Here is a 167,654-nt window from a genome sequence, read left to right as displayed (position 1 = left end):
CAGACAGGTTGTGAACGGCGTGGTGAGCGGAAGTAGGTGAGGACCTCCGGTATCGGTGTGGTTACCAAACACGCACATCCGATTACCGAGAGGTCCTCATGGTCCACGCTAATGCTTCGTTGACTCCTCGTGGGCGGTTGCGGCTTGCGCAGGCGGTTGTTGATCAGGGCTGGAGTTTGCGGCGCGCGGCTGAGCGGTTCCAATGTTCGGTGGCCACAGCCAAGAAATGGGCCGACCGTTATCGCGACGGTGGCGAAGCAGCGATGGTAGACCGGCCCAGCCGGCCGCATCGCAGTCCGTTGCGGTTGCCGAAACGACGTGAGCGGCGCATCGTCAACCTGCGCTTCACCCGGCGCTGGGGCCCACATCGCATCGCCGCTTACCTGCACCTGCCACGCTCGACCGTTGAGGCGGTGCTGCGCCGCTACCGGATGCCATTGCTGCGGCACCTGGACCAAAACACCGGGTTACCGGTACGCCGGCCCAAACCCCGCCGCTATGAGCACCCGGCTCCCGGCGACTTGGTCCATGTCGACGTCAAGAAACTGGGCCGCATCCCCGACGGGGGCGGCCATCGCAAGCTGGGTCGCCAAGCCGGCCGGCGCAACCGCTGCGGCATGGGATACACGTTCTTGCACCACGCCGTTGATGACCACTCCCGGCTGGCCTACTCCGAGGACCTCACCGACGAACGCAAAGAAACCGCCGCGGGATTCTGGAAACGCGCCAACGCGTTCTTCGCCGACCACGGCATCACCGTCAAACGAGTGTTGACCGACAATGGATCCTGTTACCGGTCAAAGAATTTCGCTGAAGCGCTCGGCCCCGACATCACCCACAAGAGGACCCGGCCCTACCGGCCACAGACCAACGGCAAAGTCGAGCGATTCAACCGCACCCTGACCACCGAATGGGCCTATGCGCAGACCTACCGCTCTGAGGCCGAACGCGCCGGAACCTACCAGCACTGGCTGCATCACTACAATCACCACCGACCCCACACCGGCATCGGCGGAATGACACCAATCGAGCGCCTACGCGTTCACAACCTACCCGTGAAGAACAACTAGCCGGTGTACGTCTCCGGGTCCGGGCGGTACCGGGTGCCGTCGTCCAGGCCGTTGAGCGCGGCCATCTGGTCGTCGGTGAGCTCGAAGTCGAACACCTCGAGGTTGGCCGCCAGGTGCTCCGGCGACCTCGACCGGGTGATGACCGAGTTGCCCAGCTGCAGGCTCCACTTGATCAGCACCTGCGCCGGGGTCTTGCCGTGCGCCTGGGCCACCGAGACGACGGTCTCGTTGTCCAGCAGCCGGCCCACGCCCAGCGGGCTGTACGCCTGGGTGACGATCCCGTAGCCCTTGTTCACCTCGCGCAGGTGCGCCTGGTTGAGCAGCGGGTGCAGCTCGATCTGGTTGACCGCGGGGGTGAAGAACGACAGGTCGATGACGTTCGACAGGTGCTCCTCGTGGAAGTTGGACACCCCGATGGACTTGGCGTCGCCGAGCTCCTTGTTCTTCATCAGCCCGCCCCAGCTGTCGATGTACTTGCCCTGCTCACCGGCGGGCCAGTGGATCAGGTACAGGTCGACGTAGCCGAGACCGAGTTCCTCGACACTCTTGCGGCAGGCGTCCTGCGCACTCTTGAAACCCTGGTCGCGGACGTCGAGCTTGCTGGTGACGAAGATCTCCTCGCGGGGCACCCCGGACTTGCGTACCGCGCGGCCGACGGCGGCCTCGTTGCCGTACGCGGCGGCGGTGTCGATCAGTCGGTAACCGGCCGACAGCGCCGCCAGCACCGCCTGCTCGGCGTCGGCCTCGGACAGCTCGCCGACGCCGATGCCGAGCACCGGCATGGTGTTGTCGTCGTTGAGCGTGACCGTCGGAATGGACGAGGAGGTCATGTCACCTACCCTGTGAACTCGAAATTTCTCGGGTCGGGACCCAGGCGAGTGCCATCGCCGAGCGACGAGATCGACGCCATGTCCTGCTCGCTCAACTCGAAGTCGAACACGTCGAAGTTGCTCACAATCCGCTCGGGGGTCACCGATTTCGGGATGACTATATTGCCGAGTTGGATATGCCACCTAATCAGTACCTGCGCCGGGGTGCGTCCGTGCGCCTCCGCGACTGAGGTGACGGTCGGATTCGCCAGCAGCGATCCCTGCCCCAGCGGGCTCCACGCCTCGGTGGCGATGCCCAGTTCGGCGTGTACCTCACGCAGCTCCTGCTGCTGAAGCAGCGGGTGCAGCTCGATCTGGTTGACGGCGGGCACGACGCCGGTGGCGTCGATCAGCGTGCGCAGGTGTTCGGGCTCGAAGTTGCTCACCCCGATCGAGCGGATCCGGCCCTGGTCACGCAGGTAGGCGAACGCCTTGAAGGTGTCGACGTACTTGTTGGTCTTCGGCATCGGCCAGTGCACCAGATACAGATCGAGATACTCCAGGCCCAGCCGCTCCATGCTCTTGTCGAACGCGGCCAGCGTGCTATCATAACCCTGGTCGGCGTTCCACAGCTTGGTCGTGATGTAGACGTCCTCGCGGCGCAGACCCGACTTGGCCAGCGCCTGCCCGACCTCGCGTTCGTTCTGGTAGGCGGCGGCGGTGTCGATGTGCCGGTAGCCCGCCTCCAGCGCCGTGGCAACCGCGCGCTCGGTGGCCTCCGGCGGCGTCTGCCAAACTCCGAGTCCAACCTGGGGGATCGCATTACCGTCATTCAGCGTGATCAAGGGAGATGCCATGACTGCGAGTCTGCCAGCTGACGGCGCGTACAGCCCGGGACGCAAGGAGGCGCTCGTCACCGCGATGGCGGGTGTCACCCTGCGCGCGTTGCCGCGCATCCCCGACCCGGTGAAACGCCTGCTGCTGGCGGGCCGCACGGTGACGGTGGACGGCAACACCCTCGACACCACGGTGCAGCTGATGCTCGCCGGGCAGAAGCTGGTCGGGATCGACGGTGGCACCAACAACGTGGCGGCGGCGCGGGCGCAGCTGCGCGACCTGTCCGGCGGGTTCCGGCAGGCGATCCCGGTGGCCGCGGTCGAAGATCTCACCGTGACCGGCGGGGACGGTGAGATCCCGGCCCGCCACTACGTTCCGCCCACATCCACCGCCGACACGGCCGCCCCGCTGCTGGTGTTCTTCCACGGCGGCGGCTTCGTGATCGGCGACCTCGACAGCCACGACGACCTGTGCCGGCTGATCTGCCGCGACGCCGGGGTGCACGTGCTGTCGGTCGACTACCGGCTGGCCCCCGAGCACAAGGCGCCCGCCGCCGCCGACGACGGGTTCGCCGCCTACCGCTGGGCGCGCGAGCACGCCGCCGAACTCGGTGCCGACCCGGACCGCGTCGCGGTCGGCGGGGACAGCGCCGGCGGCAACATCGCCGCCGTCGTCGCCCAGCGCGCCCGCGCCGAAGGAGTGCCGCAACCGGCGCTGCAACTGCTCATCTACCCGTGGACCAACCCCAGCGGCGAGACCCGGTCGCAGACCCTGTTCGCCTCCGGCTACTTCCTGACGAAGGCCGACATCGAGTGGTTCGCCGACAAGTACGTCACCGGTGCGTCGGTGCAGATCACCGATCCGGTCGTGTCACCGCTGCTGGCCGACGACCTGTCCGGGCTCGCGCCTGCACTGGTGCTGACCGGCGGCTTCGACCCACTGCGCGACGAGGGCGTGGCCTACGCCGAGGCACTGCGCGCCGCCGGGGTGGCCGTCGACCTGCGGCAGGCCGGTGCGCTGATCCACGGCTTCGCCAACATGTTCCCGATCGGGGGCGGTTGCGCGGCCGCGGTCGCCGACATGATCAGCGCGCTGCGCACCCGTCTGCGCGGCGTCTGACGGGCCGCGAAAACGCCGCCGGTACGCTTGTCCCCGTGGCCTCGAAACCGAAGAAGACCCCGAAGTACGACCTGAAGGCGGCCGACAAGAAACGCAATCTGGCCGTACAGATCGGGTTGACCGCGATCGTCGTGATCTTCGCCGTCGCGCTGGTGCTCTACATCGTCATGACCAAGGAGGACAAGCCCGGCGAGGGTGAGGCCAAGCCGATCCGGGTGGCGTCCAGCGACGTCATCACCGGTGACGACGGCGAGCCCAAGGCCGTGCTGTCGCTCTACGAGGACTTCCTGTGCCCGGCGTGCGGCAACTTCGAGAAGGCCTTCGGCCCGACGATCAACCGGCTGATCGACAGCGGCGCCGTGGCGGCCGACTACTACATGGTCTCGATCCTGGACCGGGCCGGCCAGGGGTACTCGACCCGCGCCGCGAACGCCGCCTACTGCGTGGCCGAAGCCGACACCGAGGCGTTCCGCCGCTTCCACGCCGCGCTGTACGCCCAGCAGCCGCCCGAGGGCGTCGGCCCGTTCCCGGACGAGGCCCGGCTGACCGAGGTGGCGCGCCAGGCCGGCGTCGTCGGCGACGTCCCGAACTGCATCGAGAAGGGCCGCTACGACGACATGGTCAAGGGCATGGCCAAGGCGACCGAGGTCAAGGCCACCCCGACCATCCGCATCAACGGCAAGGACTACAAGCCGACGACCCCCGACGCGCTGATCGACGAGATCAGGAGCATCGTCGGTGACCTGCCCGTGCTCGACGCCGGTGCGCCGCCGCCGAATCCGGATCCGACGACCCCGGCGCCCGCTCCCGCTCCCGCTCCATGAGCGTGAGCGCGCCAGGGGAGGTGTCCCCGGCCGAGCCGGACAGCCCCGAGCACGGTGGGGTGCACGTCGGGAGGCTGAGCGCGCTGTGGGTCCTGATCGCCGGCGTGGTGGGCCTCTCGTCGGCGCTGGCGCTGACCATCGAGAAGGTCGAGCTGCTCAAGAACCCGGCCTACGTGCCGACGTGCAGCCTCAACCCGGTGCTGTCCTGCGGTTCGGTGATGGTCACCCCGCAGGCCGCCGTGTTCGGTTTCCCGAACTCGCTGATCGGCATCGTGTCGTTCACCGTCGTGCTGGTGACCGGGGTGCTCGCGGTGGCCCGGGTTCAGCTGCCCCGCTGGTACTGGGCCGGGCTGGCGGTCGGCACGCTGCTGGGCACGGTGTTCGTGCACTGGCTGATCTACCAGAGCGTGTTCACCATCGGCGCGCTGTGCCTGTACTGCATGGTGGTGTGGTCGATGACCATCCCGCTGCTGGTCGTGGTGACGACGATCGCGGTGCAGCCGCAGCGCGGCAACGCCGTGCTGCGCGGGCTGCACACCTGGCGCTGGTCGATCGTGGCGCTGTGGTTCACCGCGGTGATCCTGTTGTGCCTGGTGCGGTTCTGGAGTTACTGGTCCACTCTGCTCTGAGGATCTAGGTGTAACTCCCAGACAGGTTGTGAACGGCGTGGTGAGCGGAAGTAGGTGAGGACCTCCGGTATCGGTGTGGTTACCAAACACGCACATCCGATTACCGAGAGGTCCTCATGGTCCACGCTAATGCTTCGTTGACTCCTCGTGGGCGGTTGCGGCTTGCGCAGGCGGTTGTTGATCAGGGCTGGAGTTTGCGGCGCGCGGCTGAGCGGTTCCAATGTTCGGTGGCCACAGCCAAGAAATGGGCCGACCGTTATCGCGACGGTGGCGAAGCAGCGATGGTAGACCGGCCCAGCCGGCCGCATCGCAGTCCGTTGCGGTTGCCGAAACGACGTGAGCGGCGCATCGTCAACCTGCGCTTCACCCGGCGCTGGGGCCCACATCGCATCGCCGCTTACCTGCACCTGCCACGCTCGACCGTTGAGGCGGTGCTGCGCCGCTACCGGATGCCATTGCTGCGGCACCTGGACCAAAACACCGGGTTACCGGTACGCCGGCCCAAACCCCGCCGCTATGAGCACCCGGCTCCCGGCGACTTGGTCCATGTCGACGTCAAGAAACTGGGCCGCATCCCCGACGGGGGCGGCCATCGCAAGCTGGGTCGCCAAGCCGGCCGGCGCAACCGCTGCGGCATGGGATACACGTTCTTGCACCACGCCGTTGATGACCACTCCCGGCTGGCCTACTCCGAGGACCTCACCGACGAACGCAAAGAAACCGCCGCGGGATTCTGGAAACGCGCCAACGCGTTCTTCGCCGACCACGGCATCACCGTCAAACGAGTGTTGACCGACAATGGATCCTGTTACCGGTCAAAGAATTTCGCTGAAGCGCTCGGCCCCGACATCACCCACAAGAGGACCCGGCCCTACCGGCCACAGACCAACGGCAAAGTCGAGCGATTCAACCGCACCCTGACCACCGAATGGGCCTATGCGCAGACCTACCGCTCTGAGGCCGAACGCGCCGGAACCTACCAGCACTGGCTGCATCACTACAATCACCACCGACCCCACACCGGCATCGGCGGAATGACACCAATCGAGCGCCTACGCGTTCACAACCTACCCGTGAAGAACAACTAGCCGGTGTACGTCTCCGGGTCCGGGCGGTACCGGGTGCCGTCGTCCAGGCCGTTGAGCGCGGCCATCTGGTCGTCGGTGAGCTCGAAGTCGAACACCTCGAGGTTGGCCGCCAGGTGCTCCGGCGACCTCGACCGGGTGATGACCGAGTTGCCCAGCTGCAGGCTCCACTTGATCAGCACCTGCGCCGGGGTCTTGCCGTGCGCCTGGGCCACCGAGACGACGGTCTCGTTGTCCAGCAGCCGGCCCACGCCCAGCGGGCTGTACGCCTGGGTGACGATCCCGTAGCCCTTGTTCACCTCGCGCAGGTGCGCCTGGTTGAGCAGCGGGTGCAGCTCGATCTGGTTGACCGCGGGGGTGAAGAACGACAGGTCGATGACGTTCGACAGGTGCTCCTCGTGGAAGTTGGACACCCCGATGGACTTGGCGTCGCCGAGCTCCTTGTTCTTCATCAGCCCGCCCCAGCTGTCGATGTACTTGCCCTGCTCACCGGCGGGCCAGTGGATCAGGTACAGGTCGACGTAGCCGAGACCGAGTTCCTCGACACTCTTGCGGCAGGCGTCCTGCGCACTCTTGAAACCCTGGTCGCGGACGTCGAGCTTGCTGGTGACGAAGATCTCCTCGCGGGGCACCCCGGACTTGCGTACCGCGCGGCCGACGGCGGCCTCGTTGCCGTACGCGGCGGCGGTGTCGATCAGTCGGTAACCGGCCGACAGCGCCGCCAGCACCGCCTGCTCGGCGTCGGCCTCGGACAGCTCGCCGACGCCGATGCCGAGCACCGGCATGGTGTTGTCGTCGTTGAGCGTGACCGTCGGAATGGACGAGGAGGTCATGTCACCTACCCTGTGAACTCGAAATTTCTCGGGTCGGGACCCAGGCGAGTGCCATCGCCGAGCGACGAGATCGACGCCATGTCCTGCTCGCTCAACTCGAAGTCGAACACGTCGAAGTTGCTCACAATCCGCTCGGGGGTCACCGATTTCGGGATGACTATATTGCCGAGTTGGATATGCCACCTAATCAGTACCTGCGCCGGGGTGCGTCCGTGCGCCTCCGCGACTGAGGTGACGGTCGGATTCGCCAGCAGCGATCCCTGCCCCAGCGGGCTCCACGCCTCGGTGGCGATGCCCAGTTCGGCGTGTACCTCACGCAGCTCCTGCTGCTGAAGCAGCGGGTGCAGCTCGATCTGGTTGACGGCGGGCACGACGCCGGTGGCGTCGATCAGCGTGCGCAGGTGTTCGGGCTCGAAGTTGCTCACCCCGATCGAGCGGATCCGGCCCTGGTCACGCAGGTAGGCGAACGCCTTGAAGGTGTCGACGTACTTGTTGGTCTTCGGCATCGGCCAGTGCACCAGATACAGATCGAGATACTCCAGGCCCAGCCGCTCCATGCTCTTGTCGAACGCGGCCAGCGTGCTATCATAACCCTGGTCGGCGTTCCACAGCTTGGTCGTGATGTAGACGTCCTCGCGGCGCAGACCCGACTTGGCCAGCGCCTGCCCGACCTCGCGTTCGTTCTGGTAGGCGGCGGCGGTGTCGATGTGCCGGTAGCCCGCCTCCAGCGCCGTGGCAACCGCGCGCTCGGTGGCCTCCGGCGGCGTCTGCCAAACTCCGAGTCCAACCTGGGGGATCGCATTACCGTCATTCAGCGTGATCAAGGGAGATGCCATGACTGCGAGTCTGCCAGCTGACGGCGCGTACAGCCCGGGACGCAAGGAGGCGCTCGTCACCGCGATGGCGGGTGTCACCCTGCGCGCGTTGCCGCGCATCCCCGACCCGGTGAAACGCCTGCTGCTGGCGGGCCGCACGGTGACGGTGGACGGCAACACCCTCGACACCACGGTGCAGCTGATGCTCGCCGGGCAGAAGCTGGTCGGGATCGACGGTGGCACCAACAACGTGGCGGCGGCGCGGGCGCAGCTGCGCGACCTGTCCGGCGGGTTCCGGCAGGCGATCCCGGTGGCCGCGGTGAGAGATCTCACCGTGACCGGCGGGGACGGTGAGATCCCGGCCCGCCACTACGTTCCGCCCACATCCACCGCCGACACGGCCGCCCCGCTGCTGGTGTTCTTCCACGGCGGCGGCTTCGTGATCGGCGACCTCGACAGCCACGACGACCTGTGCCGGCTGATCTGCCGCGACGCCGGGGTGCACGTGCTGTCGGTCGACTACCGGCTGGCCCCCGAGCACAAGGCGCCCGCCGCCGCCGACGACGGGTTCGCCGCCTACCGCTGGGCGCGCGAGCACGCCGCCGAACTCGGTGCCGACCCGGACCGCGTCGCGGTCGGCGGGGACAGCGCCGGCGGCAACATCGCCGCCGTCGTCGCCCAGCGCGCCCGCGCCGAAGGAGTGCCGCAACCGGCGCTGCAACTGCTCATCTACCCGTGGACCAACCCCAGCGGCGAGACCCGGTCGCAGACCCTGTTCGCCTCCGGCTACTTCCTGACGAAGGCCGACATCGAGTGGTTCGCCGACAAGTACGTCACCGGTGCGTCGGTGCAGATCACCGATCCGGTCGTGTCACCGCTGCTGGCCGACGACCTGTCCGGGCTCGCGCCTGCACTGGTGCTGACCGGCGGCTTCGACCCACTGCGCGACGAGGGCGTGGCCTACGCCGAGGCACTGCGCGCCGCCGGGGTGGCCGTCGACCTGCGGCAGGCCGGTGCGCTGATCCACGGCTTCGCCAACATGTTCCCGATCGGGGGCGGTTGCGCGGCCGCGGTCGCCGACATGATCAGCGCGCTGCGCACCCGTCTGCGCGGCGTCTGACGGGCCGCGAAAACGCCGCCGGTACGCTTGTCCCCGTGGCCTCGAAACCGAAGAAGACCCCGAAGTACGACCTGAAGGCGGCCGACAAGAAACGCAATCTGGCCGTACAGATCGGGTTGACCGCGATCGTCGTGATCTTCGCCGTCGCGCTGGTGCTCTACATCGTCATGACCAAGGAGGACAAGCCCGGCGAGGGTGAGGCCAAGCCGATCCGGGTGGCGTCCAGCGACGTCATCACCGGTGACGACGGCGAGCCCAAGGCCGTGCTGTCGCTCTACGAGGACTTCCTGTGCCCGGCGTGCGGCAACTTCGAGAAGGCCTTCGGCCCGACGATCAACCGGCTGATCGACAGCGGCGCCGTGGCGGCCGACTACTACATGGTCTCGATCCTGGACCGGGCCGGCCAGGGGTACTCGACCCGCGCCGCGAACGCCGCCTACTGCGTGGCCGAAGCCGACACCGAGGCGTTCCGCCGCTTCCACGCCGCGCTGTACGCCCAGCAGCCGCCCGAGGGCGTCGGCCCGTTCCCGGACGAGGCCCGGCTGACCGAGGTGGCGCGCCAGGCCGGCGTCGTCGGCGACGTCCCGAACTGCATCGAGAAGGGCCGCTACGACGACATGGTCAAGGGCATGGCCAAGGCGACCGAGGTCAAGGCCACCCCGACCATCCGCATCAACGGCAAGGACTACAAGCCGACGACCCCCGACGCGCTGATCGACGAGATCAGGAGCATCGTCGGTGACCTGCCCGTGCTCGACGCCGGTGCGCCGCCGCCGAATCCGGATCCGACGACCCCGGCGCCCGCTCCCGCTCCCGCTCCATGAGCGTGAGCGCGCCAGGGGAGGTGTCCCCGGCCGAGCCGGACAGCCCCGAGCACGGTGGGGTGCACGTCGGGAGGCTGAGCGCGCTGTGGGTCCTGATCGCCGGCGTGGTGGGCCTCTCGTCGGCGCTGGCGCTGACCATCGAGAAGGTCGAGCTGCTCAAGAACCCGGCCTACGTGCCGACGTGCAGCCTCAACCCGGTGCTGTCCTGCGGTTCGGTGATGGTCACCCCGCAGGCCGCCGTGTTCGGTTTCCCGAACTCGCTGATCGGCATCGTGTCGTTCACCGTCGTGCTGGTGACCGGGGTGCTCGCGGTGGCCCGGGTTCAGCTGCCCCGCTGGTACTGGGCCGGGCTGGCGGTCGGCACGCTGCTGGGCACGGTGTTCGTGCACTGGCTGATCTACCAGAGCGTGTTCACCATCGGCGCGCTGTGCCTGTACTGCATGGTGGTGTGGTCGATGACCATCCCGCTGCTGGTCGTGGTGACGACGATCGCGGTGCAGCCGCAGCGCGGCAACGCCGTGCTGCGCGGGCTGCACACCTGGCGCTGGTCGATCGTGGCGCTGTGGTTCACCGCGGTGATCCTGTTGTGCCTGGTGCGGTTCTGGAGTTACTGGTCCACTCTGCTCTGAGGATCTAGGTGTAACTCCCAGACAGGTTGTGAACGGCGTGGTGAGCGGAAGTAGGTGAGGACCTCCGGTATCGGTGTGGTTACCAAACACGCACATCCGATTACCGAGAGGTCCTCATGGTCCACGCTAATGCTTCGTTGACTCCTCGTGGGCGGTTGCGGCTTGCGCAGGCGGTTGTTGATCAGGGCTGGAGTTTGCGGCGCGCGGCTGAGCGGTTCCAATGTTCGGTGGCCACAGCCAAGAAATGGGCCGACCGTTATCGCGACGGTGGCGAAGCAGCGATGGTAGACCGGCCCAGCCGGCCGCATCGCAGTCCGTTGCGGTTGCCGAAACGACGTGAGCGGCGCATCGTCAACCTGCGCTTCACCCGGCGCTGGGGCCCACATCGCATCGCCGCTTACCTGCACCTGCCACGCTCGACCGTTGAGGCGGTGCTGCGCCGCTACCGGATGCCATTGCTGCGGCACCTGGACCAAAACACCGGGTTACCGGTACGCCGGCCCAAACCCCGCCGCTATGAGCACCCGGCTCCCGGCGACTTGGTCCATGTCGACGTCAAGAAACTGGGCCGCATCCCCGACGGGGGCGGCCATCGCAAGCTGGGTCGCCAAGCCGGCCGGCGCAACCGCTGCGGCATGGGATACACGTTCTTGCACCACGCCGTTGATGACCACTCCCGGCTGGCCTACTCCGAGGACCTCACCGACGAACGCAAAGAAACCGCCGCGGGATTCTGGAAACGCGCCAACGCGTTCTTCGCCGACCACGGCATCACCGTCAAACGAGTGTTGACCGACAATGGATCCTGTTACCGGTCAAAGAATTTCGCTGAAGCGCTCGGCCCCGACATCACCCACAAGAGGACCCGGCCCTACCGGCCACAGACCAACGGCAAAGTCGAGCGATTCAACCGCACCCTGACCACCGAATGGGCCTATGCGCAGACCTACCGCTCTGAGGCCGAACGCGCCGGAACCTACCAGCACTGGCTGCATCACTACAATCACCACCGACCCCACACCGGCATCGGCGGAATGACACCAATCGAGCGCCTACGCGTTCACAACCTACCCGTGAAGAACAACTAGCCGGTGTACGTCTCCGGGTCCGGGCGGTACCGGGTGCCGTCGTCCAGGCCGTTGAGCGCGGCCATCTGGTCGTCGGTGAGCTCGAAGTCGAACACCTCGAGGTTGGCCGCCAGGTGCTCCGGCGACCTCGACCGGGTGATGACCGAGTTGCCCAGCTGCAGGCTCCACTTGATCAGCACCTGCGCCGGGGTCTTGCCGTGCGCCTGGGCCACCGAGACGACGGTCTCGTTGTCCAGCAGCCGGCCCACGCCCAGCGGGCTGTACGCCTGGGTGACGATCCCGTAGCCCTTGTTCACCTCGCGCAGGTGCGCCTGGTTGAGCAGCGGGTGCAGCTCGATCTGGTTGACCGCGGGGGTGAAGAACGACAGGTCGATGACGTTCGACAGGTGCTCCTCGTGGAAGTTGGACACCCCGATGGACTTGGCGTCGCCGAGCTCCTTGTTCTTCATCAGCCCGCCCCAGCTGTCGATGTACTTGCCCTGCTCACCGGCGGGCCAGTGGATCAGGTACAGGTCGACGTAGCCGAGACCGAGTTCCTCGACACTCTTGCGGCAGGCGTCCTGCGCACTCTTGAAACCCTGGTCGCGGACGTCGAGCTTGCTGGTGACGAAGATCTCCTCGCGGGGCACCCCGGACTTGCGTACCGCGCGGCCGACGGCGGCCTCGTTGCCGTACGCGGCGGCGGTGTCGATCAGTCGGTAACCGGCCGACAGCGCCGCCAGCACCGCCTGCTCGGCGTCGGCCTCGGACAGCTCGCCGACGCCGATGCCGAGCACCGGCATGGTGTTGTCGTCGTTGAGCGTGACCGTCGGAATGGACGAGGAGGTCATGTCACCTACCCTGTGAACTCGAAATTTCTCGGGTCGGGACCCAGGCGAGTGCCATCGCCGAGCGACGAGATCGACGCCATGTCCTGCTCGCTCAACTCGAAGTCGAACACGTCGAAGTTGCTCACAATCCGCTCGGGGGTCACCGATTTCGGGATGACTATATTGCCGAGTTGGATATGCCACCTAATCAGTACCTGCGCCGGGGTGCGTCCGTGCGCCTCCGCGACTGAGGTGACGGTCGGATTCGCCAGCAGCGATCCCTGCCCCAGCGGGCTCCACGCCTCGGTGGCGATGCCCAGTTCGGCGTGTACCTCACGCAGCTCCTGCTGCTGAAGCAGCGGGTGCAGCTCGATCTGGTTGACGGCGGGCACGACGCCGGTGGCGTCGATCAGCGTGCGCAGGTGTTCGGGCTCGAAGTTGCTCACCCCGATCGAGCGGATCCGGCCCTGGTCACGCAGGTAGGCGAACGCCTTGAAGGTGTCGACGTACTTGTTGGTCTTCGGCATCGGCCAGTGCACCAGATACAGATCGAGATACTCCAGGCCCAGCCGCTCCATGCTCTTGTCGAACGCGGCCAGCGTGCTATCATAACCCTGGTCGGCGTTCCACAGCTTGGTCGTGATGTAGACGTCCTCGCGGCGCAGACCCGACTTGGCCAGCGCCTGCCCGACCTCGCGTTCGTTCTGGTAGGCGGCGGCGGTGTCGATGTGCCGGTAGCCCGCCTCCAGCGCCGTGGCAACCGCGCGCTCGGTGGCCTCCGGCGGCGTCTGCCAAACTCCGAGTCCAACCTGGGGGATCGCATTACCGTCATTCAGCGTGATCAAGGGAGATGCCATGACTGCGAGTCTGCCAGCTGACGGCGCGTACAGCCCGGGACGCAAGGAGGCGCTCGTCACCGCGATGGCGGGTGTCACCCTGCGCGCGTTGCCGCGCATCCCCGACCCGGTGAAACGCCTGCTGCTGGCGGGCCGCACGGTGACGGTGGACGGCAACACCCTCGACACCACGGTGCAGCTGATGCTCGCCGGGCAGAAGCTGGTCGGGATCGACGGTGGCACCAACAACGTGGCGGCGGCGCGGGCGCAGCTGCGCGACCTGTCCGGCGGGTTCCGGCAGGCGATCCCGGTGGCCGCGGTGAGAGATCTCACCGTGACCGGCGGGGACGGTGAGATCCCGGCCCGCCACTACGTTCCGCCCACATCCACCGCCGACACGGCCGCCCCGCTGCTGGTGTTCTTCCACGGCGGCGGCTTCGTGATCGGCGACCTCGACAGCCACGACGACCTGTGCCGGCTGATCTGCCGCGACGCCGGGGTGCACGTGCTGTCGGTCGACTACCGGCTGGCCCCCGAGCACAAGGCGCCCGCCGCCGCCGACGACGGGTTCGCCGCCTACCGCTGGGCGCGCGAGCACGCCGCCGAACTCGGTGCCGACCCGGACCGCGTCGCGGTCGGCGGGGACAGCGCCGGCGGCAACATCGCCGCCGTCGTCGCCCAGCGCGCCCGCGCCGAAGGAGTGCCGCAACCGGCGCTGCAACTGCTCATCTACCCGTGGACCAACCCCAGCGGCGAGACCCGGTCGCAGACCCTGTTCGCCTCCGGCTACTTCCTGACGAAGGCCGACATCGAGTGGTTCGCCGACAAGTACGTCACCGGTGCGTCGGTGCAGATCACCGATCCGGTCGTGTCACCGCTGCTGGCCGACGACCTGTCCGGGCTCGCGCCTGCACTGGTGCTGACCGGCGGCTTCGACCCACTGCGCGACGAGGGCGTGGCCTACGCCGAGGCACTGCGCGCCGCCGGGGTGGCCGTCGACCTGCGGCAGGCCGGTGCGCTGATCCACGGCTTCGCCAACATGTTCCCGATCGGGGGCGGTTGCGCGGCCGCGGTCGCCGACATGATCAGCGCGCTGCGCACCCGTCTGCGCGGCGTCTGACGGGCCGCGAAAACGCCGCCGGTACGCTTGTCCCCGTGGCCTCGAAACCGAAGAAGACCCCGAAGTACGACCTGAAGGCGGCCGACAAGAAACGCAATCTGGCCGTACAGATCGGGTTGACCGCGATCGTCGTGATCTTCGCCGTCGCGCTGGTGCTCTACATCGTCATGACCAAGGAGGACAAGCCCGGCGAGGGTGAGGCCAAGCCGATCCGGGTGGCGTCCAGCGACGTCATCACCGGTGACGACGGCGAGCCCAAGGCCGTGCTGTCGCTCTACGAGGACTTCCTGTGCCCGGCGTGCGGCAACTTCGAGAAGGCCTTCGGCCCGACGATCAACCGGCTGATCGACAGCGGCGCCGTGGCGGCCGACTACTACATGGTCTCGATCCTGGACCGGGCCGGCCAGGGGTACTCGACCCGCGCCGCGAACGCCGCCTACTGCGTGGCCGAAGCCGACACCGAGGCGTTCCGCCGCTTCCACGCCGCGCTGTACGCCCAGCAGCCGCCCGAGGGCGTCGGCCCGTTCCCGGACGAGGCCCGGCTGACCGAGGTGGCGCGCCAGGCCGGCGTCGTCGGCGACGTCCCGAACTGCATCGAGAAGGGCCGCTACGACGACATGGTCAAGGGCATGGCCAAGGCGACCGAGGTCAAGGCCACCCCGACCATCCGCATCAACGGCAAGGACTACAAGCCGACGACCCCCGACGCGCTGATCGACGAGATCAGGAGCATCGTCGGTGACCTGCCCGTGCTCGACGCCGGTGCGCCGCCGCCGAATCCGGATCCGACGACCCCGGCGCCCGCTCCCGCTCCCGCTCCATGAGCGTGAGCGCGCCAGGGGAGGTGTCCCCGGCCGAGCCGGACAGCCCCGAGCACGGTGGGGTGCACGTCGGGAGGCTGAGCGCGCTGTGGGTCCTGATCGCCGGCGTGGTGGGCCTCTCGTCGGCGCTGGCGCTGACCATCGAGAAGGTCGAGCTGCTCAAGAACCCGGCCTACGTGCCGACGTGCAGCCTCAACCCGGTGCTGTCCTGCGGTTCGGTGATGGTCACCCCGCAGGCCGCCGTGTTCGGTTTCCCGAACTCGCTGATCGGCATCGTGTCGTTCACCGTCGTGCTGGTGACCGGGGTGCTCGCGGTGGCCCGGGTTCAGCTGCCCCGCTGGTACTGGGCCGGGCTGGCGGTCGGCACGCTGCTGGGCACGGTGTTCGTGCACTGGCTGATCTACCAGAGCGTGTTCACCATCGGCGCGCTGTGCCTGTACTGCATGGTGGTGTGGTCGATGACCATCCCGCTGCTGGTCGTGGTGACGACGATCGCGGTGCAGCCGCAGCGCGGCAACGCCGTGCTGCGCGGGCTGCACACCTGGCGCTGGTCGATCGTGGCGCTGTGGTTCACCGCGGTGATCCTGTTGTGCCTGGTGCGGTTCTGGAGTTACTGGTCCACTCTGCTCTGAGGATCTAGGTGTAACTCCCAGACAGGTTGTGAACGGCGTGGTGAGCGGAAGTAGGTGAGGACCTCCGGTATCGGTGTGGTTACCAAACACGCACATCCGATTACCGAGAGGTCCTCATGGTCCACGCTAATGCTTCGTTGACTCCTCGTGGGCGGTTGCGGCTTGCGCAGGCGGTTGTTGATCAGGGCTGGAGTTTGCGGCGCGCGGCTGAGCGGTTCCAATGTTCGGTGGCCACAGCCAAGAAATGGGCCGACCGTTATCGCGACGGTGGCGAAGCAGCGATGGTAGACCGGCCCAGCCGGCCGCATCGCAGTCCGTTGCGGTTGCCGAAACGACGTGAGCGGCGCATCGTCAACCTGCGCTTCACCCGGCGCTGGGGCCCACATCGCATCGCCGCTTACCTGCACCTGCCACGCTCGACCGTTGAGGCGGTGCTGCGCCGCTACCGGATGCCATTGCTGCGGCACCTGGACCAAAACACCGGGTTACCGGTACGCCGGCCCAAACCCCGCCGCTATGAGCACCCGGCTCCCGGCGACTTGGTCCATGTCGACGTCAAGAAACTGGGCCGCATCCCCGACGGGGGCGGCCATCGCAAGCTGGGTCGCCAAGCCGGCCGGCGCAACCGCTGCGGCATGGGATACACGTTCTTGCACCACGCCGTTGATGACCACTCCCGGCTGGCCTACTCCGAGGACCTCACCGACGAACGCAAAGAAACCGCCGCGGGATTCTGGAAACGCGCCAACGCGTTCTTCGCCGACCACGGCATCACCGTCAAACGAGTGTTGACCGACAATGGATCCTGTTACCGGTCAAAGAATTTCGCTGAAGCGCTCGGCCCCGACATCACCCACAAGAGGACCCGGCCCTACCGGCCACAGACCAACGGCAAAGTCGAGCGATTCAACCGCACCCTGACCACCGAATGGGCCTATGCGCAGACCTACCGCTCTGAGGCCGAACGCGCCGGAACCTACCAGCACTGGCTGCATCACTACAATCACCACCGACCCCACACCGGCATCGGCGGAATGACACCAATCGAGCGCCTACGCGTTCACAACCTACCCGTGAAGAACAACTAGCCGGTGTACGTCTCCGGGTCCGGGCGGTACCGGGTGCCGTCGTCCAGGCCGTTGAGCGCGGCCATCTGGTCGTCGGTGAGCTCGAAGTCGAACACCTCGAGGTTGGCCGCCAGGTGCTCCGGCGACCTCGACCGGGTGATGACCGAGTTGCCCAGCTGCAGGCTCCACTTGATCAGCACCTGCGCCGGGGTCTTGCCGTGCGCCTGGGCCACCGAGACGACGGTCTCGTTGTCCAGCAGCCGGCCCACGCCCAGCGGGCTGTACGCCTGGGTGACGATCCCGTAGCCCTTGTTCACCTCGCGCAGGTGCGCCTGGTTGAGCAGCGGGTGCAGCTCGATCTGGTTGACCGCGGGGGTGAAGAACGACAGGTCGATGACGTTCGACAGGTGCTCCTCGTGGAAGTTGGACACCCCGATGGACTTGGCGTCGCCGAGCTCCTTGTTCTTCATCAGCCCGCCCCAGCTGTCGATGTACTTGCCCTGCTCACCGGCGGGCCAGTGGATCAGGTACAGGTCGACGTAGCCGAGACCGAGTTCCTCGACACTCTTGCGGCAGGCGTCCTGCGCACTCTTGAAACCCTGGTCGCGGACGTCGAGCTTGCTGGTGACGAAGATCTCCTCGCGGGGCACCCCGGACTTGCGTACCGCGCGGCCGACGGCGGCCTCGTTGCCGTACGCGGCGGCGGTGTCGATCAGTCGGTAACCGGCCGACAGCGCCGCCAGCACCGCCTGCTCGGCGTCGGCCTCGGACAGCTCGCCGACGCCGATGCCGAGCACCGGCATGGTGTTGTCGTCGTTGAGCGTGACCGTCGGAATGGACGAGGAGGTCATGTCACCTACCCTGTGAACTCGAAATTTCTCGGGTCGGGACCCAGGCGAGTGCCATCGCCGAGCGACGAGATCGACGCCATGTCCTGCTCGCTCAACTCGAAGTCGAACACGTCGAAGTTGCTCACAATCCGCTCGGGGGTCACCGATTTCGGGATGACTATATTGCCGAGTTGGATATGCCACCTAATCAGTACCTGCGCCGGGGTGCGTCCGTGCGCCTCCGCGACTGAGGTGACGGTCGGATTCGCCAGCAGCGATCCCTGCCCCAGCGGGCTCCACGCCTCGGTGGCGATGCCCAGTTCGGCGTGTACCTCACGCAGCTCCTGCTGCTGAAGCAGCGGGTGCAGCTCGATCTGGTTGACGGCGGGCACGACGCCGGTGGCGTCGATCAGCGTGCGCAGGTGTTCGGGCTCGAAGTTGCTCACCCCGATCGAGCGGATCCGGCCCTGGTCACGCAGGTAGGCGAACGCCTTGAAGGTGTCGACGTACTTGTTGGTCTTCGGCATCGGCCAGTGCACCAGATACAGATCGAGATACTCCAGGCCCAGCCGCTCCATGCTCTTGTCGAACGCGGCCAGCGTGCTATCATAACCCTGGTCGGCGTTCCACAGCTTGGTCGTGATGTAGACGTCCTCGCGGCGCAGACCCGACTTGGCCAGCGCCTGCCCGACCTCGCGTTCGTTCTGGTAGGCGGCGGCGGTGTCGATGTGCCGGTAGCCCGCCTCCAGCGCCGTGGCAACCGCGCGCTCGGTGGCCTCCGGCGGCGTCTGCCAAACTCCGAGTCCAACCTGGGGGATCGCATTACCGTCATTCAGCGTGATCAAGGGAGATGCCATGACTGCGAGTCTGCCAGCTGACGGCGCGTACAGCCCGGGACGCAAGGAGGCGCTCGTCACCGCGATGGCGGGTGTCACCCTGCGCGCGTTGCCGCGCATCCCCGACCCGGTGAAACGCCTGCTGCTGGCGGGCCGCACGGTGACGGTGGACGGCAACACCCTCGACACCACGGTGCAGCTGATGCTCGCCGGGCAGAAGCTGGTCGGGATCGACGGTGGCACCAACAACGTGGCGGCGGCGCGGGCGCAGCTGCGCGACCTGTCCGGCGGGTTCCGGCAGGCGATCCCGGTGGCCGCGGTGAGAGATCTCACCGTGACCGGCGGGGACGGTGAGATCCCGGCCCGCCACTACGTTCCGCCCACATCCACCGCCGACACGGCCGCCCCGCTGCTGGTGTTCTTCCACGGCGGCGGCTTCGTGATCGGCGACCTCGACAGCCACGACGACCTGTGCCGGCTGATCTGCCGCGACGCCGGGGTGCACGTGCTGTCGGTCGACTACCGGCTGGCCCCCGAGCACAAGGCGCCCGCCGCCGCCGACGACGGGTTCGCCGCCTACCGCTGGGCGCGCGAGCACGCCGCCGAACTCGGTGCCGACCCGGACCGCGTCGCGGTCGGCGGGGACAGCGCCGGCGGCAACATCGCCGCCGTCGTCGCCCAGCGCGCCCGCGCCGAAGGAGTGCCGCAACCGGCGCTGCAACTGCTCATCTACCCGTGGACCAACCCCAGCGGCGAGACCCGGTCGCAGACCCTGTTCGCCTCCGGCTACTTCCTGACGAAGGCCGACATCGAGTGGTTCGCCGACAAGTACGTCACCGGTGCGTCGGTGCAGATCACCGATCCGGTCGTGTCACCGCTGCTGGCCGACGACCTGTCCGGGCTCGCGCCTGCACTGGTGCTGACCGGCGGCTTCGACCCACTGCGCGACGAGGGCGTGGCCTACGCCGAGGCACTGCGCGCCGCCGGGGTGGCCGTCGACCTGCGGCAGGCCGGTGCGCTGATCCACGGCTTCGCCAACATGTTCCCGATCGGGGGCGGTTGCGCGGCCGCGGTCGCCGACATGATCAGCGCGCTGCGCACCCGTCTGCGCGGCGTCTGACGGGCCGCGAAAACGCCGCCGGTACGCTTGTCCCCGTGGCCTCGAAACCGAAGAAGACCCCGAAGTACGACCTGAAGGCGGCCGACAAGAAACGCAATCTGGCCGTACAGATCGGGTTGACCGCGATCGTCGTGATCTTCGCCGTCGCGCTGGTGCTCTACATCGTCATGACCAAGGAGGACAAGCCCGGCGAGGGTGAGGCCAAGCCGATCCGGGTGGCGTCCAGCGACGTCATCACCGGTGACGACGGCGAGCCCAAGGCCGTGCTGTCGCTCTACGAGGACTTCCTGTGCCCGGCGTGCGGCAACTTCGAGAAGGCCTTCGGCCCGACGATCAACCGGCTGATCGACAGCGGCGCCGTGGCGGCCGACTACTACATGGTCTCGATCCTGGACCGGGCCGGCCAGGGGTACTCGACCCGCGCCGCGAACGCCGCCTACTGCGTGGCCGAAGCCGACACCGAGGCGTTCCGCCGCTTCCACGCCGCGCTGTACGCCCAGCAGCCGCCCGAGGGCGTCGGCCCGTTCCCGGACGAGGCCCGGCTGACCGAGGTGGCGCGCCAGGCCGGCGTCGTCGGCGACGTCCCGAACTGCATCGAGAAGGGCCGCTACGACGACATGGTCAAGGGCATGGCCAAGGCGACCGAGGTCAAGGCCACCCCGACCATCCGCATCAACGGCAAGGACTACAAGCCGACGACCCCCGACGCGCTGATCGACGAGATCAGGAGCATCGTCGGTGACCTGCCCGTGCTCGACGCCGGTGCGCCGCCGCCGAATCCGGATCCGACGACCCCGGCGCCCGCTCCCGCTCCCGCTCCATGAGCGTGAGCGCGCCAGGGGAGGTGTCCCCGGCCGAGCCGGACAGCCCCGAGCACGGTGGGGTGCACGTCGGGAGGCTGAGCGCGCTGTGGGTCCTGATCGCCGGCGTGGTGGGCCTCTCGTCGGCGCTGGCGCTGACCATCGAGAAGGTCGAGCTGCTCAAGAACCCGGCCTACGTGCCGACGTGCAGCCTCAACCCGGTGCTGTCCTGCGGTTCGGTGATGGTCACCCCGCAGGCCGCCGTGTTCGGTTTCCCGAACTCGCTGATCGGCATCGTGTCGTTCACCGTCGTGCTGGTGACCGGGGTGCTCGCGGTGGCCCGGGTTCAGCTGCCCCGCTGGTACTGGGCCGGGCTGGCGGTCGGCACGCTGCTGGGCACGGTGTTCGTGCACTGGCTGATCTACCAGAGCGTGTTCACCATCGGCGCGCTGTGCCTGTACTGCATGGTGGTGTGGTCGATGACCATCCCGCTGCTGGTCGTGGTGACGACGATCGCGGTGCAGCCGCAGCGCGGCAACGCCGTGCTGCGCGGGCTGCACACCTGGCGCTGGTCGATCGTGGCGCTGTGGTTCACCGCGGTGATCCTGTTGTGCCTGGTGCGGTTCTGGAGTTACTGGTCCACTCTGCTCTGAGGATCTAGGTGTAACTCCCAGACAGGTTGTGAACGGCGTGGTGAGCGGAAGTAGGTGAGGACCTCCGGTATCGGTGTGGTTACCAAACACGCACATCCGATTACCGAGAGGTCCTCATGGTCCACGCTAATGCTTCGTTGACTCCTCGTGGGCGGTTGCGGCTTGCGCAGGCGGTTGTTGATCAGGGCTGGAGTTTGCGGCGCGCGGCTGAGCGGTTCCAATGTTCGGTGGCCACAGCCAAGAAATGGGCCGACCGTTATCGCGACGGTGGCGAAGCAGCGATGGTAGACCGGCCCAGCCGGCCGCATCGCAGTCCGTTGCGGTTGCCGAAACGACGTGAGCGGCGCATCGTCAACCTGCGCTTCACCCGGCGCTGGGGCCCACATCGCATCGCCGCTTACCTGCACCTGCCACGCTCGACCGTTGAGGCGGTGCTGCGCCGCTACCGGATGCCATTGCTGCGGCACCTGGACCAAAACACCGGGTTACCGGTACGCCGGCCCAAACCCCGCCGCTATGAGCACCCGGCTCCCGGCGACTTGGTCCATGTCGACGTCAAGAAACTGGGCCGCATCCCCGACGGGGGCGGCCATCGCAAGCTGGGTTGCCAAGCCGGCCGGCGCAACCGCTGCGGCATGGGATACACGTTCTTGCACCACGCCGTTGATGACCACTCCCGGCTGGCCTACTCCGAGGACCTCACCGACGAACGCAAAGAAACCGCCGCGGGATTCTGGAAACGCGCCAACGCGTTCTTCGCCGACCACGGCATCACCGTCAAACGAGTGTTGACCGACAATGGATCCTGTTACCGGTCAAAGAATTTCGCTGAAGCGCTCGGCCCCGACATCACCCACAAGAGGACCCGGCCCTACCGGCCACAGACCAACGGCAAAGTCGAGCGATTCAACCGCACCCTGACCACCGAATGGGCCTATGCGCAGACCTACCGCTCTGAGGCCGAACGCGCCGGAACCTACCAGCACTGGCTGCATCACTACAATCACCACCGACCCCACACCGGCATCGGCGGAATGACACCAATCGAGCGCCTACGCGTTCACAACCTACCCGTGAAGAACATCTAGGGCCGCGAGCTGCGCGTGGATGGCCTCGGTGAGCCGGGCCGCGTACTCGGTGTATTCGCGTTTCTGCTGCTCATTGAGCGCGTCGACCAAGGCAGCGATCGACTGCATGGCCTGCTCATAGGCGATCCCGCCGGGGGTTGGATCGCGGGAGGCCTCGGCCTCCGCTGAGAGCTCGGAGAGCAGAGCCACGTCGTCAGCATCGCCGGTCCAGCCATCGTGGGTGATGACCAGGTAGCCGTTGTCGTCCACGTCCACCCAGTCCGCGGCTGCGATGCGAGGGTCGTTGGGGGAGAAGGGGCCCGGCGGCAGGTCGGCGGGCTCAGGAATGGCGTCGGCGCGGGCATCGAGTTCGAGTTGTGCGTCGGCATAGGCGTCGTCGCTGCCGTCGTCGATCTGGGCAAGAATGCTTTCCACCCAGAGATCGACCACGACCGGCTCGGTGCGATGGCGCAGTAAGTCTTTGTCGTCAAAGACCGTGGCTTGGAGTGTGCGCCGCACCATTTCGGCCTCCCACGAGCCTGGCCGGCCTGCCAAAGCTTCCTCGATACTCCCAACGTTGGCCGCCGCGCCCGCCAGGGCCAGCGTTACGAAGGCGGCCCAGTCGATGCGCAGCGCGGCGCGTGGATCGGGATCGATCTCCCATTGGCCTGACGGCCCTTGTCGCATCGGTTGATTGGTCAGCCGGGTTGCCTCGGTAAGCACGCTGATCGCGTCGTGGAGGACCTCATCGTGAGGCCGCGGTGTGGACGCCTGGTCGTCGGTGAGGTACCCGGTGTCGAAGAGAGCCGCAGAAACGACCTCGCGATAGGGCTTGCCGATCACGCGGGCGACGGCCGCCAGATTCTCGCGGTCCGGGAGGCGGCTGACGCCGTTAATCCGCCACTTGCGCAGATTCTCACGAGACATGCCAATCCGGCGGGCCACCTCGGATTCGCTAACGCCGTGGGCGGCCCGATACCTGTCGATCAACTCGACGAGGCGGGGGATTGCCATACCGCCAAGTATTCTGCGACAGTATGCCTACGTCAAGTGTCGGTGTGCACATATGCCAACTGTTACTGGTAACCCTCAGTATTCGATTCAGCCGTAATCCGGTGATTGTTGATATCGATAGGGTCGGCAGTTTCGGGATGGGCGGCTGGCAGCAGCTGTGATGGACTCACACTTGGCAAGCCCTTTGGGCTCTTGGTTAACCGTCCACGGAATGTTTGCTGGCGACTGTTTCGCGCCGCGCCCGTACATCCCATCTCGTCAAAAATCGATATGCGTGCAGCAGGGAACTTCTGCCACAATCTGCCGATGGCACAGTCCAGAGTGCGACTCCGCTCGGCGACCGCTGACGATCACGCTTTCGTCGTCGAGATGGCCCGCCATGCCTGCATTATCGAAGACTGGCCACTTCCTGACCCCGGTGACGGCGAAGTGCTCGAATTGCTCCCACCTGTTGGCATCGTGCCGATCCTTGCCGAGGATCACAGCGCGATCGCTATCGGTGCGGTGTGGAGAGTAATTGTCAATACCTGTGGATTGGTGTTTTTCAGGCGACCTCCGTTCCGGTCGGGGTGGCCGGGTTGTCGGCCGGTTCGGGTGGGGTGATGTCGACGGGTCGTTCGAGCAGTTTGCCTTTGTGGAACACCGCTCCGGCCCGGACCAGGGCGACCAGGTGCGGGGCGTTCACCGCCCGCCAGCGGGCTTGTGCGGCGTCAATGAGCTTGTAGGCCATGGCGATACCCGCCGCGCGGGAACCCGGCCCCTTGGTGACCTTGGTGCGCAACCGGACCGTGGCGAAGGTCGACTCGATCGGATTGGTGGTGCGCAGATGTACCCAGTGCTCGGCGGGATAGTGGTAGAACTCCAGCAGCACATCGAGGTCGTCAACGATCTTGGCCACGGCCTTGGGGAACTTGGCGCCGTAGTCCAGTTCGAAGGCTTTGACCGCGACCTGCGCGTGGTCGATGTCCTCGGCGCCCGCGATTTCCCGCATCGCCGCGATCGCCCCCGGATGCGCCGACTTCGGTAGTGCGGCAAGGACATTGGCCTGCTTGTGAAACCAGCACCGCTGCTCACGGGTATCGGGGAACACCTCACGGACCGCTTTCCAGAACCCCAGAGCACCGTCCCCGACCGCGAGCACCGGGGCGCGCATGCCACGGCGCCGGCAGTCCCGCAGCAGATCCGCCCACGAGTCCGCTGATTCGCGGTACCCGTCGGTCAGCGCGACCAGTTCCTTGCGGCCGTCGGCGCGCACCCCCAGCATCACCAGCAGGCACAGTTTGTCCTGCTCCAGGCGGACCTTGAGATGGATGCCGTCCACCCACAGGTACACATAATCGGTGCCCGACAGGTCCCGGCGGCCGAACGCGGCGGCCTCGTCCTGCCACTGCGCGGTCAGTCGGGTGATCGCCGGAGCCGAGAGCCCCGCCCCCGAGCCGAGGAACTGCTCCAACGCCGGACCGAAGTCGCTGCTGGACAGGCCATGCAGGTACAGCAACGGCAGCACCTCGGCCATCTGCGGGGACTTACGCGCCCACGCCGGCAGTATCTTCGACGAGAATCGTTGCCGCTCACCGGTTTCCGGATCGACCCGTTTGTCGTTGACCCGCGGCGCCTTCACCTCGATCGCCCCAGCGCCGGTGAGCACCTCCCGGACGTTGTGGTGGCCGTTGCGGACCACCAGCCGGTGCCCATTCTCGTCGACCTGATCGACGAACTGGTCGACATAGGCGGCGACCTCGGCCTGCAAAGCGGCGGCCAGCATCTGCCGGGCACCGTCGCGGACAATCTCATCCAACAACGACCGACCGGCACCGCTGCGGGTGTCGTTGGCCTGCGCGACATCGTGAACTACGGTGAGCACGGGCGTGCCTTCCCAACCAGCGCGCCAACGCCGGTCTTGATCAGAAACGAACTGGACTTGTGATCATCCCCGGGAAGGCGCGCCCACATTCACGCCGCCCTACCAAGGCTCATCCACAGGTTCTGATCATTGCTCCGGTGTGGACGTACCATAGCAATCCGCCATTGCGCACTGATGCGGCCGGGTCGCCATTGCCGGAACTCTGCATCGCTGTCGCACCAGGCTCGCGGGGAGCCGGCATCGGCGGCTTGCTTCTGGATGCACTGTTCGCCGAGCTTTCGCCACATGCAGAAGCAATGTGCACTAATGTCCATGTTCGCAATCCGGCCAAACATCTGTACGAGCGCAAGGGATTTCGCGTGGTGGGCCAAGGCAATGGACCCCTCGGCATCGCTATGATCAAAGATTTGCGATGAAGGGCCTACGCGTGGATGCCGCGTTCTCGTTGGTCTAGGTTCGGATTTTGCGCGATGATGCCATGTGTGCCGACTTTGATCCCGCCGGCGATATCCGCTGTCTCCTCATCCGTCGTTGTCGGTGGGCTCTATTGCGTTGCTCCGACCGTGGCGACTGTCTGACGCTCGCGCGGTCGTGGACGCCTTCAATGACCCCGAGATCCAACGCTGGCATGTGCGGCGCGCCGATTCTGAGGACGAAGCGCGCCAGTGGATTAGCGAGTGGCGTGACGGGTGGACTGCAGAGGCTCAGTTGAATTGGGCGCTGGTTGACCGCACCAGCGATTCATTGACCGGCCGTATTTCGCTCAAATGCGTGGATTTGCACGATGGTTCAGCTGAAGCGGCGTACTGGATGGCGCCAGCGTGGCGTGGACGAGGACTCTGTTCTCAAGCCCTTACTACTTTGTGTCAGTGGGCATTCCGTGAAGTCGGTTTCCAGCGGATTGGGTTGGAGCATTCGGTCGCCAACCTCGCCTCTTGTCGGGTTGCGGAGAAGGCCGGGTTTCGCGTGGAGGGCATCCGGCGGAGTGCTGCGTTGCACGCTGACGGCTGGCACGACATGCACGTGCATGCGCTTCTGGCCGGTGATACGCAGGACCGCCGGTGATGAGCGCTGCTTTCGGTCGAGTGGATGCGTTGGACTTCGTCGCGGCGCGGATTCCTGTCTTCGACGGTCAGCGTTGCCCGAGGATCGCGATCGACGGGCCCGACGGTGCCGGCAAGACCCATTTCGCGGACGCACTAGCCGAACTTCTACGAGACCGACAACGACCAGTCGTCCGAGTATCACTCGACGACTTTCACAACACCCGCGAGGTTCGGTACCGGAGCAATGATCAGAACCTGTGGATGAGCCTTGGTAGGGCGGCGTGAATGTGGGCGCGCCTTCCCGGGGATGATCACAAGTCCAGTTCGTTTCTGATCAAGACCGGCGTTGGCGCGCTGGTTGGGAAGGCACGCCCGTGCTCACCGTAGTTCACGATGTCGCGCAGGCCAACGACACCCGCAGCGGTGCCGGTCGGTCGTTGTTGGATGAGATTGTCCGCGACGGTGCCCGGCAGATGCTGGCCGCCGCTTTGCAGGCCGAGGTCGCCGCCTATGTCGACCAGTTCGTCGATCAGGTCGACGAGAATGGGCACCGGCTGGTGGTCCGCAACGGCCACCACAACGTCCGGGAGGTGCTCACCGGCGCTGGGGCGATCGAGGTGAAGGCGCCGCGGGTCAACGACAAACGGGTCGATCCGGAAACCGGTGAGCGGCAACGATTCTCGTCGAAGATACTGCCGGCGTGGGCGCGTAAGTCCCCGCAGATGGCCGAGGTGCTGCCGTTGCTGTACCTGCATGGCCTGTCCAGCAGCGACTTCGGTCCGGCGTTGGAGCAGTTCCTCGGCTCGGGGGCGGGGCTCTCGGCTCCGGCGATCACCCGACTGACCGCGCAGTGGCAGGACGAGGCCGCCGCGTTCGGCCGCCGGGACCTGTCGGGCACCGATTATGTGTACCTGTGGGTGGACGGCATCCATCTCAAGGTCCGCCTGGAGCAGGACAAACTGTGCCTGCTGGTGATGCTGGGGGTGCGCGCCGACGGCCGCAAGGAACTGGTCGCGCTGACCGACGGGTACCGCGAATCAGCGGACTCGTGGGCGGATCTGCTGCGGGACTGCCGGCGCCGTGGCATGCGCGCCCCGGTGCTCGCGGTCGGGGACGGTGCTCTGGGGTTCTGGAAAGCGGTCCGTGAGGTGTTCCCCGATACCCGTGAGCAGCGGTGCTGGTTTCACAAGCAGGCCAATGTCCTTGCCGCACTACCGAAGTCGGCGCATCCGGGGGCGATCGCGGCGATGCGGGAAATCGCGGGCGCCGAGGACATCGACCACGCGCAGGTCGCGGTCAAAGCCTTCGAACTGGACTACGGCGCCAAGTTCCCCAAGGCCGTGGCCAAGATCGTTGACGACCTCGATGTGCTGCTGGAGTTCTACCACTATCCCGCCGAGCACTGGGTACATCTGCGCACCACCAATCCGATCGAGTCGACCTTCGCCACGGTCCGGTTGCGCACCAAGGTCACCAAGGGGCCGGGTTCCCGCGCGGCGGGTATCGCCATGGCCTACAAGCTCATTGACGCCGCACAAGCCCGCTGGCGGGCGGTGAACGCCCCGCACCTGGTCGCCCTGGTCCGGGCCGGAGCGGTGTTCCACAAAGGCAAACTGCTCGAACGACCCGTCGACATCACCCCACCCGAACCGGCCGACAACCCGGCCACCCCGACCGGAACGGAGGTCGCCTGAAAAACACCAATCCACAGGTATTGACAATTACTCTCGGTACCGGCTGGGCCGTAGTTCGCCTGAGGGGTTCTGGTCAGACTCCTACAACTATCGCCAGTTCTATACCGATGTCCTTGTCCCGTTTCGGCCCGGCGGATCTCGGCGATACCGCACCGCCTGCCATGACGTCACCACTGACACGATTCTCATGCCGGAGCCGCAGCTGGCCGCCCCGGGCACAGTGCTCGTGGTGGACGGAATCTTCCTGCACCGCAACGAGCTTGCCACTAGCTGGGACCTATCCGTGTTCCTCGATGTTCCCTTCATCGAAACCGCACGAAGGATGGCCTTGCGAGATGGAAGTAACCCAGACCCGGACCATCCCACCATGCGGCGCTATGTTGAAGCGCAGCGCCGCTACTTCCGAGAATGCAAGCCTCAGGATCGAGCGACGATCCTGATCGCAAACAGCAACCACGAATCGCCAGTAGTACTCCGCGGGTAACCAAACGAACTGCGAGCACGCGCACCCCCCGCTGCCTTCAGAGGTGATCGGGGCCCAGTGGCTTGTCCACAGAACGGGCAAGGTGTTAGCAGTGTCGGCTCTCGACCAGATATCGAGTCCTACCGATCGAAAGGTATTTTAGACTGGTCTCGAGCTGCCTGTTCGCCGTGAGACAGTGGTGTCGTGGGGGATAGTGCGGGTGAAGGTACTCGCTCGGCTTTTGTTCGTTTTTGGGTGGCTGCGGCACTCAGTTCCATCGGGTCGGCGATCTCTGCGGTCGCGATGCCCGTCTTGGTCGTCCAGTTGCTCGGTGCCAGCCCATTCGAGGTTGGCGTGGTCAACGCCGCACAGTTTGTTCCGTACGCGGCCCTTGGACTTGTCGCCGGGGTGTATGTCGACCACTGGCGCCGCAAACCTGTGCTGGTGTGGGCCAGCGTGGGGCGTGCTCTGAGCCTGGGGCTGGTTCCAGTTCTGTGGTTGGCCGGCAGTCTGCAGATGTGGATGCTGGTCGTCGCGTTGCTGGCGTTCGGGGCGTTCTCGGTATTCGGGTTCGCCGCCACGCAATCATTGCTTCCCCGACTGGTACCGACGGGACAATTGGTTGCGGCGAACGCGCGTCTCGATCAGGCCGACGCTGCCGCCCAAACCCTCGGCCCGGCGATGGGCGGTGGACTCGTGGGCCTCTTGGGCGCTCCCGCGGCCATCGTCGTCGACGCGATCAGTTACCTCGTCGAGGCTGTGCTGATTGCGAGCGTCCATGCCCCCGAACCCCAACCAGAACCACGCTCGCGCCACCTCCGTCACGAGATCGGCGAAGGCCTGAAATGGACTTACCGCCACCGGACTCTCGGTCCGCTGGCAGTGTCGACACACATATGGTTCCTCGCCAACGGGGCAGCGATGACAGCGCTTTCCCTGCTGGCCCTGCGCTCCATGGGGTTCACCCCCTACGCATTCGGAATGCTATTGACGGTCTTCGGTGTCGCGAGTCTGATCGGGGCCTCGTTGGCACCGTCGACCGGTGACCGAATAGGGGTGGGACGGGTGATCATTCTGGCGCGCACCGCATACCCGATCACGTGGCTGCTCGTGGCCTGCGCCCCTGAATCCAGTTTGGGCGATGCAGTGATTTTCGTTGCGTTGGGATTCCAAGGGATCGCAGCCGGCATCGAGAATGCCAACGAGATGGGCTACTGGCAGACGCTTACACCGGACCGGCTGCTCGGGCGCGTGAACGCCACGAGGCGCTCCATTAATCAGACGATGGGCGCTTTGGGAGCGGTCCTGGGCGGCTTGTGCATCGGCGCCTTCGGTGAGCAATTCACGCTCGCTACCGCTGTCGCTGGTTTCGCGGTCGCAGCGGCCATTGCCGCGTCATCAGCGCTTCGAAGACACGGCAGCTAGGTGGAATACGTCTCACACCAATGCAAGTCGCGCCTCGGTGGGGTGATTCCGCTGTATTCGGTGCGATCGGTCTGTCTGCTGGATCGGCGCTCAGAGATGGGGTCGTGGAAGGCTCGTGGAGTCATCGATGGGTATCGGCGGCTTGGGTGCGGCTTGAGGTCGTTTACGGTGTCAGCTAGGAGATCGGGATTTCGGATTCATCGCCGTCCTCGACATCGTGAATTGTCGCGTTATCGTCCTCGCGTAAACGTCGAGCCCAGCGTTGATAGGCCGATTGCTGCGAGATACCCAGGGCCTCACCTATTTTCGCCCAAGATACGCCGGCCAGATGCGCCTGGAGCACTACGTCGGTGAGCTGCGTTTTGGCTGCTTTAGCTGTCGCGCGCGCCTGACCGAGGGCGTTCGTGGCCACCTGGACCGCGCCGCGGGCGTCGTCGAATGCGGCCGCCGCGGCTCCTAGTGACTCAATGTGGACGTCGTAGGGCCGAACCGGGGGATCGAGGTCGAACAACGTGGGCTCGGAGGTATCCGTGTCCGGTTCGTCTTTGTCGTCGGTGGGGCAAACCTGCGGAGAGTCGGTCGTCATGGTTCGTCCAGGTGGTGTTGTCGGAGTGTGCTTCCGATCGGTGGCGGATGCGTACTGCGCCCAGGTGTTGCCGGCTTCGGCGGCGTGTTTTTGGGTGACTTGGTCGCTGTAGCCGAGCATTTCGGCGACGACCGGTGGCGGTATTTGCGATACGAGTTCGCGAAGGGCTCTGTTGCGTGAGCCCAGCAACTCGATGCCGAGCCATCGAAGCCGATGCATGATTGATTGCGGGTCGAGGTGACGGCCAGCCCGGCTGCTGGGAAACAGCCAGGGCGTGGCGATGGCTCCGCCGGTGGTGCGTTGATTGGGCCGGTTGTAGAGGTGATGGTGCAGCTGGGAGGCGAACGGCTCGGGCACCGGGGTGGGTTCTTTGCCCAGCGCGATACGGGTCTCGGCGCCTACCCGGATGACAGCGGTGGTCTGCAGGCCGGCGATCTTCGTCAACGGCTGCGCGTAGAGCAGCAGCAGGATTCCAGCGATCCGGTAGGGAAGACTCTCGGAGTCGCCGGTGAGGAGTTCTTTGAGCCACGCGAGGCGCTGGTCTTGGGTGATGGTCGGGGATGTTCTGGCTTGTCGGTGCTCGATGGTGATTGAGGTGTTGATCTTGCTGCGTTTGGCCCAGACGAAGAACGTCCGGATCGAATGGCGGGTGGTCGGACCTGAGGCCAGGTATTCATCGACGTCCTGCTGGCTGCAGGTTGAAGCGGTGCGGTCGTGGGTCTGCTCGAGCCAGGTCAGGAATTTGATGGTTTCGGTGATCTCTTGTTGTGCTGCGCGTTTGGGTCCGTCGGTTCCTTGGCCGGGCTTGGACTCGCTGCGCAGGCGGCGCAGGTGGTGCCAGGTGGCGAACTGCTCCACGGGTCCTCGCACTGTCGGGGAGTCGATGGCGTCGAGTTTGGTGGCGAGCCAGCGTTCGAATCGTGCGAGGTGTTCGTCGCGTGGTGGGAGGAGGTGGTGGTGCACCAGCATGCTGCGTAGGTGTTCGATGTGTCGGCCCGGGCCGGCGGTGTCGAGGCCGTCGTGGGTGAGGGGTATTGCGCCGGAGGTGATTCCGCCGAGGAGCTGCAGTACCTGGATGTTGCGCTTCCAGGTGAGGATGCTTTCGGGCCGGTCGACGCCGCAGAGCACTTCGAGGAGGGTTTCCATGGCGGCCGGGTCGGCGGGATGGTGCAGCAGGATTTTGCACAGGTCGTCGCGTAGAGCGCATCGTGCGCATTCGCCGCGGCGGTGGATTTCGCCTTCGTGGCCGCAGGTGCGGCAGGCGTAATCGCCGGGGATGGCGGCGCAGGTCAGGCAGACCGGCCGTGGGTCGGTGCGGTTGAGGCGGCCGGGAAGGACGCCGTCGTGCCCGCAGTTGGGGCAGATGCCGTGGGTGCGCATCGCAGTGTAGAAGCAGCTGTGGCACAGCTGATCGCCGGGCCAGTAGACGCGCAGTGTGTTGGCCTTGCGATGGCAGCGGCTGCATTCGTAGTGACCGGTGGTGACGGGTGGGCGTCCGCGGCGCCTGGATCGTGGCTTGGGATTAATCGGGGCCATCGGTGATGACCCGCGCCCGCCGTGGCCGGACCGACTTGTTGAGTTCGACCACGTTCGGCGGCGGGGTAGCGGCTGCCCCGGATGCGGTCTTCCGGCGTCGGACGTCGGTGGCAGTGACGGTCACCAGGTCCTCCACGCCACAGCCGAGGATGTCGCATAGCGCGGCCATCAGTTGCAGCGAAACACGTTCGGGCCGTTGGTGGACAACACGGTAGACCTGGGGTCGGGAGAGCTGAATGCCACGTTCGGCCAGGCGGGGGATCAGGTCAGTGCTGTTGTGCATGCCATGCGCGGCCATGAGCTCGGCGAGGCGCCAGGTGTAGTCGACTTCGCGTTTCATGATGATTCTTCCCCGAAGGAGAGCGCATCTTTGACGGTCTGATCGAGCATGCGGCGCAGTGTGCGGGTGCGGTAGTCGCTGGATACACCGGTGTAGAGGGATGTGGTGCTGGCGACATCGTGGCCGGCCTGGTCTTGGACGAATTTGGCGTCCCAGCCGTCCTCTATGAGGTGGGTGATGTGCGAGCGGCGAAACGAATGCAGATCCAGTCCGGCCGGCAGATCCAGTTCGTCGCAGTAGCGCCGGAAGCGGCGCAGCAGGGTGGTCTCAGCGATCAGGCTGCCGCGCTCGCTGGGGAACAGGTCAATGCTGTCGTCGATATACGGTTGGCCGTGGGTGAGCCAGTCGGCGATGACTTCGGGTGTCCAGTCGAACACCGTGAACACGGTGCGCCGCTTCGGCGGTGAGCCTTTTTTGGCCTTGCCGTACCGGATCAGAACCGCGCCATAGCGCCCGAATTCGGCGGCGTGCGGATTGCGCGAGAAGTCGACGGTCTGCAGGTGTCGCAGTTCATTGAAGCGCAGCCCGTAGGAGTAGGCCACCTTGAACATCACCGAGTCGCGGTAAGCCGGCAGCCAGCCCTTCTTACGGGCATTGGCAATCAGGGACACTTGCTCGTCGGCATGATCGAAGAAGTCCTGCAGCTCCTTTTTGGTGAAGGGCCGCTTGAGCGGATTCTGCTCGTTGTCTTGGACGTGGGCAGCGGTGTTCCACTCGAAGAACACTTGCGCAGGGTGAGTGCCGAAGCGCTGCTCGCATACCCGATCCCAGCCGTAGTCCGGATCAGCGATGTACGAGCAGAACAACCGTAGGCCGTTCTGGTAGCCGCGCACGGTCGATTGCGCCCGGCCTTTGATGCCGCGCAGATCGGCGAAGAACTCTTCAACCATCGCCGGTGTCCAGGCCCAGGGGTACTCGTTGCAGTGGTCGATGAAGCGGCGCACCAGGGCGATGCGCTTGCTGATGGTCTCGTGGTCGAGGTTGCGGCACAGTTGCTGGTTGCGCCAGCCGTCGAGCATGTCCTCGACGGTTTGGGCCTCCGGATGCAGCAGCGGAACTGACCCGACCAGAACCACGCGACCGCTCTTGTCGACGGGCAATTCAGCCTCCCAGGACGTCTCATCTGATGCATCATTGAATCATCTAATGAATCATTACCACATCGCCGCAGGTAGGTCCATCGCAAAACGAACGTTCGCCGATGCGTGTCGCGGCGGCCAGCCGGAGAGGGGGTCATGCATACTCGTTCGCATCCACCGAAAACCCCTGGTGTCCAGGCTGTTTCATCCATGGGTACCGGGTCGGTAGGCGAGAGTCACACGATTGCTGCGTGATTCGCCGCGGTGTGCCGGGCCTCCGCGGCGGCCAGCAGCGCCTTCGACGGCACGCAGCCCACGTTCACGCAGGTGCCGCCGATCGCGGCGCGCTCGACCATCACCACCCGTTTGCCGAGGTTGACCGCGGCGATGGCGGCGGCGAACGCCGCCGAACCGGAACCGATGATCGCCAGATCGGCGCGCGGGGATGTCGTGGTCACGGCGGGTTCTCCTTGCTGGGGGACTCCGGTCACGGAACAGGTTGCTATTCGCGTTGACGAATATCTCCGGACATCATACTATGCGCTTATCCGAATAGTTCAACTTTCTTCTTGTGGAGGCGATCCCCTTGCCCCGGTCCACGACCGCCGCCGTCACCGCGCCCGGTGGCGAGACGGCCTGCACGCACCTGGATGCGACGGCGAAGTTCTTTCGCGCGCTGTCGGATCCGACGCGGTTGAAGCTGCTGGAGTTCATCTTGGCCGCCGAGCGCACCTCCGCGGAGTGTGTCGAGCATGCCGGGATCTCCCAGCCGCGGGTGTCGGTGCACCTGTCCTGCCTGGCCGACTGCGGTTATGTGACCGCGCGCCGTGACGGCAAGAAGCTGCGCTACTCCGTCGGCGACCCACGCGTCGCGGACCTGGTGATGCTGGCCCGCTCCCTCGCCGCCGACAACGCCGCCGCGCTGACCTGCTGCACCCGCATCGACACCGCTCGTGTGAACGGAGCAGGACATTGATGAACGTACGCAACAACTCCACGGGGATCGGCGGCCCGCTCGCGGTGGTGGGTGCCGCCGTGGCCATGATCGTGTGCTGCGCCGGACCGGCCTTGATCGCGGCCGGTGCGCTCACCGCCCTCGGCGGTGCGCTGCGCAGTTGGGGACCGATCGTGGCCGCCGCGGTGATGGTCCTCGCCGCCGTCGGCTACACCGCGCGCCGTCGTAAGCCGCCGCAGCGAGGGACAGTCCGCGGACTGCTGGGCACCCGCCGATCGCATCAGCCCAACGCGTCGACCGATCGGAGTTCCCAGCCGTGACCACGCCGATCACCCGACGCACGGTGAGCGCGGCGCTCGCCGCCCTGGCGGTCACGGTGCTGGCTGCCTGCGGCACCGACACCGCCTCGCCCCGCGCCGCCACCGACCCCGTCACGGTCACCGCGCTGTCCGGGGCGCCGGTGACCGTGCCCAGCGGCAAGCCGACGGCGATGTTCTTCTTTTCGGTCGGCTGCGGTGAATGCGTGGGCGGCGCGAAGTCGCTGTCGCAGGCTGCGCGACAACTCGGTGACACCGCCGCTTTCGTCCTGGTCGACATGGATCCGGCCGAACCTGCCCAGGTCGTCACCGACTTCCAGCAGCAAACCGGGACCGACACCGTGCCCGCGGTCATCGACACCGATGCGACCCTGACCAAGCGGTACTCCGTGGCCGCCCTGTCGACCCTGCTCGTCGTCGACCCCGGCGGTGCGGTCGCCTACCGGGCCGCCGACCCGTCCGCCGATCAGATCACCGCCGCGCTGGCGAAGGCCGGGGACCGGTGAACGGGCTGCTGGCCTTGGCGTTCACCGCGGGCATGCTCGCCCCGGTCAATCCGTGCGGTTTCGCGCTGCTGCCGGCCTGGATCACCCACACCCTCGGCGACACCGCCACCGAACCGCTCGGGGTACGCACGGCGCGGGCGCTGCGAACCGGCGTCGCTTTTACCCTCGGGTTCGCGGGCACCCTGGCCGTGGCGGGGCTGGCCATCAGCGCCGGTGCCCGCGCGCTGATCAGCGCCGCGCCGTGGCTCGGTCTGGTCGTCGGTGTCGCCCTGGTATTGCTCGGTGTCGTCATGTTCACCGGCCGCGTGCTCGGTCTGCGACTGCCCACCCGAGCGCTGCGCCCGGCCACCGGGCCGGGCGGCACAACCGGGATCGTCCTCGCCGGGATCGGCTACGCCGCGGCGTCGCTGTCGTGCACGTTCGGGGTGCTGCTGGCCGTCATCGCCCAGGCCCAGGCCACCGCGGGCTGGGGTGCGCTGCTCGCGGTGTTCGTCGCCTACACCCTCGGCGCCGCGACGATCCTGCTGCTGGTCAGCCTCGCCGCCGCGGCCGCCGGTACCGCGCTCACCCACCATCTCGCCGCCCTCGCCCGGCACGGCACCCGCATCACCGCGACCGTGCTCATCCTCACCGGCGCCTACCTGGCCTGGTACTGGCTGCCCGCCGTCACCGGCGACACCACCGGCACCAACGGATTCGCGGCCCTGTCCACCACCGCCAGCACCTGGCTGCAGAACCACACACCACTGATGGCGACGATCGCGGCACTGACCGTGCTCACCGCCGCCGTCACCGTCCTCGCTCACCGCATGATCCGGCGCCGCGTTACCGATGCCGCACCCGTCGACTGCTGCACCCCGACGACCGTCATCGAGGAAGGGCGCCCGCAATGACCGAACGCTACGACACCCTCGTGCTCGGCGGCGGAATGTCCGGGCTGCCACTGGCGCTGCGCGCCGCCCGCCACGGCCGGGTCGCCTTCGTCGAGAAGGAACTGCTCGGCGGGACCTGCCTGAACCGGGGCTGCATCCCCACCAAGACGATGATCGCCTCCGCCGCCGTCGCCCATCAGGCCCGCCGCGCCGCCGAGTTCGGCGTCCGCGTCGGCGGTCCGGTCACCGTCGACCTGGCCGCCGTGGTGGAGCGTAAGAACACCCTCGTCGATTCCATCCGGGCCGGATCGTATCGGGCCGTCGAAAAATCCGCCGACCTCGACTTCTACCACGCCGCAGGACAATTCACCGGTAACCGGCGCCTCACCGTCGACGGCACCACCCTGACCGCGGACCGGATCATCCTCGCGACCGGCACCCGCACCACCCTCCCGGCCATCGACGGCTTGGATGCCGTGCCCTACTACACCTCCCGCACGCTGCTCGACCTCACCGAACTACCCGCCCACCTGCTCGTCGTCGGCGGCGGCTACGTCGGCTGCGAATTCGCGCAGATGTTCCGGCGATTCGGCGCCGAGGTCACCATCGTCCAGCGCGCCGACCGGCTGCTGCCCGGGGAAGACCCCGACATCAGCGCCGCCGTCGCCGACGGCATGACTGCCGACGGCATCACTGTCGCGACCGCCACCACCTGTACTCACGCCGCCGGGACGGCCGGCAACATCCGGATCGGCTGCACCGGCACCGAGACCGCCGAGATCACCGGCAGCCACCTGCTGCTCGCCACCGGGCGCACCCCCAACACCGACGCCCTGGGCCTGGAACACCTCGACCTGCAACCCGACCCGCACGGCTTCCTCACCGTCGGCGACACCCTGAACACCTCCGCCGACAACGTGTGGGCGATCGGCGACCTGCGGGGCGGGCCGATGTTCACCCACACCGCCCGCGACGACGCCGACATCGTCTACCGCACCGTCTACCGCGACCAGGACCGCACCACCACCGGACGTGTCGTGCCGCACGCGGTGTTCACCGACCCCGAAGTCGGAGCCGTCGGCCTGACCGAACCCGCCGCCCGCGCAGCCGGCTACGACGTGATCATCGGCCGCCAGAACTTCACCGGCGTTGCCAAAGCACGCGCCATCGGCAACACCCGCGGCCTGGTCAAATTCGTCGCCGACGCCGCCACCGACCGGATCCTCGGCTGCCACATCGCCGGACCCGACGGCGGCGACCTCGTCCACGAAGCCGTCATCGCCATGACCTGCGGCGCCACCTACGGCCAACTCGCCGCCGCCATCCACATCCACCCCACCCTCGCCGAAGCCGTCAACGCCGCCGCCGGCGGCGTCCACCGACCCGCCGCCGACTGATCCCACAGATAACACCCTGTTATCTGTGGCACCATGAAACCCGGCCTGCGACGACTCCGCTCCGGCGGTGCGCGAAGCGGCCCTGTTATCTGTGGCAAGCAGGCCAGGGAGGTCACAATGTTGTCGTCCGGGATCACCGTCCGCGCCGCCGGCGACGGCTTCCTCGACTCGATCCGCTCCCCGAACACCCGCCGCTCCTACGCCATCGCCGTCGATAAGACCACCGCCAGGCTCGGCGAGGCCCGGCCGCTGGCCAATGTCGCCGACGACGAGATCGGCGAAACCCTGGAAACTTTGTGGGGCGAGGCGGCGGTCAACACCTGGAACGCCCGCCGCGCCGCGGTCGCGTCTTGGCTGGCGTGGTGCCGCGAGCACGGACACCTCGCCCCGGCGGTCCCCGCGTGGGTGAAACGCTCCACCCCGCCGGACTCGGCCACCCCGGTGCGCTCGCGCACCGCGATCGACCGGCTCATCACCCGCCGCGACATCGACCTGCGGGATAAGACGCTGTGGCGGATGCTCTACGAAACATGCGCCCGCACCGAGGAACTGCTCCAGGTCAACATCGAAGACCTCGACCTGGCCGGGCGGTGCTGCCCGGTGAAGTCCAAGGGCGCCAAGCCCCGCACCCGCCGCCGCGGCGCCGCCCATCACGAGTACGCGCACGAGCTCGTGTACTGGGACGCGGGTACCGCCCGGCTCCTGCCACGCCTCACCAAGGGCCGCACCCGCGGACCGCTGTTCGTCACCCACCGCCGACCCGGACCCCGCAAAGCCGTCGCCGACCGCGACATCTGCCCCGACACCGGCCTGGCCAGGTTGTCCTACGGCCAGGCCCGCGCCCTGCTCGATGCCGCCACCGCCACCAACGGACCCGGCACCGGCTGGGACCTGCACGAACTCCGGCATTCTGGCCTGACGCATCTCGGCGAGGCCGGAGCCAGCCTGCTCGAGCTAATGGCCAAGTCCCGCCACCGCAAACCCGACAACCTGCGCCGCTACTTCAAACCCTCACCGGCGGCCATGCGCGGCATCACCAGCCTCCTCGGTCCCGACCGCGGCCACCGATAGCGGCCACCAACAACGACTCGTCCGTCTACCCGGACCAGGCGCTACGCGAACCTCGTTGTTTTTTGCGCCATTACTGCCGGGACCCCGGCGTCACCGGGCAGATCATCGTGCGCGGTGACAGCGCCTATGGATCGCGGGCGGTGATCCGGGTATGCCGCCGCTACGGGGCGGTGTTCTCGCTGGTGCTGACCCGCAACGCCGCGGTGCAACGCGCCATCGACAGCATTCCCGAGAACGCCTGGACCCCGGTGAAATACCCGGGTGCGGTGCTCGATCGCGAGACCGGGGCCTGGATCTCTGATGCCGAAGTCGCTGAAGCCGTCTACACCATGGCCAAAACCGGCACCTATGAGGCGGTCACCGCCCGGCTGATCGTGCGCCGGGTCAAAGACGCCAACCAACCCCAAGACGGGCTGTTCCCGATCTGGCGGTATCACCCGTTTTTCACCAACACCACCGAGTCGGCCACCGACGCCGACATCACCCACCGCCGCCACGCCATCATCGAAACCACCTTCGCCGACCTCATCGACGGCCCCTTGGCCCACATTCCCTCCGGGCGCTTCGGCGCCAACAGTGCCTGGGCCGTCTGCGCCGCGATCGCCCACAATCTGCTGCGCGCCACCGCGACCCTGGCCGGGACCCGTCACCGCACCGCGCGCGGGGCGACCCTGCGCCGTCACCTGGTCAATATCCCGGCTCGTCTGGCCCGACCCCAACGACGACCGATCCTGCACCTACCCCGGCACTGGCCCGCCGAACCAGCATGGATGACCCTGTGGCACAACACCATCGGCCACCGATCCAGCGCCTGAACCACCGACCACCCGACCCGACAACCAGGAACCCGACAGGAAAAGCTGGACAGACCAGCGGCCTCGTCATGCCCACCACCAGCCCGGATCAAGACCATCAGCTCAACCGGCCACCACACCGTCGGTCGGTGGAATCAGGCTTAGTGAGAGGAATGATCAGAACCTGTGGATGAGCCTCGGCGTGGGGGCGTGAAAATGAGCGCACCTTCCCGAGGATGATCATCACGGAATCAGGTATTCGATCAAGACCGGCGTTGGCGCGCTGGTTGGGAAGGTACGCCCATGCTCACCGTAGTTCACGACGGCGCGGAGGCCAACGACAACACCGACAGTGGTGCTGGTCGGTCGTTGTTGGATGAGATTGTCCGTGATGGCGCTCGGCAGATGCTGGCCGCGGCGTTGCAGGCCGAGGTCGCCGCCTACGTGGCGCAGTTCGCTGACCAGCGCGATGACAACGGCCACCGATTGGTGGTCCGCAACGGCTACCACCAGCCGCGCGAGGTGCTGACCGCAGCCGGTGCGGTGCAGGTGAGGGCCCCGCGGGTCAACGACAAACGTGTCGATCCCGACACTGGTGAACGCAAGCGGTTCTCCTCGGCGATCCTGCCGGCCTGGGCGCGCAAGTCCCCGCAGATGTCCGAGGTGTTGCCGCTGTTGTACCTGCACGGGTTGTCGAGCAGCGATTTCACCCCGGCCCTGGAGCAGTTCCTCGGCTCCGGTGCCGGGTTGTCGGCATCGACGATCACCCGGCTCACGTCGCAGTGGCAAGATGAGGCCGCCGCGTTCGGTCGTCGCGATCTGTCGGGCAGCGACTATGTCTACCTGTGGGTCGACGGCATCCCCCTCAAGGTCCGCCTGGACCAGGAAAAGCTGTGTCTGCTGGTGATGCTCGGTGTGCGCGCTGACGGCCGCAAGGAGCTGGTGGCGATCAGCGACGGCTACCGTGAATCGGCCGAGTCGTGGGCCGATCTGCTGCGCGACTGCAAACGGCGCGGCATGACCGCCCCGTGCTCGCCGTCGGTGACGGTGCACTCGGGTTCTGGAAAGCGGTCCGTGAGGTGTTCCCGGCCACCAAAGAGCAGCGCTGCTGGTTCCACAAGCAAGCCAATGTTCTTGCCGCACTGCCGAAATCAGCACACCCGTCGGCCCTGGCGGCACTCAAGGAGATCTACAACGCCGAGGATATCGACAAGGCCCAGCTCGCGGTCAAGGCCTTCGAGGTCGATTTCGGCGCCAAGTACCCCAAGGCGGTCGCCAAGATCACCGACGACCTCGATGTGCTGCTGGAGTTCTTCAAGTACCCGGCCGAACATTGGATCCACCTGCGCACGACGAACCCGATCGAAAGCACCTTCGCCACAGTGCGACTTCGGACCAAGGTGACAAAAGGCCCGGGATCGCGAACGGCCGGACTAGCGATGGCCTACAAGCTGATCGACGCCGCCTCGGCCCGCTGGCGCGCCGTCAACGCCCCGCACCTGGTCGCCCTGGTCCGCGCCGGCGCGGTCTTCCACAAAGGCAAACTGCTCGAACGCCCCACCGACATCACCCCACCAACACCGCCCTCAGACGACGATCAGGACGCCGGAACGGAGGTCGCCTGAAACACCCCGATCCACAGGTATTGACAATTCCTCCAAGTGACGATTCGCGAGGTGAGAGTGCGAGGTGGGCAGGATGGATTCCGCCGCTGATCGTTGAACGGCGGACCCTTTGCTGATGCTTTCTCAGCTTCAACTGGGGGATCGGTCGCGTCTATCCCTCCACCGCGGCGCGGACTCCGATTCGCGCCAGATGTCATGGCAGTCACCACTTTTTCGACGGCTAGCGACGGTGTCGCGTTTTGTCAGAAGCCGCCCGACAGCACAGCGATCGCTGCTGCGGCGGCCCGTGGGTCACAGCAGCCGGACGATGCCGCGGGCAGCCACCTGCAGGGCGCCGAGCAGTCGCTGGCGACCTCGCTTCAACGACGGAACTACGACGGCGATCGCGGCCACCACAGCGTCGTCGGACTGCCGGACGATCGGCACGGCCAGTGAACAGGCGCCTAGCGACATCTCTTCCACGGTGGTAGCCAACCCCTCGCGCCGCACCCCCTCCAACTGTCGGGACAGCACCGCAGGCTGGGTGATTGTGTAGGGAGTAATCGGAGTCAGATTGGCAAACACCTGATCCTGGACTTCGCGTGGCGCGTGCGCCAACAGCACCTTGCCGACGCCGGTGCAGTGCATCGGCAACCTGCTGCCGACGGTGCTAACGATCGGCACGGATGCCCTACCCATCATCCGCTCGAGGTACAATACTTCGTTGCCGTCGCGTACCGCGAGGTGCACGGTGGCGAGCGTTGCCGCGTAGACATCGTGCAAGAACGGCTCTGCGACCTGCCGTAATCCGCCTCCGACCGGGGCGAGCAGCCCAGCGCTCCACATCAGTCGGCCGACCTCGAAACGACCGTCCGTGCGGCGCTGCAACGCCCCGCCCGCAACCAGTTCGGCAGCCAGCCGGTGGGCCGTGGCCATCGGCAGGCTGGCCCTACCCGCCAGTTCGGACAGCGTCAGTGTCCGGTGCCACTCATCGAAGGCGGCGACCATGCGCAGCAAACGAGAAGCGACGCTGGTGCCGGGCGTTGAGGTATTTCCCGCCACTCACGGATCCTTTCCGCTCAGTGGTAATCTAGCGTAGGTCAGTCGCCGAGGAGCCAATAGTGTCAAGGCTATGACAGCAGTGATCGACCCCGATCCCGACGGCGGGTTGCCGAGGCAGCAGGCGATCAGCGCGGAGATCGAGGCGATCGAGTCCGAGTATCAGCGCGCTGGCATCGAGGAGACGCAGCCGCGGCTCGGCTACGCGCCCTACCGCAGCAGCCTGCTGCGTCATCCCACGAAGGACCTACACCACGCTGACCCGGAGGGCGTCGAGCTGTGGACGCCCTGCTTTTCCGAACGCGACGTGCATCCGCTTGAATCGGACCTCACCATCCAGCACTCAGGCGAACCCATCGGCGAACGGATAGTGGTGACCGGCCGGGTGGTCGACGGCGACGGACGGCCGGTGCGACGTCAACTCGTCGAGATCTGGCAGGCCAACGCCGGCGGTCGCTACATCCACAAGCGTGATCAGCACCCGTCCGCGATCGACCCCAACTTCACCGGCGTCGGCCGCTGCCTGACCGATGACGACGGAAGCTACCGCTTCACCACGATCAAGCCAGGGCCGTATCCGTGGAGGAACCACCGCAACGCTTGGCGCCCAGCCCACATCCACTTCTCGGTGTTCGGAACGGAATTCACGCAACGGCTGATCACCCAGATGTACTTCCCCGGCGACCCGTTGTTCGCGCTGGACCCGATCTATCAGTCGATCACCGACCGAAAGGCCCGAGACCGACTGATTGCCAACTACGACCACGACGTCACCACCCACGAATGGGCCACCGGATACCGGTGGGACATCATCCTCACCGGCGCGACGCGCACTCCGACCGAGGATCCCCACCGCGGAAGCGAACACTGATGAATACCCTGCTCACCGCCACCCCGGGGCAGACCGTCGGACCCTTTTTCGGTTACGCACTCCCGTTCGACCGGTGCGACCAGCTGGTTCCGGCCGGCTCACCGGGTGCCGTCCAGCTTTCCGGCTTGGTCCTCGATGGTGACGGCCAGCCTGTTCCCGACGCCCTACTTGAGATCTGGCAGGCAAACGCCGACGGCACCATCCCCACGTCCACCGGCTCGCTACACCGGGACGGCTGGACCTTCACTGGGTGGGGCCGCGCCGGCACCGACGATGGCGGACGGTACAACTTTTCCACCGTCATCCCAGGTCCCTGCGATCCCGGTGCGGCACCGTTCTTTCTGATCACCGTGTTCGCCCGCGGGCTGCTCAACCGGCTGTTCACCCGCGCCTACGTGCCCGGGGGGCAGCTGGCCGGCGATCCACTGCTGGCGTCCCTGCCGCCCGAGCGTCGCGACACGCTCATCGCCACCCGCGAGGGCGCCGGACTACGCTTCGACATCCAATTGCAGGACGCGCCAGGCAAACCCGAGACGGTCTTCCTGCGCTACGCGGGACACCAGCGATGACTGACCTCTTCTGGCCGGGCGACGACCTCGCAGGCGACCTGATGAGCGGCCCCGCATTCCTCGAGGCCATGGTGGCCGTGGAACGGGCGTGGCTGGACAGCCTCGTCGACGCCGGTATCGCACCGCAAGAGGCGCGTGCCAGCTTGGCAGACCTCATCGCCGACGCCGACACCGAGTCGATCGCCCGCCGCGCCGCCACCGACGGCAGCCCCGTCAGCGCTCTGGTCACGTTGTTGCGTGAGCGCTCAACGGCGGCGACAGCCCGCTGGTTACACCGCGGGCTAACCAGTCAGGACGTCGTCGACACAGCGCTCGTCATCTGCGCCCGTGATGTCCTCATGCGCATCGGCGACGAGTTCACCGTCCAAGTCCGGGCGCTGTCCGAGCTCGCTGAGAGGCACCGGAGCACACCAACACTCGCGCGTACCCTGACCCAGGCCGCCCTACCAAGCACCTTCGGCGCCAAGATGGCACGTTGGCTTACCGGCATACTGGACGCCGCCGAACCGCTGACCGGGCTGCTGCCCTCGCTGCCGGTGCAGGTCGGTGGCGCGGTGGGAACGCTGGCGGCGGCTACCGAATTGACCGGTTCGGTGGACGGCGCCATCGCGTTGAGCGACGCGCTCGCCGGCGCACTGCGGCTGGCGCCGGCTCCGCCCTGGCACACCACCCGCTCGGCGATCACCCGCATCGGGGATGCGTTGGTGAGCTGCTGCGACGCCTGGGGGCACATCGCCGCCGACATCGCGACCGGTAGCCGGCCCGAGGTCGGCGAGCTGGCCGAGGGGACTGGTGGCGGCTCATCGACGATGCCGCACAAGAACAATCCCGTCCGCTCTGTGTTGATCCGGCGCACCGCGCTCACCGCGGGCACCTTGGGCGCCACCCTGCACCTGGCCGCAGGAGCGAGTGTCGACGAGCGCTCCGACGGCGCGTGGCACGCCGAATGGGCCACACTGCGCACGCTCGCCCGCCACACCGTCGTGGCGGCCATCCAAGCCTCCGAACTGCTCTCCGGGTTGCAGGTGGACACGGCGCGGGCGGCCGCGAACCTGGCCGACGCGGGCGGGCTGCTCACCGAACAACGTGCAATGACCGAGTTGACCGGTAGCCCAGCACGGCCCGACTACACCGGTGCCGCCGATCGGCTGATCGATTCGACCTTGAGTCGGGCCCGCCGCTTCATCAAGTCTGCGTCATGACCATTCCGGCCTTGGCCACAATCGACTTCGGCGGACCCGACGGTGCGCCTGTCCTCGTGCTGGGGCCTTCACTGGGTACCTCGGCAGCCACGCTGTGGAGCGCTGCGGCTGGATGGCTGAGTGCGCACGCCCGCGTCGTCGGGTGGGACCTACCCGGTCACGGTCGAGGCGGTCCTGGCGAGCCCTTCACGATCGCCGAACTCGCGGTCGCCGTGCTGGCACTCGCCGACGACATGCACGCCGAGACCTTCCACTACGCCGGTGATTCGCTCGGTGGCTGTGTCGGTCTGCAGCTGATGCTCGACGCGCCGCAACGGGTGGACTCGGCGACCCTACTGGGCACCGGTGCGTTGATCGGCACCCCAGCTGGCTGGCTCGAGCGCGCCGCCACCGTCCGCGCCGAGGGCGTCGAAACCTTACTCTCGGGCGCGGCCCAGCGGTGGTTCGCGCCGGGCTTCGTCGACCGGCAACCAGGTGTCGGCGCGGCGCTGCTGGACACCCTCAGCCACACCGATCCGGAGTCCTATGCGCAGGCCTGCGAGGCCCTCGCGGCATTCGACGTCTCCGACCGATTGCGCGAGATCGTCACTCCCGTCCTGGCCGTGGCAGGCAGCGCCGACGTGCCCACACCGCCGGAGTCATTGCGGCGCATCGCCTCCGGTGTCCAGGACGGTGACCTCGTAGTGCTCGACGGTGTCGGCCACCTGGCACCCGCCGAAGCCCCGGACCGGGTCGCCGGCCTCATCGCAGAGCAGGTGGGTATTCCGCAGCCTGCGACTAGGACCGTCGAGGATGTGTGTCGCGCGGGAATGGCGATACGGCGCCAGGTGCTCGGCGACGGGCACGTCGACCGGGCAATCGCCGGTACCACCGACATGACCGCCGATTTCCAGCACCTGATCACCCAGTACGCCTGGGGAACCATCTGGACACGCCCAGGTCTAGACCTTCGCAGCCGCTCGATGATCACCCTGACGGCGCTGGTCGCGCGCGGGCACCGCGAGGAACTGGCGATGCACCTGCGAGCGGCCCGCCGGAACGGTTTGAGCAACGACGAGATCAAGGAGCTGCTGATGCAGACTGCCATCTACTGTGGCGTCCCCGACGCCAACTCCGCGTTTCGCATCGCCGCCGAGGTATTGCCGGAATTCGACGAGGACGAGCGGGCGTCGTCATGAGCCGCACCGCCGTCTGCGCCGCCGCCCACGAAGCCGTCGCCGGAATCGCTGACGGCGCCACAATTCTCGTCGGCGGATTCGGCATGGCGGGCATGCCCACCACACTCATCGATGCGATCATCGAACAGGGCGCCGCCGAGCTCACCATCGTCAGCAACAACGCGGGCAACGGCGACACCGGTCTGGCCGCGCTGCTGGCTGCCGGTCGGGTCGCGAAGGTCATTTGTTCCTTCCCCCGACAGGCCGATTCGTACGTGTTCGACAGGCTCTACCGGGACGGCATGGTCGACCTCGAAGTGGTCCCGCAGGGCAACCTGGCCGAGCGGATCAGAGCGGCAGGCGCGGGCATTGGCGCGTTCTTCTGCCCGACCGGTGTCGGCACCCCGCTCGCCTCGGGCAAGGAGATCCGCACGATCGACGGCCGCGACTACGTGCTGGAGTATCCGATCCGCGGCGACGTCGCACTCATCGCAGCACACCTGGCCGACCGGGCCGGAAACCTGTTGTACCGCAAGACTGCTCGCAACTTCGGTCCGGTCATGGCGACCGCCGCCACGCTGACCGTCGTTGAGGTCTCCCGCGTCGTCGAGACCGGAGGCATCGACCCCGAGACGGTCGTGACGCCGGGTATCTTCGTCGACCGCATCCTCGACCTGTCCTCGATTCCCGCCGCCCGCACCGAGGCCGCCTCGTGACGGGAACGCTCGATGCAAGGACACGGCGTCGTGTCGAGCATCTCGACCGTGGCCCGTTGGACCGCGGGGAGATCGCCGCGATGATCGCCCGCGACATCGCACCTGGGTCGTACGTCAATCTCGGCATCGGCCAGCCCACGATGGTCGCCGACTACCTCGACCCCGCCGCCGAGGTGGTGCTGCACACCGAGAACGGCATGCTCGGCATGGGAGGCGCCGCGACAGGAGACGCCATTGACCCGGATCTCACCAATGCAGGCAAGGTTCCGGTCACCGAAACCCCTGGGGCGTCCTACTTCCACCACGCCGACTCCTTCGCCATGATGCGCGGCGGCCATCTCGACGTGTGTGTGCTCGGGGCGTTTCAGGTCAGCGAGCGTGGAGACCTCGCCAACTGGCACACCGGAGCACCGGACGCCATTCCCGCGGTCGGGGGTGCGATGGATCTCGCCATCGGAGCGAAGCGCGTATTCGTGATGATGACGCTGTTCGGCAAGGACAGGACCGCGAAGTTGGTTCCGGAGTGCAGTTACCCGCTGACCGGGCTTCGGTGCGTCAGCCGGCTGTATACCGAGTACGCGATCTTCGACATCGACAACGCCGGAGACGGACGCGTGCGCGTACTCGAGACCTTCGCCATCAGTATCGCCGCGCTCGAGAAGCGCTTGCACATAGCTCTGTCGTGACCCTGGCGCTTGGGTCGCCGAAAAGTGACTCCATGCTCGCTCAGCGACGAAATTCCCAGAGGAGTGGATTGATGACCCTATCCCGTGACGAGCTAGCCGATTTCGCCGAAAGTATGGCGCGCGCAGGGGATCGCGACACCCAGCACGTGACCGAGGAGCACCTCGTCGTGAACTCCACCGAGGCACACTGGATCCAGACCGGAAGCCCATCAGAAATTGGATTGCTTCTGCGGATACCCGCCCGCTCCATTGAGTTCTTCCTGCAGAAGATCCCCGCCGGTGCGGGCAGTGACCTTCATCGACACGTACACGAGTCAGTTCACTTCGTGCGACATGGCTCGGGCTGGTCGGAGATTGGCGATCAACGCGTAACGTGGAGCGCAGGCGACTTCGTGTATACGCCGCCGTGGGTATGGCATCGCCACTATGCAGATGACCAACAGGACGTCGAGATGATAGTCATCGAGAACTCCCGCCTCCTGGCTGCCGTGGACGCAACCCAGAGGGAAACCAGGGGCAACGTTAGCTTCGCCGAGGCTTTCGGCGTCGGCGACACGTAAGCAGTGGAGAAATTGTCAAGGTAATCGCTTCGAAGGGCGCTTGACGACGGCGGTCAAACACACGGCGGCCGGTCAACCCATCCACGGCGCTAATGTCCAGCCGCCCTGCAACTTTCGTGGCCGCGGCGTCTCCCGGCGAAGCAGGCGGCCTGATCTGCACCCGTGTTGTCGGCCCACGGGTTGTGCGAGTAAAGCGCAAAGTGATCACGATGCGGTCACATGCGTTATTCGTCGAACCCTTCATCTGGGATAGCAAACGCCGCCCTGGCGTTGTCGTTGAGATTTGCAAATCCATCGATAACCACCCGGGCCACGCGGGTCTCATGGTCGACAATGCGGATCAGCCACGTGTGAAAGGCCGCACCGGTGAATTCTTCGCTGACCGGCGAAGGAGCTCTCCAGCGACGGAAGAAGAACTCGAGTCGTGTCGTCAGCTCGATGACATCCTCCTGCACCGGAACGTAGGAAAGTACTTGACGCAGTTCGAGGCGTTCGTCGAAAATCCCGTCCCGCTGCGTGAGATACAACCGCAGACCATTGAGTCCCTTCCATTGGTGGCCGCCGCGAAAGCCGATTTCGAAGTCGTCTGTGAGGACGGTTGCGAACATTTGCTCGGCCGGCGAGTGGCGCTGTTCTAAGCGCAGGTAGTCATCGATCGTCGAAACGAACGCCGGCAGGTCGGGGGTACTCGACACAGAACATCTCCTTTGCCAATGTAGTTAGACCAGCTTAGTAGCAAGCTCTGCGGCAGCTTCGCCGATGATGCCAGCTACTTTGCGGACATGTGATGGCCGTAACCGATAGCTCGGCGCTGATGCATTTAGTGCCAGCCTCACGTCGGGACCTCTTGCAGGTATGGCGACAGCAACGGATGCGACACCTTCTTCGCTTTCCTCCCTACTGGTCGCGAAACCGCTCTTTCGAGAAATAGTCAAATCCTGTGGATCGAGGGTCGTCAGGCGACCTCGGACACTGGGGTGTCGGGCGATGGTTCCGGGGTGATGTCGACCGGACGTTCGAGGAGCTTGCCCTGGTGGAACACTGCGCCGGCCCGCACCAACGCCACCAGGTGTGGTGCGTTGACCGCCCGCCACCGCGACTGCGCTGCTTCGATCAGCTTGTAGGCCATCGCCATGCCCGCCGCCCGTGATCCCGGGCCCTTGGTCACCCTGGTCCGAAGCCGAACCGTCGCGAAGGTCGATTCGATCGGGTTCGTGGTGCGTAGATGCACCCAGTGCTCGGCGGGATACCGGAAGTACTCGAGCAGCACGTCGGCGTCATCGACGATTTTCTTCACCGCTTTCGGGTACTTCGCGCTGTAGTCACGTTCGAACGCTGCGATCGCCAACTGCGCCTTGTCGATGTCCTCGGCCCCGATGATCTCCTTCATCGCCGCCAACGCACCCGGATGCGCCGATTTCGGGAGTGCAGCAAGAACGTTGGCTTGTTTGTGGAACCAGCAGCGTTGTTCGCGGGTGGCGGGGAACACCTCCCGCAGTGCCCGCCAGAATCCCAAAGCTCCGTCCCCGACCGCGAGCGCCGGCGCGCGCATCCCGCGGCGGCGGCAATCCCGCAGCAGGTCCGCCCAGGACTCGGTGGACTCTCGGTAGCCGTCGGCCAGGGCGACGAGTTCCTTGCGGCCGTCCGCCCGCACCCCGAGCATCACCAACAGGCAGAGCTTTTCCTGCTCGAGCCGGACTTTCAGGTGGATGCCGTCGACCCACAGGTACACGTAGTCGACCTGCGAGAGGTCCCTGGTGCCGAAGGCCTTCGCCTCGTCCTGCCACTGGGCCGTGAGCCGGGTGATCGAGGATGCGGACAGTCCGGCGCCGGTGCCGAGGAACTGTTCGAGCGCCGGCCCGAAGTCACTGGTTGACAGGCCGTGCAGGTACAGCAGCGGCAGCACCTCCGATACCTGCTCGGACTTGCGAGCCCAGGCGGGCAGGATCGCCGAGGAGAACCGCTTGCGCTCGCCGGTATCGGGGTCGATCCGCTTGTCGTTCACGCGGGGCGCCTTCACCGCCACCGCACCCGCCGAGGTCACGACCTCACGTTCGGCGTGGTATCCGTTGCGGACCACCAGTCGGTGGCCGTGTTCGTCGACCTCACCGGCATACCGGGCTACATAGTCGGCGACCTCGGCCTGCAACGCCGCGGCCAGCATCTGCCGGGCACCGTCGCGGACGATCTGGTCGAGCAACGACCGGCCCGCACCGGCCGCATTGCGGGTCTCGTTGGAGTCGTCGTTGTTGTCTACTACCGTGAGCACGGGCGTGCCTTCCCGCCAGCGCGCCAACGCTGGTCTTGATCAGAATTCGGATTCCTTGCAGATCATCTTCCGGGAAGGCACGCCCGCCCGGGATCCACAGGTTCTGATCATTGCTCTGCGCTGTACGGATGTGTCACAAAGTTCGACAAGGTCGGCGCCGATGACGTCAGCCCGCGGTGGATGTCGATCAGTGCCCTGCTCTCCGCCTTACCTGCCGCCGCCGAGAGTTCTTTGTGGTGGAAATACGGGGTTGGAAGTCAGCTTCGATGCATTACGTCCTTGTAGGAACAATGTGTTAGTTCTGAAGCCATGTGACGATGTCTTCGAGCTGAGTGCTGAGTTCGTTCCATGGACGGTTGAGGTCGAGTGTTCGAGCGCCGATGCGGTTGCCTTGGACGACGACGTCCAGTCCGGGCTGCGCAGGTGCTTCGGTACGCGCATAGAGCAATAGCCCGCTGACCGAGCCGTCGCGGTTCACGTCGGCGTTCTTCACGTACGTCAATACTTGGTACAGATTGGTCGAGTGGACAGTCGGCTTGCCCCACATCCCGGCCTGCATCGATCGGCCGTAATATTTCGCATCAATGATGAGTGCCCGGTGTCCACGCCGCAGTGTGACATCGGTGCGCATTGCCGGGAGCTGTTCGGCTCCGAGTGCGCCTGCATCGTCGTAGTCCCACTTGACGGTGGAGCCGGTGGGGGAGAGTTCGGGGTGGTGGACGATGTAGTACTCGCGCAGGAATCGTTCATACAAGCTGCTCATCGCGTCGTCCGAGACCCATGAGGTGAGCTTGGTGCTTCCGGCATCCTGTGTGGGGAGGAGCCCGCGGACGATCAGTTCACAGACACCGAGCAACAGCCGGTATGTGGCGTTGGCGCGGTGGTAGGTCAGCGTGCGCCAGCGGATCGATGTCGGCGCGATCAGCGTCACCGCGTCCAGGTATGGCAGAAGCCGACGCAGCGCAGCCCGGCGGGGCGCGGCGACATCACCGTGGCGGAGGAGTAGGACGATGACCGACTTCAGCGCCCTGTTGTGGGGCGTGTCGAGCTCGTACTCGTCGAACTCGCACACCAGCCTTCCTCGGAACGTAGAGCGAGTGGCTGCGGTGCGAGTGATATCGATACGTCCGCGAATGGTGGCGAGCGCTTCGCTGCGGTGCAGGTAGTCGCGATGAAGACCGCGCTTGACCTGTGTGCCGACGCCACGCACGAGAATTTCCGCGAACAGATCGTGAAGATGGTCGAAGGCCTCGGCCGCGATTCGGTCGTTGCCTTCGCTGCGGATCGCTCGAAAGGCATAGGCCATCATCACGTACACGTTACGGATAGCGATGGACCTCTCGGTCATGCGACGGCGGCCCTGAGCCTGCTGGCCCACTCCTCGGCCGTGGTCGGCTCGTCGAACCAGTACTCGTCGAGAAGGGGGATGAGTTCGTCCTCGACCACCGAGTACAGCCATTCATCGTCGGTGGCGCCTTCTGGAGGGCTGGAGAGGAAGCTGTGTCCGATGGCGAAGCCCTGGCCGAGTGCGGGGTCGTCGGCGATGGTCTTGTTGAGGTCGATGACCACTTCGACGAGGCGGTCGAGGGTGGGACTTCCAGCGTCTTGCTGCCAACGGGTGAATCCGGCAGAGTGGAAGCCCGGGGTCATCTCGAAAAATCCGAAGCGACGACGCAGTGCGTAATCCAGGACGGCAAGGCTGCGGTCGGCGGTGTTCATCATGCCGATGATGTGGACGTTGGTGGGGACGGAGAACGTCTCGTTCTTGTACAACAGTCGGAGGTCTTGTCCGCGTTTGTCGGCTTCGATGAGCATGAGCAGCTCGCCGAAGATCTTGGAGATGTTGCCGCGGTTGATCTCGTCGATGATGAAGAAGTACGGCCGGTCGGTGTCGTCGGCGCGGGCCTTCTCGCAGAAGCGATAAAACGGCCCTTCAGTGAGCGTGAAACCACCGGTCTCGGTGGGCCGGTATCCCATCATGAAGTCCTCGTACGAGTAGCTCTGATGGAACTGGACCATCTGGACCCGACTCGGATCCTTCACCCCCATGATCGAGTATGCCAGGCGCTTTGCGGCGAAGGTCTTCCCGACACCGGGCGGGCCAGCGAGGATGACGCTCTTCTTCCGCGCCAGCAGAGAGCGCAAACGTTCGTATCGCTCCTCCGGCAGATAGACCTCCTTGAGGAATGCCGTCTTGTCGTAAGCCGGAAGTGGCGTCGAGAAATAGTCAAATCCTGTGGATCGAGGGTCGTCAGGCGACCTCGGACACTGGGGTGTCGGGCGATGGTTCCGGGGTGATGTCGACCGGACGTTCGAGGAGCTTGCCCTGGTGGAACACTGCGCCGGCCCGCACCAACGCCACCAGGTGTGGTGCGTTGACCGCCCGCCACCGCGACTGCGCTGCTTCGATCAGCTTGTAGGCCATCGCCATGCCCGCCGCCCGTGATCCCGGGCCCTTGGTCACCCTGGTCCGAAGCCGAACCGTCGCGAAGGTCGATTCGATCGGGTTCGTGGTGCGTAGATGCACCCAGTGCTCGGCGGGATACCGGAAGTACTCGAGCAGCACGTCGGCGTCATCGACGATTTTCTTCACCGCTTTCGGGTACTTCGCGCTGTAGTCACGTTCGAACGCTGCGATCGCCAACTGCGCCTTGTCGATGTCCTCGGCCCCGATGATCTCCTTCATCGCCGCCAACGCACCCGGATGCGCCGATTTCGGGAGTGCAGCAAGAACGTTGGCTTGTTTGTGGAACCAGCAGCGTTGTTCGCGGGTGGCGGGGAACACCTCCCGCAGTGCCCGCCAGAATCCCAAAGCTCCGTCCCCGACCGCGAGCGCCGGCGCGCGCATCCCGCGGCGGCGGCAATCCCGCAGCAGGTCCGCCCAGGACTCGGTGGACTCTCGGTAGCCGTCGGCCAGGGCGACGAGTTCCTTGCGGCCGTCCGCCCGCACCCCGAGCATCACCAACAGGCAGAGCTTTTCCTGCTCGAGCCGGACTTTCAGGTGGATGCCGTCGACCCACAGGTACACGTAGTCGACCTGCGAGAGGTCCCTGGTGCCGAAGGCCTTCGCCTCGTCCTGCCACTGGGCCGTGAGCCGGGTGATCGAGGATGCGGACAGTCCGGCGCCGGTGCCGAGGAACTGTTCGAGCGCCGGCCCGAAGTCACTGGTTGACAGGCCGTGCAGGTACAGCAGCGGCAGCACCTCCGATACCTGCTCGGACTTGCGAGCCCAGGCGGGCAGGATCGCCGAGGAGAACCGCTTGCGCTCGCCGGTATCGGGGTCGATCCGCTTGTCGTTCACGCGGGGCGCCTTCACCGCCACCGCACCCGCCGAGGTCACGACCTCACGTTCGGCGTGGTATCCGTTGCGGACCACCAGTCGGTGGCCGTGTTCGTCGACCTCACCGGCATACCGGGCTACATAGTCGGCGACCTCGGCCTGCAACGCCGCGGCCAGCATCTGCCGGGCACCGTCGCGGACGATCTGGTCGAGCAACGACCGGCCCGCACCGGCCGCATTGCGGGTCTCGTTGGAGTCGTCGTTGTTGTCTACTACCGTGAGCACGGGCGTGCCTTCCCGCCAGCGCGCCAACGCTGGTCTTGATCAGAATTCGGATTCCTTGCAGATCATCTTCCGGGAAGGCACGCCCGCCCGGGATCCACAGGTTCTGATCATTGCTCAAGGTGCGGATGGGCCACCGCCAGCAGCTTATGGCTCAGCAGATAGGCATCCCCGATCTCCAGCACTGCTAGCCGCAAGGAATAGCCACTGGCGTCGTAGGACAGATAACCCAGGTATTCCAGGGTGAGGATGAATCGCCCCGCCGCGGTCCTGGCGATCCCGACGAACTCGGCAACATCCGAGACCGACAATGGCCTGTCCTGGCTGCTGATAGGCCTTCAGCACGGACAAAGCCCGGGCCAACGCCTCGACATGGCCCGGGTCGCTCTTCTTCAAAAGGGAGGCGGTCTCCGGGAGGCTTGGCCCTATCCGAAGCTATCTCATGGCGATGCGTTTAATGGCCCCCACTGGCGAGGATTACAGGCCAGACGGCGCTGGGCGGGCGGCTACCACTGCCACACCGGCAGATCTCGCCAGTTCTCTGCTGAACGGAATTAACATCTGGACAGCAGTTATGCGTTGTGCTTCACTTGCTGGATTACGGCGACCGTGCCGAGCTGCCGCATCTGGCCAGTCTGTTCGACATCGACAACAAGTGTGGCGGCGGCGTTGGCTTGCAGGAGGCAAACGCCTACCTTGAGCTGACCGCACCCGTGATGGCCCAAACATAAAGAGCTGAGGCTTCAGCCGTTTAGCAAACTATCGACAGATCCGAAAGACGAGGCCCTCCGATGATAAATGAAACGAGTACGGCTCCGAGACCAGGTGCGACCTCAAGGCTGCCCTTGCTGAACGGACACAGTATGCCGCGGATCGGCCTCGGAACATGGCCGATGCTGGACGCCGAATGCGAGCAAGCCGTCCGCTGTGCCGTGCAGACCGGCTACAGGCTGGTCGACACGGCCGTTCAATACCGCAACGAAGAAGCCGTGGGCCGCGGCATCAGAACCGCCGGCGTCCCGCGGGCGGAACTCTTTATTTCCAGCAAGTTCAACAAGGAGTCCCACAGCGTCGACGGCGTCCGTCGGGCGTACGACGAAAGCCTGCGGAAGCTTAGGGTCGACTATCTGGACATGTTCATGTGCCATTGGCCGGTGCCGGCGCTTGGCGCGTATGCGGAGGCATGGAAAGGCCTTGTAACCCTGTTAGAGGAAGGCGCCGTCAAGGCCATCGGCGTCTCCAACTTCAAGCCGGCCCACCTGAGGAAAATCATCGAAGCGACCGGAGTCGTTCCGGACGTCAACCAGATTCAGCTAAGTCCTGCTCTGGCGCGCACACAACCGCGTGCGGTCCACCGGGAGCTGGGAATCCTCACCCAATCCTGGAGCCCGATCGGCCGTGAATCCGGACTGCGTGCGAACCCCCTTGTGGTGGCCATCGCCGACCGTCTGAACAGGTCACCTGCCCAGGTCCTGCTGCGATGGCACATTCAGCAGGACCTGGTGCCCATCCCGCAGGCTTCGGACCCCGTCTGGTTGAGAGAGAACATCTCTGCGTTCGATTTCACCCTGACCGCCGACGACATGAACGATCTGGCCCGCCTGGATATGGGCGAAACTGCTGCGCGGGACTCAGATGCTGCGGAAAACGGTCACTGAATCCCGGCCAACGGACGCGGTCCGGCGGGGCCTCGGCCACTCGGCCGACTGGGGCCGTGGTGCCTCATGTCAAGATGCTCGCCAAATGATTCCTGCGTGCCTCATCTATTGTGCTCGCGAAAGTCTCATGCTGCGTGGGGTGCTTGGGAGTAGGTCTTGGCGGCGGCCAGCCGGATGAGTCGCTGCTGGATCTCGTTGATCCGGTTCGTCAGGCCGGCCAGGTCCAGACTGGCGTAGAGCTCGTCCAGGTAGTGACGTTGGGGTTCGAGCATGATCCCGGTGTCCTTGATCCGGTCTGCCGGGGTCCGCGGGTCGTCGTAGCTGCGCACTGACTTCCCCTTGCGGCTCAGGTGATATCCGGTGACTTTCTTGGTGGGCAGGAACAGGTTTTTGCGCAGGTTCACCAGCGGCCAGAGCTCGTTCAGGAGCCCCAATTCAGCATCGGTGTCGTAGCGGTAGTTGAACGCCGAGCGGCGGACGACGGCCTCGTTTTTCTGCTCCACGAACGGGTTGTCGTTGGAGTGGTGGGGCCGGGACCGGGTCATGCGGATGTTATGGGCATTGCACCAGGTAGTGACCGGATCGTTGAGGAATTCAGAGCCGTTGTCGCTATGGATGTGGTCGATGGGGTATGGGAATTCGTCCAGGATTTCATCCATCGCCTTGACCACCCATTTGGCGGCTTTGTTCTTGATCGCCCGGTTGCTGGTCCAGCCGGTGTACACGTCCGTGGCGGTCAGTGTGAATGCGTACTGGCCTTTGGCATTGTTGCCGCAATGCGCGACCGTATCGATGGCAACCAGGCCAGGCTGCCAGTCAATATCCGGGATGCGGGACATGATCGGGATCGACTCGGTGTACTGGTTCCGCCGCGACCTGGTCGTGGACTTCCCGTCCGGATACATCGAGAGCTTGAACGGTGCCAGCAGCCGGTCGATCGTTGCCGCGCTCATCGCCAGCAACTGGTCATGCACTGCGGGGCTGTAACGGGCCCGCACCCTCCCGAAAGCGCCAGCGCGGATATGGGCGTCCATGTTGGCCAGTGTGGTGCCCATGACCGCGGCCAGGTACTTCCCGCAGGGCTGCCCAGCCACGACCCAGACCTGCTGGAGCACCTTCACCGTGTCATAGCCATACGTCGGCGGTCTCGGCTTGCGCACCTCCATACGGGCCGGGCCCCGCCGCTTGAAGGCCCTGCCCAGCTGCCGCCGGGCATTCGCCCTCGACCAGCCCACCTCCGCCACCAACCGGTCCAGGATCTCGCCCTTGGCCTTCTTCGACGCCGCCACATACGCGCCGGCTTCCTTCTTAGTGATTTCCCTGCGCGCAGACAACGTCAACCCATACATCCCTCCAGCACACCAAAGCACCCGACCATGCACCAGAGATTTCGCGAGCATTTCCCAAATGAGCGTGCCAGCGCCGCTGCGCGCCGTGGGTGTCGAAAGTCCCTCTTGACGCACCTTGCCTCTGGTGAATCGGATGGCTCAGCGGGATGATGGTGGTGTCTGCCGTGTCCGACGCCGGTCGTTCCTTGGTGCTGTTGTTTGGCCCGTAAATGAGCGTGGTGCGGAGGGTTCCACGGGAACCGTGGATTGTTGCTGTGAGCACGAGTATTAGAGTCCTGATTTAATTCCACCCTCTACATGGCAGGCATCACCACCCATTGAAACAAGCAGGTTAGGAGGTGTCCCGTGGACTTGGTTCATGAACGTGCCGCGGGCATTGATATTTCCAAGGGTGACGCGAAGGTCGCCATCCGGTCCCCGGGCAAGCGTGCCGGGACTTTTTCCACCGAGGTCACCACCTGGGGTTCCACCACCAATCAGATCCTCGCCCTGCGGGACATGCTGGTCGCCGCGAAGGTCACCACGGTGGTCATGGAGGCAACCAGTGATTACTGGAAGCCGTTCTACTACCTGATGGAGGACCTCCTGCCAGTGATGCTCGTCAATGCGAAGGCGGCCCGCAACATTCCCGGGCGAAAAACTGACGTGTCCGACGCTTCCTGGTTAGCTCAGCTCGGTGCGCACGGGCTGCTGCGCCCTTGTTTTGTCCCGCCTCAACCGATCCGCGTACTTCGGGATTTGACCCGGGCACGAACCATCGCCACCCAGGACCGGACCCGGGAAGTCCAACGACTGGAGAAATTTCTGGAGTCTACCGGCCTTAAGCTCTCGGACCATGTTTCGGACCTGATGGGTGTCTCCTCCCGGGCCATGCTCAAGGCACTTATCAAGGGTGAGCGGGATCCGCAGGTGTTGGCTGACCTGGCTCGGGGGCGCATGCGCGTGCGGGTTCCCGAGCTCGTAGAGGCGCTGACCGGACGCTTCGAGGTGCACCATGCTTATCTTTGCAACATGCATCTGGAACGCATCGATTCCATCACTCGGTGCGTCGAGGAACTCACCACCCGCATCAACGAGGCGATGGAACCCTTTCAAACGGCACGGGAATTTCTAGCTACCATTCCCGGGGTCTCCACCCTCGTGGCCGATGTCATCATCGCCGAAACCGGGGCAGACATGAGCTCCTTCCAGAGCCCGGGCCGACTCGCATCCTGGGCGGGCCTAAGCCCAGGATCCAACGAGTCTGCCGGCCGGGCAAAGTCCACCAGGACCCGACCTGGGAACCGCTATCTCAAGGGCGCTCTGGGCGTCGCGGCCTTGTCGATTTCCAGAAACCCCAAGAACAGCTACCTCGGGGCACGCTATAAGAGACTCATTGTGCGCCGCGGCAAGATGAAAGCCATCGTCGCCACCCAACACTCCATCCTCACCGCCGTCTGGCACATGCTCGCGGACGGCGAGTGCTACCACGACCCAGGATCCGACTTCTTTACCAAAAAGGACCCCACCCGCACCAAGAACAACGCCATCCGCCGCCTCCAAGAACTCGGCTACAACGTCACCTTAAGTAACCAGGAGGCAGCCTGACCCACCTTACTTTCGTATTAGGCACGCACCCCATTTCGCGAGGAGCAATGATCAGAACCTGTGGATCCCGGGAGGACGCACCTTCCCGGATGATGATCTTTGACGAAACAGGATTCTGATCAAGACCAGCGTTGGCGCGCTGGCGGGAAGGCACGCCCGTGCTCACGGTAGTACACGAAGGCCGAGACCCGAACGAGGCCGGCGACGCCGCCGGTGCAGGCCGGTCGCTGCTCGATGAGATCGTTCGCGACGGTGCCCGGCAGATGCTCGCCGCAGCCCTGCAGGCCGAGGTCGCCGATTACATCGCCCGGCACGCCGGTGAAGTCGACGACAACGGCCACCGCCTCGTCGTACGCAACGGCTACCACACCGAACGCGACGTGATGACCGCCGCCGGTGCGGTGACGGTGAAGGCGCCACGGGTCAACGACAAGCGCATCGATCCCGAGACAGGCCAGCGTAAGAGGTTCTCGTCGGCGATCCTGCCGGCCTGGGCCCGCAGGTCCACCCAAGTGTCCGAGGTGTTGCCGCTGCTGTACCTGCACGGCCTGTCGACCAGCGACTTCGGGCCCGCCCTCGAGCAGTTCCTCGGCTCCGGTGCCGGCCTGTCGCCGGCCTCGATCACCCGGCTGACCGCGCAGTGGCAGGACGAGGCGAAAGCCTTCGGACAGCGGGATCTCTCGCAAGTCGACTACGTCTACCTGTGGGTCGACGGCATCCACCTGAAGGTGCGGCTCGAGCAGGAGAAACTCTGTCTGCTGGTCATGCTGGGGGTGCGGGCCGACGGACGTAAGGAACTCGTCGCCCTGGCCGACGGCTACCGCGAATCCACCGAATGCTGGGCCGATCTGCTGCGGGACTGCCGCCGCCGCGGAATGCGGGCCCCGGTGCTCGCGATCGGGGACGGCGCGCTGGGATTCTGGAAGGCACTGCGGGAAGTGTTCCCCGACACCCGCGAACAACGCTGCTGGTTCCACAAGCAATCCAACGTCCTTGCAGCACTCCCGAAGTCCGCGCATCCCGGCGCGTTGGCGGCGATGAAGGAGATCATCGGAGCCGAGGACATCGACAAGGCGCAGATCGCGATCGCGGCGTTCGAACAGGACTACGGTGCGAAATATCCGAAGGCAGTGAAGAAGATCGTCGATGACGCCGATGTGTTGCTCGAGTACTTTCGGTATCCGGCCGAGCATTGGGTGCATCTGCGTACGACGAATCCGATCGAATCGACTTTTGCGACGGTGCGGCTTCGGACCAGGGTGACCAAGGGTCCGGGTTCACGAGCGGCGGGGATGGCGATGGCCTACAAGCTGATCGAGGCCGCGCAGTCGCGGTGGCGGGCGGTCAACGCACCGCAGCTGGTCGCACTGGTGCGAGCGGGCGCGCTGTTCCACAAGGGCAAGCTCCTCGAACGGCCGGTCGACATCACCCCGGAACCCTCGCCCGACACTCCGGTGTCCGAGGTCGCCTGACGACCCCCGATCCACAGGATTTGACTATTCCTCTTTCGCGAGCACTTTAGATGAGTCTCGTCGGGGGCTTGACGAACGCCACACTTTAAGTCATTCTCTTTCTAAAAGAAACTATCTCTGATTACCAGAGATGACTGGCGTCTTGCCGGCCCGGACAAGGAGATCCATCAATGACTGACCACAGCGGCGTGATTCAGGATGTACGGCAGGGCATGATCCCTGCACACATTTACAACGACAAAGAGATCTTCGAGCTTGAAAAGGAGCGGGTCTTTGGTCGCAGCTGGCTTTTCGTCGCCCACGAATCCGAGGTGCCCGAAGCTGGCGACTACGTGGTGCGCCGCGTCCTGGAAGACTCATTCATCATTTCCCGTGATGAACATGGAGAAATCCGGGCACTGTTCAACATGTGCCTTCACCGCGGCATGCAGGTCTGCCGCACGGAGATGGGAAACGCTTCCCACTTCCGTTGCCCGTACCACGGGTGGTCCTACCGTAACGACGGCCGCATAGTCGGACTGCCCTTCCACAAAGAGGCATACGGCGGCGAAGAGGGCTTCAAGAAGCAGGGGCAGACGTTGCTGCCTGCTCCTTCCCTGGGCATCTACAACGGCCTTATCTTCGTCAGCCTGGATCCTGACGCAGAGCCGTTGGAGGACTTCCTGGGTGACTTCAAGTTCTACATGGACTACTACACGAAGCAAAGCTCCGGCGGGATTGAACTGCGCGGGCCGCAGCGGTGGCGGGTCAAGGCCAACTGGAAAATCGGAGCCGAAAACTTCGCCGGCGACATGTATCACACCCCCCAGACCCACACCTCCGTCGTCGAAATTGGTTTGTTCCGCGAACCAAAGGCGGAAAAGCGCAAGGACGGGACAACCTATTGGGCCGGCAACGGCGGCGGAACTACCTACAAGCTTCCCGAAGGAAGCCTGGAGGACCGCCTCCGCTACGTGGGCTACCCGGACGAGATGATCGCCCGCATGAAAGAGCAGTGGAGCCAGGAGCAGCTCGACGTCGTGGGCAAGGACGGGTTCATGGTGTCGGCGGCGTCGGTGTTCCCGAACATGAGCTTCGTGCACAACTGGCCACGGGTCGAAGAAGACTCCGATGAAGTGCTCCCGTTCATCTCCATCCGGCAGTGGCAGCCAATCAGTGAAGACGAGACCGAGATCGTATCGTGGTTCGCCGTCGACAAGAACGCGCCCGAAGAGTTTAAGGCACTTTCCTACAAGGCCTATCTCATGTGCTTTGGCAGCGGCGGCATGTTCGAGCAGGACGACGTGGAAAACTGGGTTTCCTTGACCAGCACCGCCGGCGGCCCGATGGCACGGCGCCTGCTGCTGAACAGCCGCATGGGCATGCTGGAAAACGGACAGAACGTCGTCGAACCCCTGACCCCCGAGCAGTACTCCGGCCCCGGCTCGACCCGCGTCGGATACAGCGAATACAACCAGCGTGAACTGCTCCTGCGATGGGCCAACCATCTTGAACGACCGATGGAAAAAGCGGCCCAGGTGCACGTCGGCAGCAATCCGGTGCAGGACTGTCCGTCTGACACCCCGGATTCTTTCCCGGCTCCCGCTGAGCACAACGGGCACGCCCCGGCAATGACCGTTTCGAAGGAGGGCTAGCCGTGGGTATTGAAGCCGTAACCGAACGCAGCAACAAATCTCTCTCGGAGCAGTCGGTGCTGGGAGGGCACGCCCCCCGTACTCAGAGGACGGGTGACTCCCTGCCGTTCAATGATGAACTTCATCTGCAAGCCCACAAGTGGCTTGTCGATGAATCCTATTTGCTCGACGCACAGGAGTACGACGAGTGGCTGAGCCGCCTCACGGACGACGTGCACTATCTCATGCCGGTGAGGGTGACCACTGCCCTCGGGGCCGGTTACAGCACGTCTCCCGGGATGGCGCACATGGATGAAAACAAGTACTCGCTGAGCCGCAGGGCGGCGCGCTTCGCCACGGAACACGCCTGGACCGAAGACCCTCCGTCGCGGCTGCGCCACTACGTCACCAACGTCCGGACGTTCCGTACCGGTAACCCGGATGAGATCATCGTGGATTCGGCGGTCCTGCTGTTCCGCAGCCGGGGCGACGTCCGCGAGGCCGCGACCGTGTCGGCAGGCAGGGAGGATCTGCTGCGCCGCACCGGCTCCGGCTGGCAGCTCGCCCGCCGCACCATCATGGTCGACGAGGCGGTCATCCGGATGCAGAATCTGGCCATATTCCTATGAAACTCGAATGGGAAGGCGAAGAGGAGGACCGCCTTGCCGCCATTCGAGCGGCGGAGGAGCGCGACCGGCTGGAAGCACGGGTCAACGGCGCTCCGATCGTGATCGCCAACGAATTCTCCGAAGTCCAGGTAAGCCGCGTCGAGACGCGGAACGGCTCGCGGCTGATGATCAAGTCCCCGCGCTCCGGCCAGTGGGTGTCCCTGTGCCCCCTGGAGCTGGAAGCCCTCACCTGGCAGGCGCCGGCAACCTTCTCGGCCATGATCGGGCATCCGTTCGGGCCGCTTGTCACCGAGGACGAGCAGCCGCCCCAGAACAAAAACAACATCTAGAGGCCAAGGAGATTGACAATGCCTACCGTAAAAGCAGATCTGCAAGCCTGCCAGGGCTACGCCAACTGCGTCGTTGGGGCACCCGACTACTTTGATCTGGATGACGACGGAATCGTTGTTCTCCTCAGGACCAAAGTTCCCGAGGCCGAGCGTTCCCGTGTCACCGAGGCTGCCCGCAGCTGCCCGGTGTCCGCCCTAGTAGTGGAGGACTGATGAACACGACCACAGTTATCGTCGGCTCCTCAACCGGCGGCGTGCGTGCTGCCCAGTCCCTGCGCCTGGAGGGGTATGAAGGCGACATCGTCCTCGTCGGTGCTGAGACGGAACTCCCGTACGACAAGCCGCCGTTGTCCAAATCCGTCCTCTCCGGCAAAGCAGAGGAGTCGTCCATCCGCCTCCTTACCCGCGAGCAGGCGGAGGAAGCCAGCATCCGGCTGCTGCTCGGGCACGCCGCCACAGGCATCGATGTCGCCGGAAACCTGTTGTACCTCCAGGACCACGAACCCCTACACTTCGACAACCTTGTGATCGCCACGGGCGCATCTGCCCGACCCTCACCCTGGGGCCAACGGCCCGGGATCCACGTGCTCCGTTCCCTGGACGATGCCCGGAAACTGCGCGCCGACCTCCTCAAAGGCGGGGAACTGGCAGTGATCGGCGCCGGTTTCATCGGTGCCGAAGCAGCCGCGACGGCACGTACGCTCGGTCTGGAAGTGACAGTCATCGACCCGATGCCCATACCAATGAGCCGCATCTTCAACGCCGAAATCGCACAGCTGTTTGGAGAACTCCACCGCAACAACGGCGTCACCACGATCTTTGGCACCGGAGTCGAGGCCATTGAGGGCGAGCACGGGTCCTTCAGCGTCAGGCTTACCAACGGCCAGACAGTACAAGCCGCCACCGTTCTCATCGGGATCGGCGCGGTTCCCAACGACGCCTGGCTGGCCTCCTCGGGACTGCTGGTGGACAACGGCGTCGTGCTGGACGAGTTCTGCAGGGCTGTGGACGCCCCGAACGTGTATGGCGTCGGCGACGTGGCGCGCTGGCGGCATCAGAAGCACGGTGCGGACATCCGGATCGAGCACTGGACAAACGCGGTTGAGCAAGCCTCATGCGTCGCCCACAACATCACCCATCCGGACAGTCCCCGCGAGTACACACCGGTTGAATACGTCTGGAGCGACCAGCACGACTGGAAAATCCAGGTCGTCGGTCGCGTGGGAGGCAACGCCGACCATGTCCTCATCGGAGACCCTGAGCTGCACGGTCGGTTCGCAGCGCTCTACACCACCGACGGAGTGGAACTGTACGGTGCCGCGATCGTGAACTGGCCGAAGGCCCTGCTTGCCTGCCGCCGCGGCATGGGATCAGGGATCGGCGTGCAGGAACTGCGCGACAAACTCGAGCTCCTGCTCGAGCCCCGGCCGACGGCGGCACTCTGATGCGGGGAAGTCAGCCGCCGGTGGTCCACGAAGAGCAACGGCAGGCCATCGCAATGGCCTGCCGGGTCCTGGCCGGCCGCGGCCTCGCCGACGGAATCCTCGGCCACATCAGTGCGCGAACGGGGGAGAACGAGCTCTTGGTCCGTTGCAGGGGTCCCAAGGAGCGTGGCCTCGCGCACACCGAAGCCAACGACATCCGGCTGGTCGACCTCGACGGCAATCCCGCCGCCGAAGGCGAGCTCGACAGCGGCTACACGGTCCCCAACGAGCTGCCTCTGCACACCGAGCTGCTGCGGCGGCGCCCGGATATCAACTCCGTTGTGCATGCCCACCCCCCGCAGGTCGTGGCCGCCGACTTGGCAGGGCTCGCTATCCGGCCGATCGTCGGGGCGTTCGACATCCCGGGCACCCGCCTGGCGGCAGACGGAATACCCGTCTACCCCAGAGGAGTGCTCGTGCGAAACCGCGAGCTCGCAGCGGAAATGCTCGACGCCATGGGCGATCGGCCCGTGGTGCTGCTGCGCGGACACGGCCTCACCAGCGCGGCGCCGACGATGGAGCAGGCGGTCCTCCAAGCCATCAGCGTAAACACCTTGGCAGGCCTGTCGCTTCAGATCACAGCAGCCGGAGGGCAGCTGCACGACCTTCCCGGTCCCGACATGGCGGAGCTGCCAGATCTCGGAGGGCCGTTCAACATCGCGACCGCCTGGCGACACGAGCTCGCCCGGCTGAGCGTCAGCCCATGAAGCCGGCCAGCGCGGCAGTGCCGACAGTCCCGCCGACGCTGGGTACGATACAAGGCATGCGATCGACAGAGACAGAAGACGGATCCAAATACGGTCCGCCGCCGCAATACCCCCCCCGCAGGTCGTGGCCGCCGACTTGGCAGGGCTCGCTATCCGGCCGATCGTCGGGGCGTTCGACATCCCGGGCACCCGCCTGGCGGCAGACGGAATACCCGTCTACCCCAGAGGAGTGCTCGTGCGAAACCGCGAGCTCGCAGCGGAAATGCTCGACGCCATGGGCGATCGGCCCGTGGTGCTGCTGCGCGGACACGGCCTCACCAGCGCGGCGCCGACGATGGAGCAGGCGGTCCTCCAAGCCATCAGCGTAAACACCTTGGCAGGCCTGTCGCTTCAGATCACAGCAGCCGGAGGGCAGCTGCACGACCTTCCCGGTCCCGACATGGCGGAGCTGCCAGATCTCGGAGGGCCGTTCAACATCGCGACCGCCTGGCGACACGAGCTCGCCCGGCTGAGCGTCAGCCCATGAAGCCGGCCAGCGCGGCAGTGCCGACAGTCCCGCCGACGCTGGGTACGATACAAGGCATGCGATCGACAGAGACAGAAGACGGATCCAAATACGGTCCGCCGCCGCAATACCCCCCCGCAGGTCGTGGCCGCCGACTTGGCAGGGCTCGCTATCCGGCCGATCGTCGGGGCGTTCGACATCCCGGGCACCCGCCTGGCGGCAGACGGAATACCCGTCTACCCCAGAGGAGTGCTCGTGCGAAACCGCGAGCTCGCAGCGGAAATGCTCGACGCCATGGGCGATCGGCCCGTGGTGCTGCTGCGCGGACACGGCCTCACCAGCGCGGCGCCGACGATGGAGCAGGCGGTCCTCCAAGCCATCAGCGTAAACACCTTGGCAGGCCTGTCGCTTCAGATCACAGCAGCCGGAGGGCAGCTGCACGACCTTCCCGGTCCCGACATGGCGGAGCTGCCAGATCTCGGAGGGCCGTTCAACATCGCGACCGCCTGGCGACACGAGCTCGCCCGGCTGAGCGTCAGCCCATGAAGCCGGCCAGCGCGGCAGTGCCGACAGTCCCGCCGACGCTGGGTACGATACAAGGCATGCGATCGACAGAGACAGAAGACGGATCCAAATACGGTCCGCCGCCGCAATACCCCATCGAGTCTGTTGATAACGCCCTGCGGCTGCTCCTGCTGTTCGAAACCCAGCCCAGCATCAGGCTGACCGATGCCAGCACTTACTTGGGCGTGGCGTCGTCGACGGCGCACCGGCTGATGGGCATGCTTCTCTACCGTGGCTTCGTTCGGCAGAACCCGGCGACCCGGGCCTACGAACCTGGGCAGGCGCTGAGCTCGATTGCCTTTGCGATCAGACGGCAGGTGGACATCCGGACACTGGCCCGGCCGGTCCTCGAGCGGATCTTCGAACAAACGGGAGAAACCGTCCACTTCGCCAGGCTTGAGAGGACTGACGTCCAATTCATCGACGCCATCGAAAGCAGGCGAGCGGTCCGCGTCGGTTCCCGCCAGGGCCTCACCTTGCCAGCAAACTGCACTGCGACTGGTAAAGCGATGCTGAGCCTCCTCGGTGAGAAGCAGCTGCGGAATCTGTACCCAGGGCAGGAACTCCCCAAGCTGACTACCAACTCAATTACCTCCAGGTCGGACCTTGAAAGGGAGCTCGACGAAATCCGGCACAGGGGTTACGCAAATAGCCGCGAAGAGAGCGAAGACGGGGTGACATCGGTCGCCGCCGCGGTTGCCGGCCCAAGCGGCACTGTCTACGGAATCAACGTATCTGTGCCGGCCCACCGCATGTCGGAGGAGCTTCGCAGCGACCTCGGGGGCATGCTCCGGGCAGCCGCAGAAGAACTCCAGGGGCGCCTGGTCTAGAAGACTTAAAGCGGCTTCGCGTTTAGGCATGGTTGGTCTGTTTGTTCCGGTAGGGGCGGTGGCCGCCGGCGGCCAGTAGGCATCTGAGTCTGTAGTTGGTGAAGTTGCGGAAGCCGCGGGCGATTCGGCGGGTGGTTTCGATGACGCCATTGAATCGCTTCGGTGGGTCCGTTGGAAGCGCCGTGGGTGTCGAAGTAGGCTAGGATCGCTGTCTTCCATTGAGTGTCCGCCCGAGTCGGGCGACTTCCGGGATGGGGAGGTCGGGAATGATGTGATTACTTCGTTGACGAGTTCCCGGCCCCGCTCCGGGCGGGCGTGGTAGATGTTGCGGAGCTTCTGGTAGCACTGCCAGGCCAGGGTGACTTCGTGGCCGTGATCCCCGGCGCTGAGCTTAGCATCGAGCCGGGCGGCTTGTTTGTCGGTGAGGTGTTCGGCGCCGATCTGCAGGGTTCGACGGATTCCGTAGAGCGGGTCGCCCTTGCGGCCGCGGTGTCCCAGGGTGTCCTGCTGGACCCGGCGGCGGACCTCGTCGATCATGGCCGAGCCGAGCTTCACGACATGGAACGCGTTCAGAACGGCGATGGCTTCGGGCAGCTCGTCACGGATCGCGTTCGCGTAGCCGCGGAACGGATCCAGCGCGGCGGTCTTGATCCCGGCAGTGAACCCTGCGCCGCGTTCTTTGAGCCAGTCCGCATAGGCCTTCCCCGACCGGCCCGGAACCAGGTCAAGCAACCTGGCGTGCACCACCCCCGCGGGGTCGCGGGTGTGGTCCACGATCCCGGTGACCATGCCGGTTCCGGGCGGGCCGGTGTGGGACCAGACATGCTCATCGACCCCGAGCGCATCTACCCCGGTCAGCCGGCCGGTCGATGCGATCCGCCGGGTGGCTTCGATCCTGACCGCGTCCCAGACGGTGTGCCAGGAGACGCCGAGCTGATGGGCCAAGGCGGAGACCGAGGTGTCGAAATGCTGGAGCGCATCGGTCGCCCACCCGGCGGCCCTGGCGGTGAGCTTCGCCCGTGGTCCTGCCAGCGGGTGCTCCTCTGTGAACGTCGTTCTCGGGCAGTCCGGGTCCGGGCACCGCCAGACACGTTTGGCCCACAGCAGCCGCACCGGGCGGCCGAAACAGGGAATGTCATGGAGACGGACCTGGCGGCGTCCATGCCCGACCGCGATGACGCCGCAGTCGGCGCAGCCGGTGACGTTCTCCCCGGTTTCGACGCCCAGAAGCAGGCCGGTACCGGTTGCCGTGACGGAGCTGACGCGGACGCCCTCGACACCGAGCAGCGCATCCGCGCGCGTGCACCAGCGGCCACCGGAACACGACATAGAGTTATTCATGTCAGGGTCTCTTTTGGGTATTGGTTGCTTGGTCGCGACCAATTCAAAGAGGCCCTGACCTCTTTCCTGCCGCACCACGCCGCAGCTGCATGCGGCCACGCCCTGCCCCCGGCGTCAGACGGCCCTCACCCTGCTCATCGTCGAAGGCCCAAGGCGACCGGCTTCCCGGCGAACGCGGCCGCAGGCGCCGGACTCCTCCGGCCGCCAGATTGTGTGCACGCCAACGTCGAGCAACTTCCGCTCACCGACGTCCGTGATGACCCAGACAAATCCGTGTTCCGGAAACGTCATGTCAACCCGCCCGTACCACAATGCCCCGGTTTCATGATCCCTCACAGCGATGCGGTGCCCGCGGGCCAGGGACAGGAAGACTTCGATTTCGCATTCTGTCAGCGACTCTTTCAACCCATTCCTCCCCGGCGCTGCGCCGAGAGCCGCCGTACGCAGGGAACAGCCGGCCTGGCGGGCGGCGGGGCAGACCATGCTAAAAACGCTGCCAGCCGGCGCGCCGGAGAGATCGCTCTGCTGTCCGTTCATCGCAGCCCGCTCCCCCACCTTTCGAGTGTCACACCGCGTGGAACGTCGCTGTCCAGGCGCGCTTCATAGCGGCCCGGGGCGAGGCGGGCCACCGAGATGCCGACGTGTTCAGCCATCGCCGCCGGCTTCAGCAGATCCACCGCTTCATCCAGGGCGGCGTCCAGTTCTTTTCGGGTGTGAACGGCGACGACGAGACAACCGGGTGCTGCGTGCATGGTCAAATCCTTAATCTGAGGGCGGTGATCAGTACTTTGGGACACGCCAAATGTCCCTGGGACGGAACGGAGGAGCGGCAGCCCGCCGGCATGATCAAGCCAGGGCCCAAATCCCGGCGGCCCCGGCGGAACCTAGGGGACCAAGGCTTCCGGCAGAAGAAGGGGCAGGACCGTGGAACGCTGCAGAACGGCGGCGGTTTACCTCCGACAGTCCCATGATGGTGGCTTCAACATCTTCCAGGGATTGCTGAATCCAGGCGAGGGCGGCCAGGTCATCGGAACTGTGGGCCGCGTCGATTGATGACGCCTCTAGGAGCGCAGCCCGGCGGCTGATCCTGCCGGAAAGTTCGAGGATCAACGGCGGAATCATGGCCAGGGATTCACCCCGCGTTAGGTGCGCGAAGGCTTCTTTTCCAGCGCCACGGTGGGTGACGGCGACCGTGAGGGCCAGATCTGAGGAGTTTGTGGTCATGGGTCTGTCCTTCAGGTTGTTCAAAGTCCTGGTCTTTTCGGAGTGCTTCCGGTACGACGGAAGGGGAGTCTCGGGTGGTTCGTCCCGCCGCAGATCGTCCGCGCCGCAGGCACACTGAGGTGTACTACTGATGTGAGACACAGTTTGAAAGGATTGTGCTCATGTCTGCTCGACCTACCTATTCCGATGAGTTCAAGGCTGATGCCGTTGAGCTCGTGGTTTCATCTGGCCGTTCGCCGGCTTCTGTCGCTCCGGAGCTCGGCATTTCCGTCACCGCGTTGAAACGCTGGGTGCGGGTGTCCCGTGAGGGGCAACCAGGCGGTGGGGGGAAACCGGATGATCCGGTGGATCCTGCGAAATACAAGGCGTTGGAAGCACGGATGCGTGAGCTGGAGAGGGAGAACGATTTCCTGAAAAAAGTTTCGGCGTTCTTCGCCAAAGAACAACGGTAGAGGACTTGTACCGAGTTGTTCAGGAGAAGAACGCCGACTTCCCGGTGGCCTGGATGTGCCGCCAGCTTGGTCTCCCACGGGCGACGTATTACCGGCGGCTGGACGCCGGCGACACCCCGACTGCGCTGCGCCGCCGGGAACTGACGGATCAGGTGAAGACCGTCTTCGATTCCTCCGACGGGATCTTCGGGCACCGCATGGTCCATGCGAAACTTGCCGCCGCCGGCATCGAGGTTTCGGTGGGCACTGTCGCGGGGATCATGGCCGAAAACGGGTGGGCGGCAAAGCGGATGAGAGCGTTCAAGCGCACCACGATCGCCTCGGATCCGGATAAAGTCTTCGAGGACCTCATCGGCCGGGACTTCACTGCAGAAGCCCCTGGAACGCGTCTGGTGGGCGATATTACCTACCTGCGCACCGGCGAAGGGTGGCTGTATTTGGCCACTGTCATTGACCTGTGCACCCGCATGGTCGTCGGCTGGGCCATGGCTGAGCACATGCGCGCCTCGTTGGTTACCGGAGCCCTGACGATGGCCAGGGACAGCGGCCACCTGAGCCCCAACGCCATTTTTCACAGCGACCACGGAACGCAGTACACCTCCCGGGAAATGGGCGCCTGGTGCGCAGGAAACAAGATCCGCCAATCCATGGGCGCCACCGGGGTGTGCTGGGACAATGCAGTCGCAGAATCGCTGTTCTCATCCCTGAAAAACGAGTTCTACCATCACCACAGCTTCACCACCCGCCAGGACGCCAGACGGGCGACCATGCGCTACATCGAAGTGTTCTACAACCGCTGGCGCCCTCACACCAACAACGAGGGTCTGCCGCCCGCGACAGCAATGGCCAACTTCACAACCAGAAACCAGCCGCTTCCCGCTGCTGCCTGACCGAAAAGAAACTACCCGACTGTCTCACATCCTTGACACACCTCACACCGTCCGCCACCGGAATGGGCCTGCGGCACGGACGGTCTGCGGCTCTACAAGCCCGGGCGCACCTCCCGATCGACGCAGCCAAATACGAAACGGCAGCTTTCAAGGCCGCGTTCTCCACGGCCCGGTCTTTGGTTTCAACAACACCGACCGTCAGTGCCCCTGCCCGGCCGAGACATCAACCATGCTTAACTGCGAAGGGCCCTTAAAGCGACCCCGTACTGCTCCGGCAGTACTTTCCAAAGGGCACGGACCTGAACGTGTGGAGTTAGACCAGCTCGATGACGTCTGCGACGGACTCAACGACAGGCCCCGAGCATGTCTCAACGACCGCTCGCCACGGGCAGCCATGCAACGATTAGGACACCGGATGCAAACACATCTAATTCGCAACGTTCACTAGAAACCGCCCCGTATATCGGGGGCTGATCCTCGGCGCCAACGCAGCACGGGACCTTCGCAGCAGGGCCTATCGGCACCCCTCCCGGTCCCGCGGAACGTCGATCTGCACCGGGCCTGTCGTCTCCGTCAGCACGGTCTGGGACCGCGTTCCGTTGCGCGAGTTGGCAGTATCCTTCGCCGCCGTGTCGTGCCGTTCATAACCGAGGTGCTCGGTCAGTTCCTCGTCCAGGGCGGTTTCGATGACGGTCTTGGTCAGCTGCTTGAGCAGTCCGTCAGGACCGGCCAGGGACAGCCCCTGCTCCCTCGCCATCCTGACCAGCTCGCGGGCAGCCTCGGCCTCGGATTTCTCTGTCAGTTCGTCAACGGTTTTCGTACTCGGCACAGCCTCAAGTGTTGCGGCCATATCGGGCTCCTTCCCGCCAGGCTTGCCGCCCCGGCGTGTCGAGCCGGATACACCGTTAATTCCCCAGTCCCTGCCCGGGCAGCACGCCGCTGAAGAAGGCGAGGTTCCTGAAGGTCACCGGCGCCGAGAAGATGTCCGCAGCAGCGGTGATCGGCGCGTATCACGACCTGTGGCAGGTTGAGGCGTCCTTCCGCATGACCAAGTCCGATCTGAAGGCCCGGCCAGTGTGAGCCCCGCCCGGCACCGATCTCAGACCCAGAACCGGCCGCAGCCGAGGGCTTCCACGATGGGGACCGCTTCTTCCTCCGCCCCCTCTGGCGGGGCCAGCCAGTGGCCCGTGGAAGGGGGAGCGGAATCAGGGGTAGAATCCACCCCGCGGGAGGACCGCCATGCCCCAATGCGGGCCGCCCTGCGGCTGTCGCCCGCCGAAGGATCCCGCGCTTGTGCGTCATCCGGCGCCTGCGCCGGGCCGGCCCGGCGCGCTGAGCGCAACCGGCACACCAGCCCGGGCAACAATTCCCTCAACCGGGTTCGTCCGGGGAGGACGGAGCCACGGGCGCCGCGATCTCTTTCACGGGCACATCACGCCCAGCCGAAAACCGCCGCTGTCTTCGGCCCCTCTCCCAGAGCCCACCGTGGTCGCCGGAAACCGGACACGAACAGGGGGGCCACTTCAAGAGATACAGGCCAGTTTGTCCGCGATCGCGGTGTTCGACTCGCACGCCGAAGCCAGCAGCACGATCTGGGCGCGCTGCGCCAATCCGGCACGGACTCGAAGACCCCGTCAAGCGGGATAGTTCCCCAGGATCACCATCAACGACGCGTCGCATAGCTGGCGCTGCGACGGCCTGCGTAGTCCGCCAGGATTCGAACGAAGTCCTCGGTTCGCTCCGCGAAGACGTTGTGGCCCGCGGTTCCCAGGATGTGCAGGCTCGTGGTCTCCGAGACGAGGGCGAGCTTCTGGTAGAAGGCGATGCCCAGGTCAACCGGCGCCGAGCGATCGTCGCGGCCCCAGACGACTTCGACGGGAATATTGACCTCGCCGGCGAAGAGGCGAGCGCGGATGTCGTCCTTCGCCGCCTGAAGACTCGGCTCCCAGTATTTCTTCTCAACCATCGGGTAGGTCTTGAGGGCGTTCTGGTGGTTCTCCTTGACGTACTTAGCGGCGGCCGCATTGATTTGTTCCTGCGGCACCGGGGTCACGTACAGCGCACGGAAGTAGGCTCCGCAGATCTCCTCCGGAGACGCGTCCGCCGGAAGCGAACGCGTGATCGCGTCGTAGAACTCAACGTCGCGGAACTTAGCGTCGGTGCCAGCGAGCGTCGCGCTCGACACGATGAAGAGACCTTTGGTCGACTCCGGCATGTCAAGAGCGAGCTTGCTCGCCAGCAGGCCACCGCGCGAGTGCCCGACCAGAATCATGTCCTCGAGTCCCAGAGCGTCGATGAAGCCCCTGGCGTGCTTGACCACCGCATCGAACGTCCACTCGGCATGCGTCGGCGCGAGGTCAGTCTCTCCCTGCCCCAGCTTGTCGAAGGTCACGACGCGGAAGCCCTTGTCGACCAGAGGAGCGATGACGGGAGCCCAACCATCCCCGCCGCCCGGCATGCTCATACCCGAGTGGCCACCGTGGATCAGGAGGATGACCGGACCCTCGCCCTGATCGATATAGCGCGTCCTGATTCCGCCGACGGATATGTAGTTCACGGACAGGTCTGTGTTCAACTCAAGCCTCCTGATCAAAGCAACTGGCTCGCCTATGGGGCGAGTATCTGCCATTTCTGTCACACAGAGAAGCCTTCTGTCAAGAGGGATCCGTGATTCAACGCCGGTGACAAGTTGAACGCCCGCGATCGCCGTCGACATCCCGGTCGTCGGTTGACGCTCGTTGTGCGCCAGCTGCTGATGGGGCCCGCCGAGCCCATCCCGATTGGTACGCCTTGGTTGACGTGAATACACGCCGATACAACAGCAACCACAACCGGCTGGCTGCCAGGCGCCATACCAACATCCGTGCGCCTACTCGACATTGGCTCTCCACGGCTCCACTGGGCCGCCTGGCCAGCGTCAACGCGATCGAGTAGGCGGGCGACCGCCACGAGCTGCGAAGCCCGGATTGAGCGGAACCATTGACGAACGACGAGCGAGTGGATAGCACCCATCAGAGTCACTCTCTGCCTAACAGAGGGCAGTGGCCCACAGGCCATCATGCTCCAACTGGAATGCAGCGCCAGGTCAATCTCCCCCAGGAAGAGAGATTGACCTTCGACGTGAAAATGCTCTCGAGCGAGACAAAAAGCTTCTGCGACGCGACATGCCGTCGCGTGTTCGACACAACTTCGCTTCAAGTGGTCGGATGCATCAGTGATCGCGAATTAGACACATGGAGAAGTTCGACATTCTCACCCTCCGCCTATTAGAGAAGGAAGACTGACCAATGAAACAAACACTGTCCAAATTCGAGTCTGAGTCGGTACGTACCCACTCTCGCCGTGCCGCCATCGCCGCCGCAGCCGGTAATGTCTTGGAGGGTTATGACATCGGGATTTATGGCTATTCGGCGGTTATCCTCGCCAAGCTCTTCTTTTCTGACAACGGAACCGGCGCGTTGATCTTAACCTTTGCCGTCTTCGCCTCCGGCTACCTCACGAAGCCACTGGGCGCCGTGCTGTTTGGCCACATTGGAGACCGTTACGGCCGGCGCTTGGCTCTCGTTACTTCAGTCCTGCTCATCGGTATTTGCACGGTACTTATTGGTGTGCTGCCAACCCAGGCCTCCATCGGAATTTCTGCGCCTATCCTACTTACAATTCTCCGCCTGCTCCAGGGCATCGCAGCTGGAGGCGAATCATCTGGCTCGGCCATCTTTATGGTTGAGTCGGCCCCGCCCGCGCACCGCGGCCTCTACGGAAGCTGGCAGCAGGTAAGTACAGCTGGAGGTCTATTGCTTAGCTCGGGAGCGATTGGTGTCCTGTCAGCCGTATTCACTCAGGAAGAAATTTTCGTTTGGGCATGGAGGATCCCCTTCCTTCTCGCCATATTCACAACTCTCGGAGCCCTGTGGCTGCGCCTCGGAGTCGAGGAGACCCCCACGTTTGAGGCACTCGAAAAGAGTGATGCAGTTGTGCACAACCCATTGATGGTTAGCATCAAAAAATTCTGGAGAGAGATAGTCGTGACCATCGGGGTCGCGAGAGCAATGATCAGAACCTGTGGATCCCGGGCGGGCGTGCCTTCCCGGAAGATGATCTGCAAGGAATCCGAATTCTGATCAAGACCAGCGTTGGCGCGCTGGCGGGAAGGCACGCCCGTGCTCACGGTAGTAGACAACAACGACGACTCCAACGAGACCCGCAATGCGGCCGGTGCGGGCCGGTCGTTGCTCGACCAGATCGTCCGCGACGGTGCCCGGCAGATGCTGGCCGCGGCGTTGCAGGCCGAGGTCGCCGACTATGTAGCCCGGTATGCCGGTGAGGTCGACGAACACGGCCACCGACTGGTGGTCCGCAACGGATACCACGCCGAACGTGAGGTCGTGACCTCGGCGGGTGCGGTGGCGGTGAAGGCGCCCCGCGTGAACGACAAGCGGATCGACCCCGATACCGGCGAGCGCAAGCGGTTCTCCTCGGCGATCCTGCCCGCCTGGGCTCGCAAGTCCGAGCAGGTATCGGAGGTGCTGCCGCTGCTGTACCTGCACGGCCTGTCAACCAGTGACTTCGGGCCGGCGCTCGAACAGTTCCTCGGCACCGGCGCCGGACTGTCCGCATCCTCGATCACCCGGCTCACGGCCCAGTGGCAGGACGAGGCGAAGGCCTTCGGCACCAGGGACCTCTCGCAGGTCGACTACGTGTACCTGTGGGTCGACGGCATCCACCTGAAAGTCCGGCTCGAGCAGGAAAAGCTCTGCCTGTTGGTGATGCTCGGGGTGCGGGCGGACGGCCGCAAGGAACTCGTCGCCCTGGCCGACGGCTACCGAGAGTCCACCGAGTCCTGGGCGGACCTGCTGCGGGATTGCCGCCGCCGCGGGATGCGCGCGCCGGCGCTCGCGGTCGGGGACGGAGCTTTGGGATTCTGGCGGGCACTGCGGGAGGTGTTCCCCGCCACCCGCGAACAACGCTGCTGGTTCCACAAACAAGCCAACGTTCTTGCTGCACTCCCGAAATCGGCGCATCCGGGTGCGTTGGCGGCGATGAAGGAGATCATCGGGGCCGAGGACATCGACAAGGCGCAGTTGGCGATCGCAGCGTTCGAACGTGACTACAGCGCGAAGTACCCGAAAGCGGTGAAGAAAATCGTCGATGACGCCGACGTGCTGCTCGAGTACTTCCGGTATCCCGCCGAGCACTGGGTGCATCTACGCACCACGAACCCGATCGAATCGACCTTCGCGACGGTTCGGCTTCGGACCAGGGTGACCAAGGGCCCGGGATCACGGGCGGCGGGCATGGCGATGGCCTACAAGCTGATCGAAGCAGCGCAGTCGCGGTGGCGGGCGGTCAACGCACCACACCTGGTGGCGTTGGTGCGGGCCGGCGCAGTGTTCCACCAGGGCAAGCTCCTCGAACGTCCGGTCGACATCACCCCGGAACCATCGCCCGACACCCCAGTGTCCGAGGTCGCCTGACGACCCTCGATCCACAGGATTTGACTATTTCTCGAAAGAGCGGTTTCGCGACCAGTAGGGAGGAAAGCGAAGAAGGTGTCGCATCCGTTGCTGTCGCCATACCTGCAAGAGGTCCCGACGTGAGGCTGGCACTAAATGCATCAGCGCCGAGCTATCGGTTACGGCCATCACATGTCCGCAAAGTAGCTGGCATCATCGGCGAAGCTGCCGCAGAGCTTGCTACTAAGCTGGTCTAACTACATTGGCAAAGGAGATGTTCTGTGTCGAGTACCCCCGACCTGCCGGCGTTCGTTTCGACGATCGATGACTACCTGCGCTTAGAACAGCGCCACTCGCCGGCCGAGCAAATGTTCGCAACCGTCCTCACAGACGACTTCGAAATCGGCTTTCGCGGCGGCCACCAATGGAAGGGACTCAATGGTCTGCGGTTGTATCTCACGCAGCGGGACGGGATTTTCGACGAACGCCTCGAACTGCGTCAAGTACTTTCCTACGTTCCGGTGCAGGAGGATGTCATCGAGCTGACGACACGACTCGAGTTCTTCTTCCGTCGCTGGAGAGCTCCTTCGCCGGTCAGCGAAGAATTCACCGGTGCGGCCTTTCACACGTGGCTGATCCGCATTGTCGACCATGAGACCCGCGTGGCCCGGGTGGTTATCGATGGATTTGCAAATCTCAACGACAACGCCAGGGCGGCGTTTGCTATCCCAGATGAAGGGTTCGACGAATAACGCATGTGACCGCATCGTGATCACTTTGCGCTTTACTCGCACAACCCGTGGGCCGACAACACGGGTGCAGATCAGGCCGCCTGCTTCGCCGGGAGACGCCGCGGCCACGAAAGTTGCAGGGCGGCTGGACATTAGCGCCGTGGATGGGTTGACCGGCCGCCGTGTGTTTGACCGCCGTCGTCAAGCGCCCTTCGAAGCGATTACCTTGACAATTTCTCCACTGCTTACGTGTCGCCGACGCCGAAAGCCTCGGCGAAGCTAACGTTGCCCCTGGTTTCCCTCTGGGTTGCGTCCACGGCAGCCAGGAGGCGGGAGTTCTCGATGACTATCATCTCGACGTCCTGTTGGTCATCTGCATAGTGGCGATGCCATACCCACGGCGGCGTATACACGAAGTCGCCTGCGCTCCACGTTACGCGTTGATCGCCAATCTCCGACCAGCCCGAGCCATGTCGCACGAAGTGAACTGACTCGTGTACGTGTCGATGAAGGTCACTGCCCGCACCGGCGGGGATCTTCTGCAGGAAGAACTCAATGGAGCGGGCGGGTATCCGCAGAAGCAATCCAATTTCTGATGGGCTTCCGGTCTGGATCCAGTGTGCCTCGGTGGAGTTCACGACGAGGTGCTCCTCGGTCACGTGCTGGGTGTCGCGATCCCCTGCGCGCGCCATACTTTCGGCGAAATCGGCTAGCTCGTCACGGGATAGGGTCATCAATCCACTCCTCTGGGAATTTCGTCGCTGAGCGAGCATGGAGTCACTTTTCGGCGACCCAAGCGCCAGGGTCACGACAGAGCTATGTGCAAGCGCTTCTCGAGCGCGGCGATACTGATGGCGAAGGTCTCGAGTACGCGCACGCGTCCGTCTCCGGCGTTGTCGATGTCGAAGATCGCGTACTCGGTATACAGCCGGCTGACGCACCGAAGCCCGGTCAGCGGGTAACTGCACTCCGGAACCAACTTCGCGGTCCTGTCCTTGCCGAACAGCGTCATCATCACGAATACGCGCTTCGCTCCGATGGCGAGATCCATCGCACCCCCGACCGCGGGAATGGCGTCCGGTGCTCCGGTGTGCCAGTTGGCGAGGTCTCCACGCTCGCTGACCTGAAACGCCCCGAGCACACACACGTCGAGATGGCCGCCGCGCATCATGGCGAAGGAGTCGGCGTGGTGGAAGTAGGACGCCCCAGGGGTTTCGGTGACCGGAACCTTGCCTGCATTGGTGAGATCCGGGTCAATGGCGTCTCCTGTCGCGGCGCCTCCCATGCCGAGCATGCCGTTCTCGGTGTGCAGCACCACCTCGGCGGCGGGGTCGAGGTAGTCGGCGACCATCGTGGGCTGGCCGATGCCGAGATTGACGTACGACCCAGGTGCGATGTCGCGGGCGATCATCGCGGCGATCTCCCCGCGGTCCAACGGGCCACGGTCGAGATGCTCGACACGACGCCGTGTCCTTGCATCGAGCGTTCCCGTCACGAGGCGGCCTCGGTGCGGGCGGCGGGAATCGAGGACAGGTCGAGGATGCGGTCGACGAAGATACCCGGCGTCACGACCGTCTCGGGGTCGATGCCTCCGGTCTCGACGACGCGGGAGACCTCAACGACGGTCAGCGTGGCGGCGGTCGCCATGACCGGACCGAAGTTGCGAGCAGTCTTGCGGTACAACAGGTTTCCGGCCCGGTCGGCCAGGTGTGCTGCGATGAGTGCGACGTCGCCGCGGATCGGATACTCCAGCACGTAGTCGCGGCCGTCGATCGTGCGGATCTCCTTGCCCGAGGCGAGCGGGGTGCCGACACCGGTCGGGCAGAAGAACGCGCCAATGCCCGCGCCTGCCGCTCTGATCCGCTCGGCCAGGTTGCCCTGCGGGACCACTTCGAGGTCGACCATGCCGTCCCGGTAGAGCCTGTCGAACACGTACGAATCGGCCTGTCGGGGGAAGGAACAAATGACCTTCGCGACCCGACCGGCAGCCAGCAGCGCGGCCAGACCGGTGTCGCCGTTGCCCGCGTTGTTGCTGACGATGGTGAGCTCGGCGGCGCCCTGTTCGATGATCGCATCGATGAGTGTGGTGGGCATGCCCGCCATGCCGAATCCGCCGACGAGAATTGTGGCGCCGTCAGCGATTCCGGCGACGGCTTCGTGGGCGGCGGCGCAGACGGCGGTGCGGCTCATGACGACGCCCGCTCGTCCTCGTCGAATTCCGGCAATACCTCGGCGGCGATGCGAAACGCGGAGTTGGCGTCGGGGACGCCACAGTAGATGGCAGTCTGCATCAGCAGCTCCTTGATCTCGTCGTTGCTCAAACCGTTCCGGCGGGCCGCTCGCAGGTGCATCGCCAGTTCCTCGCGGTGCCCGCGCGCGACCAGCGCCGTCAGGGTGATCATCGAGCGGCTGCGAAGGTCTAGACCTGGGCGTGTCCAGATGGTTCCCCAGGCGTACTGGGTGATCAGGTGCTGGAAATCGGCGGTCATGTCGGTGGTACCGGCGATTGCCCGGTCGACGTGCCCGTCGCCGAGCACCTGGCGCCGTATCGCCATTCCCGCGCGACACACATCCTCGACGGTCCTAGTCGCAGGCTGCGGAATACCCACCTGCTCTGCGATGAGGCCGGCGACCCGGTCCGGGGCTTCGGCGGGTGCCAGGTGGCCGACACCGTCGAGCACTACGAGGTCACCGTCCTGGACACCGGAGGCGATGCGCCGCAATGACTCCGGCGGTGTGGGCACGTCGGCGCTGCCTGCCACGGCCAGGACGGGAGTGACGATCTCGCGCAATCGGTCGGAGACGTCGAATGCCGCGAGGGCCTCGCAGGCCTGCGCATAGGACTCCGGATCGGTGTGGCTGAGGGTGTCCAGCAGCGCCGCGCCGACACCTGGTTGCCGGTCGACGAAGCCCGGCGCGAACCACCGCTGGGCCGCGCCCGAGAGTAAGGTTTCGACGCCCTCGGCGCGGACGGTGGCGGCGCGCTCGAGCCAGCCAGCTGGGGTGCCGATCAACGCACCGGTGCCCAGTAGGGTCGCCGAGTCCACCCGTTGCGGCGCGTCGAGCATCAGCTGCAGACCGACACAGCCACCGAGCGAATCACCGGCGTAGTGGAAGGTCTCGGCGTGCATGTCGTCGGCGAGTGCCAGCACGGCGACCGCGAGTTCGGCGATCGTGAAGGGCTCGCCAGGACCGCCTCGACCGTGACCGGGTAGGTCCCACCCGACGACGCGGGCGTGCGCACTCAGCCATCCAGCCGCAGCGCTCCACAGCGTGGCTGCCGAGGTACCCAGTGAAGGCCCCAGCACGAGGACAGGCGCACCGTCGGGTCCGCCGAAGTCGATTGTGGCCAAGGCCGGAATGGTCATGACGCAGACTTGATGAAGCGGCGGGCCCGACTCAAGGTCGAATCGATCAGCCGATCGGCGGCACCGGTGTAGTCGGGCCGTGCTGGGCTACCGGTCAACTCGGTCATTGCACGTTGTTCGGTGAGCAGCCCGCCCGCGTCGGCCAGGTTCGCGGCCGCCCGCGCCGTGTCCACCTGCAACCCGGAGAGCAGTTCGGAGGCTTGGATGGCCGCCACGACGGTGTGGCGGGCGAGCGTGCGCAGTGTGGCCCATTCGGCGTGCCACGCGCCGTCGGAGCGCTCGTCGACACTCGCTCCTGCGGCCAGGTGCAGGGTGGCGCCCAAGGTGCCCGCGGTGAGCGCGGTGCGCCGGATCAACACAGAGCGGACGGGATTGTTCTTGTGCGGCATCGTCGATGAGCCGCCACCAGTCCCCTCGGCCAGCTCGCCGACCTCGGGCCGGCTACCGGTCGCGATGTCGGCGGCGATGTGCCCCCAGGCGTCGCAGCAGCTCACCAACGCATCCCCGATGCGGGTGATCGCCGAGCGGGTGGTGTGCCAGGGCGGAGCCGGCGCCAGCCGCAGTGCGCCGGCGAGCGCGTCGCTCAACGCGATGGCGCCGTCCACCGAACCGGTCAATTCGGTAGCCGCCGCCAGCGTTCCCACCGCGCCACCGACCTGCACCGGCAGCGAGGGCAGCAGCCCGGTCAGCGGTTCGGCGGCGTCCAGTATGCCGGTAAGCCAACGTGCCATCTTGGCGCCGAAGGTGCTTGGTAGGGCGGCCTGGGTCAGGGTACGCGCGAGTGTTGGTGTGCTCCGGTGCCTCTCAGCGAGCTCGGACAGCGCCCGGACTTGGACGGTGAACTCGTCGCCGATGCGCATGAGGACATCACGGGCGCAGATGACGAGCGCTGTGTCGACGACGTCCTGACTGGTTAGCCCGCGGTGTAACCAGCGGGCTGTCGCCGCCGTTGAGCGCTCACGCAACAACGTGACCAGAGCGCTGACGGGGCTGCCGTCGGTGGCGGCGCGGCGGGCGATCGACTCGGTGTCGGCGTCGGCGATGAGGTCTGCCAAGCTGGCACGCGCCTCTTGCGGTGCGATACCGGCGTCGACGAGGCTGTCCAGCCACGCCCGTTCCACGGCCACCATGGCCTCGAGGAATGCGGGGCCGCTCATCAGGTCGCCTGCGAGGTCGTCGCCCGGCCAGAAGAGGTCAGTCATCGCTGGTGTCCCGCGTAGCGCAGGAAGACCGTCTCGGGTTTGCCTGGCGCGTCCTGCAATTGGATGTCGAAGCGTAGTCCGGCGCCCTCGCGGGTGGCGATGAGCGTGTCGCGACGCTCGGGCGGCAGGGACGCCAGCAGTGGATCGCCGGCCAGCTGCCCCCCGGGCACGTAGGCGCGGGTGAACAGCCGGTTGAGCAGCCCGCGGGCGAACACGGTGATCAGAAAGAACGGTGCCGCACCGGGATCGCAGGGACCTGGGATGACGGTGGAAAAGTTGTACCGTCCGCCATCGTCGGTGCCGGCGCGGCCCCACCCAGTGAAGGTCCAGCCGTCCCGGTGTAGCGAGCCGGTGGACGTGGGGATGGTGCCGTCGGCGTTTGCCTGCCAGATCTCAAGTAGGGCGTCGGGAACAGGCTGGCCGTCACCATCGAGGACCAAGCCGGAAAGCTGGACGGCACCCGGTGAGCCGGCCGGAACCAGCTGGTCGCACCGGTCGAACGGGAGTGCGTAACCGAAAAAGGGTCCGACGGTCTGCCCCGGGGTGGCGGTGAGCAGGGTATTCATCAGTGTTCGCTTCCGCGGTGGGGATCCTCGGTCGGAGTGCGCGTCGCGCCGGTGAGGATGATGTCCCACCGGTATCCGGTGGCCCATTCGTGGGTGGTGACGTCGTGGTCGTAGTTGGCAATCAGTCGGTCTCGGGCCTTTCGGTCGGTGATCGACTGATAGATCGGGTCCAGCGCGAACAACGGGTCGCCGGGGAAGTACATCTGGGTGATCAGCCGTTGCGTGAATTCCGTTCCGAACACCGAGAAGTGGATGTGGGCTGGGCGCCAAGCGTTGCGGTGGTTCCTCCACGGATACGGCCCTGGCTTGATCGTGGTGAAGCGGTAGCTTCCGTCGTCATCGGTCAGGCAGCGGCCGACGCCGGTGAAGTTGGGGTCGATCGCGGACGGGTGCTGATCACGCTTGTGGATGTAGCGACCGCCGGCGTTGGCCTGCCAGATCTCGACGAGTTGACGTCGCACCGGCCGTCCGTCGCCGTCGACCACCCGGCCGGTCACCACTATCCGTTCGCCGATGGGTTCGCCTGAGTGCTGGATGGTGAGGTCCGATTCAAGCGGATGCACGTCGCGTTCGGAAAAGCAGGGCGTCCACAGCTCGACGCCCTCCGGGTCAGCGTGGTGTAGGTCCTTCGTGGGATGACGCAGCAGGCTGCTGCGGTAGGGCGCGTAGCCGAGCCGCGGCTGCGTCTCCTCGATGCCAGCGCGCTGATACTCGGACTCGATCGCCTCGATCTCCGCGCTGATCGCCTGCTGCCTCGGCAACCCGCCGTCGGGATCGGGGTCGATCACTGCTGTCATAGCCTTGACACTATTGGCTCCTCGGCGACTGACCTACGCTAGATTACCACTGAGCGGAAAGGATCCGTGAGTGGCGGGAAATACCTCAACGCCCGGCACCAGCGTCGCTTCTCGTTTGCTGCGCATGGTCGCCGCCTTCGATGAGTGGCACCGGACACTGACGCTGTCCGAACTGGCGGGTAGGGCCAGCCTGCCGATGGCCACGGCCCACCGGCTGGCTGCCGAACTGGTTGCGGGCGGGGCGTTGCAGCGCCGCACGGACGGTCGTTTCGAGGTCGGCCGACTGATGTGGAGCGCTGGGCTGCTCGCCCCGGTCGGAGGCGGATTACGGCAGGTCGCAGAGCCGTTCTTGCACGATGTCTACGCGGCAACGCTCGCCACCGTGCACCTCGCGGTACGCGACGGCAACGAAGTATTGTACCTCGAGCGGATGATGGGTAGGGCATCCGTGCCGATCGTTAGCACCGTCGGCAGCAGGTTGCCGATGCACTGCACCGGCGTCGGCAAGGTGCTGTTGGCGCACGCGCCACGCGAAGTCCAGGATCAGGTGTTTGCCAATCTGACTCCGATTACTCCCTACACAATCACCCAGCCTGCGGTGCTGTCCCGACAGTTGGAGGGGGTGCGGCGCGAGGGGTTGGCTACCACCGTGGAAGAGATGTCGCTAGGCGCCTGTTCACTGGCCGTGCCGATCGTCCGGCAGTCCGACGACGCTGTGGTGGCCGCGATCGCCGTCGTAGTTCCGTCGTTGAAGCGAGGTCGCCAGCGACTGCTCGGCGCCCTGCAGGTGGCTGCCCGCGGCATCGTCCGGCTGCTGTGACCCACGGGCCGCCGCAGCAGCGATCGCTGTGCTGTCGGGCGGCTTCTGACAAAACGCGACACCGTCGCTAGCCGTCGAAAAAGTGGTGACTGCCATGACATCTGGCGCGAATCGGAGTCCGCGCCGCGGTGGAGGGATAGACGCGACCGATCCCCCAGTTGAAGCTGAGAAAGCATCAGCAAAGGGTCCGCCGTTCAACGATCAGCGGCGGAATCCATCCTGCCCACCTCGCACTCTCACCTCGCGAATCGTCACTTGGAGGAATTGTCAATACCTGTGGATCGGGGTGTTTCAGGCGACCTCCGTTCCGGCGTCCTGATCGTCGTCTGAGGGCGGTGTTGGTGGGGTGATGTCGGTGGGGCGTTCGAGCAGTTTGCCTTTGTGGAAGACCGCGCCGGCGCGGACCAGGGCGACCAGGTGCGGGGCGTTGACGGCGCGCCAGCGGGCCGAGGCGGCGTCGATCAGCTTGTAGGCCATCGCTAGTCCGGCCGTTCGCGATCCCGGGCCTTTTGTCACCTTGGTCCGAAGTCGCACTGTGGCGAAGGTGCTTTCGATCGGGTTCGTCGTGCGCAGGTGGATCCAATGTTCGGCCGGGTACTTGAAGAACTCCAGCAGCACATCGAGGTCGTCGGTGATCTTGGCGACCGCCTTGGGGTACTTGGCGCCGAAATCGACCTCGAAGGCCTTGACCGCGAGCTGGGCCTTGTCGATATCCTCGGCGTTGTAGATCTCCTTGAGTGCCGCCAGGGCCGACGGGTGTGCTGATTTCGGCAGTGCGGCAAGAACATTGGCTTGCTTGTGGAACCAGCAGCGCTGCTCTTTGGTGGCCGGGAACACCTCACGGACCGCTTTCCAGAACCCGAGTGCACCGTCACCGACGGCGAGCACGGGGCGGTCATGCCGCGCCGTTTGCAGTCGCGCAGCAGATCGGCCCACGACTCGGCCGATTCACGGTAGCCGTCGCTGATCGCCACCAGCTCCTTGCGGCCGTCAGCGCGCACACCGAGCATCACCAGCAGACACAGCTTTTCCTGGTCCAGGCGGACCTTGAGGGGGATGCCGTCGACCCACAGGTAGACATAGTCGCTGCCCGACAGATCGCGACGACCGAACGCGGCGGCCTCATCTTGCCACTGCGACGTGAGCCGGGTGATCGTCGATGCCGACAACCCGGCACCGGAGCCGAGGAACTGCTCCAGGGCCGGGGTGAAATCGCTGCTCGACAACCCGTGCAGGTACAACAGCGGCAACACCTCGGACATCTGCGGGGACTTGCGCGCCCAGGCCGGCAGGATCGCCGAGGAGAACCGCTTGCGTTCACCAGTGTCGGGATCGACACGTTTGTCGTTGACCCGCGGGGCCCTCACCTGCACCGCACCGGCTGCGGTCAGCACCTCGCGCGGCTGGTGGTAGCCGTTGCGGACCACCAATCGGTGGCCGTTGTCATCGCGCTGGTCAGCGAACTGCGCCACGTAGGCGGCGACCTCGGCCTGCAACGCCGCGGCCAGCATCTGCCGAGCGCCATCACGGACAATCTCATCCAACAACGACCGACCAGCACCACTGTCGGTGTTGTCGTTGGCCTCCGCGCCGTCGTGAACTACGGTGAGCATGGGCGTACCTTCCCAACCAGCGCGCCAACGCCGGTCTTGATCGAATACCTGATTCCGTGATGATCATCCTCGGGAAGGTGCGCTCATTTTCACGCCCCCACGCCGAGGCTCATCCACAGGTTCTGATCATTCCTCTCACTAAGCCTGATTCCACCGACCGACGGTGTGGTGGCCGGTTGAGCTGATGGTCTTGATCCGGGCTGGTGGTGGGCATGACGAGGCCGCTGGTCTGTCCAGCTTTTCCTGTCGGGTTCCTGGTTGTCGGGTCGGGTGGTCGGTGGTTCAGGCGCTGGATCGGTGGCCGATGGTGTTGTGCCACAGGGTCATCCATGCTGGTTCGGCGGGCCAGTGCCGGGGTAGGTGCAGGATCGGTCGTCGTTGGGGTCGGGCCAGACGAGCCGGGATATTGACCAGGTGACGGCGCAGGGTCGCCCCGCGCGCGGTGCGGTGACGGGTCCCGGCCAGGGTCGCGGTGGCGCGCAGCAGATTGTGGGCGATCGCGGCGCAGACGGCCCAGGCACTGTTGGCGCCGAAGCGCCCGGAGGGAATGTGGGCCAAGGGGCCGTCGATGAGGTCGGCGAAGGTGGTTTCGATGATGGCGTGGCGGCGGTGGGTGATGTCGGCGTCGGTGGCCGACTCGGTGGTGTTGGTGAAAAACGGGTGATACCGCCAGATCGGGAACAGCCCGTCTTGGGGTTGGTTGGCGTCTTTGACCCGGCGCACGATCAGCCGGGCGGTGACCGCCTCATAGGTGCCGGTTTTGGCCATGGTGTAGACGGCTTCAGCGACTTCGGCATCAGAGATCCAGGCCCCGGTCTCGCGATCGAGCACCGCACCCGGGTATTTCACCGGGGTCCAGGCGTTCTCGGGAATGCTGTCGATGGCGCGTTGCACCGCGGCGTTGCGGGTCAGCACCAGCGAGAACACCGCCCCGTAGCGGCGGCATACCCGGATCACCGCCCGCGATCCATAGGCGCTGTCACCGCGCACGATGATCTGCCCGGTGACGCCGGGGTCCCGGCAGTAATGGCGCAAAAAACAACGAGGTTCGCGTAGCGCCTGGTCCGGGTAGACGGACGAGTCGTTGTTGGTGGCCGCTATCGGTGGCCGCGGTCGGGACCGAGGAGGCTGGTGATGCCGCGCATGGCCGCCGGTGAGGGTTTGAAGTAGCGGCGCAGGTTGTCGGGTTTGCGGTGGCGGGACTTGGCCATTAGCTCGAGCAGGCTGGCTCCGGCCTCGCCGAGATGCGTCAGGCCAGAATGCCGGAGTTCGTGCAGGTCCCAGCCGGTGCCGGGTCCGTTGGTGGCGGTGGCGGCATCGAGCAGGGCGCGGGCCTGGCCGTAGGACAACCTGGCCAGGCCGGTGTCGGGGCAGATGTCGCGGTCGGCGACGGCTTTGCGGGGTCCGGGTCGGCGGTGGGTGACGAACAGCGGTCCGCGGGTGCGGCCCTTGGTGAGGCGTGGCAGGAGCCGGGCGGTACCCGCGTCCCAGTACACGAGCTCGTGCGCGTACTCGTGATGGGCGGCGCCGCGGCGGCGGGTGCGGGGCTTGGCGCCCTTGGACTTCACCGGGCAGCACCGCCCGGCCAGGTCGAGGTCTTCGATGTTGACCTGGAGCAGTTCCTCGGTGCGGGCGCATGTTTCGTAGAGCATCCGCCACAGCGTCTTATCCCGCAGGTCGATGTCGCGGCGGGTGATGAGCCGGTCGATCGCGGTGCGCGAGCGCACCGGGGTGGCCGAGTCCGGCGGGGTGGAGCGTTTCACCCACGCGGGGACCGCCGGGGCGAGGTGTCCGTGCTCGCGGCACCACGCCAGCCAAGACGCGACCGCGGCGCGGCGGGCGTTCCAGGTGTTGACCGCCGCCTCGCCCCACAAAGTTTCCAGGGTTTCGCCGATCTCGTCGTCGGCGACATTGGCCAGCGGCCGGGCCTCGCCGAGCCTGGCGGTGGTCTTATCGACGGCGATGGCGTAGGAGCGGCGGGTGTTCGGGGAGCGGATCGAGTCGAGGAAGCCGTCGCCGGCGGCGCGGACGGTGATCCCGGACGACAACATTGTGACCTCCCTGGCCTGCTTGCCACAGATAACAGGGCCGCTTCGCGCACCGCCGGAGCGGAGTCGTCGCAGGCCGGGTTTCATGGTGCCACAGATAACAGGGTGTTATCTGTGGGATCAGTCGGCGGCGGGTCGGTGGACGCCGCCGGCGGCGGCGTTGACGGCTTCGGCGAGGGTGGGGTGGATGTGGATGGCGGCGGCGAGTTGGCCGTAGGTGGCGCCGCAGGTCATGGCGATGACGGCTTCGTGGACGAGGTCGCCGCCGTCGGGTCCGGCGATGTGGCAGCCGAGGATCCGGTCGGTGGCGGCGTCGGCGACGAATTTGACCAGGCCGCGGGTGTTGCCGATGGCGCGTGCTTTGGCAACGCCGGTGAAGTTCTGGCGGCCGATGATCACGTCGTAGCCGGCTGCGCGGGCGGCGGGTTCGGTCAGGCCGACGGCTCCGACTTCGGGGTCGGTGAACACCGCGTGCGGCACGACACGTCCGGTGGTGGTGCGGTCCTGGTCGCGGTAGACGGTGCGGTAGACGATGTCGGCGTCGTCGCGGGCGGTGTGGGTGAACATCGGCCCGCCCCGCAGGTCGCCGATCGCCCACACGTTGTCGGCGGAGGTGTTCAGGGTGTCGCCGACGGTGAGGAAGCCGTGCGGGTCGGGTTGCAGGTCGAGGTGTTCCAGGCCCAGGGCGTCGGTGTTGGGGGTGCGCCCGGTGGCGAGCAGCAGGTGGCTGCCGGTGATCTCGGCGGTCTCGGTGCCGGTGCAGCCGATCCGGATGTTGCCGGCCGTCCCGGCGGCGTGAGTACAGGTGGTGGCGGTCGCGACAGTGATGCCGTCGGCAGTCATGCCGTCGGCGACGGCGGCGCTGATGTCGGGGTCTTCCCCGGGCAGCAGCCGGTCGGCGCGCTGGACGATGGTGACCTCGGCGCCGAATCGCCGGAACATCTGCGCGAATTCGCAGCCGACGTAGCCGCCGCCGACGACGAGCAGGTGGGCGGGTAGTTCGGTGAGGTCGAGCAGCGTGCGGGAGGTGTAGTAGGGCACGGCATCCAAGCCGTCGATGGCCGGGAGGGTGGTGCGGGTGCCGGTCGCGAGGATGATCCGGTCCGCGGTCAGGGTGGTGCCGTCGACGGTGAGGCGCCGGTTACCGGTGAATTGTCCTGCGGCGTGGTAGAAGTCGAGGTCGGCGGATTTTTCGACGGCCCGATACGATCCGGCCCGGATGGAATCGACGAGGGTGTTCTTACGCTCCACCACGGCGGCCAGGTCGACGGTGACCGGACCGCCGACGCGGACGCCGAACTCGGCGGCGCGGCGGGCCTGATGGGCGACGGCGGCGGAGGCGATCATCGTCTTGGTGGGGATGCAGCCCCGGTTCAGGCAGGTCCCGCCGAGCAGTTCCTTCTCGACGAAGGCGACCCGGCCGTGGCGGGCGGCGCGCAGCGCCAGTGGCAGCCCGGACATTCCGCCGCCGAGCACGAGGGTGTCGTAGCGTTCGGTCATTGCGGGCGCCCTTCCTCGATGACGGTCGTCGGGGTGCAGCAGTCGACGGGTGCGGCATCGGTAACGCGGCGCCGGATCATGCGGTGAGCGAGGACGGTGACGGCGGCGGTGAGCACGGTCAGTGCCGCGATCGTCGCCATCAGTGGTGTGTGGTTCTGCAGCCAGGTGCTGGCGGTGGTGGACAGGGCCGCGAATCCGTTGGTGCCGGTGGTGTCGCCGGTGACGGCGGGCAGCCAGTACCAGGCCAGGTAGGCGCCGGTGAGGATGAGCACGGTCGCGGTGATGCGGGTGCCGTGCCGGGCGAGGGCGGCGAGATGGTGGGTGAGCGCGGTACCGGCGGCCGCGGCGGCGAGGCTGACCAGCAGCAGGATCGTCGCGGCGCCGAGGGTGTAGGCGACGAACACCGCGAGCAGCGCACCCCAGCCCGCGGTGGCCTGGGCCTGGGCGATGACGGCCAGCAGCACCCCGAACGTGCACGACAGCGACGCCGCGGCGTAGCCGATCCCGGCGAGGACGATCCCGGTTGTGCCGCCCGGCCCGGTGGCCGGGCGCAGCGCTCGGGTGGGCAGTCGCAGACCGAGCACGCGGCCGGTGAACATGACGACACCGAGCAATACCAGGGCGACACCGACGACCAGACCGAGCCACGGCGCGGCGCTGATCAGCGCGCGGGCACCGGCGCTGATGGCCAGCCCCGCCACGGCCAGGGTGCCCGCGAACCCGAGGGTAAAAGCGACGCCGGTTCGCAGCGCCCGCGCCGTGCGTACCCCGAGCGGTTCGGTGGCGGTGTCGCCGAGGGTGTGGGTGATCCAGGCCGGCAGCAGCGCGAAACCGCACGGATTGACCGGGGCGAGCATGCCCGCGGTGAACGCCAAGGCCAGCAGCCCGTTCACCGGTCCCCGGCCTTCGCCAGCGCGGCGGTGATCTGATCGGCGGACGGGTCGGCGGCCCGGTAGGCGACCGCACCGCCGGGGTCGACGACGAGCAGGGTCGACAGGGCGGCCACGGAGTACCGCTTGGTCAGGGTCGCATCGGTGTCGATGACCGCGGGCACGGTGTCGGTCCCGGTTTGCTGCTGGAAGTCGGTGACGACCTGGGCAGGTTCGGCCGGATCCATGTCGACCAGGACGAAAGCGGCGGTGTCACCGAGTTGTCGCGCAGCCTGCGACAGCGACTTCGCGCCGCCCACGCATTCACCGCAGCCGACCGAAAAGAAGAACATCGCCGTCGGCTTGCCGCTGGGCACGGTCACCGGCGCCCCGGACAGCGCGGTGACCGTGACGGGGTCGGTGGCGGCGCGGGGCGAGGCGGTGTCGGTGCCGCAGGCAGCCAGCACCGTGACCGCCAGGGCGGCGAGCGCCGCGCTCACCGTGCGTCGGGTGATCGGCGTGGTCACGGCTGGGAACTCCGATCGGTCGACGCGTTGGGCTGATGCGATCGGCGGGTGCCCAGCAGTCCGCGGACTGTCCCTCGCTGCGGCGGCTTACGACGGCGCGCGGTGTAGCCGACGGCGGCGAGGACCATCACCGCGGCGGCCACGATCGGTCCCCAACTGCGCAGCGCACCGCCGAGGGCGGTGAGCGCACCGGCCGCGATCAAGGCCGGTCCGGCGCAGCACACGATCATGGCCACGGCGGCACCCACCACCGCGAGCGGGCCGCCGATCCCCGTGGAGTTGTTGCGTACGTTCATCAATGTCCTGCTCCGTTCACACGAGCGGTGTCGATGCGGGTGCAGCAGGTCAGCGCGGCGGCGTTGTCGGCGGCGAGGGAGCGGGCCAGCATCACCAGGTCCGCGACGCGTGGGTCGCCGACGGAGTAGCGCAGCTTCTTGCCGTCACGGCGCGCGGTCACATAACCGCAGTCGGCCAGGCAGGACAGGTGCACCGACACCCGCGGCTGGGAGATCCCGGCATGCTCGACACACTCCGCGGAGGTGCGCTCGGCGGCCAAGATGAACTCCAGCAGCTTCAACCGCGTCGGATCCGACAGCGCGCGAAAGAACTTCGCCGTCGCATCCAGGTGCGTGCAGGCCGTCTCGCCACCGGGCGCGGTGACGGCGGCGGTCGTGGACCGGGGCAAGGGGATCGCCTCCACAAGAAGAAAGTTGAACTATTCGGATAAGCGCATAGTATGATGTCCGGAGATATTCGTCAACGCGAATAGCAACCTGTTCCGTGACCGGAGTCCCCCAGCAAGGAGAACCCGCCGTGACCACGACATCCCCGCGCGCCGATCTGGCGATCATCGGTTCCGGTTCGGCGGCGTTCGCCGCCGCCATCGCCGCGGTCAACCTCGGCAAACGGGTGGTGATGGTCGAGCGCGCCGCGATCGGCGGCACCTGCGTGAACGTGGGCTGCGTGCCGTCGAAGGCGCTGCTGGCCGCCGCGGAGGCCCGGCACACCGCGGCGAGCGCCGACCGGTTCCCGGGGCTGGCGGCGACCGGGGCACCGGTGGACTTCGCCGAGCTGATCGCGGGCAAGAACGCGCTGGTCGACCGGCTTCGCGGCGAGAAGTACCTCGACCTGGCCGCCGACTACGGCTGGGAGATCGTCTCGGGAACCGCCGTCTTCACCGGTACCACCGACGCACCGGTGCTGCGGGTCGAGCAGGGGGCCGATGGCCCGCGGGTGATCGACGCCGATCAGTACCTGATCGCGACCGGCGCCGCGCCGTGGGCGCCGCCGACCGACGGGCTCGCCGAGGCGGGGTATCTGACCTCGACCACCGCGATGGAGCTCGACGTCCTGCCGGGGTCGCTGATCGTGGTGGGCGGCAACGCCATCGGTCTCGAACAGGCACAGTTGTTCGCCCGGCTCGGCACCCGGGTCACGGTGATCGAGGCCCTGGATCGGCTGGCGCCGTTCGAGGAACCCGAGATCTCCCGGGCCATCGCGCAGGTGTTCGCCGACGAAGCCATCACCGTGCTCACCGGCGCCACCCTCGACAAGGCACTGGCCGAGGGCGGCGAGAAACTCGTCACCGTCCGCACCGCCGACGGGGCCACCACCGAACTGCGGGCCGCCCAGCTGCTCATCGCCACCGGCCGCCGCCCCGACACCCCCGGATTGAATCTGGCGGCGGTCGGGGTACGCACCGACGACCGCGGCGCCGTCGTCGTCGACGCCCACCAGCGCAGCAGCAACCCGCGGATCTGGGCCGCGGGCGACGTGGCCGGCGGCCCCCAATTCGTGTACGTCGCGGCGGCGCAGGGCACACTCGCCGCCGGCAACGCCCTCGGGCACGCCGGCCGCACCCTGGACTACACGGCGCTGCCGCGGGTGACATTCACCAGCCCGGCCATCGCCGCGGTCGGCCACACCGACAGCCAAGCCGCCGCAGCCGGATTACGGACCGAGTCGCGGCTGCTCACCGGTGCGAACGTGCCGCGTGCCCTGGTCAACCGGGACACCCGTGGTGTGGTCAAACTCGTCGCCGAGGCCGGGACCGGGCGGGTGCTAGGCGTGCACGCCGTCGCCGAGGGTGCCGGGGATCTGATCACCGCCGCCGGGTACGCGATCACCGCGGGCATGACCGTCGACCAGCTCGCCCGCACCTGGGCGCCGTATCTGACCATGGCCGAAGCGCTGAAACTCACCGCCCAAACCTTCACCGCCGATGTCGCCAAGCTGTCCTGCTGCGCGGGCTGAGGACCGGATCGAGCCGTCATGAACACACCGGTGATGACCATCGGAGACCTGGCCCGCCGCACCGGAGTGCCGGCGAAAGTACTACGCCGCCACCACGACCTGGGCCTGATCTACAGCCTCGGCCGCAGCCGGGCCGGATACCGGCTCTTCGACGAACACGCGCTGTGGTGCGTCGAGGTCATCGCCACCCTGCGCGGCCTCGGCCTCACGGAGGCCGAAATCCGTCAGCTCGCCGCCACCTGCGACGACAGCGCCCGGCCGGTCGGACCGCAGCTGGCCGAACTACTGGCCCGCTCCCGGACCCGGATCGAGGACCGCATCCGCGACCTCGACGAGCAGCGCCGCCGCATCGACGAGTTCGAACACCACCACCACGACGCGTTGACCCGGGCGACCAGCCACGACCGAGCCGCCGCCCCGCCGTGGGTGCCGGATCCGAGGACATGCGGCTGCGGCGCTTGACCTTCCCTGCGGTGGCAAGCCCGACACTCGATCCCACACCCGTGACTACACGCTCCGAGGGGACACCAGCGATGACGACCAACCCGTTCGCCACCACCATCGTCGACACACTGTTCGACTCCACCGCCAATACGGGAACGAACCTGATGGGCACCGCGATGCGGCTGCTCGCGGCCGGTGAACCGATCACCATCGAACAGCTCGCTACCGCCGCCGGCGCCAGCGTCGCCGACGTCGAGAACGCGCCCGCCGCCGCGGACATCGAATACGACGACCGGCACCGCATCCTCGGCTGGGGCCTGACCCTCAATCCCACCCCGCACCGGTTCACCGTCGACGGCCACCAGCTCTACACCTGGTGCGCCGCCGACACCCTGCTGTTCCCCGCCATCATCGGTCGCCCCGCCACCGTCGAATCCACCTGCGCCGCAACCGGAACCACCATCCGACTGTCCGTTGACCCGGCCTCCGGGGTCAGCGGCCTCGACCCGGCCACCGCGGTCATCTCTGTACCCGGCCCCGACGAACTCGACCCGACCCGGGTCCGCGCCACCACCTGCAACCCCGGCCGCTACTTCGCCACCGCCGTGGCGGCCGCCGACTGGCAGAGCCGGCACCCCACCGGGCTCGTGCTGCCCGTCGCCGACGCCTACGCCCAGCTGCGCCCGATCAGCGACCGCGTCCTCACCGCCACCGAACCACCACGCTGTCGCTGACCCAACCCAGGCCACCGATGTGCCCAGCTACGCCCCAGCACCCTCTCCCGGAAGGTGGTAGCCGGCGGTCAGAAGAGGGTGTCGCGGACCCGCAGCGGCCGGTACCCGGTGGGGCCGAGCTGGGCCAGTTCGGCGTCGATGTCGACCTCGATGGCGCCGAAGAAGTTGATGTTCTCGCTGTGCGCCGGAGAAATGTGCGCCAGCACCTCGTCATCGATGCGCCGCCCGGCCCGCCGCATCTGTTCGGTCGCCAGACCGTAATACTCCGTGGTCCAGGCGATGACGGCGTTGGTCGCCAACGTGAGGCACCATGCCTGTTCGGTCTGTCCCTCCAGGTGCCTCGCGCGCACGGTTCCTTCATGCGCGTAGAGCAGGTCGCGGCGGAGCGCGTGCAGGGATTCGCCCTTGTTGAGCTGGCGGGAGATCTTGCGTCGATAGCCCGGGTCGGACAGATACCGGGCGGCGTAGATCGTGCGCCGCAGCGCCCCGTACTCCTTGAGCGCCGCCGCGAGGGCGTTCTGCCGGCCCGACGCCGACAGCTTGCCGACCAGCAGCGACGCGGTGGCGTGCCCGAACTTCAGCGACCCGGCCAGCCGGAGCAGGTCGTCGTAGTGCTCGGCGATCAGATCGAGATTGCACCGCCGGGTCAAAAGCGGGCCCGCGTGCGGGAACGCGGACTCGACCTGGGCTCGCGGCGCCGCCCGGTACAGGGTGATCCGGCCCAGGTCCCGGATGCGGGGCGAGAGCTGCAACCCGAGCAGGTCGAACAGCCCGAAGTTCACCAGGGTGACGCCGTGCGTGTCGGTCGCATGCTCGGTGATCGGCAGATCCGTTGCATTGCCGAGGATTTCGTCCAGCACGTAGTGAGCTTCACGTCTCGTCGCGACGATGACCTTCGTGCCGTAGGTGGCGTGCTGATCGGTGACATGGGTATACGTGCTCAGTCCTTCGTTCGCGAAATAGCGGCTCAACGCTCTGGCAGTGACCGATTTGCCACGGGTCGGGAACCGCTGCCCATCACTGGAGGACAGGGTGCCGGCCCCGAAGATCGGGGTCAGCGGCAGGCGTTGGTGGTAGTCGATGATCGTCAGGTTCGCCGCCCGCAGCGTCTCCTCCCGCACATACCACTCCGAAGTCCAGGCCAGGATGTCGTAGGAGATGCCGGAGGCCTCCGCCATACGGGTGAGACCCAGGTTGGTGGAGTAGGCCAGCAGCACCGCGATGAGGTTGCGCTTCAACTCCGGGGTGCGGGACTGCTTACCGCCGGCGTGGGTGAAGCAGTCCAGGTAGCCGGTGCGTTTGTCCAGCTCGATCAACAGCGACACGATCGGCGCGAACGGCAGCATCTCCGTCAACTCCTGCTTCAACGCCACCGCTTCGGCCGGAACGTCTTCTGCCGACAGCGGCGAGACCACCAGGTCACCGGCCTCATCGAGACGGACCGGGCCGTCGCCGTCGGCGAGCACCTTCTCCAACTCGCTCATAGCGTCGTGCAGCTCGTCGGTGGCGGTCGCCAGGGCGCGGGCCGGATCAGCGGACTTGCCGACCAGGCGGCAGAACTCGTCACGCTGCGGCTCCCACGCCTGCGGGGTCAGCAGGTAAGCGGCCGGGTCGGCGTAGCGGCGCGACCCCGGCACGAACACGTCGCCGCTGCGCAACCCGTCCCGCAGCCCCAGCAGCACGCACAGCTCCCAGTAGTGCCGATAGGCGGTGGTGTTGCCGGCTTTGCGGGCCTCGTCGAGGTAGCCGCGCCACTTCGTCGGCACGAACCCCGTCGGCGCGTCGTCGGGCACCTTGCGGGTACCGGTCGCATTCAGCTCCCGCAGCATGTGCACCCCGATCAGCAGCTCGATCGCCGCGGTGCCGCCGGCGAACCGGACTGTCGACAGCACCTGCGGGGTGAACTGCCGCAGATAGGAGTACGAGCTGTCCAGAGCGGCCAGGTGCCCGTGATCGCGCGGCAGCCGAGGTTTGGCCTGCGCGACCGCGGCCCGCAACCGCTCCCATCCGATCCGATCGCCCCGGATCAGGCCGCCGATCTCCTCGTCAGGGATCTGCGTGTCGGTGATGATGGCCAGCAAGTCGTCGAGCAACCCCTGCCGATCCTCTCCGGCCTTACCGCGCTCGGCGAGCTCGTCGCGCATCCGGCGTTCGGCTTTGCTCAACCTGGCCGAGATCGCCTGATCGAACAGCTGCACCACCTCGTCGAGCACATCGGTGGCCGACTGAGCCAACACCGTGAGCAGGATCGGGTAGCGGCGTTGCGGATCCCGGCGTTCCAAGGCTTGGCCCGTCAAGCGTCGGCCCACAGTCGCCAGGAACCGCCGCCGCTCCGCCGGCAGCACCGACATATCCAGCTCATCCGCGCCCAGGTTGCGCAGGAACACCAGCTTCTCGACCTCGGCCTTCACCGCGGTCGCCGACGCCTCCACCGGGCCGGTCGACAACCACCGCAACCGCGACATCCCGATAGACGGGTCGGCGACCAGCAACGCATCCAGTTCCTTACACCGCTGCGGCGTGAACTCGCGCGCCAACCGGTCATAGGTCTCCCGCTGCGCCTGCGTGCGAGCATGCGCGACCCGGCGGACCACCGTGTCCGGGCCCGGCCGGATCACCCGCGCCGAGATCAGGTACTCACACGCCAGCCGGAACAACAGCGTCGGCGAATCGTGCTCCATCGCCCGCGCCAGAAGGAACTCATCCAGCTCCTTCAACTCCATCGACCCGGCAGGCCGCCACCCCAGATACTGGGCCACCAGCCGCACATGCTCGGTCCGCGTCTGCGCCCGCTTGCCATACGAACGAAGCTGCACCGCATCGACATTCAGCTGATCCGCCAACCGGGCCACCGCCACCGGCGGCGCCGACGACACCTTGTCCGGCACGAACCCCAGCCACGGCAAGGTGCACAACGCCACCGCCAGGCCCAGACGGACCGCAGGGCCCCTGCCCTGCGGAGCAACGAACGCCAGATCCGCCGGGGTCAGCGTGAAGTACCGGAACAACTCCTCACGACTGATCTCCGGGAACTCCCGCAGGCGCTGCAACTCCTCGTCCGCGAATACCCGCGTCGCCACGAACCCCAGCCTCCAAAACGCCGACCAACCTCATCGGCAGCCAAGCCAAGCACCAACCACCCCGGCCCGCAGCCCGAACCGAGAAATCACCGCCGACCAGGCGCTACGCGAACCTCGTTGTTTTTTGCGCCATTACTACCGGGACCCCACGCCGGCCGCACGCGCAGTCTGCAGGGCTTGGGCGAGCATGCGGGCGGCCCCTTTACCGGAGTTGGCCTTGCCCGCACGCAGTCGGATGCCGGTGATCACCGGTGCGGCGGTGTCGGTGCTCAAGGTGGTGACCAGCGGGGACAGCCCTTTGCGCAGAACCTGCTTGCCAGCGATCTTGGTGTGTCCGTAGGAGGCGCCCTGCTTGGCATGTCCGTGCACCGGGCGCAGCAGGGAGTCGATGTCGAGGTAGGCACGCACATCGGCTCCGGGCAGCAGGTCCACTCGCTCGCACAGACCGGCCAGATGCTCGGCCAGTACCGAGTCGAGTTGGCGGGCGTGACCGAAGGTGAACTCGCGCAACAGGGTTCCCACGGTGGAGGGGGCATACACCCGGTTGAAGAGGGTTTTCATGCCGCCGGCTCGGACCACGTCGACATCGTCGATGTAGTCCGCGCCGGCGCACATGCTCGCGATCAGAGTGGCCAGTTTCGGTGCTGGTTTAGCCTCGATCCACTGATGAATTGGGGTAGGTGTGCCTCGCTGGGCTGTTGAGGGCTGGTCCTGGTCGCGGGCAGGGGGTATCTGCTGGTCTGTCCAGCTGTTCCTGTGCGCTCCGGTCGGGCCTTTCGGCATATGGTCAGGTGGTGGCGATTTCTGGTGGGCTGTAGCCGATGGTGTTGCGCCACAACGTGAGCCAGTGCTCTGTCCAGGGCCAGTGCGCTGGTAGGTGCAGGATAGGTTGGCGTTGCGGACGGGCCAGGCGGGCCGGGATAGTGATTATCTTGCGGCGCAGTGTCGCCCCGCGGGCGACCGCGTGGGCACCTCCGGCCAGGACGCCGACGGCGCGCAGCAGGTTGTGGGCGATCGCGGCGCACAGGATCCAGGCCGAGTTCGCGCCGAACCGCCCCGAGGGCATGTGCGCCAAAGGTCCGTCGATGAGGTCGGCGAACACGGTTTCGATGATGGCGTGGCGGCGATGAGTGATGTCAGCGGCGTCGACGGGTTCGTCGGAATTGGTGAAGAACGGGTGGTACCGCCACACCGGAAACAGCGCATCGAGGAACCGCGCGTCTTTGACCCGGCGCACGACCAACCGGGCGGTCACCGGAGTCTTGGTGGAACCGAAGGCTGTGTAGGTGGTTTCGGCGACTTCGGCATCGGAGATCCAGGCGCCGGTGTCGGGGTCACGCACAGCACCGGGATAGTTCACCGGGGTCCACGCGGTCTCGGGAATTGCGTCAATGGCGGCGGCAACTGCTGCGGTCTTGGTCAGCACCAGCGAGAACCGGACACCTGCTCGGTGGCAGGCGGTGACCACGGTGCTATTGCCGTAGGCCGAATCGCCACGCACCAGGATCTGCCCGGTGACCCCGGCAGCACGGGCGGTAGCGGCCGCTTGAGCGATCATGCGGGCTGCGCCCTTGCCGGAGTTGGCCTTGCCCGCCCGCAACCTCGCCCCGGCGATCACCGGCGCACCGTGGTCGGTGCTGATCGTGGTGATCAACGGTGAGAGGCCTTTGCGCAGGATCTGCCTGCCGGCGATCTTGGTGTGTCCGTAGCTGGCGCCCTGCTTGGCGTGCCCGTAGACCGGGCGTAGTAGTGAGTCGATGTCGATGAACGCCCGTCCGTCGGCGCCGGGCAACAGATCGACACGCCCGCACAGCGCGGCCAGGTGTTCGCGCAGGACAGATTCGAGCTGGCGGGCATGCCCGAAGGTGAACTCCCGCAATAAGGTTCCGATCGTCGACGGGGCGTACACACCACCGAAGAGGGTCTTCATCCCACCCGAGCGCACAACGTCTAGGTCATCAATGCTGTCCGCGCCGGCGCACATCCCGGCGATCAGCGTGGTCAGCTTCGGTGACGGATGGGCCGCGGCCGAACGGATCCGCTCACAGGTGAACCGGATCTTGTCGGCCAATAGCTGCGACAGACCGGTCTGGTCGGCCAGGGTCATCACCGGCACCAGCCCGGCGCACGACACGAGATGTGCATCATCGAAGACCGCCGACGACACGGCGAACCTATGGGACACTTGCACCGGAAGCGCCTTTCTGAACGTGGGCTGATCGAAGTGTGGTAACTCCAATCATCCCAGCTCAAAGGGCACTTTCCTTACATCAACACCCTCCGAACAGGCGATTCATCGGTGGATCGAGGGTTAGCCGCCCCGGACTTGACCCGAGACGACCTGATGTGAATTGTGTTGTCCAACAACCGTGTCAGGCCAGCTTGCTCGGCCAGGGCCATCACCGGGACCAGCCCGGCGCACGACACGAGGTTGTCCTCGTCGAACACCGCGGAGTCGGGACCGAACGTGTGGGACACTCGCACTGGAAGTGCCTTTCTTGTGCTGGTCGGATTGTTGCGTAGAGAACACCAATCTTTCCAGCTCAGAGGGCACTTTCCTCATTCCGACACCCCAACAACCAGCCCATTCATCGGTGGATCAAGGCTAAAGGCATCACTGTCAACGCAATTCCACCTGGCTTCATCGACACTCCGATGACCCGGCGCAACGAAGCCAAAGGCCGTCTCGGTGGCAGCGTCGACGCCATAGCCGAACGCACCCCAGTCCGGCGGGCCGGTCGCCCCGAAGACATCGCCGCGGCGTGCGCCTTCCTTGTGTCCGACGAAGCCGGCTATGTCACCGGACAGAGCATCGGAGTCAACGGCGGTCGCAATACCTGAAGTGTGTCAACACTTGCAGCGGCGGCGCGATCACCTCTTCGGTGATGTTGATCCTCAACCAGCCCAATGAATTAGGCCCACACATCATCGGCCAGCCAGCCAAAAGAGGCATCCCGGAATGAGGCCATCGACACACTTCACCAAATGACCGTCTACGCGAGGGCGATGACAGAAATGAATTTTTTGAAGGCCGCCGGGTCGACCGTTGTCCAACTCGACGGGATTTCGAACCTGATGGCGGACCTCCCGCGTGAGCGAAAGGGAACGAGTGGATATCGGTTTCATAGGCTTGGGGCACATGGGCTTTCCGATGGCACGGCGTCTTATTGACGCCGGGCATCGGGTATTGGCTTTCGACCTTCGTCAAGAAGTCCTCGACGAGCTCGTCCAGGTCGGCGGTGTCGCTGTTGCCGGCCCTCGCCAGATGGCAGACGAGGTCGAGACGATCTTCGTCAGCCTACCTGTGCCGAAGGCGTGCCTTGAAGTCGCCACCGGCACGGATGGAGTCATCCATGGATCCCGCATCTGCCGGTTCGTCGATCTGTCGACAACGGGGAGCCAGATGGCTCAACGGATCCACTCGAAGTTGGCTCAGCGGGAGATCGCGATGCTCGACTGTCCGGTAAGCGGTGGAATGGGTGGTGCCGCCGAAGGAACTCTGGCCGTGATGGTTTCCGGCTCGATTGAGCATGCTCAGGCTGTGGCGCCACTATTGGATGTTCTGGGTCGGCCGTTCTATCTGGGTGAGGCAGCAGGTAGTGCGCAGACTATGAAGCTTGTGAACAACATGCTTTCAGCGACGGCGTTGGTCGCGACGGCGGAAGCGCTGGTGTTCGGGGTGAAAGCCGGTCTAGATCCAGCCATGATGATTGACGTTATCAACGCAGGCTCCGGTGCGAACAGCGCGAGCAAGGACAAGTTCCCAAGGGCGGTGCTGCCTCGCACCTTCGACTACGGTTTTGCGACGGGGTTGATGGTCAAGGACCTTCGGTTGTGCATCGACGAGGCTCGCGCGCTGGGACTCGCTCTCGATGTATCGGAAGCGGTAGAAGATCAGTGGGAGCTCACACTCACCAGGCAGGGCGCAGAATCAGATTTCACCTGCGTCATCAAACCCATCGAAGATGCCGCTGGTGTCAGAGTGGGCCGTGACGCTACGAATTGACCCGCTGCGACGAACGGGCACCGCCGTATCGGCGGTGTGGAACCTTTCCCGCCCGAGCATGCCGCTGGGCGAGATGCCCGACGCGGCTAGGGCATAGTGCTTGAAAACACCTGCAGCGTGGCTATATTCACGATGGCAGACGGTAAGGGTGGTCTTGAGGTGATCTGGGCATCGTGGGCCCCACAAGCTCACGGTCATCGACCGCCGCTGTAGCGCCTGGTCGACGCCCGAGCGCACCACGGGGTCCTGTTGATACATCGCTGCGGAGACCGCAAGGATCTGCGGCCACGCTCCTTGACTACGCTCGACCAGCGCCTCGTCCAGGCCAATGCCTCGGGCGCCGAGGATTTGCAGCGACGGGGCATTGGCAAGATCCCTGGCTACCACCAGTGCATCCCACCCTGCCATGGTCTGATCGAACAACCAGCCACCTGCCGCCGTCATGGCTTCGGCCACGCTCGTCGCCACCAGAACCAGGCGAGGGAGGAGGCGGTACGCCGGGTCTCGGCATTCATCGCGGACGATCGATACCGATACGACGGGATTACCTCCGTCCACGCCGCATTTGGCCATGAACTTCCTCCTTGGAGTTTGGGGTACTGAGTATTGACACAACTATACGATGGCGTGTATTTATATAACCATACAATACCGTCTAGTTGTTTCGATCTCCGAAACCTAGCTCGTGACTCTCTCAAGACAGATTTGGGCCGAAGCAAACACGAAAGGTTGAACCCGTTGACAACACATTTCGCCAAACCCGATCCTGGAACATGGACGCAGCACTGGCCGGAGCTGGGTACTGAGCCGGTCGATTACTCGGATTCGATCGATCCGGAGTTCTACAAGGACGAGCAGGAAGCCATCTTCAAGAAGATGTGGCTGAACCTCGGTCGGGTGGAGAAGGTTCCGAAGAAGGGCAGTTACTTCACCAAGGAGATCGCCGCGGCCGGCGAGGGCACGTCGGTGATCGTGGTCAACACTGGCGACGGCGTGATCAAGGCGTTCCACAACGTGTGTCGGCACCGTGGAAACAAGCTGATTTGGAACGATTACCCACGCGAGGAAGTCTCTGGCAGCTGCCGGCAGTTCACCTGCAAGTACCACGCCTGGCGCTACAGCCTCGACGGTGACCTCACGTTCATCCAGCAGGAGCACGAGTTCTTCGACGTCGACAAGAACCAGTACGGGCTCATGCCGGTTCGGTGCGAGCTGTGGCGGGGCTTCATCTTCATCAACTTCGACATGGACGCCGCACCGCTCGAGGAGTTCTTGGGCCGGCTCCCCAAGACGATCGAGGACTATCCGTTTGAGGAGATGACCGAGGTCTGGTCCTACCGCTCGGAGATCGGCGCGAACTGGAAGCTGTTCATCGACTCGTTTGCCGAGTTCTATCACGCACCGATCCTGCATGCGAAGCAGTCGGTGCAGGACGAGTCGGAGAAGCTGATCAAGTACGGATTCGAGGCGTTGCACTACGACATCGACACCCCTCATTCGCTGATCACGTCCTGGGGCGGCATGAGCCCGCCCAAGGATCCGATGATGGTCAAACCGATCGAGCGGATTCTGCGTGCCGGTCTGTTCGGTCCGTGGGACAAACCTGAGATCGAGGGCATCGATCCCCCGCCGGTCGGTGTCAACCCATCGCAGCACAAGCAGTGGGGCTGCTCGTCGTTCGAGTTCTTCCCGAACATGACGTTGCTGATATGGGAGCCGGGCTGGTACCTGACCTACCACTACTGGCCGACGGCAGTGGACAAGCATATCTTCGAATGCAACCTGTACCTGGTGCCGGCCAAGACCTGCTCAGAGCGCCTCCGCCACGAAATGACGGGGCTAGCATTCAAGGAATACGCATTGCAGGATGCAAACACCCTGGAGGCCACTCAGACGATGATCGGCACCAAGGTCGTGACCGATTTCCCGTTGTGTGATCAGGAAATTCTGCTCCGACACCTGCACAAGGCCGTCGGCGATATCGTCAAGGAGTACCGCAATGGCAACAAGTAAAGTCCTTCCCGACGAGTTCACGGACCTCGAACCGTTCGTCGCTGACTGGGATCTGGCCACAGAAGGGGAGCGCTACGCAAAACGCTTGGCCTCCGGGATGCCCGAATTGCAGGCGTTCTACGACGCTGCACTGCCGCGCCTCGCCGACGCGATGCTCTACTGCGATAACTACCCTCTCAACGATCTGCCCGAAGATGTCCGGTCATTGATGCACGTAATGCAGTCGCTGATCACCATCTCGTTCCCGGTGGAAGTCTGGAAGCAGGCACGCGTTCCCGACAGCGGTGCCTCCTATGTCGAGTGCATCCAGGAGCCGGTGGTCTGAGACGTGCTGACACTGAAGGCTGCCGGCCTGCTCGATGTCGACGCTGGGACGATAATTCGTCCAGGGTTCGTTTCGGTCGATGAAGACCGCATCGTCGGTATCGGCCAGGCCCAGCCCGAGCGGGGTGAGGTCATCGACCTCGGTGACCTCACCCTGATGCCCGGTCTGATGGACATGGAAGTCAACCTGTTGATGGGCGGCCGGGGCGACACCGGCGGTCTGTCCAGCGTCCAAGACGACCCGCCCACCCGATTGTTACGTGCGGTTGGCAACGCCAGGCGCACGCTGCGGGCTGGCTTTACGACGGTGCGCAACCTCGGTCTGTTCATCAAGACCGGTGGGTATCTGCTGGACGCGTCTCTGGGAAAAGCGATCGACGCGGGGTGGATCGACGGGCCTCGTATCGAGCCGGCTGGGCATGCCATCACCCCGACGGGTGGACATCTCGATCCCACCATGTTCGTCGGCTTGGCGCCCAACGTTCTACCGATGACGGTTGAAGAAGGTGTTGCTAACGGTGTGTCCGAGGTTCGCAAGGCCGTCCGCTATCAGATCAAACACGGGGCAAAACTCATAAAGGTCAGCGCATCCGGCGGCGTGATGTCCTTGTCTGGAGATCCAGGCGCACAACACTATTCCGACGAGGAGCTTCATGCGATCGTCGACGAGGCGCACCGGCGTGGCCTCCGAGTGGCTGCGCATTGCTTGGGCGCCGAGGCGGTGAAGCATGCCGTTGCTGCCGGCATCGACTGCATCGAACACGGTTTCCTCGCCGACGACGACGCCATTTCGCTCATGGCCGAACACGGAACGTTCCTGGTTACCACCCAAAACCTCGTCGACCGCATGGATGTATCCAGGGCCGCGCCTGAGTTGCAAGCCAAGGCCGCGGTGATCTTTCCTCAAGCGCGCACAGTCACGCGACGCATGTATGACGCGGGGGTGAAGATTGCGGTCGGCAGCGACGCACCCGCCATTCCCCACGGCAAGAACGCGAACGAACTAGTCACGCTGGTGGAACGGGGAATGTCTCCCGCAGATGTGCTGCGTTCGGCAACGGTGATCGCATCCGACCTGATCAACGCTGCCGACCGCGGTCGCCTCGCCGATGGCTACCTGGCTGACATCATCGGCGTTCCAGGCGATCCGCTGCAAGACATTACCGTCACCCAGCACGTCAAGTTCGTCATGAAAGGCGGGAAAGTCTTTCTCCGGCAATGACATAAATCCCGTCATTCTCTGTCTATTAGTCGACGGCATCTAGGGCGGTCCCGAGAACAGCGGTCTCACCGACGTTCGGTCATCCGCATCGAAGGGGTGATTGGTCGGGTGGTCGCTGCCCGTCCAGCCGATATCGATGTCATCAGCGCAATCGTCAGCCCGCCAAACAGTCGGTGGCGAATTGTGTAGGCCTGTGGCCTATCGCGATGCCCAGCGGCGTGGGTCTTTAGCGCTGAATCACGCAAACGACGCTCGCCCTGAAACGACCGGGTTGGGCATCGTAAGACTTGGCGTCCTCGCATCGGTCAGGTAGTCCGCGTCGGTATCCCCACAATGACGACAACTGCATGCGGTAAGCGCGCCGGAGGGTGGGGATCCATTGGGACCTCGCCGCCAACCCATACCCACAAGCGTCAACAGCTGCCCAGCCCCGAAACCGTTTTCATTGGAATGGGTTTCGGTGCAAGAACAACCAGCGACACCGCCCGATCAACCCCCGTGCACATCGGCGCACAATTTCGCCGAAAGCTCCCACAGCGCGCCTGCTCGGTCTGGATCCAGCGCATACTGCTCGGCGACGATGGCATCCGAGCAGTTGGTCAGATACACCTGTTCAGTATTACCCATGTCGCTGTGTGTCGCCGCCCAGACCTGGGTGGCGGCACCTTCGTCTGGGGTGAGGACGTCTGTGGGCGTCGTCATTTTCTGTTTGGCGCGGTCGGTCAGCACGGATACGGATTGAACATCGTCACGGGTCATGTGTCTGGCTAGCGCCGTCGCGACCATGCCCGGATTAACTGCGAAGGCCCGGATCCCGTCGGGCCCGTACCGGCGGTTCAGTTCGACAGCATGCAGGATGTTGGCGGTCTTCGCCGCGCCGTACGCAATGAACTTGTCGTAGCTGCGGCGGCGCCAGTTGAGATCCCCGAGATCGAGGTCGCCGAAACGGTGTGCCTCCGAGGATACGTTGACTATCCGTGCCCCAGTGCCGTTCTGAAGCCGGGGGAGTAGGAGTCGGGTGAGTTCGAAGTGGCCGAGGTGGTTCGTGCCGAGTTGGATCTCAAACTCATCTGACGTTCGTCCGAACGGGGTGAACATCACGCCAGCATTGTTGATTAGTGCGTCGATCTGGGTCGTGGTCTTAGCGATCGTCGATGCCGCCGCGCGCACGCTCGACAGTGACGCCAAGTCAAGTTCCACGGCGGTCAGGCGTGCATGGGCAACCTGAGCCTGGATTTCATCCTGCGCTTTGGCGAGCGCAGCTGGCCGACGTGCCGCCATCACCACGTGGGCGCCAGCTCCGGCCAAAGCTAGCGCTGATTGGCGACCGAGTCCGGACGAGGCGCCGGTGACGACGAACGTACGCCCGTTGAGATCGAGGCTGCGAGCGATGTCAGATGCGGTGGGCGTGGGGTCTGGTGTCATCGAAGGTCCCCGTTTCGGACGGTCGGCGAGCAGAGTGGCCGCCAAAGAAGTATACGATTCAGGATATTATAGGCGTGGCTGCGACGAGAAGGTGACGGACGGCCCGGGCTGAGGCGGTGCAACTCGCTCAGACGGGTTGTGCGCCAGAATTTCTGAAAATGCATCCCTAACGTGGTCGTACCCCGTCGAGGAACAGCCGTACGCATGCCCGGATTCGCGCATCTACGGCGGCGCGGTCCAGGCTGACCCCCCAAAGTGCCCCTTGCGCCGGCCCCCCGACGGCCAGGCTGAGGAAGGACGTACCCAGGAGTTCGGCATCGTCGATGTCGATCGCTCCGCTGACGGCATGGCGGGCCAGGAGATCGGAGATGAACTGCACGGCGGGCAGGGTGCCCTGCTCGTAGGCGAGTCGGGAAATGTCAGGGAATCGGTAGGCCTCGGCGTTGAGGATCCGCTGCAATCGCATACCGTCGGGGCTTGTCACGCTCTCCAGGCGCAGGCTCGCCACCGCGATCAGGGTTTCCTCCAAGTCGGGGGTTTCCGCGCTGCGCAACGCTTCTATCGGCACGCTCCAGCGGTCCACGGCGCGCTGTACGGCCGCCCGAAAAAGCGCCGGCTTATCCGGGTAGCGCGCATAGATCGTTCGTTTGGCCATGCCCGCGGACGCCGCGATGCCCTCAATGGTCGCCTGCTCAAACCCCACGTCCAAGAACATTTCTAATGCGCAGTCGAGGAGTTCTTCGCCGCGTTGCTGGGCCTGCTCACGCGTTGGCCGCCCGGCGCGAGGCCGTTCGGGAACCGAGCGGCGTGAGCGCGGCGCACTGGGTGAACTGGCATAGGGCACCCGACTATTATGGCTAATGAAACGCATCAGGTGCTATTATTGGTTTCCTCAAGGAGGAAACATGACATCGGCGCTCGATCAACTTTTGAACTTCCAGGCATCTTCGGACCGTTTCGAAACTGCACCCGCAGACCTGCTGCCCCTGCAGTTGGAGGCCGCCAATGAGCGGCTGCAATCTCGCATCGACCAGATCCCGCTGCTCAAGAACCGCGCGAGTACCGCGGAGATCACCAAAGTCACCCAGCGCGAAGACCTGGTCCCGCTGCTGTTCGCCCACAGCGCGTACAAGAGCTACGCCGAGAGCTGGCTGGTCGACGGGCGCTGGGACCGAATGGCCAAATGGGTCCGCACCGTATCGGCCTATCCGATCGATGGCCTGGATCTCGAAGGCGTACAGGGGCTCGACGACTTCGTTACCCGTTTGGAGAGCGTCGGGTATTACGTGACCTGTTCGAGCGGCACCACGGGCAAGCCTGCCATGATCGCCTGCTCGGAAGCGGATCTGACGTTCGCCTCGGAGGCCAACGTGCACGGCTTGTCCTGGGCCACCGGTATCGCACCCGAGGGTGACCGCAGAATCTTCGGCCTCGGACCGCGCACCAATGTTGAACGCAATGAACGTACCCGCCTGGCTCTGACCGATGCGTTCTCCAGTGCCGAGAAGGCATTTCAGCTCGATGTGCCCACTATCTCGGTGGGCTCCATCATGGGCATGATCGCCTTCCGGCGACGCATCGCCGATGGCACCGCCAGCCCATCGGAGGTCGCGGCCTTCGAACGGCTCAGTACCGAACGTCAGGCTTCGATGAGTGAGGCAGTCGCCGGCGCCGTCGACGCACTGATCGCCTGCGGCAAAGACAAACTACTGCTGAGCGGGATGTTCGCGTCTCTTTACGAGATCGCCGAAGGAGTGCGGGCAAAGGGCTTGTCCAGCAGTCACTTCCGCGATGACACGGCACTGTTCGTTGGTGGCGGTCTCAAAGGAGCGACGCTGCCCGACAATTATCGCGAATACATCCTCGACACGTTCAACATCGCGCAGGAGCGCGTCTACCACTTCTACACAATGCAGGAACTGAACACTCCGTTCCCGAAGTGCCACGCCGGGCGCTATCACGTCGCTCCCTGGGTCCTGGCGCTGCCGTTGGACGAGCCGGGGGAGAACCTGCTCGATATCAGTGCCGGTGAGATCCAGGGCCGGGCGGCCTTCGTCGACCTTTCCATCGACGGCCGGTGGGGTGGCGTCATCTCCGGCGACCAGGTCAACATCGATTTCAGTAAGTGTGCATGTGGCCATCAGGGACCCAGTATTGCCCAAGACATCACCCGGTACTCCGATCTCGGCGGCGACAAGATCAGTTGCGCCGGAACCATCGACGCCTACGTCAGGGGAGAGGCATGAGCACGACGAACGACATCATCACAGCCCCCTTCTTCATCCGCGGCGCCCTTGTCGAAGGCAGTGCGCAGACGCACAGATCACGCGATCTGGGCGCCGACTTCAATACTCCAGCAATCGATCTCGACGTGATTGTGACTCCACGCTCGCAGCTCCAACCTCTGCTGGACGTCAAGCTCGAAGAGATCATCGATTTCCTCGTGGAGACCGGCCAGCGACTGGAGCTGGAGAAGAACCCGCACATGCAGGCGTGCCTGGACCTGGTCGCCGCGACCAACCCCTTGCCGCGACGGGTGGTGGAGAACATGTACCGCAGCGCGCCCTTCCTGCTGTCCCGTGAGGGGTTATGGGCGCAGGTCGAATCCAATTTCGCCCATCCCCAGGTGCTCGACGGCTGGGTGAGCCGGACCGACGCCCACGGCAATGTCGGAGCCCTTCGCGCGTTCCCGCCCCGCATGGTGCATATGCTGGCCGGCAACGCCCCTGCCGGCTGCATCGCCTCGATCGCCCAGGGTGCCCTGGTCAAGGCCATCAGTTTGTTCAAGATGCCCTCCAGCGACCCCTTCACCACCGTCGCGGTACTTCGCACCATGGCCGAAATCGATCCGAAGCACCCCGTCGTGCAGTCGATGACGGCTGTCTACTGGCAAGGTGGCGACGAGACGGTGGAACGCACCCTGTATCGGCCCCAATTCTTCGACAAGATTGTCGCGTGGGGCGGCGGCCCGGCGATCAACAACGTCATCAAGTACCTCGGACCCGGGATCCAACTGGTGTCTTTTGACCCGAAGTCCTCGATCTCGATGATCGGCCGGGAAGCGTTCACCTCCGAACAGGTCTTGGCCGAGGTTGCTGAGCGCGTCGCCGAAGACACCATGGTTTTCAACCAAGAGGCCTGTCTAGCAAGCCGATTCGTATTCCTGGAAGCCGACCGTGAACAGGCGGAACGGTTCTGCACCGAATTGGTGGGACGGCTTGGGGTCGACCGGGACTTCGGGTCGGCGGTGGCTCCTCTGCCGGCAACCGAGATCCGGGACGAGATCGAGGCTATGCAGGCCATGGACGATGAGGTCAAAGTATTCGGCAGGTTCGATGGACGCGGTCTGGTGCTGCTGTCAGAGCAACCAGTGGACTTCCATCCAGCGAACAAGATCTCGAACGTCGTCCTGGTTTCATCACTTGACGACGCTGTGCGCTATGTCAACGTTGCCACTCAGACCATCGGTGTCTACCCCTTCGAACGCAAGACTGCGCTGCGCGACAAACTTGCCAGCGCAGGGGGGCAACGTGTCTGCCGAGTGGGCACCGCCAATCTGCATGTCGAAGGCGGCCCACACGACGCGATGTACCCGCTGGCGCGCTACGTCCATTGGATGGCAGAAGATGACATCTACACCCGCGCCGACAGTATCGACGGTTCGCGCGACGGTGACTAGCGCACGCGCACAGGGATTTCGGATATCAAGTAAGCGGAACAGCACCCGTGAATAAGTATCCGAATAGGTATACTTAGGTGTGCGTTTCGGGCTACGCTTGCCGTCATGCGCCAGAAGGTGATAGCGATGGTCGGTGCCGCCCTGACTGCGGCGGCGTGTTCCCCCGTTGCCCACGCCGACCCTCCGCAGTGTGACGATCCGAGCTGCGTCCCAGGTATCAATAGGGTCGTTGAGCTCGGGTCGTACTGCGACAACGTGATCTACAACGTCTTCGCTACGACGCCGTGGGGCCGGGTCGTCTTCTGCGACTCGGCCCGCGGCTACGGCCCGCGTTACTTCCGTGCGCTACCGGTGGTGGGGATTCGCGAATACAACACGTTGTGCGATCAGCCGTACAACCAGATGGCGCAAGCGCCTGATGGATTGTTCCTGATCTGTGGGATGTCGCTGCGGGACAGCGGTGAAGCAGACAGCAGGTGGATCCGCGGGGACAACTGGGACAACTAGTTCCAGCCGCGCGGGGCATCCTTGGGGCGTGCCTCGGCGGGGATCGCCGATTCGTAACGTTCAGGGCAGAACGCGCCGGTGGAAAGGGCTACGAAATAGCGGGTGTTGCGCTGCGTCCAGCCCTTCTCGGCTGATAAGGCCGCCACTTCGGCGGGGTAATCCATCCCCGCATTCCAGGCATCGCACACGCCCCGCCCGACAGTGATGATGTACTGCTCGCCGAACGGCCAATACCATTTCTGCCACGTCTTATAGAGTTCGTTGAGGAAGTAGTCCTCGCTGGGATCGGCATTCGCCACCGCGGGCTGCCACGCCCCGGCGATCGCCAGGACGGCAACGGCGGCGTGGCACATCAGTCGCCTGCGCATGGCGGGCATCCTCTCGTCGTCGGGCACAATGTCAGTCCATGCGGCTCAGTGCGAGCGGCACACGCTCCACGGCGCGGGGTCCACTGCAGCGATCACCGCGCCAGGTCTCTGCGGACCCGGTCAGCGTCTGGGAATCGAAACTGAAGGTTTGTGAGATATCCTGAGGCGCTGCGGTATTGACGCACATCGTAGGGTCTGCGGCGTAGGACGATCGAGCCCAACCGCCGGTGTACACCGACATCGTCCACACCCCGGCATCCAGCGAGGCATATCCCCGCCAACCTTGCGAACTGCGGACAGTGGCCACGCAATGGGGTGTGCACGCCGAGCGAACCGTCCATTGGGTCTGATCCTGTCCCTTAGTCACCGTGAACGTCCCCGACAACGACGGCGGTGGCGCGGCGGTGGCGGTGGCGGGCAGACCGAATGTCAACGCCACCCACGTCATGATCGTGATCAAGCCGGGAGCTACCCGCGGTTTCATCGTCAATGCCTCAGTGATTCGAGTCGGTCGGTGAGTTCCTGCTCGGACAATGCCGAGCCGATGTTATTGACGAGTTCACCGGTGCCATCTGGCCGCAAGAACGCCCACGCCGGTGGCCACGGCACGAAGAACGACTGCCAGATCTGGCCGTTGGCGTCAGTGAGGTTCACGAAGCCGAGGCCGTTGTCGGCGACGAACCGCCTCATCGACAATGCATCCCAGCGGCCCGCGACTCCAACGAAGGTGATGTCGGGATTCTGCGCGGCGACTCGAGCCAGCATCGGCGCCTCTTGTGTGCACACGCCACAGTAGGGGGCTGGCGTCCAGAACCACAGCACCGCCTTCTTGCCGATCAGGCTGCGCCCGTCGAACAACGCGCCATCGAGTTGGGTGCCATAGAACCGAAGTCGTTGATCGTTGCCGAGCAGCGGCACATTGTCCGCTGCGGCGATACCGGGGGTCGACAGCACCGCGACGACAAGACTGACGGTCAGCGCCACCACACGCTTGAGCGCACCATATGGAGGGAAGTGCTGCTGTCGTGCACGTGAACGAGGATGCTCGACTGCGTGGTGATGGCTGCGCGGCGCGGCGCGGGATAACCGGGCGTTCATAGGGTTCCCCCGTCAGTTCAAGAAATCCACAACCTGATAAGTAGCCTGCATCGTATACTTCAAGCCGGTCGTTTCGGGAGCGTTTACGACCACTCCGCCGAGGCTCCAAAAATATATACGTTTCCGTTTACTTATCTCTTGATCTGACATAGGTTGATCGCTCATGAAGCCAGTGCCGCGTGTGAAAACACGGTCGCGACTGCGTGGGGACCGGGGAAGCTCGGCCATGCCCGTGTCGGTGCGCAGACCTTTGGCCGGATTGGTTTCGGTGGTGTGCGTGGCCGGCATTGTGGCCGCGGCTGTCACCGCGTTTCGGGGCGATCTGGCAGACGTCGTCCCTGTTACCGTGCTTTCGTCTCGCGCCGGGCTGGTGATGAACCCTGACGCACGGGTGCAGATGCTGGGTGTACAGGTGGGCACCGTCGAGTCGATCGAGGCGCTGCCCGACGGCCAGGCGGCTCTGCATCTGCAAATCGAGCGGGCCAAGCTTGACATGATCCCATCGAATGTGCTGGTCGACATCGCTTCGACCACCGTCTTCGGCGCGAAGTACGTCCAACTCAAACCGCCGCCGCAACCTTCGACCCAGGTCGTGGCTGCCGGGCAGACCCTCGACGCACGCAGCGTCACCGTTGAAGTCAACACCGTTTTCGAGCAACTGGTCTCGGTGCTCGACCACGTCGACCCGATAAAGCTCAACGAGACCCTGTCGACGGTCTCACATGCTATTGGCGGGCGCGGGGACTCGATCGGCCAGGGCTTTGCGAACCTCAACGCCGCGTTGACCAAGATCGATCCCGCCCTGCCGGCATTGCGCCACGAACTCGGCGCTGCGCCTGCGGTTCTCAATACTTATGCCGATACGGCCGGAGACCTGCTCGCCACTGCCACCAACGCTGCGCACATCAGTGACACCTTGGTCGCTGAACAAGCCCAACTCGACGCCATGTTGTTGAGCATGATCGGCCTTGGCGACATCGGCCACGAGTTCCTGGCGACCAATGGTGCCCCGCTGGAAAACCTCATGCATCTACTGGTCCCGACGACATCGCTACTGGACCAATACAACCCAGCCCTGACATGCGCCATGAACGGCTTCCTCGACCTTGCCGGCGTCGCCGAAGCGATGCCGGCAAGCTCGGCGGGTCTCCCCTTGTCGGTGAACTTCCTCTGGGGCCACGAACGCTATCGGTATCCCCAAGACTTACCCAAGGTCGCCGCCAAAGGTGGGCCACGATGTGAGGTACTCCCGGTGAAATATGAAACCCATCCTCCCTACGTGGTGACTGACACCGGAACCAACCCCTACCGCTACGGAAACCAGGGGTGGGTGCTCAACAGTGACGGGCTGAAACAGCTCTTGTTTGGGCCACAGGACGGTCCGCCGCGCAACACCGCACAGGTCGGACAGCCCGGATGAAGTCCTCAGCCGCCGCATCGGCCGCCAAGTTCGGCGCCTTCGCCCTCGCCATGGCCGTTCTCACTGTGTTCTTGTTCATGACTTTCGGTCAGATCCGCACGGGATCAACGACAATCTTCAAGGCCGTCTTCACCGACGCATCGGATCTGAAAGCAGGGCAGTCAGTTCGGGTGGCCGGAGCCAGGGTGGGCACCGTGGAGGAAGTCGAGCTCGGCGAGGACAGCCGTCACGTCACCGTAGCCTTCAATGTCGACAACAACATCCGCCTAACGACAGGCACCCGCGCATCGGTTCGATACCTCAATCTCGTGGGCGACCGCTACCTCGAACTGCTCGATGGACCAGGATCCACGAAGCTCCTGCAGCCCGGATCGGTGATCCCTCTTGAGCGGACATCACCGGCGTTGGATCTGGATCTGCTCCTTGGCGGGTTGCGGCCAGTCATCCAGGGACTCAACGCCGACGACGTCAACGCGCTCACTTCTTCACTTGTCCAAATCATGCAGGGCCAACAAGGAAACATCGACTCGCTGTTGACCAAGACATCCTCGTTCACCTCGACCCTGGCCGACAACAGCCAGGTCATCGAGCAGCTGATCGACAACTTGAAGGACAGCCTGAAGACGGTCGGGGACAACGGAAAAGAATTCTCCGCCACTGTCGACCGACTCGAACAGTTCGTCAGTCAACTGTCCGACCAGCGCGAGCCGGTCGGAGCGGCCATCACCGCACTCGATCAGGGAACTGCCTCGATCGCCGACTTGCTCACACAAGCGCGCCCACCGCTCGCGGGCACCATCGATCAACTTAACCGCATGGCGCCAAATCTGGACGACGAAAAAGACCGGCTGGAATCCGCCCTACAGAAGGCGCCAGAGAACTATCGCAAGCTTGTGCGCACCGGTGCCTACGGCAACTTCATCCAATATTTCTTGTGCGGCTTGACCATTCGAGTCAACGATCCCACCGGGAAAGTGCTGGTGCTGCCCGTCAACAAACCGAATTTCGGCAGGTGCAAGGATGCTTAAGTATCGAGGTGCGTGGCTGATTCGCCCCGGGATCATGGGGATAGTCCTGATCGTTCTGCTCGTCGCTGTCGGCCTGCAACCCCAGAAGATCAACGACTGGGCCACGACCGTTCGTTACCATGCGGAGTTCACTGACTCCAGCGGGCTGGAAGTCGGAAACAACGTCATGGTCGCTGGGACCAAAGTCGGTACAGTGTCCCAAATTTCGCTGCATCACGGTCGGGCCTTGGTCGAACTTGCTGTACGGGGAACGGTAAAACTCGGTGCCGACACCACAGCGCATATCAAGACGGGGTCTCTGCTCGGGCAACGAACCGTCTCGTTGGACTCTGCCGGCGGCTCGACGCTTCGGCCCAATGCGACAATCCCGGTGACGCGGACATCCACGCCATTCTCGCTGCCTGACGCTGTGGGGCAGCTGACGACCAATATCGGAGCGACTGACACTAACCAGCTCAATGCGGCGCTGGACACCCTGTCGGACACCTTGAACCAGATCGCTCCCCAGCTTGGGCCTACATTTGACGGTCTGACCCGGCTGTCCCAATCGCTCAATGCGCGCAATGAATCGCTGCGAACGCTGCTCACCTCGGCAGCGGACGTGACCAAAGTTCTCGCCCAACGGGGGCAGCAGGTCAATGCGTTGCTGCTCAATGGCAATACGCTGCTAGAGGTTCTTGTTGAGCGCAGGCAGGCGATCGTCGACCTGCTCGCAAACACTTCGGCTGTAGCCAAACAGCTTTCGGGTCTAGTCGCCGACAATGAGAAGGAGCTCGCCCCGACTCTCGATCGGCTCAACTCTGTGACCTCCATGCTGGAGAAGAATCGGGACAGCCTCAGCAAGGCAATTCCCGGATTGGCCAGATCGTCGCAGACACAAGGTGAAGCAGTGTCGAGTGGCGCGTTTTACAACGCCTTCATCGTCAACTTGTCGGCCGGCCAGTTCATTCAGCCGATCATGGACCGGGTGTTCAACGTACAACCTCGAGCAATGTTTCCCTTCCCCACCTGTGGCGATGATGGTGATTGCTACGACCGAGAAGAGACGCCGCCGGTGAACCTTCCGCAGGCTCCCCGATGAGCAGGCGTAGCGTGGCAATCCGTGCGGCGGGAGTGGTTCTCGTGGCATCCCTGCTGCTCGCGAGTGGATACCTGGGGTTCCGATGGGTCAACCGCCCGACGACTGTCACGGCACTGTTTGCCAGCGCCGCGGCCATATACCCCGGTGATGCTGTGCGGGTGGCCGGTGTGCGCGTCGGCACGGTCACGGCCATCACGCCGCGCGCCGACAATGTCGCGTTCACCCTGCGCGTCGAGCACGGTGTGAGCGTTCCAGCTGACGCGAAAGCTGTTGTAGTTGCCCAGAATTTGGTGTCGGCGCGCTACGTCCAGCTCACCCCGGCCTACCTGGATGCCGGGCCGGTTCTGCAGGACGGCGCGACCATCCCGGTCGAACGCACCGCCGTACCAGTGGAATGGGATGAGGTGAAGACCCAACTCAACCGGCTCGCCACAGAATTGGGGCCGCAAAGCGACAGCAATACCGGATCGGCAGGTCGATTCCTCGACAGCGCCGCCAACGCCATGGCCGGCAACGGTGACAAACTCCGGCAGACGCTGGCGCAACTCTCCGGGGTGGCACGCGTTCTCGCCGAAGGCGGTGGCGACATCGTCGACGTTCTCAAGCAACTCCAGGTCTTCGTGGAGGCGTTACGTGACAGCGGGCAGCAGATCGTGCAGTTTGAAGGCAATCTTGCGACCTTGTCCAGCGTATTGGACGGCAGCAGAACAGATCTGGACGCAGCACTGACAAACTTGGTGACTGCCCTGGACGATGTCCACCGATTTGTTGCCGGCACTCGCGACAAGACCACCGAACAGGTGCAGCGGCTAGCCAATGTCACTCAGACCCTGGTTGACCAAAAGAAGGATGTGGAACAACTACTGCACATCTTCCCCAACAGTCTGGTCAACTTCTACAACATCTACGACCCGATCAGCGGCACCGAGGCCGGCACCTTCGCCTTGAATAACTTCTCCAATCCCATCCAGTTCATGTGCTCTGCCCTTGCAGCAACTCAACCGGCCAACCCGACCGACGGTGTCAAGAAATGTGCCGAGTATCTCGGTCCGCTGTTGAGGGTTTTCAATCCGGCAGCACTAGTCAACTTCAACTACCTGCCCGTCGGAATCAATCCTTTCCTGGCGCCCGTGCCACGACCAGATCAAATGATCTACAGCGAACCTGGTCTCATCCCCGGCGTGGTCGGTCCTGACGGGCCGCCGCCGCCCCCCACTGTCGATAACATACTTCTGCCCGCCGAAAGGCCGACACCATGATCAAGGCGACAAAAAGTGTCAACGGGCTCGCTGCCTTGGGCATGACAGTGACTATCACCCTGACGGGGTGCAGCTGGGGCGGCATCAATTCGATCCCGTTGCCGGGAGCTCCTGGACAGGTGCCCGGCGCGCAGTCCTACACCGCGGAGATGGCCAATGTCGGTTCACTGGAGAATAATTCACCGGTCCTGTTGAACAACGTGGTGATTGGCAGCGTGGGCGGCATCACCGTGCGCAACTGGCACGCCGACGTCGAAATCCTGGTCAAGCCGGGGATCGTCGTGCCTGGCAACGCCCTTGCTGTCGTCGGGCAGACGAGTTTGCTCGGATCCAGTCACCTCGCTCTGGACCCGCCAGTGGGGCAAGCGCCGCGTGGGCAGCTGCCCCCCGGGGCAGTACTGAAACTATCCGAGTCCTCCACTTATCCATCGACAGAACAAACCCTCGCCGCGTTGTCCGCTGTGGTCAATGGGGGCGGACTGGGGCAGGTCGGCGACATTGTCCACAGCTTCAACGCCGCGTTCAGCAACCGGCAAAATGACTTCCGTGACCTGATCAGCCGGCTGGACACCTTCGTCGACGTATTCGACGCACAGCGCGATGACGTCGTCGCCACCTTGCAGGCTCTCAACCGGCTCACTGGCACGATCGCCGGCCAGCGCGATGAGCTGGCCCAAGCACTGCAGAAGATCCCACCCGCCCTGGAGGTTCTGCTACGCGAACGTCCCCGGCTGACGACGGCTCTAGACAAACTTCGCGCACTCAGTGAAACCGCGACGTCGGTCATTGCCGCCACGAAGGCCGATCTGGTCTCGAACCTGACCCACCTGGAGCCCGCCATCCGTGCGCTCGCCGACGTGGGGCGTGACCTCGACAAGGCCATCGCGTTCGCAACGGTGTTCCCATACGGGCAGAACACCATCGACAAGGCAGTGCGGGGCGACTACATCAATCAGATCACCACGCTGGACTTCACGGTTCCCCGCCTGAAGAAAGAGCTGCTGATGGGCACTCGGTGGGGGGACCCCAATGCACAGTTGCAGGCCGCGGTCGGCGATCCCGGTTTCGCCGAACAGACCGGCAATCCGCTCGCCGTGGGGATCACGCCGCCACCGCTTGAGGCAGTGCCGCCGGCCGGTGAGCCCGCCCCTGTCCCCGCGCCCGAACCCGCGGCGACACCCGCGCCGAGCCGGCCCGCCGATACCGGAGGGCGCTGATGCTGACCAGGCTGGTTCGGATTCAGCTGGTGATCTTCACCATCTGCGCAGTGGTCGCGGCCGCGTTGATGGCGTTCGAGTACATCAAGGTGCAGACGTTTTTGGGGATCGGTCGCAATACCGTCACCCTGGAGCTGCCAGCCGCTGGCGGCCTCTATCACTTCAGCAACGTCACCTACCGCGGCGTTCAGGTTGGCGAAGTCACGAAGATCGACCTCGCAAAAGACAGGACACGGCATTGGGTGCAGGCAACCATATCGTTGAACGACGATGTCGAGATTCCCGCCGACGTCATGGCCAACGTACGCAGTGTGTCCGCAGTAGGTGAGCAGTACGTCGACCTGGTCCCACGAACGGGCGGTGCGCCGTTCCTGCGTAACGGATCGGTGATTCCGCAGTCCCACACCACCCTTCCACAACCTGTCGGCCCTGCCCTCGACCGCGTCAGTGCCCTGTTAGGAACCTTCCCCAAGGAACGCCTGCAGGGGCTACTTGATGAGCTGCACAAGGGCTTGGGCGGTGCAGAATACGATCTGCAATCACTGTTCGACTCCACCTCGACCCTGGCCGGGCGGCTCAACGAAGTAGGGGACCAGTCCCGCGACCTCCTCCGCGATTCCGGTCCACTGTTGGACACTCAAACTGACAGTCTCGACGCCATCCGGACCTGGACACGGTCCTTGGCCGCGGTTACTGGTCAACTTGTCACCAACGATCCCCAGATCCGGACGCTGTTGACGAAGGGCCCCAACAGTTTCAATGAGGTGACCAAGCTCTTCAACGACCTCAAACCCACGCTGCCGATCCTGTTGGCCAACCTGTCCACGATGGGCCAGCTGGGTGTGACGTACCACCCGTCGCTGGAGCAGATTCTGGTCTTGCTGCCGCCGGTCATCTCGATAGTGCAGTCCGCGCAGCCCAACCGGAATGCACAAGGACTGGGCATCGGCTCGTTCCGGATCACCATCAGCGACCCACCCGCGTGCACGGTGGGATTCCTACCACCGTCGTCGTGGCGGCCGCCGTATGACACCACGACCATCGACACGCCTGATGACCTCTATTGCAAGCTCCCCCAGGATTCGCCCATCGGAGTGCGCGGCAGCCGGAACTTTCCCTGCATGAACAAGCCCGGCAAGCGGGCGCCAACGGTGGCCCTCTGCGACAGCGACGAAGAGTTTGAGCCCGTCGCCCAGAAGCAGCCGGTTCTCGGGCCGTATCCGCGCGACCCAAATTTGGAAGCGCAGGGTGTGCCGCCCGACAGCCGGTGGTTCCCCGACCAGGGTCTGTACTCTCCGCCGGGGGAGGGTCCACAGGCACCTCAGACACCGCCACCTCCGGTTCCAACGACGATGCCGGTGCCTCCGCCGGGCACTGGTGCTGACGCACCGCCGGCCGGCCCCAATCCGCCAGTTCCTGAACCTGATGGCAGCTCGGGGACTCCGCCGCTCGGGGTTGATCCTGCCCCCGGCGCCGCCCCGGCCTCAGCGGCGTTGCCGCCGGCTACCTCCGCAGTGCAGTTCGCGCGTTACAACCCGCGCACTGGTGACTACGTCGGTGGTGACGGCAAGCTTTACCGCCAGACCGACCTGGCCGAGGGCGGCGGTCCCCGGTCCTGGCAGGACATGGTCCTGGCCCCAGCAAAATGACTGATTTCGCTACGACAGGAAGGAGACGGCGATGTCGACCATCATCGGTAGTACTCGACGACGGTTGTCGGATGACACTGTGACGGCCGAGCATGCTGAAGGCAGCATCGACGCTGCAGCCGAGGCACTGTCGAAGCTTCGCGTGCTAGTAGAACAAGCGGACGCCGATGCCGCCGAGGCCGAGGCCGAGGCCACGGCTGCGCGCGCGCGTGCCCGGGCCGTGCGATTGCGTGAGCAGGTTCTACGCATAGAGTCGGGCTTGCCTGCGGTGCTCGATGAAACCGCGTCAGAGCAGGACGTTGATGACACACCGGCGCCGACTGTCACCGTGTGGTGGCGCCGCCGACCCAGCCGACGGACGGTGATTGTCAGTGTGCTGATCGTCGTCCTCATCGCGGTGTGGGTTGCGATCGGCTATATGTTCTGGCGTCATCAACACCAGGTCGCCGATCAGCAGCGTGCTGCCCAATACGTTGCCGCGGCGGAGAAAGGTGTGATGGCGCTGACGTCCCTGGACTTCAATCATGCCGCCGACGGTGTCCAGCAGGTGCTGAACAACGCAACCGGTGAGTTTAGGGACGAATTCCGCTCGCGTGCCGATGATTTCACCAAAGTTGTCCTGGACTCCAAGGTCGTCACTCAGGGCACTGTGCACTCAGCAGCACTGCAATCGATGACCGATGACTCCGCGGTGGTGCTGGTCGCGGCGACGTCGCAGGTCACTAACACCGAGGGAGCGCAGAAGGCGCCCCGCGCGTGGCGTTTGAGCGTGACCGTTTCGCGGGACGGCAACGACATGAAGCTATCGAAAGTCGAGTTCGTACCATGACATTGAAGCCAGACGTCGACAACGCAGACGCTGCAGACCCGGATACAACCGGTATCGAGGCAGCGGTAGAGGTCCAACCGGCCGCTGCTCCCACCGCAACCCGATCGCGTTGGGTGTACCCGGTTCTCGGCACCTTGATCGCCATCTCGTTAGTCGCTGCCGGCATCTTCTACGCGCGCCAGCTGCGCCCTGAACTGCAGGACAGCTCACCGGGGATCCGCGACTCCGTCCTTGCCGCCGCAAGCGCTGGAACCGTGGCCGTACTGTCCTACGCGCCGGAGAGCCTGGATCATGACATCGATCAGGCAAAGACCCATCTGACGGGCGATTTCCTGTCTTACTACACGGAATTCGCAGGCAGCATGCTCGTACCTGCCGCAAAGGAAAAGCTTGTCAAGACCTCTGCCACAGTTGTGCAGGCGGCTGTCGAAGAGCTCCACTCCGATACCGCGAAGGTTCTCGTTTTCGTCAACCAAGACACCACCACGGCAGCCAAACCCCAACCGAGCACCAGCGCGAGCAGTGTCGTGATCTCGTTGATGAAGGTGGACGGTGATTGGAAGATCGCCAAGTTCGAGCCCACACTGGCCTGATGACAGCGAGCCGGAATGTCGGCCCTGCAGAGATGTTGGACATCGCACAACGTGTGCACCCACGAAGGTCGAAGCCTCAGTGAAGCTTGTGGCCGACGCCGCATCGATTGGGGGCGTCCATCACCTCACCGGTTAGCCAGCAGCGGAACGCCTTGGGCGCATACACATTTGTCCCGAACAAGCATCAGTCATCGCACCGACAGAGGATGGCGTCGCGAGCGGCAGGTCGGGAGACGTCTGGCAACCTCCGTCATTGCTAGCGGGGTCAGTGGCTGCGGGCCCGCGAAGCGTCAGCCGCGGAACTCGGCGGTGTCAACGGTCCAAGCATGTGCCTGCTCACTGAGTGTGAAACCCAGTCCCGGTCGATCTGACAGATGCATCCGGCCATCACGTATCTCGAGGTGCTCGTTGAACAACGGGTCCAGCCAGTCGAAGTGCTCGACCCAGGTTCCGTGCGGATAGGTAGCGGCCAGATGCAGGTGGATCTCCATCGCGAAATGCGGTGCCAGTTGTAGGAATTTCTGCTCGGCGAGGGTGGACAACTTGAGGAACTGGGTGATGCCACCGATGCGTGGAGCGTCGGGCTGGATGATATCGACGGCGTCAGCGTCGAGGAGTCGCTGGTGCTCGCTGATACTGGCCAGCATCTCGCCGGTGGCGATCGAGGTGTCCAGAGCACGGGCGAGATGTGCGTGGCCTTCGGCGTCGTAGGCATCTAAGGGCTCTTCGATCCACACAAGATTGAACTTTTCCAGGATGCGGCCCATGCGCATTGCGGTGGGGCGGTCCCATTGTTGGTTGGCGTCGACCATCAACGGCACGTCATCGCCAAGATGCTCGCGAACCTTCTCCAGGCGGGCGATGTCGGTGCGCCAATCGGGTTGCCCTACCTTAATCTTGATGCCGCCGATTCCGCTGGACAGGGCTGCCGACGCATTCTCCAGCACTTGCTCGATTGGGGTGTGAAGGAATCCACCAGAGGTGTTGTAGGTCGGTACCGAATCTCGATGGCTGCCGATCAGTTTGGCGATGGGCAGACCGGCCCGTTTGGCTTTGAGGTCCCACAATGCGATGTCGAATGCCGCGATCGCCTGGGTGGCTACGCCGCTACGGCCGACAGAGGCGCCCGCCCAGACCAGCTTGGCCCAGATCTTGGCAATGTCGCTGGGGTCTTCGCCGATGAGCACTGGCGCGATCTCCCGAGCATGAGCGAACTGCGCGGGTCCGCCTGCCCGTTTGGAGTAGCTGAATCCGATGCCGGAGTGGCCTCCGGCGGTGTGGATTTCGGCGAACAAGAATGCAACTTCTGTCATCGGCTTCTGCCGGCCGGTGAGCACCTTGGCGTCGCTGATTGCATTCTTGAGCGGGAGGGTGACTGATGACAACGTCACATGATCGATGCGGTCAAGTGTGGCCGCGCCTGCCGCCAGTGCTTTGATTGCAGCGTCGCGATCACTGAGCGCACTACCGGGATGGGTGGTTGTAGGCATTGTGCTTCTCCTGAACGGTGGTGGTTGAGATCAGTGTGTGGTGAGCACGCCGTCAAAGCGCCGGGGGATGTGGAGTTGGTTCTGTTGGCGAAGCTCTGCCGGCAGCAGGGCCTCTGGCAGGTTCTGATAGGCCACCGGCCGGAGGAAGCGTTCGATGGCTCGGCTGCCGACTGAGGTAGTCGCTGGTGCGGTGGTGGCGGGAAACGGTCCGCCGTGGATGACGGCATGGCCAACGTCGACGCCGGTGGGCCAGCCGTTGAACACAATTCGGCCGGCGGCGAGTTCGAGTGTGTTGAGCAGCGCACGCGCGAGTGGGTAGTCGCCCGGATCGGCGTGGACAGTGGCGGTGAGCTGACCTTCGAGACGTTCGGCCATCGACAATAGTTGTGTGGCAGGAACTTTGACTATGAGTGAGGAGGGTCCGAATACTTCCTCGGCGAGCCCGGGTTGCGCGAGGAGTTCGTCTGCGTTTGTGACGAAAAGTTGGGTCCGCGACGGGCTGTTGAGGGATACATCAGCGCTGCCCTGGGCAACCCTTTCGATGCCAGGGCTTTCGGCGATTCGTCGAACGCCTCGGTCGTAGGCCTCAGCGATTCTTGCGCTGAGCATGGGCGCAGAAGCTGAGGAATCGACTGCGCGGGCGGCTGCAGCGATGAAGATGTCGACATCGGGGGTATCGGCGACGAATACCAGTCCGGGGCTCGTGCACAGCTGGCCGGTGCCGGTGTTCACCGAGGCGATGTAGTCGTTGCCCAGCTGCTCGGCCCGCGCGGCAAGAGCCTCGGGGAGGATGAAAACTGGGTTGACGCTGGACATTTCGGCGAACACAGGGATGGGTACCGCTCGCGCTCCAGCGGCGGTGACCAGGGCCAGTCCACCGGCCCGCGATCCGGTGAATCCCACCGCGCTGATGCGCGGATCGGTCACCAATGCGCTACCTACTGAATGACTCGCGCTGATCAGCAGTGAGAACGTTCCTTCCGGAAGCTGATGCGCGTCGACTGCGCGGCGGACCGCGCGACCCACAAGTTCAGAGGTGCCCGGGTGCGCCGGGTGGGCCTTGACGATCACCGGTGCCCCGGCAGCAAGCGCTGAAGCCGTGTCTCCGCCTGCTACCGAAAATGCCAACGGAAAGTTGCTTGCTGCGAAGACAGCCACGGGACCCAGCGGTATCGAGCGTTGCCGAAGGTCTGGCTTCGCCACGGGTGTGCGGGCGGCATCGGCGGGATCGATCCTGGCCTGCAACCAGCTGCCCTCTCGCAGAACATCGGCGAACATCCGGAGCTGATTAAGCGTGCGGGCTAGTTCCCCACGAACCCGCACGGCCGGAATGCCCGTCTCGGCAGTGACCCGGGCGATCAAGTCGTCGCCCAGGGCGGCGATCTCCTGCGCGATGGAGTCGAGGAAAGCTGCACGCTTTTGGGGAGTGGTGTCGCGATAGCCGTCAAACGCGGCAGTGGCCAACTCCGAGGCCCTAGAGACGTCTGCGATTGCGAGATCGTGATAGCTCGGTTCGAGTGCTTCGCCAGTAGCGGGGTTGATCGCCTGAAATGGTGCGCCCGCACCGCGGTGGTCGGTAGCGCCGAGAAGACTTGTGCCGGATAGCGCGGCCGTGGTCGTGACGGGCATGGTCAACTCACCTTCTTGATCAGGTCGGTCAGTTCTGCGAGTTCGAGTGGTTCAAGATCGGTCAGGGGTGACCTCACGGGGCCGGCCGGGCGACCGATGGCAGTCATTCCGGCCTTGATGATGCTCACGGCGTATCCGGGCTTGCGGTTGCGCAGATCGCAATACGGGATCACAAAGTCGTTGAGAGCACCGAGAACCCGGTCGCTGTCGTCCTCGCGCACTGCTCGGTAGAAGTCGAGTGCGAAACGCGGTACGAAGTTGAATATCGCCGACGAGTAGGTCGTCACGCCGAGCTTGAGGTACGGCAAGGCGAACATCTCTGCGGTGGGCAGCCCACCGATGTAGGTCAGGCGGTCCTGAAGCGCGGCGTAGATGCGGGTCATCAGTTCGATATTGCCGTTACCGTCCTTGAAGCCGATCAGGTTCGGGCAGGATTCTGCCAGCCGGACCACGCTGGATTCCGAGTAGATTGCATTGGCTCGGCTATAGATTGTCACGCCAAGTTCGGTGGCATCGCATACCTGCTTGACATGCGCCACGAGACCATCCTGGCTCGCCTCCGTCAGATACGGAGGGAACAGGAGAATTCCATCGGCACCAGCCCGCTCGGCGTCGCGTGCCATCTCCACGGCGATAGCCGTGCCGTAACCCGCGGGGGCGATCACGGGTACCGCGTCGCCGGCTTCAGCTACAGCAGCGGTGACGACCTGACTTACCTCGGCGGGCGTCAAGGAGAAGAACTCGCCAGTTCCACCGGCCGCGAACAGGCCGGCGACTTCGAATTGGCTCAGCCATCCGATGTTCTCGCGGTAGCCGTGCTCGTTGAATGTCTGGTCGGCGTTCAGATGCGTGATGGGGAACGACAACAGCCCGGATCCGAGCTGGGTGGCGACTTCGGACGGCGACATGGTCATTCGGGATCTCCTCGCAGTGTGGACGAGCAACAGTGCTCTACACCACAGTAGGAACGCGATACCATTCAAGTCCAACACTAAATATGTATCTTCCGATCCAAGATAGGTATCGAAAATGTTCACGTTGGCGCAGCTGCGGCAGTTTGTTGCTGTCGCCGAGGAACTGCATTTCGGCCGCGCGGCCGAACGACTGCAGATGACGCAACCGCCGTTGAGCCGCCAGATCCAACTGCTCGAAAAAGAACTGCATGTCGAGTTGTTTGACCGAAGCAGTCGCGCTGTCAAGCTCACCCCTGCGGGACGATCACTGCTCGCTGACGCCCGTCGGCTGCTCCAGAACGCCGAACGTGCCGCTTTGGCTGTCCGAAGAGCGTCGGAAGGGCGCCTAGGGGTCTTGCGTGTGGGGTTCACCGCGGGAAGCGCTTTCTCGGGCTTGCACACCGTGCTGTCGGCCGCCTCGGCCGTACTTGGCGAAGTTGATATCGACCTGCGGGAGATGGTGACGATGGAGCAGGTCGAGGCCATGTCGGAGGGCTCGATCGATCTAGGAATGGTGCGTCGCCCCTCGATTACCCGCACGGATCTGGAACTGCGGCCACTGGTGCGGGAGCCTCTCGTTGTGGCATTGCCGGCTCAGCATCACCTCGCCTCCCAGCGCCGTCAGATCGAAGTCACTGACCTGGAAGGGCTGGCGATGGTGATGTACAGCCCGATCGAATCGCGGTACTTCTTCGAGCTGGTTTCGGCCGTCCTTCGACAAGCGTCAGTGCGGCCGACGTTTGTGCAGTACCTGAGCCAGATTCACAGCCTGCTGGCACTGGTCAATCTCGGCTGGGGTCTGGCTATCGTGCCTGAATCGGCCAGCAAGATGCACTTCGACGGCGTTACATATCGTGCACTGAACTTGCCGGCAACCGCACACGTAGAGCTGGATCTGATGTGGCGAGCCTCAAACGACAACCCGGCGCTGCATCGCTTGTTGGCTGCCCTTGCGCAGCGCCACCTCCCCGAGCATCGATACCCAGATTAGATCGCTGAATATAAAATTGGGCTTGGACTGGAATGTATTTGGGTGCCTAGAGTCGGCCACATCACCAATGTGATCTGAGCCACCCCGCCGTATTCTCGCGCTGCGGACCACACAAGGAGTCCCGATGAAATCAGCATCCGCAACACCGGTTGACAGCCCGCATCGCGCACCTGCACCCAAAAGCGGACGGGTGCGCTACACGATCCTGGCGATGCTGTTTGCGGTGACGGTCATCAACTACGCCGACCGGTCCACCATCTCCATGGCTGGTGACGCAATCCAGGACGCCCTCGGCATCGACGCCGTGACACTGGGCTACATCTTCTCCGCCTTCGGATGGTCGTATCTGGTGGCGCAGATCCCGGCCGGCTGGCTGCTGGACCGGTACGGCTCGAAGAAGGTGTATTGCGGAGCAATACTGTCCTGGTCGGTGTTCACGGTCTGCCAGGGCTTCGTCGGGAACTTCTCAATGGGGACCGCCGTCGGGGCGCTGTTCATACTCAGGCTTTTGGTTGGCCTGGCAGAAGGGCCTTCCTTCCCAGGCAACTCACGTATCGTCGCAGCCTGGTTCCCCACCAACGAGCGTGGCACCGCCGCGGCTATCTTCAACTCCGCGCAATACTTCGCCACCGCCGCCTTCTCGCCGCTGATGGGCTGGCTGGTCGTCGCCGCCGGTTGGGAGCACGTGTTCACCATCGTCGGCGGTATCGGCGTGGTGTTCGGCCTGCTGTGGCTCGTCGTCATTTACGCACCGCGAAATCACCCCCGCCTTAGCCAGGCCGAACTGGACTACATCCGCGACGGCGGAGCCCTTGTGGACATGGACGCCGGTACCGCCCCTCCTCAGGAAGCCAAGGGCGCCAATCAACTTCACTACATCAAGGCGCTGCTGACGAACCGGATGATGCTCGGCGTCTACTTCGGTCAGTACTTCATCAACACCATCACCTGGTTCTTCCTGACCTGGTTCCCGGTCTACCTGGTCCAAGAGCGACACATGTCGATCCTCAAGGCAGGCTTCATCGCATCGCTGCCGGCGATCTGTGGCTTCGTCGGTGGAATCCTGGGCGGCGTGCTCTCCGACGGACTCATGCGCCACGGCTGGTCGCAGACCAACGCGCGCAAGCTGCCCATCGTGACCGGATTGCTGCTCGCCACCGTGATCATCGGCTGCAACTACGTGGACGCGGCCTGGCTCGTAGTGCTGCTCATGGCCGTGTCATTCTTCGGTAAAGGTCTCGGCGCGCTGGGATGGGCAGTAGTCGCCGACACCGCGCCCAAAGAGATCGCCGGATTGTCCGGTGGTGTGTTCAACACGTTCGGCAGCCTGGCAGCCATCACCACGCCCATCGTTATCGGCTACCTGGTCAAGACCCACGGCTCGTTCGACCTCGCATTGGTCTATGTCGGGATCAGCGCACTGTTGGCGCTTTTTTGCTACGTAGTGGTTGTCGGTCCGATCAAGCGGCTCGACATTGCAGACCTCGAGCCGATCGACAAGGCGTCATCGCACTGACGTCTGCCACGACCCGAACTCTCTGGGAGCTGTGGATCACGTTACGGAATCGCAGTTCGATGCTGATTGTCGATCCCGTCCGTGGCACGACGATCATCGCTGTACAGATGCTGACGGCGGCCCTCATTGAAATCGCGTCGCCTGGCAACAATTCGCATTGAACACGGGTAGTTGACGTTGTTTCTCGACAGCGTCGTCTCAATCCGGCCCTACGGGGGCAGGTCTAGGCTTCGCGGCTGTCGGGTACCAAATCGTGGGGTTCAGTGTCCTGATCATCGATACCGAAAGTGATGATTCGCTTCGGGGTTATCCGAATAATGGCCGGATCCAGCTGGCCGCCGCCGGTGTGGGTCACCGTCGCTTGCTCGGCCGTGCCGCGGATCTCCAGGCAGCGAACTCGCCACGGCTCGCGGGAGACGATGTCGTCCACGACGAAGGCGACCCTGTTGTTGTGGCTGAGATTCCGGAACTTGCGGGTCGACGACATCCGGTAGCCAGGGATATCAATGGTGCCCAGTTCTTGGTTGTAGCTAAAGGCAACCGGGCTGTTCTGCGGCGTGCCGTCTGGTGCGATGGTCGCCAGCCTGCCCAACTCCACGCTTTTCAGGAACGCGATCTCGTGCGGCTTGAATGTCATGAAACCAGGCTAGAAGTTCAACAACGGTTGAGGTCAATCCTCGCAGATCCGCGGTTGCCTCATTGGCCAGCCGCACCGCATGTCCACGCAGCTCAGTCGGGTACTTCCTCGAACCTGCAATGATCCCGTCCTTTACACGAGGCGCTGGCTGCCTGAAATGCCGGGCGGTTCAAAGTTCTCCGTGGGTATGCGACCCGCGGTCGGGCGACCGGCACTTTCAAACCTCGGCCGCTGGCCAGGGTTGCGGCGCTGGCCGGGGGCGCACCCGTTGCGGCCACCAGAACCACCGGCCCAGAAGCGCGGCGATCGACGGTGTCATGAACGCCCGCACGACGAACGTGTCGAACAGCAGGCCCAAGCCGATCGTGGTGCCCACTTGGGCAATGGTGACCAGCTCACCCACCGCCATCGCGATCATGGTCATGGCGAATACCATTCCGGCGGTGGTCACCACTGCGCCGCTGCCAGCGACGGCGCGGATGATGCCGGTGCTCACGCTGGCTTGGATCTCTTCTTTTAGCCTCGACACGAGCAACAGGTTGTAGTCGGGACTGCCCCCGGTTTGGTTGACTCCTGACCTGTGAGGATTCGTCTTTGCTGGAAGGATCAATCTCGTGCCGAAACCGTTTCCTGCCGAGTTCCGTGCTGACGTCATCGCGGTGGCCCGCAAGGGCGAGGCTCCGCTGCGCCAGATCGCGAAGGACTTCGGGATCTCGGAGGCCTGCCTGCATCGCTGGCTCAAGATCGCTGACCGCCAAGACGGTGTCGACCGGCCCGGGTCGCCGGCCGCCGCGGACGACGTAGCCGCGCAGCTGCGTGAGGCGCACAAGCGGATCAAGCTCCTCGAACAGGAAGCCGAGGTGATGCGCCGCGCGGTCGGCTACCTCTCCCGAGACGCCAACCCAAAATGATGTACCCGCTGGTCCTTGACCTTGCCGATGACGGCGTGCCGTCACGGTGACCTGCCGGGTTCTGGGGTTTTCCACCCAGGCGTTCTACAAGTGGCGCAAAGCGCCCGTGTCACAGCGTGATTGGGACGATGCCCAGCTGATCAATGCTGCCCGTGACATTCATGCCGATGACCCCGCCTTCGGATACCGGTTCATCGCCGATGAGTTGCCCGGCCGCGGGATCATCGCTGGGGAGAACCGTGTCGCGCGGTTGTGCTCCCAGGAGCGCATCTGGTCGATCTTCGCCAAGAAGCGAGGTCTGAATCGTCGATCCGGACCACCGGTGCATGACGACCTCGTGGAGCGGCTGTTCAGCGCCCAGGCCGCCAACCAGGTGTGGCTGACCGACATCACCGAGCACCCCACCGCCGAGGGCAAGCTGTACCTCTGCGCGATCAAGGACGTGTACTCCAACCGGATTGTGGGCTACTCGATTGACTCGCGGATGAAGTCCTCGCTGGCGGTGGCCGCACTCGATCATGCGGTGGCGTTGCGCTCACCCGCCGCGACGATCGTCCACTCCGATAGGGGCAGTCAATTTCGGTCGCGAAAGTTCGTCCAGGCGCTGTCGCACAACGGGTTACACGGCTCGATGGGCCGCGTCGGCGCGTGCGGGGACAATGCCGCGATGGAGTCGTTCTTCGCCCTTCTGCAACGCAACGTCCTCGACCGGCAACGCTGGTCTACCCGGGCCGAACTACGCCTGGCGATCGTGACCTGGATCGAGCGGACCTACCACCGACGCCGCCGGCAACGCGCACTCGGGCGGCTCACCCCGATAGAGTTCGAACTGCTCCACACACCAGTCGCAACCGTGGCCTGAAATTCACACCCCGCGAGTCAACTGAATTCGGGGCAGTCCCGGCATCGAGGACACCAACTAACTGGCCTGATCCACCACAACGACCTTGGCAGTCAGTGCACGTCGGTGGCGTTCACCGACCGATCGACCGATGAGAGGCCAGATCTAACTAACAAGGATGTCATGGCCATCGCCTCCTTCACTATCGGCAGCGATAAAAATCCAAACACACAGCGAGAGTTTCGGGTATTCCACAGTTTGGGGCATGGCCACCCGGGGCCACACTGGGGGAGCGCCCGCCGGCTGGCGTTCGTTTCGGTCGGATGGCAAATCGCGTCAACTCCGTGCGTCCTCGCCTCGACATGCGCACGTTGTCAGCTTGGGAAGGGAATCGTCATGGGTGAGTCGTACGACGTAATCGTTGTTGGAGGCGGGATTGCCGGCGTTGCCGCGGCGCGCGATCTGGCTGACCGAGGTCACTCCGTGGTGTTGTTGGAGGCTGGGAACCGTCTCGGTGGTAGGACGTTTGCCCAGCCATTCACGAGTCTGAACGGTGTTACCGTCGACCTTGGTGGCAGTTGGGTCAACAGGAAACTGCAACCACTTATTCGCCGTGAGACACAGCGGTACAACATCGTGGTGTCCGAGGACGGCCCGACGCGCTCGTCAGCGTTCTACACCGGCGGCAAACGACGTACCCTGCTGCCGGTACCGTCGGCCGAGCTCGGAGATCTGGAACGTGCACTTGGCCATCTGCGCGATGCCTCGAAGCGAATCAACGCGGCCCAACTGCTGCATGAGCAGCCGATTCGCGATCTTGATGTCTCGCCGGATGAGTTCTTCGCGCCCCTGAACTTGCCGGTGGCCACCCGCGACATAATCAACGCGATGATCGCCGCATATAGCGGACACGACCCGAGCGGTGTGTCGATGCTCAATATCGTCGGGCAAGTCGCCGGATTCGGTTACAGCCCTTATGGATTCGTCGGAGCGCTCACTGAGCGGTTTGTCGGTGGAACGTCGCAACTGCTGCGGCGGATGGTTGAGGGATCACGTTTTGAGGTGCGTTTCGATCAGCGGGTGGTGGCGATTGACCAGTCCAGCGACGCGGTGAGGGCGGTGACCGCGTCCGGGGAGACGGTGTCGGGCCGTCAATGCATCATTGCCGTGCCAACGAACGTGATTCGTCACATCGAGTTCCGGCCTGCCCTTTCGGCTGACAAGCGTTGGGCCACAGGACGAAATCATGTCGGCCGCCTGATCAAACCGTGTATCCACGTCCGAAACGTACCCGCTGCGACATTCGCTCTGGGGTGGTCGACGCTGCAGATGGTGTGCTCAGCCCACGCTGTCGGAGACGGCTCGATGATTCTCTACGGTTTCGGCAGTGAAGGTATCGGTGAGCTGAAAGCGGACGACCGACTCAGCGTCGAACGCGCGCTTCGTGAGTACTACCCAGACGCGGAAGTCATAGCCGTACAAGGACACGACTGGTCGTCTGACCCGCTATTCGACGGGACTAACCGTCACGACCGGCCCGGGGACGCGTACCGTTTCTTGACGGTGATGAACCAGCCGGATGGACGCGTGGTCTTCGCCGGCACCGACGTCGACGCGTCCGTGTGGCGGACTTGGATGGAAGGGGCGCTCGGTAGCGCCCAGCGCGCTGCCGACGTTGTGACCGCCAGTCTGACGAGTGAATGCCGGTCGGCGGAGGCGCCCCTTGAGTGAATTGCGGTCACAACCGTGAAATCTCCAACGGGTGATCAGGTTCTTCGTGAACGTACCGAGTGTGTGCGGTAACCGGTGAACTTAGCGTCGAACGATATGTCGAGCACACTCTCGCGGAGAACGGACACATGACGAAAAACGATGCAACCGAACGCTACTGGCGCACTGAGATAAGTGAGATCACGCCCGAGACGGTGTACATCCGTGGGTACAAGCTCGACGATCTGATCGGCGTACCGTTCACGGCGGCGGTCTACCTCATGATCAAGGGTCGGCTCCCAAGCCCACAGGAGACGAAAGTCCTCGATGCGGTGATGACCGGCGTGCTCGACTATGGCTTGGAGAAGTCCGGCACTGCGGCGGCGCGCTACGTCGTGTCGTGCAACCCGAACGTGCAGGCGGGTATCGCCGCCGCCGCGCTGAGCGCCGGCGACTATGGATTGGCCACTGAGAACACGGCGCGCTTCATCGGGGATACCTACGCGCAATACCAAGCATCCGGCGCGATGGACATGGACGACTTCGCCGCGCAGGTCGTCGCCGAGGCGCGAGCCAAGAAACAGCGCATTCCAGGATTCGGTCACCAGGTGTTCAAGAAGGTCGATCCGCGGGCTCAGATCCTGAAGAGGATCGCCGTGGAGGCAGGATTGTGGGGTGAACCGGTCCAGCTGTATGAGGCGGTGCATCGCGCGTTTATCAAGCTTCCGGGGCGTGAGGAATTTCCCATCAACGACGTTGCCGTCATCGCTGCGATCACCGTCGCGATGGGTTTCACGCCCGAGGAGTCGACTGCCCTGGCGATCCTGGGTACGCTCCCCGGCATCATCGCGCATGTCTCCGAGGAGTTCGCCTCGCGCAAGGTGCAGCGTCTAATCCCGCCGGCGACCGTCAACTACGACGTGCCCCGCCGTGATCTGGCGGCGGATCTGGTAGCGGCTGGTTGGCCGGCGTCGGAAGTGCCCGAGCCAGCTGGTACTGGGCTGGTCCGCTGACGGTCCTCGCCGGCCCTGCGAGTCACATCCGAGTTTGGAAGGCTCACAAGAATCGCGGCCATTTGTAGGGGTCTTGCCCATTTCGGTCGGCTCATCGTCGGCCTAGCGTCTGACTGTATGGCTTCGTCGGTGGTCGGAACCGCAGTCGTCACTAGCTACGTCGTTTTAGGAAGAGGGAACCCCAGTGACCGATCATCAACAACCTCCGGGCCGTGAATTCCTCACCGCACTGCAGACCGTCGCTTCCTCGCATGCAGATCGTCCCGCAATCGTCGACGACGAGCACTCGTGGACCTATGCCGAATTGCTCGAAGCCGTCGAGCGCAGGGCGCAGGCCCTGACAGCGGCTGGTGTGCAGTCCGGCGACCGCGTGGCGCTGGTTGCGGAGAACTCGGGCTTCTTTCTCGTCACCGCGTTCTCGGTGTGGCAGGTGGGGGGAGTGCTGGTAACGGTGTATCCGTCCTCGCCGATCGCTGATTTGAAGTACTGCCTCGACAACAGCGATCCGGTGCTGGTGTTGGCTGATGCGCAGACCGTTGGCGCCGTTGGGCAGGCCGTGCCCGCCGAACTGCCTGTCGTGGTCATCGACGAGCAGTTCGTCGTCGAGCGAGTCCGTGCCGGCCGGATGCCCAATCCCGAGGGGTTGCCCGCAGAGCTGAACCTCATTTGCTATTCGTCGGGAACGACGAGCCATCCGAAGGCGATCATGTTGTCTTCGGCAGCGGTGTTCAACGGCGCCGACGTGTACGCGCGCGTGTGGCGGCTCTCGACCGACGACAAGACCGTTGTTTGTCTACCCATGGCGTGGTTGTTCGGCCTCAGCACCACCTCGATGGCAACACTGTTGGGTGGCGGGACAGTCATCGCGCTGCGCCGCAGCCGTCCAGAGATGATCGTCGAAGCGCTCACCAAGCACAGGGTGACCTTCCTGGCTGGCGTGACGACCATGTTCGCCAAATTGGTGGCCTATCTCGGGCCGCTCGACGAGGACCGGCCGGACCTGACGTCGCTGCGGTTGTGCATATCCGGCGGCGAGCCGCGAAACGAGGTTGCGTTCGACCAGTGGCGGGACTTCACCGGGTGTCCCGTGCACGACACATTCTGCGCCACCGAATGCTTCCCATTCGTCACCTACGACCCCGTCTTGGACCCCGAGCCCATACCCGGCTCCGCGGGCAAGCTGGTGCCGGGATCGCTTGTGCGCGTTGTCGATCCCGATGGCAACGAGGTACCTGCCGGTGAGGTCGGCGAGGCGTTGACGACGGGTCCCGGGCTGATGCTCGGTTATTGGCGCGACGAGGAGCAGACTCGCGCGGCGGTGACACCAGATGGCTGGTATCGCACCAAAGACCTCGTCCGCATCGACGCGGACGGCTACGTCTACGTGACAGGGCGATTGTCCGACATGATCATCCGTGGCGGCAGCAACGTATCGCCCGCGGAAGTGGAGCGCGTCCTGCGCGAGCATCCCTCGGTACGCGATGTGTGCGTCGTCGGCTTACCCGACGATACCTACGGGCAACGTGTCGCAGCTGCCGTAGTGCCTGCTTCCGATGTTTTCGACGCCGAAGCAGTGACCGCGTTCGCCGCTGGCCAATTGTCTACCTTCAAGATTCCCACCAGCTACCACGTGATGGACCAGCTGCCACTCAACCCTCGTACCGAAAAAGTCGACCGCCGTCTCGTCGCAGAACAACTCCGCACCAAGGGAGCAGCATGATGTCCAGCCTCAGGGTCGCCACCACCAACTTCGCTCTGCGCGCGGAGACCAGTGTCGAAGGCTTGCTCAAACACATTGAGGGGCTGGTCGGTCGCGCGGCGGCAGCCGGCGCAGAGATGGTGGTGTTTCCCGAGTTCGCAAGCACCGGGTTGCTTGGCTCGATCAGCGATCACATCGTCACCGCGAAGACGGTCACCCCCGACTACCGAGACGTACTGGCACCACGCTTCGACGACATCGCCGACGGCGTCAAACGCCTTGCCCGACAGTACGGCATCGTGATTGTGGGTGGAAGCCACAACCGCATCGCCGACGACGGCTCGCTTCGTAACACCGCCGTCATCGCGCAGCCCGACGGCCGCGTGGAAACGCAGGACAAGATCCACCTGACACCGCCGGAACACGAGATGGGCGCGCGTGGTGGAGATGAGCTGCTCGTCACCCGCATCGGACCTTTCACCGCCGGACTTCTCATCTGCGCCGACATCCAATTCCCGGAACTCTCACGCTATCTGGTTCATCAGGGTGTTGATCTCATCATTTGTCCGTCGCTCACGTGGAACCGGCGCGGCGTGCACCGCGTGCGGACGGGTTGCCAAGCCCGCGCGATCGAGAATCAGCTCTATGTGGTCATGTCGCCACTTGTCGGTGATAGTGGTCTGCCCGTGGACGCTCCGCTGTATGCCGTCGGGCAGGCGCTCGTCTCCACGCCGGTGGACAAGACAGTCGGGATCAACGATGGGCTACTGGCCCTCTCGGAAGTCAAAGGTGAGGACATCTTGTTCGCCGAACTCGATCACGACATCTTGATAGCGTCCCGTTCGTTCCCGGAACCACCCGGCCTCTCGCTTCGCCGGACGGACTTGTTCGCCAAGCTGCGCGCCGAAGCCGACTTCTGATGGTGGTGGTGCTGCACCACCGGGTGCGTTACCACGAAAGCGATGCCCAGGGCTTCCTGTTCAACAGTCGCTTCCTCGAGATTGCGGATGTGGCGCTGACCGAATTCGTGCGATCGATCGGCTGGCCGTATCCGAAGCTCCTCGCTGCCGGCGCTGACCCATCGGTGATCAAAGCCTCGATTGACTTCGCCGCCCCAGCGAGGTTCGAAGATGTCCTCGACGTGGATGTGACGTGCTTGCGAGTCGGGTCGTCCAGCTTCGCTCTCTGCATCGGAATAACCCGCGACGACGTGCACATCGCCGAAGCAAACATGACCTATGTGAATGTCGACCCTGCTACCGCCGCGTCGCGACCCTTACCCGCCGAAGTAGCAGAAGCGCTGCGTGCCAGCTGTGACGATCTCATCGAAAGTTGTTCCTGAGCCACGCCTTAACGCCGCGTGCCAAGCGCGATACGCCGTCGTCACCTGTGACGACGGCATCTCGTCGTGCGCCCCGGCCAGGGTGCGCAATGCGTGACAACCCTTTGTGAAGACGCGCAAGTGCGGGCCAAACCTGCATGGTGTGAAGACTCCAGAACGGCTCCGCCCCCTATGGAGAAATTCCAGTTGTCGGTGTGCCTCGCAACACACACCCTTGACGCGCAGAAGACGTGCCGTGAGTCACAGTGACCGGCAAGGGACCTGCGCCGCCCGACTGAAGGAGAATTCATGTCAACTGTCTATCCCCCCGACGAACAGGTCCCGGTGTCATCAACCGCCCCCCCGCCTCACCGGCAACATGGGCGTCCTCCAGGTAGTCTTCACCGTCATCGCCTACAACGGGCCCATCGTGGTGTTCCTGGGCTTCATCCCAGTCTGCATCCTGTTAGGCCACGGGCTGGGCACGCCCGTGGCATACCTGATCTCCGGTGCCGTCGTCGCATTGCTCGCGTGGGGATTGACGACGATGGCGCGCCGTCTGCCGCAGCCGGGCGGGTTCTACGCATTCATCACCAAAGGGTTGGGCAAGACTCCCGGACTGGCCGCCGGATTCGCCGCGACGATGTGCTACTTCGTGGCGCTGCTGTCGGCATACCCGCTGGCCGGGGCCGGCTTGGCGACCATCGTTCACGGTGTGTTCAACGGTCCCGACATCCCGTGGTGGGTGTGGAGCATTCCCGTATGGATCGCCGCATCCATCCTCGGTTACCTCAGGATCGATCTCTCGGCCCGGGTGCTGACGACCTTCCTGTCGCTCGAATTGCTCATGATGATGGTCTATGACATTTCCGTCATCGCTCGCGGCGGCGCTCAAGGACTCAGCTTTGAATCCTTCAGCTGGAGTTCGTTGACGTCTGGATCGCTGGCCCTCGCGCTGATGCTCGGCATCGGCCTCTACGGTGGATTCGAAGCGCCGATCATCTTCCGCGATGAGGTGAAGGAGCCGAACAAGACCATCCCCCGGGCGTCCTTCCTGACCGTGGGTATCCTAGCGTCGCTGTACTGCCTGACCGCCTGGGTGTTCATCAATTCGTTTGGGGTGCAGGCGATCATGGCGGCCGTAGAGCAGGACCCGCTGAACGCCGCTTACGACAGCGTGCGTGCCAACGTCGGCTCGTGGGGCTTTGTGGCGGTATCGGTTTTGCTGTTCACTAGCGCGACCGCCCTGGTGTTCGCCGCGCACAACATCACGACGCGATACGCGTTCAACCTGAGCAACGATGGCGTTCTGCACAGGTCGCTAAATGTTGTGCACGAAAAGCACGGATCGCCGCACAAGGCATCCAACGCCGTTGCCGTGGCAAGCTTCGTGGGCCTTGTACCCCTCGTGGTCGCGGGCCTCAGCGGTGGCGTCGCGTACGGCAGGCTCGCCGGTCTGTACGCCTACACCTTCCTCCTCTCTTGTTGATCGGCGTCTCGTTGGCGGTGGGCGTATACCTGACCCGCCGCAGGGGCGTCGCGCCGGGGATCGCGTCCCTCTTGGTGTTCGTCTACGCGTGCGTAATCCTCTACCTGGCAACGACAAACTTCGACATCATCTCTGGGGCCACTGGCATTCTGGAGGTCGTCCTGCTCGGCATCATTTACACGGTGGTGATCGCAGGCGCTGTGATGGCGCTGTGTTTCCGGGTCCGAAAGCCTGAGGTCTACGCGCGGATCGGCCGCCAAGACACAGTCTGACCAATGAGTGCCGGGGCCAGGTTGTCCCGAACCAATGGCATGAATTGCCCGCGATCCCAACTTTCTCTGTTCAACGGAGGTGCAGCATGACAGATCTGAACGGCGCAGCAATTGTTACCGGTGGCTCGAAGGGCATCGGCTATGCGATAGCCAAACGTTTGAACCAGCAAGGTCTCTCGGTCCTCATTTGCTCACGCAACGGTGAGGAACTCGACCGCGCGGTCAACGAACTGGACGTGACAGATCGGCGGGTCATCGGAATGGTCGCCGATGTTGGTGATGCCGAGGTGTGTGAGCAATTGGTACAGCGGTGCGTCGATGAGTTCGGACGTGTCGACGTACTGGTCAACAATGCTGCGGTATACCTGGACTGCCACTTTCTCGATATCACCCATGCCCACTGGGATCAGCACCTCAACGTCGACCTCCGGGGGCCGGCACTGTTGAGCGTCGCCGCAGCCAGACAGATGAAGGACCAAGGCGGCGGGCGCATCGTGCACGTCTCTTCGGACAACGCGTTGGCCGCCGAGCCGGATTTCACCGCATACAACGCGGCCAAGGCTGCTTTACTGGGATTGACAAAGTCGATGGCCGTCGATCTTGCGCGCTACAACATCCTGACCAACTGCGTACTGCCAGGCTGGACGCGCACCAGCTTGACTGAGGAGTACTTGGCCACCATGACCAAGGAAACGCTGGAGAAGGTCATCCCGCTAGCCCGGGCCGGCGAGCCTGAGGACATCGCAGAAGTCGTTGCGTTTCTGTGCGATCCTCGCGTCACATATGTTCTGGGGCAGGCCATCTCGGTTGACGGCGGTCTTCTGGTTAAGCAGCCCACACCGTAATAGTTTCACTGAGCGCGCCAAGTGGCCCCGCTGCGCCAGTGCTATTCGGCATTGTGCACGCTCACGAACGCGGCGCGGATCAGTTGGAAGATGACCAATTGATGGGTTCAGGCTGAGTCCGCAGACTCGACGACAAATCCCCGTGCGGGCTTGAACTCTGCTGTGAAGAGAGGTATTTCGTGACATCGCATACCGAGCTCGCCCCGGAGGGCGGCCTGCGTGACCACTGGCGGGCCGACGCCGCGGATACCGCGACGTTCGAGGTCGCCAACCCTGCGACGGGAGCGCCGATCGACGTGTTCCGTTGCGCCGATGCCGCGGAGGTCAACCGTCACATCGAGGCGGCTGTTTCTGCGTTCCGTTCGTGGAGTCGAACCACACCTGCCGAACGTGCCAATCTGCTGCTGCGCCTTGCCTCAGCGATCGAGGCGCACGCCGACGAACTCGCAGCGCTCGAATCTACGAACGTGGGCAAGCCGCTCGCCGCCGCAGCAGAAGAGGTCACTGGTGCGGTGGATGCGTTGCAGTTCATGGCCGGCGTCGCCCGCACCTCCCATGTGGAGGCCGTGGGTGAGTACGTGTCGGGCAGTACCTCCATGGTGCGACGTGAACCCCTAGGCGCGGTCGCGCTGATCACGCCGTGGAACTTCCCGTTGATGGAGGCCGCATGGAAGATCGGGCCGGCTCTGGCCACTGGTAACACAGTGGTTCTAAAGCCCTCTGAGCTGACGCCGATCACCACGTTGCGGCTGGGTGATCTCGCGAAGGGCATTCTGCCCGACGGCGTGTTGAACATCGTCCTCGGCGCCGGCGATACCGGGCGTGCTCTGGTGGATCACCCTGATGTGCGGCTGGTGTCGGTCACGGGTGCGGTCGCGACGGGCAAGGCGGTCGCAGCCTCGGCCGCTCGGACCCTCAAGCGCGTTCATCTTGAACTCGGCGGTAAGGCGCCGGTGCTGGTCTTCTCCGATGTCGAGGGCGTTACGGCGGCAGCACGAGAGTTGGTGCAAGCAGCATTCGGCAACAGCGGCCAGGACTGTTGCGCCGCATGCCGGGTGATCGTCGAAGACGCCGCCTACGACGATTTCGTCAGTGCGTATTGCCAGGCGGCCGCCGAACTGACGGTCGGCGATCCCACAGATTCGGCAACCCAGATCGGTCCGGTGATCTCCGCCGTGCATCGCGAACGCATTCGCGGTTTCGTCGACCGGGCGCACGAAGCCGGCGCGCAAGTGCTTGTGGGCGGAAAGTGCGATGACAGGGACGGGTTCTTCTATCCCCCCACTGTCATCACAGACCTCACCCAGGACGCCGAGATCATCCAGAGCGAGGTGTTCGGTCCTGTTGCGACCATTCAACGTGCGAGGGGAGACGACAGCATGCTGGCGATGGCCAACGACGTCCCGTACGGATTGGCGGCCAGCGTGTGGACTTCCGATCTCCGGCGGGCGATGCGATTCAGCAGAGACCTGCAGTTCGGGACCGTCTGGATTAATCAGCATTTCGGCACGGCAACCGAGATGCCGTTCGGCGGGTTCGGCGAGTCGGGCTACGGCAAGGAACTGTCCGCGCACGCCCTCGACGAGTACACCCAACTCAAGCACATCATGATCAAGGAGTAGCGGTGACCAGTGGATACCACGCATCGGTGGACTCGACGAACGCCGAAGCCCGCGAGCGATTTGGACTCCTCCTCAACGCGGCGATCGTCGACGGGGAATACCCAAGTCCTGCAGACGACCTACGACCACTAGCGGCCGCCGCAGTGGCGCGCGTGGCCCGGCAGCATCCCGATGCCACACCTGCGGACATCGCCTCGGCCTACGACATCTTCGACCACGAGCAGCGAGATATTGCGCTGGCCAGGGCTTGGCCGGCCTCTCGGCGGGCCAGTTGTCATTGCGGCGCCGATCACCGTAAGCCGTTTCGCCGCAGCAACCCTCACCCCCTACTTCCACTAAAGAAGGTCGTTACCGATGAGTGCCTACACCATTGATGTAATCGCCGGAGATGGTATCGGCCAAGAGGTCGTCCCCGCCGCTATCCGCTGCATCGACGCGGTCGCCGCAGCCGAAGACTTCACCGTCACCTGGCGCCATCGCGACTGGGGGTCTGCGCGCTACCTTCGCGAAGGGGCGATGATGCCGGGCGACGGTCTCAGCCAACTCGCCGACGGCGACGCGATCTTCCTTGGCGCCGTCGGCCATCCGGATATTCCGGACCATGTCTCGCTATGGGGGCTCTTGATCCCGATCCGGCGAAGCTTTCTGCAGTACATCAACTTACGCCCGGTGCGGCTCTTGCCCGGGGTAGGTTCGCCATTGCACGACGCGGGCTCGATCGACTGCGTCATCGTGCGCGAGAACGTTGAGGGCGAGTACTCCGAAGTAGGCGGCCGGGCCTACCAGGGGCGGCCCGAGGAAGCGGCCTTCCAACAGGCGCTGTTCACCCGCGTCGGCGTCGAGCGCACTGCTCGCTACGCCGCCGAACTGGCGCTGCGCCGCCGCGGCTATGTGGTCTCGGCGACCAAGTCGAACGGATTGCTGCACTCGATGCCGTTCTGGGACGAGGTGGTCGCCGCCGTTATCGGCGACTACCACGATCTCACGCTAGAGTCGGTGCTGATCGATGCGCTGGCCGCACGGGTTGTTCTGCGACCCAGCTCATTGGACGTGATTGTGGCCTCGAATTTGTTCGGAGACATACTGTCTGACCTCGCAGCGGCCGTTGCGGGATCGATCGGTGTGGCACCGTCCGCCAACCTCAATCCCGAGCGCAAGTACCCGTCGATGTTCGAGCCAGTGCACGGATCGGCGCCGGATATCGCCGGCAAGGGCATAGCCAATCCCGTCGGACAATTGTGGGCCGGGGCAATGATGCTAGATCACCTGGGCCAGTCGAGCGCCGCGCAGCGTCTGACCCGCGCTTTCGAAGAGGTGATGGCCGCTGGCATCCGGACCGTGGACCTGCAGGGCAGTGCAAGCACCCAGGAATTCACCGAGGCTGTCCTCGACGCCGTGGCCTGAACGCGGGCAGCCAACCGCCGCTGGTCGTGCCGGCGGCGGTCCCGTGATGCGGCTTCAGCGCTACGGTAAGTCAACGCTGCCGTCGAAGATCTCGTGGGATACATAGATAACTTCACGTGCTCTCGCGATGCAATGTGCTCTGTTTACTTCCGTCGAAAGGCGCCGACGGGTCATTGGTAGAGGCCGCGCAGCCGCCCGGTAGCAGCGACGCGTTCCACGGCAGACAGAAGGCCACGGTCCATAGTGGAACGGCGAGATGTGCAGCGTGTCGCCGTCGCACGGCCAGCCCCAGGCTGACGGGCTTACCTGTGATGACACCGAGCAAAGTGTGACATTGTTCGACGAAGTAGGTGTACACGATCCACGGCATGGTCTGATCGATGGTGCCGACGTCGGGGCGGGGATGTCACAGGTGGGTGCGGTCCATCTGTGACATATGCGTTGACGCTGCCCTATCGGGTGGCCGGGCTGGTCCTCGGCGTGCTCAGCAGTCGCGCAAATGATCTGGTTCGTAGAGGGCCGCTCGGTCAACGCGCGACCCATTAATGGGCTGTGTTCCGCGCGGGGCCATCGGGTCCGGAGCAGCGAAAGCTACTGCGTCGCTCCGTGAGTCGCCTTGGATCCGTGCTAAAGGGGGCGCACGGACTCGCTATGCATCGCTACACGGCCGGTAACAGACTTTCGGAGTCGAAACCGATACTCAGCCGATCGCTGGACAACCCGCAGGTGCGGTTCAGAGTGTGGATGGCTCTACAGGCCTTCCCGACTGGGCAGGTGCAGGGCGGCCGAGTGCCGATCCCGTGTGACCGGCCTGCGGTAAATCTTCCAAGGGTGAGTGCGGTTTTCCAGTGTCTGCACAATGCTGGGTTCGGCCGAAGTCTTGCAGACTCGAAGGGAGTCTCACCGCCTTGAAGGAGAACCATGACGCAAGCAGTGTCGGCCACGTCCAAACGAGAAGACGCCGACGGGATGTATCTCGATGACTTCGAGGTCGGCCAGAGTTGGACATCTCCGTCGCGCACCATCACCGACGCCGATGTGGTGAACTTCGCCGGCATCTCTGGTGACTACAATCCGCTGCATACCGACGAGGAATTCGCGAAGAAGACCCAGTTTGGTGGCCGAATCTTCCACGGCCCTGGGGTGTTCGCGATCGCTACGGGCCTGGAATCCCGACTGGGGATCAAAGAGGGAACCGCGATTGCTTTCCTGGGCATGACGTGGTCGCTCAAGGATGCCGTCAAAATCGGCGACACCATTCACGTCGAGCAGCAGGTGGCCCAGGTTCGCCCGTCTGTATCCAAGCCGGACCGCGGAATCGTGACGTTCGATGTTCAGGTGGTCAACCAGAACGGCGTGGTCTGTCAGGACGGGCAGTGGATGGTGATGTTCGAGCGTAGGGCCTGAGTCCCGGCGTGGCCCTCCGAGATGACGACGTTATTCGGGGGGCCTGCGCCGAGCGCAGGTGGCTGATCTCCATCTATTTGTACCAACCGGATGTCCAAGAACACCAGTGTCCCGAAATGCCTGTGCGACGTAATTCCTGGCTCTAGCCGTCTCCCATGATCACGCCGAGCGAGGGCTCGCCAGATGGGTAGTCGGTGGGTGCGCCGCTGACTGCGATGTCGGCGGCCTGTGGCCCGCCGCGCCCTGGACGAGCCGGTTTCGTCCTGCGGGTACGCAACCAGCCGCTGAGGTCCAGGGCCGTCAGCGCCAGGAAAACAGAGGCGATGTCGCCGGCGTCTTTCAGATTCACTTCGAGCGCAGCCTCGAACTTGGACAGCCGATACCGCAACGAATTGTGATGGATATGGAGTTCATCGGCGGCCGCGATGATGTTCTGCCCATGGTCGAAATACGCCTGCAATCCTTCGACGAGAGAGTCTCGCTCAAGGATCGGCGCGAGGTAGCCGGCGGCGCGCTTCGCCATGCTGTCGAGCCCTACATCGGAGAACAGTGCCGTCGCGAAATCGAAATCCTCATAGCACATCGCGGCTGACTGAGACTCGGTGCGGCGCAGGGTGCGGACCGCCAGCTGAGCATCATGGTAGGAATCGGCCGCGTCCGCGACGGCGGCGATCGCTCGGCCGATCCCGCGATGCACTCCCGTCAAGCCGGGCTGATCGGCGAGTAGGCTGCAGATCTCCGCCGTGTCAGCCTGCACCAGCAAAACCACTGCGTGGTCGCGCACGGTGAACAGGTGAGCAACTCCCGCTGCGGCCAGCGCCGCGCCTGCCGCAGCGGCCAGCCGTTCCAGCGCGTCGGTCTCCTTGACCCGGTTGACTGATCGCATGGGCCTGATGGCGACAGCACGCAACGGATTGCCGAAGGTGATCCCCAACCCAGCGATGCGGCCGGCGAGTTCGGGTTCATCGCGGCTGGGCCGCAGCGCGAGTGCTTGCTCGAGCACTGTGGCGCGGATCGCCCGTTCCTGGGCCCGCGACACTGTGGTCATCCGGCGGTTCACCTCGATCAGCGTCGCGGCGATGTGCACGGCCGAGATCGCGTAGGGGTCCGGGAAAGGCTGGCGGCGCGCAGTGGCGATCAACCAACCGAGATGTTCATCGGGGCTGTCGGAGTCCACCAGGCGGGTCGCCACGCCGTGCCAGCCGTCGACATCGATGATCTGCGACTCGGACGCAGTCTTGCCGATCTCACTGAACAGCAACGACAACGGGGCTGGGCCGGTGGCGTGCAGCGCATCGCCGTGGCGGTCGATCAGCACGATCGTTGCGTTACACACCCGTTTCAGTCTCGCCATGATGCTGTCGATCGGCGATCGGTCCGAGAGCGCTTGACTCAGGGTGCGTTGTAACGATGCCAATCGTCGTGAGATCGACTCATCGGCGGTCTGGGTGGCGCGCGCAACGGCGGCGATGACGTCAGCGGACGCCCGCGGATTCTCGACCACCACAATGGCGTGCTGACGGCTCTTTTCGGCCAGGAATGTCGACACCGCCTGATTCGCTGGGGCCGCCACCGCCACCATCCGAGGCTGCTTGCTTCGCAACAACGGCTGCAGGATTGCGGTGTCGGTGACGGGTGCTGGACAGACGATCAGAAGGTTATCGCCGTCGGGGGGCGCGTCCGAGGCTAACCAGATGACCGCCGCGCTCACCGAGCTGTTCAGCCACATTTCGTTATTGCCGATCAAGCTCGCGGACGGGCCCAGTTCGGCGAGCACCATGCCCAGCGTGCATCCCGACGTAGCGTCAGCCATCCGTTCCGCCCCTCAGTTCTTCGTTCCGAGGAGAATACCGACCTGGGTTGGCCAGGGAATTGGAAATAATCCAGCATGAATCAAGCAGGTGTTGGAATACTTCCCATTGGGCGGACGTCCGCTGATGCCGTAGCTTCCTATTCGACAGGCCTGCGGCCGGCTTGAATTGCCCCAGCATGCCGTTTGACATGACCGCACTTGGGGAAGGAGACCAGCCGATGGTGGCCTCGGAGCCGCTGGCCACTGCCGACGTGGTGGTGGTTGGTGCGGGAATCGCTGGAGTTTGCACGGCCTACGAATTGCGTAAGCGTGGGTTTGACGTCGCCATTCTCGATCAACGGTTCGCCGCATTCGGGGGGTCGGGCCGCAATCCGGGCGCGGTGTGGCTGCAGCTTCAGCGCGGCGGTATCGAATTGGAGCTCGCGCGCGCGAGCTCCAAGCTGTATGGCGAATATGCCGAACAGATCGGTGGCGGATTCGATCACCGAACCATGGGCGGCCTGTTCTTCTATGAGACCGATGAGCAGCGCGAGATCCTCACCGACTACGTGACCGACCGCCGGAGCCACGGGCTCGACATCGATTTTGTGTCCCGCAAGGAAGCGGTCAAGCACGCGCCACTGTTGCCGTCGACAGCGCTCGGTGCGGTCTACTGCGCCGAGGATGCACAGATCGATTCCCAGCGGTTCGTTCGTGGCTTGGCACTCGCCTGCACCGAGGCCGGGGTGAAACGATTCGACAACACCTCGGTCCTGTCGACGATCCGGCGCGGCGACACGATCACCGGCGTGCGCACCACGCGTGGAGACGTCTTGTGTGCCGGGGTGGTCTGGGCCTCCGGGGCATGGGCCCGCGACCTGGACCCAGAGGGCATCTCGATCCCGCTGACCACCAGTCGCATGGGCCAGATCGTCACTCAACCGATCGACCAACGCCCCAGCGTCATCATGCACGGTCCGCGCGGAGTAGCAAGCTGCGGTGCGCTCAAGGACGTACCCGCATTTCGCAGTGAGGCGTTCGCCGCGCCCACCCCCTCGCAGGCCGCCGCGGACAATTGGGACTACGACGACTGCATCACCCAATACCGCGACGGCTCGTTGCACATCGGCGCCAGCATCGACGTCACCGGCTCGTTGAATCCCCACATCAGCATCCGTGCCACCGAAGCCATGATCACCACGACGGTCGAACGGTACGCGGACTACGGCAAATTCGGGGTGACCGCCTTGTGGGCCGGGCTGCAAAGCACGACAGCCGACTTCCTGCCGGTGGTCGACCGCGTCGACGGCGCTTTCGTCAATGTAGGACACGCGTCGGGTATGGCGACCGGACCGATATCGGGACGCATCATGGCGCGGATCGTTGCCGGCGAGCACGACGACTTCGCCGAGCAACTCCGCGCCGACCGGCCTTCGCTCGTCGCGTCCGGCGACCACATCGGCGAAGCCGACATCTAGTAAGACGACGCGCAGTGGTTGATCACGATGCGTAACGGGCTTCGTAAGCCGCTGTAACTCTTCTGATCAAACAGAAAATTCTCTGTTACCGCCACAGTGTCGAGGCCCGTAGGCGGCTCCTACATTTGCGTGACAGACACCACAGGCCGTGGACCGACTAGGGCCGAGGTGTAGAGCCCGAAGGAGTTCGTATGACAGGCAAGCTCGGCGGGGACAGGCATACCGTCGACGTGCTGATTGTTGGGTCGGGACCGTCCGGCGCCACCGCCGCTCGTATCCTTGCCGAGGACGGCTTCCGAGTTACCGTCCTCGAACAGGGCGGCTGGTTCACCCGCGCTCACTACGCCAGTGACAAGGCCGAACGTGACGTCTTGCTGGCGGGTCCGCTCTCGCCGGATCCCAACGTGCGTAAGATGGACTGGGACTACCCCATCGACGTGGTGGATTCCGACGTTCACCCGCTCAATTTCAACGGTGTCGGCGGGAGTACCGTCTATTACGGCGCCGAGTGGCCGCGGTTCGTGCCGTCGGACTTCCGAGTGCGCAGCCTCTACGGATTCGCCGACGACTGGCCAATCAGCTACGAGGAACTCGAACCTTTCTACACCCTGTGCGACGAGATGGTCGGGGTGTCTGGCGTCGACGGCGACACCGCCTATCCGCCCGGTCTTGATCTGCCGCAGGCCGGAGTTCCGATCGGCCGTGCCGGTATCAAGGCCGCGGAGGGGATGAACAAGCTGGGCTGGCATTGGTGGCCCGGCACCAATGCGATCATGACCAAGACCGAAGGCGACCGCGGTGCGTGCGCACGCTGGGGCACCTGCATGTCGGGTTGCCCCGAAGGGGCGAAGGGTTCGTTCGACGTCGCGATGTGGCCCGCCGCGCTGTCCGCAGGTGTCCAGCTGATCACGAACGCGCGCGTTCGTGAAATCACCGTCAACAGTGCCGGTTTGGCAACCGGGGCGCTGTGGCTCGACGAGGACGGTGTGGAACATCGCACCCGCGCACAGGTGGTCATCGTCTGCGGCAACGGCGTCGGTACGCCGCGTCTGCTGTTGATGTCGAAGTCCGCTCAGTTCCCCGACGGTCTAGCAAACTCCTCCGGACTGGTCGGCCGCCGGCTCATGATGCACCCGTTCGTCGGCGTCATGGGGGTCTACGAACAGGATCTGGAGAGCTGGCTCGGCCCGTTCGGCGCCGCGCTGACCTCCATGCAGTTCGCCGAGACCGACCTGACCCGTGGCTTCGCCCGGGGAGCCAAATGGTCCTGCCAGCCGATCATCAGCCCCATGGAGGTGCTGCACCGCTACTCCGACCTGCCGCTGCACGAGCGCACCGGAGTGGCGGGAATGCGGCTCGTCGAACGCGTCCTGGGACGCTCGTTCGAATGGGGGGCCATCATCGAAGACCTCCCCGATGAGTCCAATTACGTCACGTTGAGTAACGACGTAGTCGACGGATCAGGGCTGCCTGCACCGAAGCTGGTGTACCGGATTTCCGAGGACACGCGTAAGAGCCTCGACTTCAATGTGGCCAGGATGCGTGAAGCGCACGAGGCCGCCGGGGCGGTCGAGACGCGAGTGGTCAACTGGCTGCCGGCCGTGGGCTGGCATCTGCTCGGCACTGCCCGCTGCGGCGACGATCCCGCGTCATCCGTCGTCGACCAGTACGGGCGGGCACACGATGTCCCCAACCTGTTCGTGATGGACGGCAGCGTGTTTGTCACGTCGTCATCGGTCAATCCGACGCCGACCATCACCGCCTTCGCTGCACGCGCCGCGATGCACCTGGCCGAGACCGCCAGCAATCAGAAAGTTCCAGCGTGACAATGCAATTCGAGATGTCGCACTTCGTGGATGACGTACGTGAGGGATTGGCCGTGCTGGTCGACCTGATCTTGCCCGGCACCGATCGCCTGCCTCCAGGCCGCGAGGTCGGAGCTCATCGCGAGCTCCTCGATCAGGTACTGACCGCCGACCCCGGGCTCACCGGCCCGATATTCGAAGCCGGCCAGCGAGTGCTGGAAACTGGTTGCGCGTCACTGCGCGAACTGCAGGAGTGGGAAACCGGCGTCCGGGAGACGGTGGTGTTCGCGCTCACCTCCGCCTACTACATGTCACGTCAGGTTCAGCGGGCTCTGCACTACCCGGGGCCCGGACCGCACCCGATCGCATTTGCCAAACCGGACCAGGTCTGTACCGACGACCTACTGGCTCCGGTCCGTAAGCGTGGCTCCGTCTACGTCGAAGCGCCACAGTAAACACACATTTCATTCATCGCCGGCCGCAATTGAAAGGCAACACATGACAGACGCATCGCTGGAGCGAATCTTCCGCACCCAGATGGCCGCGTACGCCGAGTGCGGCGTCGAGAAACTCGTAGAATCGTTCACCGACGACTGCGTTCTGGTGGACATGGCAGACGCCGAGAACCCCTTCAAGGGCATCGACGCAATTCGGGGATTCCTCGTAGGCTATTTCGCCACCATGCGCGACGTCGTGGTCGACGTGACCACGGTCACCACGGGGCACAGCAGCGTCATCGGCGAGCTCGACGTCTCGGCAAGCTACATCGGTGAGCCGTTCTCCGAAGACAACCGGAAGCCGATCCGGCTGCGGTACTGCGTCGCCGAGGAGATCCGCGACGGTCACGTCGCGAGCGAGCGATTCTACTGGGACAGTGCTGATTTCCAGCGGCAGCTCCAGACGCACGAAGCCTGATCAGATGATGCGCGCCCTGGTGCTACGCGATGGTCAAGCGCGTATCGAGCAGCGTGCGGTACCAGTCCCCAGCCCCACTGACGTCGTCGTGAGAACTACTGCGGCGTCTATGTGCTCGGCCGATGCGGCCTGTCTCAATGGGGACTTCACCGCCCCCGACGGGATAATTCTTGGTCACGAAGCCGTGGGTGTGGTCCACGAAATAGGCACAGAAGTAACTGGATTCACCCTCGGCCAGCGGGTAGCGGTCGCGTCTGGTACGGCGTGCGGCCAATGCACGAACTGCCAACGGGGCCGCAGCGGACACTGCGGCGGGGTCGCGTGGGGTGCTTACTCCTCGGGGTTGACGCGGGACGGCAGTATGGCCGAGTTCTTCACGGTCCCTCACGCCATCCACAACCTGGCCGTCATCCCCGACGCCGTTGACGACGCCGCAGCGGTCTGCGCCACAGACACCCTGGGGTCAGGAAGCGCGGGGCCCGAAGCAGCGCACTTCCCACTCGGAGCCGTAGTCGCCGTGTTCGGACAGGGACACATCGGTCTGGGCGCCGTCGCCGCCACACGGCTACTGGGCGCAGCACGTGTCATCACAGTCAAGGCCACACCCGGAGGGGAGGACGTCTCGACTGCGATGGGCGCCGACATCTGTCTCAACCTGGCCGAACACGACGTCGTCGACGACATCATGAAGTTCACCGATGGCCAGGGTGTGGACTGCGCGATCGAGGCGAGCGGTGTCGCGGAATCGTTTCCGCGGGCGATCGAGGCCACTCGGATCGGCGGGGTGGTCGCCGTACTGAGCTCGTTCTCCGGGCCGCCCGACGCTGTCTTGCCGATACCGTTGGCACATTGGGGCTGGGGACTAGGCGACAAAGCCATCCTGTCGACGTTCGCTCCGGCCGGCAGCGTTCGACTGAAGCGGCTGCTGACCCTGATCGAGACCGGCCGCATCGACCCAAGCCCGCTCGTGACGCACCGCTACTCGTTCGAGCAGGCGCACACCGCTCTCAACGATCTTGCCGAGCGCCGCCGCGGGCTGATCAAGCCGCTGATCACCTTCTGAAACAACAAGTTTGACCGAACATGGAGGCACCATGACCATCGAGTACGACACCATCGTCATCGGAGCCGGTATTGCCGGACTCACAGCGGCTCGGGATTTGGCCGACAGAGGCAATTCGGTGGTCGTGCTCGAAGGTGGGCGGCGCATCGGCGGACGCACCTATGCCCGGCCGTTCGCGGCGAGGCCCGACCTGACCGTGGATTTCGGGGGCAGCTGGGTCAACCGCAAACTGCAGCCCAACATGAATCGCGAGATCCGCCGATACGGCATCACGCTCAAAGAGGACCCCCCAACGGAATCGGCGTCCTTCTACACCGGAGGGTCGCGCCGCATCATGCCGGTCCCCTCCGAGGAGCTCGGCGACCTCGAACGGGCGCTCAGCCATGTTCGCGACGCCTCCAAGCGAATAGTCCCCAACCAGTCCCTCACCAGCCAGACACTGCGCGATCTCGATGTCACCTTCGAGCAGTTCTTCGCCCCGCTGGATCTACCCGAAGCCACGCGCGACGCGGTCCTGGCGATGACCGCCGCCTATAGTGGCTCGGACCCGAACGAGATCTCGATGCTCAACCTGATCGGCCAGGTCACCGCCTACGGCCACAGCCCGTATGGATTCGTCAGCGCGCTCACGGAGCGCTTCGTTGGCGGTGCGGCCACCCTGCTCAACGCGATGATCGATGGGTCGCGTCTGGAAGTGCGCCTCGACCACCGGGTGGTCAGGGTCGAACAGAACGCCGATCACGTGACTGTGCGCACTGCCGGTGGCGTGAGCGTCACCGCGAGGACGTGCATCGTGGCGGCACCCACCAACGTGCTGCGTCACATCGAGTTCACGCCGCAGCTCAGCGCTGCGAAGCAGCGGGCCACCGCGGTCAACCATCCAAGCCGGGCGTTCAAATCGGTAGCCCTCGTCCGTAACCTGCACTCACGACCCTATGCTCTGGGAACCGCGGACATGCAGATGGTCTGCCACGCTTATGATCTCGGCGACGGCTCGCATATTCTCTACGGCTTCGGCAGTGCGAACGTCGGCGAACTCGACTACTTCGATCGAGAGCAAGTCGAAACGGTGCTGCGCCTGTACTTCCCCAATATCGAGGTGGTCGCAGTCGACGCGCATGACTGGAATGCCGATCCACTGTTCGACGGAACCTATCGCTTCGATCGGGCCGGCGAATACTATGACACAGTCATCGCCATGAACACACCTGAGGATCGAATCGTGTTCGCCGGCACCGATATTGACGACTCACTGTGGCGCAGTTGGATGGAAGGTGCGGTCAACAGTGCGCACCAGGCGGCGGACATCACCGGCGCATCCCTGGTACGCACCGCCGCTGGCCGATAGCGCCGTGTCGCGCGAGCGCAGCCGGATGCGCCAGCCAGAGCGATGTAGGAACGGTCGCCACGGAACGACGTGGGCCGATTCTGGTTCTGCGGCTGTTGCGCGAGTCGAAGCGCAATGCGATCGATCAGCGCTGAAGGCATCGAGAATGCGCTCGATGGCCTCGAAGCGGGCCCGATGAGTTACCGGTCGGTGTCATCACCGGGACAACCTTCATCTTCTGCGCCGGAAGTCACCTCCACGAGTCCGAGCGCACGCGCATGCCCGCACGGCGGCGAGTACCGCGTCATCCGCCGCAGACGCACCAAGCCGCCGAGAGCGGCGGGCTGCGTGGTGGGTTGGAGATTGTGTTGGTTGCGATCTTGTCGTGGCGCCCGCAACCGCATATCGGCCTACCCGAAAGTCCACCGGGGACGTTCGCGGCGCCTGGTGCGCTTTCCCGGGCGATGCAGGCGCTGCGGCCCAATGTGGCGCGAGCTCTTGTTTACGGGCCGGACACTCGAAGTCGACTGAGCGGTGCGCCTCGGATTTGTGAATAAGCTACTCCCGCCGGGTGGCCGACGACTGGGCCTGCGGCATGGCAGCCGAGAATCTACCGGGGCGCACCGAATTCTGTGCTCGAAACCCTTCAGGGGGTATCCCTGTGCGTCGACCAGAACGTGGATGATATCGGTCGGTCCGTGGCATGCATCCAAAACCGTCTGGCGAGCTGCCGCGCCACGCGCGCTGTCTCTGGACAACAGCGCCAGCCGTGTGACGCCCGCTCGTGTGAATCCGAGGGCCGATGCGAGCCTGATACCGCTGGATCCGCCGGCGGTCACCACGGCGGATCCGTCGTAGCGGCGTACCAGGGGTTGTGGGGAGACGTGGTGTATCTCCGCTATCGCGGCTGAAGCTGCCGCGTCGGCGTCACGCCCAAAGTTGGGCGGGTGGCTCCGTCACCGCGTCCAGATAGGCGAGTTCGGCGGTCTGCGCGCCGTCCACCGGGATGATGACGCCCGAGACAAACGTGGTCCTCGGATCGGCCAGCCAGGCCACGGCCCTGCCGATATCGAGCGGCAGTCCGATCCGCCCTATCGGGTTGATCGGGAAGCGTTCCGTTCCGGCCAGCTGGCCCGGAGTGACCATGAACTCAGTGTTCTGGGACAGTATCCAGCCAGGGGCGACCGCGTTGGTGACGATTCCGTACTCGGCGAGGTCCACGGCCATCGCCTTGCACAGAGCCGACACACCGCCCTTGCTGGCGTTGTAGTGTGCACAGTCGGCCTCAGCTGCCGGGCCGCAGATCGACGAGGTCAAGACGATGCGTCCTCTCGTCCTTGACGCGACCATGCGCCGCGCCGCGGCCTGACCGCAAAGAAACATGCCCTTCAGGTTGACGGACATCACCCTGTCCCAGTCGGTCTCGTCGAGCTCGAGAAACTTGCTCCGATGATCCATCCCATGGTTGGCCGCCAGGACGTCGAGGCGCCCGAATGTTTCGGTCGTAAAGTCGAACAGCGCTTCAACCTGTGCGCGATCGGTCACGTCGCAGACCTGGTAGGCGACGGGACCGAAGCGGGTCAACTCGGCAGCGGCCCGCTCCAGTTCAGGGCGGGTGCGCTGGGAGATCACCACGCTGGCGCCCTCCTGCAGCAGCGCCTGGGCAATCCCGAAACCTATACCTCGGCCGCCGCGTACCTGGGTACGGCGTTCAAACGTGGTTCAGTAGACATCCCAGCGTCGAGGTCGTCTGTCTGTGGAACTTCCAATGTTCACTGCTCGGCTGACATCGAATACTTTCCCGGAGGGGGACCGCTCGAACGACCACGATTGGAGTGATGGCAATGGCCGCAACCGACTCGATCGACCCCCCGAGGAACGCCGCAACGGCCGTATCCTCGCGCCGGTTGGGCGGCAACATCGGGGCCTTCGAACTGGTCTGCACAGTACTGGCCTACAACGGGCCCATCGTAGTCTTTCTCGGATTCGTCCCGGTCGCGATTCTGCTGGGCAACGGCATCGGTATGCCGGTGACCATCGCGGCGTGCGGGGTGGTGATCACCTGTTTGGCAGTCGGTCTGACGACGATGGCGCGCAAGTTGCCGACGCCAGGTGGTTTTTATGCGTTCATCAGCGCGGGTCTTGGCAAGATCGTCGGGTTGTCCGCGGGTCTCACCGCAATGATGTGTTACTACGTAGCCTGTATCAGCGCCTATGCGCTGGGTGGTATCGCTATGCGCGCGTTGATGGCCGATGTCGTCCATGGGCCGAACCTGCCGTGGTGGGCCTGGGCACTCGCGATGTTCGTCGTCGTCGCGGTGCTGGGTTATTTCAAGATCAGCTTGTCCGCAAAGGTCCTGTCCTTCTTCTTGACGTGTGAACTGCTGTTTCTCGTGGTGTACGACGTTGCAGTGCTCGCGCACGGTGGCGCGGACGGGATCGCTCTCGATTCACTTCAACCGAATGAGATCTTCTCCGGGTCGGTGGGGATTGCGTTCATGTTCGCGCTGGGGCTGTTCGGCGGGTTCGAGGCAACCGTCATCTTTCGGGATGAGGTGCGCGATCCGATGAAGACCATTCCCCGCGCCACATATGCGGTGGTCGCTCTATTGGCGGGCCTGTACGCAATCACCACGTGGGTCTTCATCAATTCGTATGGCGCGGCCGAGGTGGTCGCGGCGGTCACCGAGGATCCGACCAAAGCCGCCACCGCGAGCGTCAAGGAATACGTCGGCACCTTCGCTTACGACGTAGCCGCGCTGTTGTTGTTCACCAGCTGCTTTGCGTTGGTGCTGGCCTCGCACAACATCACGGCGCGGTACGCGTTCAACCTCAGCGCTGACCGCATCCTCCATCACTCCCTGAGCAGGGTGCACGGTAAACACCTGTCCCCGCACCGTGCTTCACTCGCGATGACCGGTGCCACACTCGTCGGGCTGATCGCGGTCGTTGTCGTCGACATCGATGAGGCGCTTCTGTACGGACGGCTAGCCGGACTGTACTCCTACACCTTCTTGATCCTGCTGCTCATGGTTGCCATCGCCATCGCGGTGTACCTTCTGCGTCACCGAGAGGACGGGGAAAGCCCTGTACCCGCCGTACTTACGACAGCCTCAGCGATCGTCGTTGCCATTGTCCTATATCTCGCCACCGTGAACTTCGACCTCCTCACTGGGGCCACCGGTAGTACGGCCGTGGCGATGCTGGCGGTGATCTACGGAGTTGTAGTGATTGGCCTGGTGACGGCGGGGGTCTATCGCCGTCGCAGGCCAGATGTCTATGCCAGAATCGGCCGCGAAGAGCCTGAGGTCGACCCAGACTGACAGTCTGGCGCTGTCAAACGCTCCTAGGCGGGGTGAGATGAGACAGCGTAGTGGCTCGCCGAGGGCAACAAGCTCCTGGACGTGGGCCAGGAGCTCAATGAGGTGTGCCGGCACCTGAAGTCAACCTGGCTTCGCTGGGTAGGCCAATACCGTGGCGTGAAAGACAACAACGGCAAGCGGCTCAAAGAGCTGGAAGCCGAAAACGCAGTTGGTCGTCAACCAAGCCATGGACATCGGCATGCTCAAGGAGATCTCCCCGGGACACTTCTGCCCCCGGACCCGAACCGCAAGCGCTGCGCGAACGGTTCGGGTGCCGCAACGCCGGGCGTGTGCGGTGGTGGGGATCTGCCGGTCCACGACGCGCGTGGCACCCTCGCCGGCCAGTACCGAGGCGCCCGAGTTGCGGACCCCTATGCGGCGATTCTCCACATCTGCCGCGCAGGGGGTGGTGTCGCGCAGCGGTGATGGTCCGCCGAGAACTCTGGCAGGTTCATCAACAAGCGCATCTGCCGGCTGTGGCCTGCCGAGGGCCGCGAGTGCCTCAGCGGCGCCGCAAGAAACGACTGACCGGTGTCGTTGTCGCCGTGGGCGATACCACCGATTCGGCCAAACGTTATCCGGGCGATGGACTTTCAGTTTGACAACACCGCCGTCGACGTCGTCCAGATCTTCGACCGTCTCATCGCCCACCGCGGCCATCGCTGTTGATTTCACAACGATGCAGCGCATCCTCTGTGAACATCACTAGTAGCGGTCGCGGGTTCGACACCTATGGTTTGGGGAGCCCCCTAGACAATCCACCACCCGAGAAGAGGATGCCGATCGTGTCGTTGTCCAGCCGGTACTCGGTGCTATTCGAGCCCGTACGGATCGGTCCGAAAGAGTCGAAGAATCGCTTCTGGGCCACACCGCATGCGATTGGTTTCGGCTCCGATCACTCAGCCTCGGCTGCCGGTTACCGCAGCATGCGCGCCCAGGGCGGGTGGGGTGTGGTCTTCACCGAGGCGACGACGATCACCCCGGAGATGGATAAGACCCCGCACCGGATGTCACGGTTGTGGGACGAGGGCGACGTGCGCAACCTGTCGCACGTGGCGTCGGAGATCAAGCGCTACGGGGCCCTCGCCGGAATCGAACTTGAATACAACGCCGCGGTAGGGCCGATGACCGAAGGCCGTGGGCTGACGCCCCGCAACGTGGTGGCCACCCCCGGTGAGTCCGCGCTGGCGGTGCCGTACGCCGGCAGCTTGATCGAGATCGACAAGCAGGCGTTCTCCGACATCAAGGACATCTACGTCGCCGCGGCGATGCGCGCCAAGAAGGCCGGCTTCGACGTCATCACGCTGCACTGCGGCCACGCAGCGTCTATTCTCGCTCACCTGCTCATTCCGTACTACAACACGCGCACCGACCAGTACGGCGGCTCGCTGGAGAACCGGTCGCGCTTCCACCGCGAGGTGCTGACCGCAGTGCGAGAAGCGGTCGGCCCCGACACCGCTGTCGGATTGCGGCTCGGTGTTGACACGCTGGATGCGCCGTTCGGTCTGGGCGAGCGTGGCGTGCGCTCCGACGAAGATGCAGCACGGTTCATCGAGCTCATGGACGATCTGGTCGACTACTGGGACTTCGTCATCGGTGGGTTCGACTGGGCCCAAGACGCCCAGTCGTCTCGTACGGTCGGTGAGAATTTCGAAAAGCAGTGGGTCGGGCACCTGAAGAAGTTCACCCAAAAAGCGGTCGTCAACGTGGGCCGCCTCAACAGCCCCGACACCATGGTCGACATCATCAACGCCGGCCAGTGCGATTTCATTGGCGCTGCCCGCGCTGGTATCTCCGATCCGTTCTTGCCGGAGAAGATCCGCGCCGGCAACATCGAGGACATCCGCGAGTGCATCGGCTGCAATTTCTGTGTATCGCGTGATATCGGGACCATGCCCATTGCCTGCACTCAGAACGCGACTACGGGCGAAGAGTTCCGCCGCGGCTGGCATCCCGAGGTGTTTACCGAGGCCAAGAACCACGAGAACGATGTTCTGGTCATCGGCGCCGGCCCGGCCGGCATGGAGTGCGCGATGGTGCTCGGCAAACGCGGCATGCGCAACGTGCACCTCGTAGACGCCGCCGACCATATCGGCGGCAGCATCGACTGGGTTGCCAAACTACCCGGGCGCCACGAATGGCGCCGTCTGATCGAGTACCGCGAGCACCAACTGCGCAAGCTAGACAACGTCGAGGTCATCCTCAACACCGAGTTGAGCGTCGACGACGCACTCGACTACGGCGCCGGCATCATCATCACCGCCACGGGTTCTCACTACACGCGCAACGGCATCGACCCCCACGACCGGCTGCCCTTCGACCTGGAGCCGGCTCTCGGAGACCTACTTCTCACCCCCGAGCAGGTCGTACGTGACGGCGTCGAGGTAGGGCATCGCGTCGTCCTCGTCGATTCCGATGGCTACTTCATGGGACCGGGGATCGCCGAGATGCTGGCCAAGCGCGGCCATGACGTGGTGTTCGCGACCAAGGGTGAGCACATCGGTGAATACCAGCGCTACACCCGCGAGATCCCGCATACGCTCAACGACTTGCGTCGCCTGAATGTCAAGCTACGCGTCGAGACCACTGTGACGCCGGTCAGTGACCACAGCGTACTGCTTCGTTGCCCCGACCGTGACGACGAACTCCTCGAAATCGACAACCTCGTGCTCGTCGGCACGCGTTGCGCCGACGATGCGATGTACCGGGAACTGATCCAGCGGCGCGCCGACTGGGAAGCCAACGTGATCTCGGCGGTGCACCGCGTAGGTGACTGTGTGCGCCCGCATTTCATCGCCGACGCGATCTTCTCCGGGCATCGCCTCGGCCGCGAGATTGACAGTCCGAACCCGGATCAGGCTCTTCCGTTCATCAGGGAACGACGCATCATCGGCGGCAACGAAGCCGATTACTTCTTGGGTGCTCCTGCCCTGCAGCCACTGTTTCTGACCACCGTCAAATAAGGACCGCACGCCAACCATGTCGAATACTCCCCGCAACATTCTGATCACCGGTGCCGGCAGTGGCATCGGTGCCGCCGTGGCCGAAACGTTCACCCAGAACGGCGATCACGTACACCTGCTCGATATTTCGACAGAGCGACTCCACACGGTGGTCGCGTCGCTGCCCGACGGACTGGCCACCGCTCACGTCGTTGATGTCACCGACTACGACGGCGTTGGCAAGGTCGTGTCGAACGTCGCCGAAACAGGTTCCATCGACGTGCTCGCCGGCTGTGCTGGAGTGTTCGACGGCCTGGCCGGGATCGAGGCCACCAGTCGCGAGTTGTGGGACCGAGTCATCGACATCAACCTGACCGGTACCTTCAATGTCGTCAAACCCGTTGCTACACAAATGATCACGCAGAAGACGGGAAGTATCGTGCTCATCGGCTCCATCGCCGCATCCCGCGCACTGCCCGATGGGCTGGCTTACGACGCATCGAAGGCTGCCCTGGAGGGCATGACCCGTCGGCTGGCCGTCGACCTCGGTCCGTACGGAATCAACGCCAACCTGGTTGCACCCGGTGTGGTGAAAACCGGTATCCGTGCGACGTCCGAGGAAATCCTCGGTGACATCGTCCCGGACACCAACGTCGGAGTCGGCACCAACCCCGAACTGATGAAGATGCTCATCCCGCTGCAGCGCGGCGGTCTCGCCTCCGAAGTGGCCGCAACCGTGTTCTTCCTCGCCAGTGAAGGCGCCGCCTACATCAGCGGCGACGTCATCCACGTCGACGGCGGCTGGATCGCCGCCTGACGGTCACGCCGTGACGACTCCTCGACCCCGGAAGGGGGAACTATGCCTCTACAGCTGCCGGACGGCAAACGTCTGGCGATATCGCTGAGCCCCGATTTCGACGCACACAGTGTGTGGATCGGCACATTCAGGTCGACGTCGCAATCCAACCTCTCTCGCGGTGAGTTCGGCGCGGAGGTCGGAGCACCCAGACTACTCGACACCTTCAAGCGTTTCGGTATCACCACCACGTGGTGCATTCCTACGCACACCATGCAGACGTTCCCGCAGGCGGTGGCGGCAGTGCTGGATCATGGGCATGAGATCGCCGCACATGGGGTCTACCACGAGTACGTGCCCAAACTAGAGTTCGATGAGGAACGGCGTCTCCTGGAACTGCAGGTACGCCTGCACGAAGAGATCATCGGACGCCGGCCCCGCGGGTATCGGTCACCGGCCCTCGACGTCACCGACAGAACTCTCACACTCCTCAACGAGTTTGGCTTCAAATGGGATTCCTCCCTTCAGGGACGAGACTTCTCGCCGTATCACCCACGTATGGTGACTGCCATCGACCTGGAGCGGGGCAACACATTCGGTGACCCGTCGCCACTCCTGGAGTTTCCGGTGTCGTGGGCACTCGATGATTTTCCTGAGCTGGAGTTGCTCAAGGGAAACTCGACACAACAGTCCAATGATGTTGTCCTGCAGCGCTGGAAGGACGCATTCGACTTCGCCTACGAGCGCTGCCCCGGCGGGGTGATGACCTGGACTCTGCACCCACAGACCATCGGCCGTGCCCAGAATCTGCTCATGCTCGAGCGCTTCATCGAGTACGTCGTGGGCCACGAGGGCGTCTGGTTCCCGACCATCTCCGAAGCCGCCGACACGTGGATTGAACCCAGCGCCTGAGGCGACACTTTCACACTTCTCCCGAAGGGCAATCATGAATACCGACCACATCCCCGCAGGCCTGACCGACGAGCACGTCCAGCTTCGAAACCTTATGCGCGAGTTCGTCGATGAGCGTGTCATCCCCACCGCAATCGAACGCGAAGCCAAGGATGAGTACCCTGACGACCTGATCCCCGAACTCGCCGAACTCGGCCTATTCGGCATCTCGGTCGAAGAACAGTACGGTGGCTCGCCGATCGACTACGTCGGATACGGGCTCATATTCGAGGAGCTGGCACGCGGGTGGATGGCCCTTGCCAGCCTCGTCTACACCGTCAGCTCAGGCGGATATCTGATCAACACCTTCGGCACCAACGAGCAGAAGCAGCGCTTCCTGCCGGACATCGCCGCAGGGCGTCGGATGAGCGGCATTGCGCTGACCGAACCGTCAACCGGAAGCGATCTGAAGCAGATCAAGCTCACTGCGCGCCGTGACGGCGACAACTACATCGTGAACGGGACGAAGATCTTCATCACACACGCCCGTCATGCCAATCCTCTTGTCACATTGGTTAAGACCGATCCCTCAATCGAACCGGCCCACCGTGGCGGCATCAGCCAGTTACTGGTCGAACACGACACTCCGGGACTGAGTTACGGCCGCGATTTCCACAAGCTTGGACATCGCGGCCTGGAACTGTGTGAAGTGATCTTCGACAATGCTGTCGTACCCGGAGTCAACCTCCTGGGCGCAGAGGAAGGCAAGGGCTTCTACCAGATGATGGGCGCGCTCGACCGCGGACGCATTTACATGGCAGCCGCCTCGACAGGCATGGCCCGAGCGAGCCTCGAGCATTCCATCGAATACGTCAAGCAGCGCGAGACTTTCGGCAAGAAGCTCGCCGAACGCCAGGCGATCCAGATGAAGCTCGCCGACATGGCGACGAAGATCGAAGCCTCGCGGCTGCTGTACCTCAACGCAGCCTTGAAGACTGACGCGATGGGCCGCGCGAGCGCCGAATCGGGTATGGCGAAGGTCTTCGCGACCGAGGCGGGTATGGAGGTGGTCTATGACGCCATGCGATTGCACGGTGGCTACGGTTACGTCAAGGAGTTCCCGATCGAACGGTACCTGCGCGACTCGGCGCTCATGCCGATCGGCGAGGGTACAAACGAGATGCTGCGGATGATCGTCGGTAAAGAGCTGCTCGCCGACTAGGACGGCGCTGCTGCAACGTGCGGACTGTCCGATTCAAAGGCACTGCGCTGATGAGAACACCAAGATCTGACGGAAGATTCGGAATTCTGCTAAATCTGTATTGAATTGCGACTGAATAGAATTCGTCCATGGCCCTCTCGAAGAGGGACCGTGAAGGCTTCCTTGCAGAACACTCACTCGTCGCGACGCTCTCGGTGGCGGGTCAACAGGGCCGCGGGCCATTGGCAGTGCCAGTTTGGTGTCAGTACTGCGTCGGGGAAGAGCCATGGCTGATTACATTTGCCGCGTCGCGGAAGGTCGGGCTAATCAACGCCGCAGGGGCATTCACGTTGACGGTGGCCCGCTCCGAACCGACGGTGCGCTATGTCTCTGTGGAAGGAACTCTCGGCCGGCTTGGGGAGACCAACGAAGACCAGCTCGAAGAGGTGGCTGCGCGTTATCTCAGCGGAGATGCACTTAACGACTACCTGGAAGTGAACCGGCCCAGACTCGATGAACTGGTCACCGTGTACATGGTGCCGACGCAGTGGAACTCCGGTGAGCTCGGTGCAGACTACCGGCAGGCATAACGCAGTGAACCGCGTCAACGAATTCCCGAATCCCGGCCGTTCTTGGACTGGCCAGTCTCCAAGCAGTCGTACAGGAACGAAACGACGTCGTACTCCGTTCAAGCCGCTCGCGGCCTCTGGCTACCTTGCGTTTTTAGATCGCGGTTTCCATATCGGCGCGTCGGTTGCCGCTGAATCGGAGGACACCTTGTGTTCGTGTCCAAGCCGTCGCAAGCAAAGGAGTGACTGACCAAACACCGTCTCAGACGCTGTCATCTGCCCAGGCTCAGATCGAGTCGGCCACCAGCGGACTCATCGAGCTCACCGTGCGGCACCGCCGGGTCACCGCCGTACTGCAATCCGATCCGGCAGTCTCCGCGGTGGTCGCCCAGACCCCGGAGTTCCAGCAGGCCGGTGAACGCATCGTCGAGTTGATCGAAGGACCCGAGCCGTCACCGCTGCGGCGTGTCACGGTGTCGATGATGCTCGGCGGAATCTATTACGCCACCACCGATCCGCGCATCGCGGAGGTGGGCGACGCCGAACTCCATCGCGCCCTGGTCGTCTGCGCGCGACCGCTGATGGTGGGCCCGCCGGCAGTCGGCTGAACGCCTAACTGCGGCCGTGGTCGAAGGCCTCGGGATTCAACATCCGGACCGGGCGGCCGGCGGCGTAGGCACTGATTCGCCTCCGGCAGGTCGGTGTAGAAGCTGCTGAGCGCTTCGGTCGTCGAATACCCGGCATGCGGTGTCAGTGTGACATTGGGAAGACCGAGGAGCGGGTCGCCGAGACCAGCGCCATGGTCCGCTCGCTCAAGACCAGGTGGACGGACAGCACGTCGGACCGCTCGAAGAGCTCGTGCTGAGGCACCCACTCGACGCCGGACTCCGCCGCGCGTTGCGGGGTGAGGTTCTGGCTCCAGGCGATGACATCCATGCCGAATTCGTGACCGTACCTCGCCATCTTCTGCCCAGGCCGAGGAGCCCGAGCACCCTGCCCTCGAGGAGCATTCCGGCGGGAACGTAGGTGAGTGATGCTGGTTGACACGCGGGCCGCTTTCGCATTGGCAATCTGAGCTTACGAATTCTTTCGTTTCGCCCGGCACTGCTGACCCCGCAATGCATCTGGTATCCGACCCGGTCGACGGTGCCGCTCATCGGTCGCTGACTGCGCCGCCGGCACCACCCGCCGGTTCAGCCGAGTGACTCGCGAGCGCGTACGCGGTGCTGGAGAGACCGCCTGTGCACGGCGGCCGGGTGGTCCTCGCGTACCCGCTTCTGCCCTGGGCCGTATAGTTTTTCGCGTAGCGTCGTTCCCTCGTCGTAGTCATCCCAGTAGCGGCCACGCTGCTGCAGTTCGGGGACGACCAGATCGATGAAATCGACGAACGTGCCGGGAGTCGTTGCGTAGGTGAGGTTGAACCCGTCGATGTCGGCATCGTCGATCCAGCGCTCGAGATCGTCGGCGACGGTCGTCGGGGACCCGACGAACACTGGCCCCATCGCACCGATGCTCAGGTACCGGACCACCTCGTTGGGCGTCCAGGTGCGGTCCGGATCGGCGCGGGAGAAGATTTCCAGGGCGAATCGGGCCGAATCGGTTTCGACGTATTCGAGCGGCTGATCGGGATCCACCAAGGACAGGTCTACGCCGGTGATGCCGGCGTAGAAGGCCAGCGCGCCTTCGTAGTCGGCCCAGCTCAGCAGCTCTTCGTATTTCGTCTGTGCCTGTTCGTCGGTCGGTGCGACTACTGTCGCGATCTCGGTGAAGATCTTGATGCTGCGTGGGTCCCGCCCGTTGGTGGCGGCGCTCCGTCGGATGTCGTCGACGTAGCCGCGCAGCACCTGTGCTGACGGTGCGACGGTGAAGACCGCCTCTGCGTGTTTGGCGGCGAAGGCGCGTCCTTTGGTCGACGTCCCCGCCTGCCAGATCACCGGAGTGCGTTGCGGTGACGGCTCGGAGAGGTGCACCCCGGGAACTGTGAAATGCTCACCTTTGTGGCCGATCTCGTGCACCTTGTGCGAGTCCGCATAGATCTGGCGTTCACGGTCGGCGACGACGGCATCCTCCTCCCACGAGCTCTCCCAGAGTTGGTAGCAGACATCGAGGAACTCGTCGGCGAGGTCGTAACGTGCATCATGCGACATCTGCCGGTCGAGGCCGAGGTTACGGGCCGCGCCGTCGAGATACGAAGTGACGACATTCCAGGCGACGCGTCCATCGGTGAGATGGTCGAGGGTGCTGAATCGCCGGGCGTGGGCGTACGGCTGTTCGTAGGTGGACGAAGCCGTGAGCCCGAATGTGAGTTTCGAGGTCGCCGCGGCCATGGCGGAGACCGGGATCAATGGGTCGTGCACCGGGATCTGCATGCCTCGGCGTACCGATGCGTCGTGTGAGCTTTGGTAAGTGTCGTAAACCCCGAGCACGTCGGCGATGAACAGCCCGTCGAATTTGCCGCGTTCGAGCAGTTGTGCAAGCTCCACCCAGTAGGACAGTTCGTTGTACCGCCCTGACTGATCGTCGGGGTGGGCCCACAGGCCGGGGGACTGGTGCATCACGCAGGACATGTCGAAGGCGTTGAACCGGATACGGTCCTTGCTCACAGGTACTCCTCTTCCGCGGTTTTCTCCGCAGAGGATAGGGAGCGCCCACGCCGTGGAACAGAGTTGTGTTCACTGTGATTCGAGGCGGCGGCTGGATGCAATGCCCGGGCGAAAGGTGTAATCGGATAAGGCGGCACCGAAGCGCTGGAGAGACTCATCCGAGGACCACAGCGGCTCGATTGTGCGGCATCGCTGGACAAGCGCGGCGATATGACGGTCATCGTCGGCGTGAGTGCGTATGGCGAGGCTGAGGTCGGAGCACACTCCCCCATACCACGTGGTCAGCATGGTCGCGATATCGTTTTAGACACCGGCGGACCAGACATTTCGCCGAGCAGAACACACCATGACGATATGGCGCGGCGCGTCACTCACGCGGTCAGGCGGGCTTGCAAACAGCGCGAACACATTGAAGTCACGCTAGCGCTAGTTGAGTGCGGCCAGTCAGTTGGCAACGTGCTCGGCACATCGTGACGCCGGAGCTTCATGGGCGGATTTGTGCCGTGCCCGGGTCTCTAATCTCGCCGGATCTTCGATGAAAATGGTCTTGCCTTGCTGGCGGATCCATCCACGTTGGGTGAAGTAGGCAAGTGCTTTGTTGGTCGTCTCTCGCGAGGATCCGACAAGCTGGCCCATTTCCTCTTGTGTGAGTTCATGGTCTAGCCGAATTGCTCCCCCTTCGGGGATACCGAACCGGTTGGCCAAGTCCAGTAGCTGTGTGGCAACACGACCGGGCACGTCGGTGAAAATAAGGTCGGTGAGGGCGTCGTTGGTCCGGCGGAGGCGGCGGGCAAGCACGCGCAACAGCTGTCCGGCGATTTCGGGGCGGTCTGAAATCCAGTTCCGCAACGCATCCCGATCGATGGTGACCGCTTCTAGGGCGGTTAGCGTCGTGACTGTCGACGTTCTGGGTCCGGGATCGAAGATGGCTAGTTCGCCAAACATGTCGCCGGGTCCCATCAACGTAAGCAGCGTCTCCCTGCCGTCGGGAGCTGTTCGGCCGATCTTCACCCTGCCCGAGACAACAATGAACAGTTGATCGCCAGGGTCCTTCTCTCTGAAGATCGTGTGGGCGCGAGGAAACGAAACACGTTGTAGCTCAAGGCAAAGTGCTGCAACTCCCTCAGCGCTGACGCCTTGAAAGATTCCGGCGCGGGCCAGAACGCGGCGGACCCCGCGGGCATCTAGGGGCTCCGCAGAGTGGGCGTGCCTTCGTGTCACTTCAGGAAAGCCGGGACCGTTGCCGGGCGTGGGACTTCCAGTCGGCAGTATTCCCGGCAGTTTTGGGACTGCACGGGCTGGGTTGACATGCGGCATCGGTTTTGGAGAGGGTCTGGCCAGCGCGGAAGATCGGTGCGTCAGTGAATTGCTATACGGTATGTCCGTTGTCACAGCTTGTATGGAGTGGCCTTGACGAATCCTCCTGCATCGATCCGCAGCTGAGTTCCGGTGATATAGCGGGAGGCGTCGGTGGCTAGGAAGAGTACGGCCTCGGAGACGTCTTCAGGCTCGATGAAGGGGACCGGCATCGCTTGCATAGCAGGGAATGCGGCTTCGGCTTCCTCGCGACTCGGCGCGGTGATATCGGGCCGGAATACGTGGTACATGCCCTCGTTGTGCAGCATGTCCGTGTTGACGTTCGTCGGATGTACGGCGTTGACGCGAATCATTCGCTTGGCCAGTTGAATCGAGAGATCGTGAACGTACCGCGCGACGAGCTGCTTGGCCAGACTGTACGCCGAGCCACCAGGGCGAGGGCTGGAGGTCGCGTCGAGCAATGCGGCCAACGAGCCGGTGGCGATGATCGAGCCACCGTCGCTGATATGGGGGAGGCTGGCTTGTATCACGTTGAACACCCCCACCAGGTTGGTGTCGATGGTGTCCGACCAGGACTGCATCGTCTGGCCTCTGCCCATGGCGCAGATGCCCGCGTTCGCCACGACGATGTCCAAACCACCCAGTGCATCTGCTCCGTCTGCGATGCTCTTCCACACGGCCGCCCGCTCACGCACATCGACGATCGCGGTGTGCACTCGCACACCTTCCTTCTCGACTAGGCGGGCGGTCTCATCCAGATCCTCAGGCCGCGACAAAGGGTAAGTGTTGCCCTCGAGATCTGCGCAGATGTCAAGGGCGATGATGCTGGCACCTTCGGCCGCCAAGTTAACCGCATGCGACCTGCCTTGACCCCGAGCGGCGCCCGATACCACCGCGATCTTGTTGTCCAACTTACCCATTGATGTCTCCTCTGTCTGTCTGTAGAGCATTACGGTCGTGCATTTGAACCGACGGCTGCCGAGCTCTCCAGTCAATCGCTTGCGGGCAGCGGTTTGGCTTCCTTGAGGAACAGCACTGTGGTTCCGATCGACAAAGAGCCTTGGCCTGCCTTGGTGACAAGCACTTCGGCGCCGTCGGCGTCGACGTAGCGCTTGCCCACCGCAGTGCCGTGGGAGAACTCGGGATCGATTGGTCCACTGGATTTCTCGGTATCAAGCGGGATCATCAGTGTGCCGCCGCAGCGTAGGTCACTGAGCGATTCGGCGGTCTTGACCACGATGACCTGGGTGTCATCCACCTGACTCTGCAGACGGGCGCCGTTCTTGACCATGATGGGTCTCCTAGTTGTTCGGTGAGTGTTGCAGGCCCGCGACGATTTCCCGTCGCAGCAGCTTGCCGGTTGCGTTACTGGGCAAATCGTCGCGAAAGACGATACGGTCCGGGGTGCGGGAGCCTCGAAGCTGCGTGCGGACATAGTCGCGCAGCTCTTCGCCGTCTGGCTCGGTGCCAACCGCCGGCACGACAACGGCAACGATCGCCTGACCCCACTGCGGATCATCGACACCGACGACCGCGACCTCGTGTACGTGCGGATGCTCGATGAGGACATCCTCGAGTTCAGCGGGCGCGATGTTCTCGCCGCCCCGGATGATGGTGTCGTCCGATCGGCCCGTGATGAACAGGTATCCCTCTTCGTCGAGGGTGGCAATATCTTTCGTCGGGAACCAACCATGTTCGTCGAGCACCGAACCGACACCGGTGTATCGGCCTGAAACCTGGTCGCCGCGGACGAACAATTCACCGGGTAGACCTGGTCCGAGTACGGTGCCGTCTTCAGCGCGGACCTGCACCTCGATACCGGGTACAGGTTGTCCCACTGAAGCGAGTCGCCTGGCGACCGCGTGATCGGTATGGCCGTGCGCTTCACGGTGATCGTCGGGCGTGAGTACCGCGATCGTCGATGATGTCTCGGTGAGACCATATGCGTTGACGAATCCGACGTGTGGCAGCAGTCCCAACGCCTTGCGGATCAGCGGCAGGCCGACTTTGGACCCGCCGTAGGCCAGGTTGCGCAGCGTGGATAGCGTGTAGTTGCCGGAGTCGAGCACGGTCACTATTCGATCGAGCATGGTCGGCACCACCGTCGCTGACGTGACACCCTCTTGTTCCACTAGCCGTACCCATTCGGCCGCATCGAAGTTGGGCAGATACACCATCTTTCGGCCCGCATAGAGATTAGACAGGACGGCCGATACCCCTGCGATGTGGTACGGCGGTACACAGATCAATGCGGCGTCGGCTGGCTCGGCCGCATTGAACTCGACTGTGCCGGTGATGTATGAGGTCAGATTGTTGTGGGTCAATTCGACGGCTTTCGGCGCAGATGTGGTGCCAGATGTGAACAGCACTACGCCAACATCTTCAGGATCAGCGAACTCATCTACTGGATTTGAGTTCCCTGCGGCGGAAAGGAACTCAGATGATTCCCGTACTCCGATGCCATTGTCGCCGACCATGTCGCGGTAGCGTGAGTCGACGATTACGAGGGGTTTCGGCAACCGTTCGATGAGGTTCTGAATGCTCTCGGCCGAGAGTCGGTAATTGATCGGAGTAAATGCCCGCCCTGCTCGCGCTGCAGAGAACAGCAGCAGCGGCAAGAGCGCGCCACCGGTGCCCACGTAAACCACGTGCTCAGCTCCCGACGCGGCGATCACGCCCGCTCCGCCGCCGGCCAGGTCGGACAGTTCCTGGGTTGACAGTCGGATGCCGTCTGAGACCACCGCGAGGCGATCGCGATCGCTGGAGAGTGCCATCTCGAGTAGCAGAGAGATGCTCATACAACTTCCTTCCGCGAAACCTGTTGGGCGGCAGTTGCAGTTTGTTGTCCGGTGACGATTTCGTGTGCTCGTAGTGTGTTCGGCATATCAGGCGGCTCCGCTGCGGGCTGAACCATCGCCGCAGTCGCGGCCCTCGGCGGGCCTGGTCGCGGATGCGCGAATGGCCGACAAGGCGCCATACCGCACTTCGGTTGGTGTGTGGCGTTCCAGCGCAGTAACGAAGCGGCTGCACCGCACCGGATCTGCGCACAGATGGAGTTGGACCTCGTCGGGAGGGCTGCTGAGTAGCTCGGCGCCGAACATCGCTGCAATGCCGAGAATTCCGTCTCGCTCGGCTGGCGCAACGGGGGTCAATGTCACAAAGACAGATTGGCGATAGTGCGCAGTCCCGGAGGGAAGTGCGACGACTTCGGTGACATCGATGAGCCTGTTGAGGCGGTTGATCAGCAGGCCTAGCATCGCGGAGTCGTCCACTTCGACTGCCAGCTGTATCCACCACGCCCCGTGCTCCGCGGCCTCACTGAACTGCAGGCTGCTGATCGCAATCTGCCGTTGAGCGAGAAGCGTGCAGACCCGAGATGGCGAGCTGTGGACATCCCGTGCAAGCAGGCTGATCACGTGCTTTTGCATGGTGCCTCGCTACGAGACGTCATCGTCGTACTCGCACGGGTACGTGCGACCAGCCCGACACATTCTGCATACTCACTCGCTTGCATCCTGCCCAGTCGACGTCGTAGCTGGGCATGAAGTTGAGAATGGCCCGCATCGCGATCGCGCCCTCCAACCTCGCGAGTGCTGCGCCCAGACAGCTGTGGATTCCATAGCCGAAGCCGAGATTCTGGGCTTCGGCACGATCGCGGTCGATATCGAAGACATCGGGTTTGGTCCATGCGTCGGGATCCCGGTTGGCGGACGCGCCGAGCAGAAACACCGCGGCGCCTTCTGGGATCGTCACGCCATGCAGCTCAACCTCTTTGAGTGTGCGGCGAACGTTGTATTGAACTGGGGCGTCATATCGCAACAGCTCTTCGATACTCGCTGCCACCTTGGTGTGGTCAGATTGCAACTTCGCCCATTGGTCGGGATTCTGAGCGAACACTACTGCTGCGCTGCCGATAAGCTTGGCAACCGTTTCGGCGCCGGCACCTCCCAGCAAGGACGCGAATCCGGCGATCTCAGAGCCTCGGAGCTTCGACTTCTC

Annotated in this window: 162 protein-coding genes and 17 pseudogenes (1 of these 179 only partly in view); 108 read left to right on the top strand and 71 right to left on the bottom strand. The window is 64.5% G+C overall.

The window, feature by feature from the left end; translation table 11 throughout:
- Positions 1-98 precede the first annotated feature (98 nt).
- The gene (locus ACNQR1_RS36340) at positions 99-1,070 is read left to right on the top strand and encodes an IS481 family transposase (protein WP_047328144.1); all 972 of its coding nucleotides are present in this window, start codon (positions 99-101) and stop codon (positions 1,068-1,070) included.
- On the opposite strand, the gene ACNQR1_RS36335 is transcribed toward ACNQR1_RS36340, so the two are convergent.
- Positions 1,067-1,900: an aldo/keto reductase gene (locus tag ACNQR1_RS36335; protein ID WP_003889251.1), complete on the bottom strand. Its 834-nt coding sequence runs from the start codon at positions 1,898-1,900 to the stop codon at positions 1,067-1,069. The two genes, ACNQR1_RS36340 and ACNQR1_RS36335, sit on opposite strands and share 4 nt — an antisense overlap.
- Positions 1,901-1,905: 5 nt before the next feature.
- Entirely contained in the window at positions 1,906-2,736 is an 831-nt protein-coding gene (locus tag ACNQR1_RS36330) for an aldo/keto reductase (protein ID WP_040634844.1), read from the bottom strand.
- On the opposite strand from ACNQR1_RS36330, the gene ACNQR1_RS36325 reads away from it, so the two are divergent.
- The 4 genes from ACNQR1_RS36325 (at position 2,735) to ACNQR1_RS36310 (ending at position 6,376) form a co-directional block, all read left to right on the top strand.
- Complete coding sequence (locus tag ACNQR1_RS36325; RefSeq protein WP_418050216.1) at positions 2,735-3,835, top strand: alpha/beta hydrolase fold domain-containing protein; 1,101 nt, start codon at positions 2,735-2,737, stop codon at positions 3,833-3,835. The two genes, ACNQR1_RS36330 and ACNQR1_RS36325, sit on opposite strands and share 2 nt — an antisense overlap.
- A gap of 35 nt (positions 3,836-3,870) precedes the next feature.
- Positions 3,871-4,659, top strand: a complete 789-nt coding sequence (locus ACNQR1_RS36320; protein WP_047041144.1) for a DsbA family protein — start codon at positions 3,871-3,873, stop codon at positions 4,657-4,659.
- A complete protein-coding gene (locus ACNQR1_RS36315; RefSeq protein WP_003889255.1) occupies positions 4,656-5,288 on the top strand; it encodes a vitamin K epoxide reductase family protein in 633 nt (210 codons plus the stop codon). The genes ACNQR1_RS36320 and ACNQR1_RS36315 overlap by 4 nt, the downstream gene beginning before the upstream one ends.
- Positions 5,289-5,404: 116 nt before the next feature.
- Positions 5,405-6,376: an IS481 family transposase gene (locus ACNQR1_RS36310; RefSeq protein WP_047328144.1), complete on the top strand. Its 972-nt coding sequence runs from the start codon at positions 5,405-5,407 to the stop codon at positions 6,374-6,376.
- Here the strand turns inward: ACNQR1_RS36310 and ACNQR1_RS36305 are convergent.
- Complete coding sequence (locus tag ACNQR1_RS36305; RefSeq protein WP_003889251.1) at positions 6,373-7,206, bottom strand: aldo/keto reductase; 834 nt, start codon at positions 7,204-7,206, stop codon at positions 6,373-6,375. The genes ACNQR1_RS36310 and ACNQR1_RS36305 overlap by 4 nt on opposite strands.
- A gap of 5 nt (positions 7,207-7,211) precedes the next feature.
- Entirely contained in the window at positions 7,212-8,042 is an 831-nt protein-coding gene (locus tag ACNQR1_RS36300; protein ID WP_040634844.1) for an aldo/keto reductase, read from the bottom strand.
- On the opposite strand from ACNQR1_RS36300, the gene ACNQR1_RS36295 reads away from it, so the two are divergent.
- The 4 genes from ACNQR1_RS36295 (at position 8,041) to ACNQR1_RS36280 (ending at position 11,682) form a co-directional block, all read left to right on the top strand.
- Positions 8,041-9,141, top strand: coding sequence for an alpha/beta hydrolase (locus ACNQR1_RS36295; RefSeq protein ID WP_047041146.1), 1,101 nt, complete (start codon positions 8,041-8,043; stop codon positions 9,139-9,141). The two genes, ACNQR1_RS36300 and ACNQR1_RS36295, sit on opposite strands and share 2 nt — an antisense overlap.
- Positions 9,142-9,176: 35 nt before the next feature.
- Entirely contained in the window at positions 9,177-9,965 is a 789-nt protein-coding gene (locus tag ACNQR1_RS36290; RefSeq protein WP_047041144.1) for a DsbA family protein, read from the top strand.
- Positions 9,962-10,594: a vitamin K epoxide reductase family protein gene (locus ACNQR1_RS36285; protein WP_003889255.1), complete on the top strand. Its 633-nt coding sequence runs from the start codon at positions 9,962-9,964 to the stop codon at positions 10,592-10,594. Before ACNQR1_RS36290 ends, ACNQR1_RS36285 begins: the two co-directional genes overlap by 4 nt.
- A 116-nt stretch (positions 10,595-10,710) precedes the next feature.
- On the top strand, positions 10,711-11,682 hold the full coding sequence (locus ACNQR1_RS36280; protein WP_047328144.1) for an IS481 family transposase: 972 nt from the start codon (positions 10,711-10,713) through the stop codon (positions 11,680-11,682).
- Here the strand turns inward: ACNQR1_RS36280 and ACNQR1_RS36275 are convergent.
- Both ACNQR1_RS36275 and ACNQR1_RS36270 read right to left on the bottom strand, forming a co-directional pair.
- Entirely contained in the window at positions 11,679-12,512 is an 834-nt protein-coding gene (locus tag ACNQR1_RS36275; protein ID WP_003889251.1) for an aldo/keto reductase, read from the bottom strand. The genes ACNQR1_RS36280 and ACNQR1_RS36275 overlap by 4 nt on opposite strands.
- Positions 12,513-12,517: 5 nt before the next feature.
- Positions 12,518-13,348, bottom strand: a complete 831-nt coding sequence (locus tag ACNQR1_RS36270; RefSeq protein ID WP_040634844.1) for an aldo/keto reductase — start codon at positions 13,346-13,348, stop codon at positions 12,518-12,520.
- On the opposite strand from ACNQR1_RS36270, the gene ACNQR1_RS36265 reads away from it, so the two are divergent.
- From ACNQR1_RS36265 to ACNQR1_RS36250, 4 genes are all read left to right on the top strand, one after another.
- Entirely contained in the window at positions 13,347-14,447 is a 1,101-nt protein-coding gene (locus ACNQR1_RS36265) for an alpha/beta hydrolase (protein ID WP_047041146.1), read from the top strand. The two genes, ACNQR1_RS36270 and ACNQR1_RS36265, sit on opposite strands and share 2 nt — an antisense overlap.
- Before the next feature lie 35 nt (positions 14,448-14,482).
- Positions 14,483-15,271 carry a DsbA family protein gene (locus ACNQR1_RS36260; protein WP_047041144.1) on the top strand — a complete coding sequence of 263 codons (789 nt, stop codon included), beginning with the start codon at positions 14,483-14,485 and terminating at the stop codon, positions 15,269-15,271.
- The gene (locus ACNQR1_RS36255; protein WP_003889255.1) at positions 15,268-15,900 is read left to right on the top strand and encodes a vitamin K epoxide reductase family protein; all 633 of its coding nucleotides are present in this window, start codon (positions 15,268-15,270) and stop codon (positions 15,898-15,900) included. The genes ACNQR1_RS36260 and ACNQR1_RS36255 overlap by 4 nt, the downstream gene beginning before the upstream one ends.
- A 116-nt stretch (positions 15,901-16,016) precedes the next feature.
- Positions 16,017-16,988 carry an IS481 family transposase gene (locus ACNQR1_RS36250; protein WP_047328144.1) on the top strand — a complete coding sequence of 324 codons (972 nt, stop codon included), beginning with the start codon at positions 16,017-16,019 and terminating at the stop codon, positions 16,986-16,988.
- On the opposite strand, the gene ACNQR1_RS36245 is transcribed toward ACNQR1_RS36250, so the two are convergent.
- Both ACNQR1_RS36245 and ACNQR1_RS36240 read right to left on the bottom strand, forming a co-directional pair.
- Positions 16,985-17,818, bottom strand: coding sequence for an aldo/keto reductase (locus tag ACNQR1_RS36245; protein WP_003889251.1), 834 nt, complete (start codon positions 17,816-17,818; stop codon positions 16,985-16,987). The two genes, ACNQR1_RS36250 and ACNQR1_RS36245, sit on opposite strands and share 4 nt — an antisense overlap.
- Before the next feature lie 5 nt (positions 17,819-17,823).
- Positions 17,824-18,654 (bottom strand): aldo/keto reductase, encoded by an 831-nt coding sequence (locus tag ACNQR1_RS36240; protein WP_040634844.1) that lies wholly within the window; start codon positions 18,652-18,654, stop codon positions 17,824-17,826.
- On the opposite strand from ACNQR1_RS36240, the gene ACNQR1_RS36235 reads away from it, so the two are divergent.
- The 4 genes from ACNQR1_RS36235 to ACNQR1_RS36220 all read left to right on the top strand — a co-directional run bounded on the left by ACNQR1_RS36235 (position 18,653) and on the right by ACNQR1_RS36220 (position 22,294).
- Positions 18,653-19,753 carry an alpha/beta hydrolase gene (locus ACNQR1_RS36235; protein ID WP_047041146.1) on the top strand — a complete coding sequence of 367 codons (1,101 nt, stop codon included), beginning with the start codon at positions 18,653-18,655 and terminating at the stop codon, positions 19,751-19,753. The genes ACNQR1_RS36240 and ACNQR1_RS36235 overlap by 2 nt on opposite strands.
- A gap of 35 nt (positions 19,754-19,788) precedes the next feature.
- Positions 19,789-20,577, top strand: a complete 789-nt coding sequence (locus ACNQR1_RS36230; RefSeq protein WP_047041144.1) for a DsbA family protein — start codon at positions 19,789-19,791, stop codon at positions 20,575-20,577.
- On the top strand, positions 20,574-21,206 hold the full coding sequence (locus ACNQR1_RS36225) for a vitamin K epoxide reductase family protein (protein ID WP_003889255.1): 633 nt from the start codon (positions 20,574-20,576) through the stop codon (positions 21,204-21,206). Before ACNQR1_RS36230 ends, ACNQR1_RS36225 begins: the two co-directional genes overlap by 4 nt.
- 116 nt (positions 21,207-21,322) lie before the next feature.
- Positions 21,323-22,294, top strand: a complete 972-nt coding sequence (locus tag ACNQR1_RS36220) for an IS481 family transposase (protein ID WP_418050215.1) — start codon at positions 21,323-21,325, stop codon at positions 22,292-22,294.
- On the opposite strand, the gene ACNQR1_RS36215 is transcribed toward ACNQR1_RS36220, so the two are convergent.
- The 3 genes from ACNQR1_RS36215 to ACNQR1_RS36205 form a co-directional block, all read right to left on the bottom strand.
- Positions 22,274-23,287 carry a helix-turn-helix domain-containing protein gene (locus ACNQR1_RS36215; RefSeq protein WP_302286065.1) on the bottom strand — a complete coding sequence of 338 codons (1,014 nt, stop codon included), beginning with the start codon at positions 23,285-23,287 and terminating at the stop codon, positions 22,274-22,276. The genes ACNQR1_RS36220 and ACNQR1_RS36215 overlap by 21 nt on opposite strands.
- A gap of 258 nt (positions 23,288-23,545) precedes the next feature.
- Positions 23,546-23,770, bottom strand: a complete 225-nt coding sequence (locus tag ACNQR1_RS36210) for a hypothetical protein (RefSeq protein ID WP_418050214.1) — start codon at positions 23,768-23,770, stop codon at positions 23,546-23,548.
- 61 nt (positions 23,771-23,831) lie between these two features.
- Positions 23,832-25,151 carry an IS256 family transposase gene (locus ACNQR1_RS36205; RefSeq protein ID WP_016894482.1) on the bottom strand — a complete coding sequence of 440 codons (1,320 nt, stop codon included), beginning with the start codon at positions 25,149-25,151 and terminating at the stop codon, positions 23,832-23,834.
- Between the two features lie 164 nt (positions 25,152-25,315).
- On the opposite strand from ACNQR1_RS36205, the gene ACNQR1_RS36200 reads away from it, so the two are divergent.
- From ACNQR1_RS36200 to ACNQR1_RS36180, 5 genes are all read left to right on the top strand, one after another.
- Positions 25,316-25,567 carry a GNAT family N-acetyltransferase gene (locus ACNQR1_RS36200; protein WP_418050213.1) on the top strand — a complete coding sequence of 84 codons (252 nt, stop codon included), beginning with the start codon at positions 25,316-25,318 and terminating at the stop codon, positions 25,565-25,567.
- Positions 25,568-25,688: 121 nt separating this feature from the next.
- On the top strand, positions 25,689-26,216 hold the full coding sequence (locus ACNQR1_RS36195; protein WP_225330065.1) for a GNAT family N-acetyltransferase: 528 nt from the start codon (positions 25,689-25,691) through the stop codon (positions 26,214-26,216).
- Positions 26,216-26,482, top strand: coding sequence for a hypothetical protein (locus tag ACNQR1_RS36190; protein ID WP_418050212.1), 267 nt, complete (start codon positions 26,216-26,218; stop codon positions 26,480-26,482). Before ACNQR1_RS36195 ends, ACNQR1_RS36190 begins: the two co-directional genes overlap by 1 nt.
- An 89-nt stretch (positions 26,483-26,571) precedes the next feature.
- Positions 26,572-27,891, top strand: coding sequence for an IS256 family transposase (locus ACNQR1_RS36185; protein WP_016894482.1), 1,320 nt, complete (start codon positions 26,572-26,574; stop codon positions 27,889-27,891).
- A 667-nt stretch (positions 27,892-28,558) separates the two neighbouring features.
- Positions 28,559-29,779, top strand: coding sequence for an MFS transporter (locus tag ACNQR1_RS36180; RefSeq protein ID WP_043988410.1), 1,221 nt, complete (start codon positions 28,559-28,561; stop codon positions 29,777-29,779).
- A 631-nt stretch (positions 29,780-30,410) separates the two neighbouring features.
- On the opposite strand, the pseudogene ACNQR1_RS36175 reads toward ACNQR1_RS36180, so the two are convergent.
- From ACNQR1_RS36175 to ACNQR1_RS36160, 4 genes and pseudogenes are all read right to left on the bottom strand, one after another.
- Positions 30,411-31,745, bottom strand: a pseudogene (locus ACNQR1_RS36175) (hypothetical protein); the annotation flags it as partial.
- A 142-nt stretch (positions 31,746-31,887) separates the two neighbouring features.
- Positions 31,888-32,241 (bottom strand): helix-turn-helix domain-containing protein, encoded by a 354-nt coding sequence (locus ACNQR1_RS36170; RefSeq protein ID WP_043988411.1) that lies wholly within the window; start codon positions 32,239-32,241, stop codon positions 31,888-31,890.
- The gene (locus tag ACNQR1_RS36165; RefSeq protein WP_232004317.1) at positions 32,238-33,341 is read right to left on the bottom strand and encodes a tyrosine-type recombinase/integrase; all 1,104 of its coding nucleotides are present in this window, start codon (positions 33,339-33,341) and stop codon (positions 32,238-32,240) included. Before ACNQR1_RS36165 ends, ACNQR1_RS36170 begins: the two co-directional genes overlap by 4 nt.
- A 233-nt stretch (positions 33,342-33,574) precedes the next feature.
- Positions 33,575-33,778 (bottom strand): annotated as a pseudogene (locus tag ACNQR1_RS36160) (FAD-dependent oxidoreductase); the annotation flags it as partial.
- Between the two features lie 128 nt (positions 33,779-33,906).
- On the opposite strand from ACNQR1_RS36160, the gene ACNQR1_RS36155 reads away from it, so the two are divergent.
- From ACNQR1_RS36155 to ACNQR1_RS36125, 7 genes and pseudogenes are all read left to right on the top strand, one after another.
- Complete coding sequence (locus tag ACNQR1_RS36155; RefSeq protein ID WP_026138108.1) at positions 33,907-34,296, top strand: ArsR/SmtB family transcription factor; 390 nt, start codon at positions 33,907-33,909, stop codon at positions 34,294-34,296.
- Positions 34,296-34,595: a hypothetical protein gene (locus ACNQR1_RS36150; protein ID WP_010596915.1), complete on the top strand. Its 300-nt coding sequence runs from the start codon at positions 34,296-34,298 to the stop codon at positions 34,593-34,595. The genes ACNQR1_RS36155 and ACNQR1_RS36150 overlap by 1 nt, the downstream gene beginning before the upstream one ends.
- Positions 34,592-35,098, top strand: coding sequence for a TlpA family protein disulfide reductase (locus ACNQR1_RS36145; protein ID WP_010596916.1), 507 nt, complete (start codon positions 34,592-34,594; stop codon positions 35,096-35,098). The genes ACNQR1_RS36150 and ACNQR1_RS36145 overlap by 4 nt, the downstream gene beginning before the upstream one ends.
- Entirely contained in the window at positions 35,095-35,991 is an 897-nt protein-coding gene (locus ACNQR1_RS36140) for a cytochrome c biogenesis CcdA family protein (RefSeq protein ID WP_010596917.1), read from the top strand. Before ACNQR1_RS36145 ends, ACNQR1_RS36140 begins: the two co-directional genes overlap by 4 nt.
- On the top strand, positions 35,988-37,367 hold the full coding sequence (locus ACNQR1_RS36135) for a dihydrolipoyl dehydrogenase family protein (protein ID WP_010596918.1): 1,380 nt from the start codon (positions 35,988-35,990) through the stop codon (positions 37,365-37,367). The genes ACNQR1_RS36140 and ACNQR1_RS36135 overlap by 4 nt, the downstream gene beginning before the upstream one ends.
- A 117-nt stretch (positions 37,368-37,484) precedes the next feature.
- Complete coding sequence (locus ACNQR1_RS36130; RefSeq protein ID WP_017682183.1) at positions 37,485-38,438, top strand: tyrosine-type recombinase/integrase; 954 nt, start codon at positions 37,485-37,487, stop codon at positions 38,436-38,438.
- Between the two features lie 77 nt (positions 38,439-38,515).
- Positions 38,516-39,253: pseudogene (locus ACNQR1_RS36125) on the top strand (transposase); the annotation flags it as partial.
- 222 nt (positions 39,254-39,475) lie between these two features.
- Here ACNQR1_RS36125 and ACNQR1_RS36120 read toward each other — a convergent pair.
- A complete protein-coding gene (locus ACNQR1_RS36120) occupies positions 39,476-39,715 on the bottom strand; it encodes a hypothetical protein (protein ID WP_224866092.1) in 240 nt (79 codons plus the stop codon).
- Between ACNQR1_RS36120 and ACNQR1_RS36115 the strand changes: the two are divergent.
- Positions 39,602-40,857: pseudogene (locus tag ACNQR1_RS36115) on the top strand (IS256 family transposase). The gene ACNQR1_RS36120 and the pseudogene ACNQR1_RS36115 sit on opposite strands and share 114 nt — an antisense overlap.
- Positions 40,858-41,148: 291 nt before the next feature.
- Here the strand turns inward: ACNQR1_RS36115 and ACNQR1_RS36110 are convergent.
- Entirely contained in the window at positions 41,149-41,898 is a 750-nt protein-coding gene (locus tag ACNQR1_RS36110; protein ID WP_047040843.1) for an IclR family transcriptional regulator, read from the bottom strand.
- A gap of 70 nt (positions 41,899-41,968) precedes the next feature.
- On the opposite strand from ACNQR1_RS36110, the gene pcaH (ACNQR1_RS36105) reads away from it, so the two are divergent.
- From pcaH (ACNQR1_RS36105) to ACNQR1_RS36075, 7 genes are all read left to right on the top strand, one after another.
- Positions 41,969-42,766 carry a protocatechuate 3,4-dioxygenase subunit beta gene (pcaH, locus tag ACNQR1_RS36105; RefSeq protein ID WP_043416460.1) on the top strand — a complete coding sequence of 266 codons (798 nt, stop codon included), beginning with the start codon at positions 41,969-41,971 and terminating at the stop codon, positions 42,764-42,766.
- Entirely contained in the window at positions 42,766-43,335 is a 570-nt protein-coding gene (gene pcaG / locus ACNQR1_RS36100) for a protocatechuate 3,4-dioxygenase subunit alpha (protein WP_043416462.1), read from the top strand. The genes pcaH (ACNQR1_RS36105) and pcaG (ACNQR1_RS36100) overlap by 1 nt, the downstream gene beginning before the upstream one ends.
- On the top strand, positions 43,332-44,537 hold the full coding sequence (locus ACNQR1_RS36095; RefSeq protein WP_043416463.1) for a lyase family protein: 1,206 nt from the start codon (positions 43,332-43,334) through the stop codon (positions 44,535-44,537). The genes pcaG (ACNQR1_RS36100) and ACNQR1_RS36095 overlap by 4 nt, the downstream gene beginning before the upstream one ends.
- Positions 44,534-45,715, top strand: coding sequence for a 4-carboxymuconolactone decarboxylase (gene pcaC, locus ACNQR1_RS36090; RefSeq protein WP_047040849.1), 1,182 nt, complete (start codon positions 44,534-44,536; stop codon positions 45,713-45,715). The genes ACNQR1_RS36095 and pcaC (ACNQR1_RS36090) overlap by 4 nt, the downstream gene beginning before the upstream one ends.
- Positions 45,712-46,410, top strand: a complete 699-nt coding sequence (locus tag ACNQR1_RS36085) for a 3-oxoacid CoA-transferase subunit A (RefSeq protein WP_047040851.1) — start codon at positions 45,712-45,714, stop codon at positions 46,408-46,410. The genes pcaC (ACNQR1_RS36090) and ACNQR1_RS36085 overlap by 4 nt, the downstream gene beginning before the upstream one ends.
- Positions 46,407-47,096 carry a 3-oxoacid CoA-transferase subunit B gene (locus ACNQR1_RS36080; protein WP_047040853.1) on the top strand — a complete coding sequence of 230 codons (690 nt, stop codon included), beginning with the start codon at positions 46,407-46,409 and terminating at the stop codon, positions 47,094-47,096. Before ACNQR1_RS36085 ends, ACNQR1_RS36080 begins: the two co-directional genes overlap by 4 nt.
- 71 nt (positions 47,097-47,167) lie before the next feature.
- Positions 47,168-47,656, top strand: coding sequence for a cupin domain-containing protein (locus tag ACNQR1_RS36075; protein WP_047040871.1), 489 nt, complete (start codon positions 47,168-47,170; stop codon positions 47,654-47,656).
- 224 nt (positions 47,657-47,880) lie between these two features.
- Here ACNQR1_RS36075 and ACNQR1_RS36070 read toward each other — a convergent pair whose 3' ends face one another.
- The 7 genes from ACNQR1_RS36070 to ACNQR1_RS36040 all read right to left on the bottom strand — a co-directional run bounded on the left by ACNQR1_RS36070 (position 47,881) and on the right by ACNQR1_RS36040 (position 53,819).
- The gene (locus tag ACNQR1_RS36070; RefSeq protein ID WP_047040856.1) at positions 47,881-48,351 is read right to left on the bottom strand and encodes a hypothetical protein; all 471 of its coding nucleotides are present in this window, start codon (positions 48,349-48,351) and stop codon (positions 47,881-47,883) included.
- A 24-nt stretch (positions 48,352-48,375) separates the two neighbouring features.
- A complete protein-coding gene (locus ACNQR1_RS36065; protein WP_074414912.1) occupies positions 48,376-48,591 on the bottom strand; it encodes an IclR family transcriptional regulator domain-containing protein in 216 nt (71 codons plus the stop codon).
- A 20-nt stretch (positions 48,592-48,611) separates the two neighbouring features.
- Complete coding sequence (locus ACNQR1_RS36060) at positions 48,612-49,925, bottom strand: IS256 family transposase (RefSeq protein WP_019344575.1); 1,314 nt, start codon at positions 49,923-49,925, stop codon at positions 48,612-48,614.
- A 295-nt stretch (positions 49,926-50,220) separates the two neighbouring features.
- Positions 50,221-51,303 carry a 5-methylcytosine-specific restriction endonuclease system specificity protein McrC gene (gene mcrC, locus ACNQR1_RS36055; RefSeq protein ID WP_242663677.1) on the bottom strand — a complete coding sequence of 361 codons (1,083 nt, stop codon included), beginning with the start codon at positions 51,301-51,303 and terminating at the stop codon, positions 50,221-50,223.
- A complete protein-coding gene (locus tag ACNQR1_RS36050; protein ID WP_374244209.1) occupies positions 51,270-52,094 on the bottom strand; it encodes an AAA family ATPase in 825 nt (274 codons plus the stop codon). Before ACNQR1_RS36050 ends, mcrC begins: the two co-directional genes overlap by 34 nt.
- A gap of 82 nt (positions 52,095-52,176) precedes the next feature.
- Entirely contained in the window at positions 52,177-53,490 is a 1,314-nt protein-coding gene (locus ACNQR1_RS36045) for an IS256 family transposase (RefSeq protein WP_019344575.1), read from the bottom strand.
- A gap of 107 nt (positions 53,491-53,597) precedes the next feature.
- Positions 53,598-53,819 carry a helix-turn-helix domain-containing protein gene (locus ACNQR1_RS36040; RefSeq protein WP_080989707.1) on the bottom strand — a complete coding sequence of 74 codons (222 nt, stop codon included), beginning with the start codon at positions 53,817-53,819 and terminating at the stop codon, positions 53,598-53,600.
- 258 nt (positions 53,820-54,077) lie between these two features.
- Between ACNQR1_RS36040 and ACNQR1_RS36035 the strand changes: the two genes are divergently transcribed.
- Complete coding sequence (locus ACNQR1_RS36035) at positions 54,078-54,218, top strand: hypothetical protein (RefSeq protein WP_156525811.1); 141 nt, start codon at positions 54,078-54,080, stop codon at positions 54,216-54,218.
- A gap of 60 nt (positions 54,219-54,278) precedes the next feature.
- Positions 54,279-55,145 carry an aldo/keto reductase gene (locus ACNQR1_RS36030; protein WP_047040723.1) on the top strand — a complete coding sequence of 289 codons (867 nt, stop codon included), beginning with the start codon at positions 54,279-54,281 and terminating at the stop codon, positions 55,143-55,145.
- Positions 55,146-55,270: 125 nt separating this feature from the next.
- Here ACNQR1_RS36030 and ACNQR1_RS36025 read toward each other — a convergent pair whose 3' ends face one another.
- A complete protein-coding gene (locus tag ACNQR1_RS36025; RefSeq protein ID WP_131721949.1) occupies positions 55,271-56,608 on the bottom strand; it encodes an integrase catalytic domain-containing protein in 1,338 nt (445 codons plus the stop codon).
- A 231-nt stretch (positions 56,609-56,839) separates the two neighbouring features.
- Between ACNQR1_RS36025 and ACNQR1_RS36020 the strand changes: the two genes are divergently transcribed.
- From ACNQR1_RS36020 to ACNQR1_RS35970, 11 genes and pseudogenes are all read left to right on the top strand, one after another.
- On the top strand, positions 56,840-58,081 hold the full coding sequence (locus tag ACNQR1_RS36020; protein ID WP_047040730.1) for an IS110 family transposase: 1,242 nt from the start codon (positions 56,840-56,842) through the stop codon (positions 58,079-58,081).
- A 158-nt stretch (positions 58,082-58,239) separates the two neighbouring features.
- Positions 58,240-59,553: an IS256 family transposase gene (locus ACNQR1_RS36015; protein ID WP_047040733.1), complete on the top strand. Its 1,314-nt coding sequence runs from the start codon at positions 58,240-58,242 to the stop codon at positions 59,551-59,553.
- Positions 59,554-59,723: 170 nt separating this feature from the next.
- On the top strand, positions 59,724-61,187 hold the full coding sequence (locus tag ACNQR1_RS36010; protein WP_047040736.1) for an aromatic ring-hydroxylating dioxygenase subunit alpha: 1,464 nt from the start codon (positions 59,724-59,726) through the stop codon (positions 61,185-61,187).
- Positions 61,188-61,195: 8 nt separating this feature from the next.
- Complete coding sequence (locus ACNQR1_RS36005; protein WP_095795377.1) at positions 61,196-61,795, top strand: 3-phenylpropionate/cinnamic acid dioxygenase subunit beta; 600 nt, start codon at positions 61,196-61,198, stop codon at positions 61,793-61,795.
- Positions 61,792-62,124: a hypothetical protein gene (locus tag ACNQR1_RS36000; protein WP_047040740.1), complete on the top strand. Its 333-nt coding sequence runs from the start codon at positions 61,792-61,794 to the stop codon at positions 62,122-62,124. The genes ACNQR1_RS36005 and ACNQR1_RS36000 overlap by 4 nt, the downstream gene beginning before the upstream one ends.
- Positions 62,125-62,142: 18 nt before the next feature.
- Positions 62,143-62,337: a ferredoxin gene (locus ACNQR1_RS35995; protein WP_047040743.1), complete on the top strand. Its 195-nt coding sequence runs from the start codon at positions 62,143-62,145 to the stop codon at positions 62,335-62,337.
- Positions 62,337-63,569: an NAD(P)/FAD-dependent oxidoreductase gene (locus ACNQR1_RS35990; protein ID WP_047040745.1), complete on the top strand. Its 1,233-nt coding sequence runs from the start codon at positions 62,337-62,339 to the stop codon at positions 63,567-63,569. Before ACNQR1_RS35995 ends, ACNQR1_RS35990 begins: the two co-directional genes overlap by 1 nt.
- On the top strand, positions 63,569-64,315 hold the full coding sequence (locus ACNQR1_RS35985; protein ID WP_047040748.1) for a class II aldolase/adducin family protein: 747 nt from the start codon (positions 63,569-63,571) through the stop codon (positions 64,313-64,315). The genes ACNQR1_RS35990 and ACNQR1_RS35985 overlap by 1 nt, the downstream gene beginning before the upstream one ends.
- Before the next feature lie 106 nt (positions 64,316-64,421).
- Positions 64,422-64,841 (top strand): annotated as a pseudogene (locus tag ACNQR1_RS35980) (class II aldolase/adducin family protein); the annotation flags it as partial.
- 111 nt (positions 64,842-64,952) lie between these two features.
- A pseudogene (locus tag ACNQR1_RS35975) lies at positions 64,953-65,366 on the top strand (class II aldolase/adducin family protein); the annotation flags it as partial.
- Between the two features lie 56 nt (positions 65,367-65,422).
- A complete protein-coding gene (locus ACNQR1_RS35970) occupies positions 65,423-66,214 on the top strand; it encodes an IclR family transcriptional regulator (RefSeq protein WP_047040750.1) in 792 nt (263 codons plus the stop codon).
- 267 nt (positions 66,215-66,481) lie between these two features.
- Here ACNQR1_RS35970 and ACNQR1_RS35965 read toward each other — a convergent pair.
- The 4 genes and pseudogenes from ACNQR1_RS35965 to ACNQR1_RS35950 form a co-directional block, all read right to left on the bottom strand.
- Positions 66,482-67,543, bottom strand: a pseudogene (locus tag ACNQR1_RS35965) (ISL3 family transposase); the annotation flags it as partial.
- 126 nt (positions 67,544-67,669) lie between these two features.
- Positions 67,670-68,092: a hypothetical protein gene (locus ACNQR1_RS35960; protein WP_156525812.1), complete on the bottom strand. Its 423-nt coding sequence runs from the start codon at positions 68,090-68,092 to the stop codon at positions 67,670-67,672.
- The gene (locus tag ACNQR1_RS35955; protein WP_047040755.1) at positions 68,089-68,307 is read right to left on the bottom strand and encodes a hypothetical protein; all 219 of its coding nucleotides are present in this window, start codon (positions 68,305-68,307) and stop codon (positions 68,089-68,091) included. The genes ACNQR1_RS35960 and ACNQR1_RS35955 overlap by 4 nt, the downstream gene beginning before the upstream one ends.
- A 94-nt stretch (positions 68,308-68,401) precedes the next feature.
- Entirely contained in the window at positions 68,402-68,779 is a 378-nt protein-coding gene (locus tag ACNQR1_RS35950) for a hypothetical protein (protein ID WP_047040757.1), read from the bottom strand.
- A gap of 161 nt (positions 68,780-68,940) precedes the next feature.
- Here ACNQR1_RS35950 and ACNQR1_RS35945 point away from each other — a divergent pair, with 161 nt between their 5' ends.
- Both ACNQR1_RS35945 and ACNQR1_RS35940 read left to right on the top strand, forming a co-directional pair.
- A complete protein-coding gene (locus ACNQR1_RS35945) occupies positions 68,941-69,231 on the top strand; it encodes a transposase (protein ID WP_047040760.1) in 291 nt (96 codons plus the stop codon).
- Positions 69,232-69,236: 5 nt separating this feature from the next.
- A complete protein-coding gene (locus tag ACNQR1_RS35940) occupies positions 69,237-70,121 on the top strand; it encodes an IS3 family transposase (RefSeq protein WP_082901982.1) in 885 nt (294 codons plus the stop codon).
- A 523-nt stretch (positions 70,122-70,644) separates the two neighbouring features.
- Here ACNQR1_RS35940 and ACNQR1_RS35935 read toward each other — a convergent pair.
- Positions 70,645-70,971 (bottom strand): annotated as a pseudogene (locus ACNQR1_RS35935) (transposase); the annotation flags it as partial.
- Positions 70,972-71,048: 77 nt separating this feature from the next.
- Between ACNQR1_RS35935 and ACNQR1_RS35930 the strand changes: the two are divergent.
- Positions 71,049-71,198, top strand: a pseudogene (locus tag ACNQR1_RS35930) (IS1634 family transposase); the annotation flags it as partial.
- Positions 71,199-71,784: 586 nt separating this feature from the next.
- Here ACNQR1_RS35930 and ACNQR1_RS35925 read toward each other — a convergent pair.
- Positions 71,785-72,696, bottom strand: a complete 912-nt coding sequence (locus ACNQR1_RS35925; RefSeq protein ID WP_157894438.1) for an alpha/beta fold hydrolase — start codon at positions 72,694-72,696, stop codon at positions 71,785-71,787.
- Positions 72,697-73,408: 712 nt separating this feature from the next.
- Between ACNQR1_RS35925 and ACNQR1_RS35920 the strand changes: the two genes are divergently transcribed.
- The 4 genes from ACNQR1_RS35920 to ACNQR1_RS35905 are packed head-to-tail and all read left to right on the top strand — an operon-like array spanning position 73,409 to position 76,326.
- Entirely contained in the window at positions 73,409-74,242 is an 834-nt protein-coding gene (locus ACNQR1_RS35920) for an MFS transporter (protein WP_052773276.1), read from the top strand.
- Positions 74,243-74,281: 39 nt separating this feature from the next.
- Entirely contained in the window at positions 74,282-75,595 is a 1,314-nt protein-coding gene (locus tag ACNQR1_RS35915; RefSeq protein WP_019344575.1) for an IS256 family transposase, read from the top strand.
- 20 nt (positions 75,596-75,615) lie between these two features.
- The gene (locus ACNQR1_RS35910) at positions 75,616-75,831 is read left to right on the top strand and encodes an IclR family transcriptional regulator domain-containing protein (protein ID WP_074414912.1); all 216 of its coding nucleotides are present in this window, start codon (positions 75,616-75,618) and stop codon (positions 75,829-75,831) included.
- A gap of 24 nt (positions 75,832-75,855) precedes the next feature.
- Positions 75,856-76,326 (top strand): hypothetical protein, encoded by a 471-nt coding sequence (locus ACNQR1_RS35905; RefSeq protein WP_047040856.1) that lies wholly within the window; start codon positions 75,856-75,858, stop codon positions 76,324-76,326.
- A gap of 224 nt (positions 76,327-76,550) precedes the next feature.
- On the opposite strand, the gene ACNQR1_RS35900 is transcribed toward ACNQR1_RS35905, so the two are convergent.
- The 7 genes from ACNQR1_RS35900 to pcaH (ACNQR1_RS35870) all read right to left on the bottom strand — a co-directional run bounded on the left by ACNQR1_RS35900 (position 76,551) and on the right by pcaH (ACNQR1_RS35870) (position 82,238).
- On the bottom strand, positions 76,551-77,039 hold the full coding sequence (locus tag ACNQR1_RS35900) for a cupin domain-containing protein (protein WP_047040871.1): 489 nt from the start codon (positions 77,037-77,039) through the stop codon (positions 76,551-76,553).
- A gap of 71 nt (positions 77,040-77,110) precedes the next feature.
- Positions 77,111-77,800 carry a 3-oxoacid CoA-transferase subunit B gene (locus ACNQR1_RS35895; RefSeq protein ID WP_047040853.1) on the bottom strand — a complete coding sequence of 230 codons (690 nt, stop codon included), beginning with the start codon at positions 77,798-77,800 and terminating at the stop codon, positions 77,111-77,113.
- Positions 77,797-78,495: a 3-oxoacid CoA-transferase subunit A gene (locus tag ACNQR1_RS35890; RefSeq protein WP_047040851.1), complete on the bottom strand. Its 699-nt coding sequence runs from the start codon at positions 78,493-78,495 to the stop codon at positions 77,797-77,799. Before ACNQR1_RS35890 ends, ACNQR1_RS35895 begins: the two co-directional genes overlap by 4 nt.
- A complete protein-coding gene (gene pcaC, locus ACNQR1_RS35885) occupies positions 78,492-79,673 on the bottom strand; it encodes a 4-carboxymuconolactone decarboxylase (RefSeq protein ID WP_047040849.1) in 1,182 nt (393 codons plus the stop codon). Before pcaC (ACNQR1_RS35885) ends, ACNQR1_RS35890 begins: the two co-directional genes overlap by 4 nt.
- On the bottom strand, positions 79,670-80,875 hold the full coding sequence (locus ACNQR1_RS35880; RefSeq protein ID WP_043416463.1) for a lyase family protein: 1,206 nt from the start codon (positions 80,873-80,875) through the stop codon (positions 79,670-79,672). The genes pcaC (ACNQR1_RS35885) and ACNQR1_RS35880 overlap by 4 nt, the downstream gene beginning before the upstream one ends.
- Positions 80,872-81,441 carry a protocatechuate 3,4-dioxygenase subunit alpha gene (gene pcaG / locus ACNQR1_RS35875; protein WP_043416462.1) on the bottom strand — a complete coding sequence of 190 codons (570 nt, stop codon included), beginning with the start codon at positions 81,439-81,441 and terminating at the stop codon, positions 80,872-80,874. The genes ACNQR1_RS35880 and pcaG (ACNQR1_RS35875) overlap by 4 nt, the downstream gene beginning before the upstream one ends.
- Complete coding sequence (gene pcaH / locus ACNQR1_RS35870; RefSeq protein WP_043416460.1) at positions 81,441-82,238, bottom strand: protocatechuate 3,4-dioxygenase subunit beta; 798 nt, start codon at positions 82,236-82,238, stop codon at positions 81,441-81,443. The genes pcaG (ACNQR1_RS35875) and pcaH (ACNQR1_RS35870) overlap by 1 nt, the downstream gene beginning before the upstream one ends.
- A gap of 70 nt (positions 82,239-82,308) precedes the next feature.
- Here pcaH (ACNQR1_RS35870) and ACNQR1_RS35865 point away from each other — a divergent pair, with 70 nt between their 5' ends.
- A complete protein-coding gene (locus ACNQR1_RS35865; RefSeq protein ID WP_047040843.1) occupies positions 82,309-83,058 on the top strand; it encodes an IclR family transcriptional regulator in 750 nt (249 codons plus the stop codon).
- Between the two features lie 291 nt (positions 83,059-83,349).
- Here ACNQR1_RS35865 and ACNQR1_RS35860 read toward each other — a convergent pair.
- Positions 83,350-84,602 (bottom strand): annotated as a pseudogene (locus ACNQR1_RS35860) (IS256 family transposase).
- Here ACNQR1_RS35860 and ACNQR1_RS35855 point away from each other — a divergent pair.
- Positions 84,492-84,731: a hypothetical protein gene (locus tag ACNQR1_RS35855; protein WP_224866092.1), complete on the top strand. Its 240-nt coding sequence runs from the start codon at positions 84,492-84,494 to the stop codon at positions 84,729-84,731. The pseudogene ACNQR1_RS35860 and the gene ACNQR1_RS35855 overlap by 111 nt on opposite strands.
- A gap of 222 nt (positions 84,732-84,953) precedes the next feature.
- Here ACNQR1_RS35855 and ACNQR1_RS35850 read toward each other — a convergent pair.
- From ACNQR1_RS35850 to ACNQR1_RS35820, 7 genes and pseudogenes are all read right to left on the bottom strand, one after another.
- Positions 84,954-85,691 (bottom strand): annotated as a pseudogene (locus ACNQR1_RS35850) (transposase); the annotation flags it as partial.
- Between the two features lie 77 nt (positions 85,692-85,768).
- Complete coding sequence (locus tag ACNQR1_RS35845) at positions 85,769-86,722, bottom strand: tyrosine-type recombinase/integrase (RefSeq protein WP_017682183.1); 954 nt, start codon at positions 86,720-86,722, stop codon at positions 85,769-85,771.
- 117 nt (positions 86,723-86,839) lie between these two features.
- The gene (locus ACNQR1_RS35840) at positions 86,840-88,219 is read right to left on the bottom strand and encodes a dihydrolipoyl dehydrogenase family protein (protein ID WP_010596918.1); all 1,380 of its coding nucleotides are present in this window, start codon (positions 88,217-88,219) and stop codon (positions 86,840-86,842) included.
- Positions 88,216-89,112 carry a cytochrome c biogenesis CcdA family protein gene (locus ACNQR1_RS35835; protein WP_010596917.1) on the bottom strand — a complete coding sequence of 299 codons (897 nt, stop codon included), beginning with the start codon at positions 89,110-89,112 and terminating at the stop codon, positions 88,216-88,218. Before ACNQR1_RS35835 ends, ACNQR1_RS35840 begins: the two co-directional genes overlap by 4 nt.
- On the bottom strand, positions 89,109-89,615 hold the full coding sequence (locus ACNQR1_RS35830) for a TlpA family protein disulfide reductase (RefSeq protein ID WP_010596916.1): 507 nt from the start codon (positions 89,613-89,615) through the stop codon (positions 89,109-89,111). Before ACNQR1_RS35830 ends, ACNQR1_RS35835 begins: the two co-directional genes overlap by 4 nt.
- Positions 89,612-89,911: a hypothetical protein gene (locus ACNQR1_RS35825; RefSeq protein WP_010596915.1), complete on the bottom strand. Its 300-nt coding sequence runs from the start codon at positions 89,909-89,911 to the stop codon at positions 89,612-89,614. Before ACNQR1_RS35825 ends, ACNQR1_RS35830 begins: the two co-directional genes overlap by 4 nt.
- Positions 89,911-90,300 (bottom strand): ArsR/SmtB family transcription factor, encoded by a 390-nt coding sequence (locus tag ACNQR1_RS35820; protein ID WP_026138108.1) that lies wholly within the window; start codon positions 90,298-90,300, stop codon positions 89,911-89,913. The genes ACNQR1_RS35825 and ACNQR1_RS35820 overlap by 1 nt, the downstream gene beginning before the upstream one ends.
- A gap of 128 nt (positions 90,301-90,428) precedes the next feature.
- Between ACNQR1_RS35820 and merA the strand changes: the two genes are divergently transcribed.
- The 3 genes from merA (at position 90,429) to merB (ending at position 93,046) form a co-directional block, all read left to right on the top strand.
- Positions 90,429-91,868, top strand: coding sequence for a mercury(II) reductase (merA, locus tag ACNQR1_RS35815; protein ID WP_010596913.1), 1,440 nt, complete (start codon positions 90,429-90,431; stop codon positions 91,866-91,868).
- Positions 91,869-91,886: 18 nt separating this feature from the next.
- Positions 91,887-92,330 (top strand): MerR family transcriptional regulator, encoded by a 444-nt coding sequence (locus tag ACNQR1_RS35810; protein WP_010596912.1) that lies wholly within the window; start codon positions 91,887-91,889, stop codon positions 92,328-92,330.
- 71 nt (positions 92,331-92,401) lie between these two features.
- Positions 92,402-93,046, top strand: a complete 645-nt coding sequence (merB, locus tag ACNQR1_RS35805) for an organomercurial lyase MerB (protein ID WP_010596911.1) — start codon at positions 92,402-92,404, stop codon at positions 93,044-93,046.
- Positions 93,047-93,114: 68 nt separating this feature from the next.
- On the opposite strand, the gene ACNQR1_RS35800 is transcribed toward merB, so the two are convergent.
- The 4 genes and pseudogenes from ACNQR1_RS35800 to ACNQR1_RS35785 form a co-directional block, all read right to left on the bottom strand.
- Positions 93,115-96,126, bottom strand: a complete 3,012-nt coding sequence (locus ACNQR1_RS35800) for a Tn3 family transposase (RefSeq protein ID WP_017682184.1) — start codon at positions 96,124-96,126, stop codon at positions 93,115-93,117.
- A 147-nt stretch (positions 96,127-96,273) separates the two neighbouring features.
- Positions 96,274-96,780: pseudogene (locus ACNQR1_RS35795) on the bottom strand (IS1380 family transposase); the annotation flags it as partial.
- A 133-nt stretch (positions 96,781-96,913) separates the two neighbouring features.
- Positions 96,914-98,317 (bottom strand): IS1380 family transposase, encoded by a 1,404-nt coding sequence (locus ACNQR1_RS35790; protein WP_065204061.1) that lies wholly within the window; start codon positions 98,315-98,317, stop codon positions 96,914-96,916.
- Between the two features lie 116 nt (positions 98,318-98,433).
- Positions 98,434-98,610: pseudogene (locus ACNQR1_RS35785) on the bottom strand (IS1380 family transposase); the annotation flags it as partial.
- Positions 98,611-98,736: 126 nt separating this feature from the next.
- Between ACNQR1_RS35785 and ACNQR1_RS35780 the strand changes: the two are divergent.
- Together ACNQR1_RS35780 and ACNQR1_RS35775 are read left to right on the top strand one after the other, a co-directional pair.
- Positions 98,737-98,967, top strand: a pseudogene (locus tag ACNQR1_RS35780) (SDR family oxidoreductase); the annotation flags it as partial.
- A gap of 268 nt (positions 98,968-99,235) precedes the next feature.
- The gene (locus ACNQR1_RS35775) at positions 99,236-100,132 is read left to right on the top strand and encodes an NAD(P)-dependent oxidoreductase (protein ID WP_418050631.1); all 897 of its coding nucleotides are present in this window, start codon (positions 99,236-99,238) and stop codon (positions 100,130-100,132) included.
- On the opposite strand, the gene ACNQR1_RS35770 is transcribed toward ACNQR1_RS35775, so the two are convergent.
- Positions 100,058-100,705, bottom strand: coding sequence for a hypothetical protein (locus tag ACNQR1_RS35770; protein WP_418050211.1), 648 nt, complete (start codon positions 100,703-100,705; stop codon positions 100,058-100,060). The two genes, ACNQR1_RS35775 and ACNQR1_RS35770, sit on opposite strands and share 75 nt — an antisense overlap.
- A 165-nt stretch (positions 100,706-100,870) precedes the next feature.
- Here ACNQR1_RS35770 and ACNQR1_RS35765 point away from each other — a divergent pair, with 165 nt between their 5' ends.
- Genes ACNQR1_RS35765 through ACNQR1_RS35755 form a run of 3 tightly spaced genes read left to right on the top strand, consistent with a single transcriptional unit; the run spans position 100,871 to position 103,691 of the window.
- Positions 100,871-102,145: an aromatic ring-hydroxylating oxygenase subunit alpha gene (locus ACNQR1_RS35765; RefSeq protein WP_418050210.1), complete on the top strand. Its 1,275-nt coding sequence runs from the start codon at positions 100,871-100,873 to the stop codon at positions 102,143-102,145.
- On the top strand, positions 102,132-102,470 hold the full coding sequence (locus ACNQR1_RS35760) for a hypothetical protein (protein WP_418050209.1): 339 nt from the start codon (positions 102,132-102,134) through the stop codon (positions 102,468-102,470). The genes ACNQR1_RS35765 and ACNQR1_RS35760 overlap by 14 nt, the downstream gene beginning before the upstream one ends.
- 3 nt (positions 102,471-102,473) lie before the next feature.
- A complete protein-coding gene (locus ACNQR1_RS35755; RefSeq protein ID WP_418050208.1) occupies positions 102,474-103,691 on the top strand; it encodes an amidohydrolase family protein in 1,218 nt (405 codons plus the stop codon).
- Between the two features lie 489 nt (positions 103,692-104,180).
- Here the strand turns inward: ACNQR1_RS35755 and ACNQR1_RS35750 are convergent, their stop codons facing one another.
- The gene (locus ACNQR1_RS35750) at positions 104,181-105,116 is read right to left on the bottom strand and encodes an SDR family NAD(P)-dependent oxidoreductase (RefSeq protein ID WP_418050207.1); all 936 of its coding nucleotides are present in this window, start codon (positions 105,114-105,116) and stop codon (positions 104,181-104,183) included.
- 166 nt (positions 105,117-105,282) lie between these two features.
- Positions 105,283-105,987, bottom strand: coding sequence for a TetR/AcrR family transcriptional regulator (locus ACNQR1_RS35745; RefSeq protein ID WP_418050206.1), 705 nt, complete (start codon positions 105,985-105,987; stop codon positions 105,283-105,285).
- Between the two features lie 34 nt (positions 105,988-106,021).
- Between ACNQR1_RS35745 and ACNQR1_RS35740 the strand changes: the two genes are divergently transcribed.
- The 3 genes from ACNQR1_RS35740 to ACNQR1_RS35730 all read left to right on the top strand — a co-directional run bounded on the left by ACNQR1_RS35740 (position 106,022) and on the right by ACNQR1_RS35730 (position 109,302).
- Positions 106,022-107,362: a hypothetical protein gene (locus ACNQR1_RS35740; protein WP_418050205.1), complete on the top strand. Its 1,341-nt coding sequence runs from the start codon at positions 106,022-106,024 to the stop codon at positions 107,360-107,362.
- Positions 107,359-108,795: an acyl-CoA reductase gene (locus tag ACNQR1_RS35735; protein ID WP_418050204.1), complete on the top strand. Its 1,437-nt coding sequence runs from the start codon at positions 107,359-107,361 to the stop codon at positions 108,793-108,795. The genes ACNQR1_RS35740 and ACNQR1_RS35735 overlap by 4 nt, the downstream gene beginning before the upstream one ends.
- 105 nt (positions 108,796-108,900) lie before the next feature.
- A complete protein-coding gene (locus ACNQR1_RS35730; protein WP_418050203.1) occupies positions 108,901-109,302 on the top strand; it encodes a hypothetical protein in 402 nt (133 codons plus the stop codon).
- On the opposite strand, the gene ACNQR1_RS35725 is transcribed toward ACNQR1_RS35730, so the two are convergent.
- The 3 genes from ACNQR1_RS35725 to ACNQR1_RS35715 are packed head-to-tail and all read right to left on the bottom strand — an operon-like array spanning position 109,299 to position 110,657.
- Positions 109,299-109,697: a DUF732 domain-containing protein gene (locus ACNQR1_RS35725; protein ID WP_418050202.1), complete on the bottom strand. Its 399-nt coding sequence runs from the start codon at positions 109,695-109,697 to the stop codon at positions 109,299-109,301. The two genes, ACNQR1_RS35730 and ACNQR1_RS35725, sit on opposite strands and share 4 nt — an antisense overlap.
- Positions 109,698-109,701: 4 nt before the next feature.
- Positions 109,702-110,154, bottom strand: a complete 453-nt coding sequence (locus tag ACNQR1_RS35720; protein ID WP_418050201.1) for a hypothetical protein — start codon at positions 110,152-110,154, stop codon at positions 109,702-109,704.
- A gap of 2 nt (positions 110,155-110,156) precedes the next feature.
- Positions 110,157-110,657: a redoxin family protein gene (locus ACNQR1_RS35715; RefSeq protein WP_418050200.1), complete on the bottom strand. Its 501-nt coding sequence runs from the start codon at positions 110,655-110,657 to the stop codon at positions 110,157-110,159.
- 274 nt (positions 110,658-110,931) lie between these two features.
- Here ACNQR1_RS35715 and ACNQR1_RS35710 point away from each other — a divergent pair, with 274 nt between their 5' ends.
- The 8 genes from ACNQR1_RS35710 to ACNQR1_RS35675 all read left to right on the top strand — a co-directional run bounded on the left by ACNQR1_RS35710 (position 110,932) and on the right by ACNQR1_RS35675 (position 119,844).
- Positions 110,932-112,188, top strand: coding sequence for an MCE family protein (locus tag ACNQR1_RS35710; RefSeq protein ID WP_418050199.1), 1,257 nt, complete (start codon positions 110,932-110,934; stop codon positions 112,186-112,188).
- Entirely contained in the window at positions 112,185-113,216 is a 1,032-nt protein-coding gene (locus tag ACNQR1_RS35705) for an MCE family protein (protein ID WP_418050198.1), read from the top strand. Before ACNQR1_RS35710 ends, ACNQR1_RS35705 begins: the two co-directional genes overlap by 4 nt.
- The gene (locus tag ACNQR1_RS35700) at positions 113,209-114,297 is read left to right on the top strand and encodes an MCE family protein (RefSeq protein ID WP_418050197.1); all 1,089 of its coding nucleotides are present in this window, start codon (positions 113,209-113,211) and stop codon (positions 114,295-114,297) included. The genes ACNQR1_RS35705 and ACNQR1_RS35700 overlap by 8 nt, the downstream gene beginning before the upstream one ends.
- A complete protein-coding gene (locus ACNQR1_RS35695; RefSeq protein WP_418050196.1) occupies positions 114,294-115,556 on the top strand; it encodes an MCE family protein in 1,263 nt (420 codons plus the stop codon). Before ACNQR1_RS35700 ends, ACNQR1_RS35695 begins: the two co-directional genes overlap by 4 nt.
- A gap of 41 nt (positions 115,557-115,597) precedes the next feature.
- The gene (locus ACNQR1_RS35690) at positions 115,598-116,773 is read left to right on the top strand and encodes an MCE family protein (protein ID WP_418050195.1); all 1,176 of its coding nucleotides are present in this window, start codon (positions 115,598-115,600) and stop codon (positions 116,771-116,773) included.
- Positions 116,773-118,422: an MCE family protein gene (locus tag ACNQR1_RS35685; RefSeq protein ID WP_418050194.1), complete on the top strand. Its 1,650-nt coding sequence runs from the start codon at positions 116,773-116,775 to the stop codon at positions 118,420-118,422. Before ACNQR1_RS35690 ends, ACNQR1_RS35685 begins: the two co-directional genes overlap by 1 nt.
- A 31-nt stretch (positions 118,423-118,453) precedes the next feature.
- Positions 118,454-119,251, top strand: coding sequence for a hypothetical protein (locus tag ACNQR1_RS35680; protein ID WP_418050193.1), 798 nt, complete (start codon positions 118,454-118,456; stop codon positions 119,249-119,251).
- Positions 119,252-119,364: 113 nt separating this feature from the next.
- A complete protein-coding gene (locus ACNQR1_RS35675; protein ID WP_418050192.1) occupies positions 119,365-119,844 on the top strand; it encodes a twin-arginine translocation pathway signal in 480 nt (159 codons plus the stop codon).
- Positions 119,845-120,134: 290 nt separating this feature from the next.
- Here ACNQR1_RS35675 and ACNQR1_RS35670 read toward each other — a convergent pair whose 3' ends face one another.
- The 3 genes from ACNQR1_RS35670 to kdgD are packed head-to-tail and all read right to left on the bottom strand — an operon-like array spanning position 120,135 to position 123,877.
- On the bottom strand, positions 120,135-121,334 hold the full coding sequence (locus ACNQR1_RS35670) for an L-talarate/galactarate dehydratase (RefSeq protein ID WP_418050191.1): 1,200 nt from the start codon (positions 121,332-121,334) through the stop codon (positions 120,135-120,137).
- 30 nt (positions 121,335-121,364) lie between these two features.
- A complete protein-coding gene (locus ACNQR1_RS35665; protein WP_418050190.1) occupies positions 121,365-122,963 on the bottom strand; it encodes an aldehyde dehydrogenase (NADP(+)) in 1,599 nt (532 codons plus the stop codon).
- A gap of 2 nt (positions 122,964-122,965) precedes the next feature.
- Positions 122,966-123,877 (bottom strand): 5-dehydro-4-deoxyglucarate dehydratase, encoded by a 912-nt coding sequence (gene kdgD / locus ACNQR1_RS35660; RefSeq protein WP_418050630.1) that lies wholly within the window; start codon positions 123,875-123,877, stop codon positions 122,966-122,968.
- Between the two features lie 115 nt (positions 123,878-123,992).
- On the opposite strand from kdgD, the gene ACNQR1_RS35655 reads away from it, so the two are divergent.
- Together ACNQR1_RS35655 and ACNQR1_RS35650 are read left to right on the top strand one after the other, a co-directional pair.
- The gene (locus ACNQR1_RS35655) at positions 123,993-124,907 is read left to right on the top strand and encodes a LysR family transcriptional regulator (RefSeq protein WP_418050189.1); all 915 of its coding nucleotides are present in this window, start codon (positions 123,993-123,995) and stop codon (positions 124,905-124,907) included.
- A gap of 124 nt (positions 124,908-125,031) precedes the next feature.
- Positions 125,032-126,423, top strand: coding sequence for an MFS transporter (locus ACNQR1_RS35650; protein WP_418050188.1), 1,392 nt, complete (start codon positions 125,032-125,034; stop codon positions 126,421-126,423).
- Between the two features lie 223 nt (positions 126,424-126,646).
- Here the strand turns inward: ACNQR1_RS35650 and ACNQR1_RS35645 are convergent, their stop codons facing one another.
- Both ACNQR1_RS35645 and ACNQR1_RS35640 read right to left on the bottom strand, forming a co-directional pair.
- Complete coding sequence (locus ACNQR1_RS35645) at positions 126,647-127,060, bottom strand: PPOX class F420-dependent oxidoreductase (RefSeq protein ID WP_418050187.1); 414 nt, start codon at positions 127,058-127,060, stop codon at positions 126,647-126,649.
- A 217-nt stretch (positions 127,061-127,277) separates the two neighbouring features.
- Positions 127,278-127,607 (bottom strand): annotated as a pseudogene (locus tag ACNQR1_RS35640) (MMPL family transporter); the annotation flags it as partial.
- A gap of 67 nt (positions 127,608-127,674) precedes the next feature.
- Between ACNQR1_RS35640 and ACNQR1_RS35635 the strand changes: the two are divergent.
- The 14 genes and pseudogenes from ACNQR1_RS35635 (at position 127,675) to ACNQR1_RS35570 (ending at position 141,594) form a co-directional block, all read left to right on the top strand.
- Positions 127,675-128,833 (top strand): annotated as a pseudogene (locus ACNQR1_RS35635) (IS3 family transposase).
- A gap of 375 nt (positions 128,834-129,208) precedes the next feature.
- Positions 129,209-130,543, top strand: a complete 1,335-nt coding sequence (locus ACNQR1_RS35630; protein ID WP_418050186.1) for a flavin monoamine oxidase family protein — start codon at positions 129,209-129,211, stop codon at positions 130,541-130,543.
- Between the two features lie 128 nt (positions 130,544-130,671).
- Positions 130,672-131,535 carry a citryl-CoA lyase gene (locus tag ACNQR1_RS35625; RefSeq protein WP_418050185.1) on the top strand — a complete coding sequence of 288 codons (864 nt, stop codon included), beginning with the start codon at positions 130,672-130,674 and terminating at the stop codon, positions 131,533-131,535.
- A 184-nt stretch (positions 131,536-131,719) separates the two neighbouring features.
- A complete protein-coding gene (locus ACNQR1_RS35620) occupies positions 131,720-133,255 on the top strand; it encodes a class I adenylate-forming enzyme family protein (RefSeq protein ID WP_418050184.1) in 1,536 nt (511 codons plus the stop codon).
- A complete protein-coding gene (locus ACNQR1_RS35615; RefSeq protein ID WP_418050183.1) occupies positions 133,252-134,154 on the top strand; it encodes a nitrilase-related carbon-nitrogen hydrolase in 903 nt (300 codons plus the stop codon). Before ACNQR1_RS35620 ends, ACNQR1_RS35615 begins: the two co-directional genes overlap by 4 nt.
- A complete protein-coding gene (locus ACNQR1_RS35610; protein WP_418050182.1) occupies positions 134,154-134,576 on the top strand; it encodes an acyl-CoA thioesterase in 423 nt (140 codons plus the stop codon). Before ACNQR1_RS35615 ends, ACNQR1_RS35610 begins: the two co-directional genes overlap by 1 nt.
- Before the next feature lie 358 nt (positions 134,577-134,934).
- A complete protein-coding gene (locus ACNQR1_RS35605) occupies positions 134,935-136,044 on the top strand; it encodes an APC family permease (RefSeq protein WP_418050181.1) in 1,110 nt (369 codons plus the stop codon).
- Positions 136,038-136,316: a hypothetical protein gene (locus tag ACNQR1_RS35600; RefSeq protein ID WP_418050180.1), complete on the top strand. Its 279-nt coding sequence runs from the start codon at positions 136,038-136,040 to the stop codon at positions 136,314-136,316. The genes ACNQR1_RS35605 and ACNQR1_RS35600 overlap by 7 nt, the downstream gene beginning before the upstream one ends.
- An 86-nt stretch (positions 136,317-136,402) precedes the next feature.
- Entirely contained in the window at positions 136,403-137,161 is a 759-nt protein-coding gene (locus tag ACNQR1_RS35595; RefSeq protein WP_418050179.1) for an SDR family NAD(P)-dependent oxidoreductase, read from the top strand.
- Between the two features lie 179 nt (positions 137,162-137,340).
- Complete coding sequence (locus ACNQR1_RS35590; protein WP_418050178.1) at positions 137,341-138,783, top strand: aminobutyraldehyde dehydrogenase; 1,443 nt, start codon at positions 137,341-137,343, stop codon at positions 138,781-138,783.
- A 2-nt stretch (positions 138,784-138,785) separates the two neighbouring features.
- Entirely contained in the window at positions 138,786-139,157 is a 372-nt protein-coding gene (locus ACNQR1_RS35585) for a hypothetical protein (RefSeq protein ID WP_418050177.1), read from the top strand.
- Complete coding sequence (locus tag ACNQR1_RS35580; RefSeq protein ID WP_418050176.1) at positions 139,138-140,187, top strand: tartrate dehydrogenase; 1,050 nt, start codon at positions 139,138-139,140, stop codon at positions 140,185-140,187. Before ACNQR1_RS35585 ends, ACNQR1_RS35580 begins: the two co-directional genes overlap by 20 nt.
- Positions 140,188-140,739: 552 nt before the next feature.
- On the top strand, positions 140,740-141,099 hold the full coding sequence (locus ACNQR1_RS35575) for a helix-turn-helix domain-containing protein (protein WP_418050175.1): 360 nt from the start codon (positions 140,740-140,742) through the stop codon (positions 141,097-141,099).
- Between the two features lie 9 nt (positions 141,100-141,108).
- Positions 141,109-141,594, top strand: coding sequence for a MaoC/PaaZ C-terminal domain-containing protein (locus ACNQR1_RS35570; protein ID WP_418050174.1), 486 nt, complete (start codon positions 141,109-141,111; stop codon positions 141,592-141,594).
- A gap of 142 nt (positions 141,595-141,736) precedes the next feature.
- On the opposite strand, the gene ACNQR1_RS35565 is transcribed toward ACNQR1_RS35570, so the two are convergent.
- A complete protein-coding gene (locus tag ACNQR1_RS35565; RefSeq protein WP_418050173.1) occupies positions 141,737-143,407 on the bottom strand; it encodes a PucR family transcriptional regulator in 1,671 nt (556 codons plus the stop codon).
- Between the two features lie 218 nt (positions 143,408-143,625).
- Here ACNQR1_RS35565 and ACNQR1_RS35560 point away from each other — a divergent pair, with 218 nt between their 5' ends.
- The 6 genes from ACNQR1_RS35560 to ACNQR1_RS35535 all read left to right on the top strand — a co-directional run bounded on the left by ACNQR1_RS35560 (position 143,626) and on the right by ACNQR1_RS35535 (position 149,995).
- Positions 143,626-144,864 carry an NAD(P)/FAD-dependent oxidoreductase gene (locus tag ACNQR1_RS35560; RefSeq protein ID WP_418050172.1) on the top strand — a complete coding sequence of 413 codons (1,239 nt, stop codon included), beginning with the start codon at positions 143,626-143,628 and terminating at the stop codon, positions 144,862-144,864.
- Between the two features lie 191 nt (positions 144,865-145,055).
- Positions 145,056-146,690, top strand: a complete 1,635-nt coding sequence (locus ACNQR1_RS35555) for a GMC family oxidoreductase (RefSeq protein ID WP_418050171.1) — start codon at positions 145,056-145,058, stop codon at positions 146,688-146,690.
- Complete coding sequence (locus ACNQR1_RS35550; RefSeq protein WP_418050170.1) at positions 146,687-147,124, top strand: hypothetical protein; 438 nt, start codon at positions 146,687-146,689, stop codon at positions 147,122-147,124. The genes ACNQR1_RS35555 and ACNQR1_RS35550 overlap by 4 nt, the downstream gene beginning before the upstream one ends.
- 43 nt (positions 147,125-147,167) lie before the next feature.
- The gene (locus ACNQR1_RS35545; RefSeq protein WP_418050169.1) at positions 147,168-147,584 is read left to right on the top strand and encodes a nuclear transport factor 2 family protein; all 417 of its coding nucleotides are present in this window, start codon (positions 147,168-147,170) and stop codon (positions 147,582-147,584) included.
- A gap of 4 nt (positions 147,585-147,588) precedes the next feature.
- Positions 147,589-148,647, top strand: a complete 1,059-nt coding sequence (locus tag ACNQR1_RS35540) for an alcohol dehydrogenase catalytic domain-containing protein (RefSeq protein WP_418050168.1) — start codon at positions 147,589-147,591, stop codon at positions 148,645-148,647.
- A 31-nt stretch (positions 148,648-148,678) separates the two neighbouring features.
- Positions 148,679-149,995 (top strand): flavin monoamine oxidase family protein, encoded by a 1,317-nt coding sequence (locus ACNQR1_RS35535; protein ID WP_418050167.1) that lies wholly within the window; start codon positions 148,679-148,681, stop codon positions 149,993-149,995.
- 906 nt (positions 149,996-150,901) lie between these two features.
- Here the strand turns inward: ACNQR1_RS35535 and ACNQR1_RS35530 are convergent.
- Positions 150,902-151,654, bottom strand: coding sequence for an SDR family NAD(P)-dependent oxidoreductase (locus tag ACNQR1_RS35530; RefSeq protein WP_418050629.1), 753 nt, complete (start codon positions 151,652-151,654; stop codon positions 150,902-150,904).
- Positions 151,655-151,812: 158 nt separating this feature from the next.
- Here ACNQR1_RS35530 and ACNQR1_RS35525 point away from each other — a divergent pair, with 158 nt between their 5' ends.
- The 8 genes and pseudogenes from ACNQR1_RS35525 (at position 151,813) to ACNQR1_RS35490 (ending at position 160,343) form a co-directional block, all read left to right on the top strand.
- A complete protein-coding gene (locus ACNQR1_RS35525) occupies positions 151,813-153,297 on the top strand; it encodes an APC family permease (RefSeq protein WP_418050166.1) in 1,485 nt (494 codons plus the stop codon).
- A 54-nt stretch (positions 153,298-153,351) separates the two neighbouring features.
- Positions 153,352-153,948 (top strand): annotated as a pseudogene (locus tag ACNQR1_RS35520) (IS3 family transposase); the annotation flags it as partial.
- 53 nt (positions 153,949-154,001) lie between these two features.
- Entirely contained in the window at positions 154,002-156,299 is a 2,298-nt protein-coding gene (locus ACNQR1_RS35515) for an FAD-dependent oxidoreductase (protein WP_418050165.1), read from the top strand.
- 16 nt (positions 156,300-156,315) lie between these two features.
- Positions 156,316-157,095: an SDR family NAD(P)-dependent oxidoreductase gene (locus tag ACNQR1_RS35510; protein ID WP_418050164.1), complete on the top strand. Its 780-nt coding sequence runs from the start codon at positions 156,316-156,318 to the stop codon at positions 157,093-157,095.
- Positions 157,096-157,137: 42 nt separating this feature from the next.
- On the top strand, positions 157,138-157,986 hold the full coding sequence (locus ACNQR1_RS35505) for a polysaccharide deacetylase family protein (RefSeq protein WP_418050163.1): 849 nt from the start codon (positions 157,138-157,140) through the stop codon (positions 157,984-157,986).
- 34 nt (positions 157,987-158,020) lie between these two features.
- Complete coding sequence (locus ACNQR1_RS35500) at positions 158,021-159,187, top strand: acyl-CoA dehydrogenase family protein (protein WP_418050162.1); 1,167 nt, start codon at positions 158,021-158,023, stop codon at positions 159,185-159,187.
- 128 nt (positions 159,188-159,315) lie between these two features.
- Entirely contained in the window at positions 159,316-159,756 is a 441-nt protein-coding gene (locus ACNQR1_RS35495; protein ID WP_418050161.1) for a pyridoxamine 5'-phosphate oxidase family protein, read from the top strand.
- Positions 159,757-159,977: 221 nt separating this feature from the next.
- Positions 159,978-160,343 (top strand): hypothetical protein, encoded by a 366-nt coding sequence (locus ACNQR1_RS35490; RefSeq protein ID WP_418050160.1) that lies wholly within the window; start codon positions 159,978-159,980, stop codon positions 160,341-160,343.
- A 142-nt stretch (positions 160,344-160,485) separates the two neighbouring features.
- On the opposite strand, the gene ACNQR1_RS35485 is transcribed toward ACNQR1_RS35490, so the two are convergent.
- From ACNQR1_RS35485 to ACNQR1_RS35450, 8 genes are all read right to left on the bottom strand, one after another.
- Complete coding sequence (locus ACNQR1_RS35485) at positions 160,486-160,671, bottom strand: NAD(P)-dependent oxidoreductase (RefSeq protein WP_418050159.1); 186 nt, start codon at positions 160,669-160,671, stop codon at positions 160,486-160,488.
- 257 nt (positions 160,672-160,928) lie between these two features.
- Positions 160,929-162,338 carry an LLM class flavin-dependent oxidoreductase gene (locus ACNQR1_RS35480; protein ID WP_418050158.1) on the bottom strand — a complete coding sequence of 470 codons (1,410 nt, stop codon included), beginning with the start codon at positions 162,336-162,338 and terminating at the stop codon, positions 160,929-160,931.
- Positions 162,339-162,782: 444 nt separating this feature from the next.
- Positions 162,783-163,559, bottom strand: coding sequence for a Crp/Fnr family transcriptional regulator (locus tag ACNQR1_RS35475; protein WP_418050628.1), 777 nt, complete (start codon positions 163,557-163,559; stop codon positions 162,783-162,785).
- A gap of 167 nt (positions 163,560-163,726) precedes the next feature.
- The gene (locus tag ACNQR1_RS35470) at positions 163,727-164,575 is read right to left on the bottom strand and encodes a mycofactocin-coupled SDR family oxidoreductase (RefSeq protein ID WP_418050627.1); all 849 of its coding nucleotides are present in this window, start codon (positions 164,573-164,575) and stop codon (positions 163,727-163,729) included.
- Positions 164,576-164,646: 71 nt separating this feature from the next.
- Positions 164,647-164,946 carry a hypothetical protein gene (locus ACNQR1_RS35465; protein WP_418050157.1) on the bottom strand — a complete coding sequence of 100 codons (300 nt, stop codon included), beginning with the start codon at positions 164,944-164,946 and terminating at the stop codon, positions 164,647-164,649.
- A gap of 10 nt (positions 164,947-164,956) precedes the next feature.
- The gene (locus ACNQR1_RS35460; RefSeq protein WP_418050156.1) at positions 164,957-166,453 is read right to left on the bottom strand and encodes a class I adenylate-forming enzyme family protein; all 1,497 of its coding nucleotides are present in this window, start codon (positions 166,451-166,453) and stop codon (positions 164,957-164,959) included.
- Between the two features lie 87 nt (positions 166,454-166,540).
- Positions 166,541-167,083: an ACT domain-containing protein gene (locus tag ACNQR1_RS35455; protein ID WP_418050155.1), complete on the bottom strand. Its 543-nt coding sequence runs from the start codon at positions 167,081-167,083 to the stop codon at positions 166,541-166,543.
- A 19-nt stretch (positions 167,084-167,102) separates the two neighbouring features.
- A protein-coding gene (locus ACNQR1_RS35450; RefSeq protein WP_418050154.1) for a cytochrome P450 crosses the window boundary here: on the bottom strand, positions 167,103-167,654 show its 3' portion. The gene runs 651 nt beyond the window's last position; 552 of the gene's 1,203 nt are visible here — the last part of the coding sequence; its start codon lies off the right edge, out of view — the gene reads right to left on this strand; its stop codon occupies positions 167,103-167,105.

This window comes from Mycobacterium sp. 48b, from assembly GCF_048282725.1.
Classification (GTDB): domain Bacteria; phylum Actinomycetota; class Actinomycetes; order Mycobacteriales; family Mycobacteriaceae; genus Mycobacterium.
The sequence above is the reverse complement of the archived record's forward strand: the minus strand, read 5'-3'. Positions and strand labels throughout refer to the sequence as shown.

Excerpts from the sequence above, each read along its gene's own strand:
- ACNQR1_RS36340 (WP_047328144.1), top strand. The coding sequence starts at position 99 with ATGGTCCACGCTAATGCTTCGTTGACTCCTCGTGGGCGGTTGCGGCTT.
- ACNQR1_RS36335 (WP_003889251.1), bottom strand. The coding sequence starts at position 1,900 with ATGACCTCCTCGTCCATTCCGACGGTCACGCTCAACGACGACAACACC.
- ACNQR1_RS36325 (WP_418050216.1), top strand. The coding sequence starts at position 2,735 with ATGACTGCGAGTCTGCCAGCTGACGGCGCGTACAGCCCGGGACGCAAG.
- ACNQR1_RS36330 (WP_040634844.1), bottom strand. The coding sequence starts at position 2,736 with ATGGCATCTCCCTTGATCACGCTGAATGACGGTAATGCGATCCCCCAG.
- ACNQR1_RS36315 (WP_003889255.1), top strand. The coding sequence starts at position 4,656 with ATGAGCGTGAGCGCGCCAGGGGAGGTGTCCCCGGCCGAGCCGGACAGC.
- ACNQR1_RS36310 (WP_047328144.1), top strand. The coding sequence starts at position 5,405 with ATGGTCCACGCTAATGCTTCGTTGACTCCTCGTGGGCGGTTGCGGCTT.
- ACNQR1_RS36305 (WP_003889251.1), bottom strand. The coding sequence starts at position 7,206 with ATGACCTCCTCGTCCATTCCGACGGTCACGCTCAACGACGACAACACC.
- ACNQR1_RS36295 (WP_047041146.1), top strand. The coding sequence starts at position 8,041 with ATGACTGCGAGTCTGCCAGCTGACGGCGCGTACAGCCCGGGACGCAAG.
- ACNQR1_RS36300 (WP_040634844.1), bottom strand. The coding sequence starts at position 8,042 with ATGGCATCTCCCTTGATCACGCTGAATGACGGTAATGCGATCCCCCAG.
- ACNQR1_RS36285 (WP_003889255.1), top strand. The coding sequence starts at position 9,962 with ATGAGCGTGAGCGCGCCAGGGGAGGTGTCCCCGGCCGAGCCGGACAGC.
- ACNQR1_RS36280 (WP_047328144.1), top strand. The coding sequence starts at position 10,711 with ATGGTCCACGCTAATGCTTCGTTGACTCCTCGTGGGCGGTTGCGGCTT.
- ACNQR1_RS36275 (WP_003889251.1), bottom strand. The coding sequence starts at position 12,512 with ATGACCTCCTCGTCCATTCCGACGGTCACGCTCAACGACGACAACACC.
- ACNQR1_RS36265 (WP_047041146.1), top strand. The coding sequence starts at position 13,347 with ATGACTGCGAGTCTGCCAGCTGACGGCGCGTACAGCCCGGGACGCAAG.
- ACNQR1_RS36270 (WP_040634844.1), bottom strand. The coding sequence starts at position 13,348 with ATGGCATCTCCCTTGATCACGCTGAATGACGGTAATGCGATCCCCCAG.
- ACNQR1_RS36255 (WP_003889255.1), top strand. The coding sequence starts at position 15,268 with ATGAGCGTGAGCGCGCCAGGGGAGGTGTCCCCGGCCGAGCCGGACAGC.
- ACNQR1_RS36250 (WP_047328144.1), top strand. The coding sequence starts at position 16,017 with ATGGTCCACGCTAATGCTTCGTTGACTCCTCGTGGGCGGTTGCGGCTT.
- ACNQR1_RS36245 (WP_003889251.1), bottom strand. The coding sequence starts at position 17,818 with ATGACCTCCTCGTCCATTCCGACGGTCACGCTCAACGACGACAACACC.
- ACNQR1_RS36235 (WP_047041146.1), top strand. The coding sequence starts at position 18,653 with ATGACTGCGAGTCTGCCAGCTGACGGCGCGTACAGCCCGGGACGCAAG.
- ACNQR1_RS36240 (WP_040634844.1), bottom strand. The coding sequence starts at position 18,654 with ATGGCATCTCCCTTGATCACGCTGAATGACGGTAATGCGATCCCCCAG.
- ACNQR1_RS36225 (WP_003889255.1), top strand. The coding sequence starts at position 20,574 with ATGAGCGTGAGCGCGCCAGGGGAGGTGTCCCCGGCCGAGCCGGACAGC.
- ACNQR1_RS36220 (WP_418050215.1), top strand. The coding sequence starts at position 21,323 with ATGGTCCACGCTAATGCTTCGTTGACTCCTCGTGGGCGGTTGCGGCTT.
- ACNQR1_RS36215 (WP_302286065.1), bottom strand. The coding sequence starts at position 23,287 with ATGGCAATCCCCCGCCTCGTCGAGTTGATCGACAGGTATCGGGCCGCC.
- ACNQR1_RS36190 (WP_418050212.1), top strand. The coding sequence starts at position 26,216 with ATGAGCGCTGCTTTCGGTCGAGTGGATGCGTTGGACTTCGTCGCGGCG.
- ACNQR1_RS36170 (WP_043988411.1), bottom strand. The coding sequence starts at position 32,241 with ATGAAACGCGAAGTCGACTACACCTGGCGCCTCGCCGAGCTCATGGCC.
- ACNQR1_RS36150 (WP_010596915.1), top strand. The coding sequence starts at position 34,296 with ATGAACGTACGCAACAACTCCACGGGGATCGGCGGCCCGCTCGCGGTG.
- ACNQR1_RS36135 (WP_010596918.1), top strand. The coding sequence starts at position 35,988 with ATGACCGAACGCTACGACACCCTCGTGCTCGGCGGCGGAATGTCCGGG.
- ACNQR1_RS36130 (WP_017682183.1), top strand. The coding sequence starts at position 37,485 with ATGTTGTCGTCCGGGATCACCGTCCGCGCCGCCGGCGACGGCTTCCTC.
- pcaH (WP_043416460.1), top strand. The coding sequence starts at position 41,969 with ATGACAGCAGTGATCGACCCCGATCCCGACGGCGGGTTGCCGAGGCAG.
- pcaG (WP_043416462.1), top strand. The coding sequence starts at position 42,766 with ATGAATACCCTGCTCACCGCCACCCCGGGGCAGACCGTCGGACCCTTT.
- ACNQR1_RS36095 (WP_043416463.1), top strand. The coding sequence starts at position 43,332 with ATGACTGACCTCTTCTGGCCGGGCGACGACCTCGCAGGCGACCTGATG.
- pcaC (WP_047040849.1), top strand. The coding sequence starts at position 44,534 with ATGACCATTCCGGCCTTGGCCACAATCGACTTCGGCGGACCCGACGGT.
- ACNQR1_RS36085 (WP_047040851.1), top strand. The coding sequence starts at position 45,712 with ATGAGCCGCACCGCCGTCTGCGCCGCCGCCCACGAAGCCGTCGCCGGA.
- ACNQR1_RS36075 (WP_047040871.1), top strand. The coding sequence starts at position 47,168 with ATGACCCTATCCCGTGACGAGCTAGCCGATTTCGCCGAAAGTATGGCG.
- ACNQR1_RS36030 (WP_047040723.1), top strand. The coding sequence starts at position 54,279 with ATGATAAATGAAACGAGTACGGCTCCGAGACCAGGTGCGACCTCAAGG.
- ACNQR1_RS36010 (WP_047040736.1), top strand. The coding sequence starts at position 59,724 with ATGACTGACCACAGCGGCGTGATTCAGGATGTACGGCAGGGCATGATC.
- ACNQR1_RS36000 (WP_047040740.1), top strand. The coding sequence starts at position 61,792 with ATGAAACTCGAATGGGAAGGCGAAGAGGAGGACCGCCTTGCCGCCATT.
- ACNQR1_RS35995 (WP_047040743.1), top strand. The coding sequence starts at position 62,143 with ATGCCTACCGTAAAAGCAGATCTGCAAGCCTGCCAGGGCTACGCCAAC.
- ACNQR1_RS35990 (WP_047040745.1), top strand. The coding sequence starts at position 62,337 with ATGAACACGACCACAGTTATCGTCGGCTCCTCAACCGGCGGCGTGCGT.
- ACNQR1_RS35985 (WP_047040748.1), top strand. The coding sequence starts at position 63,569 with ATGCGGGGAAGTCAGCCGCCGGTGGTCCACGAAGAGCAACGGCAGGCC.
- ACNQR1_RS35970 (WP_047040750.1), top strand. The coding sequence starts at position 65,423 with ATGCGATCGACAGAGACAGAAGACGGATCCAAATACGGTCCGCCGCCG.
- ACNQR1_RS35960 (WP_156525812.1), bottom strand. The coding sequence starts at position 68,092 with ATGAACGGACAGCAGAGCGATCTCTCCGGCGCGCCGGCTGGCAGCGTT.
- ACNQR1_RS35955 (WP_047040755.1), bottom strand. The coding sequence starts at position 68,307 with ATGCACGCAGCACCCGGTTGTCTCGTCGTCGCCGTTCACACCCGAAAA.
- ACNQR1_RS35950 (WP_047040757.1), bottom strand. The coding sequence starts at position 68,779 with ATGACCACAAACTCCTCAGATCTGGCCCTCACGGTCGCCGTCACCCAC.
- ACNQR1_RS35945 (WP_047040760.1), top strand. The coding sequence starts at position 68,941 with ATGTCTGCTCGACCTACCTATTCCGATGAGTTCAAGGCTGATGCCGTT.
- ACNQR1_RS35920 (WP_052773276.1), top strand. The coding sequence starts at position 73,409 with ATGAAACAAACACTGTCCAAATTCGAGTCTGAGTCGGTACGTACCCAC.
- ACNQR1_RS35900 (WP_047040871.1), bottom strand. The coding sequence starts at position 77,039 with ATGACCCTATCCCGTGACGAGCTAGCCGATTTCGCCGAAAGTATGGCG.
- ACNQR1_RS35890 (WP_047040851.1), bottom strand. The coding sequence starts at position 78,495 with ATGAGCCGCACCGCCGTCTGCGCCGCCGCCCACGAAGCCGTCGCCGGA.
- pcaC (WP_047040849.1), bottom strand. The coding sequence starts at position 79,673 with ATGACCATTCCGGCCTTGGCCACAATCGACTTCGGCGGACCCGACGGT.
- ACNQR1_RS35880 (WP_043416463.1), bottom strand. The coding sequence starts at position 80,875 with ATGACTGACCTCTTCTGGCCGGGCGACGACCTCGCAGGCGACCTGATG.
- pcaG (WP_043416462.1), bottom strand. The coding sequence starts at position 81,441 with ATGAATACCCTGCTCACCGCCACCCCGGGGCAGACCGTCGGACCCTTT.
- pcaH (WP_043416460.1), bottom strand. The coding sequence starts at position 82,238 with ATGACAGCAGTGATCGACCCCGATCCCGACGGCGGGTTGCCGAGGCAG.
- ACNQR1_RS35845 (WP_017682183.1), bottom strand. The coding sequence starts at position 86,722 with ATGTTGTCGTCCGGGATCACCGTCCGCGCCGCCGGCGACGGCTTCCTC.
- ACNQR1_RS35840 (WP_010596918.1), bottom strand. The coding sequence starts at position 88,219 with ATGACCGAACGCTACGACACCCTCGTGCTCGGCGGCGGAATGTCCGGG.
- ACNQR1_RS35825 (WP_010596915.1), bottom strand. The coding sequence starts at position 89,911 with ATGAACGTACGCAACAACTCCACGGGGATCGGCGGCCCGCTCGCGGTG.
- ACNQR1_RS35810 (WP_010596912.1), top strand. The coding sequence starts at position 91,887 with ATGAACACACCGGTGATGACCATCGGAGACCTGGCCCGCCGCACCGGA.
- merB (WP_010596911.1), top strand. The coding sequence starts at position 92,402 with ATGACGACCAACCCGTTCGCCACCACCATCGTCGACACACTGTTCGAC.
- ACNQR1_RS35770 (WP_418050211.1), bottom strand. The coding sequence starts at position 100,705 with ATGGCCAAATGCGGCGTGGACGGAGGTAATCCCGTCGTATCGGTATCG.
- ACNQR1_RS35760 (WP_418050209.1), top strand. The coding sequence starts at position 102,132 with ATGGCAACAAGTAAAGTCCTTCCCGACGAGTTCACGGACCTCGAACCG.
- ACNQR1_RS35750 (WP_418050207.1), bottom strand. The coding sequence starts at position 105,116 with ATGACACCAGACCCCACGCCCACCGCATCTGACATCGCTCGCAGCCTC.
- ACNQR1_RS35745 (WP_418050206.1), bottom strand. The coding sequence starts at position 105,987 with ATGCGTTTCATTAGCCATAATAGTCGGGTGCCCTATGCCAGTTCACCC.
- ACNQR1_RS35740 (WP_418050205.1), top strand. The coding sequence starts at position 106,022 with ATGACATCGGCGCTCGATCAACTTTTGAACTTCCAGGCATCTTCGGAC.
- ACNQR1_RS35735 (WP_418050204.1), top strand. The coding sequence starts at position 107,359 with ATGAGCACGACGAACGACATCATCACAGCCCCCTTCTTCATCCGCGGC.
- ACNQR1_RS35730 (WP_418050203.1), top strand. The coding sequence starts at position 108,901 with ATGCGCCAGAAGGTGATAGCGATGGTCGGTGCCGCCCTGACTGCGGCG.
- ACNQR1_RS35720 (WP_418050201.1), bottom strand. The coding sequence starts at position 110,154 with ATGAAACCGCGGGTAGCTCCCGGCTTGATCACGATCATGACGTGGGTG.
- ACNQR1_RS35710 (WP_418050199.1), top strand. The coding sequence starts at position 110,932 with ATGAAGCCAGTGCCGCGTGTGAAAACACGGTCGCGACTGCGTGGGGAC.
- ACNQR1_RS35705 (WP_418050198.1), top strand. The coding sequence starts at position 112,185 with ATGAAGTCCTCAGCCGCCGCATCGGCCGCCAAGTTCGGCGCCTTCGCC.
- ACNQR1_RS35700 (WP_418050197.1), top strand. The coding sequence starts at position 113,209 with ATGCTTAAGTATCGAGGTGCGTGGCTGATTCGCCCCGGGATCATGGGG.
- ACNQR1_RS35695 (WP_418050196.1), top strand. The coding sequence starts at position 114,294 with ATGAGCAGGCGTAGCGTGGCAATCCGTGCGGCGGGAGTGGTTCTCGTG.
- ACNQR1_RS35690 (WP_418050195.1), top strand. The coding sequence starts at position 115,598 with ATGACAGTGACTATCACCCTGACGGGGTGCAGCTGGGGCGGCATCAAT.
- ACNQR1_RS35685 (WP_418050194.1), top strand. The coding sequence starts at position 116,773 with ATGCTGACCAGGCTGGTTCGGATTCAGCTGGTGATCTTCACCATCTGC.
- ACNQR1_RS35680 (WP_418050193.1), top strand. The coding sequence starts at position 118,454 with ATGTCGACCATCATCGGTAGTACTCGACGACGGTTGTCGGATGACACT.
- ACNQR1_RS35670 (WP_418050191.1), bottom strand. The coding sequence starts at position 121,334 with ATGCCTACAACCACCCATCCCGGTAGTGCGCTCAGTGATCGCGACGCT.
- ACNQR1_RS35665 (WP_418050190.1), bottom strand. The coding sequence starts at position 122,963 with ATGCCCGTCACGACCACGGCCGCGCTATCCGGCACAAGTCTTCTCGGC.
- kdgD (WP_418050630.1), bottom strand. The coding sequence starts at position 123,877 with ATGACCATGTCGCCGTCCGAAGTCGCCACCCAGCTCGGATCCGGGCTG.
- ACNQR1_RS35655 (WP_418050189.1), top strand. The coding sequence starts at position 123,993 with ATGTTCACGTTGGCGCAGCTGCGGCAGTTTGTTGCTGTCGCCGAGGAA.
- ACNQR1_RS35650 (WP_418050188.1), top strand. The coding sequence starts at position 125,032 with ATGAAATCAGCATCCGCAACACCGGTTGACAGCCCGCATCGCGCACCT.
- ACNQR1_RS35645 (WP_418050187.1), bottom strand. The coding sequence starts at position 127,060 with ATGACATTCAAGCCGCACGAGATCGCGTTCCTGAAAAGCGTGGAGTTG.
- ACNQR1_RS35630 (WP_418050186.1), top strand. The coding sequence starts at position 129,209 with ATGGGTGAGTCGTACGACGTAATCGTTGTTGGAGGCGGGATTGCCGGC.
- ACNQR1_RS35625 (WP_418050185.1), top strand. The coding sequence starts at position 130,672 with ATGACGAAAAACGATGCAACCGAACGCTACTGGCGCACTGAGATAAGT.
- ACNQR1_RS35615 (WP_418050183.1), top strand. The coding sequence starts at position 133,252 with ATGATGTCCAGCCTCAGGGTCGCCACCACCAACTTCGCTCTGCGCGCG.
- ACNQR1_RS35610 (WP_418050182.1), top strand. The coding sequence starts at position 134,154 with ATGGTGGTGGTGCTGCACCACCGGGTGCGTTACCACGAAAGCGATGCC.
- ACNQR1_RS35605 (WP_418050181.1), top strand. The coding sequence starts at position 134,935 with ATGGGCGTCCTCCAGGTAGTCTTCACCGTCATCGCCTACAACGGGCCC.
- ACNQR1_RS35595 (WP_418050179.1), top strand. The coding sequence starts at position 136,403 with ATGACAGATCTGAACGGCGCAGCAATTGTTACCGGTGGCTCGAAGGGC.
- ACNQR1_RS35580 (WP_418050176.1), top strand. The coding sequence starts at position 139,138 with ATGAGTGCCTACACCATTGATGTAATCGCCGGAGATGGTATCGGCCAA.
- ACNQR1_RS35570 (WP_418050174.1), top strand. The coding sequence starts at position 141,109 with ATGACGCAAGCAGTGTCGGCCACGTCCAAACGAGAAGACGCCGACGGG.
- ACNQR1_RS35565 (WP_418050173.1), bottom strand. The coding sequence starts at position 143,407 with ATGGCTGACGCTACGTCGGGATGCACGCTGGGCATGGTGCTCGCCGAA.
- ACNQR1_RS35560 (WP_418050172.1), top strand. The coding sequence starts at position 143,626 with ATGGTGGCCTCGGAGCCGCTGGCCACTGCCGACGTGGTGGTGGTTGGT.
- ACNQR1_RS35555 (WP_418050171.1), top strand. The coding sequence starts at position 145,056 with ATGACAGGCAAGCTCGGCGGGGACAGGCATACCGTCGACGTGCTGATT.
- ACNQR1_RS35545 (WP_418050169.1), top strand. The coding sequence starts at position 147,168 with ATGACAGACGCATCGCTGGAGCGAATCTTCCGCACCCAGATGGCCGCG.
- ACNQR1_RS35540 (WP_418050168.1), top strand. The coding sequence starts at position 147,589 with ATGATGCGCGCCCTGGTGCTACGCGATGGTCAAGCGCGTATCGAGCAG.
- ACNQR1_RS35535 (WP_418050167.1), top strand. The coding sequence starts at position 148,679 with ATGACCATCGAGTACGACACCATCGTCATCGGAGCCGGTATTGCCGGA.
- ACNQR1_RS35525 (WP_418050166.1), top strand. The coding sequence starts at position 151,813 with ATGGCAATGGCCGCAACCGACTCGATCGACCCCCCGAGGAACGCCGCA.
- ACNQR1_RS35510 (WP_418050164.1), top strand. The coding sequence starts at position 156,316 with ATGTCGAATACTCCCCGCAACATTCTGATCACCGGTGCCGGCAGTGGC.
- ACNQR1_RS35505 (WP_418050163.1), top strand. The coding sequence starts at position 157,138 with ATGCCTCTACAGCTGCCGGACGGCAAACGTCTGGCGATATCGCTGAGC.
- ACNQR1_RS35500 (WP_418050162.1), top strand. The coding sequence starts at position 158,021 with ATGAATACCGACCACATCCCCGCAGGCCTGACCGACGAGCACGTCCAG.
- ACNQR1_RS35495 (WP_418050161.1), top strand. The coding sequence starts at position 159,316 with ATGGCCCTCTCGAAGAGGGACCGTGAAGGCTTCCTTGCAGAACACTCA.
- ACNQR1_RS35485 (WP_418050159.1), bottom strand. The coding sequence starts at position 160,671 with ATGGATGTCATCGCCTGGAGCCAGAACCTCACCCCGCAACGCGCGGCG.
- ACNQR1_RS35470 (WP_418050627.1), bottom strand. The coding sequence starts at position 164,575 with ATGGGTAAGTTGGACAACAAGATCGCGGTGGTATCGGGCGCCGCTCGG.
- ACNQR1_RS35465 (WP_418050157.1), bottom strand. The coding sequence starts at position 164,946 with ATGGTCAAGAACGGCGCCCGTCTGCAGAGTCAGGTGGATGACACCCAG.
- ACNQR1_RS35460 (WP_418050156.1), bottom strand. The coding sequence starts at position 166,453 with ATGAGCATCTCTCTGCTACTCGAGATGGCACTCTCCAGCGATCGCGAT.
- ACNQR1_RS35455 (WP_418050155.1), bottom strand. The coding sequence starts at position 167,083 with ATGCAAAAGCACGTGATCAGCCTGCTTGCACGGGATGTCCACAGCTCG.